This window comes from Cytophaga hutchinsonii ATCC 33406 (genome assembly GCF_000014145.1).
In the GTDB taxonomy this organism is placed as follows: domain Bacteria; phylum Bacteroidota; class Bacteroidia; order Cytophagales; family Cytophagaceae; genus Cytophaga; species Cytophaga hutchinsonii.
This window is the reverse complement of sequence record NC_008255.1, coordinates 3,614,802-3,845,487: the sequence shown is the minus strand read 5'-3', so window position 1 is coordinate 3,845,487 and position 230,686 is coordinate 3,614,802. Positions and strand designations below refer to the sequence as shown.

181 protein-coding genes and 4 tRNA genes (2 of these 185 only partly in view) are annotated in these 230,686 nt (G+C 38.5%); 121 read left to right on the top strand and 64 right to left on the bottom strand.

Features of this window, described 5'->3' with window-relative positions; all coding sequences use genetic code 11:
* Positions 1-1,193, bottom strand: partial view of a DUF1800 domain-containing protein gene (locus CHU_RS16355; RefSeq protein WP_011586707.1) — the 5' portion only. It extends 544 nt beyond the left edge of the window; 1,193 of the gene's 1,737 nt are visible here — the first part of the coding sequence; the start codon lies at positions 1,191-1,193; its stop codon lies beyond the left edge, outside the window.
* 259 nt (positions 1,194-1,452) lie between these two features.
* Between CHU_RS16355 and CHU_RS16350 the strand changes: the two genes are divergently transcribed.
* The 12 genes from CHU_RS16350 to CHU_RS19955 all read left to right on the top strand — a co-directional run bounded on the left by CHU_RS16350 (position 1,453) and on the right by CHU_RS19955 (position 14,257).
* The gene (locus CHU_RS16350; RefSeq protein WP_041932459.1) at positions 1,453-4,263 is read left to right on the top strand and encodes a 2-oxoglutarate dehydrogenase E1 component; all 2,811 of its coding nucleotides are present in this window, start codon (positions 1,453-1,455) and stop codon (positions 4,261-4,263) included.
* A 54-nt stretch (positions 4,264-4,317) separates the two neighbouring features.
* Complete coding sequence (gene odhB, locus CHU_RS16345) at positions 4,318-5,862, top strand: 2-oxoglutarate dehydrogenase complex dihydrolipoyllysine-residue succinyltransferase (protein WP_011586705.1); 1,545 nt, start codon at positions 4,318-4,320, stop codon at positions 5,860-5,862.
* A gap of 179 nt (positions 5,863-6,041) precedes the next feature.
* Positions 6,042-7,442, top strand: coding sequence for a dihydrolipoyl dehydrogenase (gene lpdA / locus CHU_RS16340; RefSeq protein WP_011586704.1), 1,401 nt, complete (start codon positions 6,042-6,044; stop codon positions 7,440-7,442).
* 88 nt (positions 7,443-7,530) lie between these two features.
* Entirely contained in the window at positions 7,531-7,992 is a 462-nt protein-coding gene (locus CHU_RS16335; RefSeq protein ID WP_011586703.1) for a hypothetical protein, read from the top strand.
* Between the two features lie 129 nt (positions 7,993-8,121).
* The gene (locus CHU_RS16330; RefSeq protein ID WP_011586702.1) at positions 8,122-8,658 is read left to right on the top strand and encodes an RDD family protein; all 537 of its coding nucleotides are present in this window, start codon (positions 8,122-8,124) and stop codon (positions 8,656-8,658) included.
* Position 8,659: 1 nt separating this feature from the next.
* Entirely contained in the window at positions 8,660-9,238 is a 579-nt protein-coding gene (locus tag CHU_RS19030; protein ID WP_049755589.1) for an RDD family protein, read from the top strand.
* 164 nt (positions 9,239-9,402) lie between these two features.
* Positions 9,403-9,478, top strand: a tRNA-Met gene (locus CHU_RS16320).
* A 230-nt stretch (positions 9,479-9,708) separates the two neighbouring features.
* Positions 9,709-10,041 carry a hypothetical protein gene (locus CHU_RS19685; RefSeq protein ID WP_011586700.1) on the top strand — a complete coding sequence of 111 codons (333 nt, stop codon included), beginning with the start codon at positions 9,709-9,711 and terminating at the stop codon, positions 10,039-10,041.
* A 419-nt stretch (positions 10,042-10,460) separates the two neighbouring features.
* Positions 10,461-12,047, top strand: coding sequence for a type I restriction-modification system subunit M (locus CHU_RS16310; protein WP_011586698.1), 1,587 nt, complete (start codon positions 10,461-10,463; stop codon positions 12,045-12,047).
* 17 nt (positions 12,048-12,064) lie between these two features.
* Positions 12,065-13,075 carry a virulence RhuM family protein gene (locus CHU_RS16305; protein WP_011586697.1) on the top strand — a complete coding sequence of 337 codons (1,011 nt, stop codon included), beginning with the start codon at positions 12,065-12,067 and terminating at the stop codon, positions 13,073-13,075.
* A 61-nt stretch (positions 13,076-13,136) separates the two neighbouring features.
* Positions 13,137-14,039, top strand: a complete 903-nt coding sequence (locus tag CHU_RS19025) for a restriction endonuclease subunit S (protein WP_177254180.1) — start codon at positions 13,137-13,139, stop codon at positions 14,037-14,039.
* A complete protein-coding gene (locus CHU_RS19955; RefSeq protein WP_081428669.1) occupies positions 13,964-14,257 on the top strand; it encodes a restriction endonuclease subunit S in 294 nt (97 codons plus the stop codon). The genes CHU_RS19025 and CHU_RS19955 overlap by 76 nt, the downstream gene beginning before the upstream one ends.
* Here the strand turns inward: CHU_RS19955 and CHU_RS19330 are convergent.
* Positions 14,250-15,314: a restriction endonuclease subunit S gene (locus CHU_RS19330; protein WP_011586695.1), complete on the bottom strand. Its 1,065-nt coding sequence runs from the start codon at positions 15,312-15,314 to the stop codon at positions 14,250-14,252. The two genes, CHU_RS19955 and CHU_RS19330, sit on opposite strands and share 8 nt — an antisense overlap.
* A gap of 78 nt (positions 15,315-15,392) precedes the next feature.
* Here CHU_RS19330 and CHU_RS16290 point away from each other — a divergent pair, with 78 nt between their 5' ends.
* The 9 genes from CHU_RS16290 to CHU_RS16250 all read left to right on the top strand — a co-directional run bounded on the left by CHU_RS16290 (position 15,393) and on the right by CHU_RS16250 (position 29,919).
* On the top strand, positions 15,393-16,319 hold the full coding sequence (locus tag CHU_RS16290; RefSeq protein ID WP_011586694.1) for a tyrosine-type recombinase/integrase: 927 nt from the start codon (positions 15,393-15,395) through the stop codon (positions 16,317-16,319).
* A 132-nt stretch (positions 16,320-16,451) separates the two neighbouring features.
* Entirely contained in the window at positions 16,452-19,319 is a 2,868-nt protein-coding gene (locus tag CHU_RS16285; RefSeq protein ID WP_041932458.1) for a type I restriction endonuclease subunit R, read from the top strand.
* Between the two features lie 51 nt (positions 19,320-19,370).
* Entirely contained in the window at positions 19,371-20,270 is a 900-nt protein-coding gene (locus CHU_RS16280) for an Mrr restriction system protein (protein WP_011586692.1), read from the top strand.
* Between the two features lie 157 nt (positions 20,271-20,427).
* Positions 20,428-23,490: a PAS domain S-box protein gene (locus CHU_RS16275; RefSeq protein ID WP_011586691.1), complete on the top strand. Its 3,063-nt coding sequence runs from the start codon at positions 20,428-20,430 to the stop codon at positions 23,488-23,490.
* A 614-nt stretch (positions 23,491-24,104) separates the two neighbouring features.
* Positions 24,105-24,968, top strand: a complete 864-nt coding sequence (locus CHU_RS16270) for a hypothetical protein (protein ID WP_011586690.1) — start codon at positions 24,105-24,107, stop codon at positions 24,966-24,968.
* A gap of 4 nt (positions 24,969-24,972) precedes the next feature.
* Positions 24,973-25,986, top strand: coding sequence for a S41 family peptidase (locus CHU_RS16265; protein ID WP_011586689.1), 1,014 nt, complete (start codon positions 24,973-24,975; stop codon positions 25,984-25,986).
* A 72-nt stretch (positions 25,987-26,058) separates the two neighbouring features.
* Positions 26,059-26,769, top strand: coding sequence for a TapB family protein (locus tag CHU_RS16260; RefSeq protein WP_143144180.1), 711 nt, complete (start codon positions 26,059-26,061; stop codon positions 26,767-26,769).
* A gap of 162 nt (positions 26,770-26,931) precedes the next feature.
* Positions 26,932-29,373: a mechanosensitive ion channel family protein gene (locus CHU_RS16255; RefSeq protein ID WP_011586687.1), complete on the top strand. Its 2,442-nt coding sequence runs from the start codon at positions 26,932-26,934 to the stop codon at positions 29,371-29,373.
* A gap of 189 nt (positions 29,374-29,562) precedes the next feature.
* Positions 29,563-29,919 (top strand): hypothetical protein, encoded by a 357-nt coding sequence (locus tag CHU_RS16250; protein WP_011586686.1) that lies wholly within the window; start codon positions 29,563-29,565, stop codon positions 29,917-29,919.
* Between the two features lie 8 nt (positions 29,920-29,927).
* Here the strand turns inward: CHU_RS16250 and CHU_RS16245 are convergent, their stop codons facing one another.
* Positions 29,928-33,746, bottom strand: a complete 3,819-nt coding sequence (locus tag CHU_RS16245) for a hypothetical protein (protein WP_011586685.1) — start codon at positions 33,744-33,746, stop codon at positions 29,928-29,930.
* A 247-nt stretch (positions 33,747-33,993) separates the two neighbouring features.
* Between CHU_RS16245 and CHU_RS16240 the strand changes: the two genes are divergently transcribed.
* On the top strand, positions 33,994-34,545 hold the full coding sequence (locus CHU_RS16240; protein WP_011586684.1) for a thioredoxin family protein: 552 nt from the start codon (positions 33,994-33,996) through the stop codon (positions 34,543-34,545).
* 95 nt (positions 34,546-34,640) lie between these two features.
* Here CHU_RS16240 and CHU_RS16235 read toward each other — a convergent pair whose 3' ends face one another.
* The 3 genes from CHU_RS16235 to CHU_RS16225 form a co-directional block, all read right to left on the bottom strand.
* Positions 34,641-35,945, bottom strand: a complete 1,305-nt coding sequence (locus CHU_RS16235) for a polysaccharide deacetylase family protein (protein ID WP_011586683.1) — start codon at positions 35,943-35,945, stop codon at positions 34,641-34,643.
* A 23-nt stretch (positions 35,946-35,968) separates the two neighbouring features.
* A complete protein-coding gene (locus CHU_RS16230; RefSeq protein WP_041932457.1) occupies positions 35,969-37,852 on the bottom strand; it encodes a 7TM diverse intracellular signaling domain-containing protein in 1,884 nt (627 codons plus the stop codon).
* Positions 37,853-37,914: 62 nt separating this feature from the next.
* The gene (locus CHU_RS16225; protein WP_049755588.1) at positions 37,915-39,126 is read right to left on the bottom strand and encodes an SGNH/GDSL hydrolase family protein; all 1,212 of its coding nucleotides are present in this window, start codon (positions 39,124-39,126) and stop codon (positions 37,915-37,917) included.
* A gap of 610 nt (positions 39,127-39,736) precedes the next feature.
* Between CHU_RS16225 and CHU_RS16220 the strand changes: the two genes are divergently transcribed.
* The 3 genes from CHU_RS16220 to CHU_RS16210 all read left to right on the top strand — a co-directional run bounded on the left by CHU_RS16220 (position 39,737) and on the right by CHU_RS16210 (position 42,019).
* On the top strand, positions 39,737-40,753 hold the full coding sequence (locus CHU_RS16220; protein WP_238379301.1) for a helix-turn-helix domain-containing protein: 1,017 nt from the start codon (positions 39,737-39,739) through the stop codon (positions 40,751-40,753).
* Between the two features lie 139 nt (positions 40,754-40,892).
* Positions 40,893-41,090, top strand: a complete 198-nt coding sequence (locus CHU_RS16215; protein ID WP_011586679.1) for a hypothetical protein — start codon at positions 40,893-40,895, stop codon at positions 41,088-41,090.
* 92 nt (positions 41,091-41,182) lie between these two features.
* Positions 41,183-42,019, top strand: coding sequence for an alpha/beta fold hydrolase (locus CHU_RS16210; RefSeq protein WP_011586678.1), 837 nt, complete (start codon positions 41,183-41,185; stop codon positions 42,017-42,019).
* An 83-nt stretch (positions 42,020-42,102) separates the two neighbouring features.
* Here the strand turns inward: CHU_RS16210 and CHU_RS16205 are convergent, their stop codons facing one another.
* From CHU_RS16205 to CHU_RS16165, 10 genes are all read right to left on the bottom strand, one after another.
* Entirely contained in the window at positions 42,103-42,939 is an 837-nt protein-coding gene (locus tag CHU_RS16205; protein WP_143144182.1) for an oxidoreductase, read from the bottom strand.
* A 24-nt stretch (positions 42,940-42,963) separates the two neighbouring features.
* Entirely contained in the window at positions 42,964-43,638 is a 675-nt protein-coding gene (locus CHU_RS16200; RefSeq protein ID WP_011586676.1) for an NAD-dependent epimerase/dehydratase family protein, read from the bottom strand.
* A 102-nt stretch (positions 43,639-43,740) separates the two neighbouring features.
* Positions 43,741-44,061 carry a YnfA family protein gene (locus CHU_RS16195; protein ID WP_011586675.1) on the bottom strand — a complete coding sequence of 107 codons (321 nt, stop codon included), beginning with the start codon at positions 44,059-44,061 and terminating at the stop codon, positions 43,741-43,743.
* A gap of 8 nt (positions 44,062-44,069) precedes the next feature.
* Positions 44,070-45,215, bottom strand: coding sequence for a putative sensor domain DACNV-containing protein (locus CHU_RS16190; protein ID WP_011586674.1), 1,146 nt, complete (start codon positions 45,213-45,215; stop codon positions 44,070-44,072).
* 169 nt (positions 45,216-45,384) lie between these two features.
* On the bottom strand, positions 45,385-46,086 hold the full coding sequence (locus CHU_RS19950) for an HAD-IC family P-type ATPase (RefSeq protein WP_394330729.1): 702 nt from the start codon (positions 46,084-46,086) through the stop codon (positions 45,385-45,387).
* A 12-nt stretch (positions 46,087-46,098) separates the two neighbouring features.
* Complete coding sequence (locus tag CHU_RS16185) at positions 46,099-47,883, bottom strand: heavy metal translocating P-type ATPase (RefSeq protein WP_369678454.1); 1,785 nt, start codon at positions 47,881-47,883, stop codon at positions 46,099-46,101.
* A gap of 157 nt (positions 47,884-48,040) precedes the next feature.
* A complete protein-coding gene (locus tag CHU_RS16180) occupies positions 48,041-48,253 on the bottom strand; it encodes a heavy-metal-associated domain-containing protein (RefSeq protein WP_011586673.1) in 213 nt (70 codons plus the stop codon).
* 82 nt (positions 48,254-48,335) lie between these two features.
* The gene (locus CHU_RS16175; protein ID WP_011586672.1) at positions 48,336-48,908 is read right to left on the bottom strand and encodes a helix-turn-helix domain-containing protein; all 573 of its coding nucleotides are present in this window, start codon (positions 48,906-48,908) and stop codon (positions 48,336-48,338) included.
* Between the two features lie 68 nt (positions 48,909-48,976).
* Positions 48,977-49,441, bottom strand: a complete 465-nt coding sequence (locus CHU_RS16170) for a heavy-metal-associated domain-containing protein (RefSeq protein ID WP_011586671.1) — start codon at positions 49,439-49,441, stop codon at positions 48,977-48,979.
* 246 nt (positions 49,442-49,687) lie between these two features.
* Entirely contained in the window at positions 49,688-50,083 is a 396-nt protein-coding gene (locus CHU_RS16165; protein ID WP_041932456.1) for an HYC_CC_PP family protein, read from the bottom strand.
* Positions 50,084-50,254: 171 nt separating this feature from the next.
* On the opposite strand from CHU_RS16165, the gene CHU_RS16160 reads away from it, so the two are divergent.
* From CHU_RS16160 to CHU_RS19475, 3 genes are all read left to right on the top strand, one after another.
* Complete coding sequence (locus CHU_RS16160) at positions 50,255-50,707, top strand: hypothetical protein (RefSeq protein WP_011586669.1); 453 nt, start codon at positions 50,255-50,257, stop codon at positions 50,705-50,707.
* Positions 50,701-51,546 (top strand): zinc-dependent peptidase, encoded by an 846-nt coding sequence (locus CHU_RS16155; protein WP_143144183.1) that lies wholly within the window; start codon positions 50,701-50,703, stop codon positions 51,544-51,546. Before CHU_RS16160 ends, CHU_RS16155 begins: the two co-directional genes overlap by 7 nt.
* Positions 51,547-51,651: 105 nt before the next feature.
* Complete coding sequence (locus CHU_RS19475) at positions 51,652-51,795, top strand: lmo0937 family membrane protein (protein WP_143144184.1); 144 nt, start codon at positions 51,652-51,654, stop codon at positions 51,793-51,795.
* Between the two features lie 61 nt (positions 51,796-51,856).
* Here the strand turns inward: CHU_RS19475 and metE are convergent, their stop codons facing one another.
* Complete coding sequence (metE, locus tag CHU_RS16150; protein ID WP_011586667.1) at positions 51,857-54,184, bottom strand: 5-methyltetrahydropteroyltriglutamate--homocysteine S-methyltransferase; 2,328 nt, start codon at positions 54,182-54,184, stop codon at positions 51,857-51,859.
* A 164-nt stretch (positions 54,185-54,348) separates the two neighbouring features.
* Between metE and CHU_RS16145 the strand changes: the two genes are divergently transcribed.
* From CHU_RS16145 to rodA, 15 genes are all read left to right on the top strand, one after another.
* A complete protein-coding gene (locus CHU_RS16145) occupies positions 54,349-54,810 on the top strand; it encodes an Lrp/AsnC family transcriptional regulator (RefSeq protein WP_011586666.1) in 462 nt (153 codons plus the stop codon).
* Between the two features lie 137 nt (positions 54,811-54,947).
* Positions 54,948-55,325 carry a VOC family protein gene (locus CHU_RS16140; protein WP_011586665.1) on the top strand — a complete coding sequence of 126 codons (378 nt, stop codon included), beginning with the start codon at positions 54,948-54,950 and terminating at the stop codon, positions 55,323-55,325.
* Positions 55,326-55,707: 382 nt separating this feature from the next.
* A complete protein-coding gene (xseA, locus tag CHU_RS16135; RefSeq protein WP_011586664.1) occupies positions 55,708-56,871 on the top strand; it encodes an exodeoxyribonuclease VII large subunit in 1,164 nt (387 codons plus the stop codon).
* Positions 56,861-57,046, top strand: a complete 186-nt coding sequence (xseB, locus tag CHU_RS16130; protein WP_011586663.1) for an exodeoxyribonuclease VII small subunit — start codon at positions 56,861-56,863, stop codon at positions 57,044-57,046. Before xseA ends, xseB begins: the two co-directional genes overlap by 11 nt.
* 453 nt (positions 57,047-57,499) lie before the next feature.
* Positions 57,500-58,828: an ammonium transporter gene (locus CHU_RS16125; protein WP_011586661.1), complete on the top strand. Its 1,329-nt coding sequence runs from the start codon at positions 57,500-57,502 to the stop codon at positions 58,826-58,828.
* A gap of 227 nt (positions 58,829-59,055) precedes the next feature.
* Entirely contained in the window at positions 59,056-59,835 is a 780-nt protein-coding gene (locus CHU_RS16120) for a Rossmann-like and DUF2520 domain-containing protein (protein ID WP_011586660.1), read from the top strand.
* Positions 59,836-59,843: 8 nt separating this feature from the next.
* Complete coding sequence (locus tag CHU_RS16115; protein WP_011586659.1) at positions 59,844-60,344, top strand: KdsC family phosphatase; 501 nt, start codon at positions 59,844-59,846, stop codon at positions 60,342-60,344.
* Between the two features lie 6 nt (positions 60,345-60,350).
* The gene (locus tag CHU_RS16110) at positions 60,351-61,226 is read left to right on the top strand and encodes a geranylgeranylglycerol-phosphate geranylgeranyltransferase (RefSeq protein ID WP_011586658.1); all 876 of its coding nucleotides are present in this window, start codon (positions 60,351-60,353) and stop codon (positions 61,224-61,226) included.
* Positions 61,227-61,334: 108 nt separating this feature from the next.
* Positions 61,335-61,922 carry a phosphoribosylglycinamide formyltransferase gene (gene purN, locus CHU_RS16105; protein WP_011586657.1) on the top strand — a complete coding sequence of 196 codons (588 nt, stop codon included), beginning with the start codon at positions 61,335-61,337 and terminating at the stop codon, positions 61,920-61,922.
* Positions 61,923-61,937: 15 nt separating this feature from the next.
* Positions 61,938-63,458 (top strand): bifunctional phosphoribosylaminoimidazolecarboxamide formyltransferase/IMP cyclohydrolase, encoded by a 1,521-nt coding sequence (gene purH / locus CHU_RS16100; protein ID WP_011586656.1) that lies wholly within the window; start codon positions 61,938-61,940, stop codon positions 63,456-63,458.
* Between the two features lie 109 nt (positions 63,459-63,567).
* Positions 63,568-64,596: a rod shape-determining protein gene (locus tag CHU_RS16095; protein WP_011586655.1), complete on the top strand. Its 1,029-nt coding sequence runs from the start codon at positions 63,568-63,570 to the stop codon at positions 64,594-64,596.
* A 15-nt stretch (positions 64,597-64,611) separates the two neighbouring features.
* The gene (mreC, locus tag CHU_RS16090) at positions 64,612-65,451 is read left to right on the top strand and encodes a rod shape-determining protein MreC (protein WP_011586654.1); all 840 of its coding nucleotides are present in this window, start codon (positions 64,612-64,614) and stop codon (positions 65,449-65,451) included.
* Positions 65,448-65,969, top strand: a complete 522-nt coding sequence (locus CHU_RS16085; RefSeq protein ID WP_011586653.1) for a hypothetical protein — start codon at positions 65,448-65,450, stop codon at positions 65,967-65,969. The genes mreC and CHU_RS16085 overlap by 4 nt, the downstream gene beginning before the upstream one ends.
* 5 nt (positions 65,970-65,974) lie before the next feature.
* Positions 65,975-67,813, top strand: coding sequence for a peptidoglycan D,D-transpeptidase FtsI family protein (locus CHU_RS16080; RefSeq protein WP_041932455.1), 1,839 nt, complete (start codon positions 65,975-65,977; stop codon positions 67,811-67,813).
* On the top strand, positions 67,813-69,117 hold the full coding sequence (gene rodA / locus CHU_RS16075) for a rod shape-determining protein RodA (protein WP_011586651.1): 1,305 nt from the start codon (positions 67,813-67,815) through the stop codon (positions 69,115-69,117). The genes CHU_RS16080 and rodA overlap by 1 nt, the downstream gene beginning before the upstream one ends.
* 77 nt (positions 69,118-69,194) lie before the next feature.
* Here rodA and CHU_RS16070 read toward each other — a convergent pair whose 3' ends face one another.
* A complete protein-coding gene (locus CHU_RS16070; RefSeq protein ID WP_041932454.1) occupies positions 69,195-70,271 on the bottom strand; it encodes a hypothetical protein in 1,077 nt (358 codons plus the stop codon).
* A 181-nt stretch (positions 70,272-70,452) separates the two neighbouring features.
* Between CHU_RS16070 and CHU_RS16065 the strand changes: the two genes are divergently transcribed.
* Together CHU_RS16065 and recO are read left to right on the top strand one after the other, a co-directional pair.
* Positions 70,453-72,723 carry a two-component regulator propeller domain-containing protein gene (locus CHU_RS16065; RefSeq protein ID WP_011586649.1) on the top strand — a complete coding sequence of 757 codons (2,271 nt, stop codon included), beginning with the start codon at positions 70,453-70,455 and terminating at the stop codon, positions 72,721-72,723.
* A complete protein-coding gene (gene recO, locus CHU_RS16060) occupies positions 72,723-73,397 on the top strand; it encodes a DNA repair protein RecO (protein ID WP_011586648.1) in 675 nt (224 codons plus the stop codon). The genes CHU_RS16065 and recO overlap by 1 nt, the downstream gene beginning before the upstream one ends.
* 10 nt (positions 73,398-73,407) lie before the next feature.
* Here the strand turns inward: recO and CHU_RS16055 are convergent, their stop codons facing one another.
* The 11 genes from CHU_RS16055 to CHU_RS16005 form a co-directional block, all read right to left on the bottom strand.
* A complete protein-coding gene (locus CHU_RS16055) occupies positions 73,408-74,226 on the bottom strand; it encodes a hypothetical protein (protein ID WP_011586647.1) in 819 nt (272 codons plus the stop codon).
* A gap of 24 nt (positions 74,227-74,250) precedes the next feature.
* Positions 74,251-74,760: a hypothetical protein gene (locus tag CHU_RS16050; RefSeq protein ID WP_011586646.1), complete on the bottom strand. Its 510-nt coding sequence runs from the start codon at positions 74,758-74,760 to the stop codon at positions 74,251-74,253.
* Between the two features lie 57 nt (positions 74,761-74,817).
* Positions 74,818-75,288 carry a hypothetical protein gene (locus tag CHU_RS16045; RefSeq protein ID WP_011586645.1) on the bottom strand — a complete coding sequence of 157 codons (471 nt, stop codon included), beginning with the start codon at positions 75,286-75,288 and terminating at the stop codon, positions 74,818-74,820.
* A 163-nt stretch (positions 75,289-75,451) separates the two neighbouring features.
* A complete protein-coding gene (gene trpA, locus CHU_RS16040) occupies positions 75,452-76,249 on the bottom strand; it encodes a tryptophan synthase subunit alpha (protein ID WP_011586644.1) in 798 nt (265 codons plus the stop codon).
* 1 nt (position 76,250) lies between these two features.
* Positions 76,251-77,447, bottom strand: a complete 1,197-nt coding sequence (gene trpB / locus CHU_RS16035) for a tryptophan synthase subunit beta (RefSeq protein ID WP_011586643.1) — start codon at positions 77,445-77,447, stop codon at positions 76,251-76,253.
* Between the two features lie 163 nt (positions 77,448-77,610).
* Complete coding sequence (locus CHU_RS16030) at positions 77,611-78,306, bottom strand: hypothetical protein (RefSeq protein WP_011586642.1); 696 nt, start codon at positions 78,304-78,306, stop codon at positions 77,611-77,613.
* Positions 78,290-78,934: a phosphoribosylanthranilate isomerase gene (locus tag CHU_RS16025; protein WP_011586641.1), complete on the bottom strand. Its 645-nt coding sequence runs from the start codon at positions 78,932-78,934 to the stop codon at positions 78,290-78,292. Before CHU_RS16025 ends, CHU_RS16030 begins: the two co-directional genes overlap by 17 nt.
* Before the next feature lie 34 nt (positions 78,935-78,968).
* Complete coding sequence (gene trpC / locus CHU_RS16020) at positions 78,969-79,754, bottom strand: indole-3-glycerol phosphate synthase TrpC (protein ID WP_011586640.1); 786 nt, start codon at positions 79,752-79,754, stop codon at positions 78,969-78,971.
* Between the two features lie 4 nt (positions 79,755-79,758).
* Complete coding sequence (gene trpD / locus CHU_RS16015; protein ID WP_011586639.1) at positions 79,759-80,745, bottom strand: anthranilate phosphoribosyltransferase; 987 nt, start codon at positions 80,743-80,745, stop codon at positions 79,759-79,761.
* 239 nt (positions 80,746-80,984) lie between these two features.
* The gene (locus CHU_RS16010; protein ID WP_011586638.1) at positions 80,985-81,563 is read right to left on the bottom strand and encodes an anthranilate synthase component II; all 579 of its coding nucleotides are present in this window, start codon (positions 81,561-81,563) and stop codon (positions 80,985-80,987) included.
* Between the two features lie 12 nt (positions 81,564-81,575).
* Complete coding sequence (locus CHU_RS16005) at positions 81,576-82,991, bottom strand: anthranilate synthase component I family protein (protein ID WP_011586637.1); 1,416 nt, start codon at positions 82,989-82,991, stop codon at positions 81,576-81,578.
* Positions 82,992-83,547: 556 nt separating this feature from the next.
* Here CHU_RS16005 and lysA point away from each other — a divergent pair.
* The 7 genes from lysA (at position 83,548) to CHU_RS15970 (ending at position 91,459) form a co-directional block, all read left to right on the top strand.
* On the top strand, positions 83,548-84,780 hold the full coding sequence (lysA, locus tag CHU_RS16000; RefSeq protein ID WP_011586636.1) for a diaminopimelate decarboxylase: 1,233 nt from the start codon (positions 83,548-83,550) through the stop codon (positions 84,778-84,780).
* Between the two features lie 359 nt (positions 84,781-85,139).
* Positions 85,140-85,406 (top strand): hypothetical protein, encoded by a 267-nt coding sequence (locus tag CHU_RS15995; RefSeq protein WP_011586634.1) that lies wholly within the window; start codon positions 85,140-85,142, stop codon positions 85,404-85,406.
* A gap of 160 nt (positions 85,407-85,566) precedes the next feature.
* Entirely contained in the window at positions 85,567-86,724 is a 1,158-nt protein-coding gene (locus CHU_RS15990; RefSeq protein WP_041932453.1) for a class I SAM-dependent methyltransferase, read from the top strand.
* Positions 86,725-86,824: 100 nt separating this feature from the next.
* Positions 86,825-88,429: a fumarate hydratase gene (locus CHU_RS15985; protein ID WP_011586632.1), complete on the top strand. Its 1,605-nt coding sequence runs from the start codon at positions 86,825-86,827 to the stop codon at positions 88,427-88,429.
* A gap of 112 nt (positions 88,430-88,541) precedes the next feature.
* On the top strand, positions 88,542-90,116 hold the full coding sequence (locus CHU_RS15980; RefSeq protein WP_011586631.1) for a T9SS type A sorting domain-containing protein: 1,575 nt from the start codon (positions 88,542-88,544) through the stop codon (positions 90,114-90,116).
* Between the two features lie 138 nt (positions 90,117-90,254).
* Positions 90,255-90,656: an IS3 family transposase gene (locus CHU_RS19900; protein ID WP_011585551.1), complete on the top strand. Its 402-nt coding sequence runs from the start codon at positions 90,255-90,257 to the stop codon at positions 90,654-90,656.
* On the top strand, positions 90,647-91,459 hold the full coding sequence (locus CHU_RS15970) for an IS3 family transposase (RefSeq protein ID WP_148206040.1): 813 nt from the start codon (positions 90,647-90,649) through the stop codon (positions 91,457-91,459). Before CHU_RS19900 ends, CHU_RS15970 begins: the two co-directional genes overlap by 10 nt.
* Positions 91,460-91,548: 89 nt before the next feature.
* Here the strand turns inward: CHU_RS15970 and accD are convergent, their stop codons facing one another.
* The 3 genes from accD to carB all read right to left on the bottom strand — a co-directional run bounded on the left by accD (position 91,549) and on the right by carB (position 95,802).
* Positions 91,549-92,397: an acetyl-CoA carboxylase, carboxyltransferase subunit beta gene (gene accD / locus CHU_RS15965; protein WP_011586630.1), complete on the bottom strand. Its 849-nt coding sequence runs from the start codon at positions 92,395-92,397 to the stop codon at positions 91,549-91,551.
* A gap of 174 nt (positions 92,398-92,571) precedes the next feature.
* Positions 92,572-92,823 (bottom strand): DUF4834 family protein, encoded by a 252-nt coding sequence (locus tag CHU_RS15960; RefSeq protein ID WP_011586629.1) that lies wholly within the window; start codon positions 92,821-92,823, stop codon positions 92,572-92,574.
* Positions 92,824-92,988: 165 nt separating this feature from the next.
* Positions 92,989-95,802 (bottom strand): carbamoyl-phosphate synthase large subunit, encoded by a 2,814-nt coding sequence (gene carB, locus CHU_RS15955; protein WP_011586628.1) that lies wholly within the window; start codon positions 95,800-95,802, stop codon positions 92,989-92,991.
* A gap of 346 nt (positions 95,803-96,148) precedes the next feature.
* On the opposite strand from carB, the gene tpiA reads away from it, so the two are divergent.
* The 4 genes from tpiA to plsY all read left to right on the top strand — a co-directional run bounded on the left by tpiA (position 96,149) and on the right by plsY (position 103,725).
* Entirely contained in the window at positions 96,149-96,904 is a 756-nt protein-coding gene (tpiA, locus tag CHU_RS15950) for a triose-phosphate isomerase (protein WP_011586626.1), read from the top strand.
* A 128-nt stretch (positions 96,905-97,032) separates the two neighbouring features.
* The gene (gene prmA, locus CHU_RS15945; protein WP_316910398.1) at positions 97,033-97,902 is read left to right on the top strand and encodes a 50S ribosomal protein L11 methyltransferase; all 870 of its coding nucleotides are present in this window, start codon (positions 97,033-97,035) and stop codon (positions 97,900-97,902) included.
* A 43-nt stretch (positions 97,903-97,945) separates the two neighbouring features.
* Positions 97,946-102,928 carry a hypothetical protein gene (locus CHU_RS15940; protein WP_041932451.1) on the top strand — a complete coding sequence of 1,661 codons (4,983 nt, stop codon included), beginning with the start codon at positions 97,946-97,948 and terminating at the stop codon, positions 102,926-102,928.
* 146 nt (positions 102,929-103,074) lie between these two features.
* Positions 103,075-103,725 (top strand): glycerol-3-phosphate 1-O-acyltransferase PlsY, encoded by a 651-nt coding sequence (plsY, locus tag CHU_RS15935; protein WP_011586623.1) that lies wholly within the window; start codon positions 103,075-103,077, stop codon positions 103,723-103,725.
* Here the strand turns inward: plsY and CHU_RS15930 are convergent.
* The gene (locus tag CHU_RS15930) at positions 103,706-104,809 is read right to left on the bottom strand and encodes an anhydro-N-acetylmuramic acid kinase (protein WP_011586622.1); all 1,104 of its coding nucleotides are present in this window, start codon (positions 104,807-104,809) and stop codon (positions 103,706-103,708) included. The two genes, plsY and CHU_RS15930, sit on opposite strands and share 20 nt — an antisense overlap.
* Positions 104,810-104,953: 144 nt before the next feature.
* On the opposite strand from CHU_RS15930, the gene CHU_RS15925 reads away from it, so the two are divergent.
* From CHU_RS15925 to CHU_RS15875, 11 genes are all read left to right on the top strand, one after another.
* Complete coding sequence (locus CHU_RS15925; RefSeq protein ID WP_011586621.1) at positions 104,954-105,661, top strand: type III pantothenate kinase; 708 nt, start codon at positions 104,954-104,956, stop codon at positions 105,659-105,661.
* A gap of 109 nt (positions 105,662-105,770) precedes the next feature.
* Positions 105,771-107,057: an outer membrane protein transport protein gene (locus CHU_RS15920; protein WP_238379300.1), complete on the top strand. Its 1,287-nt coding sequence runs from the start codon at positions 105,771-105,773 to the stop codon at positions 107,055-107,057.
* Positions 107,057-107,581: an LPS export ABC transporter periplasmic protein LptC gene (gene lptC, locus CHU_RS15915; protein WP_011586619.1), complete on the top strand. Its 525-nt coding sequence runs from the start codon at positions 107,057-107,059 to the stop codon at positions 107,579-107,581. Before CHU_RS15920 ends, lptC begins: the two co-directional genes overlap by 1 nt.
* Before the next feature lie 12 nt (positions 107,582-107,593).
* On the top strand, positions 107,594-107,833 hold the full coding sequence (locus tag CHU_RS15910) for a hypothetical protein (RefSeq protein WP_011586618.1): 240 nt from the start codon (positions 107,594-107,596) through the stop codon (positions 107,831-107,833).
* A gap of 79 nt (positions 107,834-107,912) precedes the next feature.
* Positions 107,913-110,006 carry a peptidylprolyl isomerase gene (locus CHU_RS15905; protein ID WP_011586617.1) on the top strand — a complete coding sequence of 698 codons (2,094 nt, stop codon included), beginning with the start codon at positions 107,913-107,915 and terminating at the stop codon, positions 110,004-110,006.
* Between the two features lie 99 nt (positions 110,007-110,105).
* Positions 110,106-111,443 (top strand): T9SS type A sorting domain-containing protein, encoded by a 1,338-nt coding sequence (locus tag CHU_RS15900; RefSeq protein WP_011586616.1) that lies wholly within the window; start codon positions 110,106-110,108, stop codon positions 111,441-111,443.
* A gap of 131 nt (positions 111,444-111,574) precedes the next feature.
* On the top strand, positions 111,575-114,700 hold the full coding sequence (locus CHU_RS15895) for an ATP-dependent helicase (protein ID WP_011586615.1): 3,126 nt from the start codon (positions 111,575-111,577) through the stop codon (positions 114,698-114,700).
* Positions 114,701-114,862: 162 nt separating this feature from the next.
* A complete protein-coding gene (locus tag CHU_RS15890; protein ID WP_011586614.1) occupies positions 114,863-116,965 on the top strand; it encodes a hypothetical protein in 2,103 nt (700 codons plus the stop codon).
* Positions 116,962-118,320, top strand: a complete 1,359-nt coding sequence (locus tag CHU_RS15885; RefSeq protein ID WP_011586613.1) for a hypothetical protein — start codon at positions 116,962-116,964, stop codon at positions 118,318-118,320. Before CHU_RS15890 ends, CHU_RS15885 begins: the two co-directional genes overlap by 4 nt.
* Positions 118,321-118,328: 8 nt before the next feature.
* Positions 118,329-119,348 (top strand): SPASM domain-containing protein, encoded by a 1,020-nt coding sequence (locus CHU_RS15880; RefSeq protein WP_011586611.1) that lies wholly within the window; start codon positions 118,329-118,331, stop codon positions 119,346-119,348.
* Complete coding sequence (locus CHU_RS15875) at positions 119,339-120,202, top strand: SAM-dependent methyltransferase (protein ID WP_011586610.1); 864 nt, start codon at positions 119,339-119,341, stop codon at positions 120,200-120,202. The genes CHU_RS15880 and CHU_RS15875 overlap by 10 nt, the downstream gene beginning before the upstream one ends.
* A 9-nt stretch (positions 120,203-120,211) precedes the next feature.
* On the opposite strand, the gene CHU_RS19625 is transcribed toward CHU_RS15875, so the two are convergent.
* Complete coding sequence (locus tag CHU_RS19625; protein WP_011586609.1) at positions 120,212-120,370, bottom strand: hypothetical protein; 159 nt, start codon at positions 120,368-120,370, stop codon at positions 120,212-120,214.
* 108 nt (positions 120,371-120,478) lie between these two features.
* Here CHU_RS19625 and CHU_RS19620 point away from each other — a divergent pair, with 108 nt between their 5' ends.
* Complete coding sequence (locus CHU_RS19620) at positions 120,479-127,075, top strand: autotransporter outer membrane beta-barrel domain-containing protein (RefSeq protein WP_177254179.1); 6,597 nt, start codon at positions 120,479-120,481, stop codon at positions 127,073-127,075.
* A gap of 50 nt (positions 127,076-127,125) precedes the next feature.
* On the opposite strand, the gene CHU_RS15865 is transcribed toward CHU_RS19620, so the two are convergent.
* Positions 127,126-127,944, bottom strand: a complete 819-nt coding sequence (locus CHU_RS15865) for an inositol monophosphatase family protein (protein WP_011586607.1) — start codon at positions 127,942-127,944, stop codon at positions 127,126-127,128.
* On the bottom strand, positions 127,919-129,520 hold the full coding sequence (lnt, locus tag CHU_RS15860) for an apolipoprotein N-acyltransferase (RefSeq protein WP_011586606.1): 1,602 nt from the start codon (positions 129,518-129,520) through the stop codon (positions 127,919-127,921). The genes CHU_RS15865 and lnt overlap by 26 nt, the downstream gene beginning before the upstream one ends.
* A 70-nt stretch (positions 129,521-129,590) precedes the next feature.
* Between lnt and CHU_RS15855 the strand changes: the two genes are divergently transcribed.
* A complete protein-coding gene (locus CHU_RS15855) occupies positions 129,591-130,070 on the top strand; it encodes an MEKHLA domain-containing protein (RefSeq protein WP_011586605.1) in 480 nt (159 codons plus the stop codon).
* A gap of 176 nt (positions 130,071-130,246) precedes the next feature.
* Here CHU_RS15855 and CHU_RS15850 read toward each other — a convergent pair whose 3' ends face one another.
* Positions 130,247-131,425: a THUMP domain-containing class I SAM-dependent RNA methyltransferase gene (locus CHU_RS15850; protein ID WP_011586604.1), complete on the bottom strand. Its 1,179-nt coding sequence runs from the start codon at positions 131,423-131,425 to the stop codon at positions 130,247-130,249.
* Between the two features lie 137 nt (positions 131,426-131,562).
* On the opposite strand from CHU_RS15850, the gene CHU_RS15845 reads away from it, so the two are divergent.
* From CHU_RS15845 to CHU_RS15835, 3 genes are all read left to right on the top strand, one after another.
* Positions 131,563-131,817: an acyl-CoA-binding protein gene (locus tag CHU_RS15845; RefSeq protein ID WP_011586603.1), complete on the top strand. Its 255-nt coding sequence runs from the start codon at positions 131,563-131,565 to the stop codon at positions 131,815-131,817.
* A gap of 332 nt (positions 131,818-132,149) precedes the next feature.
* Positions 132,150-133,019, top strand: a complete 870-nt coding sequence (locus tag CHU_RS15840; protein WP_011586602.1) for a helix-turn-helix domain-containing protein — start codon at positions 132,150-132,152, stop codon at positions 133,017-133,019.
* Positions 133,020-133,039: 20 nt separating this feature from the next.
* Entirely contained in the window at positions 133,040-133,426 is a 387-nt protein-coding gene (locus CHU_RS15835; protein ID WP_011586601.1) for a DUF983 domain-containing protein, read from the top strand.
* A 111-nt stretch (positions 133,427-133,537) separates the two neighbouring features.
* Here CHU_RS15835 and CHU_RS15830 read toward each other — a convergent pair whose 3' ends face one another.
* The 3 genes from CHU_RS15830 to pheS form a co-directional block, all read right to left on the bottom strand.
* Positions 133,538-136,468 (bottom strand): T9SS type A sorting domain-containing protein, encoded by a 2,931-nt coding sequence (locus CHU_RS15830; protein WP_011586600.1) that lies wholly within the window; start codon positions 136,466-136,468, stop codon positions 133,538-133,540.
* A 292-nt stretch (positions 136,469-136,760) separates the two neighbouring features.
* Positions 136,761-139,622, bottom strand: coding sequence for a T9SS type A sorting domain-containing protein (locus tag CHU_RS15825; RefSeq protein WP_011586598.1), 2,862 nt, complete (start codon positions 139,620-139,622; stop codon positions 136,761-136,763).
* 315 nt (positions 139,623-139,937) lie between these two features.
* A complete protein-coding gene (gene pheS, locus CHU_RS15820; protein ID WP_011586597.1) occupies positions 139,938-140,972 on the bottom strand; it encodes a phenylalanine--tRNA ligase subunit alpha in 1,035 nt (344 codons plus the stop codon).
* A gap of 291 nt (positions 140,973-141,263) precedes the next feature.
* Here pheS and CHU_RS15815 point away from each other — a divergent pair, with 291 nt between their 5' ends.
* From CHU_RS15815 to CHU_RS15785, 7 genes are all read left to right on the top strand, one after another.
* A complete protein-coding gene (locus CHU_RS15815) occupies positions 141,264-141,935 on the top strand; it encodes a heme exporter protein CcmB (RefSeq protein ID WP_011586596.1) in 672 nt (223 codons plus the stop codon).
* A gap of 66 nt (positions 141,936-142,001) precedes the next feature.
* Positions 142,002-142,724 carry a cytochrome c biogenesis protein CcsA gene (ccsA, locus tag CHU_RS15810; protein WP_011586595.1) on the top strand — a complete coding sequence of 241 codons (723 nt, stop codon included), beginning with the start codon at positions 142,002-142,004 and terminating at the stop codon, positions 142,722-142,724.
* Complete coding sequence (locus tag CHU_RS15805; RefSeq protein ID WP_041932449.1) at positions 142,696-142,923, top strand: CcmD family protein; 228 nt, start codon at positions 142,696-142,698, stop codon at positions 142,921-142,923. Before ccsA (CHU_RS15810) ends, CHU_RS15805 begins: the two co-directional genes overlap by 29 nt.
* Positions 142,924-142,937: 14 nt before the next feature.
* Positions 142,938-143,348, top strand: a complete 411-nt coding sequence (locus CHU_RS15800) for a cytochrome c maturation protein CcmE (protein ID WP_011586593.1) — start codon at positions 142,938-142,940, stop codon at positions 143,346-143,348.
* Between the two features lie 2 nt (positions 143,349-143,350).
* Positions 143,351-145,930 (top strand): cytochrome c biogenesis protein CcsA, encoded by a 2,580-nt coding sequence (gene ccsA, locus CHU_RS15795; protein WP_011586592.1) that lies wholly within the window; start codon positions 143,351-143,353, stop codon positions 145,928-145,930.
* Between the two features lie 196 nt (positions 145,931-146,126).
* Positions 146,127-146,315, top strand: coding sequence for a hypothetical protein (locus tag CHU_RS15790; RefSeq protein ID WP_011586591.1), 189 nt, complete (start codon positions 146,127-146,129; stop codon positions 146,313-146,315).
* A gap of 112 nt (positions 146,316-146,427) precedes the next feature.
* Positions 146,428-146,646 carry a hypothetical protein gene (locus CHU_RS15785; protein ID WP_011586590.1) on the top strand — a complete coding sequence of 73 codons (219 nt, stop codon included), beginning with the start codon at positions 146,428-146,430 and terminating at the stop codon, positions 146,644-146,646.
* A 98-nt stretch (positions 146,647-146,744) separates the two neighbouring features.
* Here the strand turns inward: CHU_RS15785 and CHU_RS15780 are convergent, their stop codons facing one another.
* The 5 genes from CHU_RS15780 to CHU_RS15760 all read right to left on the bottom strand — a co-directional run bounded on the left by CHU_RS15780 (position 146,745) and on the right by CHU_RS15760 (position 154,599).
* A complete protein-coding gene (locus tag CHU_RS15780; protein ID WP_011586589.1) occupies positions 146,745-148,028 on the bottom strand; it encodes a M16 family metallopeptidase in 1,284 nt (427 codons plus the stop codon).
* Positions 148,028-149,188 carry a type IX secretion system outer membrane channel protein PorV gene (porV, locus tag CHU_RS15775; protein ID WP_011586588.1) on the bottom strand — a complete coding sequence of 387 codons (1,161 nt, stop codon included), beginning with the start codon at positions 149,186-149,188 and terminating at the stop codon, positions 148,028-148,030. The genes CHU_RS15780 and porV overlap by 1 nt, the downstream gene beginning before the upstream one ends.
* Before the next feature lie 46 nt (positions 149,189-149,234).
* On the bottom strand, positions 149,235-153,125 hold the full coding sequence (porU, locus tag CHU_RS15770) for a type IX secretion system sortase PorU (protein WP_011586587.1): 3,891 nt from the start codon (positions 153,123-153,125) through the stop codon (positions 149,235-149,237).
* 77 nt (positions 153,126-153,202) lie between these two features.
* A complete protein-coding gene (locus CHU_RS15765) occupies positions 153,203-153,955 on the bottom strand; it encodes a CDP-alcohol phosphatidyltransferase family protein (RefSeq protein WP_011586586.1) in 753 nt (250 codons plus the stop codon).
* Between the two features lie 2 nt (positions 153,956-153,957).
* Positions 153,958-154,599 carry an MBL fold metallo-hydrolase gene (locus tag CHU_RS15760; RefSeq protein ID WP_011586585.1) on the bottom strand — a complete coding sequence of 214 codons (642 nt, stop codon included), beginning with the start codon at positions 154,597-154,599 and terminating at the stop codon, positions 153,958-153,960.
* Positions 154,600-154,670: 71 nt separating this feature from the next.
* Here CHU_RS15760 and CHU_RS15755 point away from each other — a divergent pair, with 71 nt between their 5' ends.
* Genes CHU_RS15755 through CHU_RS15745 form a run of 3 tightly spaced genes read left to right on the top strand, consistent with a single transcriptional unit; the run spans position 154,671 to position 160,052 of the window.
* Positions 154,671-155,744, top strand: a complete 1,074-nt coding sequence (locus tag CHU_RS15755) for an NAD(P)/FAD-dependent oxidoreductase (RefSeq protein ID WP_011586584.1) — start codon at positions 154,671-154,673, stop codon at positions 155,742-155,744.
* A 3-nt stretch (positions 155,745-155,747) separates the two neighbouring features.
* Positions 155,748-158,894, top strand: a complete 3,147-nt coding sequence (locus CHU_RS15750) for a PD40 domain-containing protein (RefSeq protein ID WP_011586583.1) — start codon at positions 155,748-155,750, stop codon at positions 158,892-158,894.
* A 9-nt stretch (positions 158,895-158,903) separates the two neighbouring features.
* Complete coding sequence (locus CHU_RS15745; protein ID WP_011586582.1) at positions 158,904-160,052, top strand: serine hydrolase domain-containing protein; 1,149 nt, start codon at positions 158,904-158,906, stop codon at positions 160,050-160,052.
* Positions 160,053-160,060: 8 nt separating this feature from the next.
* On the opposite strand, the gene CHU_RS15740 is transcribed toward CHU_RS15745, so the two are convergent.
* The 4 genes from CHU_RS15740 to proS are packed head-to-tail and all read right to left on the bottom strand — an operon-like array spanning position 160,061 to position 164,298.
* Positions 160,061-161,311, bottom strand: a complete 1,251-nt coding sequence (locus CHU_RS15740) for a TolC family protein (RefSeq protein WP_011586581.1) — start codon at positions 161,309-161,311, stop codon at positions 160,061-160,063.
* Between the two features lie 51 nt (positions 161,312-161,362).
* The gene (gene floA / locus CHU_RS15735; protein WP_011586580.1) at positions 161,363-162,322 is read right to left on the bottom strand and encodes a flotillin-like protein FloA; all 960 of its coding nucleotides are present in this window, start codon (positions 162,320-162,322) and stop codon (positions 161,363-161,365) included.
* A gap of 9 nt (positions 162,323-162,331) precedes the next feature.
* Complete coding sequence (locus tag CHU_RS15730; RefSeq protein ID WP_011586579.1) at positions 162,332-162,796, bottom strand: hypothetical protein; 465 nt, start codon at positions 162,794-162,796, stop codon at positions 162,332-162,334.
* A gap of 26 nt (positions 162,797-162,822) precedes the next feature.
* On the bottom strand, positions 162,823-164,298 hold the full coding sequence (proS, locus tag CHU_RS15725) for a proline--tRNA ligase (protein ID WP_011586578.1): 1,476 nt from the start codon (positions 164,296-164,298) through the stop codon (positions 162,823-162,825).
* A 273-nt stretch (positions 164,299-164,571) separates the two neighbouring features.
* On the opposite strand from proS, the gene CHU_RS15720 reads away from it, so the two are divergent.
* A complete protein-coding gene (locus CHU_RS15720) occupies positions 164,572-165,465 on the top strand; it encodes a redoxin domain-containing protein (RefSeq protein ID WP_011586577.1) in 894 nt (297 codons plus the stop codon).
* Here the strand turns inward: CHU_RS15720 and CHU_RS15715 are convergent.
* The 3 genes from CHU_RS15715 to CHU_RS15705 form a co-directional block, all read right to left on the bottom strand.
* On the bottom strand, positions 165,455-165,973 hold the full coding sequence (locus CHU_RS15715; protein WP_011586576.1) for a shikimate kinase: 519 nt from the start codon (positions 165,971-165,973) through the stop codon (positions 165,455-165,457). The genes CHU_RS15720 and CHU_RS15715 overlap by 11 nt on opposite strands.
* Before the next feature lie 9 nt (positions 165,974-165,982).
* On the bottom strand, positions 165,983-167,038 hold the full coding sequence (locus CHU_RS15710; RefSeq protein ID WP_011586575.1) for an ABC transporter permease: 1,056 nt from the start codon (positions 167,036-167,038) through the stop codon (positions 165,983-165,985).
* A 71-nt stretch (positions 167,039-167,109) separates the two neighbouring features.
* Entirely contained in the window at positions 167,110-167,664 is a 555-nt protein-coding gene (locus CHU_RS15705) for a DUF1599 domain-containing protein (protein WP_011586574.1), read from the bottom strand.
* 136 nt (positions 167,665-167,800) lie between these two features.
* Here CHU_RS15705 and folP point away from each other — a divergent pair, with 136 nt between their 5' ends.
* Together folP and cdaA are read left to right on the top strand one after the other, a co-directional pair.
* On the top strand, positions 167,801-168,574 hold the full coding sequence (gene folP, locus CHU_RS15700) for a dihydropteroate synthase (RefSeq protein WP_049755620.1): 774 nt from the start codon (positions 167,801-167,803) through the stop codon (positions 168,572-168,574).
* Between the two features lie 56 nt (positions 168,575-168,630).
* A complete protein-coding gene (gene cdaA, locus CHU_RS15695) occupies positions 168,631-169,479 on the top strand; it encodes a diadenylate cyclase CdaA (protein WP_011586572.1) in 849 nt (282 codons plus the stop codon).
* A 68-nt stretch (positions 169,480-169,547) separates the two neighbouring features.
* On the opposite strand, the gene CHU_RS19325 is transcribed toward cdaA, so the two are convergent.
* Positions 169,548-169,727 (bottom strand): hypothetical protein, encoded by a 180-nt coding sequence (locus CHU_RS19325; protein ID WP_011586571.1) that lies wholly within the window; start codon positions 169,725-169,727, stop codon positions 169,548-169,550.
* A 390-nt stretch (positions 169,728-170,117) separates the two neighbouring features.
* Between CHU_RS19325 and CHU_RS15690 the strand changes: the two genes are divergently transcribed.
* The gene (locus CHU_RS15690) at positions 170,118-176,240 is read left to right on the top strand and encodes a PKD-like domain-containing protein (protein ID WP_041932448.1); all 6,123 of its coding nucleotides are present in this window, start codon (positions 170,118-170,120) and stop codon (positions 176,238-176,240) included.
* 93 nt (positions 176,241-176,333) lie between these two features.
* On the opposite strand, the gene CHU_RS15685 is transcribed toward CHU_RS15690, so the two are convergent.
* Both CHU_RS15685 and panB read right to left on the bottom strand, forming a co-directional pair.
* Positions 176,334-177,062, bottom strand: coding sequence for an RluA family pseudouridine synthase (locus tag CHU_RS15685; protein ID WP_011586569.1), 729 nt, complete (start codon positions 177,060-177,062; stop codon positions 176,334-176,336).
* Positions 177,053-177,871 carry a 3-methyl-2-oxobutanoate hydroxymethyltransferase gene (gene panB / locus CHU_RS15680; RefSeq protein ID WP_011586568.1) on the bottom strand — a complete coding sequence of 273 codons (819 nt, stop codon included), beginning with the start codon at positions 177,869-177,871 and terminating at the stop codon, positions 177,053-177,055. The genes CHU_RS15685 and panB overlap by 10 nt, the downstream gene beginning before the upstream one ends.
* A 103-nt stretch (positions 177,872-177,974) precedes the next feature.
* Here panB and CHU_RS15675 point away from each other — a divergent pair, with 103 nt between their 5' ends.
* From CHU_RS15675 to CHU_RS15540, 26 genes are all read left to right on the top strand, one after another.
* A complete protein-coding gene (locus CHU_RS15675) occupies positions 177,975-180,152 on the top strand; it encodes a PAS domain-containing sensor histidine kinase (RefSeq protein ID WP_011586567.1) in 2,178 nt (725 codons plus the stop codon).
* A gap of 299 nt (positions 180,153-180,451) precedes the next feature.
* On the top strand, positions 180,452-180,853 hold the full coding sequence (locus tag CHU_RS15670) for a response regulator (RefSeq protein WP_011586566.1): 402 nt from the start codon (positions 180,452-180,454) through the stop codon (positions 180,851-180,853).
* A gap of 18 nt (positions 180,854-180,871) precedes the next feature.
* Positions 180,872-181,834 carry a class I SAM-dependent methyltransferase gene (locus tag CHU_RS15665; protein ID WP_011586565.1) on the top strand — a complete coding sequence of 321 codons (963 nt, stop codon included), beginning with the start codon at positions 180,872-180,874 and terminating at the stop codon, positions 181,832-181,834.
* Positions 181,835-182,178: 344 nt separating this feature from the next.
* Positions 182,179-183,633, top strand: a complete 1,455-nt coding sequence (locus CHU_RS19015; protein WP_011586564.1) for a hypothetical protein — start codon at positions 182,179-182,181, stop codon at positions 183,631-183,633.
* Positions 183,634-183,661: 28 nt separating this feature from the next.
* Entirely contained in the window at positions 183,662-184,750 is a 1,089-nt protein-coding gene (locus tag CHU_RS19010) for a hypothetical protein (protein WP_011586563.1), read from the top strand.
* A 4-nt stretch (positions 184,751-184,754) separates the two neighbouring features.
* Entirely contained in the window at positions 184,755-185,303 is a 549-nt protein-coding gene (locus tag CHU_RS15650) for a hypothetical protein (protein WP_011586562.1), read from the top strand.
* Positions 185,304-185,337: 34 nt separating this feature from the next.
* Positions 185,338-185,871 (top strand): OmpH family outer membrane protein, encoded by a 534-nt coding sequence (locus CHU_RS15645; RefSeq protein WP_011586561.1) that lies wholly within the window; start codon positions 185,338-185,340, stop codon positions 185,869-185,871.
* Positions 185,868-186,479: a hypothetical protein gene (locus CHU_RS15640; protein ID WP_011586560.1), complete on the top strand. Its 612-nt coding sequence runs from the start codon at positions 185,868-185,870 to the stop codon at positions 186,477-186,479. Before CHU_RS15645 ends, CHU_RS15640 begins: the two co-directional genes overlap by 4 nt.
* A gap of 38 nt (positions 186,480-186,517) precedes the next feature.
* Positions 186,518-193,705, top strand: a complete 7,188-nt coding sequence (locus CHU_RS15635; protein ID WP_011586559.1) for a hypothetical protein — start codon at positions 186,518-186,520, stop codon at positions 193,703-193,705.
* On the top strand, positions 193,702-194,382 hold the full coding sequence (locus tag CHU_RS15630; RefSeq protein ID WP_011586558.1) for a hypothetical protein: 681 nt from the start codon (positions 193,702-193,704) through the stop codon (positions 194,380-194,382). Before CHU_RS15635 ends, CHU_RS15630 begins: the two co-directional genes overlap by 4 nt.
* A complete protein-coding gene (locus CHU_RS15625; RefSeq protein WP_041932446.1) occupies positions 194,372-201,904 on the top strand; it encodes an RHS repeat domain-containing protein in 7,533 nt (2,510 codons plus the stop codon). Before CHU_RS15630 ends, CHU_RS15625 begins: the two co-directional genes overlap by 11 nt.
* A gap of 30 nt (positions 201,905-201,934) precedes the next feature.
* The gene (locus CHU_RS15620; RefSeq protein WP_011586556.1) at positions 201,935-202,399 is read left to right on the top strand and encodes a DUF3592 domain-containing protein; all 465 of its coding nucleotides are present in this window, start codon (positions 201,935-201,937) and stop codon (positions 202,397-202,399) included.
* Positions 202,400-203,897: 1,498 nt separating this feature from the next.
* On the top strand, positions 203,898-204,419 hold the full coding sequence (locus CHU_RS15605) for a transposase (RefSeq protein WP_011586553.1): 522 nt from the start codon (positions 203,898-203,900) through the stop codon (positions 204,417-204,419).
* 280 nt (positions 204,420-204,699) lie between these two features.
* Complete coding sequence (locus CHU_RS15600) at positions 204,700-205,977, top strand: hypothetical protein (RefSeq protein ID WP_041932444.1); 1,278 nt, start codon at positions 204,700-204,702, stop codon at positions 205,975-205,977.
* Complete coding sequence (locus CHU_RS15595) at positions 205,959-206,324, top strand: hypothetical protein (protein WP_143144173.1); 366 nt, start codon at positions 205,959-205,961, stop codon at positions 206,322-206,324. Before CHU_RS15600 ends, CHU_RS15595 begins: the two co-directional genes overlap by 19 nt.
* A complete protein-coding gene (locus CHU_RS15590) occupies positions 206,321-206,815 on the top strand; it encodes a PulJ/GspJ family protein (protein WP_011586550.1) in 495 nt (164 codons plus the stop codon). The genes CHU_RS15595 and CHU_RS15590 overlap by 4 nt, the downstream gene beginning before the upstream one ends.
* Complete coding sequence (locus tag CHU_RS15585; RefSeq protein WP_011586549.1) at positions 206,796-207,941, top strand: type II secretion system F family protein; 1,146 nt, start codon at positions 206,796-206,798, stop codon at positions 207,939-207,941. Before CHU_RS15590 ends, CHU_RS15585 begins: the two co-directional genes overlap by 20 nt.
* A 79-nt stretch (positions 207,942-208,020) precedes the next feature.
* Positions 208,021-208,437: a prepilin-type N-terminal cleavage/methylation domain-containing protein gene (locus CHU_RS15580; protein ID WP_011586548.1), complete on the top strand. Its 417-nt coding sequence runs from the start codon at positions 208,021-208,023 to the stop codon at positions 208,435-208,437.
* A gap of 3 nt (positions 208,438-208,440) precedes the next feature.
* On the top strand, positions 208,441-208,962 hold the full coding sequence (locus CHU_RS15575; RefSeq protein WP_011586547.1) for a prepilin peptidase: 522 nt from the start codon (positions 208,441-208,443) through the stop codon (positions 208,960-208,962).
* Positions 208,963-208,966: 4 nt separating this feature from the next.
* Positions 208,967-210,403, top strand: coding sequence for a GspE/PulE family protein (locus CHU_RS15570; RefSeq protein ID WP_011586546.1), 1,437 nt, complete (start codon positions 208,967-208,969; stop codon positions 210,401-210,403).
* An 8-nt stretch (positions 210,404-210,411) separates the two neighbouring features.
* Positions 210,412-212,382, top strand: coding sequence for a type II secretion system protein GspD (locus CHU_RS15565; protein WP_011586545.1), 1,971 nt, complete (start codon positions 210,412-210,414; stop codon positions 212,380-212,382).
* 1 nt (position 212,383) lies between these two features.
* Positions 212,384-213,613, top strand: coding sequence for a hypothetical protein (locus CHU_RS15560; RefSeq protein WP_011586544.1), 1,230 nt, complete (start codon positions 212,384-212,386; stop codon positions 213,611-213,613).
* A 2-nt stretch (positions 213,614-213,615) separates the two neighbouring features.
* Positions 213,616-214,137, top strand: coding sequence for a hypothetical protein (locus CHU_RS15555; protein WP_011586543.1), 522 nt, complete (start codon positions 213,616-213,618; stop codon positions 214,135-214,137).
* The gene (locus CHU_RS15550) at positions 214,134-215,090 is read left to right on the top strand and encodes a hypothetical protein (protein ID WP_011586542.1); all 957 of its coding nucleotides are present in this window, start codon (positions 214,134-214,136) and stop codon (positions 215,088-215,090) included. The genes CHU_RS15555 and CHU_RS15550 overlap by 4 nt, the downstream gene beginning before the upstream one ends.
* A 2-nt stretch (positions 215,091-215,092) precedes the next feature.
* On the top strand, positions 215,093-215,611 hold the full coding sequence (locus CHU_RS15545; protein ID WP_011586541.1) for a hypothetical protein: 519 nt from the start codon (positions 215,093-215,095) through the stop codon (positions 215,609-215,611).
* Positions 215,595-216,389 (top strand): toxin-antitoxin system YwqK family antitoxin, encoded by a 795-nt coding sequence (locus CHU_RS15540; protein WP_041932443.1) that lies wholly within the window; start codon positions 215,595-215,597, stop codon positions 216,387-216,389. Before CHU_RS15545 ends, CHU_RS15540 begins: the two co-directional genes overlap by 17 nt.
* A gap of 57 nt (positions 216,390-216,446) precedes the next feature.
* On the opposite strand, the gene lipA is transcribed toward CHU_RS15540, so the two are convergent.
* Complete coding sequence (gene lipA, locus CHU_RS15535; protein ID WP_011586539.1) at positions 216,447-217,319, bottom strand: lipoyl synthase; 873 nt, start codon at positions 217,317-217,319, stop codon at positions 216,447-216,449.
* 94 nt (positions 217,320-217,413) lie between these two features.
* Positions 217,414-218,172: a hypothetical protein gene (locus CHU_RS15530; protein WP_011586538.1), complete on the bottom strand. Its 759-nt coding sequence runs from the start codon at positions 218,170-218,172 to the stop codon at positions 217,414-217,416.
* 58 nt (positions 218,173-218,230) lie between these two features.
* Here CHU_RS15530 and CHU_RS15525 point away from each other — a divergent pair, with 58 nt between their 5' ends.
* Entirely contained in the window at positions 218,231-218,641 is a 411-nt protein-coding gene (locus CHU_RS15525; RefSeq protein ID WP_011586537.1) for an OsmC family protein, read from the top strand.
* 135 nt (positions 218,642-218,776) lie between these two features.
* Here CHU_RS15525 and ytxJ read toward each other — a convergent pair whose 3' ends face one another.
* The 4 genes from ytxJ to CHU_RS15505 all read right to left on the bottom strand — a co-directional run bounded on the left by ytxJ (position 218,777) and on the right by CHU_RS15505 (position 222,393).
* Positions 218,777-219,115, bottom strand: coding sequence for a bacillithiol system redox-active protein YtxJ (ytxJ, locus tag CHU_RS15520; RefSeq protein WP_011586536.1), 339 nt, complete (start codon positions 219,113-219,115; stop codon positions 218,777-218,779).
* Positions 219,116-220,066, bottom strand: a complete 951-nt coding sequence (locus CHU_RS15515) for a hypothetical protein (RefSeq protein ID WP_011586535.1) — start codon at positions 220,064-220,066, stop codon at positions 219,116-219,118.
* Between the two features lie 10 nt (positions 220,067-220,076).
* Positions 220,077-220,340 carry a hypothetical protein gene (locus CHU_RS15510; protein ID WP_011586534.1) on the bottom strand — a complete coding sequence of 88 codons (264 nt, stop codon included), beginning with the start codon at positions 220,338-220,340 and terminating at the stop codon, positions 220,077-220,079.
* 73 nt (positions 220,341-220,413) lie between these two features.
* Entirely contained in the window at positions 220,414-222,393 is a 1,980-nt protein-coding gene (locus CHU_RS15505) for an alpha-ketoacid dehydrogenase subunit alpha/beta (RefSeq protein WP_011586533.1), read from the bottom strand.
* A gap of 138 nt (positions 222,394-222,531) precedes the next feature.
* Between CHU_RS15505 and CHU_RS15500 the strand changes: the two genes are divergently transcribed.
* From CHU_RS15500 to ispF, 3 genes are all read left to right on the top strand, one after another.
* Positions 222,532-223,767 (top strand): M16 family metallopeptidase, encoded by a 1,236-nt coding sequence (locus tag CHU_RS15500; RefSeq protein ID WP_011586532.1) that lies wholly within the window; start codon positions 222,532-222,534, stop codon positions 223,765-223,767.
* A gap of 142 nt (positions 223,768-223,909) precedes the next feature.
* Positions 223,910-224,146 carry a hypothetical protein gene (locus tag CHU_RS15495; protein WP_011586531.1) on the top strand — a complete coding sequence of 79 codons (237 nt, stop codon included), beginning with the start codon at positions 223,910-223,912 and terminating at the stop codon, positions 224,144-224,146.
* On the top strand, positions 224,136-224,615 hold the full coding sequence (ispF, locus tag CHU_RS15490; RefSeq protein WP_011586530.1) for a 2-C-methyl-D-erythritol 2,4-cyclodiphosphate synthase: 480 nt from the start codon (positions 224,136-224,138) through the stop codon (positions 224,613-224,615). The genes CHU_RS15495 and ispF overlap by 11 nt, the downstream gene beginning before the upstream one ends.
* A gap of 455 nt (positions 224,616-225,070) precedes the next feature.
* On the opposite strand, the gene CHU_RS15485 is transcribed toward ispF, so the two are convergent.
* From CHU_RS15485 to rpoN, 3 genes are read right to left on the bottom strand one after another with little or no spacing between them, the layout of a single operon-like run.
* Positions 225,071-225,826 (bottom strand): enoyl-CoA hydratase/isomerase family protein, encoded by a 756-nt coding sequence (locus CHU_RS15485; protein WP_011586529.1) that lies wholly within the window; start codon positions 225,824-225,826, stop codon positions 225,071-225,073.
* A 5-nt stretch (positions 225,827-225,831) separates the two neighbouring features.
* Entirely contained in the window at positions 225,832-226,518 is a 687-nt protein-coding gene (locus tag CHU_RS15480) for a hypothetical protein (RefSeq protein ID WP_011586528.1), read from the bottom strand.
* Between the two features lie 5 nt (positions 226,519-226,523).
* Positions 226,524-227,975, bottom strand: a complete 1,452-nt coding sequence (gene rpoN / locus CHU_RS15475; protein WP_011586527.1) for an RNA polymerase factor sigma-54 — start codon at positions 227,973-227,975, stop codon at positions 226,524-226,526.
* Positions 227,976-228,101: 126 nt separating this feature from the next.
* Here rpoN and asnS point away from each other — a divergent pair, with 126 nt between their 5' ends.
* The 5 genes from asnS to tuf all read left to right on the top strand — a co-directional run.
* Positions 228,102-229,496, top strand: a complete 1,395-nt coding sequence (gene asnS, locus CHU_RS15470) for an asparagine--tRNA ligase (protein ID WP_011586526.1) — start codon at positions 228,102-228,104, stop codon at positions 229,494-229,496.
* Between the two features lie 171 nt (positions 229,497-229,667).
* Positions 229,668-229,753, top strand: a tRNA-Tyr gene (locus CHU_RS15465).
* Positions 229,754-229,832: 79 nt separating this feature from the next.
* Positions 229,833-229,905, top strand: a tRNA-Gly gene (locus CHU_RS15460).
* A gap of 16 nt (positions 229,906-229,921) precedes the next feature.
* A tRNA-Thr gene (locus CHU_RS15455) sits at positions 229,922-229,994 on the top strand.
* Positions 229,995-230,059: 65 nt separating this feature from the next.
* A protein-coding gene (gene tuf, locus CHU_RS15450; protein ID WP_011586525.1) for an elongation factor Tu crosses the window boundary here: on the top strand, positions 230,060-230,686 show its 5' portion. 561 nt of this gene lie beyond the right edge of the window; only the first 627 of its 1,188 coding nucleotides appear in the window; the start codon lies at positions 230,060-230,062; the stop codon falls past the right edge of the window.

The following is a 230,686-nucleotide window of genomic DNA, read 5'->3' as shown; positions in this document are numbered from 1 at the left end:
CTATATTCGAAGAAGCTGAGCGTTTCTGTAACAAGTTCCAGCGGTGATTTAATAATAGCACCGAACTTGTCGTTATCAACCGAAGCATCCATCAGATCATAAAAATACTGGCTACCCAGCAATTCTTTTATTACCGGTTCAATCTTGTATCCATTCGCTACAAACGTTGCTGCAAGCTCCGAAATGATGGTAGCGTCTATTGTTGCATCTATTTCGTGGTAAATAAAGAAGCGATAAATTTTGCGGCAGATATTTTTCGGACATTCCGCCTGAGAATAAATCAGATCCACCAGCTGGCTGATCTCATCGATCATACTTGCTTCCGTTGCCTGTCCGCTGCTTAGTAAAGCAGGGTTGGGCGTAATGGTAGCGTTGTTAAAACGTGCACTGAACTGTTTAACACTGTTGTCATGCTGCGTAGCAATTGTTGTGGCATTAGTTTTAGCCTTGCCTCTTGGAAGGCCCGTGTCTGCATCAAGTGTAGTGAAGGTTGTATTTGTGTCCCAGCCAGACATAACCAACGCCGCAGCTTTAACATCCTGTTCGGTATAATAAATATAATCGCCCTGAACGGTTGAGGGAGGAATATTTCCCTGTAAACCTTTTCCCAGCGTGTATAATTCAATCAGTTCCCTTCCGAAATTTTCATTCGGGTCACCTTTCACATTTAATTTGCCATCCAGTAAGATCAGCATGGCATTGTCAATACTTACCTTTTTTGTTAATTCCTTTAAATTAATCAAAGCCGGTTTACTGCCGTCCAGCGCATATTTCCGGAACAAAACATTCTGGAAATATAAAGCCCGGCTGTTACCCACTACTTCCTGTATGGTAGTTAAATGCGTGTGCAGAAAAAATACGATCTTTTCCCGTACCATTGCCGGAAGCCTGTTTGCTGAAGAAATATCCTGCGCCAGCATCTGTTTAAGCCACCAGCCTTTGAAGTATTCCTGCAGCACGGCATCTGTACTGTTCGCTGCGGTTGAAGGAGCAGTTACCCAGGTTGTGCCCGTTTTAAGATCAACCGGTGGTTGTGGTTCAGCTGTATCTGTAAATAACAGGGTTAAGGCAGCTGCCGGAGTGAGCGAAGAAAACGTATCTATTTCTCCTTTGTTTGGTCCAAAAGTGATGCGACGCAATAAATGCGCAGCACGTTTACGTTCAAGAATACCGGAAAATTGAACTAAGGCCATATTAAAAATTTATTCATTCAGTCAAACAATTTAACGATTAAGTTCAATAAATGGATGTCTTTTTATCCAATGTTTACATAAAAAGAGGTAAGTTTTTGAGATATAAGTTTAAAATTTAAGGTTTAAGGGACTTTTTTCATTTTATAAATAGTTAATTAACTTGTTGAAAATTAATATACATTTGAATATTCGAATATAAGGTTATGAACATTTTGCCATTTTATTACCTTTGTATCAACTTAATCGTAAAAAGTCAACCATGGATAATTATTCATACGTGTCAAATGCAGAAATCTCATACGTAGATGAGATGTATCAATCTTACCGCAAAGATCCTTCATCGGTAGATGAAACCTGGCAGAAATTTTTTGAAGGATACAATTTCTCTCTGCAGAAATACGGCGAAAAAGGTGCAACAAACGGCGGGAGCGCTGAAGCTCCTTCTGGCAATGGTGTAGCAGCGGTTGCATCAAGCCCGGCAACAACCGTTTCAGAAAAAGAAGTACGTGTACACTATTTGATACACGCCTATAGAAGCAGAGGTCACTTAAGATCTAAAACCAACCCGGTACGTGAGCGTAAGGACCGCAAGCCGTTGTTGGAGCTTACAGACTTTGGACTTACGGATGCAGATCTGGATGTGGTGTTTGAAGCAGGGAACGAAATCGGTATCGGTGCTGCCTCACTTCGTAAAATTGTAGAGACATTAAAATTCATCTACGAAGGTGCGATCGGTTTTGAATATATGTATATCCGTAAGCCGGAAAAACTGGCGTGGTTACGTAACAAGATCGAAAAAGAATCGCTTGCGCATAATTTAACATTAGACGAAAAGAAACGCATTCTTTCTAAACTGAATGAAGCGGTTGTTTTCGAAAACTTTCTTCATACAAAATATGTAGGTCAGAAACGTTTCTCTCTTGAAGGTGGTGAAACTACGATTCCTGCATTGGATAAAATGATTACTGCCAGTGCCGAACTTGGTGTTGAAGAAGTAGTGATCGGTATGGCTCACCGTGGCCGTTTGAACGTATTGGCAAACATCATGGGTAAAACCTACGAACAGATCTTTAACGAGTTCGAAGGAAATATCAAGCCGGATATGACCATGGGTGACGGCGACGTGAAATACCACATGGGGTATTCAAGCGAAGTGGTTACACCAAAAGGTCAGAAGATCAATTTGAAATTAATGCCGAACCCTTCTCACCTGGAAGCGGTAGATCCTGTGGTATTGGGATTTGTACGTGCTAAAGGAGATCGTTTGTATGGCTACGATTATAAAAAAGTATTGCCTGTATTGATACACGGTGATGCAGCGGTTGCGGCACAGGGTATTGTGTATGAAATTGTACAGATGAGTAAACTTGCCGGTTACCAGACTGGCGGTACCATTCACTTTGTAATTAACAACCAGGTTGGTTTTACAACGGATTTTGAAGACGCACGTTCTTCGATCTATTGTACGGATGTTGCTAAAATTGTTGATGCGCCTGTAATGCACGTAAATGGTGATGATCCGGAAGCGGTGACGTTCTGCATGCGTTTAGCGGCTGAATACAGACAAAAATTCAACGAAGATATTTTCATTGATATGGTGTGCTACCGTCGCCACGGTCACAACGAGAGTGATGAACCTAAGTTCACACAACCAAAATTATACAATGTAATTTCCCGCCACGCAAACCCACGTGAATTATACAATCAGAAATTGATTGAACGCGGTGATGTAGATGCTGAGATTGCTAAGAACATGGATCGCGAATTCAGAGACATGTTGCAGGATCGTCTGAACCAGGTGAAGCAAAAACCGCTTCCATATTCCTTACAGAAAATGGAAAAAGAGTGGACGGAACTTCGCAAGGCGACAAAAGAAGATTTTGATCAATCGCCCGATACATCAATTACACAAGAAGTAATTGATAAAGTAGGAAAGGCGATCACAGATATTCCGGCAGATTTCAAACCGTTGAAACAAATTGAAAAATTATTAAAAGACCGTAAAGAACAATTCCAGGATACAAAAATTGTGAACTGGGCAACGGCAGAATTACTTGCATACGGTTCATTATTATTAGAAAAGAAAATTGTTCGCTTCAGCGGCCAGGATGTTCAGCGCGGTACTTTCTCTCACCGTCATGCGGTATTGAAAGATGCTGAAACAAACGAACCATACTACAGCTTAAATCACATTTCAGATAACCAGAAACGTTTCCGTATCTATAACTCCTTATTATCTGAATATGGTGTGTTAGGTTTTGAATACGGTTATGCAATGGCAAACCCAAGTGCTCTTGTAATTTGGGAAGCACAGTTTGGGGACTTTGCAAACGGCACACAGGTTATGATTGATCAGTTTGTTACTTCAGGTGAAACGAAGTGGCAGCGTCAGAACGGCTTGGTAATGCAATTGCCGCACGGTTATGAAGGACAAGGTCCGGAGCACTCTTCAGCACGTTTAGAGCGTTTCTTAGGATTGTGTGCGAACAACAACATCATCGTTACAAACATCACAACGCCTGCAAACATGTTCCATGCACTACGCAGACAGCTGAAGTGGGAATTCCGTAAGCCGTTGATCAACATGGCACCGAAGTCTTTATTAAGACACCCGTTGGTTGTTTCTGACTTAAAAGAATTTACAAGCGGACGTTTCCAGGAAGTGATCGACGATGCAAACGTAGATGCTAAAAAAGTAAAACGTGTATTGTTCTGTACAGGTAAAGTGTATTACGATCTGTTTGAAGAACAAAAAAATGCGAAGCGTAATGATGTTGCGATTGTTCGTATCGAGCAATTATATCCATATCCTGAAAAACAAATGGCTGCTGTATTTGAGAAATACAAAGGTGCAGAATATGTTTGGGTACAGGAAGAACCATATAACATGGGCGCGTGGGGTTACATCTTACGTAGAATGTATTTGATGAACAATACAGGTATCGAAGTTATCGCCCGTGATGAAGCATCTTCTCCGGCAGTAGGTTATTTAAAAGCACACAACGAAAAGCAGGCAGAGCTTGTGAAACGTGCCTTTGCTGAGAAGATCGAAAAAATGAATATCCGATAAGCTTATACTTATCTAATTAAATAATTAAAAGAATTTTTATTGAAACATTGAATTATGGCATTTGAAGTAAAAGTACCTACAGTAGGTGAATCCATCACAGAAGTAACCATCGGAAGATGGAATAAAAAAGATGGAGAGTTTGTAGATGTAAACGAATTGATTTGCGAGATCGAATCAGACAAAGCAACGTTTGAATTAAATGCTGAGAAATCAGGTATCTTAAAATTAAACGCGAAGGAAGGCGATACAGTAGCAATTGGCACTGTTATCTGTTCCATCGAAGAAGGTGCAGGTTCTGCCGCTGCCAAACCGGCAGCAAATGCAGCTCCTGCAGCAGCGCCAGCGGCTACTCCGGCAGCACCAGCTCCGGCAGCATCTAATGCAGCACCGGTAGAAGTTAAAATACCAACCGTTGGCGAATCCATTACAGAAGTAACCTTAGGTGCATGGTCTGTTAAATCAGGCGATGCAGTAAAGGCTGGTGATCTGTTATTGGAAATAGAATCAGACAAAGCAACATTTGAATTGCATGCTGAAACAACAGGTACAATAGAAATATTATCTAAATCCGGCGATACAGTAGCGATCGGAACAGTCGTTTGCAAAATCGTTCCGGGTGCGGGCGGTGCTTCACAGGCAGCAGCTCCAGCTTCTGCGCCGGCAGCAACAGCAGCAGCTTCATCTGGCGGCGCAAACTATGCAGGAGGGCATGCTTCTCCGGCAGCTGGTAAAATATTAAATGAAAAAGGCGTTGATGCTTCTGCGGTTGCAGGTTCAGGTAAAGATGGCCGCATTACAAAAGAAGACGCACTGAAAGCATCTGCAGCTCCGGCAGCAGCAGCAAAACCAGCAGCAGCAGCTTCAACAGCGGCTCCGGCAGCTAAAGCATCAGCAGCGGGCCGTGCAGACGACCGCGTAAAAATGACAAGCCTTCGTAAAACCATTGCACGCCGTTTGGTTGCCGTGAAAAACGAAACAGCCATGCTTACTACGTTCAACGAAGTAGACATGAAGCCTGTTATGGACATGCGTTCTAAATACAAGGATACCTTCAAGGAAAAATACGGCATTGGCTTAGGCTTTATGTCATTCTTCACGAAAGCGGTATGTATGGCGCTTCAGGAATTCCCTGCCGTAAACGCATACATCGATGGAGATGAAATTGTATACCATAACTTCTGTGACGTATCGGTAGCGGTATCTACGCCGAAAGGTTTAGTAGTTCCTGTAATCCGTAATGCGGAAACAATGAGCTTCAATGAGATCGAAGCAGAGATCGTACGTTTGGCAACACGCGCACGTGACGGTAAATTAAGCATCGACGAAATGTCTGGCGGTACATTTACCATCACAAACGGTGGTATCTTCGGTTCTATGTTGTCTACACCGATCATCAACTCACCGCAATCTGCGATCTTAGGTATGCACAACATCGTTGAGCGTCCGGTAGCAGTAGGCGGACAGGTAGTGATCCGTCCGATCATGTACTTAGCACTTTCTTACGATCACCGTATCATTGACGGCCGTGAGTCTGTAGGTTTCCTGGTACGTGTGAAACAATTGCTGGAAGATCCGAGCAGATTGTTACTAGGAGTTTAATGAGTTACGAGTTGCTAGGTACTAGTTACTAGACTAGTAACTAAAATTCGTAATAACCTCTATTAATAAAGATATTATAAAATAGTATAAAAAATTAAACAGTACTTAACGTTATCAGCATCTAGTAACTAGCAACTAGAAACTCGTAACTAAAAAAGTACCTAGTAACTATAAAAGATATGTACGACGTAGTAGTTATCGGTTCTGGTCCTGGTGGGTATGTAGCAGCAATCCGTTGCGCACAGCTTGGTATGAAGACCGCATTGATTGAAAAATATAGCACGCTGGGTGGTACCTGCTTAAACGTAGGTTGTATTCCTTCAAAAGCTTTACTGGATTCATCTGAACATTATTACAATGCAACACACACGTTCAAAGAACATGGCATTGATGTAAAAGATGTAAAAGTGAATCTGAAACAAATGATTGACCGCAAGGCAGGTGTTGTAAAACAAACATGCGACGGCATCAACTATTTGATGAAGAAGAATAAAGTCGATGTGCATACAGGCATCGGTTCTTTCGTTGATAAAAACACGATTAAAGTAACCGCTGCTGACGGAAGCGTGAAAGAATTGAAAACAGCGAAAACAATTATCGCTACCGGTTCTAAGCCTACATCGTTACCAAATGTTGCAATCGATAAAAAACGAATCATAACTTCTACGGAAGCATTGGAACTGACAGAAGTACCAAAACACCTGATCGTTATTGGTGGCGGCGTTATTGGTATGGAACTTGGTTCGGTATATGCACGTTTGGGCGCGAAAGTTTCTGTCGTTGAATTCATGGATACCTTGATTCCTACGATGGATAAAGCGTTGGGTAAAGAATTGATCAAAGTTTCTAAAAACCATTTAGGTTTCGATTTTTACTTCAGTCATAAAGTAACAGGCGCAACGGCTAAAGGCAAGGAAGTAACGGTTACGGCAGAAGATAAAGACGGTAAAGTACTGGAATTGAAAGGTGATTATGTGTTGGTAGCAACAGGGCGCCGTCCGTACACAGAAGGTTTAGGCCTTGAAGCAGCAGGTGTAAAATTAGACGAACGCGGCAGAGTAGCTGTTGACGGCCACTTACAGACAAACGTTCCGGGCATTTATGCAATCGGTGACGTGGTTGTTGGCGCCATGCTTGCACACAAAGCAGAAGAAGAAGGCGTGTTTGTTGCAGAATCGATCGCCGGACAAAAACCACACATCAATTATAACTTAATACCGGGTGTTGTGTATACCTGGCCGGAAGTTGCAGCGGTTGGTTATACCGAAGAGCAATTGAAAAAGGACGGCAAAGCATACAAAGTAGGAAACTTCCCGTTCAAAGCATCCGGTAGAGCGAGAGCGAGCATGGATCTGGATGGTTTTGTAAAAGTACTTGCCGACAAAGAAACAGACGAAATTTTAGGTGTACATATGATCGGGCCACGTGTGGCAGATATGATCGCAGAAGCAGTGGTTGCAATGGAATTCAGAGCATCAGCTGAAGACATCAGCAGAATGTCTCATGCGCATCCAACGTTCACAGAATCATTTAAAGAAGCGTGTTTAGCTGCTACGGATAACAGAGCGCTTCACATTTAATTCAACGAATAGCAGGTAAAAGGTCAGTCAATTGTTGACTGACCTTTTTTTATATTGTTTTCTCTTATCAATTTTAATTTTATTTTAAATGGACATTTTAGACAGCTCAGAAATCGGATCAGAAAGTGTATTTGCCCTGACAAATTCAATGAAAAAACACTTAACACAAACGGCTAAATGGGGAAAGTTCCTGGCTATTGTGGGTTTCGTTGGAATCGGTTTTATTTTAATCGGTGCGTTCACTATAAGTATGGTATTTGAAAAGTTAGCACAGATGAGTATGGGACAGTTTGATTTTAATATCGTTGCGGCTCTTACGTTTTTCTATTTATTGATGGCAATATTATGGTTTGTGCCCGTACTGCACATGTTCAACTTTTCTACCCGGATGTTAAAGAGTATCCCAACAATGGACATTTACGGTATTGAAAAAGGATTGTCGAGTTTGAATTCGTTATTTAAATTTTATGGCATTTTCACCCTTATTATTTTAGGACTATATGCTCTTGCATTGGTTTTTGCTGTTGCAGGGAATGTCTTATTTTCATAAATACGGCATAAAAAAACAGATCGTTGATGTTAAACGTGAAATAGAGACATACTGTTTTATTTTTAAAACAGACACGTATCCTGCATACCTTCACAACTGTATTAAGAGACACACATAAACAATAAGCCATTGACAACAATCATTGATGAGGAAAACGATCCGGTAGAACAGGATTACGCGGCTCCTGGCAAGCGTATTTTTGTTGTGCTGATTGATGTAGTGAATTGCTGGATATTATCGTACCTGGCATCCTTTATATTTACCAATACCTATGAACGGCCGCTTTATATAAGCTGCATCAGCCTGCTGCTTTTGTATAAGGTTGTTGCAGAGAAAAAGGGCTGGCAATCGTTTGGTAAAATGATGTATAAGCTTGAGGTATTGGTTGCAGACGGCAGCAAACCCGGCTGGCAGCACGTAATCCGGAGGAACATTGTCTGGCTTTTGCTGATGACTGCGTACACGGTTTATTTTTATGTGCTTATTCCGCGCTTTGGTTCTGATTTTATCAGCATGCCTATTTTGTTTTCTCTGGTGAGTGTACACGACCTGTTTAAAGTAGGCTTATTGGTGATTGCACTGGATATGGCTTTTGTATTTTTCACGCCGCAGAAACAGGCCTTTCATGATATGATAGCGGATACGATTGTACTTGATAAAAATTAACATGCAACAGGAAATAATAGATGTGCTGAGTGAAGAAGCCGAAGCAGACAATGTTGTGTATGCGACATTCTGGAAACGTGTTGGCGCTACATTATTGGATGGATTGATTTTAAGCCCGGTGAATTATGGTCTCATATTTTTATCGATGGTTTATTATAAGATCTATGTGCTTGCTGTATTATCCGGAATGGTCCATTTGGTTTATAAACTTTATATGGAAAAAAAATATGGACAGACACTCGGAAAAATGGTGGTTAGAATTAAAGTGACCGGCGATGCATTCCAGCCGCTTGATTACGCTCAGACGTTAAAACGCAATTACTACTATGTCCTGTCAATGATCTTTTCTGCAATAATCTGTATGAATTTATTCAGCACAGAAGCTTTTCAGCACGCAGATACCTATATGGAACTAATGAAGGCACAGCAGATGCAGGCACCGGTCTATAAATATTTGCAGTATGCATTTTCAGGAGTATTTTTTATTGATATCCTGTTTATGTTAAATGATGACCGGAAAAAGACCGTACACGATAGATGGGGGAACACTGTTGTCATTAAAAAACCGGCTGATATGTAATAGTATCAGACTGATTACAAGCATAAAAATGAATATATCCAGCTTTACAGGCTTATTTAGCCAAATAATTTGGCGTTTTCAGTAAATTTTTATACATTTGCAAACCAAACAATCAGAAAGTTGTTCTGATTATCTGAAAAAGACGAAATATACCAAAAATATACCGCGGGATGGAGCAGTTGGTAGCTCGTCGGGCTCATAACCCGAAGGTCACAGGTTCGAGTCCTGTTCCCGCTACCATTGAAGAAAACCCTTAGTTTGAAAAAGCTAAGGGTTTTTGTTTTATTCTAATTATCGATACATATAAACGTATGTTAAAAGAACAAAATATAGGTCTTCATTAATATTACATTCTAGTTGATTTTATTGATTTAAAAAACATTTGTATCATTAACGCCCCCTTATGATGAGAAATTCATAAGACTAAGCCCTTGAAAGAGGGCTTTTATTTTTAATAACAAATACAACGTATGGAAAAGGTTATTTTTTATTTTGATGGGTTTAATTTTTATATTGGCCTCAAACAAGCAGGATGGAAAAAATACTATTGGCTCGACATGGTGAATTTTGTTCCAAATTTCTTAAACCAATCAGGAATTAGTGGAGGTGAATTATTTCTCTGCCAGGCCTATAAAAAAGGCAAGCAGGAAAGGCAGGATCTTTTCTTCTCGGCAAATAAATTGAATCCAAAGTTTAATTTATATCTGGGAAAATATCTTCCAAAGAAGATTACATGTTCATCCTGCTGGGCAATAAATAATACATTTGAAAGAAAAACAAACAGACGTCCACATTGCAGTTAAAACGGGATATTATTTTAGAAAAATGTGATGTAATAATTTTAATATCTGCTGATAGTGATATTGTGCCACCCATTGATTTGATAAGAGAAATAAAACCGGAACAGAAAATTGTCGTTGGTTTTCCATCACTCCGGTTTTCGTATGATTTGCAAAATAAAGCGAATTCAAGTATAATATTAAAAAATTTTGAATTACGTTTTAATCTTCATTGTTGCCAAGTTCTATAAGACTTCCTAACGTCACATAATTGATAAACCGATTAAATGGAGTTAGGATTTATATATTTTAAATTTTATTGCTCGCTAATATTTAAAAGAACCCTTAGTTTGAAAAAAGCTAAGGGTTTCTTGTTTTAAAATTTTACATTTGGGATTACAAATCCTTTAGGTATATTTTTGAACATGTAATAAACCATTGAAATGTCAGAAGATCAGAAACGAATATTAGAACAGCAGCTTTGGAATATTGCTAATACCCTTCGAGGTAAAATGAATGCAGATGAATTCCGTGATTATATTCTGGGATTTATTTTTTATAAATATCTGAGTGAAAAAATGGAGATTTTTGCCAATGATATTCTTAAGCAAGATAAAATAAGCTTTCGCGAAATAACTCCTAAACTAAAACAAGGCAAGGAATATTTAGAAGCAATCAGAGAAGAGGCTTTAGAAAAATTAGGTTATTTTTTAAAACCGGAAGAATTGTTTAGTGAGGTAGCGAAGAGGGGTAGAGGTTCCAATGACGAAGGAGAAAATTTTGATGAAGCTAAAACAAATTTCATTTTAGAAGATCTTCAAAAAATTTTAATCAATATTCAGCTAAGTACCATGGGTACGGATAGTGAAGAGGACTTCGATAATCTTTTCGAGGACATGGATTTGAACAGTACCAAACTGGGCAAAACGCCAGATGCACGAAATGCGATTATTGCAAAAGTCCTGACTCACCTCGATAAGATAGATTTTAAATTAGAAGATTTAGAGTCGGATGTATTGGGAGACTCGTATGAATATCTCATAGGACAATTTGCAAGTGGTGCAGGGAAAAAGGCAGGTGAATTTTATACTCCTCAGCAGGTTTCTAAAATCCTCGCAAAGATTGTTACTACAGAAAAACATAAACTAAAGTCTGTGTATGATCCTACATGTGGTTCGGGCTCTTTATTGCTTAGAGTAGCGAGAGAAGTAAAAGATGTTGCAAAGTTTTACGGACAGGAGATGAATCGTACTACGTATAACCTTGCACGAATGAATATGATCCTGCATGGTGTGCATTACAGAAAATTTGATATAAAGCAGGAAGACACGCTTGAGCATCCACAGCACATGGGGCAACAGTTTGAAGCTATCGTAGCCAATCCACCTTTTTCAGCGCAATGGAGCGCGAACCCATTGCATTTAAGTGATGATCGTTTCAGTCAATATGGTAAACTGGCTCCGGCAAGTAAAGCAGATTATGCGTTTGTACAGCACATGGTACATCATTTGGCGGAGAATGGGATCATGGCGCTTGTATTACCGCATGGCGTATTGTTTAGAGGTGGAGCAGAACAACATATCCGTAAATATTTGATCGAACAGAAAAATTATCTTGATGCAGTGATCGGCTTGCCGGGAAATATTTTTTATGGAACAAGTATTCCAACCTGTATTCTGGTGATTAAAAAATGTCGCGAAATGCCGGATAATATTTTATTCATTGATGCCAGCAAAGAATTTGAAAAAGTAAAAACGCAGAATATTTTAAGGGAAAAACATATTGATAAAATTGTTGATACATACCGTAGCAGAAAGGAAATAGAAAAGTACAGTCACTGTGCTTCGTTAAAGGAAATCGCTGAGAATGATTTCAACCTCAATATCCCACGATACGTAGACACGTTTGAAGAGGAAGAAGAAATAGATATACAGGCAGTGATGGCTGAAATAAAAAATCTTGAAGCCAAGCGTACGGATCTGGATAAACAGATTGATGTGTATATGAAAGAACTTGGATTGGTATTTTAATTTTTAGGAAAGCAGATATGCAGGAAAAGCAAAACATCATTATTTATAACACCCAAGATGGGAAAGCTGCTGTTTCCTTATATGCAAAAGATGGCTCTGTATGGATGAATCAGCAGCAACTGGCAGAGCTTTTTGACACAACCAAGCAAAATATAAGTCTGCACATTCTTAATATACTTGAAGAGAACGAGTTAAATGAAGCGGCAGTTGTCAAGGATTACTTGACAACTGCCGCGGATGGAAAAAACTATAATGTAACTTTTTACAGCCTGGATATGATCCTTGCAATCGGGTTCAGGGTTAGAAGTAAAAGAGGGACACAATTCAGGCAGTGGGCAAATCGTAACTTAAAAGAGTACATGGTAAAAGGATTTATCATGGACGATGAGCGATTGAAAAATCCGGATGGCAGACCTGATTATTTTGATGAATTGCTGGCTCGTATCAGAGATATACGTGCTTCTGAGAAAAGATTCTATCAAAAAGTACGTGACCTGTTTGCGCTTAGTAATGATTACGATAGCACCGACAAAACCACACAATTGTTTTTTGCCGAAACACAAAATAAGCTGTTGTTTGCAATTACAGGAAAAACAGCAGCGGAAATAATTGTAAGCAGAGCTAAAGCCGATGAACCCAATATGGCTTTGACCAGTTGGGAAGGAAGTATTGTACGAAAGCAAGACACCTTTATTGCTAAAAACTATTTAACAGATGATGAAGTTGATAGTCTTAATCGTTTTGTAGTTGTGTTTCTGGAAACCGCTGAATTGAGAGCGAAAAACAGACAGGATATCACAATGAATTTTTGGAGGGAAAACGTTGATAAAATTATAGCGCTTAACGATAAACCTATACTGAAAGGTAAGGGAAGTATTAGCCATACACAGATGGAAAAAATGATAGAGCACGTATATAAAACATTTGATGCGAAACGAAAACTTGAAGATGCTCTGAATGCGGATGCGGAAGATCTGAAAGAGATAAAATCATTAGAAGATAAAATTAAGAACAGAAAAAATAAATAGTCAGCATATTTTTTAAGGGTAAAATCCTTAATGTTTATAGCTAAGAAAATAAATGACCAATATGGCAAAAGCTGGTAAAAAAAATACTAACGTTCCTAATTTGAGATTTCCTGAGTTTGATGAGGAATGGGAAGAGAAAACGTTGGGGGAGATCTGTGAAATGCAAGCTGGAAAATTCGTTAGTGCTAGTGAAATAAAAGAGCAGCATTTTGACGGCTTATTTCCTTGTTATGGTGGAAATGGATTAAGAGGTTATACTAAATCATATAATTACGATGGTAAATATTCCTTAATTGGTCGACAGGGAGCATTATGTGGCAATGTAAATTTTGCTAATGGAAAATTTCATGCAACAGAGCATGCAGTGGTTGTCACCCCGTTAAATGGCATTAATACAGTTTGGATGTTTTACTTGTTAACAAATTTGAATTTAAATCAATTTGCTACAGGCATGGCCCAACCAGGACTATCTGTACAAAATTTAGAAAAGGTTGAGAGTACAATTCCTAAAGCTATAGATGAGCAAGAAAAAATTGCTTCTTTTCTAACGCTAATTGACGGACGTATCTCAACTCAAAACAAAATAATTGAGGAGTTAAAGTTGTTAAAGATTGTGGTCAGTCAGAAGATATTTTCTAGACAATTGCGACTTAAGGATGATAAAGGAAAAGAATTTTCAAACTGGGAAATAAAGAAATTAGAAGAAATTTGTGAAAAGAAATCTTCTAGTATTTCTGCAAATAAAATAGAAAATAATTTCGGGGAATATCTTATTTACGGAGCATCAGGGATTTTAAAGAAGGTTGATTTTTACGAAGAAGAAAATGATTATGTCAGTATTGTAAAAGATGGTGCTGGAGTCGGTAGGCTTTTTTATTGTAATGGTAGATCTTCTGTTTTAGGAACAATGGATATAGTAAAACCCAAAGACACAACAAGCGCTTATTTTTATTTTGTTTATTAAGCACTATTGATTTTACAAAATATGTAACTGGTAGTACAATTCCTCACATATACTACAAAGACTATGCAAATGAAACTATTGAACTACCATGTTTTGAAGAGCAATTGAAAATTTCAAATATTCTTTTCCTTATCAATAATAAAATAGAATTGGAAATAAAAGGACTCCATCAAATGGAAAAACAAAAAAAATACTTATTGGCTAATCTTTTTATATGAACATTTTTTTTAGTACATACTGCTTCTGCCTTATTAAGGAAGTTTTAAGAGATTTTTCAACTTGGATCTTTTCTGTTAAAAGATCCAAAAATTTAGAGATTTGATACTGTTGATTTATTTCAGGAAAGGCTACATTGAATTTTTCAAGATCTTTTTTCTGGATATTAGGTAATCCCGAGCCTACGCGAAGAGACATTATTAAATTCTCAGAGAATTTCATAAAGTAATATAGGTATTTATTAGAAATTTCTGCGTTGATTTCGGATAGTGTGTAACAATGTCCCCCGCTCCAAAATTTCTTATCATTGAATTGGACATAGCCGCATGAATTTCCTCCTTCGCTAATAGAGATAGTATTACCAACACAATTATATTGTGAGTAATATCCCGATGGAGTAATTCCTCCATTCATTACTGCGTAAAGTCCTGATTCACTTAACACCGAACTGTTAATTTGCTCGCCTTTTTTTATAGTGCAGATTGAACCTAAGCTTGCTTTTTTGAATTTATATCTGTGTCCATGAAATATAATTTGGCTAATTGATTTAATAAGTAATTCTAATTCCTTAATTATTTTGTTTTGAGTTGAGATACGTCCGTCAATTAGCGTTAGAAAAGAAGCAATTTTTTCTTGCTCATCTATAGCTTTAGGAATTGTACTCTCAACCTTTTCTAAATTTTGTACAGATAGTCCTGGTTGGGCCATGCCTGTAGCAAATTGATTTAAATTCAAATTTGTTAACAAGTAAAACATCCAAACTGTATTAATGCCATTTAACGGGGTGACAACCACTGCATGCTCTGTTGCATGAAATTTTCCATTAGCAAAATTTACATTGCCACATAATGCTCCCTGTCGACCAATTAAGGAATATTTACCATCGTAATTATATGATTTAGTATAACCTCTTAATCCATTTCCACCATAACAAGGAAATAAGCCGTCAAAATGCTGCTCTTTTATTTCACTAGCACTAACGAATTTTCCAGCTTGCATTTCACAGATCTCCCCCAACGTTTTCTCTTCCCATTCCTCATCAAACTCAGGAAATCTCAAATTAGGAACCTTGGCTACGTGAGTATCTCAAATCCTTTCTGCCTATATTTTAAGATTGATAATTAAAAAAATAGATTCATGAATGAGCAGAAGAGAATTGAAGAGATTATCCACTTGTGGAAAGCAGACAAAAAAATGTATGTTAAAAAATCAAGCTTTTCAGCATATATGCTGTTACTTGAAAATCATTTATTACCTGTGTTCGGGAATAAATATGTTGTTGAAGAGGTAGAAGTACAAACTTTTGTATTTCAGAAATTGCAACAGGGACTGAGCCAGAAAACAATCAAAGATATGTTGATTGTTTTAAAAATGGTGCTCAAATTCGGAGCTAAAAACAAATGGTTAACATATCATCCGTTCGATATTCAGTTTCCGACACAAAGAGAAAAGCAAACGATAGAAGTATTGAGCAGAGGCGATCAACGGAAAGTAATGCATTATGTTCAGGAGCATTTTACTTTTCGAAATTTGGGTATATACATTTGTCTGAGTGCAGGTATCCGGATAGGAGAGATATGTGCTTTAACTTGGGAAGATGTAGATACTGAAAGAGGAATTATCCATATCCGCAGAACAATACAGCGAATTTATAACATAGAAGATGGAATGCGTAAGACAGAACTTATGCTGGATACACCTAAAACTAAAAATTCAATCCGTGAAATTCCTATGAGCGGTGATCTGTTAAAAATGCTTAAACCCGTGAAGAAAATTATCAATAATTCTTTTTTTGTTCTAACCAATGATGTAAAACCAACAGAACCCAGAACGTATAGAAGTTATTATAAAAAATTGATGAAAGAACTGGCTTTGCCTGATCTTAAATTTCATGGCCTTCGGCATAGCTTTGCCACCCGATGTATTGAAAGCAAATGTGATTATAAAACGGTGAGTGTGCTGTTAGGTCATTCCAATATCAGCACTACATTGAACCTGTATGTGCATCCTAATCTGGAGCAGAAGAAAAAAGCCATTGATCAGATGTTTAAAGCATTGAAGTAATATTATGCATTGTATAATACCTGGATTGAACTAAATCCGGGTATTATATAAAAAATTTATAGCTGTTTCCAATTATTTTTTGAGTGAGTCAAATAGTTTGTTTATCTTTTGAGCATAATTTTTATACTAAAGATGTCTAAACAATCGGAACAAATATTAGAGGAACAATTACTTATTCAATTGCACAAACTGGGCTATGAAAAAGTAATTTTGCCAAATGAAGACGCATTGCTGCTTAATCTGAAAAAGCAGCTTGAAAAGCACAATAAAATTACTTTTTCAAAAGCCGAGTTTGATAAGGTCTTAAATATTGTAAATAAGGGCTCTGTTTTTGAAAAAGCTAAAATACTTCGACAAAGACAACATATTATAAGAGATAATGGCGATAATCTGTATTTTGAATTTCTTAATACAGACTATTGGTGTCAGAATGAATACCAAGTAACAAATCAATTATCGCAGGAAGGCAGATATCTGAACCGGTATGATGTTACCTTATTAATTAATGGCTTGCCGTTGGTTCAGATAGAACTTAAGAGAAGAGGCCTGGAATTAAAAGAAGCATTTAACCAGATAGATCGCTACAGAAAACATAGCTTTGGTTCAGGCCATGGTCTATATCATTTTGTACAGTTATTTGTGATCAGCAATGGTGTTAATACAAAATACTTCGGAAATTTTGGAATACACAAGCAGGAATATTTGCAGACGTTTCACTGGACAGACGAAAACAATAAACCGCTTAATAATATTCTAAATGGTTTTACAGATACATTTTTAGAACCCTGTCATATCAGTAAAATGATATGTAAGTACATCGTTCTTCATGAGACAGAGAAGAAGCTCATGGTTTTGCGTCCTTACCAATATTTCGCAGTAGAAAATATTATTAAAAAGGTAAAGGAAAATGAAGTACTCAATGGTTATGATATAAACAAAAACGGTTACATCTGGCATACTACAGGTAGCGGTAAAACCCTTACCAGTTTTAAAGCAAGTCAGATACTTTCAAATATTCCTGCCATCAAAAAAGTGGTGTTTGTGGTGGATAGGAAAGATCTGGATTATCAGACGAATCAGGAATATGAAAAGTTTAGTCAAGGGTGTGTAAGCAGTGTTGGTAATACAGATGATCTTATTAAAAAGTTTAATGATCCTGCGGAACGTATTATTGTTACTACGATTCAGAAATTAAATAACGCAATTTCGGGTAAAAATATTTATAAAATGAAAGCCATGCAAGATCAACGCATGGTTTTCATTTTTGATGAATGCCATAGAAGTCAGTTTGGAGATACTCATAAAAATATCGTAAGTTATTTTACCAATATTCAGTTATTTGGTTTTACTGGTACTCCAATATTGGTAGAGAATGCCAACGGTGAAAAAACTACAGCAAGCTTGTTTGGTAAATGTTTGCATAAATATGTGATTACGGATGCAATACGTGATGAAAATGTTTTGCGTTTTTCGGTAGAGTATATTCAAACCTTTAAACAAAAAGAGCACATCGTTGATTTAAAGATAGAACAGATCAATGAAACAGAAGTATTTGAAGCTCCTGAACGCAAAGAAGCAATTGTAAATTACATTTTGCAACATCATAAACAAAAAACGCAGCAGGGCAAATATTGTGCAATGATGTGTGTACAGGATATTGATTCAGTGATCCAGTACTATGAAATACTAAAAGCAATGAAAAAGGCAGGAGAACATCAACTGAAGATTATAACCATTTTTAGCTTTGCTCAAAACGAAGATCCATTGGATTATGAAATTAAAACGGAATTAAGTGTGGTTGAAGAGCCAAAAGCATTATATGGCCTTCCACCACACAGACGGGAATTATTAGATGCTTATATAGGAGATTTTAATCAGCTATATGATACGGCTCATAGTACAAAAGACTCTCAAAGTTTTTACACGTATTATAACGACGTAGCTAAGAAGGCAAAAAATAATGAGATGGATATTTTATTAGTGGCCAATATGTTTCTTACCGGTTTTGATAGCAAATATCTCAATACACTTTATGTTGACAAAAATCTTCAATATCATGGATTGATACAAGCATTTAGCCGAACAAACCGAACGCATGATAAAAATAAGACCCAGGGAAATATTGTTTGCTTTCGGAATCTGAAAGATAAAACAGACGAAGCGATAACGTTGTTCAGCAATCGGGAAGCAATTGATGAAGTAATCGTAGCGCCTTATGAAACCTATGTGGAAGAGTTTAATAAAGCCGTAAATCAATTAAAAGCAATAGTTCCCAATGTAGATTCAGTCGATGATTTATATACAGAAGAAGACCAGCTGAAGTTTATTCTGGCTTTCAGAAATATGATTCGGCTACATAAGAAAATGAGTCATTATACAGAATTTACCTGGGATGATCTTGAAATTGAGGAGCAGAGTTTTTTAGATTACAGTAGCAAATATCAGGATTTAAAGGACAGTATTGTTCATAAATCTGATAAAGAAAAAACATCTATTCTGGATGATATTGATTTTGAATTAGAGCTGATCAAAAAAGACACGATCAATGTTTCTTACATCGTACAACTCTTATTTAAACTTAAAGTGAAGAAAGGTAAAAAAGATAAAGAAGAAGTTGAAAAAGAAATTTTCAATCTGCTTAATACTGAAGTTTCACTTCGCAGTAAGAGAGAATTAATTGAAAAATTCATCAAAGAAAATATGTCCAAGATTGTTGAAGCCGAAGATATCGTGGATGAGTTTACGAGGTTCTGGAACGAAGAGCAGCAAAAAGCGTTTGATGAGTTAGTGCAGGATGAGAATCTTTCTGCTGAACGTACACAGCACCTTATCGAAGGTTACTTATTTTCTGAACAGGAACCTTTGAGGGATGAAATCTTAAAATTGCGAAATGAAGGAAGGCCTAGTGCTTTGCAGGCAAAAGACATTAGCAATAGAATTTTACAACGGATTAAAGATTTCGTAAATACATTTATAAATGGAATGAATATAGCAGCGTAAAATGTTAATCTAATTTATTAATAATAATGGATGCTATGATTAAAATCAGTTATGAGCAAGAAAAAAAGTAGTCAGGCTGAATTTATAAAATGGTTTGGTCCTGTATTAGAGGCATTGAAAGCTTTAGGAGGTTCTGCTAAACCTAGGGAAATAGCCTCATGGATAGGAGAAACATATAAAATTTCGGAAAATATTTTAAATGCACGATATGAAAAGTCCGGCCAGTTAAAATTCCCGAATCAAATTGCCTGGGCAAGACAATATTTGGTATGGGATGGTTTATTAGATTCTTCAAAGCATGGCGTCTGGACATTAACATCAAAAGGCTGGACTACAAAATTAAACGATGCTCAGGCGCATGATATTTTTCTTAAATGGGTTAAGATATTTCAGGATCTAAGAGAAAATAAGGACCCAATTGAAAAAGCAACACAAGAAGTTGTGCAAGCACAGGAAACAAATGAACTGGAAGAAGGGCAGGCTGTTATAAAACCATCACTTATTGAAGTATTGCAAAGCATATCTGCAGTTGGGTTTGAACATTTATGTGGACGGTTATTAAAAGAATATAATTTTGAAAATGTAGAAATTACTCAGCGTTCTAACGATGGAGGTATTGATGGATATGCGACCTTAAAAATAAATCCGTTTGTTAGCTTAAGTGTATTTTTTCAATGCAAGCGTTATCAGGGTACAGTTCCTACAGAAAAGGTTCAGGCGTTTATTGGAGTGATGGAAACAAATAAACGCAGTGTTGAAAAAGGATTAATAATTACTACTGGTTCTTTTTCAAAAAATGCCATTGAAATTGAAAAATCCAATATCAAACTGGAATTAATTGATGGAGACAAATTAGTTGAAATGTTTGAAAACGTTGAGTTGGGTGTTACACCTAAAACGATTTTTGAGCCTGATATGAAATTTTTCGAACAGTATAGAGATATGAACTAACATTTATTTTTTCAGTCATGCCGTTTAAATATTGTTATGATTGATCATAAATTTGTATCTTCTGATTAATTTTAAAGGAGCTGCGTTTATATCCGTATTCAACTTCGCCGGCAAATACCGGCAGTTTTATTTTGGCTATAAAGCATAAAACGAACAAATGGATTTAACAGAAAATAAAGATCTTTTTCAGTTGGTATTTGACTCTGCTGCAAATGGTATTGCAGTAATGCAATCCGTCTGCAACGATAAAGGTAAAATAGATGATTTTTCAATTCTGCTGTTCAACAAGTACATTCTTAATTGGGTTGGTGATGTAGATTACAAAGGAAAACTGTATACGAATGTTTTTCCTATGGCAAAGGAAAATGATATTCTGGGGAAATTTATTCAAGTTGCCGAAACAGGTATCACGGCGAACTTTGAATGGGCCTATGTTGTCAGCGGGGGGGACTATTGGTTTCGGTTTACCGCTGTGAAGCAAGGTGATCTGCTGGTGGTAACACTTGAAAATATAACGGAGGCAAAACAGGGAGAGATCTCTTTGAATGCAGCGCTGCATGCAGCAGAGAAGCAGGAGCGTCTCTATAATTCCATTACCAACAATACACCTGATCTGGTGTATGTGTTCGGGCTCGATTATAGTTTTACGTATGCCAATAAAGCCTTGCTCACTATGTGGGGTAAAACCGCGGAAGAAGCTATCGGAAAAGGCTTGCGGGAGAATGGGTATGAAGAGTGGCATGCACAGATGCATGAACGTGAAATAGATGAAATAAAAGCTACGAAAAAATCCATACGCGGAACAGTTTCTTTTCCGCATGCGGAATTAGGCAGCCGCATGTACGATTATATCCTTGTACCGGTTTTAAATGAAAGCGGAGAAGTAGAAGCAATCGCAGGAACAACCCGTGACATTACAGATATAAAACGTATAGAAGAAAATCTCAAGCAAAGTGAAGCACGTTTCCGTAACCTGCTTCAGGAAGCACCAGTAGCTGCAACGTTGTTCCGGGGGAACGATCTGGTCATTGAAATTGCAAATGAACTTACCCAGCAATACTGGAACAAGGGTAACGATATTATTGGCAAACCCATTGCTGAAGCCGCGCCGGAACTGGAAGCACAGGGAATGATCACGCTGGTAAAAGATATTTACGAACACGGGGGTATTGCTAATTATTCAGAAATACCTATCACCTTTAAAAAAGAGGGTGTTGTAAAAGATGGTTATTATTCCTTTTCACTGAAAGCACTGTATGACAATACCGGTAAGATTGATGGTATCCTCAGCATAGGTGTTGATGTTACAGAACGGGTGAAATGGCGTAAGCAGATTGAAGCGAGCGGAGCCCGCCTGAAATCTATGATTGACCAGACCCCGGCTCCTACACTGGTACTGATGGGCGATAATCTGGTGATTGAACAGGTGAACACGTCTATGCTTAAATTATTAGGGCACGAAGAAAACATTGTGGGTATACCGCTGCTTACTCTGATGCCGGAGCTGAAAGGGCAATACATCTGGGAGCAGGTTGAAAAGGTATATAGAGAAGGTATCCCGTTTGACCAGTCAGAAGTACGTGTGTCGCATAAACGTACGGGCATGATGGAGGATTATTATTATAACATCGCTTATCGTCCGTTAAAGGAAGACGGACGCATAACAGGCATGATTCAGGTAGCCATCGATGTTACAGAGCAGGTTGTTGCCCGTAAAAAGCTTGAAGAAAGCGAGAGCCGTTTCCGGGCACTGGTGAATGCTTCATCAGACGTTGTATACCGCATGAATGCAGACTGGACGGTTATGCGTGAACTTGAAGGACGCGATTTTCTTACCCCTGCCGGCACAGCCATGGCCGATTGGGTCGAAACGTATACATATCGTGAAGACCGCGCGCTTGTCAAGGCCACCGCGGCTGCCGCTATTGAAGGCAAGCGGATATTTGAACTGGAACACCGGGTATTAAAGGCAGACGGAACTATAGGCTGGACCTTCTCAAGAGCTATCCCTATACTCGACGAGCAAGGCAATATTATTGAATGGTTTGGATCTGCCGCTGATATTACTGCGGAAAAAGAGATGCAGGCAATTATAAAAGAGAGTGAAGAAAAGTTCAGCCAGCTGGCTGATCTTGTGCCACAGATTATCTGGACAGGAAGTTCGGATGGTTTTATTGATTATTACAATAAGCGCTGGTATGAATATACCGGTTTTGATGGAAAAGCATTTGGCGATAAGAGCTGGGTGCCTGTCATGCATCCGGATGATGTGCAGGAAGTGCTGGATTGTTGGTATGGAAGTGTAAAGAAAGGTACACCATATCAAATTGAGCTACGGATGAAGAGCGCAGAAACAGGAGAATACCGCTGGTTTTTGAGTAAAGCATTGCCGATAAAAGATAAAACGGGTGTCATTACAAAATGGTTTGGCACATGTACCGATATTCACGAACAAAAAACAATAACCACAAAACTTGAGCGCCTTGTTGCAGAACGTACCAAAGAACTGCAACGCTCTAATGAGGACCTGCAGCAGTTTGCACACGTTGCTTCACATGATTTAAAAGAGCCGGTTCGAAAAATAAAAACGTTTGCCGGACGGCTGGAAGATCAGCTTAAAGATAAGCTGGATGAATCTGCAATACGGTTCATTGAAAAAATAAATGTGGCTACAAACCGCATGTCAAATATGATTGATGGGGTACTGGCTTACTCAACAATCAATGCATCTAAACAGAAACCTGAACCTGTTGATCTCAACAATGTGCTTAAAAATATTGAAACTGACCTGGAAATTCCTTTGCAAAAAACACAAGGCGTCATTCAATATAAAAATCTTCCGGTACTGGAAGGTGCGCCTGTATTACTTTATCAGCTCTTCTACAACCTCATTAATAACTCCATTAAATTTGCCAGAGCTGGTGTGTCGCCCCAGATAACGATTGTATCAGAAAACATGACGGAACAGAGCATGAACGTTGTTCGTATTTCAGTACAGGATAATGGAATTGGTTTTGAACCGGATCAGGCCGGACAGATATTTGAAACGTTCACCCGCCTGAATTCTAAAGATAAATACGAAGGCACGGGTTTGGGATTATCGCTTTGTAAAAAAATAGTAGAACGGCATGGGGGAACGATTTTGGCAGACAGCAGCAAAGGTAACGGCGCCACATTCATTATCACACTTCCGTTCCTTCAAAAGGAAACCGGGATCTAGGCAAAAAGAAACGCGTTGTTATGATTCATCGTTGAAAGTTACGTGCATTTTCACCACAATTTTTTCAGTCTGTAATTCTATAAACAATAGCCCGGGTATACCGTAACATTTATTATTGCATGTTTACATTACTCCGAGATTAATGTATACACTAATAATCTCACCACTTATAAATGATGCATCACCTTCGCGCACTTTTTATTCTTGTCTCCGGAATATAGTGGACAACACGTTATGCCCTGTAAACACAGACCTTTGGTGAGTTCCATTCCGCAGGCGTATCGTTTTGTATTTTGTAAATGAATGCTGCGTTTCTTCCACCAATGTGTATTGGTTAAGCAAGTAAAAAAATAAGTATTAAATGAATTATGCTGTACTTGTGGGATGATTTTATAGCAAAAAAATATAATATAACATTAAAAGAATACTACAATATTTTTCGTTAAAAATATATGTTGCAGATATACAATAAATATTTTTAATCTATATATTTGTTTAGATAGGAATACTTTTACAATCTCTTTCTATTCGTTTTGTAATGTGATTTGTGTATGCAATCATGTACTATTTTAATGCCTGATACAAACTAAAATTTTAACTTTTAATTCGCGCTAATGAAAAAACAAATCGCATTATTCATGTTCCTGAGTGCTGGAATGTTGAATACATCGTTTGCCGAATCCATTTCTGTTGAAAAAGATTCAGCAAATGTTAAACCTAAAAGGCCTTTGTATGCTGGCCTGGGACTTGGTAATAATATCAGCAGTTTCAGAGATTTTGCAACTTCGCCTTTATTTTATAAAGGTACAGCTAAAACAATCTCTGTTTTTGTAGATCGGCCATCTGATAAAAAGGATATGTTCATCCAGGCAAGATACAGTGCAGGAACATACCGATATGACCGTTCAGATCAGTTAATAGTAAGCAAGCTCAAATCAGCGTCTGTCCGTTATAGCATGCTTTGGAAAATCAACCCGCTCTCAAGTGATAAATTAAATATTAAAGTGGGTGGTACCTTCGATGCCTGGGGCGATCTGAGAATTAATCAAAAACTGCAGAACAATACCTTAGGTGCGGAAATATTTACTACATTATTTTTAAGCATAAAAGCATCACACCAGATAGTGCTTACCGAACAAAAAAAGATCTGGTTTTTAAAGTTTAATCCGCGATACAGAAATACCTTCTTTCAATTGAATTTACCGGTTATGAATAATACGTTCAGAAACGGTTATATCTATACAAGTACTGCAGGTTTAGATGGCAATCCTAAGCCATCACTATTTAAAGGATATGAATTCCAGGCGTTCAGCGGACTGCGCCTTTCAACGAACCTGATGTATGAGCAGGCAATTTTTAATAACAACATTCTGCGGTTTACATACGATTGGGACCTGTTATTATCCGGAAAAAAATACGACCAGTTCCAGATGGCCAATCACATTTTTTTAGTTTCATTAGTGCTTAAACTGAAATAATATCATGAAAAAAATTATATACATACTCGCTTTATTATCAAGTACGATATTCTTTTCATGCGAAAAGATATTTATTGAAAAAGATCTGAAAACAGATGACCCGGTAGAAAATTTTGAATATCTGTGGAAACAGTGTGACGAAAAATATTCATTTTTTGAAATCAACAATATTGACTGGAACGCTATACACGATACGTATCGCGCACAGATAACCGATGGCATGAGTAAGGAAGATCAGTTTATTGTAATGGGCAATATGCTGAATGAATTAAAAGACGGACACGTAAACCTTCTTTCTGATTTCAATATCTCTGATTATCATTTTGACTGGAAAGGCCCGCAGAATATAACACCACGGGTGGTATATGAGCATTATATCGGCCAGGATGGCTATCTGAACTCACCTTTTCAGCATAATTTCGTTGGCGGCGGTACAGATGTAGGTTATATTATTTTCTCGACTTTCCCGGGCACGATGACAGACGATCAGATTGATTTCATATTAAACCGGTATAAAGATACGAAGGGCCTTATTATTGATGTCCGTCAGAATGGCGGCGGTGCAGCAACAGACATGACCAGACTTGTGTCGCACTTCATGGGCAGCGAATCTACCGTATACAGAACGCGTATCAAAGAAGGTAAAGGCCACAACGATTTTACGGCATTAGAAGATATTAAGATCAAACCTTCTGACGGTACGAAATATACCAAGCCTGTATATCTGCTAACGGATAGAGGAACATTCAGCTCCGGCTCATTCTTTACCACCGCGATGCGTAGCTTGCCGCATGTTACAGTAATGGGCGATACAACAGGTGGTGGTATGGGACTTCCGAATGGCGGGCAACTGCCAAACGGCTGGACATACAGATTCTCTGTTACACAAACATGGGATATGGATGGAAACCTCTATGAAAATGGTATTCCGCCGGATGTACTTAAGTTCATTAATCCTGCAGATACAGACAAAGATGATGTGATCGAAGCGGCTATTGCTGCCATCAAAGCACTATAATTTTATACTATGAGGGCCGGTATATTACCGGCCCTTTTTTTATTCATCTATTCATCATTCCACCCTTCACCTATGAAAAAAATATTGTCAGTATGTATATGCATTTGCAGCATATGTTACCTGGTAAAAGCGCAGCAGCAATGCGAAAACGTGCTTTATACGTTTAAAGAAGGTGCAACCCATGAATTTTCTGATTACAATAAAAAAGGCAAACAGGCCGGGCATACTACTTTTATACTCTCTGATATTTCTGCCGGAGATTCAGTACTTACAGGCCAATTGAAGAAGACAAGCTATGATGAAAAAGATAAGCAGCTTGCTTCAGCAGATTTAACACTGAAGTGCAGAAACGGTGAAGCCTTGATTGATATGGAGTCTGTGGTTTCCGAAAAGCAATTGGAATCATACAGGAACGGAGAATTCAGGATTATAAATCAGGATCTGTTATTATTTCCTAACGTACTGGAAGTAGGGGCTAAGCTTAATAATGGTAAATTAAGTGCCGAGCTTGACAGTGATGGAACAAAAGTGGGAAAATTATTATACGAAATAACAGAACGTCTGGTGCAGGCTAAAGAATCTGTTACAGTTCCCGCGGGAACATTTGACTGTTACAAAATTTCAACAAAGGTTCATTCAATAACAACGATAGCAGGAGTAAATCTCAATTACGATTATGTTTTGATTGAATGGTATGCATATGGAATAGGCCTTGTTCGTTCTGAAACATATAAAAAAGGAACGCTTGAAACGTATAGTACACTTACTAAATTAAGCAAATAGAAATACGCTGTAAGAATTAAACGTAGGCATGTACCTGCTAATAATCCATCTGATAAAAAGACCGGTCGTTAAAATCGGTCTTTTTTATTGGATATGTTACCAGCGAAGATTAATTTAAATGTAAAGAGTATACGAATAAAAAGATCATATAAAGAATAACGTATGAATAGGTTTCTTCTCATTGTTGCTGTACAATTTTTAATGATAGCCGCATCTGGCCAAACGCTTTCAGCTAAACCGGATACGGCTCTACAAGAGGAACTCTTATACCAAAAATCATTGATAAAGGACGAAGCAGGCAAGCGTGCAGAACAATTTAACGAAGACAAGCTCGTACTGAATCAGGAGCTTGCATTAGAAAAAGTTTTACAGGCTGCACGTATCGCAAAACAATATCTGAAAAGTGATATGGATACAGCAGCATGGCAGATCCAGATTGATGATATACAAAAAAAATATATAATCGCCGGTGATGGTGTATTTTCAAATAAAGGTACAATACAGACGCATCGAAATCTTACAGTAACTTCAAAAATATTGTGGGAATTATTAAATGAACTCAATGCCCGGAAAGTTAAAATCAATATATACAAACATAAACTGGTTGATTGCAGGAATGACATAGACTCTTTGAGCAGTGCCCCAGCCCTGTTCATCGTTTCAGAAGACTCCGTACGATTGAGAGGCCACCTGCAAAGACTGTCTGTTATAAGCAGAGAAGTACGTCCGGTGAATAATGCGTTGGAGCAATCCATTAACAGGTTGCAAAAACTAAAGGAGCAGATCGATTATACGGTATTTGAAATAATGGCTGCCCTGGATCATATTGAACAAAGTGAAATAGAACTTTCCAGCAGATCGTTTGAGAAGGAAATGAATTACTTATGGGAGCCGTCAATACCTGAGCGGCCCTTTCATGAAATTATATACCAGTCTTTAGAGAAAGATTCACTAACGCTTAAATACTACGCTGCTAATAATAGTGGCCGTGTGATCTTGCTGTTGATATTTATTAGTATGTCGGTTTATTTTATTTCTTCACTCAAAAGGAAAGCACAGAATGAACACTTGATCCGGTCAGATTTTTCCGATCAGTTGGTGATAAAATATCCGTTACTTTCCGCTCTGATGATTGTAATAAATATTTTTCAGTTTATTTTTCCTAATCCGCCTTTTATATTCAACTGCTTGTTGTGGGTAGTATCTACTTTCTGTCTCACAATTATATATATGAATTATATCACGAAGTATTGGATGTGTTTCTGGTTATTAATGTGGATGCTGTTTTTACTTGCATGCGGCAATAATTTGATTTTGCAGGCTTCAATGACTGAAAGATGGATCATGTTGGCGATTGCCTCGGCAGGTTTGTCGTTAGCAGCATTCATAGCATCAAAAAAGAGAAGGGAAGAGTTGCGGGAAAAATCGACCGTATACTTTATTATATTTATTATCATCATAGAAACGGCGTCTATTGCTGCTAACATGTACGGCAGATTTAATATATCAAAGTCATTATTGACAAGCGGTTTTATTAATTTGATTATAGCCATTTCATTTCTGTGGACAGTCAGGCTCATCAATGAAGGGTTATCATTAGCATCCCGAATGTTTCGTACGCCCGAGAGACGCTTATTTTATATAAACTTTAGTGTTATTGGTCACAAAGCACCCTTTTTTTTATACGCGTTGCTTGTGATCGGATGGTTCATTGTTTTTGCCCGGAATTTTTATGAATTTAATTTTGTCACACAGCCTGTAACCGATTTTATACATTCAGAAATTCATATCGGTAATTATAGCTTTTCTATTTACAGCGTTGCTTTATTCATCGTAATTCTGCTTGTTGCTGCAATTGTATCAAAGATTATATCTTTCTTTGGAGCAGACATATCTGCATCTGCTGCAGATAACAGAAGGCCGACCCTGGGAAGCTGGATATTGCTGATACGTATCACCATTATTGTTACGGGCTTATTAGTAGCCTTTGCTGCTGCTGGCATACCTTTAGATAAGGCTACGTTTGTACTGGGTGCATTAGGCGTCGGAATTGGTTTCGGGCTTCAGTCACTGGTGCAGAATCTGGTCAGTGGTATTATACTTACATTCGAAAAACCAGTTAACGTTGGGGATTTTGTTGAAATAAAAGGTCAGAAAGGTACTATTAAATCAATAGGTTTTCGCAGCAGTACACTATTAACGATTGAAGGATCAAAGGTGATCATACCCAATGGTGAAATATTAAATGATAATGTAACTAACTGGACACACGAAAGGGGTATGAACCGCCGCACACAAATAGTTATAGGGGTGGCTTATGGTACAGACCTCGAATCAGCAAGAAAAATACTTTTAGATCTGGTCGCTGATCAGGATAGTATTTTAAAGAATCCAACACCTTTTGTACTGATATCAGATTTTGATTCAAGCTCTATCAGGCTGCAGCTTTTCTTTTGGACATCCACACCTTTTGCAGGTAATTTTGTAAAAAGCGAATTAATCATTGCTATTCAAAACGCATTTAAAACGAACAGCATTCAGTTTCCACATCAAGATATATTTATTAAACCTTTTCCTTCCAATGAAAAATCATCTGATAGCTAGAGGCAAGCAGTAGGTGCATGCAAGGTGGGCTTTTATCTTTATACGACATGCTTAATGCAGAGGTGGCATGTCAATTAAAATAGTACTCAGTTAAAGCGATTGAATGTATATAGATACAAGCATCATTTTTCAATTTCGTTATAAGCATATTAGTAGTAATATAACCCAGGTAATTTAACAGCATTTAACATGAAAAATACCATTGTACTTTCCATCAATCATCCCAATGCAAAACGCATGGAATATTTTTTGAACCGGATAGATGAAGTGCTTGTTGCTGCTCCTTTTGAATGGCGCAGCTGGAAGAAATCAGATTGTATCCATGATGGCTGCAGGTTTGTTTCTGTAAAAGAAAAAGATCCGGTTAAAATCACGATCTTATTTTGCGATTCCTATCATGAGGCCAATACGATCGGTAAGGAAAACAAACTGCCTTACCTGCCAACGGCAAAATGGAGTATAAATGGAGATGTACTGTATCTGGTGGAGTCTGCGGACGCTGATAAAGTAAGCGATATACTGGGTTTATTTGCCGGGGAAGAATAGATCTTCTTCTACTTGTTAATTGCAGGATCAGCCGGCAAGTGATATTTATCTTTTACTTTGGAATAATGCTTCAGATATTTATCATTTCTTTTTAATCCGACGGAACTATATACCCCCTGCAGCGTGGCTTTCAGCCAGTAGTTGAAAATCTGTTTTTCTGTATTGCGTTCAAAGAATATAACAGAAGGTTTTTTATTGTTTTTATTAATGATCTCTTTTGCCACTTTATTCTCAATCAATAAAGCAAGGTTTGTATGCGATGTATCATTTTTACTTAAGACATGCACCGCAAGATCTTTATATATAAAATCCATTTGGCCGATTGTTGCATATTTATTGCCCGACCATTCCGCATGCAGTTTATTAGAGTAACCATTATCGATAGACACTGCGGCAAGCGGTATCGTGATCGGATTCAGACTGGTAAATTTACCGGGCACGATGTGGCTGGATGCATGAAAATAAGAAAGCGAATCAGCGTATGATTCTGTATAAGCAAAAGAACGGATTGCAACACCCAGAATGTCTGCATGGGCGGTTAAATAAAGGCTGTCTTTTACACCCGCTCTATTTGTAATGTTTGTAATGGTTGCATTGATATTGTCTATCGGGATCATGGCTTTTGCATACGTATTCGCTTCAATCTGATGTACCACTACTTTACTGTTCCGTATGTTTACAGAATCGATAGCAAGTGGGATGGGGATGGCCTGAATAATTCGTGTTGGCATTTCTTTGAGCTTAACAATTTTCCTCGGAACATTTTTATCACGTGTTGAAGATAATTCCAGGTGATCCAGCAGAATATTCTGAATATGAATAATGGAATCGTTGGTAGTACCGCCAATGTTCATATTTTTTATGCGGATTGATTTACCAGTTAAGGTTAAGTAATCAAATTGTGTAGACGCGTATTTAATGGCATCTTCCAGCTCAAGCTTCGGGTGGTAGCTGATGTTATTAAAGGATAATAGATTCAATTTGTTCTGCCAGGTGATTTCATTTATTTTGAAAACAGCATGGTCACTTAAAAAGCTGCCCGTCCCTTTGTCAATGCTAAGACTAGTTAATAGTGATTGCCATGGTATAGCCGTATGCGTTGTATAAGAAAATTGATTTTTTATAAAGCTGCCTGATACATTTTTTAATTGAAGTACACCGTTATTTTTAATTCCGGCTTTACTGAAATGCATGTCTTCCCAACGGATAGCTATGTTCGATTCAAACGCGACGGAATGATTTGCTGCCGGATTTAAAGAACCATTTGTTACGTTTATTGAAGCAACAGGGATATCCAGATCAATTGCATTTTTAGCAAAGTGCAGTTGATGGAGATTTACCTGACACGCATCAAACTGAATGATTCTGTTACCGGTTTTTGAAGCAGCAATGTTTTCTATTTTAACCGTAAAATTTCCGGTGCATGAAATGGTATCGTTTACATGTATCTCCTTATAATGAACCGATGCATTAGAAACAATCAGCTCTTTCGTTTTAAGGTTTATTGGAATGCTGAATTCTTTTTTTGCAGCAGGCTTTTTCGGTGCATCCGAAATACTGGAATAGTTTATAACAGGATCCTGAATGTTCAGTTTCTGAATAGAAACAGATGAAAAATCGGTGGAATAGAAATTGCCTAAAACAATAACGGAAGGGATTTTTACATGAATATTTGTGCCAGTGTCTTTTTTATCCAGCGATATATTTTGAAGAATAACTTGAGTCAAGGCATCAAATTTCAATAATTGTATATGTGCCGTTACATGATCTTTTTTCATGTGAATATTTTCATAGATTCCGTCAACCTTTTTCCAGGCAAAAAAACGTTTTTGAGTACGCAGCGAATCTACGGTTACATTATGTGCAGTAAATGAAAATGTATCATCTGCAATGGCAGAGTGCACTAATAACTGGCCGATGTTTAATTTGCCAACACGTATATCCGGCAGATTTTTGCGAGGTACATCGGATGATTTTTTTTCTTCTTCTGCACCAGCTTTGACAGATAATTTTTGCGCTGAAAATTCTTTGATATCGATACGCTTATATTTCTGGAAAAGATCCCAGTCAAAAATTTCCCAATAAATAGTATTTCCTTCAATATCTAATTCATCCCGCATTTTTAAATGAACATGATCAGCATAATTTTTTCTTTGCACACCATTAAAAGCAAAGCGGTTAATAGTAATGTGAGCATGATCAGATTCGATCGAAATTTTTGCAATCTTAATGTCAGGAAGCGCATGTTTTATGTCTAATAACGCTGAACTGTTTACAACGTTTATAGGTAGTATTAACGCATCAATGCCTTCCATATGCAGGCTGGTATGCTGTTTGCCGGAATTCCTGATGTGTATGTTGCCATCTATAATGTTTAAGCGTTCAACGCCTACAAGTTCTCTGAAGCCATGTAACGAAGAATAAAAATGTTCAATGTTTGTAACAGCTGTATCGGCTCCGGATGCATTGTCCTTCACCGACTTTATAATAATATTGGGCCGGTAAAGTTCGGCTTGTTTTGCATTTAACTTCCGTTGAATGAGGTCAACAAAATTAATGTCATTCAATCGGAATTCCGGTGCAGAAAAGGAAATACTTTTTCCGGTTGTGCTTGTATGGGCTGGCCCAAAAAATGAATTCCGTAATACAAGATCATTATTAATAATCAGCAGTTCGCTTGCAACAATTTCGAATGTGCTGTCAGGCGTTATAAACTTTATGTCTTTTAAGCCAAATAATATACTATCTGTTTTTAGAAACGGAACTCTGTTTTCATTCAATGACAGGTTATAAATTTTCAGATTGCTTTTTTGTACCAGTGCATCTGTACTGTCCATTTTTTTATTTTTTAATAAAATCTGTCCATCTTCTATATTGATATAATTGATATGCGATGCTTTAAATAAACCCGGTAAAAATTTTGCTATGGATTTAGATGTATCCGCAGGCGTTGCTTTATTTTTTGCAAGGCTTAATGTTAAAACAGGACGGATACAAAGCAGCGTATCAATTGCTAATGTATTGTTCTGGTACATGGATTCAAGTTCAACAGAATTAAAAAAGAATTTTTCCGTATAAAGATTTATCTCTTCCTTATCCGCATTAGCAGCACTGTTAATAGTAAAGGAGTCCAGTTCAAAAAATTGGTTCTTGCCTGAAAAAGATAAGCGTTTAAAACTTACAGTATGTATGCCATCAGGTAAGTGCCATTCCTGATTCTTCATGTCGAGTGTTATATCCTCTGAATAAAGGAGATGGCCTTTTTTATTTTTTTCAGATAAATTCCGGATAGAAAAATTTATACCCTGGCCGGATAATGTTTTAGGTGAATGAATTGTTTTATAAGAAAAGCTTCCATTCTGAATGGAAAAGGATTTTACTTCTAGAAAAACAAGTATTTTTTCGAAGGTTTTAAATACTTCCTGTATATCAACATTTCCTTTTGGTTTTATTTTATGAAGTGTTTTTTCATAGACACCTATTTTTGAATCAATGAAACTTAAACTGTCAATGGATATTTTACGCTTGAAAATAATATCACTCCACGATTGAATCTGCATATACATCTGTGGAATTTCAACGGTGTAATGCATTTTTGATTTACTGGTATCAAGACTTATAAACTGAGCCTTTTCAATAACAAAACTTTTATTCCAAAATGAAACTTCAATTTTTGATGCATGGAAAGCATAGGTGCTATCCGATTCCTTTTCAATAAGAAGCTGTAAAACGTTTTTTATTTTATAGGAAATCGTATAATGAAGCATTCCTCCCAATAATATGGGAATAGATAAAAAAAGAAGAATCCGTTTGAAACGATGTTTCATTTAAAAATTCAATATGTTAAAAAACCTATAAAGTTCATTATGAAGATACAAAGTAATTTGATTGCTTTGGCTGGCGTCAACATATTAATTCATAAAAATGACACAATTTAGTGTCTTTAAAGCTGTTTTTAAATCAACGGTATGCAGTGCTGAATTTTGAGGTATACTGGCAGCGTGTTGCGTGAGTGGATTGGAACTAGCTTTGAATTGTTTTGGTTTGAACATATAGAATTTACTACATACCCCCATGAACGTTGAGTCTTATTTAACTTATTTCGAATCCCTGGTTAAAAACCCGGAGCCACCGGCACCATACAACAATCCCGATTATTTTAATTATGCAAAATTAAACTGGTCTAGAACAAGCCGTTGGCTAAAACATGGTACATTATCTCACCAGATAAAAGAGACTGTTGTAAGTATAAAGGAACCTCAACACTGGATCATTATTACCGAGCCCTGGTGCGGCGATGCTGCTCATGTAGTACCGTTTCTTCATTTAATCGCTCAGCAAAATCCGCTTATCACGGTCGACTATGAGCTTCGTGATGCAGAACCGTTTCGGATAAACCAATACCTTACAAAAGGCGGCAAATCAATTCCTAAATTAATTGTCCGTAACGCCGCCGGAGAAGATCTTTTTACCTGGGGGCCAAGACCGCTGGGCTGTCAGGTAATATACGATAAATTAAAAACCGAAAATGCCGACTTTGAAACCATCAAGCTGGAATTACAAAAATGGTACAATCAGGATGAAGGTAAAGAAATTATGCAGGAGTTAAATGAGCTGCTGAAGTAGTTTTTGGGCAATAAACATAAATCCTGCATGCATACAATTAGGTATACGTGCAGGATTTTTGCATCCATTTTGAAAACAGAGGGTAGAAATGTTGATTAGTTTACGCGTATTGCTTTTTTTGTGATCAGCTGTTCTCCTTCGTAAATATGAATTAAATAGGCTCCTTCTTTGAATCCGCTCAGATCAATCTGTACATCATCAGCAAAGGATACATGTGGTTGATGAAATAATATATTGCCGGCTAAATCAGAAACTATAACTGAAGAAGGATTGATTGTTTTAGCGGCATGAATGGTGATCAGCCCATTGCTTGGTACCGGTGAAACCGTAATGTTATCGCTTGCTGCCTGCATATTTTTGGTTGATGTAATGAGTTGTGTTGTCAATACGATTTCACCTTTATCCGGAACAGCATGAAACAAAATACTATCGTTGCGAATGCGGTCGATTGGGAGAGCTACACCGTTTTGTAATACAGACATATAGTTTACGCCATGCATCTTCAGTTTAATACTTAAAGGCTGATTGTATATGGTGTTGTTTGAAAGCGTATCTGTAAGTGTAAATTTCCAGGTGGTACCATCAGGTACCTGTGTCTGGGTCAATGTGGCACAGGCTTTTTCTTTGTGGTATTTTATAGCCTGTGAAAATGTGGTGATCCATACAACATCTTTAACAGAAACTAATTTGTCCAGCTGTGCCTGCAGATCAGCCTGCTTTACCTGCGAATACCAGTTGTCGCCATGGCTAGTGGTTGCATCATCAATGCTATGGTATAAGAAAGTCAGCAAACCGCCGCCTGTGGTTACATTTTGTACCAGTCCGTTAAAGGTTGCTATCGTAACTGTTGGTCCCATGGCATACGTGGCTATGTTGTAATACGCATTTTCCGTTGCTGCAAAATTGTACGGGTAGCTGGATGCGGGCTGTACACCACGTGCAGCAATGTGTCCGCTTTTTTTTACGGAATCTAAAACAGCAGCATTGTATTCACCGAACGGATAGGCAAAGGTTGTAACTTTTTGTGTAGTGATATTTTGGTCAATACTAATTTTCATGGCCCGTATTTCATCATTCAGCTGTGCAGGCGTTAATGTTGTCAGGTGCGGATGGGTTTTTGTATGGTTCCCGATTTCATTGCCATCAGCGGCAGCAATTCTTATTTGCGGCCAGGAATATGATCCGGTTGAGTTGGTTGCAAAGAAGGTACCGACAAGATTCCGGCTTTTCAATTCCGGCACAGCAATGGGATAATGCCCCGGAGACCAGTCATCAAAGGTCAATACAATGGCAGCTTTTTTATCGTTGTCCCAATTGCAGATGCCGCCTGGTATCTGCGCCTGCAATGTATGCATTGTCAGTATAAGACAGGCAGAAAGAGATAGAAGTACTTTTTTCATATGTTTGGTTTAGTTGTTTGCAATCAGTTTAGTATTATTTCTTCCCAGGTAACAATTTTCTGTTTCTTTTCCAGCAGCAGCGTTTTTTCCATAACCTTTGCCCGGAATTTAGAAGCGGAAACAATACTGATACCGGCTATTTCAGAAATGTGTTCAAGTTTAACATCGCCTTTTCTTGTATGAATGAGATAGATGAGGTATAAGGCATGCGTGATGGAAAATTTTATTCCATGAAGAAAGGTATTTGCTGTAACAGACTCCGGATGGCTGCAACGGCTGCACTTGCGCACATAGGTATGCTCTACTTCTTTGTATTTTGTGTATTGGCATTTAGTACAAACAAAACCATTACTCCATTTCAATTCATCTAAAAAACGCAGGCAGGTTATATCATCTTTAAAAACAGTTTTGAATATATCGATGCTTACTTCCTGTCCGGTGATACGTTGTACCAGTTCATGACGCACATTTTTTTTCAGCTCCCAATTGTCGAGATCTAATTTTATGTTCATCCTGTTGGTTTGTTCGATCAGTGATTGCAGCTTAACGTTTGCAATCTCTAACTCTTCAGAGCGGCTGCTTAATTCTCTGGTCCGTTCGGTTACTTTTATTTCAAGCTCCTGATTTATGCGTTGCTGCATTTCCTGTTTTTCCTTCAGCTGTTTGTTCACCTCAATCTGCAGTTGTTCTTTTTCTTTTAGTTCCTTAAGCACACTGGCCTGTGCCGCTTCTTTTTCTTTTCGTATGATGCTGATCCTGTCTGATAAGGCGATAGATAAAATAATGGACTCAATAATTAAGCTGTAGTTGAAAATGTAAACGGTGAAAATTGAACCCATGATAATAGCCAGAGCACGCAGCTGAATTAAAATGATACTTGTTAAAATTAGTCCGGCACCAAGAATAAAAAATCGCGCAGATTTATATCCCTTACTATAAATAATGATTGTTGAGATGAAGACCATCAGGAAAGGCAATGGGGTCAGTATCCGTATTGCAAGTAATAACGGAAAATAGAAATTCAGTATGAACACCGCGATGTAAAAAGCAAACGAAGCCCATACTAAAAAAAATAAAGATTTGATTCTTTTATACAGCTCCAGAAAATTTGATGCATACACAATGAAGCAGAACACCAGCAATACAGGTGCAACATGAAACGAAAGCAACGGATTCAACTCTGGCTGTTCAGGCCATAAATACTGATAACCCAGCTTATCTTCATTAATAGAAATAAGCATACCTGAAAGAAGATAAAAAATATACAGGATATAAAGCCTTGCACGGATGGTAAAAAACAAAATGATGTTGTACAAAATCAACAGTAAAATGATACCGTAATAAATTCCTAAAAAGAAATATTCGGTTGTACTGTAATGGGTAAAGGAATGCTGGTTGTTTATAACAAAATTAAAATTGACATATAGTCCGGAATAAACCTTGAGGTAAAACGTCCGCTCATTTCCTGCCTGCGGTGCAGGAAGATCAAGTACTAAATTTTTATGGGAAAAGTTTCTGTTTTTATAGGTTACATATTCACCGGTTTTTTGCTGAAAGAGTTTTCCATGTTCCTGATAAAAAACAGAAAACTCTTTTGCATGCGCATAGTAGTTTTCTATTACATATTGGGTAAATACATCTCCTTCATTTTTTACTGTGAACTTTATCCAATAAACAGAAGCCGGATGTATGTTGAAATTATACGATGCCTGTTTAAACTGTTGAGCAGAATCAGCGGCAATAACTTCAGTAATGGAAAAGGCTGCTGTTGTATCTTCCAGTATGGTTATGTAATTATCGGATAACGATATGCCATTTACCTGCGCGTTGGATAGTATAAGTACATCCGATGCATGTGCATGGACTGTACATAGCAGCCAGATAAACATAACAGGAAATCGGTTCATCAGATAAGCAGTTAAAAGGTTAAACAGACTCTGTGCAATCAACAGAGTCTGTGAATAAGATATTACCAGCCTGCACGTGTTTTAATAAATGTTTTTATCTGTGCAGCCATGGATTGATGCGTTGCAGCAGAAGGATGCCAGTCTTCACCATATGGCGCATTCTGTGGTGCAAGAGCGAAATAAAATACATTGGCATCTGTTGGGACGAAATGGTCTGTTACCGCTTTTGTATAACGCGTCATACGGGTTAATGCTTTCAGGCCAACCGGGTAATAATCTGTTAATGAATTCGGACGTACACAAATAATTTTTGCTGCCGGATAATAGCTTCTCAGTGTTGTAATAAAATTAATGTACCCGCTTACAAAGGCTGCCGAATCTACCATGTCTGGTGTTGACAGCTGTTCAGGCGCAAAATCGTTTGTGCCAAGATGAATGACGATAACATCCGGAATGTACGTTGCGGTGTTCCATTGAGAGGATGCATCATCCGGATTAATTCTGTTATAAATAGAAGGTAATACGCCTGTAGCAGCGCCGTTGTTGTTACGGTATATACCTCTGCCAGAATAAGCCGTACAATGATATTCGGCATCCAGCTCACGTGCAACTATCGCTCCCCAGGCCGTGTAATTGTTTTCATTTACAGAATGAAAGCCTGTGTCGGGATTACCGTTGGGCGGTGCAGGTATACTTAATTCATTTCCGTAGCCACAGGTATAAGAATCACCAATGAATTCAATTTTGTGCGCGGGCTTTGCTGAAGCTGTCAGGTTTTTATTGGCCTGCAGACAAAATCCCTTAAAGCTGGAAGATCCAACCTGCGCCTCTGTGCGTTTGAAAACTTCTATCGTATGGTTTGCATCTGTAAGGTTACGGGCAATTTTATACAACGTATCTTCTGCGTTTACTTTCAAAACGGTGTGAAGCTGCTGATCAATAAAGATGTTGTAATAATTTGTACCCTGATCTGTACCTGAAGCATCATCTTTAATAACCACATCAATAGAAGGTCCCTGAAAAGATGCCTTTATTGAAATGCCGGGAAACCAGAAAGCAGGTGCTTTAGGGTTGCTGAAATCAATTCTCCCTGAATAGTGAATGTTTGTATTTGAAGCATCAATAAACACCATATTGGTATCTACTGCTGGAATGGGTACAGACGGGCTTACCGTATCCTTTTTGCAGGACAGGAAAATAAGTCCCGATAATAATAACGCAATCGCCATTTGCAGCTGAAACTGTGGAATCCGTACATTTCTTGTATACATCATATTATTATTCCTTTTTTTTCTAATACTATTCGAATATACGGGGCAATTGATTTTTTGAATAAAAATGGATCGGGATTATGCTCCCAAACAGCTTTTTGGAAGAAGAAAAAAAGGGTAAAATTTAAAGCAGATATACAGGTAAAAATAATCCCTGAGTCAAATTAGAGGCATTATTTTTTATTGCTTAAATAAAAAATACAGGCATTAAAATGTTGGTGTTACATAAGACCCAAAAGCTGCCGGAAATTGACCCGGAGGGTAATTTTCATTCTTCTTTTAAGATTCGGCCAAATTGCTCCTAAAAACTGATTTTCAATACAAGCAGCGTTTTGACGTGGTGCATCAGGAAATAAGGATTGCGTTTTTTTAATGCAGCTGCTTTATACTGTGTTATTTACACAAATAGTATGTTAGAGAAACAAAGCATAATGTATAAAAACACCTGCAATTCAAAAATGTTTTACAATTATGATTAAATTAGCATTCCCTATAGAGTGGACTAATCTACATAATACATATTCAGTTGAAGGAATATTTTTATAAGAAGCGATTTCGCATTCAGTTTATTGCGGTTATCACATTTTTGCTGATAAGTTGTTTCGCTGCATTTTTGGTTGAAAGAAAGGAAACCATAAACCTGCTGGATTCAAAAGAATATATCATTGAACCTTTTTCAGATGTTTGGGACGGAGGATATTCAGAAACGAAAATAATATCCAGGACAAACAATGCACTAACATTCAGCTGCTGCCTGAAAAAAGGCCTGATGTATCCATATGCAGGCATTCATATCCGCAAAACGGACAGCACATTTTTTAGTTTGAAAAACTATACATTAAAAATGCACCTCTATAGTCAGGAAAAACAACGTCTGGCAATACGCATTTATAATTTTAACAAAGGAATCCATGATTCGACCGTTAGAAATTCATTCCCGCTTTATCATAATATTTACATTGTTGAGAAAGCCGAAAATAAGCTGAAAATAGCATTTGACAGTTTTACAACCATTCCGGAATGGTGGTACGCAAATAATCATATTGCCGAATCGGACATTAAATCCTGGGATAAAGATTCTGTTGGGTATATATCTGTTTTTAGTGATCCCGGGTTTATTATTAATAAAGAACGGGTCTTTAAAATTACACAGCTTGAATTGGCAGGTGATTATAGCAGCTTATATCGGGTACTCGCTCTTTTTGTAAGCACTGTTTTAATTGTATTTATTGGTATACATAGTATACTATATCAAAAACAGAAAAGAATACAGTTAACCGTAAAATATTCAGAGGATTTCGATTTTGAAACAAAAGATGAGGATTTGAAAAGCCAGATTCATGCATTTATATCCGAGAATTACGCAAACAGTGAATTGAAAGCTTCAGATCTGGCCAACCAGTTACATGTTCCCGAATATAAAATAGGGGAGATATTAAAAGAGAATGTGGGAATGACTTTTAAATCATTTTTAAATCATACAAGAGTTGAAGCCGCAAAATTATATCTAAAAAATTCTTCGTATTCGATTTCTGAAATAGCATACAAAACAGGTTTCAATTCACCTTCCAGCTTTAACCGGGTTTTTAAAGAAATTGTTAAGCAAGCGCCCGGAGAATTTAAAAATTAGGCGATTTTTTACGAATTGAGAAGTTTTTTTGGAATGTTATCAATCGGTTTAGGCAAACTGTAAAGTCAAATTTTAAAACTGAAAACTCTTTGAGATACGGTTTGGATAGCTTGCATGAGCAATCTAAACCGTATTCAATATGAAAACATGTGTCAAAATCAGCTTACTAATCCGGAGTCCGGCAACAGGTATATCTGCGTATACACAAACCACACGTATCAGGAATAAGTTAAAACACCACAATCAAGGCAGCGTATATTTTTCTGATCCGGAAGTGCCACTCTTTTTCCTGCCTGGTAAATTCCATCAAATAACACGTGCAGGGTATCACGGTTAATGTGTAAAATAATTTTCATAAAGAGCGTTTAGGCTAAAAAATTCTTAATAGCATCATGAAAATCTGATTGATTAATCTTACTTCTTTAAAAAATGAAAAACCGATATATAATACTAAGTATACTTTTGTTTTCCGTTGCGTGTAGAAAATTTGAGCCGTATCCTGTTTTTTCAAAGCTTGCGTTAAAAAAAGCATTTGTTGATTTAGGCACCCATAAACTGGCAACATTCTCTGTTATTAGAAATTCAAACTATTTAGTTGTTTTTGAATCAGGTTTAGGTGATGACCATACTATCTGGAACAGCAGCAATATTGCACTAAAAGCAGCAGATACGATAGATGTTGTTACCTATGACAGAGCAAACCGCGGGCAATCAGGAAACGGCCCTGTACCAAGAGATGTAGCTCGCTTACAAAGTGAATTAGGGAGTGTTATTGATTCATTTGCGAACGGGCGGAAAGTGGTGCTCATTGGCCACTCGTTAGGCGGATTTATGATAAGAGCCTGGGCTGTTAACAATCCAACCAAGGTTGCGGGCATGCTATTTATTGATCCTTCACATGAAAAAGCTGGCTTAGATTCTGCTCAAAATCAACAGGCGGAAGATTATATGTATGGGAAATGGTCTTCTTATGGAACAAACTTTGGTGCGGCATTGGAATCCAGAGAATGGGTAGAAGACAATATGTATATGGCAACATTAGGCAATTTACCCGATGTGCCGGTAATTGTATTAACGGCTATGAAAGTAGACCCGCCAAACAAGGTAGAAATTTTAAAGCCATGGTATGATGCACATGAATCATTAGGAACTGGTGTAACTGATTTTACTCATGTCAGTATTCCCAATAGCGGACATATGGTGATGATAGACCAGCCACAGATATTACTTAACTATATACATGTGTTACTTGCTAAGCTGCATTGATAAAAAACGCATAAAAATTTAACTGGCTGCCTATAACAAAGAATAGCTATCATCATAGATAGCTATTCTTTGTTATACTATACTTATTCTTTTGGATGATCTGCCCATACAGTTGTATCAGCCCAGGCATCATAATCTTTTTTCAATACATCCAGTTTTGCTGTTGCACCTTTAAGCGCCGCTGCACCAAGTAATAAACGTAGTGGCGGTTCTTTTGATTCCACTGCTTTTACAATAGCCTGTGCCGCACGTTTCGGGTCGCCTGGTTGATTGCCGCTGTATCCGCGTATAAAAGATTTGTTTGCACCCGCACTTTCAGCATAATCATCAATAACAATTTTACTATTCTCTGCAGAACGACCCGCCCAATCTGTACGGAAGCCGCTTGGCGCAACAATGGTTACATGAATACCCAGGTGCGCAACTTCCTTGGCTAACGATTCAGACAAACCATCTACGGCAAACTTACTTGCATTGTAATAACCTAAAGCCGGAAATGCCACCAGGCCGCCGACAGAAGAAATATTGATCACATGTCCGCTGCGCTGTTTGCGCATGACCGGTAAAACGGCTTTGGTCATGTTGGCTAAACCAAAGAAATTTATTTCAAACATTTTTCTTACGGCTTCATCTTCACTTTCTTCCACAGCACCAAAATAACCGATACCTGCGTTGTTTACCAATACATCAATCCGTCCGAAACGGTCAATTGCTTTATGAACCGCATTCTTAATTTCATCCGGCTTTGTTACATCCAGCGAAAGCGCCAATACATCGGATTCATGTCCAATAATAAGATCGCTGATATCAGAAATCTTACGTGCGGTAACAACAACTTGCTGGCCGATACTTAATACATGGCTGGCAAGCGCACGGCCAAAGCCAGTGGAGCAACCTGTGATGAACCAAACTTTTTTCATATCCATGCGTGCTATGAATTACGATTAAACAAATTGTGTTTTTTTAGCCAATGCTTTTATATCCGGCACTTCCAGCACCTGCTTGTTATGTCCGAAGAGGGTAACACGGATCATTGCCAATCCGACATCTTTCAAGGTAGAAACATAATTTTTAAAAACCAGCTTTAAAAACGGATACATCCAGCTCATGTATGTATAGTATTTCTGCGTATTCTTTAGCCCTGGTGTTGGCTGCATATAGCCCGGCCTGAAATTATATACATCTTTAAATGGAAGTCTGGTGAGGTCATTTTCTGTTTTCCCTTTTACGCGTGCCCACATAGACTTTCCTTTTTCTGTGCTGTCTGTAGAAGCACCCGATACATAACAGAAGGTCATATCTTTGTTTAAGCGGCTAAGTGTTTCGGCAACATGCATGGTTAATGTATATGTCATTTTTGTATAGTCAGCCTCATTCATTCCGATAGAAGAAACGCCTAAGCAAAAATAACAGGCATTATAGCCTGCGAGTTGTTGTTCGACTGGAGCTAGGTTAAAGAAATCGGTGTGAATGATTTCTTTTAATTTAGCATGTGTAAAGCCGGAAGGTTTGCGGTTGATGATAAGTACTTCTTCCACATCCGGATTCAGCAGGCATTCGTGCATAACGCCTTCACCTACCATACCCGTAGCGCCGGTGATTATAGCTTTTATTTTCATAAGAAAAGATTAAAGTTAAGAGATAAGAAAAAACAACAACGTCTGTTTATTACAGACGTTTATAAAAGATAAATATTTTATTGAAAAGACACAAAAGGTATATTATCTGGGTGCAAATAAAATAACCGATGCACCGATCAGGCAAATGCCTACGCCAATGTAATCCCAGATGTCGGGTGAAAACTTTTCGATACCATACATCCACGCTAAGGAACAGACAATATAAATACCGCCGTATACTGCATACGCTCTTCCGGCTGTTGCGGTGTCTATTTTAGTGAGCAGATACGCAAAGACCAATAAGCATGCTGCAGCTGGCAGTAAGAGTAACGCAGGTTTGTCCGATCTGAAATGGAGCCAGAATAAATAGCAGCCCGAAATTTCACAGAAAGCAGCAAGAATAAAATAGAACAGGTTTCCCATATAACGGATTATAATAATAACGAATCAATACGATGCGCCTGTACCATTTGATCTTTAGGTGACCAGGCAAAAACGGTAAAACGTCCGTCCTGAGAAGCCACCAGTGCAATGGCATTGTTTTGGTCCTGCACAAACTGAGCTGCGGATAAATGCCGTGTACCGCCAGTTTTAGAAGGGAACACTACATTTGCAGTGTTTTCTTTTATGGGTTCTGTTTCAATAACTTTCTCTATAATTGGCTGACCGACACGCTGAACAATTTTTTCACCAAAGGCCAATAATTTATATTCATCATTAATGATCGTTGCACCATCAATCGCAGTTAGTCCGCCGATAATATCAACTTCTTTAGCAAGTAACGCCTGCCAGTTGGGAATTGAATTATCTATTTCATTTTTCTTAATTAAATCGGCCAGACCTGAGAAGGCTGGCTTGATCGCATAATGCAACGGATGACTGATTGATTCGCGCCACTCTTTGGTTTGCGAAGGTACAATCAATAATGTACCGCCGCGTTTGTGTGCCCGCATGGACACAGCAAGCTGAAGCGTAACATTTACCGTATCGTTACGTGATGTTACGGATGCAAAATCAAGCAGCGAACTGATGATTTTCGGACAGGAACCATTTGTAGAATTCTGTTCGTCTACAATTTTAATTTCGTCGCCAGCTAAAACAGCTATGTTTGAAAATTTACCAAAGCCATCTATACGTCTGTGTTTAATTACAACCTGGCCTGCTTCAGAAATGTCCAGTACAAAACAACAGTTGGGTAAGGTAAGCGTAGCACCCCAAACGTAGAGTGCATTATCCGCATCGTGCCACAAACCAAGATGAATACCTGCGCGCTCGTAGCCGGGAGAAAGTTTGGTTAATGTTTTTGGGGTAAACGGAATGGGCTGTGCAAATATGATCGGAGTGCCTGCCTGTTCGGGTTTAAGATATGCTAACGATATTCGAGGTGAACGGCCTTCTTCATGACGCAGGCTCGTCCAGAAACCGACATCGATAAATGATTCTATGGTAGAAGCAGTCGGTACAGAGGCTAAATTCTTTTCGCCTAGCTGTATTGCTTTCTCCAGGTGGTTTGAAAAAATTGTTTCTACAGATTCCGCTACAATACGGGCTGCTTTATACGTTGATTCACTTTTCATTAAACTGTACTAAATAATCGGATTGATTGTAACTAAGATAAGAAATATATAGGATTAAATGTTTGCTAAAAGTCAGAATAGGACTTCCGGTTTAAAAACAAACACAAAAAAAGCCCAACAAGTTTGCGTAAGCGTGCTTGTCGGGCAAAGATATTGATACAGAGGATAATTAATTTAAGGAAACGCGTTTTAATCTAAGTGCATTTACAATTACCGAAACCGAACTTAGACTCATAGCAGTAGCTGCAAGCATCGGCGATAACAGCATGCCGAAAGCAGGAAATAATATCCCGGCAGCAACCGGAATACCAAGGGTATTGTATATAAATGCAAAGAATAAATTCTGTTTAATATTTTTCATAACAGCATGACTTAATTTTTTTGCTTTTAAAATTCCGTGCAGATCACCTTTTACCAATGTGATCGCAGCACTTTCGATTGCAACATCTGTACCTGTGCCCATTGCAATACCAACGTTTGCCTGAGCCAGCGCAGGCGAATCATTAATGCCATCTCCGGCCATAGCAACAATTTTCCCTTTGGCCTGTAATTCTTTTATCCGGTTCAATTTATCTTCCGGTAAACATTCTGCTTTAAAATCCGTCAGCTGTAATTCGCCGGCAACTGCTTGGGCTGTATTTTTATTGTCTCCCGTAAGCATGATTACCTCAATACCATTGGCACGTAAATCGGCAATGGCCTGTTTGCTGGTTGCTTTTATTGCATCTGAAATGACTACGCACCCCAATACCTGTGCATCAACAGCTATGTACGAAACAGTCTTGCCGGATTTCTGTTCTTCGACAGCTTGCACAGATAATGCGTCGGGAACAACTGCCTGTACCTGCTCCAGCAAGGTTGTATTTCCCAGTATAATTTTTTTTCAGTCAACCGTTCCTGCAACACCTTTTCCTGTGAGTGATTCAAAATCATGTACATCATACAGAGAAATATTTTTTGCCTTCGCATACTCCATTATTGCGGCTGCCAACGGGTGTTCGCTGTATTGATTTAAAGAAGCAATTTTTTGGAGCAGTTCATGCTCTTCATTTCCAGGCGTAACAATGAGTTTATAAACAGAAGGTTTTCCTTCGGTGATCGTTCCTGTTTTATCGGTAATAAGAACATTCACTTTGTTCATCAATTCCAAAGCTTCTGCATTTTTAATTAATATACCTGCCTGTGCACCTTTGCCTATGCCCACCATAACAGACATGGGCGTTGCTAAACCCAACGCACAGGGGCACGCAATGATGAGTACTGCAACAGCATTTAAAAATCCATATACATAAGCAGGCTCAGGCCCCCATATGGCCCAGAGTACAAAGGTACTTACGGCAATCAGAATAACTGTTGGTACAAAATACGTTGCAATTACATCGGCTAGTTTCTGAATAGGTGCACGTGAACGGCTTGCTGTCTGAACCATTTGAATGATTTGGGAGAGCAACGTATCAGCGCCGACTTTCTGTGCTTCCATCACAAAAGATTTTTTTCCATTGATGGTACCGGCACGTACGGCATCCCCTTGCTGCTTATCAACCGGAATAGGCTCGCCGGTAATCATGGATTCATCAATGGTACTGTTGCCTTCTTTGATTATGCCGTCAACCGGAATTTTATCGCCAGGCTTAACACGCAATAAATTACCAACAGCAATGTTGTTGATAGAAACAACTTTGTCTGTGCCATTCTGAATCAGGATCGCTTCTGATGGAGTCATCTTCAGCAGCTGTTTGATAGCACCGCTTGTCTGGCTGTGGGCACGGGCTTCGAGGAGCTGACCCAGTAATACCAGTGTTAAAATAACTGCAACGGATTCAAAATATAAATGTACCGTTCCATGGGCTGTTTTAAATGCATCCGGAAAAGTATCCGGTAAGAGCAATCCCGTAATGCTGAATAAAAACGCAACACCTGTGCCAATGCCAATCAGGCTGAACATATTTAAATTCCATGTAATAAAAGATTTCCAGGCACGTACAAAAAATACCCAGCCGGTATAAAAAACCACGGGCAGTGTTAAAATAAATTGTATCCAGTTGCATTGCTGTGAACTTAACACGTTTGACAATGGGTTGTTATGAAACATATCACTCATAGAGATAATAAAAACCGGCACTGTAAACACAAGCGCTATTTTCATTTTCTGAGCAAGATCCTTATATGCTTTATCTTCTGTGCTTTCATCTGGTGCCAGCGGAATCAGATCCATGCCGCAGACAGGGCAAGAACCAGGGGCATCTTTTATTACGCCGGGATGCATAGAACAGGTGTACTGCTGCTGCGAAACCAAGCGCGGCTGTTCAACCAGATCCATACCGCATACCGGACAATCCCCGGGTTTGTCGTATGTTTTATCGCCTTCACAATGCATCGGGCAATAGTAAATTCCATTGCCAGGTTTTACAGGAATTTTTGGTACATGTGTATGCGCATGATTGTTGCTGACTGACTCACGTACTGCTAGTGTATAATGAAGGCCGGCGCTGTTTAATGTTTCCTGTAATTTTTCCAGTGGAATGTGCGCAGACATTTCTATTACTGCTTCTGCTTTTTGAACATCAGCTATTACGGCAGTTACTTCAGGTAAGCTGCTCAATGCCTTTTCTACCCTGGCTTTACAACCAGAACAAGACATGCCTGTTACACTGTATGTATGTGTCATGTATTAGTAATATAATAGAGTAATAGGGGTTAGAAGGGATTATGAATTGAATACACAATATTTCTTCCTTTCGAAAACATATTGTGGTCGGTTCATAAGAATAAAATCTATTTGTTTAAAAGGAAATGGACAAATAGTGTATGTTTTAAACAAGAATTTATGCAGGCACAGGTTCGGCTTTGTGACCTACTTTTTCCAGGATTTCTTTAACTTCAGCTTCAGTGTAATCAGTCGTAATGGTTAAAATATTATCCGGGTTTGTGATATCAATACTCCAATCCTGAATTTTATCTTTAAACTCCAGCTCCGGACTTACAGTTGCAATGCAACTTGAACAGTTAACATCTGTTTTGAAATGTAATGTTTTCATAGTGCTTGTTGTTTGATTGAGGGATAAATATATGGATGAATGATAAAAATGTGTTACAAAAATTCAGAAAAGCTTTATATAATCATGGAATTAAATTATCCAGTGATTTTCTTGCCTGATCACTTGATTTAAATTTAGAAGGTGTAATTCCGGTAATACTTTTAAACTGGGCAGAAAGTGCTGCAACACTGCTGTAATTTAATGTATCGGAAATTTCTGAAACAGTTAACTCATTGTAAGAAAGTAATTCTTTTACGTATTCTATTTTCTGAAGAATCACATATTTTTCAATCGTGATGTGCTGACTGGCTGTAAAAAGTGAACTGATGTGAGAATAATCATAGCCAAGTTCTTTAGATAAATAGGTAGATAATTTTGTGGAAGAATGCTTGTCCGGATTTTTTACCAGCTGAATGACGTGCGTTTTAACTGCTTCAACTATTTTGTCTTTTTTATCTTCAAGTAATTCAAATCCCTGCTTTAATAATTTGTCTTTTAATACAGCAAGCTGATTGACCGATAAGGTTTCATTTAATACAGCTTCGCCCAGTAGAACCTGCTCAACAGAATAATTTAATTCATGCAGAATATCTTCTACCGATGCAATACATCGCGGGCAGACCATATTTTTAATGTGCAGAATTTCTTTATTCATGATTGTTCAATTTAGTTAAATAATATTCGTCAGGCCAGTATACAGGCCCGACGAATAAGAATTAATGCTTACTTGCAGCATGCAGCCTGGCAGCAATCTTTTGTGCAGGCTTTATCTGTAGTACATTCAGCTGTGCAGCAATCTTTTACACATGCTTTCTTTTTACAGCATTTTTTCGCGCAGCAATTTTTATCAGCATTGTTAAACTGGCAGCATTTTGGCAATGCTTTATAAGCAGCGTCTGTCGCTTTTATTTTTTCTGTATCATGCCCTGCATCTGCAACAAGCTGTTGCAATTGGTCAACCGTAGCAGCATGCGGATTATATACTACTGTTACTACTTTTGTGTCTGCATCCCAGGTGGCGCTTTGCACGGCTGTGTTTGCTTTAAGAGCAGTTTCAATTCTGTTCTTGCACATTTCACACATACCGCTTACTTTAAAAGTAGCCGTTTCATAGTGATTTTTTGTTGCAAATGCAGTCTGTATAAAGCCTGCACATACAAATACTATTGAGAAAATAATCGTTTTCATGATTTATAGATGTTTAGTAATTGATAATTTTTTTAAGAGAGATGTATATTTATTCTGTTGCTGTTTTATTCGATTAATATCGTTACAATACATTAAAATCTTCACGAAGACTCTAGTGTACAGTAATAGATTGTTACAATGCTCATACAGATCAATAATAATTGATCGGCGCATTATCGTTTAACAGTGTGTCAGAATAGGAATTTGAGTGCAGCCGGGAATGGTTTGCACAAGTAAAAATAACAATCAAATGATCAGGCTTCTGTACAATATATAATAAGGCTGTGCAGAAAGGTGAGGAGGTGCATTACAGGTAACAGATCCTGTTAAAATTTCAGAAGCATAAGAGATCTGAGATGTATAGGTAAATGTAACCGGGAGTGCAATAGCAGATTGCTGTGCTGTCTGAAAAGAAAAACCAGAAGTTGTAGTGTCGTCTGTATGAATGATTGCTGCTATATTTTTACAGCAGGATTCAGCATTAATCGAAGAACCTTTTGTTTCGCAAGATCCGCAACCAGTACTTTTTCCAAAAAAATCAATAGAAGAAACGGCACCTCCGCAAAAATGTATATTTACCGCCAGGTTGCTTGTAGCAATCAGCAGCAATAGAATACATAGTATGGAAATGAATTTTTTCATATTCAAAGTAACAAATTTTTAACCGGTTAATTGTTATAAAATTTAAGTTAAAAAGTATAATTAAATAGAATTTCTTAATCAGAAGCTATTTATGCTATTTTTACGTATAAATAACCACATTGGTTTACAAAACGTTCCTGTGATGCTTTTGTTCATAGATTTTAAATATAAATGATTACTCTTAAAAACGATTTATATACCTACTGCAACGATTATGTATTAGAGCGTATTACACGCCTTAAAACAGAAATAAAAAAAACGCAATCGTCTGCAAACGAAGAAACAAAAAGCAGTGCCGGTGATAAATACGAAACAGGCAGGGCCATGGCGCAGCTTGAAATAGAAAAAAATACCAAACAACTTTCAGAAGCAGAAAAACTAGAGGGTATGATGCAGGCAATTGTTACGGACCGGATCTCTGAAATAATTATTCCAGGTTCTCTGGTAACAACATCTAAAGGAATTTTTTATATCTCGATCAGTATCGGTTTAATTACGTTCCAGGATAAGCAGTATTTTATCATTGCACCGGATTCGCCGATAGGTAAATTATTTATGGGGAAAAAAACCGGCGATACGGTAAGCTGGAATAATACTGTTTATGCAATCCAATCCATATGTTAATACTCTTACAAATTCTTTTACAACAGCAGCAATATCCGGGTGTGGCGCCGGATCAGAAAACAAGCCCGTGGTGGTTTATCGGAACGGTTATCGTAATTGTTTCAGCCATCATAATCAATCAGTGTATTATTTACGAAATTCATTTATCGAAAATATTCCGGTATTTATTGCCCTTAAGCAGTTCCAGATGCGCCATTCTTGAAGAACGGTTTTATTATTATAACCGCTTATCAAAGGATGATCAAAGAGCATTCAGAAAACGTGTGCATCATTTTTTAGTGAATAAAAAATTCACTTCAGAAGATTCCATTGAAATAACAGAAGAAATGAAAGTAATGATTGCAGCTGCTGCAACATTGATCATGTTCCACCTGGAAGCATATTACTTGTCACATTTTGATGCCATACATATTTCAAACAACGAGCTGGAATCGCTTCAGCATATGCATAAGGCAAAAGAAGTTGAAATTCCCTGGGATGATTTTCGTGCTGGTTTTGATTCTTTTCACGATGGGTATAATCCGGGTTTGAAAATTTTAGCTATGGCTTTTACACTGGAACATCAGTTAAATAACCTTTCATCTAAAATGTTTCGATTCAACCGGTATTATGATTTGATGCAGTTATATAAAAACGAAGCTGAAAAATATATAGCAAGCGGCAAATCAAAATACAAGGAATATAGTGAAGTAGATCGGAATGAATATTTTGCAGTTGCTGTAGAATATTTTTTCGAACGGCCGGGACATTTTTATGCAAACCAGCCTGCCATGTATATTGCATTGACAAAGGTATTGCGGCAGGATCCATTAGGTATGTATACGTATAAAAGAAAGTAAGCTGTAAATCTGTTGGAAACTTAAACTGTGCCAATCAACAATTGCCACAGACATGTTTTATATCAAATAGTTTTTAAATTCTATTAATTTTAAACAAACGTATATATGGGAAACTTGCTTTATTTAATTGCTGTGATCTTGGTTATTGCCTGGCTGATCGGATTGTTCGGTTACAATCAGGGCGGTATCATTCATATTTTATTGGTGATTGCAATCATTGCCGTTTTATTACGCGTAATCCGCGGATGAAAACATTGTTGATAGTAAAATAAAAATACCGTTCCGGTGACTGTCGGAACGGTATTTTATTTTAAACTACCGTCGTGATCTCTTTACGGATCTTTTGAGCGGCAGCTACCATGTTAATCAATGCTGCTTCTGTTTCAGGCCATCTGCGTGTTTTTAATCCGCAATCAGGATTTACCCAGATGTTGCGTACCGGAAGCACATGCATGGCTTTGTTTAACAGGTCTGCCATTTCATCGGTTGTTGGTATCCGCGGGCTGTGGATGTCGTATACACCGGGCCCGATCTCATTCGGATAATTGAAGTCCACAAAGGCGTCGAGTAATTCCATTTGTGAACGGGATGTTTCAATCGTAATCACATCCGCATCCATGGCAGCAATATTTTTTATGATATCATTGAATTCTGAATAACACATATGTGTATGAATCTGTGTTTCATCTTTCACACCCGATGCGGAAATACGGAAACATTCTACCGCCCAGTTTAAATATGTTTCCCAATTCTCTCTCCGCAACGGCAACCCTTCACGGATCGCAGGTTCATCGATCTGTATAATCTTAATGCCGGCGGCTTCCAGATCTACAACTTCATCGCGGATAGCAAAAGCAATCTGCATACAGGTATCTCTGCGTGGCTGGTCATCGCGTACAAACGACCATTGTAAAATTGTTACCGGACCGGTAAGCATGCCTTTCATGTATTTTTTTGTAAGCGATTGGGCAAGTGTTGTCCAGGCAACGGTCATTGGTTCTGTACGTTCAATGTCGCCATAAATAATAGGCGGTTTTACACAACGCGAACCATAGCTTTGTACCCAGCCGTTTTCAGAGAATACATATCCTTTTAATTGTTCACCAAAATATTCAACCATGTCGTTGCGCTCAAACTCACCATGCACCAATACATCAATGCCAATTTTTTCCTGCCACTCAATTGCCTTTGTCATTTCGGTTTTTACAAAGTCTTCGTATTGAGCTAATGTGATATCGCCTTTTTTATATTTAGCGCGGTTTGCACGTACTTCATCTGTCTGCGGAAAAGAACCGATTGTTGTTGTCGGCATTAAGGGTAGCTGCAAGGCTTTTTCCTGAATCTGCTGACGGGATTTAAATAAACTCTTACGTTGTGAGTCTGACGGCTGTACTGCTTTCACTCGTGCCTTTACATGTTGTTTATGAATGAGTTTAGATTTGGCTCTATTTTCAATCGATTCTGTATTTGCTTTCAGTAACCGTAACTCTTCCGATTGCATCGGCGCACGATTCAGTTTTTTCAGTGCAGCAACTTCATGCAGTTTCTGTTTGGCAAATGCCATCCAGTTTTTAATTTCCGGCGTTAATACATTTCCATTTTTTTCATTGTCCAGGTCGCACGGTACGTGCAGCAGTGAGCAGGAAGGGGCAATCATTACGCGCTCTTTACCCAATGCAGCAATAGCTTTGGTAATGAATGTACTTGATGTTGAGAAATCATTTTTCCATACATTGCGGCCATCAACAACACCAAGTGAAAGCATGGTGTTTGATGAAATGAAAGCCGGTGTAAGAATATCGCTTAACTGAGACGGACAACGAACCAGATCCAGGTGTAAGGCATCTACCGGAAGTTTGGCAGCTATATCAATATTGGTTCCTGTGCATTCAAAATACGTAGCAACAATAAATTTTAAAGACGGGAATAAATTGCGTAACGCGGTATAGGTTGTTTCGTATGTTTTGCGTTCCTGCACAGTAAGATCCATCACTAAGAAGGGTTCATCCAGCTGAATCCATTCTGCACCGTTCTGCTGCAGCGTAGCAAGAAGCTTTGTATACACAGGTAATAAATTTTCAATTAATTCAATGCGGTTGAAGCCGGCTTCTTTTTCTTTTCCGGCAAGCAGATAACTTACAGGGCCTAATAATACCGGCTTTGCAGCTTTTCCTATAACAACTTTTGCTTCGGTGTATTCACGGATCGCTTTTTCAGAAATGGGTGAAAATTTCTGATCCTTTCGAAACTCGGGTACGATGTAATGGTAATTGGTATCAAACCACTTTGTCATTTCCATAGCAGTGATATCATAGCCGTCTTTCTGGTATCCGCGTGCCATAGCAAAATAAATATCCAGCTCGGTAAGATCTTTTTTTTGTAATAACGAAGAAAAACGTTCCGGTATCAGGCCAAGCATAAAAGACATATCCAGTACCTGATCGTAGAAAGAAAAATCGTTGCAGGGAATCAGATCAAGGCCGGCATCTTTTTGTGTAAGCCAGTTGTTGGTACGGATTGCTTTCGCAACGTCCTGCAGCTTCTGCTGTGTAATGGCACCCGACCAGTATTGTTCGCATGCTTTTTTAAGTTCGCGGTTATCACCGATACGCGGGTAACCTAAATTGTGTGCTATCATAAAATTATCTATATTTAGAATATAATTCTATGCAAAAGTATATATGTGGATTTATAAACCACAATATTTCAAAAAAGTAAGTAAAAGTTACTGATTTGATTATTTATTAAGAAAAATACTCTAAAATACATACATTAAAGTACAGTATTCAGAAAAAACATCTTATGCAGCACTTAGACGAAATTGATTTAGACATACTGCGTGCCCTTCAGGAAAACGCGCACATTACAACAAAAGAACTGGCGCATCAGCTGCATTTAACCACAACACCTATTTACGAGCGTGTAAAACGGTTAGAGCGCGAAGGCTATATTAAAAAGTATATTGCCATACTCGACAATCAGAAATTGAAACGCGGCTTAACGGTATTCTGTAACGTATCGCTGAAGCAGCATACCAAAGATATCGGTAAAAAATTTGTGGAAGAAATTATTGCCTTACCGGAAATTGTAGAGTGCTATAATATCTCCGGCGAATACGATTTTATGTTAAAGATTCTGGTAGAAGACATGCCGCACTATCAGAATTTTGTCATGAATGGGTTGGGTTCCATAAAAAATATTGGAAGCGCGCATAGTATTTTTGTGATTGGCGAGATTAAGCATTCAACAGCAATACCGATATAGTAACAACCAAAAGTAACCTGAAGAATAGTAACAACTCAATCAGTCTTGCACGTGAGAAGTGTTGCGTTTTACTTTGTCGTTTGTTACGTTTAAAATTAGGGAATACGTATATTTATGTAAACCTAAAAATCTAAGCTATGAAAATACCATCCGAATATCTGCCCGTCATGCCGTATCTTATTTTAAAAGATTCGAAAGGATTTTTAACATTTGCGAAAGAAGTTTTTGGTGCAACGGAACAGATGATTGTTCCCGCAGAAGACGGCAGCATCATGCACGGCGAAATAAAAATTTTTGATGCCGTGATTATGTTTGCACAGGCGGGAGACAGCTGGAAAGAAAAACCTGCCGGCATGTATATTTATTTGCTGGAAGTAAATGCGGTGTATGAAAAAGCACTTGCAAAAGGTTCAATAAATTTAATGCCTCCGGATAAAAAAGAATACGGCTACACAGCAGGTTTTGAAGATCCGTTCGGTAACCAATGGTGGATCGTAGAAGGAGAGAAAGATTAATCGCGCTTTTCTGGCATCAGTCTTCAGTCCGCGGCGGCCGAGGTATCTGTCATTCCGTAGTTTTTGATTACATTGTTAATTGAATGAAATGCAGTCAAAGACTACCGAATAGGAAACAGTAGTTCCACTGCGGTATACTAGAGCCAGTAGGCCAATAAATCTGATAGTGTTTCTTGCGGTAAATATTTCTGCATAGTGGTTGGTAGTTTAAGTGAAACGATTAGTTGTGATCTTACAAAAAGTGCTACCACTTAAACGTACCGACCCATGGCATGTTTTGGGTCGAATGTAAGTAAGCCATGGTCATGCACGGTTACACAAATTAATTTAAAATAGATCTGTAGTTTATTCGCGTAAGCTGCCAACCAGTCAGGTGTTACAAATGAAACTTATAAACAAATCCATACCCAGCATTCGGCTCTCCGAATTTATTTCAGAGATAGAAGATTGCCTTGCTGCTACCTTTTATGGCGACACGTTTTGGATTACAACTGAAATAAGCGACGTAAATAAAAAGCCCGACAAACGCTGGTGTTATTTAAAGCTCATCGAAAAAGAAGGCAAGAATGTTACGGCAGAAATCGGTGCGGTATTCTGGACACCCGGTTATGCCTACATTGAAAAATTTGAAAAAGAAACCAAACAGCTTTTTAAAGACGGGTTAGAAATTACCTGCAGAGTGAAAGTAACCTTTCACAAACGCTGGGGGCTAAAACTTGAAATCGTTGAAATTGATTATGCCTATACATTAGGTAAGTTAGAGGCAGAACGGCAGGAAACACTGGACCGATTGGTAAAAGAAAATCCGGATTACGTAAGGCTGGTTGGTGAACAGTATTATACATTTAATAAATCACTTCCGCTGCCGGCAGTAGTGCAGCGCATTGCATTGATCACCGCGCCGGAGTCTGACGGGCAGCGCGACTTCAGGCAGGAATTGGGAAATAACCCATATGGCTATGCGTTTCATGTGGATGAATTTGTAACGCAGATTCAGGGAGATAAGGCACATGAATTCATTATCGGCAAACTGTTGCTGATTGAAGCGCAAAAGGAAAAATACGATGTTGTTGCGATTGTTCGCGGCGGCGGCTCTCAGCTCGACCTTAAAGCATTTGATGCATACGATCTTGCACAACGGATCGCTTCCTTTCCCGTCCCTATCTTAACCGGTATCGGGCATGACCGGAATACAAGCATTGCAGATTTAATGGCGCGGCAGGAAAAGACACCAACTAAAGTTGCCAATGTTATTATTCAGCGGAATTTTCAGTTTGAACAAACCGTGCTGATATTGAAGGAACGCATGGTACATACCGTTGATGGATTATTTACAAACGCGAAAAATAATCTCAAGGAAATAAAACGATTTGTAAAAGCATCGAACCCGCTTACAATATTAAAAAAAGGTTTTGCCATTGTAAAACAGGATAATGTCATCATAACAGATCCGTCTGCTATTGACGTGGGCACAGAGATCCAGATTCAATTTGATAAGGAGACCGTTCAATCAACGGTTACAAAAAAGAAAAAAAATGGAAAGTAATTTAACGTATACCGAAGCACTTTTAAAGCTGGAAGAAATTGTTGAGCAGATAGAAGATGATTCGATCATGCTGGATACACTTACTGAAAAAGTAATGCAGGCGAATGAACTGATCAAATATTGCGAAACAAAACTGCGCACGATAGAAGGCGATGTGCGGGATGTGCTGCAGTAATTTTATTTCAATGCAAAATCCATGTTAATTAAGCCTCTAGGTTAATCCTTGCAGGCTTAATTATATATCTTTTATCATACATAACGTCCGATTTTTTTCTTACGGCTCACTTCAAAAGCACTAAAATCTTAAAAAGCTTCATTTTTTGTATAAGTCTGTTTTACAGATATATAATTATACATTTCTTCCATTAGTTGGTCCGGCACTTTTTCACAACGCATACCGCCTTAATAAAGCAGGATACAGGCAATTCATTTCAAATTGTATTTTATTAAGTTTTAATTTAACCCCCGATAAAGCATTTTTTTATATATTTTTAATAAATAGCTTACATTTTGAACTCATTTTTTTAAAAATGTATTGTTTTTAAATAAAATGGGGTTAGTTTTGAGGTATAATTAACGAACAAGTCGATTATACAGTAAAATATTCTAAAACTAACCCTTTTGAATTATGTTAAAAAAATTCGCCCCACTTATTGTACTTCTAGTAGTTTGCGTACTAGCATTATTAAATCCAGGACTGCCTAAAGAAACCATAACCGAAGGGTTAGATTCAGGTGATATTGCCTGGCTACTCACATCAGCAGCCTTTGTATTGCTTATGACTCCGGGTCTGGCATTCTTCTACGGCGGTATGGTGAACCCTAAAAACGTAATCTCAACCATGCTTCAGAGTTTTGTTGCCATGGGGATTATCAGTATCCTTTGGGTTGTAATTGGTTTCAGTATGGCATTCGGAGACAGTTTCGGTGGTTTTGTAGGTGATCCAAGAACATACTTCATGTTTAACGGCGTATTAGAACATGCTCCATTCGGAACAATTCCTTTCGTATTGTTTGCATTCTTTCAATTGAAATTTGCGGTAATCACGCCAGCACTTTTCACAGGTTCATTCTCTGAAAGAATCCGCTTTACTTCATACATCATTTTCATGATCTTATTCTGCTTATTCATCTACACACCAATTGCTCACTGGACTTGGCATGCGGATGGATTCTTATATAAAATGGGAGTTCTTGACTTTGCAGGTGGTACCGTAGTGCACATGTCTGCTGGTTGTGCTGCATTAGCAGGTGCGATCTACTTAGGTAAAAGAAAAGATAAAAATCACCCGACTGCAATCAACGTTCCTTATATCTTATTAGGTACTGGTTTACTTTGGTTCGGTTGGTTCGGTTTCAACGCAGGTTCTGCTGCTGCTGCTAATCCATTGGCTGCTTCTGCTTTTGCTGCTACAAACGTTGCTGCAGGTGCTGCAGGTATTGCCTGGTTATTTGTTGAAGCTGCTCGTGGTAAAAAACCATCTGCAATGGGCTTCTCCATCGGTGCCGTAGTTGGTTTGGTTGCTATTACACCTGCTGCTGGTTTCGTAACTGTTTCTCAGGCGTTATTCATCGGTTCTGTTGCCAGTATGATCTCTGCTGCAGCAATCGTATTGCTTGCTAAAACATCAATTGCTGATGATACACTGGATGTATTCCCTTGCCATGGTGTAGGTGGTATGACTGGTATGATCATGACAGGTTTATTCGCGAGTACTGCTGTAAATGCTGCAGTTGCTGAGCAAGGTTTATTTATCGACGGTTCAACTACATTGATCTTAAAACACTTATTAGCGTTAGTGATTGTAGTTGCATATTCTCTAATTGGTTCTTACATCTTATTATTCATAACAGATAAAATCTCTCCGTTACGAGTAACTGCTGAAGAAGAAGAATTAGGTTTAGATACAACGCAGCACGATGAAAAATTCGTAATTGCTGATTTAGTTAAAAAATAAAAATCATCTTATTCTGATAAAACGAACAGAAAGAGAGGCGCTAACCCGTGCCTCTCTTTTTTATTTTAATCTGTAACGATCGGAAATCAACTGCAATCTTTGGGTAGTTACGAAAATACATTATGTGTCTTGCGGTTAACATGACCAGCCGTATGTTAACTGCTGCGTTAAGCGACTTAAGCTAAAAATTCTCTTTGCCTTTACATTGATTTGAGTATTTTTACACCATGAGAATTGTTGTTATTGGCTCAGGAAATGTTGCATACCATTTAATACAGGCTTTTTACACGGCAGCAGATGTAACGCTGTTTGTACACGCACGCAATAAGGCAGCGTTAGATGTACTTAAACGTGAATTTCCTGCACTTACGATTCTCTCCACCCACGATTTAACTTCCATCAACGCAGACCTTATACTCATCAGCGTTAAAGATGATGTATTGAATGCTGTGTTTGAGCAGTATTCCTATGCACGTGAAACACTTGTGGCACATACATCAGGTACGCAAATCCTGCAAAACACAGGCTTTCATCAGAATGTAGGGGTATTTTATCCCCTGCAAACATTCAGCCGGACTAGTAATGTCCGCTGGAACAATACACCAATACTGATTGAAGCCGGTTCAGAAGCAGCCATTCAAGTACTGGAGCAGGCCGCAGCATTATTGCATGCACCATATTTTGAAACGGATACCGAACAGCGAAAATACATCCATCTGGCGGCAGTACTTACAAGTAACTTCGCAAACCACCTGCTGGGTAAGGCAGCAACAATTTTGCAGCAAAAATCAATTGACTATCACATTCTTCAGCCATTGGTTGAAGCCACGATACAGAAAGCATTTACAAAACATCCGGTTGAGGTTCAGACTGGACCGGCGGTCAGAAAGGATGTATTAACAATGGAGAAACATCTTTCTTTATTAAAGGAAGATGCATTGCTTCAAAATATTTATCGCAACATAAGCGAAAGCATAGATAAAACAGGTAATTTAGAATCGGAATAATAGTTCTTATGGCAGAGTTTTCAGATATAACAACATTCATTTTCGATGTGGATGGTGTATTAACAGATGGTTGTGTAATTGCATATGAATCTGGTGAGCAGGTTCGCCGATTTTTTGTAAAAGATGGTTATGCCATTGAAAAAGCACTGGCTGCCGGTTATCACATCGTGATCATTAGTGGCGGTGAACAGGAAAGTGTCCGTAAACGTCTTAAATTTCTGGGTATTACAGATGTATTCCTTGGAGTGAAAGATAAGCTCACATTGTTTAATGAATATACACAAACAAAACATGTTGACCCGTCAACCATTTTATATATGGGCGATGATATTCCGGATTACAAAATGCTGAAACTGGTAGGTTTTCCAACCTGCCCGGCAGATGCATCCATCGACATCAAACCCATCTGCAAATATGTTTCTCCGAACAATGGAGGCCAGGGTGCAGTACGCGACGTGATCGAAAAAGTAATGCGCGCGCAGGGTAAATGGCATCCTCAAAATTGGTAAGCACATATGCCGGTTAATAAAATACATATTAAGAAATCCCTGTTTGCTTTTTTAAAGCTTACACGAAGCCTTAATCTTATTATCCTGGCATTTACACAATACATGTGCCGGTATTTTATTATTGGTAACGGCACCCCGTCTTTTTATGAAATATCAACCGACTGGAAGTTTTTTCTGCTCGTGGTATGTACTGTATTTGTTGCCGCGGCAGGGTATATCATCAATGATTATTACGACGTAAAAATTGATCTCATAAACAAGCCCAAGCGTGTGGTTATCGGCAAAGTACTGCACAGAAGAGTTGCTCTCGTTTCTCATTTTATACTGAATACGCTTGCCTGTTTTCTGGCAATTTTTTTAGGCTGGAAAATCTTTGCCATAATCGTTGCTACAACAATACTCATGTGGCTTTATGCAAATGAACTCAAACGAACCGCACTCATCGGCAATCTGCTGATCTCCGTATTAACGGGGCTTTCGGTATATATGCCTGTATTTTTATATGGAACAGCAAAACAAACGCTGTTACTCTATGCGCTGTTCGCTTTCTTTATTTCTCTTGTACGGGAAATAATCAAAGACATGGAAGATATAAAAGGGGATGAAGAATTCGGCTGTAAAACACTGCCGATTATATGGGGCATCCGCAAAACAAAAAATGTTATTTATCTGATCAGCCTCTTATTTATCGGTATCATCAGCATCATTTTAATTCAGGCACAACTAAATACGCAACTGTATTTTTTGATTTTTCCGGCACCCTTATTTATCTGGCTGCTTATAAAGCTTTCAAAAGCCGATACGAGCGCACAATTTTTACAGCTCAGTTTTTTATGCAAATGGATCATGGTGGCAGGCGTTATCAGCATGGTTTTGCTCTGAAAACACGTTTTCGGTACTTTTTTCCAAACCAAACAGGCATTTTATCATTTTCAACATGTAACGTCTAACATGGTAAAATTCACTATATTTGCGACTTAATTACGTTTCATGCAGGTTTCCAAACCCATTAAAGTAGCAATATTCGCATCTGGTTCAGGCACAAATGCGCAGCGGATCTTTGATTATTTCAAAGAAAAGGAAGGCGTTGAAGTTGCCCTGCTTTTATCCAACAACCCTGATGCTTACGCGCTTACACGAGCAAAAGCAGCGTCTATACCTACCCGTGTATTTACAAAAGCAGAGTTTAAAGATTCAACCATCATTGTGGATGAACTTAAAGCAGCAGGTATTTCCTGGGTAATACTGGCCGGTTTTTTATGGCTGGTTCCAAAAAGCCTTATCCAGGCATTTCCAAATAGTATTTTAAATATACACCCTGCCTTATTACCTGCTTTTGGTGGCAAAGGTATGTACGGTATGCATGTACATAAGGCGGTTATTGAAACGAAAGCCAAACAGACCGGAATCACCATTCATAAAGTAAACGAGGAATACGATAAAGGTGAAGTTGTATTTCAGGCAGCCTTTGATGTATTATCGCACGATACACCGGAGTCCGTAGCAGAAAAAATACACGAACTGGAGCACAAACATTTCCCTTTGGTAATTGAAGAACAAATAAATAAGTCCCTATAAATTTCATATTCGATCATGGCAAGCAAGAAGATCAAATCTGCATTAATATCTGTTTTCTATAAAGACAATCTTGATTCATTAGTGAAAAAACTTCATGCAAATGGAGTGACTATATATTCTACAGGCGGTACGCAAAGCTTTATTGAAGGGTTGAATGTTCCTGTTGTTCCTGTTGAAGACCTTACCGGCTACCCATCTATCTTAGGCGGAAGAGTAAAAACACTTCACCCGAATGTCTTCGGCGGCATCTTAAACCGTCGTGAAAACACAAGCGATCAATCTGAAATTGCTCAATACAACATACCTGAAATTGATCTGGTAATTGTTGACCTGTACCCGTTTGAAGAAACGGTTGCATCGGGAGCCGAAAAACAGGCCATCATTGAAAAAATTGATATTGGCGGGGTTTCATTGATCCGTGCAGCTGCTAAAAATCATAAAGATGTTGTGATCCTTGCTTCCAAAGAACAGTATCGTGTATTGGAATCTATCCTGGATGCAAAAGGCGGCGCTACAGATATCGAAGACCGTTTCAGATTTGCAGGTGAAGCATTCGACATTACGTCTCATTACGATACCGCAATCTACCGTTGGTTTGCCGGTGATGATATTACAGGTTTCAAACACAGCATCCGCTCTTCTCAAACATTACGTTATGGCGAAAATCCGCATCAGGCAGGTACGTTCCACGGCGATCTGAATGCCATGTTTAATAAATTGAACGGTAAGGAATTATCGTACAACAATTTATTGGACGTAGATGCTGCGGTAGGCTTGATCGATGAATTTACAGATACAACATACGCGATACTTAAGCACAACAATGCCTGTGGTATTGCAACGGCTAAAACCGGTAAAGACGCATACCTAAAGGCATTGGCGTCTGATCCGATCTCTGCATTTGGCGGAGTGATCATTACAAATACAAAGGTTGATAAAGCTACCGCGGAAGAATTACACAAGCTGTTTTTTGAAGTGTTGATTGCTACCGAATACGATCAGGACGCATTGGATCTTTTGAAAGAAAAGAAAAACAGAATTCTGTTGCTGCGCAAACCGGTTACATTTGCCAAAAAACAATTTAAAACATTGCTGAATGGGGTAATCGAACAGGATGCAGATTCGAAAACAGAAACCCTGGAAGATTTCAAAACGGTTACAAACCGCCAGCCGACAGATGCTGAAAAGAGAGCGATGCTGTTTGCAAACAAACTGGTAAAACATACTAAATCAAACGCCATTATTTTCGCTACGGAAGATCATATGATCTCAAGCGGTGTCGGTCAGACGTCCCGTGTTGATGCGCTTAACCAGGCGGTTGAAAAGGCTAAGGCTTTCGGGTTTAGTCTGAAAGGTGCCGTGATGGCATCGGATGCTTTCTTCCCGTTTCCCGACTGTGTGGAACTGGCAAACCTTGCCGGCATAACTGCCGTAATACAACCTGGCGGTTCAATCAAAGACCAGGAGTCAATTGATTATTGCAATAAAAATAATATGGCTATGGTTTGTACCGGCTTCCGTCATTTCAAACATTAAAAAAATATTGAAATTGAGGTTTTCGAATAAATCATTGATTTATATCGGAGATATAAATAAAATTTGTAATTTAAAGAATTAAAGTTCAAGAAATTTAGGAGATACAGATATGGGAATGTTTGATTTTTTCACGAGTGATATTGCAATTGACTTAGGTACAGCCAATACATTAATCATTTACAAAGATAAAATTGTTGTTGATGAGCCTTCAATCATTGCATTGGATAAAGTTACCGGTAAAGTAAAAGCCATCGGTCGTGAAGCCATGCAGATGCATGAAAAAACGCATGAGAATATAAAAACCATCCGTCCGCTTAAAGATGGGGTAATTGCCGATTTCCACGCAGCAGAAGAAATGATCCGTGGACTGATCAAATTGATTGATAAAGGTAAAAGCTTTTTAGCACCAACATCATACCGCATGGCAATCTGTATTCCTTCCGGTATTACGGAAGTTGAAAAAAGAGCTGTACGTGACTCCGCTGAACACGCCGGAGCAAAAGAAGTATACATGATTTACGAGCCAATCGCAGCAGCTATTGGTTTAGGTATTGATATTGAACAACCGATCGGTTCTATGATCGTTGATATCGGTGGTGGTACAACTGAGATCGCCGTTATCGCATTATCGGGTATCGTTTGCGAGCAGTCGATCCGTGTAGCGGGTGACGTGTTCAGCAAAGATATTCTTGATTACATGCGCCGTCAGCACAACTTATTGATCGGTGAACGTTCAGCAGAACGTTTGAAAATCGAAGTTGGATCCGCATTAACTGAATTGGATAATCCCCCGGAAGATTTTGAAATCCGCGGTCGTGATTTGATGACAGGTATTCCGAAAGTTATTAAAGTATCGTATTCTGAAATCGCATTCGCATTAGATAAATCGGTTTCTAAAATTGAAGAAGCAGTTCTTAAAGCACTTGAAATTGCGCCGCCGGAATTGTCTGCAGATATTTATGATAATGGTATCCACTTAACGGGTGGTGGTGCATTATTGAGAGGCCTTGATAAACGTTTGGCAATGAAAACAAAACTACCGATCCACGTTGCAGAAGATCCGTTGCGTGCAGTAGTTAAAGGTACAGGCATTGCTGTAAAAGACGTGAAGAGATACCGTGCCGTATTGATGATTTGATCTTAGTAATCTCAGATGTATCGCTTACTCCAATTTATTATTAACTTAAGAGTGTTCCTGGTATTTGTATGCCTGGAACTCTTTTGTTTAGGATGTATTGTACGTTATAATCCATATCAGGGCGCCGCTTATTTCAGCACATCTAAAAATGTAGTTGGTAAAACACTTGAAATGGATAAAGCGGTTACAGGATATTTTAATCTGACGCAGATCAATGAAGATTTAGCAAAGCAGAATGCCGAGCTGAAAAACCAATTATTTATTGAACTGCAGAAAAATAAAATAAACGCTGACACATCCGTTCCGATCTTAAAAGTGAAACAGTTTAACGTATCTGTAGCACGCGTTATTAATAATAATACCATCTACGCAAATAATTTCTTCACACTGGATAAAGGTACACACGATGGAGTCGCTATCGGTATGGGTGTCATCTCGCCAAATGGCATAGCGGGACAAATAAAAGCCTGTTCAGAAAATTTCTCTACAGCAATTTCTATCCTCAATACCAAGTGGTCTGTTTCTGCCCGGATTAAAAATACAAAGGCTGACGGGATCATTGAATGGGGCGGTAAAAATCCCAACAATGTACGCTTCACCAATGTTGGCCGCCACCATAAAATTAAAATAGGAGACACCGTAGTGACCTCCGGATATAAAGAAAGCTTGTTCCCGGAAGGTTTGTTGGTAGGTGTTATACAAAATGTTGTTGAAGAAGGCGGGGCTTACTGGACAATCGATGTGAAGCTCGCAACAGATTTCACCGCAATGGATTATGTTTTCATTATAAACAATTCATTGAAACAGGAAAAGGATAGCCTGGAAGCTCCATTCGTAAAAGATATGAAACAATGAATGTAACGGATATAATAAAGCAATTCGTTCAGGCACTTTTAATATACTTGCTGCAGGTATTGGTATTCAGAACAACGGCCCTATGGGATGTTGCAGCCTGTTTTATTTATATAGGTTTCATCATTCAATTGCCTTTTTATCTGCCCAGACTGGCATTGCTGTTTATTACATTTGCCTATACCTTTGCAATAGATATTTTCTTTAACACGCCAGGTGTACATACGTCAGCCGCATTGCTGATCATGTATGTGCGTCCGTCTGTTGTAAGGCTATTGAGCCCGCAAGGCGGCTATGATTCGTTTGAATCGGTTAATATTTTCAACATGGGTATTCAGTGGCATGCCATCTATGCATTTATATTAATACTCATTCACACAACGGTTGTTTTTTTAATTGAATCATTAGGCTCAACACATTTTGGTGTTACCTTTTTGAAAATTATCTCTACCACCATGCTTACGCTTATTGCGGTGATATTGTATCAGTTTTTATTTTTGTATAGACACAACTCCCGGTAACGTTTATGCTGCAGGAAAGAAAATTGGTTGTTCAGGCAATCATGGTTGCAATCGGATTGATTTATGTAATCCGTCTGTTTTTCCTTCAGGTATTAGATTCGTCTTATAAAATCGAGGCTGAAATAAATGCAATCGAAAAGGTAGTGGATTATCCCTACCGTGGTTTGATATATGACCGCAATGGAGATTTGCTGGTATTCAATACACCAGTATTTGATATTACCGTTGTTACAAAAGAGTTTAAATTAACTGATACTGTTTTATTCTGCAACCGTTTTGGTATAACTCCTGAGGAGTTTAAAAAGCTGATGGTTGATATTAAAAATCCGAAAAAAAATATCGGGTACAGCAGAAACAAACCGCAAACACTTTTTAAACAATTATCCTTAGAAGATTTCGCACACATTCAGGATTACATGAATGATTATCCGGGCCTGTATACACAGGCACGTACCGTACGTTCGTATTCGTATGCTTCGGCAGCAAACGCCTTGGGCTATATAGGTGAAATTGGTCCGAAAGCATTGGAAAAGCAAAGCGATGGATATTACAAGCAAGGAGATTACATCGGGCAAAGCGGTTTAGAATTGTATTACGAAAAAGAACTGCGAGGTAAACGAGGCGTAAAATATATCATGAAAGATGTACATGGTGTATTGAAAGGAAAATACAGAGGCGGCGTATTCGATACGATTTCAGCACCCGGGGAAAATTTAATTTCTACGTTTGATATTGATCTGCAGCAGTACGGCGAAAAATTACTGCAAAATAAAATTGGCTGTGTAGTGGCTATTGAACCGCAGACAGGGGAAATATTAGCGTTTATTTCTTCGCCTACCTATGATCCTAATTTATTAACGGGAAGAAAATATTCCGCGAATTATAAAGAATTAGAAAAAGATCCCTATAAGCCATTATTCAACAGGCCGCTTATGGCCATGTATCCGCCGGGTTCAATCTTTAAACTGGCGCAGGCTGCAGTAGCTTTGCAGGAAGGTGTGATCACAGACAAGAGTCGTTTCCCGTGTGATAAAACATTGGTGAATTGCCACAACCACCCGTCTCCGCAGGACTTGAGAGGGGCTATACAATGGTCGTGTAACCCATATTTTTATATGGTCTACAAAAAAATGATCAGCCAGGATAAAAATCCGAATAAGTTTAAAGACACCGAAATCAATTTTGATGAGTGGCGCCACAATATGCTGACCTTAGGTTTCGGACAAAAAATGCTGGTGGATCTTCCAAGTTCAAAAAGCGGAAACATTCCGAGTAATGCATACTACGATAAAATCTATGGTGATCTGCACTGGAAATTTTCAACCATTTATTCATTAAGTATCGGTCAGGGAGAAATAAATGTTGTGCCGATTCAGATGGCCAACCTTGCTGCATTGATTGCTAATAAAGGCTGGTACATAACTCCGCACTTTATCAAATCCATAGGTAAGGATGGTCACATATTAGAAGAATATAAAAACAAACATGTAACGTCTGTTGAACCGAAATATTTTGAACCCATTATTGATGGTATGGAGCAGGTAGTTTTGGGCGGTACGGCGTATTGGCTAAAAATAAAGGATATTGATATTTGCGGAAAAACCGGTACGGCTGAAAACCCGCATGGTGATGACCACTCTGTATACATTGCATTTGCTCCTAAAAAGGAACCTAAAATTGCCATTGCTGTCTATGTTGAAAATGCCGGCTTTGGTGCCATGACAGCAGCACCGATCGCTCATTTAATGATTGAAAAATACTTAAAGGATACAATCACCAGAAAACCTCTGGAAGATATGATTCTGAATAAAAATTTATTGCATAAAGTTAAAGTAAAACCTTAATGCGCTCCGACGATAAAATAAATATCACCAATAACCTCGACTGGATAGCCGTTGGGTTCTACATCCTGTTTGTATTCTTAGGATGGCTGAATATTTATGCCGTTGTATACGACCCGGAAGCGGTAAGCAATATCTTTGATTTTTCGATCAACTCCGGCAAGCAGCTTATGTGGATCGGCGGGGCATTCCTGCTGATTGTAGCTATATTGGTTATTGATTATAAATTCTATTCTACCTTCTCGTATATTTTTTATGTATTGTCCATGCTTATTCTTCTTGCAACCATTTTCATCGGTACAGAAGTGAACGGATCGCGCTCCTGGCTTGATTTGGGAATTGTACGGGTACAGCCCGCAGAATTTGCAAAATTCACAACGGCATTAGCGTTGGCCCGTTTTCTGGGAAATATAAATACAAACATTCAACGCCTGGATACCATGCTGAAAGCAGCTATACTATTAGGTATTCCATGTGCATTAATTCTATTACAAAATGAAACCGGAGGTATGTTGGTATTCTCCGCATTTATTTTGGTTATGTACCGGGAAGGGTTGCCGGGTACGCTTTTATTGATCGGCGTTTTTGTTACATTGTTGTTTGTGCTGACACTGGCTGTAGGCGTTAAACCAATTTTAATCGGTCTGGGAATTTTATTCGGATTGATCATTGCGTATTTCCTGATCAACCGGTTAAGAATGACCCGCAAACAATTGCTGAACCGGTTAAGCATAATCTTACTGATATTTGCTATGAGTGTGGGCTTTGTTTTTGGCGTACATAAAATCTTTTTTGAAATACTTCAGGAACACCAGCGAAACCGGATCATGGTATTGTTTGATACCGAACTTGACATTCGTGATGTGGGTTACCACGTACACCAATCAAAGATAGCCATCGGCTCAGGTGATTTTTTTGGAAAAGGCTTCCTGGAAGGAACACAAACCAAATTTGACTTCGTGCCGGAACAAAGCACAGATTTTATTTTCTGTACAATAGGTGAAGAGCACGGCTGGTTTGGCAGTACCATTCTGATTATACTGTATGTGCTCTTTATGATGCGGCTTGTCTTTTTAGCGGAACGCCAAAAGGATAGTTTTTCCAGAATATATGGGTACAGCGTAGCAAGTATTATCCTGTTCCACTTTATGGTGAATATTGGTATGACCATCGGTTTATTCCCTGTTATCGGGATACCGCTTCCTTTCTTTAGTTACGGGGGCTCTTCACTTTGGTCGTTTACAATATTACTGTTTGTTTTTCTGAAGCTTGATTCACATAGAGGTCAGGTATTGGCGGGCCATTAAAAAATAATCAGCACACACATAAAAACAAAACCCGGATCAATTGGTCCGGGTTTTGTTTTTTTTAGAAGCGTTCAGGATTAATAGAACTTCCGTTCTATGATCTGGAAGAATTCATTTTTTTCTTCCGTATGCATATCCCATTTATTTTTCTTGCTGTATTTTTCGATTAATACCTGCTGAGCCGTTTCAAAATCAGAGCATTCTTCAATATGCGCCAATGCTTCATTGTACTCAATAACCTTACCGTCAAATAAAACATTAATAAATAAAAATTTCAGGTTTAATGGAATCGACGATTTAATGTCTTCAATTTTACTTTTACTTAATCGCTCGGCAATAGAAGTACCTACAGTAGATCCTTGTCTTAATTCTTCGTTAAGCGTTAAGGCGGGCTTAGAAAACTGCTGACTGATCCTGTTTTCCGGAATTTTAGTTACTGGCTGTTCAGAGCCAGCAGGAAGCGGCGTTTCGTTGACGGAAGCAGTTTCTGCAGGCGTTATTTTATATAACCGGTCAACATTCGCTTGTTGCGAAGCTGCAACAGCAATGTTCAATTTTAATAACTGATTGAATTTGTCTACAACCGGATCTGAATATTGAACGGTATGCTGACGCGGTGCTGAAGCTTTGTATAAGTCAATAATTTCTTTGGCAGAAAAAAATTCTTTGGAAGACTGTTCTATCTTTTCAAACCAAAGCGTAATGGTATCTTTATATAATTTAAAGAACTTTTGTTTATCTGCCAGATCCGATTTTGAAAGCTGATCGATTTTGCCAAATTCCTGTTCAATGAATTCTACAGGGCTGATTAAATAGGTAAGTGTATCAACAATTGCTTTTTGTACAAGCGGTTTGAAAAACTCTTTGCGTACAGCAATATGTCTGGAAACTTTATTGACAAATGATTTTAATGCAAGGGAAACTTCTTCTTCTTCGTAATTAAAATAAGGGCTTTTAAGTCTGTTTATCTCCTCTTTCCAGCGGTCAAACAAATTCATTAAAATGAAAAAATTCAACTGTTCGATATCTGTAAACCGAACAATTTCTTCCCCTTTAATAACGTCTTTTGATGAAAAAAAATCAGTTGTTAGTTTCTCAGAAAGGGCAACTCCGTAAGATTGTATCGTAGGTTTATCTAATTGAAGTTGGCTCATATCGGTATATTCGGTTAAGTTTATCAAAGTTACATTAGAAGATTCAATTTTGAAAAAAAGTCACTTAAATAAGTTAACGAAATTATTTAAGTATAATTTACTCTAACAGAAATAATTTTGATTCAAATACCATAAAGTAATTGTAAATTCGTTTTAAATAAAGGTCTAAAATTAACTTCGTATGCGCCTTTTCGCTACATTATCACTTTTTATAATCGTATTGGGTAGTATTGCTCAGACAAATTCAAATATCCCAATTGGTGTATGGCGAACGCATTTGCCTTCAAAATCTGCTTCAACCATCGCATACGCAAATAATAAGCTGTATGTCTCTTCAGCAAAAAGCAGTTTTACATTTGATCTTTCCGAAAATTCCATGGAACCACTGTCAAAAATTGACGGGCTTTCGGAACATGAGATTTCGGTTATCCGGTTTAATGAAGAAACGAATACAGGACTCATTGGTTATACCAGCGGAAATATAGATATCATTAAAAACGGACGGCTTGAAAATTTTGATGTAATCTACCGGTCAAGTATTGTTGGCTCTAAAAAAATAAACAACATTACCATATATAAAACAAGAGCGTTTGTTTGCTGCGACTACGGCGTTACAGTGATTGACCTGGTTAGGAATGAAGTTGTAGAATCGTGGATGAATTTAAGAATAAATGCATTGCCGAATATCGTATATGCCTGTGTGCTCAATGCAACTCAGGACTCGGTGTTCCTGGCTACACAATACGGTATCATGAGTGCCTCTTACAATAAGCCGGGAATTAATTTAATGGATTTTGTTAACTGGAAAGTATACACGAATATTTCTACCAGTCTGTCACGTTCCGTAGGTGAACTAAATGGAAGGATTTATGCAGGCGTTTCTACTATTGGTGTTTTTGTGTTGAACGGAAGTTCCTGGCAAAATATCGGATTGACACTGGATGCAACATCCACTTGCTGGAACCTGATTAAATCAAACAACCAGCTTTTGGTCTGTGCCAACAACAATCTGTATACCATTGATAATCCTACAACCTACACAAAAGTCTTTACTACAAACTCATTTAAAAATTTACGCGAAGCTATATATGATCGTAAAGGAAATTTGTGGCTGGCAGATGTAAACGAAGGATTAGTCGGTAAAAATGGAGGTGATACCTATTCGTATTTTCAATTAAACGGCCCTTCCAGTACTACAACGTTCAATTTATATTATTATAAAAATACCATCATCGCAAATAGCGGAGGGTACAATAGTGTATACTTTCCTCAATACAGACCGGATGGATTTTATGAGTTTCAGGCGCAGGATAAATGGAGAAGTTACGATCAGTACAACAGTAATTATCCGCCAGGCATTGGAGATAACCTTACTTCCAGTTACAATTCCTTTGATGATACCTTGTATGTAGGCACCTTTGGATATGGTTATGTCAGTTTTCAGCAACCTAATACCTTTGTCAGACACGATACAACAGACACCCCAATGAAAACAATGAATGTAACGGGAATTGATGTAGATTCTAAAGGCACGGTATGGTTTGCAACCTATGGCACGCCGGTTTTTCAGCCTAGTTTGTACGCACGGACTAAAAAAGGTGTATGGTCCAGTTACACATTAAATACGTCTAAAAATGAAAGCAGGTATTTACTTCAAGTAAAAATTGATTCGGTTGGCAATAAATGGATGCGCTATGGAACCAATGGAATGGATAAAGGCGTGATTGTCTTTAATGAAAAAAATAATCAGGTGCGCTATTTTACAACCTCTTCCACACAAGGCAACTTACCAAGTAATCGGATTAACTGTATAGATATTGACCAGAAAGGTGTAGTGTGGGTTGGAAGTGAGCAGGGACTTTCCGCATTTTATGATCCGTCAAGAGCCTTTTCCGGATCTTTTTCTGCGCCTATTTATAATGGGTTTGGGGTATTGTTTGATAAAAATGTTACGTGCATTAAATCAGATGGCGGTAACCGTAAATGGGTTGGTACAACGGAAGGCTTGTGGTTATTCAATGATAATTTTACAGAAGCACTTGCCTTTTATACAATTAATAACAGCCCGTTGTATTCGAACAATATTGTTTCTATTGATATTCATGCGATCACAGGTGAGGTATTTATTGCTACAGATAAAGGAATTATTTCATACAGATCAGATGCTACGGAAAGCAACAAAGATTTCAGTGAAGCTAAAATCTTCCCTAATCCGGTGCGCCCCGGGTATAGCGGTGTAATAACCATTGAAGGGCTAAAGGATAATGTGATGGTTAAAATTACAGATATGCAGGGAAAACTATTTTACGAAGCAAAATCGAATGGCGGTACTGCAACCTGGAACATGATTAATTATGCCGGCATTAAAGCAGAGACAGGAATGTATTTAGTGTTTGCCACAACCGATAAAGGGGAAGAAAAATTTGTTGGTAAAATAGCAATTGTTCAATAATGCTTCATAAAACAAAAGGTATTGTTTTAAATTATATTAAATACAGTGATACGTCTATTATCGCTAAAGTATATACAGAAGCATTCGGGCTGCAATCCTATATCATAAATAGCGTGCGGAGTGCAAAAGCAAAAAATAAAATTGCGCTTTTTCAGCCTTTAACATTATTAGACATGGTTGTATATCATAAGAACAATCATGGCTTACAGCGTATCTCAGAAATGCGTTGTGCTGAGCCCTATTTTTCAATTCCATTTGACATACATAAAACGAGCATCTCCATTTTTTTATCTGAACTGCTGTTAAAAACATTAAAAGAAGAATCCGATAATCAGGAATTGTTTGATTTTTTATTTCATTCCCTTCATGCATTAGATAAGATTGAAAAAAACGTATTGAATTTTCACGTTTCGTTTATGCTGCGCTACTCTTTTTATCTGGGATTTTTCCCGCAGGAAACAAAAAGTGTTTGGGAAAACAGTTTGTATAAACCGTCTGCTGAAATTATTACGTACCTGGAAAATTGTATGAAGTATACCTATTTCGAAAGCTTCTCTTCAACAAATGTTCATCGAAGAGAGGCTTTGGATATAGTGATTGCTTTTTATAAAAATCAAATAGAATCTTTTGGTGATATGCACTCCATCGGTGTGTTGCGTGAAGTGCTCGAATAAGACACCTGAATTATTTAGTAAGCGTAATGGTACGCTCAACAACATTGTATTTACCCGGGATCGGATTTTCTGAGGCATCAAGCAATTCTAACTTGATTGTTGACTCACCCATTGGTAACCCTTTAAGAATATAACCTCTCCAGTCTGTAATAAGGAATGTTTTACCATTGATGGTAGCACGTACTTTATTACCTTTTTCAGATAAAACGGTATTTGTAAGGAAGAAATCCAATAATACATTTTCAGTATCTTTTCCTTTGTACTCTCCTTTAGGTCTGCTGTAAAAAAGCATCGGCTTTGAAAGGTCAATTTTTTCTTTTGCTACTTTACCAACCGTAAACTGTCTTACATCAGAAGCGCCAAAATGCTTTAAGCTTTCGTGGTATGAACGGGAAAGAAAAGATAACGCAATGTAATTCCCATCCGGTAAGCTATCCGTGAATGATGGTTCGTATTTAGCTAAATAAGGTGCATTGTTTAATATTAAGTGAATATGCTGTCCTTTATCTGAGTTCGCACAGCTGATCGCGCAAGAGCCTTCAACCGTAGGTTTAGCTAATTGATAATTTTTTATTTCATAGTTGAATGTTACTTTGTTCGACTTTTGAACAGAGCCATCTTCAGGTGCATTTAATTCTAAAATAGCATCTGAAAATTCAGGAGAATCCTTTAGCGGAACAAGTTCAATTTCTTTAACCTCCCCTAAAGATGTGGAATCGTTAAGGATCACATCAGATGAATCGGCACCTTTTTCTGTAGGGCTTTCTTTCGGATTTTCGCAGGCAAATAAAGCTGCAATAAGAGCAAGGCTTATAAAACTTTTTTTCATGGTTGTATGGTTTAAGAATGAAATTTATGAAATGATTGAAATCGGTAGTGTTAACATTTTGTCATACGATTTAAGTTTGCGGTTGAGTGGCCAGCGATCGTATAGCAATAATTCAATGGGTTTCCACATGCTTACCCAGCCGAATATGTATAAGGATTCTTTCAGAATGAATTCGAAATAATTATGATCTTTTTCGATCACAAAGTTGAGGCTCAGTGCAGCAATCATAATAGGCACACCTTTGCTTAGGGCGTCCAGGGATTGCGTTTTCATTACCATAAGCTCACTTTTCAGTTCAATCGTATGAATGTGGTGAAATTCACGAAGTTTAGCGGAGATGCTTGCTACATCAAGTTCAGTAAGCGATTTTGGAACGTGGATAAGGATAGAAAAATCTTTTTTACTGCCATAGGCACCAATCGTTGAAGTAATGGTAAAAATCCAGTCTTCTACTTTGGCATCATCCAGGTCATAATTAGGGCCATCAGAATCACGAATACATTTTTCCGTTATAAATAAATCGATAACGATCATAGCTGAAACTTTAATGATTATAAATCACCTCTCATTAAAGTTATAAAAAAAATGCTACTACTCAATCTTTCTTACCAAATATGCATCAATTACTAAACGATGTTTACGCGGGCCATTATAATACTCTGTGCGCAGAATCATAGTACCTTTATTGAGCGCCTTTACATATACACCATGGCGTGACATAATATCAGGGCATTGTCCGTCGCAGATAAGCTGCCTGTCTGCGTAGGTGAGCTTTAGTACATTTTTGCTTGTAAAGTCCCAATCACCCTGTGTATTCGGCGGACAATAAAAATTATTTCCTTCCATAAAACACATTTGCAGATGATTGGTTGAATAGGTGTGATTGGAATTAAAATCGATATGGCCGGTGGTAAAGTACGTCGTATCCATCCCTTTGCTGTTGGTGTAGATGTGGTAGGACTGTAATTTCCAGGAACCATAGATGGATGTTGAATCAGTTGCGAAGGTAAGTGTAGTTAATGAAACTACTAAAAAAAGTGTTAGTATACATTTAGTTTTCATAGATATAAAAAGGGTTGTCTAACGTTACCAGGACAAAGGTACGAGGTTATTTCTATTGAGTTAACAAATGTTAAAAAAATATATCAAAAATTATTATTCAACAATTTGTATCTCTGTGAGTTATAACAAAAAAGAAGCCCTAACACATCGTTAGGGCTTCTTTTTATTTTCGAATTTCTGATACAAAAGTTAGAATATCTCGTTCAAGATGTTTGCTTTGAGCAAGCAGGCGTACAAAGGCCGATCCGATAATTGCGCCATTTGCATACGTGCAGGCATCGGTGAATGTTTTATGGTCTTTGATATTGAAGCCAATCATACGCGGGCTTTTTAACCCCATGTTTTTAATTCGGCTGAAATAAGCGTCGTGATTATCTTCTGTTTTTTTAGCATCGTTTCCGGTAGTGCTGTTTGTAGAAACCATGTAAATGAAACCTTGTGTGATGTTATCAATTACAAGCAGCCGTTCGTCAGAAGTATTCGGTGTGATCAATGAAACGTTTGAAATGTTATTCGACTCACAAATGGATTGATAGTGCTCAATGTATTCATCCAATGGTAAGTCAGGAAGAATAACACCATCTATGCCAATTTCGCTGATCTCTTTCATGAATTTCTCGACGCCGTACTGCATAACCGTATTGAAATAACCCATTAATAAAATCGGAATGGTAACTTCTTTACGAATATCTTTTAATTGCTGCAGCAAGGTTTTAATGGTCATTCCATTATTAATTGCGTCCAGGCTGCTTTGTTGAATTACCGGTCCGTCGGCAACCGGATCGGAATAAGGCATACCTATTTCAACCATGTCAACGCCCGCTTTCTCCAAGGCTTTCAAAACAGTTACCGTATCGTGTAACGTTGGGTAACCCGCTGTAAAATATATGTTCAGTAAGTTGTTGCTTTTATTTTGAAACAACGCTGTTAATCTGTTTGAAACCTTTGTTGTTGTCTCCATATTAGTTGTTTGTTAAGAATTCTTCTTTTCTTGTAATGTATGTCATCATATCTTTATCGCCGCGGCCGGATAAATTGACAACTACCACATCAGATTTTTTCAATGCAATATTTTCAAGGGCGGCCACTGCATGCGCTGATTCCAAAGCAGGAATGATGCCTTCTGTACGAGCCAGCATGAATGCGGCCTGGAACGCTTCTTTATCTGTTATGCTAAAGAATTTTGCACGGCCGGTTTCAAATAAGTTGGCATGCATGGGCCCGATGCCCGGATAATCCAGGCCTGCAGAAATAGAATGTGGTTCTACAACCTGACCATCTTCTGTCTGCATCAGCAAGGTTTTGCTGCCGTGCAACACACCTGGTTTACCTAAGAACGTAGTTGCGGCAGAATAACCGGAATATACACCTTCACCTGCAGCTTCAACAGCAATCAATTCTACATTCGGGCGATCAAGGAAATGATAAAACGAACCGGCTGCATTACTGCCGCCGCCAACGCATGCAATCACATGTGTAGGATCAGGATTACCGGTTGTTTCCTGCAGCTGATCAATAATCTCTTCGCTGATTACTGCCTGTAAGCGGGCAACCATATCCGGATATGGGTGCGGCCCCACAACAGAACCAATGATATAGAATGTATCAACCGGGTTATTGATCCAATCGCGTAACGCTTCGTTTGTCGCATCTTTCAGCGTGCGGCTACCGGTCATAGCAGGTATAACTTCAGCACCTAACATGCGCATGCGCTCAACATTTGGTTTTTGTCTGTCCATGTCAACAGCGCCCATATGCACCACACACGGCATGCCCATTAATGCACAGGCTGTAGCCGTTGCAACACCGTGCTGGCCGGCACCTGTTTCAGCAATAATACGGGTTTTACCCATACGCTTTGCGATCAGGATCTGGCCGATCGTATTGTTGATCTTGTGTGCACCTGTGTGACACAGATCTTCACGCTTTAAATAAATGGTAGCGTTATATTTTTCAGATAAGCGTTTTGCCAAATACAAAGGAGTAGGTCTGCCTACATAATTTTTAAGGAGGTCTTGATATTCCTTTTGAAAAGATTCATCGTTGATAATCTTTAAATAATTTTCACGAAGTTCTTCAACATTGGGATACAGCATTTCGGGAATAAACGCTCCACCGAAATTTCCATAGTATCCTTTTTTATCTACGTTATAGTTCATTTTGTGTATGCTTAAAGCTTAAGGCTTTCCGCCGCGGCGGAGCCTAAAGCATGTGGTTATATTATTATGATAATTAAGATTGCTATTATATGCTGCGCCATCGTTCATGTACGAATTCTGAGCGGGTTGTTATACGATGAAATAAAAAGCAATCCATAATATATTATTTTTTAATTGAAAGCAATTGATTTCCGTTTTTCTGAAACTCGTAAGCTACTTCCTTAATTTCTACAGTGTAGTCTTTGCTGAAGTGTTCAACAATTTCGTCCAAAACGTCTGATTTTTCAGCATTCAGATTTAACAGCGGAAATATCCGTACTTCTTTGCAAAGTCTGAGCATTTCAGTTATTGATTGAATATGAAAGTCCAAACCTAATGTTGAATACAGAATCAGAAAATGTGAACTTAATCCAAGATCAAAGCTATTATCTGGGCAATCAATGGCCGTAGGCATTTCATGCGCTACATATCTATTCTCAGCGTTACCGGCTGCAAAGTCTTTAATAAATGCAGACATAGCCTGTAACCGGATTCGTTCTAACTCATCCGGATTTTTTATTGTTGTCCAGACAAATTTTTCTGCATTGTTTCTTACCTGCATCATTACTTCTGTGCGGGTTTCCTGGATACGATCCAGAAGCTGTTCAGTAGAAAAGGCATAAATTGGATCCAATGAAAGCACACGGTTTCCTTTTTGATGCATTTCACTATTAAAACTTGCCGGACCGTCACCTATACTTAGAATATTTTTATGTAAATCTTCTTCTGTTAACTGAAAAAATGTTTGATATTCTTCCAGTGTCCTGCCCCAGGGAACAACACTTTTTAATTCGAATGAAGATTTAAGAATGGTATCCATCGGAAGCAGAAATTAATGCTGACTTAAATTTTTTAATCCGGGCTACATCTTTCAAGCCCGGCTCTGACTCAAAGCGGCTGTTAATATCCAGCGCATAGATGTTAACGTTCTTAAGTATATCCAATTCTTCTAAAATCGTTTCATCCACACCGCCGCTTAAAAACAGCGGAATTTCATTGTCATATTGTTTCAGCAATTCCCAGTTGAAGCGGTTACCGCTACCACCATATTCAGGTGTTTTAGTATCGAACAGGAAATAGTCTGTGGCCTTTTTATACGGTTCTAAGATTGACCAATCCATTTCTTCGCCAACATGAAAAACTTTAATGACTTCCAGACCAGCTTCTTTACAGCTTAAACAGAAATCCGGTGTTTCGTGGCCATGTAGCTGAACAGCTTTGAATCCGTACGATGCACAAATGCGGAGAACTTTTTCCAACGATTCATTTACAAAAACACCTGTTGTTATAATAGAAGCAGGTAATCCTTTTACAAATGCTGGTGTAAGTGTTTCGCCACAATATCTTTTGGATGGTTTGTAGAAAATAAAACCCATGTAATCCGGCGCCAGTGCTGTCGCTGCGCTTACATTATCGGGATACTTCATACCACAAACTTTCAGTTTCATCGTTACTTTATTTAGAAAAACCTCATAGGTTTTTTTACTTGGACTCCGCTACTAATTTTTTCAGCGCCGCTCCGGGATCATTGGTTTTCATAAATGATTCACCAATCAGAAAGCCCGTGTAGCCGTGTTTTTTCAATTCAATAATTGTTTTCGGATCGTCGATACCGCTTTCGGAAACTTTGATGTAACGCTCCGGAATGTGTTTGGCCACATCAATGGATGTCTGAATGCTTACGTCAAATGTCTTTAAGTTCCGGTTATTTACACCAATAACATCAACCGTGTCAATTAAATTTCCTTCAAGCTCTTCCGCATTGTGTACTTCAAGCAACACTTCTAAGTCAAGTTTGTGTGCATATTCCGACAATTCTTTAATCCGCTGCGGTGTTAAGCAGGCAGAGATTAATAGAATAACATCCGCTCCCATGGCACGCGCTTCTTCAATCTGGTATTCATCTACCATGAAGTCTTTGCGTAAAATAGGAATCTGTATCAGTGCACGTGCCTGTAATAAATCTTCGGTTGTTCCGCCAAAGAATTTTGTATCTGTTAAAACCGAACAAGCGCTTGCACCTGCAGCCTGATAACCTGTAACAACTTGTTTCAGATCAACGTTCGCATTGATTACGCCTTTTGAAGGTGATTGCCGTTTATGTTCAGCAATAACACCGCTCAATGCCGGATTACTTAAATATTTTTTGAACGAAAGGGTAGGTCGGTTATATAAAGAAGACCTGCGAAGTTCTTCAACGGGAACCGCTGCTTTTCTGTCAGCTATTTCTGTCCACTTATGTTCAATTATTTTATCCAGGATATTCATGATCTTACTTAACTGCTTTTTTAAAACATTCGTATGCCTGTCCGCTCTCTAACGATTCGCGGGCTGTTGCGATGGCGTCGAATAAGGAAATATCGGGTTTGGCGATGGAAATGGCTAAGCCGGCATTTGCCAGTACCACTTCTTTCTGTGCACGTGTTGATTTATTTTCCAATACTTCAATGAATATTTTTGCTGCATCTTCAACCGTTTTACCACCCGATAACTCTGCTGCTTTATACGTATGCAGTCCCATATCATCCGGCTCAAGTACGCGGTCAAGCTGATTGGAAATAACTTTGAAACCTCCCGTTAATGAAATTTCATCGTAACCGTCCAGCGCATGTACAATAGCAAATTTACTGTTTAAGCTTTGGTGAATGTATCCGTACAAACGTGCCAGATCCATATTAAATGTACCTAATAAATGATATGTCGGTAGAGCAGGATTCACCAGTGGCCCGAGCATATTATAAATGGTACGCATACCCAGTTCTTTCCGTACCGGAGCAACATTTTTCAACGCAGGGTGGAACAGCGGTGCATGCAGCATGCAGAAGTTTGCTTCTTCAATCTGTTTACGCAATACATCTTTGCTGTTCGAAAATTTGTATCCTAAGTATTCCACTACATTGGAAGAGCCGCAGCTAGAAGATACGGCGTAGTTCCCGTGTTTGGCTACTTTAATACCTGCACCGGCTACTACAAAACAAGACAACGTAGAGATATTAAAGGTATCTTTTCCATCTCCTCCGGTACCAACAATATCAATCGGATCGTATTCAGAAAGATCAGCATCCAGACACATTTCCAGCAACGCTTCGCGGAAGCCCTGTAATTCAGCAACCGTGATACTGCGCATCATATATACAGAAATAAAAGCTGCAACCTGAGCGGCATTTATTTTTCCGTTTCCAATAGCCAACATAGCCTCTTTCGCTTCTTCTTTCGTTAAGCGGTAGTGACTGGTCAGTTGTTGTAATAAATCTTTCATATTTGTATCAATAAATTGATCTCGTATTTATTCTTTTGCTCCGTGGTCTGTGGCACACAGAACGGAAGTGAGAAGTGGTCTGTGTGTCACAGACCACGGTGATGGGGCTTTCAGCCTTTTAGTCCTCGTTCCCCGGTCTGTGGCACACAGAACGAAATTTGATTTTTTGAAATGGTCTGTGTGTCACAGACCATGGTAAAGCTGTTTGTTATTTGTCTTTTGGAATTTGTTATTTGGCCCTAGGCTTCCAGCCAGTTCTGTACCATCTTCTTCCCGAACTCTGTTAAGATAGATTCCGGATGAAACTGCACGCCAACCAGATCAAGCGTTTTGTGTTTTAATGCCATGATTTTTCCCTGTTCATCGGTTGCCGTGATTTCAAGCACGTCCGGGAAATTTTTTGTATCCACTACCCAGGAATGATATCTGCCTGTTGTAATTTCTTCCGGCAATCCTTCAAATAAAACACCTTTATTCAGAATCTGTGTTTTGGAAGCAATACCGTGATATACTTTTTCAAGATTGGTTAATGTACCACCAAATACCTCACCAATAGCCTGGTGACCGAGGCATACACCGAAAATACTTTTTTTGCCGGCATACGTACGGATCACATCCTGCAGAATACCTGCTTCTGACGGAATACCCGGTCCGGGAGATAACAGGATTTTATCAAAGCGCTGAATTTCGTCCAGTGTTATCTTATCGTTTCTGTGTACTTCAAGATTGGTATACCCCAATGCTTTTATAATATGTACCAGGTTATAGGTAAACGAATCGTAGTTGTCTAAAACCAGTATCGATATATTTTTATTCATAATACTTCCTGTTTAAATTTTTTCAGCCATTTCAATGGCTTTTTTAAGAGCGGCCAGCTTGTTGTTTACTTCCTGCAGTTCACTGTTAATGTCTGATAAGTCTACAACACCGGCACCCGCCTGGTAGAATAAAATATTGTCTTTACTCATAATGGTCCGGATCATAATGGCGTGATTGAATTCACCATTGAAACCGATGAAACCGATTGCACCGCCATAGAAACCACGGTTGCCGTGTTCATTGCGGTCAATGATCTGCATGGCATTATGTTTTGGGGCGCCTGATAAGGTACCTGCCGGGAAGGTATCACCAACAATATTCATGAATGCATCTTTATTATCCATCTTGCCTGTTACTTTTGAAACCAGGTGAATAACGTGCGAATAGTATTGAACTTCTTTTAATGTTTCAACTTCCACATCGTGGCAATGTCTGCTCAGGTCATTCCGTGCCAGATCTACCAGCATGATGTGTTCCGAATTTTCTTTCGGATCGTTTAACAACTGCATGGCAAGATCATAATCTTTTATGTCGTCTCCTGTGCGTCTGAATGTACCGGCGATCGGGTAGATGCTTGCTTTATCTTCTTTTACCACAATCTGCGCCTCAGGAGAAGACCCGAATAAACGGAAACTGCCGTAATCGAAATAAAATAAATACGGGGAAGGATTTATTGAACGCAAACTTCTGTACACGTTAAAATCATCGCCGATATATTGTCTGGAGAATCTGCGCGAAAGTACGATCTGGAACACATCGCCTCTTCTGCAATGATCTTTACCTTTTTGTAATACTTTTAAAAATTCTTCATCCGTAAAATTCGACTCTTCCCGATCTGCCAGACGGAATTCGTATGAAGCGAAATTACGGCTGTTTAAATAAGATTCAATCTGTTCGATGGAGCTGTTGTCCGTGTATTCAACGCCTTCCGGGTAATTTTCAACAATGGTTAATTCATTGTTAAAATGGTTGAATACTAATATAAAGCGGTAGATGTGGTATTGCAGATCGGGTATTTTGCGGTAATCGGTTTCAAACGTTTTGATTTTAATATCCTCGAAATAACGAACGGCGTCGTATGCCGTGTAACCGAAAATTCCGCTGCTGGTAAATGGAAACTTCTTTTCATCTACCTTAAATCGTTTTACAAATTTGGTAATCTGTTCAGGAACGTTTGTTTCTTCAATATCCAGATTATTCAATGTGCCATCCGGATAATATTCTGTAAAATATCCTTTGTCAATTTTTATCCCTGCAATGGGATTGCAGCAGATATAGGAATAAATATCCTGGTTGCCATGGTAATCGGAACTTTCCAGCAGCATGGTTTGCGGAAACTTGTCGCGCAATTTTAAATACATGCTTACCGGTGTAGTAGTATCGGCAAGTATTTTTTTATAGGTAAGCTTTAATGTATATGTTTTCATAATTGAAATTTCCTAAATCCTAATAAAATAAAAGAGGCTTGCCGTGAACAGCAAGCCTCTTTTTTGATATATTTTCAAACAGGACACAGCAGCATGTTCACGAACTGATTAGTTCACGCACCACCACAATTGTTTAGTTCCTGTAATTGTTTTCATGGTTACAAAGATATGGGGGAATTTTCAATTTCCAAATGGCACCACCAAAAAATTAGCTTATACATAGATACGCTTCTGTATTTCTTTTAAAGATCTGCATGTATACGTTCATTCCCGGCTTTTATAACCAATAATGCATCTGACTTTAATAAACACTCGCAATCTTTACTATCTGATACCAATCAAGTGCCATTTTTACTTAAAAACAGCAGGATCACCGAAGTACCCCAGGGAGAGACCAGAAAGAGACCACAAGGAGACCTTCCTTCACGTTAGCAAAATAAGCACATCGAACGCATGGCAGGCCAAGGCTTCAAAAAAACTATCAAAAAAGAAACAAGGGTGAACAATACGATTTACACTTAGTATATTTGTATTTCATAAGTAATTATTACCCTGTATGCAAGTAACAAACCGCACGTACGAATTTCAAGGAGTTTCCCTGACTGAATTAGCAACCGAATATGGCACGCCATTGTATGTTTATAACAGTGAAAAAATACTTTCTCAATATAAACGGTTACACGATGCTTTTTCAGGCGTGAATGTGCGCATTAAATATGCAGCGAAAGCATTAACCAATCAGGCCATTTTAAAATTATTAAAAGGTGCCGGTGCAGGAGTAGATGTTGTTTCCATTCAGGAGCTGCAACTGGCGCTAAAGGCTGGTTTTGATAAAAAGGACATTATGTTCACGCCAAACTGTGTTGATTTTTCAGAAATTGAAGAAGCAGTAGGGTATGGTGTTCAGATAAACATTGACAACATTCCGTTCTTGAAACAATTCGGCCAAGTTTATGGGAGCAGCGTTCCATGCTGTGTACGCATCAATCCGCATATTGATGCCGGAGGAAATGTTAAAATCATGACCGGTCACAAAGGTTCTAAATTTGGAATCTCCATTGAACAGGTGAATGAGATCTATGAAGTAGTAGACGAATATGAAATCCTTGTAAACGGGGTACACGTACACAGCGGATCGGATTTCAAAAGTGCCGATGCATTTGTCCGCGCAGCTGAAGTTGTTTATTCCGTAGCCATGCAGTTTGATAAACTTACGTTTCTGGATTTCGGAAGCGGCTTTAAAGTTTCATACAAAGAAGGTGATTACGTAACCGACATTGAAGAGCTTGGTAAAAAAATGACAGACTCGTTTAATGCATTCTGTTTAAACTATGGTAAAAAATTAGACATCTGGTTTGAACCGGGAAAGTTTTTAGTAAGTGAATCGGGCATGCTGCTGGTTACGTGTACGGTGATTAAGGAAACGCCTGCCTGTAATTTCATTGGTGTTAACTCCGGACTGAATCACCTGATCAGACCAATGATGTATGGCTCTCACCATGACATTGTGAATGTGAGCAACCCGGATGGCGATAAAAAAATGTATACCGTGGTAGGATACATTTGCGAGACGGATACATTCGGTTCGGATTTATTTATTGAAGAAACAAAAGCCGGTGATATCATTGGTTTAAAAAATGCAGGTGCATATGGATTCAGCATGAGTTCAAATTACAACTCACGTTTCAGACCTGCCGAAGTTCTTGTTCATAAAGGCAAACATCAGTTGATTCGTAAACGCGAAACGATGGAAGATTTGTTAAAAAATCAGATCGATGTAGAATTGTAGAAAATTTTTTCGAAAAAAATAAAATTTTTTTTCGGGTACGTTTTCCCTGGAAAAAATAAAAAAAAGGATTGGGTCATACAGGATATTTTTCTGTGTGACCTTTTTTGTTATCTCTGAAAATGGCATGAATAAAGGGATACAGGCGTTTGATACTATTTCTATAAAAAAATATTATCAATAAAAAAATCTTCGGGCAGATATAACCTTTTGAATTATCCACCGTTAAAGCAATTGAAAACGTAGTTGGTTGGTTGTTTGGTATTTGGAAGTTTAAAATAATTTATATAGTATTGAATTAACTTTTAGTCGAGTATTTTTTATATAGGATTTATTTAATTACAAAAAAGGAGGATTACATCATGGCAAAAGCAAAAGCTTCCGCTAAGAAACCAGTTGCGAAAAAAGTAGCAGCTAAGAAACCAGCTGTGAAAAAAGCAGCAGTTAAAAAAGTAGCTAAAAAAGCAGCAGTTAAAAAACCAGCAGCTAAAAAAGTAGCTAAGAAAGCAGCAGTTAAAAAACCTGCAGCTAAGAAAGTAGCTAAAAAAGCAGCGGCTAAAAAACCAGCAGCTAAAAAAGTAGCTAAAAAAGCTGTTAAGAAAGCAGTAGCTAAAAAAGCTGCTAAGTAATTCGTTTCTTACAAGAATTGAAAGCCCGGAGCTGATGCTTCGGGCTTTTTTATTGCCCTTTCATTTAGTCTGTACTATTTTTTAACTAATAACAGGGCGCTAATATGTTAAGCCCCTGAACACGCTTTACCGTCCGGATACTAATGCGTATCTTTGTACTATGAACGAGGTACAGGAATTGATGCATGAACTAGCCCGTAGTTTGTCTGATCATACGTTTGTAAAAATGACAGTGAGTAACCCTGTCAGCAAACAGGAAAGTCTGCAGACACTTTATGTGCGGTATATTGAAATCAAACAGGTGGGTAATTTATCCATCACCTATCGGTATAAAACAAACGATCAGGTAAAAAACCATACAATCGAAGCAGGAATCCGCGAAATTGAAAAATGCTTAACCCATACATTTCGGAATGCAGTATTATTTACGACCGAAAAGGATTTTTCATTCTTACGCTCTAAAAAGGGAAAGATAACGGTGCAAAAAAGCAAGCCCACTTTTTCCGCGTCACAGCATGTTTCGCACGACCGCCAGAAAGTCAAACGTGCATCCGGAGATCAGGCATATTTAATGCATTTGGGTATTACAGATGCCAACGGCATATTGATTCCGAAGATGGCCGATAAATACCGCCAGATAAATAAATATTTAGAGATTATAGAAGACCTGATTGAATCGGTAAAGTTGCCTGAAGAGGTGCACATCGTAGATATGGGTTCCGGTAAAGGATACTTAACCTTTGCGCTTTATGATTACCTCGTTCATGATAAAGGATTGAACGTACGGGTAACAGGTATTGAGCTGCGCGAAGAGTTGGTTACGTATTGTAATGACATTGCTTCAACATGTGGTTTCAGCAAACTCTCATTTATCTGCAAGCCTATTCAAAAATATACAGAGAAGCAGATCGACATATTAATTGCTTTGCATGCCTGCGATACGGCTACCGATGATGCTATTTACAAAGGCATTGTGTCGGATGCAAAACTGATTGTGTGTGCTCCCTGCTGCCATAAGCAGATTCGCCAGCAGGTAAAAGGAATTGAACAGGAAAGCCCTTTGCTGAAGTTTGGAATATTTAAAGAACGTCAGTTTGAAATGGTAACGGACACCATCCGTGCGTTGATCCTGGAGCAGCACAGCTATCATACAAAGGTGTTTGAATTTATTTCAAACGAACATACCCGCAAGAATGTAATGCTTGTAGGAGCCAAAGCGGAAAATATAATTGAAGACCGGACCCTGCAATCCAAAATTGAAGGTATCAAAAAAGAATTTCATATTGATTTCCATTATCTGGAAAAGCTGGTCAAATAAAATATAAAAATTAAACATACCAATCGCGTATTCACACGTATAAAAAAATGCCAGACGGCACAAATAGAAATCCCCATTCAACATTAGATTAAATACTACCATGCCTGAATTTAATTATCAAAAAGCGTTTCCTCTAAAGAAAGACCCTACGCCGTATAAATTGATCAGTACGGATTATGTTTCAACCATTGAAGTTGATGGCCGTAAAATTCTTAAAATTGATCCCAAAGCACTGGAATTAGTGGCGGAGAAAGCATTGGCTGATGTATCATTTTATCTGCGCTCCTCGCATTTAGAAAAACTTGCAAAAATTATTAAAGATCCGGAAGCAACGGATAACGATCGTTTCGTAGCATATACCTTATTGCAGAATGCATCTACTGCCGGTGAAGGTAAGCTCCCTTCCTGCCAGGATACAGGTACTGCCATTGTAATGGGGAAAAAAGGTGAAAACGTTTGGACAGGTGCTAATGATGAAGAAGCTTTGTCAAAAGGAATTTACAATACATATCAGGAAAAAAATCTGCGTTACTCTCAGGTAGTGCCGATCACGATGTTCGAAGAAAAAAATTCCGGCACAAACCTGCCTGCTCAGATTGACATTTATGCCGAACAGGGAAACGAATATAAGTTTTTGTTTATGGCAAAGGGCGGAGGCTCTGCAAACAAAACATATTTGTATCAGCAAACGAAAGCGTTACTGAATGAAAACAGTTTAGCCGAGTTTGTTAAAAATAAAATCAAAGACCTGGGTACGTCTGCCTGCCCTCCATATCACCTGGCATTAGTGATTGGCGGTACATCGGCCGAAGCGAACCTGAAAGCTGTTAAATTGGCATCAGCAGGTTATTACGATGAACTTCCAACAGAAGGTAACATGGGCGGACAGGCATTCCGTGATCTTGAATGGGAAGAGAAAGTACAATTGATCTGCCAGGAGAGTTTGATCGGTGCGCAGTTTGGCGGTAAATATTTTACACACGATGTAAAAGTGATCCGTTTACCACGTCACGCGGCGTCTTGTCCGGTTGGTATTGGTGTAAGCTGTTCTGCTGATCGAAACATCAAAGCAAAAATTACGGAAGAAGGTATTTTCATCGAAGCATTGGAGACCAATCCGGAGAAATTTTTACCGGCACAGGCGCCACATCTGGAAAAGGCTGTAGAAGTTGATCTGAATCAGCCGATGGCAGATGTATTGAAACTGCTTTCTCAGTATCCGATTAAAACCCGTTTGAAATTAAAAGGCACATTAATCGTTGCGCGTGATATTGCACACGCGAAGATCAAAGAATTGCTTGATGCAGGAAAACCAATGCCGGAGTATTTCAAAAATCATCCGGTATATTATGCCGGCCCGGCGAAAACACCGGAAGGTATGCCATCCGGAAGCTTTGGTCCGACAACAGCCGGCCGTATGGATTCCTATGTGAATTTATTCCAGAGCCAGGGCGGCTCCATGATCATGCTTGCAAAAGGAAACCGTTCTAAAGCAGTAACAGATGCATGCAAAGAATTCGGTGGGTTCTATCTGGGCTCTATCGGCGGACCAGCAGCGATATTAGCAAAAGAAAATATTAAATCGGTTGAAGTAGTTGACTTCGAAGAGTTGGGTATGGAAGCCGTACGTAAGATTGAAGTCGTTGATTTTCCGGCTTTCATTATTTGCGATGATAAGGGAAATGACTTCTTCGCGAATCTGTAAATTATATAAATTTATCAGACCTGTGAGATTTTGAACTCACAGGTCTTTTTATGATTGCGATTTTTATTGATTTATATTTGGCCTATTAATACAATTAGCAGCAATTAAGATTATGAAAAAATTATTATGGTTACTATTTTGTTCATTCGGTGTAATGATTAGTTCAACAGCACAGCAACAGGTATGGAAACATTCAGGATATAATAGCAACGGATATCAGATTCGAAACATTGCTTCAATTAATAATAAAATTATTTATTTAGCATCTTCTATAGAAATGCAAAATGTGTATGCTGTTACAGGCAATGAAAATAGAGCTCTGTTATTAGATGAATTTAGTGAGGTAAGTAATTTTACTGTTTTTGGTGATAAAGTAGTTTTTTGTGGTAGAAAAGATTACATATCCACTCTTTGGATTACAGATGGAACGCTGCAAGGTACTGTATCGCTTACAGGTATACAAAACCTGTACGCTACTAATATTGCAATATTTAATAACAAAATATATTTTACAAATGGGAATTCAATTTATTACACAGATGGAACATTGAATAGTGTACAACTGCTTTTAACTGTTCCTGCAGATGAAAATGAAACACCTTCTGTACGTCCAATCATATTTCTGAAAGCCCTGCAGGATAAATTAATTTATTATTATTACGGTCAATTAGGAGTAACAGATGGCACTTCGTCTACAATAAAATTTTTATCTGACAATGCAACTTCAACTTTAATAATAGGTGCATATGTAACAGCAGATGTAGTAAACAACAAACTTATTTTTATAAATGCGTCTGCTGATATCGGGTTTGAGCTTTGGTCAACAGATGGTACTGATGCGAATACAGCTTTATTAAAAGATATCAATCCCGGAACCTTAAGTTCATTTGAAGAAGAGAACCATAATTTAAGACCTTGGTTTACTTCTTCAAATGGCAAACTTTATTTTGTAGCTAATAAAGGTACTGGTAAATCTGTTTGGGTTACGGACGGTACTTTAAATGGAACAAGTGAATTAAATATGGGAGCAAGGTATTATAACCCTGAGAATTTAAAATCAATTGATGGGAACGTATACTTTACGGGGAGCGGCTTATGTTTTTCAGACGGGCTAAATAATACCGTACAAAATATAGCAGGCGTTCAAAATCCTAATTATGCATATGGTTTTATAAAATTTGATGGCAGTGTTTATTTTGTTGCCAGTGATGCAGATCATGGTTATGAACTATGGAAGACTGAGAATACAGCAAGCTCAACTACCCGGGTAACGGACATTTGTGCCGGGACTTGCGGTTCATTTAACAGTAATACAGGTCTTGCTGTCTGTTGGAATATTTTATTTTTCTCTGCGAGTGATATTGCTCCCGGATATAATGAAGTTGATCATTCATATGGTCCGGAATATCAGCTCTGGAAATTGGAAGGTAGTTCTGTTGCTGCATCCACACGCGATGTGACTGTTCCGAGAGTAAATGCTTATCCGAATCCGTGCAAGGAATATGTTTCTATAGAGTTTCAACAACCTGTATCAAATGTAAAAATAATTTCTGCAGTTGGCAGTGAAGTAGATGCAAACTGGCAACAGGATTCAAATACATTACGTGTACAAGCACACGCTTTAAATCCTGGTATGTATATGCTTTTAATTAACGGAAAAGAATCCGTACGTATCATCAAAGAGTAATTGATGATACGTACGGCATTCGTACACCAGTACACTACATGAATAAAATTAAATAGAAAAGCCCCTGCATCAGCGGGGGCTTTTCTATTTAAGAACATGTATCGTCCTGAAATAAGTTGACACAAAATAGTCAAACTTATGGAAAAGACAGGAAAAAGAGTTTATGTAAAGCGGACTCAAAAAGATTACAGTTTAGCCTTTAAACTACAATTAGTAGATGAAGTAGAAAAAGGGGACTTAACCTACAAGCAGGCACAATTGAAATATGGTATCCAGGGAAGAAGTACCGTATTGACTTGGTTACGAAAACATGGTAGATTGGATTGGAAAGAATCTGACCAGATGAAAAAGAAGGCCCCCAATAAGCAAATCAAAGAACTGGAGCGTAAACTAAAACGCCTGGAAGCCGAGAAAGAAATTCTCAATGCCGCTATTGACATAGCAGATGAGCTGTTTGATACAGAAATCAGAAAAAAGTATTTGCCCCTCTCAGAAGCCGCTTTCAAAGAGAAGGGGAACAAAGAAGATTTATCACAGTAAAAGGTATAGCTTCAACGTTAGGTTATAGTCGTCAGTATTTATACAAAATGCTCAAGCAGGAGTTGATACTCATTGACAGAAGAAAGGCTATCAAACAACTGGTAGATACACAAAGAAAGCAGCTTCCTAGATTAGGAGGAAAAAAGACTTACCATATTATAAAGCCGTTTATTGATCAGGCAGAACTCAAAGTTGGCCGGGATAAACTCTTCTCAATATTAAGGTTTTATGATATGCTTATTAAGCCCAGGCGCAGATATATTCAAACAACGATGTCTAAGCATTGGCTCAGGAAATATCCCAATATAGTGAAAGGGCTCATCATACATAGACCTGAGCAGGTATGGGTTAGTGACATCACATACATAAAAACAGATGAAGGAAACTGCTATTTAAATATGGTCACTGATGCCTACAGCAGAAAAATAATGGGCTACTCTATAGCAGACTCTATGGATACAGAATCCATGATAAAAGCGTTTGAAATGGGATTGAAAAATAGAAAGTATCCTGATTCAAAATTGATTCATCATTCTGACAGAGGGCTTCAGTATTGCAGTAAAGAATATGTAGCATTGTCAAATAGCAATGGAGTAAGCATAAGTATGACCGAACAATCTGACCCTTATGAAAATGCGTTAGCTGAAAGGATGAATAGAACGCTCAAAGAAGAATTTGGATTAGGTCAAAAAATAATAACCAGACAAGTAGCAAAAGAGCTTACTGAGCAAGCAATACAATTATATAATAACGTAAGACCTCATTTATCATTAAAAATGAAAACGCCAGAAATGGTGCATTAAACAAAAATCCCAGTTACTTTTGATAACTGGGATTAGTATTAAAATCTGTCAACCTATTTCAGGACGATTCAACATTAATTAAAGAAGTATTACTTTTTCTCAACCATTCGTAAGAAATCAGAAACCTGTTTCTTCATTTCTTTTCTGTCAACGATGAAATCAAGGAAACCATGTTCCAGTAAAAATTCAGATGTCTGGAAACCTGCCGGCAAATCTTTACCGATCGTTTCCCTAACAACCCTTGGTCCGGCAAAACCAATCAAGGCTCCCGGCTCAGCAATATTGATGTCCCCTAACATTGCATACGATGCAGTAACACCGCCTGTTGTTGGATCTGTTAAAATAGAAATGTACGGAAGACCTTCTTCGGCAAGTAATGCAAGTTTGGCAGATGTTTTAGCCATTTGCATCAAGGAGAAACCAGCTTCCATCATACGTGCGCCACCTGATTTACAGATCATGATAAAGGGCACTTTTTTAGCCCGGGCTGCATCAATACCTCTGGAGATTTTTTCACCCACTACAGAACCCATAGAACCGCCAATGAAGGTAAAGTCCATACAGCTGATTACAACTTCTTTACCGCTTACTTTACCGTGCGCTGTACGCACTGCATCTGTTAAGCCGGTTTTAGCCTGAGCAGCTTTGATACGTTTTGGGTACGGTTGACTATCGATGAATTTTAACGGATCAGAAGAACTCAAACCAGCATCTAATTCTGTAAATTCATTGTTATCAAAAAACAATTCGAAATATTCTTTTGAGCCTACTCTTGCGTGGTAATTACACTCAATACATGTCCAGGCATGTTCTTCGTGCTCTCTTGTATGTACTACTTTTTTACATTCAGGACACTGATACCATAAACCATCCGGTACTTCTCTTTTCTCTTCAGTAGGGGTAGTGATACCTTTTTCAGTTCTTTTAAACCAAGACATCTATGTTCTTTATTTAAGTTCAATTTAAACACCCCTATTCTCTATATTTCTGCTAGAGTTTAAGGATAACAAAGATAACAAAAAAATAAATTCAGGATGCCAAATGTGTAAGTTTTTTACAGATTCAGTAAATGTAATATGTTGTAAATCAGCTAAAAATAAAATATTTTTTGATTATTTAACCTCTTCAAAATCAATATAATCGTCTTTAGGGCTGTTGTTGATTTTTTTTGAAGTTTTCTGATCTGGAATATGGTCTACATGAATAGAACCTTCCGGATATCTTGGCTGCTGTTGCTGACTGTATTGCTGCTGCATATTTTCAGCCATTTTCTGCGCACTTTTAATTACCATAACCTTTAGAAAAGGCTTTAGTAACCAACGTAATACGAAAAATATAACAATCGTCCAGAATAAGAATTTCATAATGATGTTCTAAGTAATAAGTTCTATGTTTTAAGACGTTGGAATAAAAAAAATATTGTAATCGACATCCCTCTTAAAACTGGATTCTTATTATAATTTAACGTTTTAAGCAATAAGTTCAAAGTGCTAATCCTAAAACTTATTACTTAAAACGTATTACTATACCTATCGGCTCAAATAAAGATTTCTTTCAGAATATAATTTCACGAATGCATCGTCGTGCAGATCGTCGATGAATAAGATGGCTTCTCCCGTTGATTTCATTTCAGGTCCAAGTTCCTTGTTTACATTCGGGAATTTATTGAAAGAGAATACAGGAATTTTGATCGCATAACCGTTTTTCTTCGGGTTGAAGGTAAAGTCGGTTACTTTGTTTTCACCCAGCATCACCTTGGTAGCATAATTTACATAAGGCTCATCGTATGCCTTACAGATGAACGGCACCGTACGGGAAGCTCTTGGGTTGGCTTCAATGATGTAAACGATTTCGTTTTTGATCGCAAACTGAATGTTGATCAGGCCCACTGTTTTTAGTGCTATAGCAATTTTCTTCGTATGCTCTTCAATCTGTCTGATCACGTCATCACTTAAATCAAACGGAGGCAATACAGAGTGCGAATCACCGGAGTGAATACCTGCCGGCTCTATGTGTTCCATGATACCGATGATGTGTACATTCTCGCCGTCGCAGATGGCATCTGCTTCCGCTTCAATTGCATTTTCAAGGAAATGATCCACAAGAACCTGATTACCCGGATGATCTTTCAATAAGTTCACCACGTGTTGTTCCAGCTCCTGTTCGTTGATCACAATCTTCATGCTCTGTCCGCCCAATACATACGAAGGACGAACCAATAACGGGAAGTTTAATTTTTTACTGATCGCAACAGCTTCGTCTGCGTTCTCAATGACACCAAATTCCGGATAAGGGATGTTGATCTCTTTTAATAAAGAAGAGAAACGGCCGCGATCTTCAGCTAAATCCAGTGACTGGAAATCAGTACCGATAATTTTGATGCCATATCGTTCTAATTTCTCGGCAAGTTTAAGCGCTGTTTGTCCGCCAAGCTGAACAATAACGCCAACCGGTTTTTCAAGAAGAATGATTTCGTAGATATGTTCCCAGAATACAGGTTCGAAATATAACTTGTCAGCAATATCAAAATCTGTAGAAACCGTTTCAGGGTTGCAGTTGATCATGATCGTTTCATAACCGCATTCTTTCGCTGCCAATACACCGTGTACACACGAGTAGTCAAACTCGATCCCTTGTCCGATACGGTTCGGGCCTGAACCTAATACAATAATTTTCTTTTTATCTGAAGGAATGGATTCGTTCTCACCTTCAAACGTAGAATAGTAATAAGGCGTTTTTGCTTCAAATTCAGCAGAACAGGTATCAACGATTTTGTAAATACGCTTGATTCCGAATTCATGACGTTTTGAAAATACTTCACTTTCCATACAACGGAGCAGGTGCGCGATCTGGCGGTCAGCGTATCCTTTTTGCTTAGCTGTTTTCAGCATTTCTCTGCTGATGTTCTGGATCGTTGTTTTCTGAATTTCTTTCTCAAGAAGCACAAGCTCTTCAATCTGTGTTAAGAACCACGGATCAATTTTTGTCAGCTTCTGAATGGTCTTGAACTGAACCCCTAATTTGAAAGCATCATAAATATGGAACAAACGGTTCCAGCTTGGGTTCGCCAGACTGTCCAGGATCTGATCCTGGTTTGTTAATTCTTTACCGTCAGCACCTAAACCGTTACGTTTAATTTCTAATGACTGACATGCTTTCTGTAATGCTTCCTGGAAGTTACGGCCGATACCCATTGTTTCACCAACAGATTTCATTTGTAAACCAAGGGTACGGTCAGCACCTTTAAATTTATCGAAGTTCCAGCGCGGAACTTTTACGATCACATAATCCAATGCCGGTTCGAAGAAGGCACTTGTTGTTTTAGTGATCTGGTTTTTTAATTCATCTAAGTTATAACCAATCGCAAGTTTCGCAGAGATCTTTGCAATCGGGTAACCCGTAGCTTTTGAAGCAAGTGCAGAAGAACGTGATACACGCGGGTTAATCTCAATACCAATGATATGATCTGTATCCGGGCAAACGGAGAACTGTACGTTACAGCCACCCGCGAAATTACCGATCGCTTTCATCATTTTGATGGATTGATCACGCATTTCCTGATAGATGGTATCCGGCAGCGTCATAGCAGGCGCTACAGTAATAGAGTCACCGGTATGAATACCCATCGGGTCAAAGTTCTCGATCGAACAGATGATGATCATGTTACCGATACTATCACGTAAGATCTCCAATTCGTATTCTTTCCAGCCTAAGATACTTTGCTCAACCAATACCTCATGCGTTGGCGAAGCGTGAAGACCTTTTGTTAACGCTTCATCAAATTTATCTGCCGTGTGCACGAAACCGCCGCCTGTACCGCCAAGGGTGAAGGAAGGACGGATTACCAGTGGAAAACCGATTTCCTGAGCGATTTCTTTTCCCTGTAAGAAAGATGTTGCTGTTGCGCCTTTACAAACTCCAACACCAATCTCAATCATTTTCAAACGGAATTTCTCACGGTCTTCTGTAGTCTCAATCGCGTTAATATCAACACCGATCATACGGACACCAAATTTTTTCCAGACACCGGCTTTATCACATTCCATCGCAAGGTTCAAGGCAGTCTGGCCCCCCATCGTTGGCAATACCGCATCGATTTTGTGATTTTCAAGGATCTTAATGATTGATTTTTTCTCTAATGGCAATAAATACACATTGTCCGCTACAACTTTATCAGTCATAATTGTAGCCGGATTCGAGTTGATCAGGGTAACTTCAATTCCTTCTTCACGAAGAGAACGTGCAGCTTGTGAGCCAGCATAATCAAATTCGCAAGCTTGTCCGATTACAATTGGACCGCTACCGATAATCAAAATGTGTTTGATACTTGTATCCTTAGGCATGGGATTATTTATTATTTTTCAATGGTTCGATGAATCAGAATTTGAAGCCAAAAGAGGAAAGTACACCTTCTTTTACACAGTCAAATTGAGCAAATTTAAAGGAAAAAGATGGTATATGAAAGATTAAATTAGTGTTGTTTATAATAAGTTTGTCTACAAGCCTGTTATTGAACTAATTCAAGAAAAAATGATAACCGTTGATTGTTTCATCGCATTGGTTGAGACGCAATTTATTGCGTCGTGAATGGTAACACGTTTTGCTTTCACCAATTCTTATTATATTTGGCTGATAGTTGGAAACGAGACCCCGATTCAAAACACATAAAATAAGTATAAAACATCGATTATGAGAAAGAAAGTAATTGCAGGAAATTGGAAAATGAACAAAACACTTGAAGAAGGCTTGTCATTAGCTTCTGAAGTGGCAAATATGGCAAAGGATGAAGTTCCTGCAGATGTAAATCTTGTAATGTGTATTCCTTATATCTCATTGGCTGCTGTTTCAAAAGTAATCAACGATAAAGTAGCTATCGGCGCGCAAAACGTATATCAAAAAGAATCCGGTGCATTTACAGGTGAGATTTCAGCTCCGATGTTGAAGTCTGTAGGTGTAAAGTATGTAATCATCGGACACAGCGAAAGAAGAGAATATTTTGGTGAAACAAATCAGCAATTGGCTGATAAAGTAACTATTTCCCTGGCAAATGGTTTAACGCCATTATTCTGCTGCGGAGAAACACTTGCACAAAGAGAAGCAGGTATCCACATCAATTTTGTAAATGCTCAGTTAACAGAAAGCTTATTCCATTTATCACCGGAAGATTTCAAAAAAGTAGTTATTGCATACGAACCAATCTGGGCAATCGGAACAGGCGTTACAGCTTCTGACGAGCAGGCACAGGAAATGCACGCGAAGATCCGTGAGCACCTGGCATCTAAATATGGTGCTGCAGTAGCAGATGAGATCAGCATTTTATATGGTGGCAGCATGAAACCGGACAATGCAAAAGGCCTGTTGGCTTGCAAAGATATTGACGGGGGGTTGATCGGCGGTGCATCGTTAAAGTCACGTGACTTTATTGATATCGCTAAGTCATACTAATCACTTGCTTGGTAGTGCGGATCCCCGGTCTGTGGCACACAGAACGGAATGATGATCTGTGTGCCACAGACCATGGTGAAGAAGGCTGGTGCCAGATTAGCTTGCGTACATTAAATTATTAATAAAATATAATATACAACCCCGATTCTATCGGGGTTTTGTTTCTTATGGACCAATACATTAAAGTTGATATTACCGTTGAGGAAAACGAGCAGGAACGCATAATGGCTGAGTTATTAGCCATTGGGTTTGATTCTTTTGCGGAACATGCAAACATGCTGGAAGCATATGTTGAAAAAAGTGCTTTTTCAGAAGCTGACCTGAAAGAAGTACTGCATGAAGTAAACCCTGCGTATACATATACGTTTGCTGAAATGCCAAACATCAACTGGAATGAAGAATGGGAAAAGAACTTTGATCCGTTGGTTATTGCTAATCAGTGTTATGTACGTGCGTCGTTTCATGCTGAAAGACCTGAATTTCAGTATGAAGTTGTGATAAACCCGAAGATGTCTTTCGGAACGGGCCACCATGCAACAACTTCTTTAATGCTTGAATATGAATTGGAAACCGACCTTCAGGATAAAATAATGATCGATGCAGGCTGTGGAACAGGTATTTTAAGCATTCTGGCTCAAAAGAAAGGAGCTAAGAAAATATATGCGTTCGATATTGAAGACTGGGCTTTTGAAAATTTGATTGAAAATTGTAATTTGAACGGATGTGATAGGATTCAAACAGGACAAGGAACAATTACAGAAATCATTTCCGCAGCTATTCAGGTAGATATTTTGCTTGCAAATATTAATAAAAATGTATTGTTAGCTGAAATGGATGAATATAATAAGCGTCTTCTTCCCAATGGATTGCTTTTTCTGAGTGGGTTTTATGAAGAAGATATTACAGACATTTTAACACGAGCAGAAGATGCAGGTTTTAAAAAAGAAAGCTTCAAAGTGAAAGATCGCTGGGTATCCATGAAATTAATAAAAAAATAAAACGGCTCAAAAACAGTTAACCGTATTTACTTAGATTTTGAACATGCAGAAAATCCAAAAATATACCATTCTTTTTTTTATTGGTGTGCTTACAAACATTTCCGTGTTTGCGCAACAGAAATTTTCAGGTGATCCTGCAGCTTACCCCGCAGAGGTAACTGCCATGATGGATGTGACTAAAAATCAGGAATGTATTGAAGCGGGTGCTGCTTTAGGTGGTGCATGGGGGCAATTTAGTGCTGCACAACAAAAGGCAGTTGTAGAACTTTCTCAGAAATTGGTAAAAAGTAAAAAGCTCCGTGCCAATCCGCATTTCAGAGACTTTTATCTTACCATGGCAGCCATGAAATCTAAGGGTATGGGCGGCGCACAGCTGGATACCTTTTTACTCATTACCAGTAAATTTATTGAGACGTTACTGAGCCCTCAAATGGAATCGTTTTTTAGAACAACACGTCTGATTACAAATGAGGGATTACTGTATCAATCTTCTTATAATACCTTAGCCATGCAGGGCGGGTCGTTTGCCTTTCATATGATCGCAGCGGCTCCCGAACCAATGATGCCGGATGAAATTCCTGCCGATACAGCTACAGAAGACCATTTCGAAGATTGGGACAATTTTGATCAGAATGAAGATACCTGGAGTACACTGGAGGAAGAGCCTGCCGCAAATGAATCGCAATTACTGGATGCAGGCTATACACCGCCTGAGCAGCCCGCCATTGTTGGATCTGTACTAACTATTACAGGAGCAACACTTATTTTAACAACACCGGTAGATACCGTACAGATAAAAAATACTTCCGGGTCAATATTATTACAAAACAACTTGTTTGTTGGTGAAGGCGGTACCTTTGATTGGTCAAGCGTGGGCTTGCCGGAAGTGTATTGCGAACTTGGCGGGTATAATTTTCCTATAAAAACATATAAAATCACCTCTGAAGGTGCGCGTTTACATTACCCATCTCAAACAGATTCAATTCCGATCGGGGTGTTTGAATACAACAGCGTAAAAGCAAAAAGCTACGCCGATAAAAACTATCCGCGGTTCAAATCTTTCTACAGCAATATTCCTGTAAAAGGCCTGGATGCGAACATTCAATACCACGGCGGATTTTCAATGTCTGGTAAAAAGATTTATAGTTCATCATTAGACGAAGGGTTTGCAGAAGTGAAAATCTTGAAAGATAATGAAGTAAAAATCAAAGCAATTTCAAATCGCTTTCAATTAGGTGATTCATTGATTTCCGCGGATTATACCAAACTGGTCATTTATCAGGGCAAAGATTCTATTTTCCACCCGGGCACTGTTTTTAAATACAATAAAAACAAAAGCTTTTTGCGGTTAACAAAAACAAATGGATACAGAATGGCTCCCTTCCTGGATTCGTATCATAAAATTGAAATTACAGCGGATGCCTTAACCTGGGATTTGAATACAGATAAAATTGATTTTAATATCGTGAACGGACGTACAGAAGTTCCTGCCTTGTTTGAATCGCAGGAGTTCTATGAGCTGGCTAAATATGCGCGTTTGAAAGGCTTGTATCAATTCCATCCGTTACAGCTGATCATGGGCTATACAGAAAAAATCCAAAGCAGCCAGTTTACTGTGCTGGATCTGGCAGAATCATCAAAAATTTCTGAAACAACATTACGTGGTGCCATGGTGCAATTGATGAAACTCGGATTTATTGATTACAACACCAAAAGCGGGATGATTGTTGTTAAAGACAAAGCACGTCACTATGTGCTTTCCAGAAGAGATAAAAAAGATTATGACAACATAAACTTTGTATCGATCAATCCTTCCGGTGCAAATGCTGAATTGGATCTGACAACAAAAACATTGACGGTACATGGTGTTAAGCGTGTATACATCAGTGATTCACTTTCTGTAAATTTTGAACCGGATAGCAATACAATTGAAATTTTAGCCAACCGGGATTTTAAATTCAACGGAAAGATCAACACGTCAAACTTCCAGTTCATCGGTACCGATTTTGCATTCAATTATGACAGCTTCTATGTGGTGCTTACAAATATTGATGCGATTAAATTAGCCGTATCTGAAATAGATACTGTTGATTCAAAGAAATCAGGTAAAGCAAAAGTATTGGGTAACGAATTGCGATATTCTTCCGGGATCTTATACATCAATAAGCCGCATAACAAATCTGCCCGCAAGCGCCATCCGGAGTATCCAATATTCCACGCATCAACGGGGGCATCTGTATTTTTTGATAAAAAAGATATTGCCGGCGGAGCATATGATACAACCTTTCAATTTAAAATACCTCCGTTTACGGTTGACAGTTTAAGTAATGATGACCCAAGTGTGATCGGGTTTGATGGTTCTTTCGAATCCGGTGGTGTATTCCCCACGTTTGAAGAACGATTGGTTGTAATGCCGGATTACTCTCTGGGCTTTACACACCCTACACCCGTTGAAGGGTATAAAATGTACGGCGGTGATGCCACGTATAACAACATGCTTAAACTGGATAACCAGGGCTTGAGAGGTAATGGTGAAATAAAATATTTAAATACAACACTTACATCGCCGGACTTTGTATTCTTTAAAGATTCTACGTTAACAGTTGGTACAAAAATGATCACAACGCCCGGTACCAATCCATTGCTTGCGTCGTCGGTTACTATGCCGGATGTAGAAATTGAAGCCTATCGTTTACTCTGGAAACCAAAGGTTGATACAATGTATATGTCATCAATCGACAAACCATTCCGGATTTATGACACTACTGCAACGCATGTAGGTACACTTGCCTTAACCCATAACGGTATGTTCGGCAGAGGGGTATTATCTACAGATGATGCTGAAATTGAATCTGAAAAATTCCATTTCGAGGATAAAAATTTACAGGCTAACGATGCTATTTTCAGAATCAAGTCAGATAACCCGGAAAAACCGGCATTAAAATCTACACAGGCAAAAGTTGAATACAATATTGCAAAAGGTATGGCAACATTTGGTCCGGAGAAAGAAGGTTTTGCCAGTACAGAATTCCCCTATGCACAATATAAAACCAGTATCGGTAAAGGTACCTGGGATGTAGACAAAAAGAGAATATACCTGGCAGCAACCGATTCGTCTAATATTGCCCAGTCTTATTTTTATTCAACAAGAAAGGATCAGGATTCACTTGTATTTAATGCTTCAAGAGCAGAGTATATTATTGATTCATTAACATTAAGCATATACGGCGTTCCATATATCGTTGTAAATGATGGTAAGATTACGCCTGATAAAAAACATGTAGTAATCCACGAGAATGCTGTAATGGAAACATTAAACAATGCCATATTGGATTTTGATACACTGACCAATTACCACCATTTGTATGATGGAAATATTGACATTCTTGGAAGAAAGAACTTTAACGGAGAAGCATTGTACCGGTATGTAAACCTTGGTGCGGATACGTTACAGATTCTGTTCAGTAATTTCCAGTATACACTTGCCGATAAAAAGAAAGCAGGTGGCTTTACTACCGGTATTGCACAGGTACAGGAGTCAGATTCTCTTTTTGTGGGAGATAAGATTTTATATAAAGGAAATATTACCATGAAATCACCGGAGAAATTCTTGGCGTTTGAAGGATACATTAAACTTGCACTAAAAGGCCAGCTGAGTTATTCTTCGTGGCTGAAATATGTAAATGCCGGTACATCCAATACCGTATCTCTCGATTTGAATAATGCGGTATCAGAAAGAGGCAAAGCGTTGGTAACATCACTTTCTTTTGATAACAAATCAAATCAATTATACCCGAACTTTATATCTGAAAAAATTCACGAAGAAGATCTCGATTTCCTTCCTGTTACAGGTATCTTAAAGTACAATCCCGATTCGCTTGAATTCAATGTAGGTACTGCCGATAAGCTGAATGGTAAGTCGTATAAAGGCAATTATTTATCATATAATGACAATACATCGAATATTAAGTTCGGCGGTAAATTTAATATGCTGCGCCCGGACCCAAGTGTTAAAGCATTTGTAAGCGGTAATGGTAAAGCTTCACTGATAGAAGACTTCTATACATTTGATTACCTCTTAGGTTTTGCATTTAAAGGAAACATTACGCCATTGGTTGTAATGGGATCAAACTTGTCAACGCTTTCGATTCCGACGACTCAGGATACAGATGGATTCTCTTTTGACGCCATGACGAAAGAAAATAAAAATGATGATATTCTGTTTCAAAAACTCGCTGAATTCATTGACAACAGTGGTGTTGAAGCATACAAATCAAAACGTGCTGCCGGACAAAAATCCATTTCTGCATTAAGTTCTGATTTTCAAAAAGCAATTATTTTTTCTAATGTTAAAATGAACTGGTCTCCGGAATACAAAACATTTTATAGTGTAGGACCGGTTGAACTTTCAAACATTTTGAAATCAGACATTAATAAATCTGTAAAAGGATACATTGAAGTGAAGAAGGCTATTGCAGGGGATATTATAACCATCTATCTGGAACCTTCTTATGGAAACTGGTATTTTATTAAATACGATCAAAACCGTTTGGCGCTTGCTTCATCAAGCTCGGATGTAACAGCTGAGATCGTTAAAAAATCGAAAGGTGAAATGGCAGACCGTTCCAAGTTCTTTATGGTACAAGCCGAAGCAATGGAAGTGAACCAGTTTAAAAATAATTTCCAAGAGCACTACGGTGTAATGGAAGATGACTATCAGGAACCGGCTTCAGAAGATTTATTTGATACCTCAGATACACTCGCTACAGACTCAGTTTCCGTAGAACAGCGTAAAAAACAACTGGAATTAAACGATACCAATAATACAAATGAACGTATTCAGAATACCAATCCGGAGCAATATCAGGACGATCCAAGCAATCCGGATAAGTACAAACTAAAGGAACAGGATACGAATTACGAACAGCAACAGGAAGAAAAAAATAAAGCAAACAATAAATCAACGATTGAAGAGCAGCAGCAAAAACAACGCGATCAGGAACAGCTCAAAAATCTGTTTAAATAGATTTATCCCTTGTTAAATTCGAGGTAAAATTCGAATTTGGTTATTCATTGAATGAATTTAAGCGTATCTTTGCGCATAAAATGCACGTTAATTCGATAGTTAGAATTAATGAAACGATACACAAATTCATTTCGTACAATTAAAATATGGCAGACATTTTATATATCATTTTAGGTGCCTTAGTAGCTTATTTAATGGGCTCCTTTATTACCGCAATATGGTATGGCCGGCATTATCATAATGTTGATATAAGAACGTGCGGAAGTGGAAATGCAGGTGCAACAAATACATTCCGTGTTCTGGGAAAAAAGGCCGGAACAATTGTAATGCTGATCGATATTTTCAAAGGCTGGCTGGCAACAAGCTTAGCTGTTTTTTTAGTTTACTTTGATATTATAGACAAATCTCAGCTTGATGTTTATAAACTGATCTATGGTCTTTCTGCAGTAGCGGGCCACATCTTCCCGGTATTTGAACGCTTTAAAGGCGGTAAGGGCATTGCTACGCTGCTTGGGATGGTATGCAGCATACAATTTGAAGCAGCACTTGTTTGTCTGGGTGTGTTTTTAATTGTTCTGATCACCTCAAAATATGTATCACTCGGCTCCATGATCTCTACACTGGCGTTCCCGCTGATGATTATCTTTATACCAAGATTTCATACAGAAACCCCAATCATCATCGTTTTTGGATTTGCTATTTTCTTAATGGTTGTATTGACACATAAAAAAAATATCAAGCGATTGTTTTTGGGAGAAGAAAACAAAACGTATTTGATTAAGAAAAGAAGTCATTAAGGCTTCCATAAACTGCACCGCCAATCGTATTTACAGAAGCACCGGTAACGGTGCTTTTTGCATTTGGTATGTCATACATACGTAATAACCCCAGGAATGCAAAAATGATCGCTTCTTTATACTGAATGGTAGTTGTGTCAGGCACTACAATTTCTATCTGACTGCCTGCATGTAAACGGATCTGTTCCACCAGAAACGTATTGAACGCACCTCCTCCCGTTATCAGCAGATTCCGGGTATTATTTTTAACAGGCAAGCCCTGAAGTGCCTTAGCAATCTGTTGCCCGCAATGCACAACAAACGTATGCATCATGTCTTTGTTTGAATGGGACGAATAGTTTTCTAACAGAGGAAAAATAACGGCATCTACCCATTCGCGGCCCAGAGATTTTGGGCCGGTTTCAGAATAAAAAGGAAGGGCTTCAAGTTTTTCAAGCAGTGCCGGTATTAAAGATCCGCTCTCTGCGATTCTGCCGCCGTCATCATATACTTTGCCTTCTTTTAGTGACAGTGCATTAAGCACAATATTCACCGCACAAATGTCAAAGGCTACATTCATGCCCGAATGCATATAACCAATATTAGCAATCCCCCCTAAATTGAGACAGCCGCTGTATGCGGAAAATAACAGTTCATCCCCTAACGGTACCAGGGGAGCACCTTGTCCGCCGTATGCCACGTCAACCGATCTGAAATCACACACAACCGGAATTCCGCATGCAGCATATAAGCTGGCACCGCTGCCGATCTGCAGCGTATACCCTTTCGCAGGATTATGAAAAATGGTGTGCCCATGTGCTGCAACCAAATCAACCTGCAGCCCTTGGGCATGCAAAAAAGCTTTTACTTCTTCTCCCTGAAAAGCACCGAAAGAACGGTCTAGTAAAATCAGTTCCTCTCCCGGTAAACGCATAGCCTGATTAAGCTCCTGTTTAAAACCGGCACTGTAATCAATCGTGGTGGACGCTACAGTCGTATATACCCATCTGTCATTTTTATATTCAAACGTGCATACAGCTATGTCTAAACCATCCAGAGAGGTGCCCGACATTAAACCTGCAACGGTATGTTTTTTATGTATCATATTTGAAGTCATTTGTAAGCCATACGTGGATTTATTGCTCCAAGATACGAGGAAAGCAGAATAACCGGTAACAGAATAGCCTTGGAAAATTTTTAATAAACAAGACTGGAACTGGTTATATTTGGCAAAGTAAAATCAGACAACATGAATATTGTAATAGATGTTGGGAACAATTATATCAAGATAGGTGCATTTTCGGGCGGGAAATTGCAATGGACAAAGACTTACAGCCGGTTACACGATGTACTGCAGGCGGTACAAGCCGAAAAACCGGTTCATGTATTCATTTCAAGTGTACGCAATCAAACAGATTTTTCTGCTCTTGAGACAGTTACGCAGGTTCATTTTTTAAATAAACACACACGCTTGCCGATTGATATTGATTATGAAACGCCGCACACCTTAGGAACAGACCGGATCGCCGCCGCTGTTGGTGCTGCAACATTATTCCCGGGCTGCAACAATCTGTTTTTTGATCTGGGAACGTGCCTCACGCATGGGTTTATAAACACAAAGGCTGTTTTTGAAGGCGGAAGCATAAGTCCGGGTGTAGAAATGCGTTTTAAAGCACTGGCACACTTTACAGAAAAATTGCCGTTGGTAAAAGCTGAAAAAGAGCCTCCATTGACCGGAAAATCAACTTCAGGTTCAATCATGAGCGGCGTTTTGAATGGAATTCAATTTGAAATAGAAGGTTTTATTGAAGCCTATCAAAATAAATATACGCCTATTAACGTATTATTAACCGGCGGCAATGCTTCTCTTTTTGAAAAGAGGCTAAAAGAACCCATCTTTGTAATAGCGGAGTTGAATTTAATTGGTTTAAATCGAATACTGAATTATAATGTTTAATGTCTATAAAAGGCTAGCCCTTCTTGCAATATCTTTTTTTATTTCAATTTTATCATTCGCTCAAGGGCTGGGAAATTCTCCTTATTCAAGAGTCGGGCTTGGGGATATAATGAACCAGAGAGGAACCATCCGGAATATGGGAATGGGATATGCCGGTTCTTCCCTGACAAGTAAGGAATACATCAATTTCCTTAACCCTGCGGGTTTGGCTAATTTTAAAGGCAAGTATTCCGATTCCCTGGTAAAATTTGATGTAGGTTTTACCATACAATACAAAACGGTTACAGGCGGAGGTATTTCATCCAATTCAAACGGTGCAAACATCAACCACCTGGCTTTTACATTTCCCGTTTCAAAAGTATATACCATGGGTTTGATGCTGGCTCCCATGACAACCGTACAGAATAAATACAGTTATACAAGTTCGGTACCTAATGATCCCAATAACTATTCCGCCATTTATAAATACGTTGGCGATGGTGGTATTTATCAGTTTCAGTGGATGAACGGGATCGGTATTACAAAAGACCTGTCATTGGGCGTTACAGCAAGTTATAATTTTGGAAACATTACACAGGAAGCTTCTTCACAACTGATAACAGATGCGTCAAATCCCGATAAAGAAAATGAGATCGGTACAAAGAGAAAAACAAATTACAGCGGACTTTCTTTCAAACCAGGTTTTATTTATAACAGGCAATTAACCATCGGTGATACTGTTTTTTACAGAGATTCTACAGGCCGCAGATTAAGCATTAAAAAAATACCTGAACCAATCAGTTTTAAGTTTAGCGGGGCACTTGAAGTGTTCCCGGATATTAAAGGAACAGAATCCCGCGCGTTAATTATCCGTAATCCAAAAAACCAGCTGACACTTGATTCTACGTTGTCGAAGTCTACCAGCCATGCGTACATACCAACAACCTACCGTATCGGAACAAGTTTTGAAAAAGCCGGAAACTGGACACTTGCCGGAGATATAGCTTATACAAACTGGTCAAATTTTGATAAGAACAAATTCAAAAACGATTCGTTGAGCAGCGCTTCTTACAGCATTTCAATAGGCGGAGAATGGACACCGCAAAGTGTATATAAAGATAAATCAAAAGGATACCGCATGCACAGATTAAAAACGTATCGTGCAGGTTTTTGCTATTCACAAACACCTATCGTTGTTGCCGGAAGCAGATTGTATGACTATTCCGCTTCAATCGGAGCTTCCATACCGGTTGGTTTCCGTACAAAAGACAAACCGCTTTTGCCTAAATTAAATGTAGCTTTCGTTGTCGGACAGCGTTCTACATTTTCTTCTGACCAGGTTTCAGAAATGTATTACAGATTGCATTTAAGTATGACAATTTACGATAAATGGTTTCATAAAAGACGTATTCAATAATGTTGAGACTGGTACTATTTTCAGCATGCATCTTTTTGCTATACAGTTGCCAGGCAGATGTTGAACAGGCAAAATATGTAGAGCCCTACACTGGCCCTATGATGATTTCCGACAACATTCAAACCATATACAGTGATTCGGGAAAGATGAAGATGAAGCTGGAAGCACCTGTTCAGTTGCTGCTGCAGTCAAACGACAGAGAATTTCCGGAAGGTATTTATGTGGAATTTTTTGAAAATAAAGAAACACCCAAAGCAATACTCACTTCTAATTATGCGATTTTTTATAAAGAACAGAACCTGTATAAAATCTCCGGGAAAGTAGTGGTTGACAATAAGGAAGAAGGCAAAAAACTTACTACAGAAGAACTCTTCTGGTCGCCTGTAACCAAAAAAATATATACCGAAAAGCAATTATTTATAAAAACAGCAACCGAAACAATTGAAGGAGTGGGGATGGATGCGAACCAGGATTTTTCCTCCTATACCATCCGCAAACCAGTCGGTATTGTTTCAGTTAAATAACACACAAACCTGATGAAAAGTAAAAGTACCTTTACCGTAGTTCTTTTTTATTCCATGGTAGGTTTGCTGATGATTTCCATTCATCAGAATATGACCAATGGATTTGCCGCCAGTTATGTCTTTTATATGTTAACATTCATGTTTTTTTTAGGTTTTACATACCGCAAAATGAATGAATCCAAAGAAGATAATAACTTGAAAGACAAAGGGGATTCTAAGCCTGAAAAGCATTTTAAACAAAAACACAAATAATTAATTTTCAAAACGGTACAAGACTTTTGTTTTTACGGAGGTTTGTCGTTATTTTGCAATTCTTTAGAAACGTATAAAAATGGGTATTTTCAATAAAATCAATCAAAGATCCGGCCTGGTAGTAGGTACTATTGTAGCAGGTTTATTATTATTCCTTTTAGGGGATGCTTTTACATCAAAAAATTCTTTTTTCTCTAGTTTTAATAACAAAGTAGGTGAAATCGATGGCAGTAACATTACTGTTGAAGAATTCCAGAAAGAAATAACAAAAGCAGAAGCATTATATGGCGGCAACGGAAACAATGCCAATATGGATGATCTTGCGTGGACACAATTAGTGTTTGAACGGGTTAATAAAGTTGTTTACGAAAAAGCAGGAATCGAAATTTCTGAAGGTGAAAAAGTTGATTTGTTAGAAGGTGAACACATGTCTGATGTTGTAAAACAACAGTTCGGTTCAGCAGAACAATTGAAACAATTTTTAAAATATTTAGATTCTGACCAAATCCAGTCAGAAGAAGAGCGTGCAAGCATTAAAGGCCGCTGGAGAGCATTAAAAGAATACGTATATAACGAGAGAATGCGCAGCAAATACGAAACGATCATTAAAAAATCGGAGTATGTTACAAAAGCAGAAGCAAAACGTTATTACCATGCGTTAAATGATAAAGCAGAAGCTGAATATGTATATGTGCCTTATTTTTCAATCAATGACACAACGATTACGGTTACAGATGCAATGCTTGAAGATTATTTAAAAGCACATAAAAATGAATTTGAAGTTGAAGCAGGCAGATCGATTGAATTTGCAGTATTCAACAACGTGCCTACAGGCGTTGACAGTTCTTATGTTAAAAAAGATTTAGCGGAATTAAAAGATGAGTTTGTGTTAGCTAAAAACGATTCTGCGTTTATCCGTTCAAATTCAGATGCACCGGCTGATCCTAGCTATGTTCAGTTAAATCAACTGCCTCCAGCACTTGCAGCACGTGTAAATTCATTACAGATTGATAGCGTTTACGGACCGTTCTCCTATGGTACAGGATATTCACTAACTAAAATATTGAAAATTGAAAGTGATACAAATGTAATGGCTAAAGCCAGTCACATTTTATTCCGTACAAACGAAACAGACCCTGCAGAGAAAAAAGCGGAAGCCAAAAAACAGGCACAGCAGATCTTAGCAGAAATTCAAAACGGCGCAAGCTTTGAAAAAATGGCCGCTCAGTACGGCGGTGATGGTACGGCTGCAAATGGCGGTGATCTTGGATGGTTCGGCAAAGGCCAGATGGTTAAACCGTTCGAAAATGCAATCTTTGGCGCTTCTAAGCCAGGTTTGTTACCAAATATTGTTGAGACACAATTCGGATACCATATTATCCGTGTAGATGTTGCAAAAACAGGCCGTAAGTTTTTGATTGCATCGGTTCAGAAAAATGTTGAAGCGTTTGACAATACCGTTGACTCTATTTACAGAAACGCTGACGCATTTGCTGCTTCAGTAAAAGATACGGGTACATTCAGAACAGAAATTAAAAAATACACAGCAGGTGTTGCTAAATATGAGCAGGCAAATGTTGATGGCGCTGCAAAAGGAATTACCAGCATAAACGAAGCAAGAGAAATTGTTAAGTGGTTATACAGCGACGACAGATCAGTAAATGATGTTTCTTCGGTATTTACTGTAGAGAATAAAAACGTTGTTGTATTACTTACAAGAATACGTGAAAAAGGAACCGCTTCTGTTGAAGATGTAAAAGATCAGATCAAACCAAGAGTGATCATCGAAGCAAAAGCAAAACTTATTAAAGAGAAATTAAAAGTTGAAGGCAATGATTTTGCTGCAGCTGCTAAAGCATACGGTAAAGATGCTGTTACAGGTACTGCTTCAGATATTTCACTTTCTTCAGGTATGATTACAAACGTTGGCTACGAACCGGAAGCAGTAGGTGCTTTATTTGGTTTAGCTAAAGAAAAAAAGACAGAAGCATTTACCGGTGAAAACGGTGTATTGGTATTAAAAAACAAAAACATTACCGTTTCTGAAGTTGCAGATTACAATCAATTTGTGACGCAATTACAGCAGCAGCGCAATAACAGATTGGCATATGGTACAGTTGAAGCGGCAGTTAAAAAGACCGTTGAAATTGAAGATATGCGTTACAGATACTAATTTTTTTACAATTACAAAAAGAAAGTCACGCCGAAAGCGTGACTTTCTTTTTGTAATTGATTTTATTTATATAATATATTTTCACTCTAATAACATCTTATGAAAACTATATCACTAACCATTTATATTATCCTTAGCGCGTTCCTATCGTTTGGACAAATTCCTTATGCATATAATGATGAAATTATTACAGATGGTAAGCCAGTAAAGGTTAAAGAATATAACTACGATTACGATAGCCAGGAAGAGCAGTATATAAAAAATCATACGTTTACATATAATTCAGACGGAAAACTTACAGAACATATTGAAACGGGGAAAGATATTACGGAGATGTATCAGACATTTCGGTACAGATTCCAATATGATACAGAAGGAAGATTGTCATACTACTGGAATGAACAGGAAACATTGTCAGGTTATAAAAGCCAGTATGAGCAGCAGTGGTTGTACGATAGCCATGGTATGATAACGGATGTAAATATCTGGAGTGTTGTGAACGACACAAAATATCTGATACCTAATTCTTACAAGAGATTAATCAGCCGCGATGGAGAAGATAAGGTCCTTAAAATAGAAAAATACATCTATGGTGTTGTTATTAAAGACGGAGAGTATGAAGAGAAATATATCTTAGAAACTATTTCTACATTCAAATATACAGATATTAATACTCTGGACAGTATTATTGTATATCGCAGTACTGATCTGACAAACGGCGGCACTATGGCATTGGATTCAAAACGTTACAATTTTGATTTTAGAAATTACAACGTTTTGAATACAGACCTGATAACATACGATTCATACGAAACATCAAATTACAACGACGAAAAAACGAAGTTACTGAACACCTATGATTTAGAGGGAAGATTAACTTCACAAAAAATAACAAATCTGAATGACATTATTATTAGTAAAACTGCGTGGATATATGAGTTAGATAAAGTGACTGCTACAGGAATGTATGAAAAGAAAATTGATTATATAGATGCGTCTGGCAGAAACCGGAAAACAGAAACATATTCATTTAATGGCACTGATTGGGAACTTCTATATCCAGCGAATATGCAGAACATAAGAATGTTTCAGGACGGTAAAATTGTTTCTGACTTACTTGAAAATTATTATGATAGTGAAACGGGAATGTATAAAAACGACACCAGATTTGATTATGAATATTCTCTGACAGCAGGTATTTTAAATCAAAAGGCTTCGGATGTTATATTGTTATATCCGAATCCTAGTACTGGAATTGTTTATTTAAAAGACTATCAGAAGATACAAAAACTATCTGTTTCATCTATAAGCGGAACACCAGTTATAGTACCTGTGCAGGAACAGGTTGACCTTTCAGGGTTTTCGGCTGGAATTTACATTGTAACTGCTGAGTATGCAGATAAACGCTTAAGCATACAACGCCTGATATTGAAATAGTTCTTAGCGTTAATTACATTGAAAATCCCTCATGTAGCGTACCGTCTATATGAGGGATTTTCAATGTATGTCATTTTTGTTATTTACTTACTTCAAATACGTATATTGAAATACGGAACTCCATTTCTATTATGTCTTCAAAAGCATCAAAATACGATCTACTTTTTCAGGAACAGCTGGCCAGGCTCAACACTGCACAACGTGAAGCAGTTGAAACCATTGAAGGTCCTGTGCTTGTAATTGCCGGCCCTGGCACCGGTAAAACACAGATCCTTTCCGCACGTATCGGTAAAATTCTGGCCTCACCTGATTTACAGGTGCAGCCGCATAATATTCTCTGCCTTACCTTTACCGAAGCCGGTACAGTTGCCATGCGCAAGCGCTTACTTGATTTTATTGGTCCGGAAGCATATCGCGTGCATGTATACACGTTTCATGGTTTCTGTAATCAGGTCATTCAGGAAAATCTGGACTACTTTGGCGTACGGAATTTACAGCCAATCTCTGAATTGGAAACGATTGAGTTATATCAAAAACTCATCGATAACTTTGATGCAACAAGTAAGCTGAAGCGCTTTAAAGGAGACATATATTATGACCAGATTGGCCTGAAAGAACTTTTCAAAAATATGAAAAGTGAAGGCTGGTCGGAAGAGTCCATGTATATCCTGATTGATCGTTATGTAGACGAATTGAAAGATGATCCCGAACATCAATATAAACGCAAGTCAGGAAACAACAACAAAGGGGATTTAAAGGCTAGCTATTATACAGAGATTGAAAAGATGGCCAAACTTAAAGCGGCCATTGCAGAGTTTGCAAACTTCAATGCTGCTATGGGTGCCATACGTCGTTACGATTACAACGATATGATTCTTTGGGTGCTGAAAGCGTTTAAAGAAAATGAATTGCTGCTGCGCAACTATCAGGAACGGTATCAATACATCTTAGTTGATGAGTACCAGGATACAAGCGGCTCGCAGAACGAAGTAGTAGATCTGCTTGCTTCGTACTGGGAACGCCCGAACTTATTTGTTGTTGGCGATGACGATCAATCCATTTACCGTTTTCAGGGAGCAAATATTAAAAACATCATTGATTTTAATAGTAAATATAACCCTGCACTTATTGTGCTTAAAGAGAATTACCGTTCTACACAAGCCGTGCTGGATGCTTCCATGGCTGTTATAAAAAATAACAACGAACGGTTGGTAAACAGTGTACAAGGACTCGATAAACAACTTACGGCTAAAGGCATAATTGCAGCGTCGCATGTTGAACCGAAAATTATTGAATATTATAATGAACTGCATGAAGAAGCGTCTGTTGTTGAACAGCTGGAAAAACTTCATCACGAAGGCGTTGACTTATCTGAGGTTGCAGTGATCTACCGCAAACACTCAAAAGTAGCCGATATTATAAAGGTGCTGGAGAAACGCAAAATTCCGTTAAACATTAAACAAAGTATTAATGTACTGCACTTGCCATTCGTTCAGAATCTGATTGATATTTTAGCTTACATTCAAAAAGAAAATGAATACCCGGATTCAGGAGAAGAACAGTTGTTCCGGTTAATGCATTTTGAATATTTTAATATTGACCCGACAGATATTGCAAACATTTCCAGAAAAACACGACGTACGTCTGAAAGTTCCGCTATCCGCTGGCGCGAACTGATGTCTAAAAAAGAAGAGCTGGCAAAACTGAATCTGCATTCGTTGCCATCCATTCTTTCACTGGAAGCAAACTTAACCTATTGGCAAAAAGAATTTCATAACATTACCTTACAGGTGTTGTTTGAAAAAATTACAACACGCGGCGGCATACTTTCCTGGATCATGAATTCGTCTGAAAAGACCTGGTACATGCAGGTATTAACAACGTTCTTTGATTTCTTAAAAGAAGAAACCGCACGCAATCCATTGCTGTCGCTGAAAGAATTTTTGTCAACCATACAGAAGATGCTTGATAATGATGTGCGGCTTAATCTTCAAAAAATTATTCATGCAGAAAAAGGTGTAAATTTTGTTACCGCGCACTCTTCAAAAGGATTGGAATACCGGTATGTGTTTCTGATCGGCTGTAACTCCAGGCAATGGGAGGGACAGGCCGAGCGGAGTTTTGGATTTAAAATTCCAAGTACTATAACAGAAAACGTTGAACACGATAAAGAAGAAGATGAACGCCGGTTGTTTTATGTTGCATTAACACGTGCGAAAGAATATTTATACATATCCTATCCGGCAAAAGATGTTAATGAAAAGGAATTGGTCTGCAGCCGTTTTCTGGTAGAACTTACCGAACAGGAAACAACAAAAACAACTTTTGTAAGCCTTTCAGATGATGCTATTGTTCAGTATAAACTAGACATTCTGCAGTTTACCGAACCTCCGGTAATTCCATTGATAGATGCCGTTTATTTAACAGAATTATTAGAGAGCTATCAGTTGAGTGTAACACATCTGAACAAATATCTTTCATGCCCGATTGCTTTTTATTTTGAAAACATGTTGATGGTGCCAAGTGCACGTACAGCTTCATCGGGCTTTGGTACTGCGATACACGAGGCACTAAAAGATTTCTTTGCAGCTATGCTGGCAGATGAAGAGAAGCGTTTTCCTACGGTACAGTATTTGTCTGAGGTATTTAAATTGAAATTGAAAAACGTGCATTCGCACTTTACATTGATTGAATATAAAAATTATGAAACATATGGCTCTACAGTAGTTTTGCCTGAACTGTATGAAACATATATTGGGGAGTGGGAAAAAAATGTGTTGCTCGAACACCGCATCGATAATGTTGAATACAAAGGCGTTCCTATAAAAGGGAACGTAGATAAAATTGAAATTCATGGTTCTGATGTAAATGTGATTGATTATAAAACCGGTAAATATGCAAGCAGTAAATCCAAGCTGCTGCCGCCGACAGAGAAAGAGCCGAATGGCGGTGATTACTGGCGCCAGATTATTTTCTATAAACTTCTTATAGAAAATGACCGGAAAACAAACTACAAAGTTGTAACCGGCGAACTTGATTTTGTTGAGCCGGATGCTGCAACAAAAAAGCCAACCAAACATAAGATTTTCATTTCGCCGGAAGACGAACAGATTGTTGCCAATCAAGTGATTACTGCGTATGCAAAAATAAAGAACCATGAGTTTTCACAAGGCTGCGGCGAAGAGGATTGTACCTGGTGCACGTTTGTGCGCTACAATTACAAGCCAATGGAACTCACACACAGTGAGCAGGAGTAACAACAAAAGGCACACCAATTTAATATATTGTAGGCATAATTCATTTTGATGAATTATGCCTTATTTTCTTACAATAGTATAACTTAATATTGGATTGATTAAATTATTTACATAGATTTAAGTTAATCTGTTTCTTCACTACAGTATCATCCGCGCGCATTCATGTCGAAATCACTTCTAAAAATACTTCCTGTATTAATACTCTTTTCACTGCTTTATTTTTCATGTAAAAGAGAATTTGATAAACCGCGTTGGGATACCAAGGTATTGGCTCCTTTGGTAAAAAGTAAATTGTCTATCAATAATATTATTACCGATACTTCGCGGCTTCAAACAGAATCAGATAATTCAATCTCGCTGGTAAATCGCCAGCAGATTTTTGGATACACCATTGATTCGTTGGTTTCGCTGGAAGCACCTCAATTTAAAAGAACCGTTAAGTTAAGCAGTCTTGTTTTATCGGATGAAAGTATTACCAGAAGAATTTCATTAGGTGAAATGGCATTGCAATTAAAGGCACAGGGTAATCCGCTCGGTGATCAGATCATTGCAGCAGGTAGCTTAGGTTTTCCTGTTCCTTTTCCGGGAGTAAATGATATTACTGCAGGACCGATTACAATTGATGTTGACCAGTTTTTTAAAACAGCCGATTTATTAAGCGGAGAAATGATTGTTTCGGTTACAAACGGGCTTCCGTTAACCATCACAAATCTTCAGTTCTCATTAAGTAATAATGATCCGGCATCTGTTATTACAACGCAGACATTTACAAATATTCTTAAAAATACTACCCAGACAAAAACACAGGATCTGTCCGGTAAAACCATCGGTTCGGTAATTGATGCATCGATCGACGACATGGATATCGGATCGGGCTTTGTTGTTATCGACACTTCCAATGCGCTGGTTGTAACACTTTCTATAAAAAACATTAAAGTGTTTTCAGCTACAGCTATTTTCCCGGAACAGGATGTTGTAAATGAAACATCAAACGTAGAATTGCTGGGATTGAATAATGTTGAGCTTACAGAAACAATTATCCGCCAGGGTACCGTGCGTGCTGACGTATACAGTACAGCCGAAGACACTGTGCGCTTTACCTATGAAATTCCGGCAGCAACGAAAGATGGCCATACATTCATATTCGAAGCGGTGGTACCGCCTGCACCCCCAAATGGAAATTCGTATGCGCAATTCAATTCTGATTTTTCAGGTTACCTGCTTGATCTCACAGGGATAGGCGGAACAGAGTACAACACCTTTGTGAACGTATTAAAAGGAAAAATAAATTATACGGGAAGATTGGTGAGTCTTTCGCTGGAAGACAGCCTGGATATTACCCTTACGCTGGTTGACCCCAAGCCAAGTTATATTAAAGGATACCTTGGTGAAGATGCGATGGCTGTTGGTCCGGGAGAAATTAACATTGATGTGTTTGACAATATTTCTGCGAGTGTGCTGGATTTTGCATCAACGGATGTTTCCATTGTATTTGAAAATGCGTTGGGTATTCCTGCAGAAGGTGTCTTACAATCATTAACTGCTTACAATACAAAAACAGGAGCAAGCCAGAGTTTAACCGGCAGCCCTGTAAACCAGGCTTTCCCTATCGGGCCTGCACTTGAAGGGGGCGGATTTCCGATTAGTACTACTTCCTCCATTGATGTATCTACCGGGTCTAATGCTGCTGCACTATTAAATATCCTGCCGGATAAAATTGCATACGAAGGAGCGTTTCAGTTTAATCCGAATGGGAACAGCACGATTAACCCGCATACGGATTTTGCTTATTCGGGTGTTGATCTGAAAGCGTTTCTGGATATTAAAATTCCATTGCGCTTAATCGCATCAAATCTGGTTCTATCGGATACAGCCGATTTTGATATCCCGGCATTAAACTCCGGTGGGTTTCAAAGCGGGAAATTTAATTTGCTTGTCTGGAACGGATTTCCATTAGATGTAAAAATTGATATGATATTTTTAGGTAAAAATGGTTTGCCGATAAAAAGCATTGAAACAGATAACATTATTCAGGCAGCTGCTATAGACGGCAGCGGCAGAGTAACGGTAAGCAAATACAGCGTTGTACCTTTTGAGCTGAGTGGTGCTGATGTCGCTACACTCATCAGTCAGGGAGCAAGCATTATATTTAAAGCACGTTTCGATACGCAGCCTGCAAATACACATGTGAGCATATACAATGATTATGCAATTGAATTTAAGTTAGTAGGGGATATGGATTTCCAGGTTAATAGCGGAAAATGAAAAAGATCAGTAGCATAATAGTATTTATTTGTAGTGCAGGGACCTTGTTTGGCCAGGTAGATTTTGACCGGCCTGAAGCCTTTTTATTTGAACGTAAAAACAGACTTTCATATGTAAGTCCTGAAGTATATGTATTTCATGCTGATAGCGAAAAAGTTCAAATGAAATCAAAAAAAATTCGATTTGTTGTTTTAAGTCAAGAATTGAATTATGCCGGATATTTCTCTGCGTATGGTGCTGGCTATGTGAATTCCAATTCACTTACAAATGCTTTTTTTAAATCGTATTCGTATACGAAATCATATATAGATGATGATATGAAACAACAGCAGGTTGATCGTTTTAAAAAATCAAATACGGTTGGTTCAGATATCAAAGTTGGTGTATACGGGCAATATAAGTTCAATACAATCCGTGTTGAAGCAGGGCTTATGTATCGCGATTTTAATTCTGCTCAATTTTCTTCGGATGCATTTAAGCTTCTTTTTTACGGAAACTCCATGTATGCAGGCCAAACGGCAAGCTTAGATCCGATGAACATGCATAATGTAAATTATCAAACGGTATACATGGGTATTAAAAAGACCGTTGGTAAAAAACAAAACATACAGCTTGGCGCACGCCTGGGAGTTGTCCGGGGCGGCAGGTTACAAAAAATACGCTCAAAGAACGCATCACTGTATACAGATAGTGCCGGCGGTTATTTAACGCTGAACGGCAAATTTGATGTTGCCTATACAGACGATACGGTATATGCGCGTGTGCCGCAAATGCACGGCGGCGGATTAACTTCAGATTACTTTTTTTCCATTAAAGGAAAGCGGAGTGAATTTGCTGTTGAATTATTAGACGTTGGTTTTATCCGCTGGAATGATATTACCACATTCAGCGGCGACGGTTCATACACGTATGATGGCGTTCAGATCGATAATCTCATTGGAGGAGGAAATGGCATTCAACTCGATCCGGTAAGTTTTACAACAGTACTGGAGAATATGGGCGTAAAGAAAAATGTAAAGGATGTAAGCTACATGCTTCCTTCAACGTTACATCTTTCTTATTACCGCCATCTGTCGCCTAACGTAACTGTTACAGGCGGCGTGCGCCAGCAATTTGTGCGCGGGTATATGCCTAGAATATACGGTAAGCTTGCGTATTATCTGACAAAAGATTTTGTACTTATTCCCACGTTATCGTATGGCGGTTTTGGCAGAGCCGATGTTGAATTTGGCATTGCAAAAACGTTTTCAGATCATGTTGTTGTTTCAACCAATTTAATGTGGTTTGAATACCTGGTTGCACCTTCTAAAACTTCCGGCCACGGAATGAGTGTGGCATTCAGTTATTATTTTTAACTTGTAGCATGATTGCTACCGGTGATGCACTGAATTTACTTTCTAAAATGACCTTCAAAAGGCTTATAACGCTTTTGAAGGTATTTGTCAGTTATCAGTATTCGAAGATCACCGGCAATGTAGTACATCCTTCTGTGCCGTACTCCATTGCAATAGAGCCAACAACATCCTGTAATCTGCGCTGCCCCGAATGCCCGAGCGGGTTGCGCTCTTTTACACGGCCAACAGGCATGCTGAACATTGCCATGTTCTCTAAAATTATTGATGAATTATATCAGCAGATCAGTTACCTGATTTTTTATTTTCAGGGAGAACCTTATTTGAATACCTCTTTTTTAGAAATGGTTAAATATGCGTCTTCCAAAGGAATTTATACGGCTACTTCTACAAACGCCCATTATCTCACAGACGAAAATGCACGCAAGACCGTAGAATCAGGACTTGACCGGTTGATCATTTCGATTGATGGCACTACACAGGAAGTCTACGAACAATACCGCATCGGGGGAAGCTTAGAAAAAGTTCTGGAAGGAACTAAAAATATTCTTGCCTGGAAGAAAAAACTACACGCTTCTACACCGCATGTAATTTTTCAATTTTTAGTGGTGAAACCCAATCAACATCAATTGAAGGAAGTGAAAAAAATGGCAAAGGAATTGGGTGTTGGTGAAGTGCGTTTTAAAACAGCGCAGATCCATGATTATGAAAACGGTTCGCCATTGATTCCCGATATTGATAAATACGCCCGCTACAGAAAAAATGCAGATAATACTTATTCCATAAAAAACAGTTTGTTAAATCATTGCTGGAAGATGTGGCACTCCTGTGTGATTACCTGGGATGGTAAAATTGTACCGTGCTGTTTTGATAAGGATGCGCACCTTGTAATGGGTGAGCTGAAAACAAATACGTTTAAGGAAATCTGGAACAGCGCACCGTATATTCAATTCAGGAAATCACTTTTGAAATCGAGAAGTGAAATTGATATGTGTAAGAATTGTACCGAAGGAACTACAGTATGGGCATAAGGAATTCCAAAACGTTTACTTCAACCGATATTGCAACCTATTACGATGTAAGCGAAGATCATTACATGTACTTTTGGGATCTGAATCAAAGCCATTCTCTGCACTATGGTTATTGGGATGCGTCAACAAAAACATTCCGCGAAGCACTCGCAAACATCAATAGGGTTCTGGCAGAAAAAGCTTCAATCACTGCCGGTACCAGGGTGCTCGATGCTGGCTGTGGTGTAGGTGGTTCTTCCATCTGGCTGGCAAAAAATAAACAAGCAAACGTTACAGGCATTACCGTAAGTAAGAAGCAGGCTGCCCGTGCCAATACATCTGCAGCAGCTGTAAACCCCGGCGGCACTGCAGTATTTGACGTGCAGGATTACACAAACACGCCCTATCATTCAGAATCGTTTGATGTTGTCTGGGCGATTGAAAGTGTGTGCCATGCTGCCAACAAAGAAGATTTTATTAAAGAAGCATACCGTTTACTTAAGCCAGGCGGACAATTAATTATGGCTGATTTTTTTATTGTAAAAGACGGTAATGCTGACGATCAGCGGAGCATAGATGCATGGGGCCATGGCTGGGCAGTACCTTTTTTTGAAAAGAAAGACGCCTTTCAGCATATGTTACTGAAGGCTGGTTTTAACACCGCTGATATGATAGACAGTACAGAACATATCCGCAGGTCGGCAAAAAGATTGTATTATGCTTTTTTCCCTGGCTGGATCATTTCAAAGCTATATAATTTAGTGAACAGAAGGACAACAGAGTTCTCAAAAAACAATGTTTACACAGCTTATTACCAATACAAAACTTTGAAAAAGGAATTGTGGAAGTATTATATTGTGCATGCAAAAAAATAGCTGAGAAACTTATTTTTTCTCTTTTTTAAGTTCTGCAGAAGCGCAGCCACAACCACCACCACAGCCATCTTTTGGTACGTTAAACAGGCCATAAATCTTTCTGAACAGATAGACACCTGCCCAGCCAACAATGGCCCCTATAATAATATATTGAATCCCTGTACTCATATTTCCTGCGTAAAATACAACTATAAAATTGATTTAGTTCCTCAACCAATGATATAATGGCATGATTTTTATATTTTAGCAACGATAATGCTTTTTGAATCCGAATCTATGAAAAGATTGCTACGAATTACAGTACTGTTCTTTATAACAGTAAGCACATTCCTGTCGAATGCACAAACAACTCCTTATAATAAAAAATGGCTATTTGGAATGAACTGGGGGGGAGCGTGGGAAAATGCAGACGTGCATTCAAGAATGGGAACAGGTTGGGGCTTGACACTGGAGCGGGAAATTATCGCGAATAATACAAGTGTATTTGGATTCTCGCTTCGGGGAAGGTATTTGCATACGTGGATGTGGGGCAGGGATTCCCGTCCGTTTTATGGAATTGCAAACGATGAAAATCTAAACGGAACGGCAAATCCTGCGATCGATTATACCGCAGCTGGTTATGCCTATAGAAATTTTTATACAAAGACAGATGAATTTTCATTAGAAGGTTTGTTAATACTCAACAAACTGCGGGCACATAGTGGTTTTAAGATATATGGTTTCGGAGGAATTGGTGCAACGGGGTTTAACTCAAAGATCAATCAGCTTGATGGAACCAATACACAGTATGATTATTCTAACGTGTCTACGTTCAGCAAAGCAATTGCAAAAAATGATCTGAATTTACTGTGGGATAAAACATACGAAACAAATGGCATTGCCGGTCAATCAAGAAATTCGTATGTATTATCAGGTGCCATTGGTGTTGGTGTTGGTATCAAACTTTCTTCCAATGTATATTTAGGCTGGGAGCATAAATATACATATACATCTACCGATATGTTAGATGCAAGCAAATGGAATAACGATGCATCGCCAAGTTTAAAAAACGACAGGTACCATTACAGCAGTTTATTTTTAACGGTTGCGATCGGTGCAGGCAAAGCAACTGCACAACCTACACGTGATCAGACAACCTATTATCCACCGCCTGTAGTGCCGGTTACAAATCCCAGACCGGAAATAACAGTATTGTACCCGCGTGAAAATCCGGTTTATCTGAATGATTGTAATGCTCAAATAAAAGTCAGCATCACAAATCTTGAATCCATAAATCAGATTACCGTATTGCGTGATGGGAATGTATTGGGTTCTGCGTATTATACATTTGACCGGACAACAGAAGTTTTAACAATCAATACACCGATTGCAGGCAATACTGTTTTTTCAATCATTGCTCAAAATGCCGGCGGGAAGGATACCAAATATGTATATACCAATTGCGGACCGGTGTTAACTACTCCGGCTCCCATTACACCTACAGTTGCCTTTGTCAGTACAAGTTCCAACGACTGTATCGCACATGTTGTAGCTTCTGTAAAAAATGTAACCGATGAAAAATCCATTGAGGTTATTATGGACGGAATTGTTTTATCACCCCGCCAATATAATTTCAATCCATATAATGGTTCGGTTATTATTCAGATGCCATTCAATCAATTCACTTCTATATCTGTGCGTGCAACCAATGGCACAAGCTCTGTAGTTGAATCCATTAATTTATCCTGTACGCCAAAAAATGTGCTTATAAAAGAACCGCCGGTAATTTCAATATCAAATTCTCAGGTGGATAAAAATACAGCAGGAGATTGTGTTGCAAAAATTACAGCTACAGTAATTGGCATTGAAGGTATCAGCAATATCGAAGTTACACGCAACGGAACAATTCTGCGTGCGCCGTCTTACACGTACAATGCATCAACAAAAGTATTAACTATATCGAATCAGATAATAGGATCAAACACATTTATCATACGCGCGCAAAATGCTGTAAGCTCAACTACTGCAACAGTCAGTTTAAATTGCGTACCGCAAACAGTTTTAGTAACACCTTCAATTGTTTTGATTCAGCCAAATTCAAATACATACGAATCGCAGGACTGCAAAGAGCAGATTTCTGCAAAAATGGTACATGTTACTTCCGTACAAAATATTGATGTGCAGATAAACGGCTCAACGATAAATAAAAATTTACTGCACTTTAATCCCACAACAGCTATTTTAACATTTGATGCTGTTATAACAAAACAAGCAACCATTATTATCAGCGCTTCAAACGATGCAGGCAATACATCACAAACGATCAATATTAACTGCGCACCGGTCATTACACCAACGATAGACGTTTCTTATCCATCAACAGAACCATATGTTTCTGCTACATGTAAAGAAAATGTTACCGCAGTTGTTACAGGTGTTTCAGATCTTTCCGCAATTCATATTACGCTGAATGGAATTGCTGTTAATACAGGACTTGTATTTGATGCCGCAACAGGTAAATTATCTATACCGGTTAATTTCAGCGGGCGCTCCGAACTATTGATTAATGCTGTAGGTAAGGGTGCTGCAACATCTAAAAAAATTACACTGATCTGCCAGACACTTGCCAAACCAGTGATTACAGTTGTATCACCAAATGCAAATCCATACATTTCAACAGGATGTCAGGAACAGGTAACGGCACAGGTAGAGAATGTTGAATCCGTTAAGGATATAACTGTAACACTGAATGGTGTCGCACTTGCTAAAGGTGTTATGCAGTATGATACTGTTACCGATATACTTTCATTTCCTGTAAGTATTAAAGGTACTGCAACGATTGTTATTTCAGCGGTTAATGCAAGCGGTTCTGAAATGAAATCAATCAGTATACAATGTAAGCCGACTATTTTACCTGCCCCTACCGTAAAATTAATTACGCCGCAAACAACCAATACCATTTCGAACACCTGTATTGAAGCGGTTAAAATTCAACTGACAAATTGTGCATCGTTAGAAAATATTACGGTTACTGAAAATGGCAACACCATTGCTTCTGAAAATTTAGCTTACTCAGCAATAACCGGTATATTATCATTTCAGGTGAACGTTGCAACAACATCAACACTTGTTGTAACGGCAAAAAATAATGGGGGGTCAGCATCTACTACGTTTGTCATTCAATGTAAACCAACGGAATTGCCATCGGTAAGTATTTTAAGACCTGTAGGTACTCCATTTATTTCAACCACGTGTTCAGAAAACATTGAAGCCATTGTAAAAAATATTTCAGGTGTTAATCAGGTTGATGTGTTGTACAACAACGTTGCTCTTGATAAATCGCTTTTGACATATGATACAACATCTAACACATTATCTTTTGTTCATACTTTCACCGCAAATGGAAGTTTGATTATTAAAGCGCAGAATGAAGCCGGACAGGCTTCTAAAACAGTGGCGTTTGAATGCAAGCCGGTACTGCCGCCGGTTCTTGTTATTAACAGCCCAGCAGCAGACCCGTTTATTTCTGAATCCTGTTCAGATACAATCATTGCTACGGTTCAGAATATTGAAAGTATAGATGCCATCACGGCATATGCGAATAATGTTTTAATTCCGAAAGATAAGATTGTGTTCACCAAAGCAAACGGACGTATCCGTTTAATCTATTCTTATAACACTGATACAGAAATTAAATTAATGGCCGTGAATGCAGCCGGCACAGCAACTAAACTGGTGCACCTTACATGCGCTCCTGTTTTACAGCCAACAATTAAACTGGTGAATCCGGTAGCAGAAACGGTCGTTTCTACTTCATGTGTAGACAATGTATTGATGACATTAACAAATGTTTCAGAGATGAATCAGATTCAGGTTAAAATCAATTCCGTTTTACTGAACAATACACTTTATACATATAATGCTGCAACAGGCTTGCTGACAATACCCGTAACAACCACGACTGTTTCTACGGTTGAAGTTGTTGCAACAAACAAAACAAAAAGAGCTTCTAAGACAGTACAGATAACGTGTAAGAAACTGCCATTGCCGGCAGTACAAATAACGAGTCCTTCAACTACGGTACTTACAAACTGCAGTACTTCAGTGAAGGCAACCGTAACGAATGTAACGTCCAAAGAACAGTTAGTAATTACAGTTGATGGCAGATTGCTGAATGCTGCCAGCTATACATTAACAGCAAATATTGTTTCTATACCGGTTACTGTTTCCGGACAATCTTTGGTCTCTATCACAGCTACAAATGAAACCGGTGCAGTAACAGAAAAAATAGCGTTAACCTGTAATGTTTCTCAGGTTATTACCGGACCTTCAACGAACTCATGCAGTACAATTTCTAAAACTCCGTTTACAACCTGTGCAACCTGTAATGATACGGTGAAAGTTTCTTCCGGAAACATATCGGTGGATGCAAACAGGAAAGTGTGTATTACAAATACATTTTCCGGAAATGTAAATATGAATGGTGGCCAGCTGGTGATCTGCGGAACAGCAACAATACAGAATATTAATTTCAACAGCGGAGATATTGTGGTGACAGGAACGGCATCATTTGACAATGTTAATATGAATAGTCAGACTTCTGCTATCCGTAATTATGGAACGATTAGATTTTCGAACTTTACGTACAATGGCAGATTTGAAAACCACGGACAGGCAACCATACAGGCAGACTTCAATATAAATTCAACTGCTGTATTTATAAATACCGGTACATTAAATGCAAATACAAGCTTTAATAATAACAACGTGGCCTGCAACTCCGGAACGATTACCATTAACGGAAATCTGAAAGATAATGGGTCCGCTGATTTTATAAATTCATGTAAACTTATTGTTAACGGACAGTTTCATGTAAATAATACCTTTGAAAACTCAGGTTCTATTCAGGTGGCATCTACTACATTTATTAATGGCGCAGGTACATTCAAAATGAATGCAGGTTCAAAACTGATTACAGACGCATTAATTATAAATGGAACAATTAATGGTCCCGCACAAAGTTGTACGTCAATAAATGTAGCATCGCAGACACAGATCAATAGCAGTGCAAGAGTATCGGGTAAGATTGATATTTGTGATGTAAATGGCATTGAATTAAAGTCGGGCATACTTGCCGCAACGGTTACTACAGATTGCAGCTGTATGATTAATATGTCTGGTGGATGTGGTTCAAATGGTGATATGAATGATCAGATAACGGTTTGCCATAAATCCGGAGATAACATACAAACGCTTACGATTTCAAAGTCGTTATTGGCAAGCCACCTGGCACATGGTGACCATATCGGTACGTGTACAGAAGCGGATAAGACGGTTATAAAACAAGAGCCCGCAGTAACAGAACCTGTTGTAACGCCGCCTGTTATTGTTGCGCCTGTGGTAGTACCTCCGGTAGAAGACAAACCTGTTGAAGAAGAAAAAGTGACCATCTGTCACAAGCCGCCGGGTAATCCGGAAAATGTGCAGACATTAACAATATCAAAAAATGATTTGAAGGCTCACCTGGCACACGGAGATAACATTGGTGCATGCGTGAAAGGAAGTAAAACGGTTGAAGATGATCCTGCAGTTCCGCCGGTTAAAGAAGAAAAAATAATCATCTGTCATACATCCGGCGGCGGTGTACAAACATTAACCGTTTCAAAAAGTGATTTGTCTGCACACTTAGCACATGGAGACCATATCGGTGCCTGTGCAGAAGAACAATCGCCAGTTAAGGAAGAGACAATACCAACCGTTCAGGAAGAAGAAAAAGTAATCATTTGTCACAAACCCCCGGGCAACCCAACAAATGTACAAACCCTGACGGTTAAGAAGAGTGATCTTAAAGCACACCTTGCGCATGGAGATTATATTGGTGCATGTACGGTTGTAAAAGAACAGCCTGTTGTCGTGCCTCCGGTTAATGAACCAAAAGATGAAAAAGTAATTATCTGTCATAAGCCTAAAGGCAGTACAAGTATTGAAACACTTACTATTTCTTCCAGAGATTTGGCTGCACACCTGGCACATGGTGATCATGTTGGTTCATGTACTGATGCGGACAAGCCGGTAATCCAGAGAGAACCTGAAACTCCTGATGTAATTGTTCCGCCAAAAGCAGAAGAGAACAAAGTAATTATCTGTCATAAATCTAAAGGCGGTACGAGTATTGAAACGCTTACCATTCCGGAGAGTGCTTTGTCTTCTCACCTGGCACACGGCGATCACGTTGGTTCGTGTACGGATGCGGACAGGCCAAAACCGGTTGAAGAGAAAAGAGTGACCATCTGTCACAAACCGCAGGGAAGCTCTACCATTGAAACAATTACCATTCCGGAGAGTGCGCTGTCTTCACACCTTGCGCACGGAGACCATGTGGGTTCATGTACCGATGCAGACAAGCCCAAGCCGGCTGAAGAAGAAAGAGTAACCATCTGTCACAAGCCGCAGGGAAGTTCAATTGTTCAAACGATTACCATTCCGAAGAGTGCCTTGTCGCAACACCTGGCGCATGGTGATCATGTGGGTTCATGTACCGATGAAGATAAACCGAAGCCGGTTGAAGAAAAGAAAGTAGTAATCTGCCACAAACCTAAAGGCAGTTCAATTGTTCAAACAATTACCATTTCCGAAAGTGCGTTGTCGCAGCATTTAGCACATGGTGATCATGTTGGTACGTGTACAGATGCCGACCAGCCGGTCATTCAAAAGGAACCGGAAGTTGTTTCGCCGCAAACTGTTCCGTCAACGGAAGAAGCGAAGGTTACCATTTGTCATAAGAAGACAGACGGTACAATGGAGACACTAACAATTCCTAAGAGTCAATTGTCCTTCCATTTGCAGCATGGCGATCATGTAGGCGTATGTACACCGCAGGAAATGGTGAAATAAACTGATTCAGATAGAATAAAAAAGGGACATTAATACGTCCCTTTTTTTTATTACCATATTTTTTTAAATGTATCAATCATCAGCGGATGAATGTGTCTGCCTGCCGCACAGACTTCTTCAGCAGTCTGGCAATGGTCATCGCCGCCGCTATAGTTGCTTACGATACCACCTGCTTCACGCACAATTAAAATACCTGCTGCAACATCCCATGGTTTAAGGTTGAATTCAAAGTATGCTTCAAATCTTCCGCAGGCAACATAACATAAATCTATTGCTGCACTGCCCAAGCGACGCACCCCATGGGTCGTTTCAACAAAATGACGTATTAATGTAAAATACTGATCTGATTTTCCGCGTAACGAATATGGGAAGCCGGTTGCAATTAAAGCATCTGATATTTCGGTGATGGAAGAAGTTTCAATACGTTCGCCATTCATGTAAGCGCCCCCATTTTTCCATGCATAAAAACATTCATTCCGGGAAGGTTCATGTACAACTCCGATTAGTAACGTTTCATCCTGAACCAGCGCAATGCTGATAGAAAATAAAGGCAGCTTATGCAAAAAATTGGTTGTGCCATCTAATGGGTCAATGATCCAGCGTAAGCCTGATTGTGTCTGTTCTACCGTTCCTTCTTCTGTTTCAAAACCAGCTTCAGGTACAAGTTTTGTTAAACTTTCTATAAGTAGTTTTTCTGTTTCTTTATCAACATACGAAACAAGATCATTGCTTCGACCTTTATGTTCAATGTTGCTTCGCTCAAAATTTTTGAGTTCGTTTATTTGAAAATCACCGGCAACACGGGCAAGTTTCGTAATTTGTAACGTAAGCTGTTTTAATTTATCAGCGCTGAATGTCGCGTTTGCCATAGAATGAATAAAGAAATAATAAAGGAGAAAGCAACAATGCAAAGAAACCGATAAAGTCGCCGTGCTTTGTATAAAAAGTGATGAATGAATTTAATGTAATTTTTTGAACCAAGGCATCCTGTACCCAGTATTTATTTTCCTGCAGAACATTTCCCCGCTGATCAATAAACCCGGATACGCCGGTATTGGCAGATCTGGCAACCGATCTGCGCTGTTCAATAGCGCGTAAGCGGGCGTATGCAAAATGTTGTTTGTGTCCGGCAGTGTTTCCCCACCAGCCGTCGTTTGTAATGATACCAATGAAGTTCGCATTGTTTTTTGTATAGCCGCTTACATATTCTCCAAAAACAGATTCATAACAGATTACCGGTGCTACGGCGATACCCGATTGGTTATACAAGGCACGTGCTATACTGTCTCTGGCAATAGGCTGAACAATGCCGCCAAGACTGGAGGTAACAAAGCCAAATACCTTCGGATAGGGAAGGCTTTCTACTCCCGGAACCATACGCGATTTATGATATATCTGATAACTTTCATCCGGGTTTATAAGTAGTGCTGTATTATACGAATCGTAATAGTAGGATGCATTCGGTGGTTTTCTTGCGGTAGCCGTTTTTGTATGTTCATCCATAAAACGATGAGAATCAATGCCCGTTAAAATGCTTACATTATTTTTATTGCAATAATAAAGCAGCTGCTGAATAAACGGGTGCTGCAAAACTTTATCTTCATTAATATCCGCAGGGATAGCTGTTTCAGGCCAGAGTATAAAACGGGTTTCAGGCGTACGTACTTGTTCGCTTAAGCGAAGCATGCGCTCAAATTGCAGATCATACGGAATGGCATTGCGTGAGCCTCTGAATTTTTCAGTATACGGATCAATGTTTGGCTGTACAACAGCTACTTCAATTTCTGATCCTGTTTCGGTATAACTGAAATAAATAATAGCAGAAATAATTACCGGCAGCAGAACAACAGCAGCAGTAATGCCTCGGAAGATCCTATGGGCAGCGTATTTAATCGTAATATAAATAAAAACATTGCAGAGTAAAATCCAGAGTGAACCTCCCATCACACCTGTGTATTCGTACCATTGTATGATAAACGTATTGTTTGCAAATACATTTCCAAGTGTGAGCCATGGCCAGGACAATTCCCAGTTTAGATGCCAGTATTCAAAGGTCAGGAACAAGCTTACAAAAGCAATCAGGCCATACACTTCTTTTGTTTTTTTTCGGATGGTATAGAAAAAGGCAAAAGGAACAGTCATGAGCAAGGCGTTTACAACCATAGCAAATATGCCGCCTGCAGCAGTTGAGTTATAAACCCACCACGTTGTTCCAACATTCCAGATTAACAGACTAAGATAGGTGTAAAATAAATAACGCAGCCCTTTGCGTTTTTGTGCGTCTGCCCGGATCGCATCAAATAACAGCAGATTGGGTACAAATGCGAAGAAGGCAAGCGGCCCGAAACAAGTCGTAGGCCATGCCAGTATTAATAGAATACCGCTTACAAGTACATATGCCATGTAAGGTAAATTCAGTAATTGTTGATATGAAATTTTAGGCATAACTTGGGGTAAAGATAGGGACGGTATGTATATAATCCCTTTCGTTACTGAAAGGTAATAAAAGATTAATATGCAAAAAAATATAATACAACATTGGCCAGGTGAAAATATAATCCGGCATTCCCGGATGCTTATTGAGAGCTATCGGGAAATAACAGGCATACAACTTTTTGATACGAACTATTCGGATGAATACCTTTCCTGTTTGCTGTATCATGCACCGTTTGTTGTTGTATCGCATGGAATAGAAGCAGATCCGGTTTTCAATTACGGTAATTTAACAGCACAGCAACTTTGGCATATTGACTGGGAACAGTTTACAACCATGCCGTCAAGATTATCTGCAGAGCCCGAACGGGCAGAAGACAGGCAGCGCTTATTAGACGAAGCGGCAACACACGGCTTTATAAGTAACTATACCGGAATCCGGATCTCTTCAAAAGGACAGCGTTTTAAAATTGAGCAGGTATTATTGTGGAACTTAAAAAACAACAGCGGAGAAAAAATCGGACAGGCGGCTCTATTCAGAAACTGGACAAACGTAAAGTAATAGGTATTAAGTAATACGTATTAAGAAAAAGTCTATCGCTTTTTGTGATATGACGCGTTATGCGTAAATATAATATGTGAGTTGGCACGAACAACAGAAACATACGAGAGGCTAAGTAATATGTTTTCAAGAAGTAATTTTAACATCTTAAAAACATATTACTTAACACGTATTACTTACTCTGTTTTAAAAACCACCCGTTTGGTTCCTGAATAAAGCTCATACTGCATGAGCCTGCATTCAATTTTCGCACTGAAAAATTTTATTTTTCTTTTAGGTTTTAATCCGATGCGTTTTGCTAATTCAAGGTTGCCGGTAAATACAAATCCTTTGTAACCGCCGCATTTCTGCTTAAAGAAATCACCGATCTCTTTATATGTTAATACTAAAGATTCTTCATCGCCCAGCCGTTCTCCGTATTCAGGGTTCAGAATAACCACACCAGCCTGGTTTTCTTCTACAGGCGTATCCTGAAAATCGCTTAATACAAAATCAATCAAATGATCTACACCCGCTTTTTCTGCATTAACTTTTGCTGCGTCAAGCGCACGCTGATCGTGGTCGGATGCGATAATTTTAAATGGTAACGCAGGCAACACTTTTTGCTGCGCCATTTCTCTCATTGTTTTCCAGGTTTCAGCAACATAGCCGTGAATGTGCTGAAAGGCGTAATCTTCCCGTACCAGTCCTGGAATTTTATGTGTGCCAATCAGCGCAGCTTCAATAGCTAAGGTACCGCTGCCGCACATAGGGTTTATAAAAGGAGTAGTTGGGTTCCATTCAGATGTTATAATTACACCAGCCGCTAACGTCTCTGCCATTGGCGCTTTCCAGGGGTTTAACCTGTAACCGTGTCTTGAAATCGGTTCACCGGATAAATCTAAATAGATCGATAAATCATTTTCTCTCCAGTAAATAAAAATCACAACTTTATCGCGCAGCGGCCCTGAATCCGGACGCTTAGTTGTTTTCTCAACAAAATAATCTGCAATAGCATCTTTGCATTTAACATTTGCAAAACGTGTATCACGGATGGTGCTGTTTTGAACGAAAGAATCAATGCTGAAATAAGAAGTGTTATCAAAAAAATTGTCCCAGGGAATATTTTTCGCCACCCGGTACAAATCATCCGGTGTAGCCGCTTTTGCTTCTTTCAGTAAAAACAATACTTTATTAGCAGTTCTCAGGTGCATGCAAAGATACATAGCCGTTTGGGCCGTGCCTTCTACAACAATACCATGAGGAAGAATTTGTTTAATGGGGATTGCAAGATTATTAATTTCCCGCCCGGTCAGTTCACTTAAATCCGGTGCACAGGTAATTAAAATATCGCTTGATTGCTCAAATATGGACATTTTTAAAATTAATTCAAATTATTTCATAAAGATACCCATTTAATTGAAACTATTGAATTTGATTCTACGTTAAGTATTATATGAAGAAAAAATAGGATATTAATCATACAATTAATATCTTTGAATTAATTACTACAATGGATATAAAAACAACGTTTGAGGAATCAGTTGCAGCGTCAAAATCACTGCCAAATCAATCAAACGAAAATTTATTAAAGTTGTATAGCCTTTATAAGCAGGCTTCCGAGGGAGATGTAAACGTAGAAAAGCCTACTAATTTTTTTGATTTTGCTGCAATCGCAAAATTTAATGCATGGGAATCCTTGAAAGGAGTATCAAAGGAAAATGCCATGCAACAATACATTGATTTAGTTAAAAGCTTGGGTAATTGACCCAACTTAAAAAATAGTTAAGATTCTGTTGGCTGTAGACACCGTATATTTCAGGATTTAGTCCATCGAAAATGCATGTTACAGCCAACTTTTCACATTATTAAAATACATTTCTGGTTCAATAACCAGAAATAAAAGGCTGTTAAGATTTTGTTGGCTGTAGACACCGTATATTTCAGGATTTAGTCCGTCGAAAATACATGTTACAGCCAACTTTTATTTTATACGGATTTTTAGCCCTTCCTTTTCAAAAATCAGATAAGTAAAAAGTGCCATTGAAAGGGTATAAATTACCATAAAAAGCCTGTTCTATATTGTATCTTTGTACTGTTATGGAAAAACACATACCTGTATTTGATATCTGTACCCTTTCAGAAAATAAAGAAGATGATATTTTAATAAGCAGGCTTTCAGAATATTTTTTGAAATATTCCAATCTGCATTTTCCGCATCGGCACAGTTTTTATCACCTGATCTTTTTTACAAAAGGAAGTGGTTCACATTCAATCGATTTTGATCGTTTTGATGTGCAGCAATATCAGATCTATTTTATGATTCCCGGTCAGGTGCACACCTGGGAGTTTGAAGGAGAAGTGGAGGGCTATGTGGTAAATTTTTCTACCGCGTTTTTTCAATCCTTTTTGTTGCGGCCTGAATACATAGAAACATTTTCTTTTTTTGCTGGAAACACAAAAGATGGGGTAATCAATCTGCCGAAAGAAAAGGCTGGTATCGTACAGACAATATTTGAAGAATTGGTTGAACAATCGAATGCTCGTAAAGACCACCGCTGGGACATGATACGGGTACTGCTGCTCAAAATATTTATTACGATTGAACAAAAAAATGTTGAAGAAAATAAGCAGGATACAACCAGTTACAATTATGCATTGCTTAAAAATTTTCAAAAACTCATTGAAAAAAATTATAAAAAATTAAAATTACCGATGGAATATGCAGAGCTCCTGTATATCACACCAAATCACCTGAACGGTCTCTGTAAAGATTACACAGGAATTGCAGCCGGTGAATTGATTCGTAACCGGATCATACTGGAAGCAAAACGTATGTTGATCAATCAGCATTTGAGTATTGCTGAAATTGCGTATGAATTAAATTTCAAAGACAATTCATACTTTACAAAATTTTTCAAAAAGCAGGTAGGTGTTACGCCGGAAGAATTCAGAAAAAAATCACATTGATCAATTAATACAAAATAACTATGAAAGCGTTCAATAATACTTTATTCGCCTTACTAACATTAAAATGTCCGAGATGTCATAAAGGTAAAATGTTTACGCATTCAAACATGTATGTCTGGAAAACATCACACCTGATGCCTGAGAAATGCAGCTGCTGTGAGCAGCCAATGGAGCCGGAAACAGGCTTCTATTACGGTGCCATGTATTTAAGTTATGCATTATATGTAATGTTGTTTGTACCTATGTTTATGATTACGGTTTTTTTCGATCTGCCGTATTTTGAATTTTTTATATCCTTTGTAGTGCTTACTGTTCTTATATCGCCTTATTTCTTCAGGCTTTCCAGAGCGTGTTATTTATATCTGTTTGTACGGTATGACAAAGAAAAATCAAACTGTGTACACTGATCCTTACTTGCGGTAGATCATTTTAAAGCATAAAAAGTATTCATGTAAAAATAAAAGCGGACATGTTAAAGACATGTCCGCTTTTTTTGTGTACTCGCATACGGTATATCGTTACTGTACCTTACTCAAACGCGCAGTTGTAACTGTATCGTTATATGTTAACACAACCTGGTACATGCCTGCACCAAAATCAGCAGCAATTTTTTGATCACTGCCAGTAGACGTGAATGAGCCGCTTGCTACCAAAACACCTGTCAGATCCAGGATTTCATAACTTACCTCCACATTGCTTTCCGGCATTTCAATACTGAACCATGCTGCAGTTGGGTTTGGAAATAATTTTATGCCGGATTGTGCAAGTGATTGAACAATGGATGTTGCAACGGTGTTGATCGTTGCTGTAGTAGTTTTTTTCTGACCGTCCGGATTTGTTTCAGTTACAGAAATAGCATACGAAGGAATAGTGGTACGTGCCAGTGTATTGCCTGTAGCCGCATCCCAGTCTACGGTTACGGTGTTAGTATTTTGCCCGCTAATAATGGTACCGCCAGTGATTGACCATTCATACCTAAAGCCTGTCTGGTTTGGCACACGATATACGGCGTTTTGCTGTCCGGGTATGATTGGGTTTGGGCCGGAAATGGCTGTGCTGAATGAGTTACATGAAATAACTGTTTTAGCTACAATGTTGCTGTATGGATTTGTATAGCTGCAATTGTTGTAACTTTCTCTTTTGTAATAAGTAGTTTGTGTAATTTTCCAGGGGAGATATTGTGCATTGGTTGCACCGGCTATGGCCGTCCAGTTTGAAATACCATCAGGAGAAACCCACCATAAATAGCCTGTACCTGTTAAAGATCCACCGCTTGCGGCTGTTACATTTTCTATTATTGCTGCATCTGCACCTTCGCAAAGTGTTTCATCGCCCGTAATTGCTCCGGGATCATACAGAGGTGCTACGGTTATTTTGATTGTATTGCTCGTTGATACATTGCATGGTGCCGATGTGCGTGGATCAGTTGCAACCCGGCGTATGTAAGTGTCAGTAGTAAAGGGAAGAGTTGAATTGTAGGCAGCAGTGGTTGCTCCTGGTATTTCATAAAAAGACCCGGTGATACCTGATGCGGATGTTTCCCAGGTATATGTTGGTGTGCTGTAAGAGTCCGTTTGAGCGGGTGTCTGAGTAATTTGATTTGGGGAAGTATTGTAGCAAATGGTTTGATCGGAGCTGATTGTGCCTGGAGTAATTCCAGAACTTACATGTATATAGCTCCATGCTGAAGCTGAACAGCCAGTCGTATTGCTTGTTAATATAACCTGTATTTTATCTGTACTTGATAGTATATTTGTTGTTGAGAATTCAGGAGAAGAACTTGGAGTACCTTGGCTTATATCATTGATGAACCACTCAAACATAGGGTCAGGATCTCCATTACGTACTGTAGCAGTAAATGTTACCCGGCCATTTTTACAAATAACTGTTTTATCAGAAGAAATATCTACGGGTGTAGGAACGGTAATTTTTACGATGTTTGATGTAGCAGGTTTACAAACGCCTTTTGTGTCTATTCTTCTGTAATACATATCGGCTATGAGAATACCCGGATGATAATCTTTTGACGTTGCTCCCTGAATTACGACCCAGCCTGAACCGCCGATCCGGGATGCCTCCCATATATACATGGGTGTTGCTACAGAACCGCCTGATACCGGAGGTCCGCCAATTGGATTTGGTGCTGTACCTGCACAGATGGTTTGATCGCCGGTGATTACTGGAGTTACTATTTCTGGGTCAACGGTAATTTTTATAATATTGGATGTAACGCTTGGACAAATTCCTTTGGTATCCTTTCTTCTAAAATATGTATCTGCTGTTAATGCTTGCGGAGAATAATCTTTAGTATTTTCTCCTGTTACATCAGTCCAGGCAAATCCAGCTGTAGATGATTCCCACATGTAAGTAGCTGCGGAATTTTCTGATCCACCTGTTATTGCAGTACCCATGAGCGGTGAAGGCACCGTTGAGATACAAATGGTTTGATCCGCTGAAATTATTCCTGGTAATACAGCCGGCTGAACGGTTACTGTTATCAAATTTGTATGCGCTGTGGCGCATGTGCCCGAGGCATCGGCTCTTCTGTAATAGGTAGTTCCTGTAATTCCGGATGGAGCATCATACGTTGCAGCAGTAGCGGCTGCAATATTTGTGTACGGACCAGATCCTGCAGTAGCTATCTCCCACTGGTATGTATACACGCCTGTGCCACCTGCAGGCGCTGTTGTTACTGTAAATGCTGCGGGGTCACCTTCTGAACAAATTGTCTGGTCTGCTGAAACTACTCCCGCTATAACTGCCGGATTTACAGTGATGCGTACCGGTGCCGTTACTACCTGAGGACAAATACCGGAAGTAGCCTTACGGCGGTAGTCAATAGTCATCGGCTTTGTTCCGTTGTTGTTCACTACACCTTCATCAAAGGTTTCTGCTGCAACCGCCGGGCTGATATCTGCATAGGCTGCCCCATTCATTGACTTTTCCCATACATATGAATATATTCCTGTACCACCTGTAGCTGCTGCTATGCTTGTAAAGGCTGCCGGATTTTCACCACTACAGATTGTTTGCGCTGAAACAATGGAACCTGCTGTTACTGTCTCATGAACAGTTAAAATAAAATTTGCTTCTGTATAACAGGAAGCATTGCCTGCATTGCCATCTTCAACGCGTAGTGTGTAGGTACCAGCATCGGTAAAAGCTCCCGTGATGCCGGTATACATTGGAACAGCTGTAACCGTATTTGCAGGAATAGTAATGGGTGCTGATGCAGTTACTGCAACTGAATTTTTTATCCATGAAAACGTAAAAGCTCCATTTTGAGAAGTACCTGATACAAGTACAGTAGCAGATAAAGACAGAGGAGTGCCCAGGCAAATAGGAGTTTCTGGTGTTGTAATCGTTACGGAAACAGGCTTTGTGCATTGGGCATAAACCATTGTAAGACTAAAAACAAAAATGATAACAGCCAGTAAAATTTTTTTCATAACGAAAATTAAAATAAGTGAAACTTAAACGTTAATGAATTTTAATTTGAAAAGGTAACCACATTGATTAAAAAATAATTTATTTGATTAATTATTTTTTAATCAATGTGGTATTCTGTATTTATAACCTATTGAGGTTTGACAACAAGTGCTGCGTTTTTATTTTTCAGTTGCTTTATTAAATAAGAAATGGATACGTATATTTTAAAGCATAAAAAGTATTCATGAAAAATAAAAGCGGACATGTTAAAGACATGTCCGCTTTTTTTGTGTACTCGCATACGGTATATTGTTACTGTACCTTACTCAAACGCGCAGTTGTAACTGTATCGTTATATGTTAACACAACCTGGTACATGCCTACAGCAAAATCAGCAGCAATTTTTTGATCACTGCCAGTAGACGTGAATGAGCCGCTTGCTACCAAAACACCTGTCAGATCCAGGATTTCATAACTTACCTCCACATTGCTTTCCGGCATTTCAATACTGAACCATGCTGCAGTTGGGTTTGGAAATAATTTTATGCCGGATTGTGCAAGTGATTGAACAATGGATGTTGCAACGGTGTTGATCGTTGCTGTAGTAGTTTTTTTCTGACCGTCCGGATTTGTTTCAGTTACAGAAAGAGCATACGAAGGAATAGTGGTACGTGCCAGTGTATTGCCTGTAGACGCATCCCAGTCTACGGTTACGGTGTTAGTATTTTGCCCGCTAATAATGGTACCGCCAGTGATTGACCATTCATACGTAAAGCCTGTCTGGTTTGGTACACTATACACAGCATTTTGCTGTCCGTTTGTTATAGGATTTGGTCCGGAGATGGAAGAACTGAATGCACCGCAAGGGTCAACGGTAAGCGGAGAAACTGCTGAATGTACGCTGCATATACTATTGTCTTCTTGAATAGAATACATGCCGGATTGTGTAGCAGCAAATGTACTATTTGTAGCTCCGGTTATAGCAGTACCATCTTTATACCATTGCACTGTTGTTCCTGTACCAATGGTTGCTGTATAGATAACAGATTCATTAACACAGATTGTTTGATCACCCGGGTTAATTACCGGAGAAGGAACAGGTAAGACTTTCACGTTGATTTTATTTGAAGTATGTGGGTTCTCGCCAACTCCGCAAGGCAGATTTGAAGTCATTTCTACATATACTTCGTCTCCATCTTTTAGCGTGCTGCTTGAATAGCTTAAGCTTCCTGTTCCAACGGGTATAGATACACCCGAAAAACTTTTCACATACCATTGGTATGTGGGTGCATTACCAGTGCCTGTTGTCTGTGATACTGAAAAGCTGATAGGTAAGCCTGTACACTCAGAAGTAGCGGAAGAAGTAATACTTACTGCTGGTATGGTAGCAGCTACAATATCCAGCGTTATTTCATTTGAGATAGCAGGGCCAGTATTGCAGTCGGCAGATGTGATTACTTTTACATGTAATTTTTTTCCTGTATCATTTATAGAGTTTGAAGTATAAGAATAGTAAGGGCTGTTTGTTCCTACAGTTAATCCGTCTAAACTCCATATATAGTCAAGTGTACCGGCTCCTGAGTTGGTTGTTGCTGCTGTAAACAAAACCGGGGCTGAAATGCATATTTGGCCGGGGTTATTGATACTTGCTGTTACAACATCAGGAGGTACAATAGTTTTAGTTACAACATTACTGGTAACATAACCGCAGCTACCTGATGTTTCAACACGTCTGAATAAGGTTGTGATTGTTAATGCAGGCGGACTATAGCTTTGGTTTGTTGCTCCTGGTATATTAACAAAAGTACCCGAAACAGATTGTTGCCATTGGTAAGTATATGTTCCTGTACCGCCTGTTGGCAAAACCGTTGAAGTAATTGCTTCGGGCGCAGCACCCGAACAAATTATTTCATCTTGTGAAATAACACCTGCCATCAATCCAGGTCTCACGGTAATGTGAATGGCGTTGCTTGTTGCTATATTGCAGGGTGCGGGCATTGACGGGTCCATAATAATTCTGCGTAGATACACATCCTGTGTTAAAGGAACAGGAGGCGTATATGTAGCATTAGTGGCTCCGGGTAATGTAACATATGCACCTGGAGTGGCTATTGCAGATACTTCCCATTGATATACGGGTGTACCTATGTTATTGGTAGGTGCTGTTAATTGTGTAATTGAAACGGGTAGACTATTGTAACAGATGGTTTGGTCAGATCCGATTGTGCCCGGTGTTAATGCATCCAAGGCAGAGAGTGTAAGTTCATTCGAATTAACTGTTGATGTACTTGCACAGGATGCATTGCTTTTGACAGATACATATACTTTATCAGCTGTAGCTGAAAACGCTGAAGTTGTAAATGTATTAGCTGAAGTAGAAGCTGCACCTTGGGATATGCCCACGGTGCCTGTGGCAGATTTTATAATAAACCATTCATAACTTGGTGCAGGTGTTGCGCCAGATCCCGTAACTGTGGCAGTAAATGTTACCGGCGTGTTTGGACACATTGCTGTTTTGTCTGCTGTTATAGTTACAGCCATCACTGGAATGGGTGTAACAGTTATGGCTACTGAATTTGATGTAACGGATGGGCTTGTAACACAAGATAAACCTGAAGTCATGACAACATCATATGTATCCTGGTGTGCTGTAACAGTCGCATACGTTGAAGTTGTTGCTCCTGGTATCACTGCTTGATTTTTTCTCCATTGATACGTTGGCCCGTTGGGTGCCGAACCTCCGTTTACACTCGTGGTAACGGTAAAATGCACTACCTCACCCGGACAGATTGTTGCTTTATCAGAAGTAATATTGATTGCCGGCGTAACAAGTTCTTTTAAACTTACAGTAGCAGTTGCCAAGGCCAGAGCAGGCTGTGCACAAGCAAGACTGCTTGTCATTTTTACCGTGATTACTTCACCGTCGATTAACGTAGCACTTGAATAAGTAGCTGTTGTTGCGGATAATATACCATGAATAGACGATGTCCACTCATAAACAGGTGTTCCGCCATTTACGGAATTTGCTGTAAATGTAACATTGGTGCCTAAGCAAATAGCGCCTGATGATGATTGTGTTAGTGAGACACCTGGTGTGACTGGTGAGGGGCATTGCGCAGAGAGTTGCAAAAACGTATACATAAAAAGTATACAAGCCAGTAAAATTTTTTTCATAGGTAAATACGTATCAAACGGTATGTTTTAAGGGTTAATGCAAAGAATGATGTAAAAGTAACCTTAAATAAAATAATAATTATTTATACTTAAAATTATTATTGATATGTAAATGTATACTAGTTATGGAAGAAGAATATTATTGCCTGAAATAAAATTGGATATCAGTTGGGAACAAATGTTTGACCTAGATCTTTTTCAAAAACATATTTGAAAAAATAAAAAGAACAATAATATACTTGAAAATAAAAAGATCAGTCACTGTACAAATAACTGATCTTTTAAATAAAATATAATAAACGCAGCTTCTATAAATTACTCTGCGTGCTTAAATTGTCTCAAGAAACGTACATCATTTTCTGTAAACAAACGCAGGTCCTTGATCTGATATTTCAGCATCGTGATACGTTCGATACCCATACCAAACGCAAAGCCGCTGTATACTTTCGGATCTATCTTCGCATTGATCAGTACATTCGGGTCCAGCATACCGGCACCGCCGATCTCTACCCATCCGCTTTGTTTACAGATGTTGCAGCCCTTACCGTTGCAGATGAAACACGAAATATCCATCTCTGCGCTTGGTTCTGTAAAAGGGAAAAACGACGGACGGAAACGGATCTGTGTATCCTTACCAAACATCTCTTTAGAGAAATGATACAGCGTATTTTTCAGATCGGCAAAACTTACATTTTTATCTACATACAATCCTTCGATCTGGTGGAACATGCAGTGCGCACGTGCAGAGATCGCTTCGTTGCGGTATACACGTCCGGGTGAAATCGTACGGATCGGAGGTTTCTGATTTTCCATGACACGTACCTGAACACTTGATGTATGCGTACGTAACACGATATCGGGATTACGTTCAATAAAAAACGTATCCTGCATTTCACGCGCCGGGTGGTTCTCCGGAAAGTTTAATGCAGTGAAATTATGAAAGTCATCTTCAATTTCAGGCCCGTCAGACAAATTGAAACCCATGCGTTCAAACACGGTGTAAATTTGTTCACGTACAATATTGATCGGATGGCGGCCACCCAATTCATTTGGTATAACGGGTAGCGACGTATCAATTTTTTGATACACGCTGTTATCGTTAGAACCTGTATTAAGTTTATCCTGTAATTCTTCGAACTTTGTTTGAGCCAGAACTTTTAATTTGTTCATCTCTTGCCCCATCGATTTTTTAATCTCAGGTGCAACAGTTTTAAAATCAAAGCCATCAAACATGCTCGTGATTTTACCTTTTTTACTTAAATATTCAAGGCGGAACTGCTCAAGCTGTTCTTTGGATTCGATTGAAAAATCTTCAATCGTTTGTGTTAATTCTTTAATCTTATCTAACATAGAGATTACAAAAATAATAAAAGTTTAATCTAGTTACTAGTTTCAAGGTGCTAGTTACTGGATTAAACTTTTGGCTTTACTGGGGGCCTTGCCCCAGTTATAGTATTTCAGCCTTACAGCCTGAGTATCCAATGTGAAAGGATAAGCCTGAAGGGCTTAAATAAAATAGCTTGGGGCAAGGCCCCAGGAAACAGGGCAACACAGTCGGATACGACAGATCATTTTATCATTTAAATCACAAAAATCAGTGTTTGCCGCTGCGAACAGACAAAAAAAGCCTAATTTTACGCCATGTCCTTAATAAGCGAAACTACAGCCTTAGTCAAAAAAGAATTTCTTCTCGAATTCAGGCTGCGTTATATGTTTAATGCTGTTCTGGTGTACCTGGCGGGAGCTATTTTTATCTGCTATTTTGCTTTTTTCGGCAGAGGCGGGGATCTATCACCTATGACCTGGAATGCCTTATTCTGGATTATCGTGTTACTTGCTTCTGTAAATGCAGCATCCAGAAGCTTTTTATTAGAGCGCCCAAGCCGGCAGTATTACTACTACTTTATGGCATCACCGGGAGCCATTATTTTATCAAAACTCATTTATAATATTGTATTACTGTCACTTATGGCATTGCTGGGTTTACTGCTGTTTGCGTTTGTAATGGGTAATGTGGTACAGGATATGGGCATGTTTGTAGCAATTGCCTTGATCGGTGCCAGCTGCCTGGCAGCAACCTTAACATTTATTGCCGCAATAGCGGCTCAGACTCAGCATAGTATGACCCTTATGGCGGTATTGAGTTTTCCCGTTGTAATTCCTGTTCTGCTTATTCTGATAAAAGTTTCAAAAAGTGCCATAGATGGATTGGAACGAAGCTTATCGTACCAGGATTTACTGGTTTTAATAGCAGTTAAAGTGATTACAATAACGGTTTCCTATCTATTATTTCCGTACCTTTGGAAGAACTAATGAACCGGATAAATCTGTTATTGGTTTAGCTCAAACGCACCAGTAATTTCAATATAAAATAAGTATATGCGTTCTAATGCTTCCCCCTTCGCCTGGTGGAAATTACTTGCCTTTGTACTGCTCATGTATGCAGCAACAATGGGCCTCCTGGGTAATGTTCCGCACATCGCAATCCTGAATGAAACCATTCGTAATTTATACTTTCACGTACCCATGTGGTTTGCCATGACCTTATTTTTATTGGTGGCATCCATTTACTCTATTGTGTATTTGAACAAAGGAAATTTAAAACACGACCGCATTATTGTTGAGTTTACACGAACCGGAATGTTCTTTGGCGTGCTGGGCTTATTAACCGGTATGATGTGGGCAAAATTCACATGGGGTACTTTCTGGACAAAAGATCCAAAGCTGAATGCGGCAGCAATTGCAATGCTGATCTATACGGCGTATATGATTTTACGCGATGCAATTGCCGATGAAGATAAAAAAGCGCGGATCACAGCTGTATACAACATCTTCGCGTTCCCGGCGTTTATGGCATTGATCTACATCATGCCGCGTCTTACAGATTCGCTGCATCCGGGTAATGGGGGTAATCCGGGCTTCAATGCCTATGACCGTGATCGCGAAATGAATATGATTTTCTATTCAGCAATTATCGGGTTTATGTTATTGGGTACGTGGATCACAACATTGCGTATCCGCCTGCGACTGCTGGCAGATAAAAAAGATGGTTTAATCGTTGACTCTAAAAAATATGCTTCAGAAGATTTATTGGATGCTTAGTTTGCTTGTCTTTACAAGCATCTCTGCAGTAGCACAGCAAACAGCAGACTCCGTTGAAATGGCGGACAAATTTCGTGCAGACGGAAAAATTTATGTTGTAGTAACCGTTGTTGCTATTATTCTTGCCGGGTTATTTGTGTACATGATTATGCTGGATAAAAAAATCGGCAAACTGGAAAAAGAACACAACGAACAATAAATAAGCAAGAACACATGAAACTGAGTTATATACTTCTGTTGGTTGTGATAGCTGTTGCTGTTGGTGTTATTATCTCTACAACAGGCAGCGCTAGTCAATATGTAGATTTCGAACAGGCAGCTAAAATGGCTGAGGAAGGCGATGATGAAATGGTCCACGTGGTTGGTAAGCTGCTGAAAAACGAGCAGGGGGAATTTGTTGGCATGAACTACAATCCCGGCATTGACCCCAATCATTTCGAATTTCTTTTAACGGACACAAAAAATAAAATACAAAAGGTTTTATTTTTTCAGCCCAAACCACAGGATTTTGAAAAAGCGGAACAGATTGTAATCATCGGACATATAAAGAAAGATGTATTTGTTGCGGATAAAATATTAATGAAATGTCCTTCAAAGTATGAGGACAAGGAAGTAAAAATTTAATTATGGATTTGCTTATCGGCGATTACGGCCATCTATTTGTAATCACTTCGTTCTTTGCTGCTATTCTTGCTTCTTATGGTTATTATGAAGCATCTAAAGAAAATCAATCAGGTAAGCAGTCGTGGCTTATGTTCTCACGCATAGCCTTTGGTGTGCACGCGTTGTCAGTAGTTGGTGTGGTTGCAACACTGTTTGCCATCATCTATAATCACCGCTATGAGTACCACTACGCGTGGAGTCACTCATCCAATCACCTGCCGGTTTATTACATGATCTCCTGTTTCTGGGAAGGGCAGGAAGGAAGTTTTTTATTGTGGATTTTCTGGCATGCCGTATTAGGTACGATTCTTATTAAAGTAAACAATAAATGGGAGGCACCTGTAATGTCTGTGTTCATGCTGGTACAGGCATTTCTGGCATCCATGATTATTGGTATTGTACTTCCGTATCTGAATACAAAAATCGGTTCTTCGCCATTTATTCTGATGAAAGACGCGATGCCTGATCTGCCGGTGTATAACGTACGGCCGGACTTTATCGCAGAAGATGGAAATGGCCTGAACCCATTGTTACAGAATTACTGGATGGTTATTCACCCGCCTACCTTGTTCTTAGGTTTTGCTGCAACGATTGTTCCGTTTGCTTACTGTATGGCAGGCCTGTGGAAAGGCTGGACAAAAGAATGGATCCGCCCGGCATTGCCGTGGGCATTATTTGCCGCTGTAATTTTAGGTACCGGTATTATGATGGGCGCGTATTGGGCGTACGAAACCTTAAACTTCGGCGGATACTGGAACTGGGATCCGGTTGAGAATGCCGTGTACGTTCCATGGTTGATTTTAATCGCGTCGCTGCACCTGATGATCTCATACAAAAACAGCGGAACAGCATTGCGTATGGCCGTGATCATGGTGACGCTTTCGTTCCTGTTAATTTTATATGCAACATTTTTAACCCGAAGCGGTATTTTGGGAAATTCATCTGTGCACTCATTCACAGATCTGGGTTTGTCAGGTCAGCTGTTAATTTATCTGTTAACCTTTACGTTTTTAGCCGGCGGGTTAATTATAAAATCCTGGAAAAAAATTCCGTTTGATCAGGAAGAGCCTTCAGCCTATTCACGTGAATTCTGGATCTTCATAGGCGTTGCAGTATTAAGCCTAGCGGCTTTCCAGGTATTGGCCATGACATCTATGCCGGTATATAACACCATTGCAAAATCCTTTGGTATTGAATTAGATGCAGCTCCGCCTTCAAGCCCGGAAACATTTTACAGCTACTGGCAAATGGGTTTCGCAATTTTCATCGCAATACTGTCTGGTATGGGACAGTTTTTCTGGTGGAAGAAAATGGATAAAAAACAATTGTGGGATGCCTTGTACTTACCCATTATTGTAGCATTAGGCTGTACATGTGTAATCATTTTAACAGGTCTTCTGGATGCTTATACAGGTGAGGAAATTCACTATCTGGTAAAGACGGCGTATATCTTACTGGTCGCTGCCAGTTTATTCTCAATCTTCAGTAATATCATGATCTTTGTAAAAGTAGTACGCAATAACTATCGTATTACTGGCGGAGCATTGGCGCACATTGGTGTAGCTATGATGTTGATCGGCATTCTGTTTTCTTCGGGTTATTCCAGAATTGTTTCATTGAATAACACAGGCCTTCTGTATTCAAAAGAATTTACAGATGATGTAAACAGAGACAATCTGCTGCTTTTCCGCAACGCACCGGAAAAGATGAAAGACATGCAGCTGATCTATAAAGGCCAGCGGATCGAAGTGAATGGATACGGAGGTTATGTAAACAAAGACTGGACATTCCCTACACAGGACCCATACAAAGTTATTATCCGTAAAGACCTGAAAGATAAAGACGTGCTGGTGTTTAAAAAAGGAGACACCTTAACAACCAATCCGGAAAACACATTTTATGAAGTTGCATATGTAAAAGCAGCAGGAGATACATTCACACTATATCCGCGTATTCAGCAGAACCCGCGTATGGGCAATGTTGTTTCCCCGGATATCAAACATTTCCTGAGCAGAGATTTATACTCACATCTTTCAGCTATACCGCTTGAAGCTGATGAACGTGATTGGTCGGAAGTGGAAACACATACCATCAAACAAGGAGATACCATTTACATCAATGATTATGTATGCATCTTCAAACATGTAGATGTAATCAAAAATGTGCCGGGAGTTGCTTTGGGTGAAGATGATTTCTCTGTTGTTGCTCATATGTTGCTGCTTGGTCCGGATGGAGCTGCGTACCCGATGCATCCGAATCTTGTTATCTTAGCTCAGGAAAGTGCTTCAGGCGCTATCCCTGAATTGAACGAAGAATTAGGTGTAAAAATCAGTCTTGAAAAAATCAAACCTGAATCGCATGAATTCGTATTCAATGTACAAACCTGTCAGAAAGATTACATCATTATTAAAGCGATTGAAAAACCCGGCATCAACCTTTTATGGATCGGTACGCTGCTGGTAATCCTTGGTTTGGGAATGGCTATGTTCCGCCGCTACAAAGAGTTTGTTGCCATGCGTAATAAGGGACAGGAAGTAATATAACGACACATAATACAAAGAATAAAAATGCGCAGGTGTCTGTAATAAACAGACACCTGCGCATTTTTATTTAGAGAGTTCTTAAATATAATGTAAATGGGAATGATATAAGATTAACTCATAATCATGTAAGTTCATTTCCTTGTATTGTCAATACCTTTATGGCATAAAAATGATTTATAAAAAGAGGTTTTGAAATATGAAAAAGCTTATTCAGGCAAAATATGTTGTGATCTTTGCTATTACATTATTAATTATGATGTTCGTTTTGTTCAGCATGATAAGCATTTTTTACATGGATAGAGGATACACCATTCCGGTATTGTTTTTAATAGTAATCGCTGTGGTGCTTATTCAAAAGTCTGAAAAAGAGGATCATTTATTTTAATAAAAAAATTTAACAGAAGCATATCTATATGCGGTAATGCGGGGGCCTAAATCCATATAATAGATATGCTCATCAAATTAATACATGCTATTCAACCAAAACAAATTGTGTTATGGATAAAGTAAATGGAAAAGAGCTGATTATTATTTTTTTCGTTATGGTACTTGCCTGTATGTTGAATTCATGTAACATTACAGGTATAATTATGCATAAGAGCATGAATGCAGTAATAGTGCTGACAGCAGTAACCATTACTGCCGTTATTTTTCTGATGCTGCGCATCAGTATCCATATCAGAAAAATAAAAAGACAATCACAATTCAATCGCTAGTTGATAGAAAATACTGTTGAGATATATTTAAAAAAGCAAAAGGTTTTGTGTCAACACAAAACCTTTTGCTTTTTAATTGTTTGAATAAATTCGGAGTATTAAAAACCACCTGAAATTACGTAAGACATTTCTGCCGGCGTGAAGTACTTTTTTGCTACCGCCTGAATATCGGCTGCTGTTATAGATTGTATCCGTGCAAAGAAGCGGTCATAATAATCATCACCCAATCCGTTAAAATAAATCGTTTTGTATTTATCCGCGATAGAAAACGGTGTTTGAATATCACCTACAAAACTACCAAGCATATAATTTTTCACTGTTTCCAATTCATTATCAGAAACAGGTACATCGATTAACAGCTGAAGTTCTTTTTCAATTTCTTCAATTGTATTCTTGGTAAATTCTCTTTTGACATCTGTGCCAATTACAAAGTATCCGTCTTCCTGCATAGGTACTATGCTTGAATGAATGCCATAGGTGTAACCTTTCTCTTCGCGGATATTCTGCATCAGACGTGAACCGAAATAACCGCCTAATATTTCATTTAAAATATAGGCATCAAAGTAATCTGCATGAGAATGATTGAATAACATGCGTCCGTAGCGTACAGAAGACTGTACGCTTCCTTCTTTCTCCAAAACAATTTCTCTTGTTGGTTTTAACAGGCTCGGTAACGGTTTTTTTGTATTACAGCCAACTACGCTATCCTTACCGAATTGCTGCTCAAGTAGAGATATGCTTTCTGCGCTGAAACCACCTGTTATAATAATGTCACATGTTTTATTTAAAAGCTCTTCCTTAAAAAAGCGGATCAGATCTTCTTTTTTAATGGCATCAATAACTTCTAAATTTAAATGTTTGCCATACGGGTGATTGTTGTTGAACAATAATTCTCTGAAAGCAACACCCGCCACATACGCTGTCTTTTCAAGGTTTACCTGTATGCCTTGAGATTGTATCTGTTTCATTTTTGTTAACTGCTCTTCGGGGAAGATACTATCGGTTAACAGATTTTTAATGAACGGAATTAATACAGCTAAATGTTTTTCTAAGCTGAATAACGTAATGTTGATGCGTTCGTTTCCGGGATTAACTTCAAGAAAAGCACCAAACTGAGCCAGAAATTCCTGTATTTGAGGAGATGTTAGCGCGCTTGTGCCTTCTGCTAACATTTTTGATGTGAAAAAAGAAGTACCTGTTTTTTCTTCCACACGGCTGCCCGTATTAAATATCCATTCAACACGCACAACAGGTTGTGTACCTAAGGCAAATGTATGCAGCTTGTTTCCGTTAGAAAACGAAACCGTTTCCACTTTTGGTAAGTGGAAACGGTCAATTGGGTTTATTGCAGGAGCAACCGTCCTGTCTAGTATGTGTGTCATTAATTATCTATAACAGAATCATCAATTTGTTTTTTCGATTCAAAGTTGAAATGTAACGTAAATCGAAGTGTTTCAGCCAATGGATTGGATTGTTGAATCGGTATCAGATAAGCCATATCCAAACCAAATACTTTGTAACGGATCCCGATACCAACGTTTGCATAACGACGGTTTCCGTTTTGCGGATTTTCATAGTGATAACCTCCTCGGATAGCAAACAGGTTATCATACCAATATTCAGCACCCATACATAAGATGATTTCTCTCATTTCTCCTTTAAAGCCATATTGAGAATCTGTGAATGAACTGAACATACCTTGAAGCATGCCCATATCTTTTGGATTTGTACCTACACTATCCCACTTGCTTGGTACCATCAATTTATTGGCATCAAGAGAGAATGAAAATTTATTGTAGGCATCAGCCTCAATGGTGTATGTACCGCCAAGACGGAAGTTTGTAGGAATAAAGTTTTTGTTGTCAATATCCGTATAAGTAACCTTTGGTCCGATGTCATTAATAACCGCACCGAAAGCAATGTTTGAATTTTTTCCGCCTACCAGCAGATCTTTTGTGTAATACGCGCCAATATCTGCAGATACACTATTGATTGCTTTAGCAACCGTTCCTGTACCTGACGTGTAACTGCCCACTAAATCTGAACGGAAATATTTAACACCTAATCCAAGCGAAAAGTTTTTAGATAACATTCTTGAATAGGTTAACCCAAACGACAATTCATTCGGTTGAAAATCGCGGATAATGTTACCGCTGTTATCTGTAAATGTTACCTGACCTAAGTTGAAGTATTTAAAACTTACGCCAACGGCATCTTCTTTACGTAATTTTTTATAAGCGGATAAATAAGACAGAGACATATCGTTTACCAATTTGCGCAACCAGGGGTTGTACGAAATTGCGGCACTCATGTCATATTTGGCAAAGGCCAGTTTTCCGGGATTCCAGTATGTTGCATTTGCATCCGGTGAAGTGGCAGCACCTGCATCGCCCATCCCCCCGGCACGTGCATCCGGAGTGATACTTAAAAATGGAACCGCAGTGGTAATGGTTTGTGAATATTGGTTTTGTGCAGATTGACCAAACGTGTGGAAAATACCAACCGTTGTTAAAAACAATACTGAAACGAGTAATTTTTGCATATTTTAATAATTATCAACAACAAATATAAGTTTTTATTCAATTAAATTAATTCAAGAGCACCAGTTTCTCAAAAACATGTGTTGTTGAACCGTCCTGTAGTGAACGAATTTTTAGTTTATAAACGTATACACCACGGCCAATTTTATCTCCATAATCATCTAAACCGTCCCAGGTGAGGTTGGCAACATGCGATGGACTGTTAAAAATGGTTTCATCCAGTGTTTTAACCAATTTACCGGATACCGTATAAATTTGTACCTGAACCATTAAATTGTCGCCAAAACGGTTGTGGTCAAAGTGAAAAGTGGTATTGGTGGTAAATGGATTCGGATAATTAAGCACATGGCTCAATTGTATTTTTGAAGTTGCTTCAATGGTAAATTCCAATGTTTCTTCCGTAGAATTATTATAGGTATCCCAAACTTTAAAGCGCAGGGAATAGGTGCCGGGGCTTAAGTCTTTAAGTGGAAATTCTACTTTCCCTTTTGAATAATCATCTTTTGAAGCCGTGTAATACTTGTTCAGAATAATTACCTCCGAATTATTGCTCAATACCAGGGTTATTTCATGGCCAATACCGGCGGCAGAAACATTTATACCATTTTCGTCTGCAACATCGGCATAAAACACCGGATTTTCACGCGATACACCACCCGATACAAAAGAAGGATCATTTAAATACAGTTTTACTGTCGGTGGAATTTTGTCTTCCGGAGCATTGGCATTTGAACCGCCCACAACAATATTACTTAAATATCCGCCGGCATCGGTGGTGCCGTTTGTAAGCTCAGAGTATAGGCTGATTTTTCCGTAATCAAAATTATACGAAATGTCTTTTGGTACAATAAAACTTACTTTGTATGCTCCATTGGTAACCGTTACCAAACCATCAAAGATGATATTGTTTTGAAGTTTGAATGTTGTTTTAGATGATCCGGTTGAACCAAGAGTCGGAACGGTTGTAGGTTTATCAAAAATGGTAATCCGTGATACTCCGCTGTAAGAGGTTAATGTTGTTCCGGTATAATCCTGCACCAGGCCGTCTAAGGTAACTTTGCTTAAGGCTTTTAATGTATCGGGTACACTGTTAACCGGCGTGCCGTTTACAGCTATAATAATCATCTTCTTCTGCGGGTAGCTTATTTTCATACTTGGATCTCCCAGCAGCGTATAATTTCTGTTGTAAACACCTTGCAGGGCGGCTGCATTGTTTTTAGTGTTTTTCATAATATCGCCAAGTGTGTAATAACTGCCGTCAGCATTTGTTAAAAAAGCATAGCTATAAAAGGCATTATTAATGGCAAGGTTACTGAATGAATAAACGGTCCGCGTTGAAGTTAAATTACCAAAACTACCGCCATTGCTGCTCATCAGTACGTTCTCTGCACCGGAAACGAGTCCTGGTTTGTCAAAGCGGCCGAAACTGCAGGTAGCAGTTATAAAGAAAGGCAGCTTGTTGATGTTGTTCCAGGAATTGATGGTTGTTGTAGTAACAATAGCTTCCTGTGCTAAAACATTATTTCCGCCATGGCCAACATAGTTCCAGATTAATGTACCGTCTTCAATGTCGCGGTAGATGGCTTCATTTACCAGGCTTGCGGTTTCTCCTCCTGGTGTAGCTTCCTGCTGGTAGGCATCTACATATATTTTATTAATGTTAATCTGTTTGTTTCTTGCATTTACAGTAGCAGATAAAACTTCTGCTGCCTGCAAGTGCGTTATGCCATCACCGTCATCGGCAAGTAAGGTCATTTTATTTTTCCAGTTGCCGTTTGTATTGGTAGATGGTTTAGATGCATTGATCAGTTTGCTTACAATCATATCTCCCTGTGCAGCACTGCCGATCGGAAGACGCCCTACACCAATATTAAGCGTGTTGTCATCTAACGGAGTTTCATCCCAGTAGCCTTCTGTATTATCCATAAAACCAAAGTAATCGTCGGAGTTATAGGATTGAAGTTCTTTCAGACTTTCTCTTGATTCGTATGTAGGTACAAAATTGCCGCCAATGCCGGTGTGGTTTTTATAATCGTATGTAGGTTTTCCAAACAGCAACAGATATTTCAATTGCGAACCAGCGGAACCACGGTCATACACCATTTTTACAAAATCCCGAATGGCTGTAAGGTCTTTTTTACCGCTCCCGAATTCATTGTAGATCTGTTCGGTCGTGCATACATATACACGAAGACCGTCATTAGTTGTTCTGAAGTTTGCCAGCCGTTGTGCCTGTGATTGAAAATCCGGGTGGGTTACAATGATCATATCCGGTATATTGCCTGAAGTTATGTCGTGTAAATTCTGGTTTGAAACCCGTTCGATAAAAGTTGGCGCAGAGAAATTATTTCCGGAGAAAATAATAAATTCTTTTAAGGACGTACTCGATGATCCGAATTCAATAGCTGAACCCGTAAAATCATATGCCTGATTGACTACATTTAATGGATTACTCACATCCCAGACATTTTCCGTTCCGGAAGCATTGCTGATTGAATATTGTGTGGTTGGTTGAAGTAAACTTTTAGAAGATCTGAATGAAGTATAGTTGCCGTATAAACGCAGCGACTTTTCAAATACCACTTCCAGATAATTTAAGTGAGCCATGGAAGTAGCAATACCTCCTGTAAGTGTCATGCCAATAGACAGCGATGTATTGCTGCCAAGCGAAGCTGCATTGAGCGTGTCTATTATAAATGAATCTCTTCCAAGATCTGCATGTTCTTCAGTTGTTAGTATCGGCAGATACTGATCCGGAATAAGGTTTGCAATGTTGTTGACTTTATATACAAACCTGGTTGAAACATACGAGCGGCTCAATACAGCAGATTTCAGTTTTAAATCAGCGTTAGGTAAAATTCCTGTTATGTTAAAAGAAAAATTCTGGCTTGGCACATATTGTGTAAACTGTATGCCGTACCATTCTCTTCCTGAATCCATAATGTTGTACTGATCGGTTTCAGTAAAAAAATGTTCATCAAAGGAAGAAACTGTTTGAGCGGCACCGCCTAATGAACCCTGGCTTGAAATCCGTTTGCCGGGCTGCTGATTAACCGTTAAAAAATAAAAATTCTGATCGGAATATAAATTTAGCGTATGTGTAAATGTAGTGCCGCCAGCCGGATTATAGTTCCAGGTATGCGGAGATTCTGCATAAAATAAAATATAATCATCGTTGTCAAAAACACCATTGCCATCTTCGCTTATAAAAACCGCATTCTCAACCAGATCATCCGCTCTTGCATCGCTGTTTGCCTGCGGCAACATGCCGCCGCCATTGCCATACAGCTGAATCATGGATGGATCCAGTGAACTTGTATTGATACCAATGCTGGATAAATACGAGGGTGTTATTTTATAAATACCGGATTCGGAAACGGCTACTTTATACCAATCACCGCTTGCAAGCACTGATCCTGTTGTATTCGTTGTACGTGCATTGGCATTGGCTCTTGAATAAACATCTGTCCGGACAGGGGTTTCGTCATAATTAGAAGTAAGGCTGTATTGAACGCTTACGGAAGAAAGTTGCGCCCAATTGCCGGCCCCGTCTTTTTGTAAGATTGGAATATACAGGCGGGTTGTAACGCCATCGTTGTGGCGCACCGCATATGTTACCGTGCGGTTTTCGGGTACATTTAATGCAGGCAACACACTTTTTGAACTCGAATCACCGGCAAAAAAAGTAACATTCTCAATCACTACCGTTCCTGAAACTTTACCAACCACATCTTTTTGAAGAACCAATACCCCATCCAGATTTACAAAAGCATCTTTTGCTACCGGGTAAGTGATAGTTGTTCCGTTTAATAATGTAATAGTATGATTTACTCCCAGCCATTCAATGTCGAAGGTGGCAGAAGATTGTTGTGCATGTACCAGTACAGGAACGCAAAAAATACCTAATAGGAAGATGCCGATGGATTTTAAAAAGCTCATTGTTGAATTATTTCACAAAAACGTGTAGACGGTTTATTGGTAAACGTTTCCAGATGTAATTTAGTGTATATATTCTATTAATTAGCAACCTGGTTTTTCTCGGTCTGGTTTTGCAGCAGGGAGAAAATAATATACGCAACCATAATCAATAAAATGGATTCTTTTCCAAAGAGAATGACCAGCAAAACAGCACTTCCTGCCAATAGAAAACGGAATTTATTTGTACCCCAATCAAATGTTTTGAATTTTAACGCCATCAGCGGAATTTCTGCAATCAGTAAATATGACATTACAACACAGTACGCCAATACAAATATCAGGTTTGTAACCAACGGAAACAGAAACGAATCTGCATCAATAGCAACTAAGCTGAAAGAAGCCACAATCATGGCGTTGCTTGGCGTTGGTACACCAAAAAAGCGATCACTCTGTCTGGTGTCCAGATTGAATTTCGCTAAGCGTACAGCGGAAAACATAGCCGGCAGCGTTCCGGCCAGGATCAGCGGATTAAAGGAACCTTCAACTAATTTTACAGTAGATGCTTCTGCGTATGGTATTCCCGTTGTAATAGAGATGATCATGTAGGTTAACATGATGCCTGGCAGTACGCCAAAACTTACAACATCTGCCAATGAATCCAGCTCTTTACCGATGGGTGAAGAAACACCCAGCAGACGTGCAACAAAGCCATCCAGAAAGTCTACAATTAATGCTGCGCCAATGCATAAAGAGGCTTCCGTAACTTTTCCATTAACAAGCAGCAAAATTCCCCAAAAACCAAATCCCAGGTTCAAACAGGTAAGTGCATTGGGAATATTCTTTTTTATCATAATTATAACGCGCAATAAGGGTTGTGTTTCTTTTCAAACTGAATGGTTGTCGTTGGTCCGTGGCCCGGGTAAACGATGGTATCATCCGGCAATAAAAATAATTTTGTTTTAATGCTGTGAATGAGCGTATCGTAATTTCCGCCCGGCAAATCTGCTCTGCCAATGCTGCTTCTGAATAATACATCACCGGATAAACAGATTTTTTCAGCAGTATTGACGAACGCAATATGCCCCGGTGCATGGCCGGGAACAAAAAGAATGTCAAATTTCATGCTTCCCACTATAACCGCATCACCTTCTTTCAGCAAGCGATCCGGTGTTGCCGGCGTATATTGAAAAAAGCCATAATTAGGTGCATAAGCACCAACAGCCTGTAGTGTTGCTGCATCTAAATGAAAGATTTCAAAAGGCACTTTATACGTTTCTTTTACAAAGTAATTACCCAGTACATGGTCAATGTGCCCGTGGGTATTTACAAGCAGGCGTACCGTTAATTTCTTTTTAGCAATAAAATCGGTTAATTCTTTCTGCTCATACGCTTCATAACATCCCGGATCAACAATCATACAATCACCAGCCTCATCGTAAACGATGTATGTATTTTCCTGAAGGGGATTGAAGGTTAGTGTTTCAATGTGTATCATAAATTTGAAAGAATTAACAAAAATGGCTTAAAAGGAATGAATTATCAAAAGAAGGAGGTTAATTTAGCATAATGAAGCAGGTAGATTACATAATTGTTGGGCAGGGGCTGGCTGGGTCGTGTTTGGTACAATCGTTATGGCATGAAAAACAATCGGTTGTAGTAATTGCCAGCAGTGAACGGAAGGCATCCTCAACTGTAGCAGCAGGCTTATATAATCCCATTACAGGTAAAAAAATGCTGCTTACCTGGAATGCGGCCGTTTTGTTTCCATATTTAGATTTATTTTACCGCAGTGCAGAGCGCGAATTAGATACAACGATTTTATATCCAAAAGCCATTGTACGGCCATTTACAGATATTCAGGCACAAAATGATTTCTGGGCTAAATCAACCCCTGAAATTGCAGCATTTGCAGAACCCGAGCAGAATATTGAAAAATACGATCCGTATATCTGGTTTCCGTATGGCGGTTTGATAACAAAACATTCCGGTTATGTAGATGTACAGGCATTTTTAGGCGCGATCAAGCAAAAGCTTGTAGAAAAAGATCAGTATATAGAAGAAACGTTTGATCATGCTGCGTTGCAGTTTTCTACGAACAGCGTTGCCTATAAAGGCATACAGGCAAAAAAAATAATTTTTGCAGAAGGTTTTCACAACACACGCAATCCGATTTTTAATTGGGTGCCGGTTAAGGGAATGAAAGGTGATGTATTAACCTTAGATATTGAAGCATATGCCTTGAAAGAGGTGGTCAATAAACATTTCTTTATTATTCCATTGCCGAACGGGAAATTCCGGATGGGCTCATCGTACATAAGAGAATTTGAAGATGATGCGCCTACAGAAGGGGGGTTAAAAGAAATCACAGAAGGTGCACATACGATTCTTAAGAAGCCGTTCGTTGTTATTGAACAAAAAGCCGGAATCAGGCCGGTTGTGCCGGACCATCGCCCCATCATCGGCGAACACCCTGAACAGCCCTTAGCGTTAATCTTTAATGGTTTAGGAACGAAAGGAGTATCAATCGCTCCTTATGCTTCAAAAACATTAACAAACTTCTTACTTTTGAACCAAGAAATCGATCAATCTATGTCTGTGAACCGATTTAATTATTTATATTTCAAACAAAAAAATAATTAATAAATGCAGCCTAGCTATAGAGGTATACAAATCGTTACCCTTTTATTTTTTCTTCTATCAACATTTACTTCTGTTGCTCAGACGTCGCAGGATCAGTTTGGGAAAAATAGAATTCAATACAAAAAATTTGATTGGAAACTTATTTCCACAGAAAATTTTGACATCTATTATTATTACGAAGGTGAATCCTTTGCGGGCATAGCTGCAACACACGCGGAATCTGTATTTAAAAAACTTGAAAATTCATTAGGCTATTCAAATTACAATAAAACTAAAATACTCCTGTATAATTCGGTTGCTGATCTGCAGCAAAGCAATATAGGCTTGCAGCAGGGTACACAGGTAGGTGGATCCACAAATCTTGTGAAAGCAACTGTGGAAGTTGCTTTTGAAGGCGATTTAATGACATTCAGAAACGACATTACACAAGGGATTGCACGCACATGGATAAATATTTTACTATATGGCGGTAGTTTCAAGGAAGTAGTTCAAAGCTCGTATTTCTTATCCCTGCCAGATTGGTATGTAAAAGGGGCATCGGCATACATCGCACGAGGATGGGATAGAGAGATGGATAATTATATCCGCGATCTGGTAATAAACAATAAATTAAGAAACCCCTCTTCGTATTCCGGGGAAGAAGCAGAATGGATCGGACAGTCAATCTGGCATTTTATATCCGATCGATATGGCCCGGATATGTTTGCAAATATTTTACAGATCACCCGCATATACAGAAGTGATAAGGCTTCCATAGAGGCAGCTACGGGGTCATACTTTCAGACATTCATTGATAACTGGAAAGCGTATTATAAAGAAAATGCCGTTGCTCTGGATGGAGCTATCCTATTTGATACAACGTATAAATCGTTAAACGGAAAAAATTTTAAAGGACGCGATATTACTACACCAGTGTTAAGTACAGATGGTAAATACCTGGCTTACTCTGTTAACAACAAAGGGAGATACAGCGTTTTACTAAGGGAAGTTGAAAAAAGAAAAAAGAAAAAAATTGCAGGCGGTGGTTTTAAATTAAACGACCAGCAGCCGATTACCCGTAATCCATTACTGGCGTGGCAAACAGAATCCATCTTAGCAAGCATTACCTACAAAAAGGGTAAGATAATTTACGAAGTGGTTGATGTAACAAAAAAGAAGCGCATTGAAAAACGTGAAATAGAAGTGTTTCATCAGATCAACAGTTATGCCTTTAGTACAGATGGAAAATATGTGGTGTATAGTGCCGATGAAAAAGGGCAATCAGATATATGGCTGTACGATCTTGACCGGTCTAAGTATTTAAAAGTTACCAACGATGAATACGATGATCATTCGCCGCGGTTTGGGCCGGGCAATGCGGTGATCTTTTCATCCAACAGAAACGACGATACACTGTTTACATTAACACGTTATCAGTCGGCACCTAATTATTCGCTTTACATATATAAGCCCGGCGATAAAGTTTTAAAACGTATTCCGGCACAAGCATCTAATTTTACAAAACCTGCATTTATCAATGCCACAACCATCCTTTATTTAAATGATGAAAATGGCGTGCAGAATTTGTATACACAGGATCTGAAGACAGGCGTATCAAAGCCCTTAACAAATAATACAACAGATATTTTAGAATACGATTTTAATGCAGCAAACAATTATCTTGCTTTCATTGCACGATCAAGAGGCAAAGAAAAGATTTTTATTGATACAGCCTTTTCGTTTACCAATGCGGTTACCATAACCGGCAAAACAGATCAGTCAGCGGTGATGCGTAAAAAAATACTGCCTCCTGAAAAACCAAAACAAACAAACAACCTGATTGTTGTATCACCTAAGAAAAATGACGATGATATTGATCTGGATAAAGTATATTTTGAATCCGACACGACACTGAAACTGCCTAAAAAAGTTACACCGGCAGAGGCAAGTAATACACCGCCTAAGCGTACTATTATTCCTTTTTATGGCCCGTACCCGTATAAGAATTTATTCGGAACGGATATGGTTGCTACTACCTTACAGGTTGATCCGTTAAGAGGATTTGGTTTGCTGCTGGAATCGCAGATGTCTGATCTGATGTCTAATCACAGAGTTAATATGGGTTTCTTTGGTGTGGCTGATTTTAAAAGCAGCAGTTTATACGGCGAATATGCGTATTTGAAAAACCGTGTTGATCTAAGCACACGTTTCGACCGCATCACATATTTTCCTTCAAACGGAAGTGTAAGTCACCGCTATGTGGTAAACAAAGTAGAAATTAAAGCATCCTATCCGTTATCTGTTTACAGCAGAGTAAGTGTTTCGCCGTTTGCTCAACAAGTACGGTTTTCAGATGTAACTGATTTTAATACGGCCGTTACATATCAGGATGAAAAGAAAGCCTATGTTGGTGCAAAATTCGAATTCGTGTACGACAATACAATCAGTTCAGGTATGAATATGATTGAAGGAACACGAGCAAAAATTTTATTTGAAACAAATAAGAATACCGTTTCAAAAGCAGAAAACTTCAACCGTTTTAATATTGATTTACGCCACTATCAAAAAATTCACAGAAGTTCTGTGCTTGCATTGAGAGCATCGTACGGAAGATTTTTCGGAGCAGCACCAAAAACATTTATCTTCGGTGGTATGGATAACTGGTTTTTTAATTCTGTCGGAACGGGTGGGGTAACAAACCCGTTATCGTATGAAACAGGTGTAAACAATTCAGACATTATGTTTGATAAATATGTTACTAATGTGCGCGGATTTAAATACAACGATCAATCCGGACAAAGTTATTTCCTGTTAAATGCAGAATTCAGACTGCCGATTATTAAATATTTATATAGCGGATCGGTATCATCTGCATTCTTACGCAATTTCCAATTGGTCGCATTTACAGATGTAGGTGCCGCATGGGATGGGGCAAATCCTTTTTCAACAAACAATTCGTTGAACAGAAAAATTATTGCAGCCGGTGCCAACAATTCATCTCCATTTGAGATAGAAGTAAATAATTACAGAAATCCATTTTTATATGGTTACGGTTTGGGAGCCCGTACATTTTTGTTTGGCTATTATATGAAGGGCGATTTAGCCTGGGGTATAAAAGATGGCGAACAACTTGCGCCAAGATTTTACTTTACATTCGGATACGATTTTTAGTGTAAGGTCATGAAAAAAAAACTATTTATCGGATGTATTGGTTTCATTCTGCTTATAGTTTTGACATTGAATCTTACACACAAAAATTATTACTATAAAACCATCTGGTATAATTTACCGGGAATTTTTGATCAGGATATTTTTTATTCAAGAGGTATAGCAAAATCAGTGATACCGCTTGAATGGGAGAAACATAGATTATACAATGAGCATGCAATATCACAACCGCTTCGTGATACGCTGGAAAAATATGAAACCATTTCTCTTTTGTTTATTCAACACGATTCAATCCTGATTGAAAAATACGGGAGCGGAATTGCAGATACTTCACGAAGTAATTCTTTTTCAGTGGCCAAAAGTTATATCAGTGCGCTTATTGGCAGAGCTATTAAACTCGGCTATATCAAATCCATTGATCAACCTGTCGGAGATTTTATTCCGGAATTTAAAGAAGGTGAAAAAAAACACATTACCATACGCCATTTACTGATGATGAGCTCTGGCCTCAATTGGGATGAAGCCTATAACAGCTTAACCAGCCAGACAACAGAAGCATATTATGGTCCGGATTTAAAAACGCAAATGCTCGCACTTCCCGTTAAGAAAAAACCCGGTGAATATTTTGAATACAAAAGCTGCGACACAGAAATTCTTGCAATGGTTTTAACACAAGCTACACACATGCCGGTTGCAACCTTTTTAGAAAAAGAATTATGGCAAAAACTTGGAGCCGCATCAGATGGCTTCTGGAGCCTTGATCATAAAGATGGTTTGGAAAAAGCATATTGCTGCATGTATTCAAACCCTAAAGATTTTGCCCGTTTAGCTGCATTATATTTACATCAGGGGAACCATCGGGGAGAGCAACTTATTGATTCTGCATACATCAAACAATCTGTAACACCAACAAGGTTGATGGATATGAATTTGAAACAAACAGACTATTATGGGTTTCAATGGTGGCTGATCCCGGAATACAACGGCATTTCAGCATATTACATGCGAGGCATTTTAGGACAATATATCATTGCAATCCCAGCCCTGGATATGATTATCGTAAGGCTCGGACATAAAAGGGGAGATAAGATTGATAATCACTACAGAGAAACATATATGCTCATTGATGAGGCAATCGCTCTGCAACGTGCTGTAAAGTAACAGAATTTTTATAGCTGTTCTAACAAGCCCGTTGCATGAAGCAGTTCAATGATGCTTTTTCTGTATTCGTAATTGGTTGTATAAAATAATTTTTTTGTTTCCAGCCAGGTGCGTTCTGCTTCCCATAAATCTACATAGCCATTTTTATTGTAAATGTAATTGTGTCTGACATCTGCAACAAGTACGCCTGCTAACGCTAATGCATCTTCTACTTTGATCAGTTTCATTTTTTGAATGGTATATGCATCGTATGCTTTTTGCACTTCATTCATGACTTGCGTACGTATGCCTAATTCTTCAACGCGCGCTTTCTGTAACATGATCGCAGCTTTTTGTTTCTCTCCTTGGTTGTGATCAAGAAAAGGCAGCGGCTGTGTAATAAATATACCCGCGTAAGGAATGGTGTTTTGCGGGTTAACAATGAAACCAACTTCAGGAGAGGGAACCGAGTTAGATTTTTGCAATGTTTGGTTTACTTCTGAAATAAGAACCTGCTGTTTATAAACAGCAATGTCTGAACGCATGCGCAACGCAATAGATATAAGGCTATCCAGGTTTGAGGGAATATCAACAAGGTCTATTTTGTCATTTATATCAACAGATTTAATGTACGATGAATTAATTAAAAACTGCAGATCATTCAGTTCATTGCGCAGATCAAGTTGTGCATCTATACTGATAATATCATACTGATCATCCAGAATTAATAACCGCAGATATTCATTTTTATTTTTGGTTTCAATACCGTCGGTTTTTTTATGCTGAATCAAACTGTCTAATGAAGCAACAGACTCAGCAGCCATATTTTTATTTACCTGTGCAAACCAGGCATCAATCCATTTTATAGATACATTATACAATACATCGCGCAGGTTTGAATTGTGCAAGGCTATGGTTTGTCCGAGCTGTTGTTTTTCGAGTTCAATTTTTTCCTGACGAACGCCATAAAGCTGCATTTTTTTTGTAAGCTGAAACCAGTCCTGTCTGTTTTTACCTGTAGTAAATAATGCATCATTCGGATAATACGAATGGTCTAACAGAGCAATGGATTGAATATTAAAAATAGGATTTGGTCTGATGCCTGCTTTTACGATTTCTTTATGCTGAATAGCAATATCGAGTTCGCTGCTTTGCAACGAAAAATTCTGCAGCTTGGCGATGCTCAGTGCATCCGATAATTCAAGTGACTTAATTGTATCTTGCCCGTAGCCTGCAAAAGATACGTTTAAACAGAATACTAAAAAGATGCTGTACTTCATAGTTCTAAAAGAATAAAAAACCCTTTCAACATAGAAAGGGTTTTTGTTATGTTATTCTTTGCCTCCACCGGCAATTGAATCACGCATGCCCGTGTCTGCCTGAATGTTTTTCATTTTATAATAATCCATAATGCCCAGGTTGCCGCTTCTGAATGCTTCAGCAATAGACTTAGGAATTTCAGCTTCCGCTTCGATTACTTTTGCACGTGCTTCCTGAGCTTTTGATTTCATTTCCTGTTCACTTGCTACGGCCATTGCTCTGCGTTCTTCCGCTTTTGCTTCTGCAACTTTTAAATCCGCATTCGCCTGGTCAATCTGAAGTTTGGCACCGATGTTTGCACCTACATCAATGTCTGCAATATCAATGGAAAGAATTTCAAAAGCGGTGCCGGCATCCAGTCCTTTTTGTAAAACAAGTTTAGAAATCTTATCCGGATTTTCTAATACTTCTTTGTGCGACTTAGAAGAACCGATAGAAGTTACAATACCTTCACCCACACGGGCAAGAATCGTTTCTTCCCCTGCACCACCTACCAACTGGGCAATGTTTGCACGAAGTGTAACACGTGCCTTTGCAATAAGCTGAATGCCGTCCTGTGCAACGGCAGCAACGTTTGGGGTATTAATTACCTGCGGGTTTACAGAGATCTGCACCGCTTCAAATACATCTCTGCCTGCAAGGTCAATAGCGGTAGCTTGTTTAAACGTTAAGGCAATGTTTGCTTTATCAGCAGAGATCAGTGCTTTAATAACATTCGGTACATTGCCGCCAGCCATAAAGTGCGTTTCCAATTCATTTGCAGTAAGCTGAATGCCTGCTTTCGTAGCGGTTATCAATGATTCTACAATGATTCTTGGCGGTACACTACGGATACGCATAAGTACCAGCTGTAATAAACCGATACGCACACCGGAGAAGATGGCACCGATCCATAAATTAAAGGGCACAAAATACAGGAAGAAGAAAAAGCCGATAACGACTAATGCCATAATAATCAATAATTGTTGCATATGTATAAATTAAGATTCAATTGTTTCAACTATAACTTTAAGCCGTGCAATAGAACGTATCCGGATCGGTATACCGGCGTCTACATAATGTCCGAGTGTCTGTACTTCATATTCAGCATCATTAAAAACTGCTTTGCCCACAGGCTTTAAAACAGATTTAGTAATCCCAATGTCTCCGACAGTTAATCCATCCAGGCTGTTTTCGTTCACCTTATTTGTTAAGGTATCTGTTAATGACATGCCGGCCCACACATTGTATTTCAAAATAACAAAGAAGAGTATACCAAAAGCAAGTAAGCTTGCGCCCAATGCAATATGGCCGGCGGTACTGCCAACTTCCATATAAATTTTAACAATACCTAATATGCAAAACGCTGCACCGGCAAAACCTGCAAACGTAGTTCCCGGAATGAATATTACCTCTGCAATAATTAATACTAATCCGATCAATATAAGAGCAACGGCAATCGTCATAAGTACATATTACTATTCAGTATAAATTAATAAGCGCGCGCAAATAACACACGTTGAGCAGAAGGCTTGCCTGTAACCATACATATCCCTGGTTCAGAAGTCACATCAAGAGGGATACAGCGGATGGTTGCTTTTGTTTCTTCTTTAATTTTCTCTTCCGTTTCAGGTGTACCATCCCAGTGTGCTAAAATAAAGCCAGGTGTTTCATCCAGCATTGTTTTGAAGGTGGTATAATCGTCTGCTACAAATGTGTTCGCTTCTCTGTATGCGAATGCTTTTTTATAAATATTTTCCTGAATTTCCTGCAGCAGCTTTTCAATGGTGTCTGCTAATCCTTCCTGAGGCACAGTTGTTTTTTCTTTCGTATCACGTCGGGCAAGTTCTACTGTTCCGTTTTCAATATCTCTTGCACCAATAGCAACGCGCAGCGGCACACCTTTTAATTCGTATTCTGCAAATTTAAAACCTGGAGAATATTTATCGCTATGGTCAAACTTAACGCTGATATCTTTTGCCTTAAGTGCCGCAAGGATTGGTTTAAGTGTAGCCTCGATCAGATCTAATTGTTCTGCTGTTTTAAATATAGGAACAATAACAACCTGTATAGGTGCCAGCAATGGCGGTAGAACCAAGCCTTCATCATCCGAGTGTGCCATGATCAATGCGCCCATTAAACGCGTACTTACGCCCCACGATGTACCCCATACATATTCAAGGCTGCCTTCTTTTGATGCAAATTTTACATCAAACGCTTTGGCAAAATTTTGTCCTAAGAAATGTGAGGTGCCCGCCTGCAAGGCTTTACCATCCTGCATTAAAGCTTCTATGCAATACGTTTCTTCCGCCCCGGCAAAACGTTCGTTGGCCGATTTAATTCCGCGGTGTACCGGTAATGCCATGAAATTCTGCGCAAACGTTGCATATACATTCATCATTTGTTCTGTTTCAACAATGGCTTCCTGCTTTGTTGCATGTGCGGTGTGCCCTTCCTGCCACAGAAATTCTGTTGTACGTAAAAACAACCGGGTACGCATTTCCCAGCGCACAACGTTTGCCCATTGATTGATCAATAGAGGCAAATCGCGGTGAGACTGAATCCAGGTTTTATAGGTGTTCCAGATTACCGTTTCACTTGTTGGGCGAACAATTAACTCTTCATCTAATTTTGCTTCCGGATCAACAATAATGCCTTTTCCGTTTTCGTCATTTTTCAGACGGTAGTGTGTAACAACCGCGCACTCTTTCGCAAAGCCGTCTATGTGAGAGGCTTCTTTACTTAAATAGGATTTGGGAATAAACAACGGAAAATATGCATTGCTATGTCCTGTTTCTTTAAACATTTTGTCCAGCACAGCCTGCATTTTTTCCCATATGGAATAGCCGTAAGGCTTTATGATCATACAACCCCGTACAGGTGCGTTCTCCGCTAAATCGGCTCTTTTTACCAACTCATTATACCATAACGAATAATCGTCGCTGCGTTTTGGTAATACTTTACTCATTTTATTTCTATGCTCTTGTTAATTCCCACAAAGATAGTTTTTTGTATGGTATTTACAGCTATCTCAGCAATATTCGCATCAATAAGCGAATGGAATTGTATTGTCTATTCAGTTAATTATTAGGAAATAAGAGTTGGATGAATTTTTATCGGATTTCTCCTCAAAGCACCCAGGCGAATCGTTTTTACAGGACAATATTTTTAATCGGTTAGGTGTTGTATTAGTTGATTCCTTCATATAAAAAAGCTAGATTTACAGGTATTCAGTATATATATGAAGCACCTTATTGCTATTTGGTTATTGTTATTCTGTTTCTTTTTTTCCAGTGCAGAGAACACGCAAACACAACTTGCGATAGGAGATAAGGCACCGGATTTTACGGTACAGGATCAGTCTGGGAAACCACTTTCACTTTCATCGTTAAGAGGCAAGATTGTATTGATTAATTTCTGGACGGCCAGCTGCGAACCTTGCCGTCTGAATCATCCTGACTTATATAGAATTTACAACACCTACAAAAGTTATGGCTTTGAAGTTCTGAGTGTATCTCTTGATACAAAAAAGGAAACGTGGGTTAATGCACTTAAAATGGATCGCATCAACTGGCCCAATAATGGAATTGATCTGCAAGGCTGGAACAGTAAAGTTGTTAGCCTGTATGGATTGAAAAGTACACCCGGCAGTTTTTTGATCAGTGAAGAGGGTAATATATTACAAATCAATCAGGATAAAATTGCACTGGAACAAACATTACATTATTTAATTTTCGATCAGCCGCGTTTCTATCCGGTAGTAGCCAATACAACCATTTACTTCAATGTTATTTCGAAATATAATATTGTTGACAGTAAAGGATACAGTGTACTTAAAGGTCGTGCAAAGGAAGTATCGGTTGCAGCACTTCCCCCGGGAGAATATACGCTGACGTATGAAAATAAAACAGAAAAATTTCTTAAGGTACAACCGGAGCAGACTCCAATCACGTTCTACCCGACACGCGTGGAAGATGAAATAACGTTATCAAGAGAGGCAGATTATTATATTTATAACCAACGGGGAAAGCTTGAATTTAAAGGCAACGGCACAACCATTGATGTTAAAAAATTGCCGCTTGGCGTATATTACTTATGTGTAGAAGGTACCATTCATTCCTTTTTCAAGAAATAAGTTTTTCCTTTTTTAAGTGTTTCAGCAGTTCTTCTGCATTCAATTTATTTGTACTGAAAATCAGTTTTGCCTGTTCGTAATAAGGTGCACGTTCCCTGTATTTCGTTTCAATAAAATCCAATACCTGTTTGTGTGTTTTACCTTTCAACATGGGGCGGTTCTGTCCACCCTGGCCCACAAGTCTATTGGCTAATTCATCCGCAGAAGGATTAATAAAAATAGTTAACCCATGCTTTTTCATTTCTGTGATATTGTCAAAGTAACACGGCACACCACCTCCTGTTGAAATAATTGCATTCTTTAATTCAAACGTATCGTGCAGGATACTATGTTCTAACTCTCTGAAATAATTTTCTCCTTTATCTGCAAAAATTTCTTCTATGGTTTTTTTCTCCTGCGCGCAGATAGCATCATCCATATCAAAGAATGTATACTTGAGCTTTTGCGCCAATGTTTTTCCGATGGTTGACTTACCTGAACCAGGAAGGCCAATAAGATAAATAAGCATAACAGAGAATTATTTGAGTCGTACTCTTGGGTCTATGAGTGCGTAGAAGATATCTACAAAGATATTCGTGATGATAAATACCAAAGCTACAAATATTGTAGCTCCCATTACTACGGGAAAATCTAAATTCAGTACCGCATTAATTGTTACAGATCCTAAACCTTTCCAGCCAAAGATACTTTCAACAAAAAATGCACCTGCCATTAACGAAGCCAGCCAGCCCGAAACAGCTGTGATTACAGGGTTAAGCGCATTTTTCAGCGCGTGTTTAAATATGATGGTATAATAACCCAATCCTTTTGCACGCGCCGTACGGATATAATCCTGAGAGAGCACTTCCAGCATTGAACTTCTGGTTAACTGAATGATAATGGTCATCGGGCTTAAGCCTAATGTAATCGTCGGAAGAATAAGATTTTTCAATTTTAATTCTCGATCTCCGAAAATATTGTTCTCCCACAAACTTCCCGAAGCATTCAGTCCGGTGTAGTCAGATAACAGGTCCCCAAAGATCATTGCCATTAACGCGCCAAACACAAAAGAAGGCATGGAAATACCAATGACGGAAAATGTAATAATACTATGGTCAAGCAGGGAGTTCTGGCGCATCGAAGCGAAGATGCCTAAACAGATTCCTATAATAGTAGCAAAGCTCATGGCAGACAATGCAAGCCAAAACGTACCGGCAACATTTTCTACAATAATTTCGCTTACCAGTTTATTGCTTTGAAAAGATCTGCGCAGGTAAGGTATCTTCCAGACAACAACCTGTTTGCCTGCATGCAGTAGTGGAGTATAGTCGTACTTATTTTGATTTTTAGGCGTGTCTTCATGAATGGAAACAAGAGACAGGTCATTGATGTAATGAAAAAGCTGTTTATGTATGGGCAGGTCTAAACCAAGTTCTTTGGCAATGGCCTCTCGTGTGGCAACATCTGTTCGCTGGCCAGCCATCATATTTACCGGATCACCGGGAAGCACGTTGAATATGAAAAAAACAACGACCACCGCTCCTAGTAAAACCAGAAATCCGTATAAAATTCTTTTTATAAGGAAGTGAATCATGAAAAAGAAATGAAAACTATATAATGGAAATAATAATTACTTGGTTTTTGTAGCTATGCTACAATACTCATTTATGCCACCAAAGGTTTTGAATTTTTCAATTTTATTAAACAAAAAACAGAATAATTTATCATATCCTGATAATTTGCATCAATTCCCTCTGATATTAAGGTCTTTCCAAAATTATCTTCAATTTGTTTTACGCGTAACAGCTTCATTAAAATAATATCTGTTATGGAGCTTACACGCATCTCTCTCCAGGCCTCACCGTAATCGTGATTTTTTTTCATCAGCAGGTCAAGCGTTTGGGTAGCATGTTTATCGTACAGTTCAGCAACACGTTCCGGAGATAATTCCAGGGCATCAGCAGCCGTCATTTCCATCTGGATCAATGCAATGATAGAATAGTTGATAATTCCCTTAAATTCAGAAGTGATATCCTCATCAACCAGCATCGTACCTTTTTCCTGTATCGAACGGATGCGCTGTGCTTTAATAAAGATCTGATCGGTTATAGAAGGAAGTCTAAGTATACGCCAGGCAGTTCCGTAATCAGTAGTTTTATCAATAAACACTTTTTTACAGGTTGCGATTATCTCTTTGTATTCCTGTGCAGTTTGTTGCATCTGTTTGAATTCGTAAATTAGAACTAATATTCAGTAACCGATCGATAGCTTGAAAGATTTTAAAGATACATTTTTTTATACGAAAAAAACATGTTCTGCAAGGGGAAAACTTATAGACGTAAGTACGCCCAGGGTTATGGGAATATTGAATATTACGCCCGATTCCTTTTACGATGGCGGTACTAATAATACGCAAGAGACTGCTTTACAAAAAGTTCGGGAAATGCTGCAGGCGGGTGCAGACATGATAGATATAGGTGGTTATTCGTCGCGCCCGAATGCAGAAGATATAAGCATTACAGAAGAAATTATGCGGGTTGAACCGGTAATAAAAGCCATCCGTAACGAGTTTCCCCTGGTGTGGCTGTCTATTGATACCTTCCGGTCTGAAGTTGCCCGCAAAGCCATAGAAGCAGGCGTGGATATCATCAACGATATTTCAGGAGGAAAAGCGGATCCGGAAATATTTCAGGTAGCCGCACAGGCACAGGTACCTTATTGTATGATGCACATGAAAGGGACACCGCAAACCATGCTGCGCGAAACTGCTTATGAAGACATAACGCTCGACATCATCGGGTTTTTTGAAAAACAAATTCAACTGGCCAGAGAAAAAGGGGTTAAAGATATCATACTGGATCCGGGTTTTGGTTTTGCAAAAACAGCTGTACAAAACTTTGAATTGCTACGCCGGATGGATGCCTTAAAGGTATTTAATTTACCGATACTTGCCGGCGTTTCCCGTAAATCAATGATCTATAAAACATTGGGTGTGAAACCGCAGGAAGCACTTAATGGTACTACGGCCTTGCATGTACTGGCCTTGCAAAAGGGAGCCGGTATCCTGCGGGTGCATGATGTAACCGAAGCAAGGGAAGTAATTACGTTATTGAAAAATTATTCCCGATAGTATTTCTATCCGCGTTTTAAAGGGAATATGCGTACTTTTTATCTATATTTACAGAGATGATTTTACTGTTTCAGATCTCCTTTATTACAATTTCTTGGATTGATATATTAGATATCCTTCTGGTATCCATAATAATTTATAAGCTCTATAAATTGTTACGGGGAAGTGTTGCAGTTAAGGTTTTTATCGGAATTCTGTTCATATACGCCTTTTATCTGATAGTAAAAGCTTCCGGTATGGAACTGCTGCGTTCTATTTTAGGGCAGTTTATGGGCGTAGGTGTATTGGCTGCCTTTATTCTGTTTCAGCAGGAAATCCGTAAATTTTTACAAATGATCGGAAAAAGTACTTCACAGAATAACAGCCTGATCAAAGATTGGTTTTCGAAGGGAAAACCTGGCGGGAAAGCAGAATTGAATCTGGCACCCATTATAGATAGTGTCAAAATCTTCTCTCAAACCAATACCGGAGCACTGATTGTTTTCAGTAAAACATCCGAATTACGTTTTTATGCAGAATCAGGAGATATTCTGGATGCTGAACTGAGTAAACGCCTGCTGATCGCTATATTTCAGAAAAACAGTCCGCTGCATGATGGTGCGGTTATCGTTTCTGCCGGCAGAATTAAAGCTGCCCGTTGTATCATACCCGTATCCGAAAACGATAAAATTCCCGCGCATATGGGGTTACGGCACCGGGCAGCCATCGGCTTAACGGAAGTAACAGATGCGGTTGTGTTGATTGTATCAGAAGAAACAGGAGGCGTTTCGATCGCTTATAACGGAGAAATCTATTATAACCTGAATAAAAGCGATATCAGAAGTAAATTACGTTCCTTTATATACGATGACGATGAGCAGATCGCTCATGAAGTAAAAAATATCCGTTACGAAAGTTTGCATTAAACAATTCTATAAAAGGATTAACTTCGGAATCCAGTTATATTCCAATTCCCGACTCCTTTACAGGATGATTAATGCAGAAGATATTTTCTTCTTGTTTCGTTAATTAAAAACTTTTTTTGTTCGGTAAATGAATTCGGGTGCATCTGCTCAAATTCTTCCTTCCATTGTTTCCAGCGAACAGGTTCTTGTGCCAGAAATGCGGCCGAATCAATTTTCTTTTTAATGCAATATTCCTCAAAAGACATCATACTGCAAGATTACAAAAAAAGTTGAAGACAATAACAGGCTATTTTAGCATGTGAGAATAAATAACTGCAGAACTGTTTTTTTGAATAAAAAATATAGGCTTTCCTGGAAATTTATACTTAAACAATTGTTAAAAAACGGTTACTTTTTTAAAATGAATTAGTATTAACCATACAAATCAATGTTTTAGCAAAAGAAGTGTGATTTAATTCCTCAAAGATTACCTTTAAATAATACAAGAACATACAATAAATTGAATATAAAATTGGACAATATCAATAAAAAATGGTGTAAGGTTTAAGGTTATTACATATTTATTATGTAATTTGACCACTGAATACCAATATACTAATACCTAAAACATAAAAGATTCACCTTTTATTAGATAACATATGAAAAGGCTTATACTAAGTTTAATTTCAATTTTTGCTATCGTGTTTGCTTCACAGGCAGTCACATATACTGTAACAAGTAATGCGGATAATGGAACAGGATCACTGCGTCAGGCATTACAGGATGCAAGTAATAACGTAGGAGGAGCAGGTCCGCACACAATCATTTTCAACGCGGGTATGACAATTACATTAAATAGCAGTTTGTCATTAAGCAATGCGAATCTTAATGGCTTAACCATTAATGGTTTTGTAGACGGAACAGCTGGTCCTGATGTAGTTATCAGAGGATCTTCTGCATGTGGCCAAAGAGGTTTGGACATAAATGGTTCACTTACCAATATGAAGTTGTATGGGTTGGTATTTCAAAGTTTAGAATATGGTATTTATTTTTCTGCAAACGCCAGTGCAACAGTAAATGGAACAGTTATTAAAGGATGCTATTTCGGAACAGATATAACAGGCACATCTATACAAAACGGAATTTGTAGATCAGGTATTACATTGATAGGTGCTTCTTCAGTAACAATTGGTGGTCCGAATACAAATTTGGCAAATGGAGCCGCAAATGCTGCAAACAACTCTGAAAGATGTTTGTTCGGGGGAACATGTAATATAGGTGATAATGGCCGTTATGGCGCAATTCAACTTCAAAAGGGTTCAAACAACGTTTCTATTTTAAATAATTATATCGGTGTAAACCTGGCAGGTACTACTGTATTACCAATCGGAAATCCAACAAATAAAAAAGCGGTTACACAAAATGGTATTTCAATAGATGATGAACCATCTTTCAATACTATTATTTCAAATAACGTTATATCCGGAGCGATTGGATCAGGTATAAATATATTTACCCGTGAAGATAGACCTGCCTCAAACGGGCATGTAATCACAGGTAATATCATTGGTCTTAACCCTGATGGTACGTTAGGATATAATGTTACTGCACCGGCAAGTTCTTTTGGAAATCAGGCTTCAGGTATTTATATCAGAAACGCATCAAATGTTACAATAGGCGGTAGCACTGCAGCAACACGTAACGTAATTTCAGCTAATGGTGGCGCAACGCATACCTGGCCGGATGCAACCTGTTTTGCCTCATGGAATGATTATAACCAGATCGCTGTGTATCTTGAATGGTGTACCAACAGTAAAGTTTCCGGTAATTACATCGGTACAAATGCTGCAGGTACAAGCAGCGGTATTGGTACCAATAATATATTCGGAAACAGATCAGGCGGTATTAAAATTGTAGGTGGTAGCACGGGCGCTAATAACAATATTATCGGAGGTACAAATCCAGGTGAAGGAAATGTTATCAGTGGTAATGGTTATTTATGGGGAACATTTACAACAGGTTCCTGCGGTTCATTATCAGGAATCTCTACCGGCCACGGTATTGTATTACAATATGCTGATTGCAGAAATACAAGCATTTTAGGTAATTATATTGGTTTAACAGCGGATGGTGTTACAGGATTAGGAAACAATACGTCAGGGATAGATGTACAAGGGGCTTCAAACACTACTATTGGTGGTGGGGCTGCAGGTGCAAGAAATTATATTTGTAATAACCAGTTTGGTATAACGTTACAGGAAGATTTTGATGTACATAATGCGGCAACAAATACAATTGTGGCAGGTAATTACATCGGTTTAAATGTAAACGCTGCTGCAGTAGGAAATGGGGTGTCGGCTTCGTTTACTGAAGGTGCAGGTATTGTAATACAGAAAGGTGCAAATACAAACACAATCGGGGTATCTGTTGCAAATGGCGGAAACGTTATTTCAGGAAACCGTACAGGCATTATTATAAGAAACGCAGAAGGTGCCGGTTCTAATACGGGGCCCGCAAGAACAAATACAATACAAAATAATATCATTGGCTTAGATCCTACAGGTACAACTGCTATTCCGAATACATCGGCTACGGCTGGTTATGGCTATGGTATTGTTCTGGAAGTAGGTACAGGTTCTGCAACAACAACAATGCCTTATGGTAATATTATTGGCGGAACAGGAACAAATGAACCCAATACGATTTCCGGCAATCAAAAAAGCGGAATATATATAGGAAACGGTACTGCTGTAACTGCAGGTACTGCAAACAGCATTATAGGTAATAATATAGGTACAAATAAAGCTGGTACAGCAGCTGTTGCAAATGCGCTTCAGGGTATTGAAATCCTGAATGTAAGCAGAACAACAATTACATCGAACCTGATTTCAGGTAATACGCAAAACGGTATTTCATTAACGGGATCTTCAACGAATACAATTCAGAACAATACCATCGGAACAGCAGCTGATAAAACTGCACCGATACCAAACGGAGCAAATGGTATTTTCCTGTCGGCTTCATCCGCCAATACCATTCAGGGTAATACCATTGCAAGAAATACATCTAATGGTATTTCACTTGCCGCAGGTTCTGCTAATAACATTATTGGAGGAATTACAGCATCCTTATCGAATACTATTAATAACAATGGCGGCAATGGTGTTATTGTAGATGGAATAGGTTCAATTAAAAACTCCATTCATCAAAACTCCTTCAGCTGTAACACAGCCAGAGGTATTGTGCTTTCCAATGGTGGTAACGGAGGCTACGCTGCCCCTTCAATTACAGGTACTCCAACACAAATTACCTGGACGGGCGGAACATTCATTGAAGTTTATGAAACGGACGGGTGTGCAACATGTCCGGCAGGCGCAGCACGTTTACAGGGTAAAAAATTAGTAGGTTCCGGGCCTTCTCCTTATGTATTTAATGCTGCTGAAGGGTTTGACAAAACTAAAACCTACACGGCAATTGCTCATGAAGCGAACGCGACAACGGCACACAACTCGTCTGAATTTTCTCAGTGTTACACGCTTTGTCAGGATGCAGCCACAGTAACCGTTACAGGTGCTCCGTTAACCTTCTGTGAAGGAGGATCCGTAACATTAACAGCTACTGTTACAGGCGGTACAGGAACTCCGTCATATGTATGGAACAGAGGCGGCGTAGCTATCAGCGGTGCTACTGCAAGTACCTATACGGCATCGGTTTCCGGTTTATATACAGTAACCTATTCTTCAACTACAACCTGTGGGCCAACAACTTCAACAGGAGTTACGGTTACGGTTAACAACAACCCGGTTGTTTCAAACCAGGCAGCAGTAACTATTTGCAGCAATTCAGCATTTACTGTAACACCAACAGGTGCCGGCACCGGAACAACCTATACATGGACTGCACCTTCAATCACGGGAGGAATAACAGGCGGCTCTGCGCAAAATACGGATCAGACTTCTATCAGTCAGACATTGGTAAACCCTGGTACGTCGGCCGGAACAGCGGTTTATACCGTAACACCTAAATCCAGCGCTGGTTGTTCGGGTGCAACATTTACAGTAACAGTTACTGTTCAACCGGTTGCAGCTGTAACAACAGCAAACCCTGCGGCTATCTGTTCTGGTCAGACAACAGCCATTAGCTTAACCTCTTCTACTGCATCGGCAACATTTGCATGGACATTAGGCACCGTTACAGGAACGGTTTCCGGTCAGGCGGCAGGCAGCGGAGCAAGCATCGCTCAAACATTGATAAACAGCGGAACAGGCATTGCTACTGTTCAATATAATGTTGTTCCATCAGCAGGTACATGTCCGGGTACACCTAAAACAATTACAGTTACGATTAATCCGGTAGCTGCACTAACAACAGCCAATCCTTCTGCGATCTGTTCTGGTCAGACGACAGCTATAAGCTTAACATCTGCTACACCATCTGCAACATATGCATGGACACTAGGTACTGTAACAGGTAGCGTAAGCGGACAGGCAGCTGGAAGCGGAACAAGTATCGCACAAACACTAACAAACAGCGGAACAGGTATTGCTACCGTTGAATATGTTGTTGTTCCATCAGCAGGTACATGTCCGGGTACACCGAAGACAATTACTGCAACCATTCATCCGGTTACAGTTATTAATACAACAGACCCTGCGGCAATTTGTTCAGGTGGTACAACAGCGATCAGCTTAACATCTACTACACCATCTGTAACATTTACATGGACACTAGGAACTGTAACAGGTAGTGTAAGCGGCCAGGCAGCCGGAAGCGGAGCAAATATTGCACAAACATTAGTAAACAGCGGAACGGGTGTAGCAACGGTTCAATATATCGTTGTTCCTTCATCCGGTGTATGTCCGGGCACAGCAAAAACAATTACAGCTACCATTAATCCGGTTACTAAACTTACAACTGCAGATCCTGCAGCAATTTGTTCCGGAGAGACAACAGCTATCAGCTTAACATCTTCTACGGCTTCTGCTACTTTCACATGGACACTTGGAGCGGTAACAAATGTTCAGGGACAAGTTGCGGGAAGTGGCTCAAGCATTTCTCAGCAATTAACAAACAATACACTTAATGCTGGTTCTGTTGAATATATTGTTGTTCCGTCATTTGATGGTTGTGCAGGTACTGCAAAAACCATAACGGTTACTGTTAATCCAAACCCAACGTTAACAACGGGTGATCCTGCAGCTATATGCTCCGGCGAAACAACTGCAATAAGCTTAACATCAGCTCCGGCTTCAGCTACATTTGTATGGGTACTTGGTACGGTAACAAATGTAACAGGTGCAGCTGGCGGTTCCGGATCTTCTATTAACCAGACACTGGCAAATGCTACATTGACTGTAGGAACAGTTGAATACATTGTAAAACCAACATTAGGTACCTGCGCAGGATCTGATAAGAAAATTACGGTTACGGTGAATCCAAAACCAGTAGTTTCTAACACGAATCCAGCAGATATCTGCTCAGGAGAAACAACAGCTATCACCTTAGCTTCTACGCCTTCTTCTGCAACATTTACATGGACAATCGGAAATGTAACAAATGTTTCAGGACAGTCAAATGGCAGCGGCTCTTCAATTAATCAAACATTGGAAAATTCAACTGCTTCAGCAGGATCTGTTGAATATATTATCGTTCCTTCCTTAACAGGATGCCTGGGTGATGCTAAAACAATTATTCTAACAGTAAATCCTAAGCCGGTAGTTACAATTACTCCTTCGGTCCCAACTGCAATTTGTTCTACAGACTCGGTTGATTTAGCAGCGAATGCTACAGGTTTCACAGGCGGTACATATACCTGGTATAAAGAAACTGTAAATTATGGCATTGAAAATCCGCTTAGAGTAAAAGAAGAGGGTACATTCCATGTTATCTATACAGCCGCAACTTCCTGTTCAAGTTTACCTTCAGCAAGCATCACGGTTACGTTCAACCCGGATAACAGCGAAGCTTTTGCGTATGATACTTCTCTTACTACGTGTCTGGATCAGTTAGTATTGGCGGGAAGCAAACCTGAGTATGGTACTCCTCAATGGACCATTTACTCACCTAACCCGACAAATGCATCTCTTGTAGCAGGAACTTCATTGGATTCCGTTACAGTAATTGATCTGGAAGATGGCGTAGATTATAAATTCCTCTATAAAGTGTCAGGTGCGTGCGGTATTGATAAAACAGACACGGTGTTTGTTTCCGTAGGTATAGATGACTTTGACCTGACGGCATCAGGCCCTACAGATACACTTTGTGTAAAAACAAACAGAGTATTAACGGCAACAGTTATTGGTTCCGGCGGTTCAGGCAACTATAACTATGTATGGGCAGGAAGTGATGGATCATATATAACGACAAAATCTCCAACAATAACAATCAACCCGACACAGGCAACAACAACATATGTTGTATATGTAGAGGATATCAATAAGCTTGGGTGTAAAGCGCAAGCTATAACACCGGTAGTTGTTCATTCAGTAGAAAGTCAGAACTTATACATTCCGAATTTAATTACACCAAACGGCGACAATAAAAATGATGTATTCTACCTTGCTGACAGATCATTCTATCCTCCGATGCCAATGATTTCAGAAGGTTCTCACCTGGAAGTTGTGAACCGTTGGGGATCTAAAGTATTCGAAGCTGACAATTACAAAAATGATTGGGATGCCAAAGAGTTAACAGATGGTATTTATTATTACCACATTACTTCTTCATGCGGCAACAAAGAATATAAGAGCTGGATACAAATCTTAGGAAATACGAACAACTAAGACATGTGCAACGATTAATAAAAAGCCTTCCCGTAATTTACGGGAAGGCTTTTTTATGTGATGTCGAATAATGTATAAAACGGGAAACTATACTTATTTCTTTAGCAATGCATTCCAGGGTTCCCCTTTAGGCGGATCAGCTTTCAGCTGCATATTATCGCCTGTTACAGGATGCTGAAAGCTTAGTTTGTGCGAATGTAAGCAAATACCTCCATCGGGGTTGCTGCGCGGCGCTCCGTACTTTAAATCGCCCTTTATGACACAGCCGATACTTGCCATCTGACAACGTATCTGGTGCGACCTGCCGGTAACGGGTTTTACTTCAATTAAAAAATACCGGTCACTCGATGTTAACAAGGAATAGGAGAGTTCACAATATTTACTTTCTTTCACTTCAGACGTATGCGCTTTTGCAATATTGCGTTTGGCATCTTTTGTTAACCAGTGCACAAGTTTGGCGGAAGCGGGATTGGGTTTACTTCCGCTAACCATCAGATATGCTTTCTGGATTTTTTTGTCCGCAAACTGTTTGTTCATCCGTTCCAGTGCTTTAGACGTTTTCGCCAGCAGCACCAACCCGCTTACCGGCCGGTCTATACGGTGAATGACACCCGCAAAAACATTTCCGGGTTTGTTGTATTTCTTTTTTAAATATTCTTTTACCAGTTCTGACAAGGGCTTATCACCTGTATCATCACCTTGTACAAGCACTCCGTTTTTTTTATTTACAGCAATGAGATGATTGTCTTCAAATACAACTGTAAAAAAATGTTCGAATTCCTGAATCGGATCGTGCGGCTGTTCGGTAGAATCTAGTAACATTCGTTTTCGTTCGGAAAGTTCTTAGACTTTACATCATCAATATACGATGTAACAGCCGTGCTGATTGTGGCCTGCAGGTTCGCATAGGTACGCAGGAATCTCGGGTGGAATTCATTATTAATTCCCAACAGATCATGTGTGACCAATACCTGTCCATCTACGTCAGGGCCGGCACCAATGCCTATGGTAGGAATCTGTAATTGATGTGTAACAGTTTTTGAAAGAGAGGCAGGTATTTTTTCAAGTACTAAACCGAAGCAGCCGCTTTCTTCTAAAATTTTTGCATCAGCAATAAGTTTGTTTGCTTCTTCTTCTTCACGTGCACGTACCACATAGGTGCCAAACTTATAAATAGATTGAGGCATTAAGCCTAAGTGCCCCATCACAGGTATACCAGCACTAATGATACACAGTACAGATTCTTTAATTTCAATTCCGCCTTCCATTTTCACAGCATGCGCACCAGACTCCTTCATAATGCGTATGGCACTGCGTAAGGCTTCTGATGAATTTCCCTGATAGGAACCAAAAGGAAGATCAACAACAACTAACGCCCTGTTAATAGCACGAATCACAGAAGATGCGTGATAGATCATTTGATCAAGCGTTATCGGCAATGTTGTTTCATGGCCTGCCATTACATTTGAAGCAGAGTCACCAACTAAAATAACATCAACTCCGGCAGCATCTAAAATTTTTGCCATCGAATAATCATAGGCTGTGAGCATGGATATTTTTTCACCACGGTTCTTCATTTCCTGAAGCTGGTGTGTTGTTACTTTTTTAATATCACTTTTTGCAGTTGACATAACGGGATAAATCTTTTTCTTAAAATTACTATTATTTTTTCAATCGATAGGTTATTATTGAAAAACATGCTTAATTAGTTTGTAAATACCCAGCTGGATTTTTATGCAGAAAAGCAATAGTGAATATATTACCTTATATATTAATAAATCAGGTATTTGTAAACGCTTTGATTCAAACGTAAGCACGTTTAATTCAATACAAAATTTTGAAAAAATTGTTGGCGCAAACCTGAAAGAGATCTTTTATAAAGAAATTTTCAGCGCGCCGATTTTAGATTGGTTTACAAAGGTTAATGCAGATTTTTCAGAACTGCTGATTGAAGATACATTCATTCATTACATCGTTACTTTACAGCCCTTAAAAGAAGCAGACACTGCTGCGATCATTACACTGCATACTTCTGAGATTTCTAAACAAATCGACATATTAAAATACAAATATGAAGGCACGTTAGAAAATTCAAATGTTGGGTTGTGGTTATGGTTTAATCTGGAAGAAGATCAGGCATGGTGGTCTCCTTCTTTTTTAAAATTACTGGGATATGAAAATGACAACGTAAAAACAAGCATGCAGCTTTTCATGCAACTGATTCATCCGGAGCAATTGGAAGATTTTAAAAATCGCATGAAGAATTTTTATCGTTCAACAGATGTTTCAGCACAGCCGTATAACAGCGTTGAATTTAAAATGCGGAAAAAGAATGGTGAATATTTAGATTTATTATTCTCTTCCCGGCAGATCAAAAATGCCGCAGGTAAAATCATAAAATTCTCCGGTACTGTAATTGATATTAATAAATTAAAATCAGTAGAGAAAAAATTAAGTGAAAGTGAATCCAGATTGGAGCTGGCGTTAGAAGCGGCAAACATGGGTACATGGTCGTGGAATATAAAGCGAAATGAAATTTTCTGGTCTGAGCAGGTACTCTATATATTTGGTATTAAGCCGGAAGAATTTAAAGGGGATTTTGAAAGTTATCTGAATTTAATTCCTTCAAACGAACGGGTACAGGTAGAAGAGTACATTACAAATGTGCTGGCGAAACTGCAGAAAGAATTCTTTTTCGACCACTCTATTCAAACGCCATCCGGCGTGAAGAAACGCGTGTATTGCAAAGGCAAGCTTTATGCAGACCATGCCGGTATGCCCGATAGCATGACAGGCGTTGTGCTGGATGTAACACAGGAAAATGAATTAAAATATTTATTAGGCCAGACAACAGAACGGTATAAGTCTGTGATCGAATCCATGATTGAAGGTATCATCATTATTGATCTGGAAGGAAAAATTATTGATCACAATAAAGCCGCTACTCAGATTATTGGTTATGAAGATCTGGTGTTAATTGGAAATGATTTTTCATTAGGCCCCGGTGAAGCTATCCGGGAAGATGAAACAAAGTTTCCATTCGAAGAATTTCCCGGAATCAAAACATTGCGTACCGGAATGCCCTACAAAAATGTTATACTTGGGTGGATCATTCCCGGTAAGGATACAATTTGGCTGAGCATTAATTCAGAGCCTGTGAAAAATGAAAACGGTGAACAGGTTGCTGTTGTCTGCTCGTATTCAGATGTAACAGAAAGGCAGGTTTATCTGCATACATTAAAAGTAAAAAACAGGCAGCTCGAAGATTTCGCGCACATTACATCTCATAATTTACGTTCACCAATCAGCAATCTCAGTGTTTTATTAGACTATTATGAAACATCAAAAATTGACGCAGAAAAAGAAGATTATTTTTCAAAGCTAAAACATGTTTCAGCAAACTTATTGAGTACCATTCAGGTATTGGCAGACTCGCTTAAAATACAAAAAGATTTTATTGATGATGAAGATGATGTTTCCTTTCAGGAAATTTTTGATACCGTTTCAAACTTATTGTATGGAAATATTCAGGAGTCGGCAGTAATGTTCAGAATTGATTTTTCTAAATGCAACCAGGTATATTATTCCCCAACGTATTTGCAGAGTATTTTTATAAATCTGATTTCTAATGCCATTAAATATCGGGCAACTGACCGCAAACTAATCGTTCACATCGAAACAGAAATTTCTGAAAAAGGTAACGTGCTGCTTAAATTTTCGGACAATGGTATTGGAATTGATCTTGAAAAACATCAGCATAAAATATTTGGTTTATATAAAACCTTTCATGCGAATAAAGATTCAAGAGGAGTAGGTTTGTATATGACCAAACGCCAGATTGAGACGATGGGCGGTTCTATTGAGGTTACAAGTAAAGTGAATGTTGGAACAACATTCACCATTAAATTTTAATTTTCTATAATACCGGAACATTTACATACAAATGTCGTTTAGTACTTAAGGCATTTTAGATAGTTACTAGTAAACGCTATACCATAATTTAATATGAAATTGCCGGCTTTTTGCGTGATTGCCTGTATATTGGTTGTGTCTGTAGCGATTGAAGTTGTTTATGTAAATGAAAATCCTTTTTAATATATATTTAACATTCATTTTTATTGAATTTTTGCAATATAAATTGAAGTACTTTACACCGGGAATAAATAATCCATTAAAAAAATTATTATATTCACAAGATTTGTTTAATACGTATGGCAGATAAAGCGACTATTTACATCATCGATGATGATGAAATTTTTCAGTTCATTACCCGGAAATCCTTTGAACGTCTTGAAAGAAATGATAATCTATTCTTTTTTTTGAATGGGGAAGATGCATTAAGTTCAATTAAAGAGGCAATTTCAGGTAATAAGCCTTCTCCTGATTTAATATTTTTAGACATCAATATGCCTATAATGGATGGCTGGGATTTTTTGGCCGAATTAATTAAGCTGGAAGGAGAAATGAAAAAAACACCGCAGATTTATATGGTGAGCTCTTCAATCGATGATAAAGATTTAATTAAGTCGAAAACCTATAACATGATAAAAGACTATATTGTGAAGCCTATTAAAGACACACACATTAAAGAATTGTTGAATAATTTAAATTGAAGCGGAGATACCCGATAAATGATTGAATTAATTGATCCCATTTCAAAACAGCGTCTGGAAGAATCACCTGAGGGGTTAAGAAATGAAAATGGAATAGTTGTATATCCTTTAATAAACGGAGCATATAGAGTAGCGGCAAGCGATAATTACACATCCAATTTTGGCCTCGAATGGAATACCTTTCAAAAAACACAAATAGATAAATTTTCAGGGAACACCGTTTCAGAAGAACGATTATTTGCACAAACAAACTGGCAAAAGAATGGTTTGGAAGGAGAAACAATTTTAGAAGTGGGAAGCGGAGCCGGCAGGTTCAGTCAGATTATGCTGGATCATACAAAAGCAACGCTTTATTCGGTTGATTATTCGGAAGCCGTTGAAGCAAACTATAGAAATAACGGACCGCATGAACGCTTTAAATTATTTCAGGCAAGCATTTACGAATTGCCATTCAAACAGGCATCTTTTGATCGTGTTATATGTTTGGGAGTATTACAGCATACCCCCGATTTTAAAGCATCGGTAAAAGCGCTGGTGGAGATGGTGAAACCAGGCGGAGAATTAGTCATTGATTTTTATCCGATCCGGAATGTATTTACCAAAGTACACGGGAAATACCTGCTTCGCCCGATCTTAAAAAGAGTTAATCACCACAGATTAATGTCGCTCATCCGTAACAACATTGATTTTTTAATTTCCATTTACACATTCAACAGGCGCATTGGCTTGGGCGTATTTAACCGCTTTGTACCGATCTGTGAGATTGAACGTACCTTGCCTAAAGGTATGACGCCTGAGCAGTTAAAAGAGTGGATCATACTGGATACGTTTGATATGTTCAGTCCGGAATACGATCAGCCGCAGCGCCTTTCAACAGTGGCTAAGTGGGTGAAAGAATTCGGGATGGCTGATGTGGATGCCTCGTGGGTAACGTATCATGGAAAGCTGGAAGCGCCGACGGTTAGGGGTAGGAAGGTGTAACTTGAATAAGTCATAATATTGAATTAATGAATATAATTATTTTTTGATTTTCAAGTCTGGAGATAATATGCTTTTTTGTATATTATTATTTTTAGAAACTATATAAAAAATTAAATTTATTTAAATTCCAATCACTTAAAGCATAAAAATAAATATTTTTTTAATAAATGTAATGTGCTATATGTTAATTGCTTATTAAAATAAACCAGATCTTTTTTAAAATTATATTTTAAAATTATAATCCTGTAATTGAAAGAAAGTTTTTTTTTATCTAGTTTGTGTGTTCAAAAGATTGAAATTCCTTTTATCCTAAGTTCGAATATTCAGTTTTAGTCACTCATTCTATGAAAAAAAGCCTGTTATATTTTGATTGTTTTCTTAAAAGTGCATTCAATACAAAATTGATAATTAAAAACATTGATAAGATAAGCTATGTATTATTTATAGGATTGATGCTAGCTTATACACAAGATGCTGCTTCTCAAACTTGGTCTATAGCGGCGGGAACAGGTCCAAATGTTTTTACATGGCGTGCTGGCAAAACAGCAATTGGTGCGAATGCTAGTACAAGTGCATCTGCATTGTATTTATATAACGGTTTAAATTCAAATTCTCATTTAACGTTAGCAGGCATGGGCCCTGGTATAAAATTTAATTTATATCCAGAAACTTACCCCAATGTAGACAATGCAAGTATTGGATTAAATAGTGCTGCAAATCAATACATAACACCTTCTAATGAAGGTGACTTTGTTATGAGAAATCTTTTTATAAATGCTGATATTTTGTTTGCAACTACTTATGGAGCTAATGCGACAGAAAAAATGAGAATTACAGCTTTGGGTCGCGTAGGGATTGGTATTAATCCCACGGCTTATTTGCATGTAAAATCAAACGATGCAGGTGCAATTGCATCATTTGAATCTTCAACAACTTCAAATTTTGTGTCAAAATTAAATGTTGTTGGTTCTGCAACATCAGCTACAGATGCTAGAACAAATATCGATAGCTGGGGCTGGAACTATGGAAATTCTACAGCAACAAGTGGAGTACTGTATCTACAGTCATCAAGTGCAGGAAATGTTGGTATTGGTAATTTTTTCCCTTCTGGTAATTACCTAACGGCAAATTCTAAACTACACGTGCAAGGAGGTAATATTCAAATTAATAATTCTGGAGCCCCGGCTTTGTTAACGGACGTTACTAAATATGGCTTAACAATGGGCTTTAATGGGAATACTACTAAAGCTGCAACAGATTATTCCTGGATCCAATCTTCTAATGGTCCGATTATATTAAATCCATTATCAGGAAATACATTATCAGGTACACAAACAAATAATTATGTAGCTATAGGCTTACCTAAAAGTGCAATTGTTGGCACAGTAGGAAATGGATATAACCTATTGGTTGGAGGTAAAATATTATGCGAAGAATTAAAAATTAAACTGAACTCCGGTTCTACTTGGTATGACCATGTTTTAAAACCGGAATATAAATTAATGACACTTGATTCGCTGGAATCATTTATCACTGAGAATAGCCATTTGCCGGATATTCCGAGTGAGGCAGAAGTAAGGGAAAACGGCATCATGGCCGGAGAAATGAATGGGCTGTTACTGAAAAAAGTAGAAGAGTTAACGCTGTATATGATTGAACAAAATAAAAATATATCAACTCAAAATATTCAAAACCAAATGCAGGCAAAAGCTATCGCTGATCAGGCAGAGCAGATAAAATTTTTGAAAGAACAAAATGAATTACTGATACAGCAGATGAAATTACTGATGCAGAAATAAGTTTCATTATTTTATAAAGTAAGTTTAGATGAAAAAGTGTGTTAAAGCAATTATAATAGTACTGGCATTTTTGCAGGTATCTAATGTGTTTTCTCAAATTTGGTTAGGAGGCCCCGGAGCTAGTGATGTTACATGGCGTACTGGCTCTACTAATATGCAGGGAAATACCACAATTGGTATGTCAACAACCAGTGCTTCTAAATTACATATCTATAATTCAACAGCTAATTCACAATTGGCAATTTCAGGGCCAAGTCCAGGAATTAAATTTAATTTTGGTACAGATCCCTCTGAGTTAGCAGCAGATAGAGCAACCATTGGTTTAGTAAGTACTGCTGCTAATTATTTTTCTACTTCTAGTGTAAATGATTTTATTATCAGAAATGGTGCAAGTGGTTCTATTTTATTTGGAGGTTCTTCTGAAAAGATGCGAATTTCGAATAATGGATTCATTGGCATGGGAATTACAGCTCCATCATCATTATTGCATATTCAAGGAGGAAATTTTCAAATAACAAATTCCAATGTTGCACCTGATATGAGCAAAAGCGGCCTTACTATGGGTGTAATTGGAACGACAACAGCAAATACTTCAACAGATTATTCCTGGATTCAGGCGTCTTCTGGACCGTTGCTCTTAAATCCTAAAAGTCTTAATGATCTTACAGGAACAACGAATACAAATAATTTTGTCGGTATTGGTTTTGAAAAATCAAGCATAACATCTTTGGGTACAATTCCCGCAGGTTACAATTTGTTGGTACGCGGAAAAATTTTGTGTGAAGAACTAAAAATTAAATTGAAAACAGGATCAACCTGGTATGATCATGTTTTAAAGCCTGATTATAAATTAATGTCATTGGATTCTCTGGAATTGTTTATCAATGAAAATAATCATTTACCTGATATTCCAAGCGAAGCAGAAGTTAAAGAGAATGGTATCATGGCAGGAGAAATGAATGGCTTATTGCTAAAGAAAGTAGAAGAGTTAACACTTTACGTGATTGAGCAGAATAAAGCCACAGTAATTCAGGCAGAGCAGATTGAATTGTTAAAAAAACAAAATGAATTACTTATACAGCAGATGCAATTGCTAACGGGTAATAAAATAAAATGATTGTATGCTAAAAAATATATTGATTGTTCTATTTATAACATTGCGAGTTGATTTGTTTGCTCAGCCAAATATTGTTCAACAAAGCGGTACGCTTAATGCGCCGCTAGTGCTTATGAATTTAAATACACCCAATCAAACAGTGGTTTATAGATCTGATCTTGAAATAATTTTTAAACCAGGCTTTGAAGTTACTCAAACCGGCAATACAACAGGGAAATTTTTTTTAGGATATATAAATGTTCCCCGCCCGGTTTATTATGCTGAACTGAAAGAAGAATTAGATGATAGTTATGCATACACGTTCAACTCTAAATTGGCATTTAAATATGAAGAAAAAAATGCTGTTGCAGTAAATACGTTAGTTTCATTTGTTATTTATAATGCCTCATACCAGCAGATGGCGACTCCAGGTGGTTTAACTAAGAATTATGGGAACAATTATTTGGTTTTAGATTTAGTCGGATATGACTTTTCTCAAAATCAATATTACATTATGGAAATTACGAATGAAAAAGGTGAAAAAAGATTTTTGCGTTTTAAATTCCAAGTATAATTTATTTACACTCTAAATTATCAATTACTGAATAATGAAAAAAAATGTTTTGTTTTTTACCGGGCTCTTAGTTGCTATTTTAATTTCTATAATTATTTATTTGATTGTTAGAAAACCTGTACACGATAAAGATATTTATTTTGTTGAAACAGATAAAGTTTTTAACGAATACAATGGCACAAAGCTTATTAAAAATAACTTAATAAAAAGACAAGAGATCCAGAAACGAGTTATGGATTCTATGTTGGCGGAAATTCAGGTAAGAGAGTCCGGAATAAATATTTCTAGCTTGAATGAAGAACAAAAAGTTGCTTTTTTAGCAAAACGGAATGCTTACACTCGGTTGATGAAAGAATACCAGGAAAAAAATGAAGACGAATTTCAACAATCACAACAGGCATTGTGGATTCAGATTAATCAATACATTAAAGATTACGGGACTGAAAATAAGATTGTATATATATTAGGTGCAAATGGCACTGGTAATTTAATGTTTGCAGACACAAGTTATAATATAACAAAACCTGTTGTCGAGTACATCAATACTAGATTCGAAGGCAAACATTGAAAACACTCTTACAGGTAATAATAATCTATGTTCTTTTGACCGCCTGCTCAGTCAAAGAATTAAGTCCGTCAGACTATATTTATTGGGTAGAGGATCCCGATAATGGCTTGCATAAAATAGAACAAATTGGTGAACTTGTATATGAAGTGCAATACAAACCAGCTGATTATATTCTATGTAAAACAGGTGAACTAGATGAAGTTGTTAGTGATAAACTATTAGATAGTCTGAGAACCCAATATGACTCACTAATTTATTTTACAATTGTTTTGAAAACTACCAGCGGAAAAGATCCTGTTTCACAACATACTAATTCTAAAGATATTGAAGAGGCTGCATTATATTATTTTCAATATAATTTCCAACAGGATATACATTTGAAAATTGCTGATAAAGATGACAAGCAATATTCTCCCGTATTGTTTCACTTTGAAAGAATGTATACAATTAATAATGCGAAAGTTTTTTTAATGGCATTTGATAAGACAAGTGAAATGAAAGACAACGATTTACAATTGATCATACATTCTAAATATTTAACCTCTGGATTAGTTAAATTTTATTTTGACAAAGACATATTTGTTCAACAGACTAAAATGAAATTATAATCTGTTAGAAAAAAAATACGCATTAATAAATATATTTTATGAAAGTACTGAGAAATAGTTTTGTAGTGAGAGTTTTAGCATTGTTTATGCTGATAAACATCATTTCTCAAGTTTGTTTTCCAACGCTGTCTATGGCTTTAACAAGCGGACCCTCACAACCTGAAGTGCAATCGTTTCAACCTGCCAGCACAACAGACATGGTAAACATGTTTACAGGTGATTTTACTTATAATATTCCATTGTTTGAGTTACCTGGACCTGATGGGGGCTATCCATTTAACTTAGCATATAATTCGGGCATCAGCATGGATCAGGAAGCTTCATGGGTAGGCTTAGGCTGGAATTTGAATCCTGGTGCCTTAAATAGAGAAATGCGTGGGTTGCCGGATGATTTTAACGGAGATAAAATTACGCGGGAGATGTACATGCGACCTAATTGGACAATCGGAGTTGGAGGTAATTCTCACGCTGCAACAGGATTAGAAATATGGGGTTTTGACTTGAAAGTAGGTGTTGGGATGTCTGTTTTTTATAATAGCTATAATGGAATTGGTTATTCGCTTGACCCTACGTTTTCATTTGCTAAAACAAAAAATAACGAAAAAGAAACATCTTTAAATCTTGGTCTTACATTAAATAGTCAGGAAGGCGTGGGTTTTAATCCAAGCTTATCTATTTCAACAAAATCTGATCTGACAGATAGAAAGATGAGTATCGGTGTCGGATACAATTCAAACGCAGGTTTCTCTGCTTTAAATCTGCAGTATGAAGTTTCTAAAAGGCACAGAGAAAAAGGTGAATTAGATATATATGCTCAAGTTTTAAAAGATGCAAACGGACTTCCGGCGTACCTTGGAACACTTAGTTGGGACCAGGCTAGTAACTGGTCTGCAACTAAAACTAAACTGGGAGCTTCCTATGGGTTTGAATCTCCGTCCTATGTGCCGCGCATTAATATGCCTATGCAAACGCGCAATGTGAGCTTGAGTTTTTTATTTGGTCCGGATATCGTTGGCTTTGATGGATATTTTGGTGCAACAGGTTATTTCAGTACAGAATATGTTGCGGAAAGGTCTGTATCAAAAGCAGCTTTTGGTTATTTATATATGCAAAATGATCCGTACCAATCCTCTCTGGTTGATTTTAACCGTAGCCAGGATGGGCAAATTTTAAAAAACACACCTTATTTACCATCTCCATATTTAACACAGGATATATACTCAGCTAATGCGCAAGGAATATCAGCAATGTATCGTCCAAGCCGATCAGATCTGGGAGTTGTTTATGATGATGTAAATTTATCACAAAGCTTTGGCGGAAGTACTGGTGCAGAATTAGGTTTTGGAACTGCTGGGCTTGTTACTTCTGTTCATCTTGGATTTGATTTAAGTGTAAACTATTCGGGAACGGTAAGCGGTTTATGGAGAAATAACAATGATTGGAAATTAAAGACAGGATTTAGAGAAACAAATCCGTTTAATGTAAATGATAAGTTATATGAAACAGCTTATTTTAAAGTTTTTGGAGAACCTACATCCACCTCTATAAGTCAATTAGATGCTATTGGTGGATTTGAGCCATATAGAGTTTCGTTGGATGATCACGCAGCGTTGGCTGGGTTGGAAAATGACAAAGGAAATCAACTTGGAAATACTAATCTTGCTAATTATTTCTTGACTAATACTCAGCGTAAAATAAGACAGGCATCCATTGTTCCATTTAAAAATCAGGATATATCTTTAGTTCCAGGGGGATTAACTGAATTCACGATTGATTATTATACAAGCATTGCAGATGAATACTATAAATCAGCACCAACGTCATTTGCTTCTACAAGAAGTTCTTTAAATAAAGATCATATTGGAGGATTTGTTTCTACTAATCCAAATGGAATGAAATATGTATATGCTTTACCTGCATATAATTCCAAACAAGTTGAACATCAATTCAGCTTAGTAAAAACTGATTCAGAAGATAAGCCAGTCATAGCCATGAATAAAAATGGCGATGGTACAATAAATCATAAGGCAGACAGAACTAATTTTTATAAGAATAGAATTGTTACACCCCCTTATGCGCATAGCTATTTACTAACAGCAGTTTTAGGTGCTGATTATATAGATGCTGATGCCATTAAAGGGCCATCTGAAGGTGATTTGGGGTATTGGGTGAAATTCACTTATGTAAAGGCACACGCGCAATTTAAGTGGCGTACACCATTTTCAGGTGCTAATAATATGCCTAATTCAAATACAACAATCGTAGATGATATGGGCAGCTATGTATATGGAGAAAAAGAAATATGGCATTTAGCTAAAGCTGAAACAAAATCTCACGTAGCTGTTTTTAAAATTTTACCAAGAAATGATGCTAAGGGAGCAAACGATGAAGCCCAAAACCCTACAGACGCAACTATAGCAAGTGGTAATACAAGTTTTAAATTAGATAAAATTACACTGTATACACGCGATGAATACAACGTTGCTGGAAACACAGGAAAGCCTATTGTAAAAGTACGATTTGAATATAATTACGACTTATGCGGTTTTGTATCCAATAACCAGATTGGAAGTGATGTTAGTGGCCTGATACCGAATAGCAGTCTTGCTACAGTTAATAAAGGTAAGCTGACGCTAAAAAAAGTTTGGTTTGAATATGGAAATAATACCCGCGGAGCATTATCTCCCTATTTATTTGATTATCATGAACGCCTGATTACTCCTCCAAATAATATTAATCTGGATGAGAATCCCAATTATCTGGTTCAGGGAATGGATCGTTGGGGAACATATAAACCATATGATACAAATAATAAAACTGAAGCGATTAACTTTTTAAATAAACCCTATACAAAACAGTTTAATGAAAACGATCCAACGCGTAATGTAAATAATTTTAGAAGCGTTATGGATAAGCAGGCTGCTGTATGGTCTTTAAAATCAATCAAGCTGCCTTCTGGAGGAAAGATTGATGTTACGTATGAGGCTGATGATTACGGGTACGTACAGAATAAAGTTGCAACGCAGATGTTTACAATTGCGGGGACGAATTCTAAAGGAAATAATGGGTTTGATCATTCAAATTTAAAAGTGTTTTTCCCTCTGGAGAAAAGTATGCCGGCAGGTGCTACAACTGCACAGATTCAAGCAGAGATTAAAAAATACATTCCGGATAATAATCAGGTATATTTTAAAGTGTATTCAAATTTTGCTAAAACTGGTAATAGCAATGAAGATTTAGCGGATTACGTTTCAGGATACGCAGAAGTAGATTTAACGGATATTGGTATAAGTGATAATAATACAGGATACATCAAACTAAAAAAATCTTCTTTTGGAGGATCAAATCAATATCATCCGTTTGCATTGGCTGCATGGTTACATATAAGAACCAATGCACCGTATTTGCTTAATATTGCTGGTATGCGTGCAGATCCGGCTTCAGAAGTAGGTGATAAGCAACAAAAGCTTGCATCATTATTATCCAGTTTAACAAGCATCAAAAAAATATTCTCTGGTTTTTATGGCGTTTGTAACAGCAGAGGTTTAGGCATGAAAATAGATTTGAGCCGATCTATGATACGGTTAAATACACCGGATAAAATTAAAATTGGCGGCGGTCATAGAGTGAAGCAAATTGTATTAAGTGATAGCTGGTCTGAAATGACTACAAATGCTGAAAAAACTAACTATTACGGTCAGGTATATGATTATACGATGGAAGAAAATGGCCAGATAATCAGTAGCGGTGTAGCAAGTAATGAACCCCAGGTTGGAGGGGAAGAATCGGTTTTAAGAAGAACTGAATTGGTAAAACAAAAAGTTCCCGGTTTAACGCCAAATAGATTGCTGGTAGAATTTCCAATTAATGATGCATACTATCCAGGTGCGGCTGTTGGCTATCGTAAAGTAACTGTTAAAAGCATTGCATCAAATTATACAGGCCAGGAGGGCAACGTATATGAAATACCGGGAGGTATATTAAGATCAGGTGCTGTAAGTTATGACTTTTATACAGCAAAAGAATTTCCTGTTATAGAGAAGTATACCAATACAAAATCTCACGAATTTAATTTGCCATTACCAATACCTTTTATAGGAAGAACAGATATCAATAAACTAACAATATCACAAGGCTTTTATATTGAGTTAAATGATATGCATGGTAAAGTTAAAATGGTGTCAAATTATTCTATTGATAGAAAGGGTATAATAAATCCTATTCCTGAAAGTTATACGAAATATAATTATCAAGCTACGGCATACAACGGTAAGACTGGAGATCCTGTAACGCCTAAGTCCACCGATAATGAAAATACAAGTGTTGATTATTATAAGTTAGACAACAAAGTTAAAGTACTATTAAGCGATAATGGAGTTACTGAAACAGATGATCGCTATTTAGGACAAGATGTAGAATGTTTTTCAGATATGAGAGAATCTGAAACAACTGCTATGGATGCGGGATTCAATTTAAATCTGGAGTGGGTAATTGTACCCATTGCTGGTGTGGTGACTCCGACGTCAATGCCAAGAGCAAGTCTCTCTTATTCCAGATGCAGGACTACAGTTACCAATAAAATCGTAAATAAATTTGGAATAATAACTTCAATAGAAAATTACAACAACGGATCTAAAATGACAGTGTCGCACAAATGGTTTGATGCATATACCGGACAGCCATTATTAACAACAATCAACAATCATTTTGATGATCCTGTTTACAGTTATACATTACCTGCTCACTTAGTAAATGAATACAAACGCATTGGCGGTAAATACAATTCCCAACAGTTCGCTGCAAAAGTTTCCATTACAGGCAGCGGCACAAATTTGGATTATACACTTAATGCATTAACTTCATTACCAGCAGGGAGTAATGTGTTACAAAAAGGCGATAAAGTTTTCATAACCGAATATGATTCTGAAACAAATGATCCTTATTTTTCAAGACAACTTAGTAAAGTAGTTGCAGTCATTACTTCTACAACAACAAATCTGACAGGGAAATTAACAGCCCAATCAAACTTTAATGCTGTTGGTGGTCATGTATACCGTTTAGAAATGTACGACCCGGTATATGATAATAATTATGATCAAACTGTATTCTCAGTGTCCTCTCTACAGGATCCTACAATAAATAGAATAGATAAAAATTGTACAGTTAATTATATATATCCTTACAATGACCCAATTTGTGAGTATAAAAACATGCCCGAACAATGTTTTGTCAATGTGATGGAAAATATAAATAGTTATTTGCAAACCACGGCATATACAAACAGGTCTGCTTTTGCTATGAATGATCCTAATAAATTAATATGTAATAACACATATAGCGGAAGTACTGCAACAATGACGTATTTGCCTTCAGGAGGATTTAAAATACTTAACACCAGAACTCAAGTAGGAGAAGGTCAGTATCAAAATGTACCCATAGATGCATATTTTTATAATGCTAATGGCACTGCGGTCGATTTTGATCAAGTCGCTTCTATTACGGAATTTTTTATTGATTTAAATTTCAACGGTTTCCCCCCTACTTTTCCGCAACTGCCAGGAGTACCAATTAACGAAACACAAACAGGTTCTCAAGAACCATTAGCAGATTTAAATAAATTTTATTATTCAGCTTATAAAGCTAAAATTCTGCTGAAGAATGGGAGTACAATTTATGCTTATATACTTTTCCACAGGTTCGCAGTATATGTTAATGGCGTTAGGTCAAATGATGCTTATCTAAAAGTATATACCAAGACTGTTCCTGTATGTAGAGATTCTATTAAGCTAGCGACAGGTACACTAAACCTAAACTATAAAAGTTTAAATAAAGTATTAAATGTATCGGCAAGTACATTAACAGAATTTAAACCAATCGATAACAATTCTCTTGTCAATAAAAATCTTTCGTTAACAGCTATATCTTCGTTTGATTTATTGGTTGCTTATCTGAATGGTTCTGCCGGTACATTTCAGACAAAAGAATCGTGGGCTTATTTAGATGATCGCTCACAAACAACAACAGTAGCAACACGTACAGATGGGACATTTGATGATGTACCATTCTTTAAATTTAACAGCCCCTTATCAAAGGGTTGTCCTGCACGCTGGAAACGGGTAGTTACCTTCACAGATTACATCGCAACGGGTATGCCTGTTGAAGAAGAAGATGCATTGGCAAATAAATCTGCAGTATTGTTTGGGTACAGCAACTCGCTTGTAACTGCTATGGCATCCAATGCTTCTGTTTATGAAATTGGTTTTGAAAGCTTTGAAGATTATCCGGGTACAACAGCAATACTCATGGATAATTATATCGGGAAAAACAACCTGAATTTTTATACCGCTGTAACAAACAGAACTATGGACGCTTTTGCTAATTATACAGTTTTATCTGCAAATAAAAACATGTTGATTTTGAATAAACGGTATAATACAGATCTGGAAATTATCTCAGCTGATATTGACGGGCAGGAAATAACAACAGGTGCAACATTGTCGGGTAGGTATGCGGTGTCTGGTATTCAAGCATACCCGGGAGATGCTTCTAAAACTATTATTATATTAAATACTACGATATTGGACAATGTGGGTCCATGGATGGGAAATGGTAAATTTAAATTGAAACAATCTTCCAGAGGATTAAAAACGGCAGATATACTGTCAAATCTTCCACCTTATATTAATAGCACAGTTTCGCATACAGGAAAATCATCTCTAGCTGTCACTGTCGGTGCCGTTTTTGAACAGCGTAGACTCCTAGTTACGCCAGGTAAAAAAATGGTATTTGAAGCTTGGGTAAAAGCACTTAGTTTTCCACCAAATGCAGGCGTTCGTTTTTATGATAAAACGGGCACATTGGTTACAGCTAATAACATTAATTTTGGATTGTCAACGATTACAGTAGAAGGATGGACAAAAATTTACGGAGAGTTTGTAGTTCCTGTAGGTACAGAAAGTTTAGGAATCTATTTATTTGGCGGTGCCGGACAATCTGGTCCGGGTACTTCCTATTTTGATGATATCCGTATATATCCCGCAGAATCAAACATGGTTTCATATGTGTATGACCGTTCTAATTATAAATTACGTGCAACGTTGGATAACAATAATTTTGCCACCTTGTATTACTACGATCCTTCAGGCAATCTATATCTAACAAAAAAAGAAACGGAAAGAGGCATTGTAACGATGCAGGAATCACAAAGCCAGATTAAATCAAAATGAAAGTAATAACCTGCTGTATGTTGTATGTATTATCAACGTTTGTAGTTGTTTCACAGACGTTGAATAACATACAAATTAAAGATTCAATTACTGCTGCATACAGTAAGATGAATGAATTTCATCTTACTGTATATTCTAAAACAGATATGAAAGGTAAAGAACAATTTAATTTTACCTATCAGTTATATAAAAAGTATAATGAATTTTATGTTAAGTATACAAACATGGAAGTTATTTTTAATACGGATATGGTATTGATGGTTGTGCCTGACCAAAAAAACTTTGTAATAAGACCTGTCACAGAAAAGGAATCAAAAAAAATGCAGGAAATAGTTATCCCTAAACTAAGTGATAAATTAGATACTATCCGATATGATTTTTATGAAACAGCAAAACAGTATACAACATCCATTTTAAATCCTTCTAACGATATTGCTGAAATGAAATTTTATTATAATAAAACAACCTTTTTATTAGATAAAGTTGAATATGCCTACACAAATACCCAAGAACGGGAAAATCAGAAAACACTGATTACATACACATACGAAAAGCTTCCTGTTGGAATTAATTATTTCAATACAGATAAATACATTATTAAAACAGCAAAAGGGTATGTACCTGCTGCTGCTTATTCTTCTTATTCAATCAGCCTGAATGATCCTTATGAGAACTAATTTCTTTATTTCCTATCTATTCTTTTTTCTGCTAAGTATTTCATCAAATGCATTTGAAACGAAATATATGGTTGCTATGGATAAAGCGGCATTTGGAGCAGTGGATAATGCAATACCTAAATTAAAAATAACGGATCAATTTGCAGGCATCACACCTGTAACATATACATATAAAGTAAATCTTAAATATACGCGTTCACAATTAACAGATCGTATCAATGCTACGGCCTGGAATTATGGATTGACGATGGTTGTTAAAATTAAAGATGGATCAGGAAATGTGGTAGGTACTTCTTCTGCATTTACCCTGAATCTTAATTTTAAAGATGCCTCAGATGCAGCAGGAAGTATATACGAAGATGTTTTTTGGATAAGCAATGATTTTTCATATGTAAGTAATCCAACAGCTGAATTATATATCACCGCTTTCCCTTCAGGCAATACAGCAACGGTACCATCGGATATTGCTCTTGAACTGACACAAATTCAAACAGTGACAGATATTTTCAATCCGGCTGCAGTGGTTGCTTTTAATAAAACATCGGACAACAAAACTATTTATTGGGAGTACAGCACAGGTGCTCAGTTCTATGATCTGGAATGGGTATATATAGATGACTATGATGCTGTGACCACTTTTGCACAAGATGCAGATGCGTTTATAGCAAAAGAACCTGTACGGATTTCAACAGCATTGCAAACCTTTAATTTTCACAATACCTATTCTAAAGGAAAAATTTATTTTAGAGTAAGGGGTGTTAAAATTGATGCAGTCACCAATCTTGTAACTAATGGTGTCTGGAATTATAATGCTGCTACAAAAATCATAAATACAGATGATTTTGAAGGATATAAAAACTGGCAGGCAACAACAACATTTATTGAAAACGGAAGATACAAAAAAAGTATTGTGTATGCAGATGGTTCAACACGTACAAGACAATCCCAGACTTCTATGAATTCAGATAAAACGGTAGTTATATCTGAAACAAAGTATGATTTTGAAGGAAGGCCCGTTGTAAATATTATGCCATTTCCATATGCAGCGTCTACGTCAATGAACTACGTGGCTAATACCAATGTGTTTAATGTAGCGCTGCCAACGGATCATCAGAAAAAAGCTTACGACAATCCTAACAAATCGCTTGCACTTTCAACCGCAAGTGGTGCATCACAATATTATTCAGCATTGAATCCTTTTCCGGCAGGCGCAACAAGAACGTATACACCGGATGCGCAAGGATATCCGTATTCTCAAATAATATATACACCGGATAATACCGGCCGTGTTTCCAGACAAAACACAGTTGGTTCAGCATTTAAAATGGAACTGCAAGCAAATGCAAATATTAAAGACCAGCATTTTGTTCAGAATTACTATGGTACACCATCATCTACCGAATTGTACCGGATGTTTGGCAGTAATGTCGGGAATGCACATCATTACACTAAAAATTATACGATAGATGAAAATGGTGTTATCTCGATTCAATATCAAAATGGCGAAGGTAAAGTAATTGCAAGTGCGCTGAACGAAAAACCAACAACCAATTTATCACCTGTTTCAGATCAATACAACCAGACAGCCTTGTTTGATGGCGGAGTATCGATTCACAGGCTATCTGATCAGAATGATGTTAATACGCAGGGACGTTTTAGTATCAGTACAGACAAAATAATAAATCTTGTAAGCGGTCAGCAATATACTTTCAAATATGATTTAACGAGCGTATTGAATTCCCAGAACGGTGCCTGTTTAACATGCGGCTATACCGTTGAAATAAGTGTTATAGGGCCTGATGGCAGATCTATCCTTACAGATGACACCCCACAGCATGATACCATACCCTATTATTCTAAAGAGCTGTTACCCACAGCAACGGGATGTTCTGCAGTTACATATCCAACAGTTCAATTGGCATGTACATTTAATTTGCTGGGTGAATATATTGTGAGTAAAAAATTATATTATAATTCGGCAGCTGTACAGACATTGAATGCAATCAGTGCAGCTTCTATACCAGTTCAGATGGTATTAGATAACGTATTATATACAGATAAAAATGCATTTGTAAGTGCCTATACAGACAAAAAACTGATTGCTGCAAACTGCGGTTTTACCTGCAACGATAACTGCGAAAATTATAAAAAATCCTTTGCCGGTAAAATTAATCCGGCTACGGGGGCTATGTATACAGCAGCAGAATTGGCAACGATCAAAGCAAACTGTATGACAGATTGCGGAAATGAAGTTACAAATCTGCAAGGGTCTACAGCAGATATGCGCTGTAAATCATATAAGCAGCAAATGCTCGATCAGTTAAGTCCGGAAGGTTATTATTATACAAAACTCAATTGGATAAGTGGAATTTATGCTTCGGTAACATATACACCAGTAAACGGGGTTTCACCGTCACTTGCCGTTGTAACTAATCCGGATTCGTTTAACAATGTTTGGGCTTCAGATATGTTATCAAAACATCCCGAATATTGTGTATATAAAAACTTATGTGAAAATACAAATTCAACTTACACAACAGCTTTAAATAATAGAGACCAATATGATATTTATAAATTTGGCAGTTTTGATCCGGTTAATGGAGTAACCGGCTGGTCTGATGCAGCTGCAAAAGGATTTTTGAGGCCAATAAATATAAGCGCTCCAAGTTTTACCGTGCCAGGGCTTCCGGCATTCAATTTAGGAAGTATACCTACTGCTCAATTGGATCCTTTTTTCACAACAGGCATTTCAGTAACGAATCCACTATACAATCTGCGGGATACCTTATTATTATTTTTTAAGGAAGGTGGCATAATAGATTATAATGGAAATGGCAGTAAAGCAGATGTATTATCCGCATGGGAATTTGCATCCTTTTATTATCTGCAGGGTAATATAGATGGTATAACAGGCGCAATGAATTTGCCATTGCCTGCATTGCCTTCTGATTATGATGTTAATCGCTGGAATATTTTTAAAGGTATTTACCTGACTAAAAAAGATGCATTTATTAAAAAGACAATCCTGCAATCAGGGTGTAGCGCGCCAAATGGTTTTAAAGACCCAACGTTGGAGTCTACAGTTATACGTAGCCAGCCTGAAGTAATTAACCGGCAGAATTTAACTGATTGGGCAGCTTTACAGACCATAGGTACTAGGGGATGCAGTGAGGAAGTAAATCAAAAAAGAGCTTTAAACTATCTGAGTTTGTTAGAAACAACTTACCTCACGATCTACCCGACCATTAGCATGCCCGATATTAATTTGCTTTATTATCTGTTTTATAAATATTTGGGCAGAGGTTGTGCAACCGATAACCCATCTGGTTATATTCGTTGTGATCAGATTGCTACCGACTCATATTTAATCCGTGCACAGCAAATTCTTACCGGCTATGGTATGAGTCTTAATACAATCTGTACAAGCAATGCATACGTAACCTGTACATCCACAACTACAGGAGGAACAACACATTTTTACGGGCCGGATCCGTTATACGGAGCACTTGTGGATCTCATCAATGAATATATTCAAAGACACAGAAATGAAATTGAAATCGTAACAGGTGATCCGGATTGTGACGAACCTACCGCATCGGTATTTGATGACATAAATTCATATACCTCAGGTGTCTATAACAGCAGTATTTGGAATGTAAAACAATTCACTAAAATAGCAATCGTTCAGCATCCGGCAGGTTATCCGTATATAGGTAAAGTATTTGTGCTTTTAAAAGATGTAAATGGTGTAGAATATATCTCATTTGATAAAACGTTAACGCTTGTCCGGAATGCTGGTGTTGAACTTAATAATTTAAAAGCGTTGTCCAATCTCCAAACAATTCCTTTTACAATAGCGCCTTACAGTACCAGCCTTAGTATGGATGTTGTTAAAATGGACAATTCAAAAGTTAAAATTGAATTGGGCTATGGATATCCACAAACCGTTATAAGTTGTAATAATTATTATATATATAATAAATTTTTTATAGTAAATAAATCGACAAATGTATCATTAACTAATTATTATTCTGATTTAACATCTGTACCTACAACCACAACAGTTTGTCAGATTGATTATACCGTAACACCGGATCCGGACCCGTGTGATCCGTTGGCCACAAGCAAAGATCCGCTGTGGTTTCCATTTTGCATGCAAAAAGAAAAAGACAAATGTGAAACCGAGCAAAGAGCAATTGCCAGTATAGAAGCAAATGAATTATGGGAAGACCAGTTAAATACACAGCTTCAGGGTCTTTTGACTGTGCATTATAATAAATGTTTTTCTACGCCGTTTAAAGAAAATTTCTATTACGAAACCATTGAACTGAAACAGCTTTATTACACATTATATTATTATGACCAGGCAGGAAATCTTATACAGACAGTGCCGCCAGAAGGCGTACGCTTACTTAAGAAAGAAGCTTTTAATACAAAAGGAGAATATTTAGGTGTACTGCAGCCTACGCACGGGTTATTAACCAAATACAAATACAATAGCCAGAACCAGATTACCTATAAAATAACACCGGATGAAAGCGGAGCCAATCATGATATCCCGTCTTACACCTTTTATAACGATAAAGGCCAGCCGGTACTTTCACAGAACGCTAAACAAAAAGTTACCAATACGTTTTCGTGTGTAAGTTATGATAAGCTTGGCCGAGTAACCAAAGTAGGAGATATTGTTAATACTACCTTATTAGCGAATTTGCTGGACCGTACCAAATACGATCAGAATGTGATCAATTACTGGAATGCAGATTTATTTACAGCAGGTAATGCGCCGACCGATATTGTTGCTACTACCTACGATACGCCCGCAGGTTCTGATCCGGCTTACACCAACAGAGGGCGGGTTACGAAAATAAGCCGGGCACTGGATCTGGCCAAGCTGAACGCTTCCAATATGGATTCTTATATTACCTATCAATACGATGTACATGGTAATGTGAAAACATTGGTAAATGCTTTACCCATGTCAAGCACTGCACCAGGCGCGATACTTTCCTTTACGATGGATTATACGTATGATCTGTTAAGCGGAAGTGTGAAGCAGGTGATACTGGATAAAGGCTTGCCCTCACAGTTTATACACAAGTATACCTATGATGCAGACAACCGCTTAAAAACGGTTAAGACATCCCGTAACGGTCTTATATGGGAAGAAGACGCCCGCTACCAATATTATTTACATGGACCCATTGCCCGTACAGAATTGGGAGAAGACCGGGTACAGGGGATAGATTATTATTCAACCTTGCAAGGCTGGATCAAGGGTATAAACACCACTACTCAGCAGTCTACTTATTTTAATGGTGGAAATACCTATAATAATACCGGTGCAAGAGACGTAGGCGGCGATGGTGCCGAAGGTAAAAACAAATATGTGGCACAGGATGAATACATGATGAACCTGGGGTTTTATAAAGGGGATTATGTACCTGTATCAACAGTTCTGGCACAGCTGGGAAATGGTTCCGGAGTTCATGCAGACAATCTCTGGAAAATGTTCAATGCTTCTGCAACAAGTCTGCAGGGGCTTTACAATGGAAATATTGCTTTTTGGATCAATGACCGCTCAATGCCTAACTGGTCTCCACTAAGAGATAATGCCTATGTATTTAAATACGATCAGCTGAACAGGCTTACCAATGCCTATTATACCGAACAGTACGATTACAATTATACCACGAATGAGCTCGTATGGAAAAATCGTGAACTGACTAATAAGTATTATGATTTCAGGGCAAAATACGATCTGAACGGCAATATAAAATCCATGCTGCGTATGTCTTTTACCGTAATGGATACGCTTGCGTACAACTATTCATATGCGACTGTAGGAGGAACAAACATGCTGGAGGATAACAGGCTGCGGTATATTACGGACTTAGTTGCACCAGGTACTGAAACATATGATATAGATGATCAGACAGCAGGAAATTATACGTATGATAACATCGGAAACCTGATTGGGGATGTTTCTGAACAGATCGCTTCGATTACCTGGAACCGGGAAGGAAAAGTGACTGCACTTACCCGCAGCACCGGATCAACCAAGCCGGATTTTATTTTCAAATACGACGTAAACGGCAGAAGAATCTATAAAGAAGTTAAAGGTAAAACACCTGCCGGTGCATTAGATAATACCAAGATAACGCGTGTATATTATGCGTATGACGGTACAGGCAATATGCTTGCAACTTATGAAGGTATCACAACAACGTACCCGATCGAATTCAGGCAGGTGGATGTAAGTATTTATGGTAGTAAACGTTTAGGTGTCTATGCACACGCTACACCTGTAACGCGTACTGCGCTTGTAGGTGGTTTAATGAGGAATGCAAACTTCGATAAGTCAACCTCTCAGCGGAGACCTGCTTATACACAGTATCAGTTAGAAGATCATCTGGGCAATGTACGTACAGTTATTGCAGGCCTTAAGTTTGCCTTGGATCAGAATAACGATGGCACTCCGGATGTTTATAGTGCTTATGTATTGACGGAGAATGATTATTATCCGTTCGGCATGCAGATAGCCGGGGGGTACCGCAGATATTCAACGAATAACTATAAGTTTGGCTACAACGGCAAACCAATGGACAACGAATGGAACGGTGATGGTGCCATGTACGATTATGGTTTCCGTATCTACGATCCGCGCATCTGTAAGTTCTTAAGTGTGGATCCGTTGAGCCCGAGTTATCCGGAGTTGACGCCGTATCAGTTTGCGAGTAATACGCCTATAAATAGTATTGATTTGGATGGGTTAGAACGCCTATTGTCAATAATAGATGAAAAATCAGGTGTGACCTTAATTGCTAAAGTTGATATTAATAATCCAGATTATGTAAATGGATCAGGAGATCAATTTATTGGTTCAATGAAATTGGGTTATTCATATTCTCAAATAGTTAAAAATACATATGGGAGCAATATTAGCTTTTTAAATAAAAGTGAATTGTATATAAAAATAAAGGCAGATGGAAGTTATAAAGCATATGCTAATTATGAAAATTCAGCTGCAGAAAGAACTTTTGTTAGAGCCGAACAATTTTTTTACCACAATATGAAAGGTGCAGAAGTTGGGGGCATAGGTATTAGTGGGAAGGCATCGTGGCAAGTTAATAGTCTTGGAGTAAGAGGAGAATGGTATCAAAATAAATTAGGCGAACAAGGATTGAATTTTGAATTAGATTATTCAAGAGCGGGTACTATTAGTTATGGCGCTAAATTAGGTGATATTGCTAAACTTAGGTATAGTTGGACATCATATGTTCCTAGTTTAGAGGCAAATGCATATCTTTTTATTAAAAAAACACCATACACTGCAGGAAAATCAATAGCTAACTATTGGGAAGGAAGCGGTACTATTCCTATTGCTGGTGGAACTAATCTTAAATTTGAAGGTAATTCAACTGGAACATATAGATTTGGGTTGAATTGGAGTACTGGTGAACAGAGAGCAAATCTAAAAGCAGGTTATACCACAAAAACAACATATAGATGGACATGGTAATAACAAGAAACGGAAATAAAATTTAATAAAATGTGTCATGGAAGTATTGAACAAGCAAAAATTATAGCTAAAGCTATAATAATAATAATTGCAATAATAGGTTTGGGCTTGGGAATAGTTTCTATTTCCGAAACTATTATGTTTAAAAAGTATCAAAAAAATGGTATCATAACAAACGGAGAAATAATTCATATTTCAATTAATTCAAATGAGTCAAGTGATCTTGTTTTGAGTGAAATAAAATATATTTCTAATGCAGGAGAGGAGTTTTTTATAAAAGATAATACAAATGGTAATTATCGTATTGGAGATAGCATAAAAATAATTTATTTAGATGATACCCCTGAAAAAGCAAAAGTATACTCTAATTCAATTTTAAATATTGCTTACCTCTATTTGTTTATGATTGCTTGCCTAAGCATAGCAACACTACTGGTTTTCAATTTTAAAAAAACTGTTATTATACTGCATAAGTATTTTGGCGCACCAGTTTAAATAAGCACAGCCTTCTCACTGTGATCTGTGGCGCACAGATCATGATCTCCGAAATGGATGCTAAGACTATATTAGATAGTCGGTCGGGCTTTTCTTCAGGCAAATTAAATCCCAATTCTCTAAAGTTTTTTTCAAAGGTAGAAGCTTTAGGTGTGAAGAACTTTGCTAGGAATTTGGGTTGTGGATTTGCTGTTTGGGGTTATTATAGTACTGAACAGCAGTTTGAAGAAGGCTTAATTCAATCTAATTAGGAGAAATTATAATCACATGAACAACGCCTTAAGTGTTTATTTTCCTATAACAGGGATTCCAATTGCAGTTGGAGATTACTCTCACCGTGGTCTGTGGCACACAGACCACAATCTTCTGTATCTATTAAGCACCTTTCTCATTAACTATTGTTACAAAACTCATAAAGTATTTTTGTAATAATCTTTTTCAATATAATTTTGTACTCAGCCCGTTTCTTCAGTCTTTGTATAAAGAACAAGATGAAGTAAAGGTGTTCTGTGTGCCACAGACCACGGTGTGGGAGAACAAGAAATAAAAAAGCTTTTAAAAGATAAAGAGGAAGAACTAGAGCAAATTAAAAAAGATTGTCTGGCTTATTAGTTCGGGAAATATTCCAGATTGTCAGTTTTCCGTTATAACTCATTTGAGTGGGAAGATGTTTACATGAAGTCTGTATGGGGCTTTCCTAATAATACATATAATAGATCTGGAGAAGAGGCAGCTAGCTTTCATGGAAATGCTTCTATAGAAAATGGAGATATTGTAAATGGTTCGAAATAATATTATTAATATGCTATACATAAAATTGAAAATGTTAGAAATGATAAAAATTTTAATAATATTTATTAAAATTTTTATCATTTCTAACTCTCTTTTCTGCTCAATATCGTTTTTGTCTTTTGTTTATCAAACTATTCCTATGACATATAAATATAGAAATAGTGATAATGAACTCCATATTGGTTTTCCTTATGAAATTTTCGAACAATTCTATTGTTGTGAAAATGTTTTTCCACAGAGAAAGTGGTTTTTTGAAAATATAATATTGAATCAGATAGTTTATTTTTTTATAGCAGCCTTACTATATGTATTTTTTAAAAAAGTAAATCAAAAGTCATAAAAATCATTATTAGTGTTCTGGGCGCCACAATAGCACACAGAACGGTAATTATATCCTAACACAGAAATTTATCAATGCTAATACTCTCACCGTGGTCTGTGGCACACAGAACACCATCTGCTCTGTCTATTAAGCACATTTCTTATTTACTATTGTTACAAAATTAGCACCTATTATTGTAACAATATTTTTTAGTATAATTTCGCACTCTGCACGTTTCCTCATTCTGTGGCACGCACAAGTACATGAATAAAAAGTGTCCTGTGGCACACAGGACACGGTGTAGGACACCACGGTGTAAGTTTAAAACATTTTTTAAATTATGAATACAATCCATCCATTTCTTAAAGGCATACGCAACTCCGAATGCAAATCGGAGAAGTTTATTTTTGGACAAGCACCATAAAAGACTGGAAGAATCTACTCCATCAAGATAAATACAAATTACTCATCATACATTGTCTTAAAGAGTTAGTAGATAGAAAAATGATAAAGGTCTACGCATTTGTTATCATGCCCAATCATATACACATTGTTTGGGAAATGCTTGATCAAAATGGAAAAGAAATGCCACACGCATCTTTCAATAAAAAAACAGCACATGAAATTGTTAAAGACTTAAAATTTAATCATCCTCTTGTATTACCTTTTTTCAAAGTCAATGAAAAAGAGCGCGAATACAGAATCTGGCAACGTGATCCGCTTGCTATTGAAATGGATAGCAAAAAGAAAGCGGAGCAAAAAATAGACTATATCCATAAAAATCCTTTGCACGAACGTTGGAATTTAGCTGCTTCACCGGAGGAGTATTATTGGTCGTCGGCAATGTATTATCAAACGGGGGAAGATAAGTTTGGATTTTTGACACATTATATGGAGCGGTTCTGATGAATGGTGGTCTGTGTGCCACAGACCATAGTAACGGAAATGATGGAATTATTGCGTCCTCTGTGTCACAGGCCGCGGGCAAAAGACCACGTTGACGATGAACAACATGAAAGAAAAATGTTCTGTGTGCCACAGACCATGGGGTGGATGTTCTGTGTGCCACAGACCATGGTGTTGCTCCCTCGGTCTGTGGCACACAGACCGAAATGACAGAGTGGCCTGTGGCACACAGGCCACGGCGACCCCTTGCTATTTCTCACAATCATCTTTACCTTTAAGCATGTTTGCACGCCGATTAGCCAGTCATGCTTTATTATCCGTAGTGGTACTTTCCTTTGTGGTAAGCCTCATGCTTTCGGCGGCGATTGCGCTGGCGTATACACGCAGCACCGAAATTCTGCTGTATAAAAATTACATCAAAGGTTACCGCAACATACAATCCGCGCAGGAATATTTTTTTTCATTGCAGTTGCAAACACCCGTGAACCTCACACTCGATCTCTATCAAACCGGCGACGACAGTGTGCAGATCCGTTCGTGCCATTGGGGGTTGTGGGAAGCAGCCGGTTTTAAGTCGGCCGTATTTGGTACACGCAGTATTGAAAAAAGTATGATCTATGGTTGCCTGCCGGCAGATAAATTTAAATCAGCCTTGTGGATGTCTCAGGTTAGTTATGGTGTAGGCTTAACAGGCAGCGCACATATAAAAGGAGATTGTTATATTTCTGAAGGAGGCGTACGGACAGACATTAATGTTGGCGGGTATGCTTCCACCATTAGCAAACATCTCGAAGGCAATTCCTACAAATGTGATCCGCTTACCATTGTATCAACAGAGCAGCAGCAACAATACCTGAACAACCTGCAGCAGGGAAATTTCAATGCTGTATTTACACAACCGGAAATGTATGCCGATAAAATTTCGGATACCATGTACAGAAGCTTTTCTCAACCAACCTTGTGCATCATGCTGGATGCTGTTAAGGTTAACTTAGCCTCAGCGCACATCAAAGGAAATTGCATCCTCTATTCAAAGCAGCCGCTTTCCATACCGGCTTCGGCGAAGTTGGAACAGGTGCAGATCATCGCGCCGACGGTTTTTATTGAACCAGGCTTTACCGGCAGCATCCATGTGCTGGCAAGCGATTCCATTTATGTAGCAGAAAATGTCGTGCTGCAATACCCGTCGTCACTGGTTTTAAATATCCAGACCTTCAAAGTAAACGGCACGAATATTACGATTAAAAATACGGCTATCGTAAACGGACTGATTTATTCGTACCAGGCAGTGCCGGACATGCAGCGCAGCCTCATCCGCATTGCAGAACGCGCGGGTACTACCGGCATCATTTATTCAAACGGTCTGGTAGAATTAAAAGGCAGGCACACCGGTAATATTACAACGGCCGGTTTTCAGTATAAAAATCACGAGCAGACACTCACGAATGTATTGCCCATGGGTACCATGGATTTTACTGCCTTAAGCAAACATTTTGTAGTACCCGATCTGCTGCATAAAAAAAGTATGTATCAAACCGCATGCTGGATAGAAGAATGATCGTTTCCCTTCGGCTCAAAGCTGCCGGTATCATTGAGATCGTGATTGCGATGCTGATCATCTGTGTAGTCATGATCGGCTCTTCGGTATTATATGCGCGCCTGCTGGATGGTTCCAAAGGAATGCTGCGCATGAAGGCGGAATGCGCCGCAACGGAAATCTACGCAAAGACCTTACGCGAAAAATCGTTTGTGGCAGAAGAAGGCATCATCCACGAAATGCAGTTCATCAAAGAGATCTCTACCGAACCGGCAACAGAAGGTTTGTGTAAAGTAAGCATCAAACTGCTGAATGAAAAAGGCGCACTGATCTATCACTTCAACGCACTAACCCGCATACAGAAATGAAGAAACGCCTGGCCGCTTTTACAATTCCGGAATTGATGGTGGTAATGCTGTTAAGCACAGTGGTAATAAGTGCCATGTATGTGCTGCTGCAGTTTTCATTCGCTAATTATTTCAGGTATTATACCGCTACTGAAAAACTGAACCGCATTGCACGCATGAATTATCTGCTTACAAAAGATATTAATACTTCTGCGGTGCTCCAAAAGACAGCAATGGGTTTTACATTTACAGCGCTTAATAAAGTTGTTACATATACAGTCGTTGACAGCACACTTGTACGTGCCGACGGTATTACAGATACGCTCTATGCTTCTTCCATCCAGTATGAAGTACTGATGGATGAGATACCGGTCATGCAGGCAGAACTGGCAGACCGGATTCAATTGAAACTGCTCTACAACGGCGAAGAACTGTTTATGCAGTACGACAAAAATATGGATGCGAAAAGCTTTTTATTTATAGAAGAACGTTATGGCAATAGAAATAAATAAAATTGCATCTTCAAAAAAGAAGGATGTAAAAAAAGCTGCGCTGCAGGGAGAAACAGAATCAGTCAATTGGCTGAATAAAGACATTTCGTTTGGTCCTGCTTTTTCAAATACAAAGAAGCATTTGTTCTACGAAGAGCTGAGCGTGCTGCTGGGCGCCGGTATGGACATACAATCGTCCTTTGAACTCATCGAAGAGGAACAGCTGAATGAAAAGGACCGGAAAATTATTCATTCGATTAAAACAGCCATCATTACAGGTAAAAGTTTATCGGAAGGATTAAAAGCTGCCGGGCATTTCAGCCCATATGAATACTACAGTGTGCAGATCGGTGAAGAAACAGGCAAGACCGTACAGGTACTGGCCGATTTGTCCGTTTATTTTCAACGCCTGCTGAAACAGCGCAGGCAATTGGTCTCTGCATTAACATACCCGTCTATTGTAATGTGTACGGCGGGCGGTTCCATATTTTTTATGCTGAATTATATGGTGCCGATGTTCTCTGAAATCTTCCTGCGTTTCAAAGGCGACTTGCCGGCGATCACCAAAGCCATCATTTATTTATCGGACCTGATGAAATCCTATTTTCTGGTTTCACTGCTTGGCATGATCGCTATAGGTATTTTCTTTTACATGAATAAAAATACAGACTGGTACCGGAAATACTATTCCATCATATTGTTAAAAATTCCCATCATAGGTCCCATCTTTCATAAAATTTATCTCGCACGTTTTTGCAATTCGCTGTACTTATTAATGGCATCAAAAGTAAGTATGGTACGCGCCATTTCGCTGGTAAAGCAGATGATCGATTTTTATCCGATTGAAAAAGCCATGGAAGAAATCGAAAGCAAACTGATCAACGGGGCCACGCTGCATTCCTGCCTGGCCGCGTATCCGGTGTTTGATAAAAAAATGGTTTACCTCATAAAAGTAGGAGAGGAAGTAAATAAAGTAGATCGTTTTTTAGATCAGCTGAATAAACAGTATTCTGACGAGGTTGAATATAAATCTGCCATGATCGGTTCCCTGATTGAGCCTGTTATGATTGTATTTCTGGGTCTGGTGGTAGGAGTTGTATTGATTGCCATGTACCTGCCTTTATTCCAGCTAGGCAATTCATTTTAATGAATGTACAAATACTTTGTCTTTTGTATTGGCTTCACACCTAGTTTCAGTAATTTTATAACATTATAGTTTATTAATTATGAAAAATATTTTATCCGCGAGATTAAAAGCCTTTACGTTAACAGAGGTATTGGTTGTATTGGTAATTGTCGGCATCCTTGTTTTATTGGCGCTGCCCAATTTAATGCCCTTGATTTCAAAAGCGAAAAGCACAGAAGCTAAAATTCAGCTTGAACACGTATACACGCTTCAGAAATCAAACTTCTTCGAAAAGTCAAAATATTCAAGTGATTTAGAAGCCATCGGATTTATTCAGGAAAAACTGGTAACCGATGGTGAAAACGGAAATGCCAATTACAGAATTGAAATTGTTGCAGCCGGTCCTACTACATTCCGCGCGCGTGCAACAGCGGTAGCCGATTTTGATGGCGATGGTGTTTTTAATATCTGGGAAATTGATCAGGATAAAAATTTACAGGAAACAGTAAAAGATTAATACATGACAATTCATGTACTGCTGTTGCCGGCATTTCTGCTGATCCTGGCTGTGATTACGTATCAGGATATCAAATACAGATCTGTACCGATTTACGTATTTCTGCTTGCACTGGTACTATCCATTGCCATACAATACCAGCAATGCGGGATTGACGAAAGTTTCTTCATTCAGCTTCTTTTCAATAGCGGATTTATTGCATTCAATCTGCTGATTGTTTTGCTCTATGTTAAAAAAATAAAAAAGATTCCGCTGAGCAGTGCCATTGGGTTGGGCGATCTGGCCTTCTATATTGTATTGATTCCGGTATTGAGTACACCGGTGTATATGTATTTTCATCTGATAAGTTTAGTGTTCATTTTAATCAGTTATCCTGTTTTGAAACATTCGTTATCCTTGCAGACAAAAGCTATACCGCTTGCCGGCTTACAGGCACTGTGTCTGAGCTGTTTTATTATAGTGTTTGAATATGTTACCCCGGGCAGACCGATCATCGGCAGCTGTTCAATTATTTACTGGATCTGATTTCATGGATATATTTGAAAGCATACAATTATCTGCTAAAGAAATTCAACGCCTCACACCCGATCAGGCCTGGCATTACCATATCCTTCCGGTTCCATCCGGATATACCGATCAAGGAGATTTTTTTATTTCGGATCAGAAAAACGGCTTGCAGGCACAGGAAGATTTAGAAATTATATTCGGTTCAACGCAGCAATTGCTGGAGCTTGAGCACGAAGCGATCCTGAAACTGCTTTCTAAATATTACCGTAAAGAACATCAGACAGGTTCAACGAATACCTTAAGTTATGATTCTTCTTCAGATGATTTTTTGAAGAAGCTGATCGTAGAAGCCAAACAAATTCAAAGCAGTGATATTCATTTAGAAATCTACGAAGCGAAATGCCGCGTACGATTACGGATTGATGGGCAGATGGTAGAACGCTTTATCATTGAGCAGACGCATTACCCGTCTTTGGTGAACCGTATTAAGATTATGTCGCATCTAGACATTTCTGAAAAAAGATTGCCGCAGGATGGACGGATTTTTTTTCAGTTTGGGGAAGGCAAATTTGATATCCGTGTTTCTGTATTGCCTACCTTGCATGGAGAAAAAATTGTGATGCGTTTATTAAATCAGGACGCAACCAACATCAATATTGAAACGTTAGGATTTGCACAAACAGATTTAGAAAATTACTTAGACAGTACAAAACGCAAGCAGGGCCTGATTTTAATAAGCGGCCCCACAGGTTCGGGTAAAACAACTACCTTATACGCCACATTAAAATTGCTGAATAAAACAACGCGGAATATTTTAACGATTGAAGATCCCGTTGAATATACACTCGAAGGCGTGAATCAGGCACAATTAAAAGAAAACATTGGATTTAACTTTGGCAGTGCATTAAAAACATTCTTACGGCAGGATCCGGATATTATTATGGTGGGCGAGATCCGCGATCAGGATACCGCTAACATGGCTATACGTCTGTCCTTAACCGGTCACCTCGTACTTTCAACCATACACACCAACTCTGCCTGGGGCACGGTAGCCCGATTGATAGATATGGGTGTGCCGCCTTTTTTATTAGCAGGTACACTAAGTGTTTCTGTTGCGCAGCGTTTAGTGCGGTTATTATGTCCACATTGCAAACAGCAAACGCCATTTAGTGCAACAGATTATCCTAAAGGATTTAAAGCCCCGATGCATGTAGATGTGCACTATATATCCACAGGTTGTGAACAGTGTTTCTACACAGGGTATAAAGGCAGAAAGGCTGTATACGAGGTTATTCCTATTGATCAGGAGATGGCAGAGTGTATAAAAAATACTATCTTTGAAGTGTCGGATAAATTGAAGGAAAGGAACATCAAAACATTATCCGATAATGCTTTTCAATTGTTTGCAGAAGGCAACACATCGTTAGATGAAATATATTCATTATTAGTTAATTTTTAACAGCCCCTATGGTTAAAAAAATTTCCTGTTTTATTATCGGGTTTTTATTGCTTCCCCTTTTGATAAATGCTCAAACTAAAACAGATCGGTTCACTGAAATCGAAAACACATTAAATCAACTTGCAGCAGGCAATTCACCTGGGTTAAAAGATCCTATTGATTTTTCTGTATCGGGTGTAAGCATTCAGGAATTTCTACGGGGAATTGCAGAAGCACATGAACTGAACATTAATGTAGACCCGCAGCTTTCGTTTAAGGTCTATAATAATTTTTCAAAAGAATCGGTGCTAAATGTACTTCTGTTTTTAGTTCGGGAGTACGATCTGGACATACGGTTTTCCGGATCAATTATGTCTTTTTACAAATATATCCCTCCTGTAGAAGGCAAACCGGTATATGTTCAAAAAGATTTGCAGGTTAGGTATTCTTCTTATTCAAATCTGCTGAGCCTTGATCTGCAGGATGACAGTTTGTATTTAGTAGCCCGTAAGATCACACAGGTGACAAAGAAAAATGTGATCCTTTCTTCCGGTATCTCAAACAAACTTATTTCCATATACATTGAAGATATGCCGTTCGATGCAGCATTGAATAAAATGGCATTTGCAAACGAATTAAAAGTAGTAAAGACCGATGATAATTTTTATGTGTTAAAAGGAATCAAAGAAGGGGATAATATTTTAGCAGAAGAAAATCCGAATGCAGGCACGTTCAGGCCCACATATAATACAGGCACAAACACTACAGCTGCTGCAATGCCGTCTCAATCCGCAGCCGGCTCAATGATCCGCTGTCATGTGGATTCTTCTGCTGCCGGTAAAAAAATTCACCTGGAAGCAATTAATGCTCCGATTGCAGAAGTAATTAAAGTAGTGGCAACAAAAGCAAACATCAATTACTTTATGTATTCGGAGATTAAAGGAAATTGTACCTCATACGTTTCCGGTGTTACGTTTCAGGAACTGCTGACATTTCTGTTGCAAGGAACGGAATATACATTTAAAGTAGAAGCTGATTTGTACTTAATGGGGGAACGTAAGCTTGAAGGCTTGAGAGCGTATAAAGTAGCACAGTTAAAATACAGATCTATTGATAACATTCAGGAAGTTATTCCAGCGGAATTAAAAAAAGGAGTTGAGATAAAAGAATTTAAAGAACTGAATAGTTTATTATTATCCGGCTCGCTTCCGCAGATTTATGAGATTGAAGCATTCATAAAAGAAATTGATAAAGTAGTGCCGATGGTAATGATTGAAGTAATCATTATGGAAGTACTTAAAAACAGAATGGTTAAAACCGGAATAAAAGCGGGCTTGAATGATTCTCTTGCAACCACACAAACGAGCGGTACCTTTTTACCAGGCCTGGATGTAAAATTAAGCACCAGCACCATCAATGATTTTATTAATGGTTTAGGCATCGGCAGCATTACCAATTTAGGTTCAGTTACGCCGAGTTTTTATATGACCTTAAGTGCACTTGAAACCAATAATAATGTTGAAATCAAATCGATGCCAAAACTATCAACGTTGAATGGCCACGATGCAAACATGAGTATTGGACAAACTGTGTACTACGAAGTTCAGACACAGAATACGCTGGGTTCTTTAACAACAAATACGATAACAACTGTTCAATATCAGTCCGTGCAGGCAAACCAGACGTTATCCATCAAACCGCTCGTGTCAGGTGATGATCAGGTTACGCTAACGATTGAAGTAAATCAGACTTCATTTGCTAAAAGCAATGCAGCCGGTCCGCCCAACACAACTACAAGTCAATTTAAGTCGATCATTCGCGTAAGAAATGAAGAGATGATTGTACTTGGTGGTCTGGAAAAAATATCGAAATCAATAGATACCGAAGGAACTCCGATATTATCACGTATTCCGGTTATCAAATTATTATTCAGCTCAAAAACTAAAAGTAAAAGCAAATCCATTTTAGTGTTATTTATCAAACCTATAATAATTTATTAAGGTGAAGCTGACTGATATTACATCCTGGCTCTCTGGTACCGATGCTGTTTTCGGACTGGAAGTGCATGTAAATAAAGAACTGCATAAACAATACAGGCTTGTACACATCAGTAAAAAAAATGGAAGCTTAGTTTCAGATTCATTTATTACGTATAGCTCAATTGAAGAGCTATTGTCTGCATTGCCGGACAATAGTGCTGTATCACTGGTATGGAACGGAAAAGGAATCATACATCGTGCATTTACTTCAAAAGAAGAATCAGTCATTGAGATTGCGAAAACGGTATTCCCGGATATAAAATACGATGATTTTTTATGTCAAAAAACACAAACAGCTTCTGGTGGAATATTGTCTTTAATCCGTAAAGAACCTGTCAATGAGTTATTGGAAGTGCTGGAAAAAAAGAAGATACACGTTGTTGCTGTATCTGTCGGACCATTTGTAGTACCTGCTTTTTTTCAATTATTAAATCAGTTTTCTAAAGACATACAGTATGATTATTACCGCATCGAAACGAATAGCGATGGTGATATAATTCAATATGAAATTCTTCCGGATCAAAATTTGAATGCAATAACTATTGCTGATGAAACGGTAGCCGCAAATTATATGAATACGTTCTCTGCAGCGTGTTTGTTTTTATTAACATCTGCCAGCCACATCCCTTACCCGAAAGTTGAAGATACACTGGTTGATGTACAAATCAAGAAATATAAAGACGGCATTTTAAAAAGACGTGGAGGACTGGTTTTTTTAATAAGTATTTTACTATTGCTGCTGATTAATTTTTTTATTTTTTCTACGCTCAGAAAAGAACATAATATCTATCAGGAACAATTAGAAGTTTCTCAATCTCAGCTAAAGCAGCTGGATTCTCTTGAAAATTTCATTAAAACCAAAAAAGATTTTTTGGGCAAAGCCGGATGGATTGAAAAGGTTATTGTATCTAAAGAATGCGATGAAATTGCACAGACTGTGCCTGCTGAAATAAAATTAACAGAGTTAACCATACATCCTGTAAACGTTACTGAAAGCAGGAATGCAAAGGAAACCATATTCTCTAATAAAAGAATAATTATCAGAGGTGTAACAAAAAAGGTTACTGCATTAAATGATTGGCTGAAAATCGTTAGCCAGCGTGCTTCAATTAAGGGGCTGCACATGGAAGAATATCATTTTGATACACAGACGCAGGAAGGTCAGTTTAAACTTGAAGGAGCAATTGATTAAAAATGAAAAATATTTTTGAAAAATATCTTCCGCATTTAATTGTTGTAGTTACACTTATTGCTGTATATCAATTTGGCATTTCAAAAACCATTAATCTGTATAATGAAAATCAGGAACTGGAACAACGATTGAACAAAGCATTAACAGCAGACGAAGAAATTCTAAAGCTGAATAGCGAAGTTCGCTATTTAAAAAAACAGCTTTCAGAATATACCATCGACTCGGTAAAAAACAAAGAGTTCATTTTCCATGCATTGGCAGAATTTTGTAAAAGCACACATGTACAATTAAGAGAATTTCCTGTTGAAAGCGTTGCCAATAAAGAGAATTATATTATTGAAACAAATAAAATTGTTGCAGAAGGACAATACGGCGATTTGTTAAAACTCCTGCATTTCATTGAATTTAAAGGCAAGATCGGTCGTGTAAGTTCAGTAAGCTTTTACACATTACGTGATCATAAAAAACAAAAGGATATTTTGTTAATGAATATCTACATACAAACATTGGGGGAAGTTTTATGAAAAATATATTTGCATGTGTGTGTACAATCGTATTATTATCCGGCTGTTCAGATATATTCGAAAAACCTATAAGTAACAGTTCTGTAGAAATATATACGCCTGCTGATTCTGCCGTAAGTAAAAAAAATGTGCAGCAGTTTTATTGGGAAAAGGTTGAAAACGCATCAAATTACCGCTTGCAGATTGCATCGCCAGGTTTTGCGTCGGCGCAGCTTCAAAGCTTTGTGCTGGATACAATTGTTACAACAAACAAAGTAGACATATCATTGGATGCAGGTGAATATGAATGGCGTTTGCGTGCTCAGAATGGCGGCAGTCAGACGGCTTATTTCACACGAAAACTTTTCATCACGCAGGCAGCATTTAATGAACGGCAACTGCTTGTTACGTCGCCGTCAAATACTGTTGTTACGTATTCTAATTCTGTTTATTTTTCATGGAGACCGATTTCCGGATCCATGAAATATTATATTGAAATTGATACACTTTCCGGAAGTTTTACAAGTCCTGAAATGAAAGAAGAAATAAATGCATTTGAAACCCAAAAATATGTGGAATTAAAGAAAAGAGGATCTTATAGATGGAGAATGTATGCAGATTCTGCCGGAATAAAATCTATGTACAGTTCTACCGGAAGGATAGATTTTAAATTGGATACCGTGTCATTAGGTGTTCCGATAAGCAATAAAACAGATGTGCCCACTTCTCAGGTGTTTTCATGGGGTGTACCTGCAAACGCAATGTCCACGGATCAGTTAACGTATAAGTTTTATATACTGAACTCTACAGATCCGGCAGACGTTTTTATTCAGGATGAACTGACAACCACAAAAACCGCTGAAATAAAAAATATGGAAAAAGGTAAGGTCTATTACTGGGCGGTTGAAGTATATGATCAGTTTGGAATTAAAAGCGGTCGTACAGCATTAAGAAAATTCACGGTCGTTAGATAAGAATGAAAAACAGACCTCTCACTATTTCATTACTCATTGCTGTGGTCGCAATCTGGGCCTGGATTATGTATTCTGTTTTTGATTACATGGAAAGCCCTGATGTTGTTGCAACAAAGAAAAAATCTTTTGTAAGCAGCATTAAAGAAGATACCAGTACTACAGATTATATGTTGGCATTGAATTATAAAGATCCGTTTTTGAAAAAAGAATATGAGACATATAAAGACGTGGCTAAAACATATACCAATGACAATGCCACAGCAATACAGGTTCATGCTGTACCGAAGCAAAAGGTAAACGAAAAACCGGTTAAAGAAGAAATACCATTACCTGCTATAAATTATGTCGGAAGAATTCAGAATGCAAAAATGAATAAGCCGGTTGCAATTCTGTTGATTGATGATAAGGAGTACATGATGCAGGAAGGTGAAATAAAGGATGGCGTGTTATTGAAAGGCATTGCAAACGATAGTGTGAAAGTTGTTTTCTCAAAAAAGATATTCTATGTTAAAAAACAATAAATATATATTCATACTCTATAGTACTTTAGTTGCATTGATCTGTTCGGTCAATGTGCATGGGCAAACGGTTAAAGATTTTTCGGTCGCTAATACCAACAGAGTATATGTACAATATACGGATAGCACCGTAGAAGCTTTCTGCTACAGAGGAGACAAAAATATAAAGACACAGGATAACCTGTTCTATTATTGGTATGCTGCACAGCAAATAAAACATACACGCGGCGGATATGAAGGAAAGATTCTGCATGGCACATACACAATGTTTTACTACAATAAAGATTTACTCGCAAAAGGTAATTTTAAATATGGGCTGAAACATGGAGAATGGAAAAGCTGGCATCAGGGCGGAGAGATTAAAAGCAAAGAAAAATGGAGAAAAGGTGTGCTCGTTGGAAAAGCATATTATTATTCAAACAAAGGACGCATCCAAAGAGAACGAAATATAAAACCCACGTCTGGCAATGGTTATATAGTATATTACGGCGAAGACGGGATTCTTACATCTAAAAGCATTTATAAGAATAATACGGTAAGTAAAGAAATCAATTATCAAAAAAATGACAAGGGTAAGTTGGTTGAAGTAAAACCAGAAAAAGTAAAATCAGAAAAGGAGAAAACCCAAAAAGGGAAATCTAAAAAAGAGAAATCCAAAAACGGAAGCAAAGAAGAGAATAAACAAAAGACAGAAAAGCCTGTCAGGGAAAAGAAACAAAAAGTACCCAAAATAAAAATTCAGAAATACAGGCAGATTTCTCCCGGAGGAATCGGAGCCTGACAACAAAAAAGACCCGCTTAATTTAAGCGGGTCTTTTTTGTTGTCAGTATGAAGGATTTAAATATGCTTCTCTGCATGATAGGAGGAACGCACCAACGGGCCGGACTCTACATAATTCAAACCTTTAGATAATCCGATTTCTTTATATTCGGCAAATTGATCCGGATGAATAAATTCAGCAACTTCCAGGTGCATTTTTGTAGGCTGTAAATATTGCCCCAGCGTAAGTACATCCAGACCATGCGCAACCAGATCATCCATTGCTTTCAATACTTCGTCTTTTGTTTCACCAAGGCCCAGCATAATACCGGATTTTGTGCGTTTGCCAAATGCCTTGATACGTTGGATTTCTTCCAGGCTTCTGCTGTATTTCGCTTGCGGACGTACACGTCTGTACAGGCGTTCCACTGTTTCCATGTTGTGAGATACCACTTCCTGTCCGCCGCTGATCATGCGCTCTAACGAAGCCCAGTCAGATTTCACATCCGGTATCAATGTTTCGATCGTAGTCTGCGGGCTTTCTTCCTTCACACGCACTACGGTCTGATACCAGACTTCTGCCCCTTTATCTTTCAGTTCATCTCTGTTTACAGAGGTGATCACACAATGTTTTACATTCATCAACCGAACGGCTTCTGCAACACGTTTCGGTTCGTCAATATCATATTCCGTAGGTCTGCCTGTTGCAACTGCGCAGAAGGAACAGCTGCGCGTACATACATTTCCAAGGATCATAAACGTAGCCGTACCTGCGCCCCAGCATTCGCCCATATTGGGGCAATTGCCGCTCTGGCAGATGGTGTGAAGCTTATGCTCGTCAACTAACGCACGTAATTTTGTATATTCTTTTCCGATCGGCAATTTTACGCGTAACCAGTCGGGCTTGGATTTGCGATCAGATGCGGAGGGTACTACTGGTAATTCAATCATGACTTAGCAATCTTATGAATGGTACAAAGGTAATAAAACTAACCCTCGTTTCCCTTATATGAACACAAAATCACGCAATTTGGTTTAAACAGCATTACTTTCTGCCGCCATAAAAAATATTAATGTAAACAGACGTAAATACCTGATTGTTTTTAAAATACCCCGGGTCATTTGCAGGTGCTTCCATCATAACCATCTTCTGCGTAAAGGCTTCCAGTAAAAAGCCTGCCTCTATGCCGGTTACTTTATTTGAGAAATGTCCGTATTCAAAACTAAAGCCTGTTTTTAAATGAAGTCCGGGTACAATTTTAGATTCTCCAAAACCCGTTAAATAGCCGGAAGAAGAAATAATACTCGTTATTGCAAAATTTGGAATATCAGGACTGTATGGGATACTTTCGGATACGGTACTGTTGGGTTGCTGGTATTGAATATAATAAGGAGTTAAAATACCAAACGAAAGACCGCCGTTTATAATCAGATCAAGCTGAACCCCATCTTCATTGCCTTTATGGAACAACACAAATTCCCGCCCGTATGTTGGCCTGAGTACCACCAAGTGGTGTGACTTATAAGCGATAAATGAACCGGCCCCTGATTGATTTGCATAACGCAGTTCTTTAGGGTGTTTTACAATACCAAGATCAAGCCCGAAATTGTGAAACTGTGTTTTAGATTCAAACAGTAATTTAGTATAGCGCAACGTAATGCCTCCGATTAATCCAGCATTCGTATTAAAATTGATCCCGGCAATAAATTCCTGTTCATACTCAATAGCTCCTTCGCGCTGAGCAAAAACCGGAACTTGAAAAAGAAATAATAATACGATTAAATAAGTATTTTGTACTTTCATAAATAAAGGCTTCCGCTAAATTTACTAATTTTCCTAACAACGCTAAAATATTTCTTTTATGTATCAAATGACCGCAGAATATCTCGGAGGACTTCGTACAACAGGCACACATCTGAAATCAGGCAATACTGTTATTACAGATGCGCCAACAGACAACAACGGCAGAGGAGAGGCGTATTCGCCAACAGATTTGGTAAGCGCTGCTTTGTGCAGCTGTATGATGACAATCATGGGTATAGTGGCTGCCCGTGAGAATATTGTATTTGAAGGAATTACAGCAACTATTGAAAAGATAATGACTAAAGAGCCGCCAAGAAAAATTGCCGGAATACATATTGCTTTTACCTTGCCTGATCCGCAGCAGCTAACTCCCAAACAGGCTGAAATCCTTAAACGTGCAGCTCATACCTGTCCGGTTGCCTTAAGCCTGCATCCGGATATTGTGCAGGAAGTGTCGTTTAACTTTTAGAAGTATAAAGTACTAAGTACAGAGTACCAAGTAAAAAAGGTAAAACCAGAGATTATTTAATCTCCGGCTTTACCTTTTTTACTAATATAATTCGTATGATTTATGATTGAATTACTCTGTACTCAGTACTTTATACTATTTTCCCAGGGCTTTTTTAATTGCATCATACTGAATATCGTAATGCGAACCATCCCAGATCGATTTGCCATTTTTAATAAGTATTGCCTGCGGCGATTGGTGTTCAACATGGAGCAGGTTTTCAATTTGTGCAGATACCGGACGGTATGCCAGCAAATCTAAATAAACGGTTTTAATGGCCATTTCACTTTCGTTCCAGTTACGCTCTAAACGGCTTAGAGCCGTAGAACTGATGGAACAGCGTGTGCTGTGCTTGAAAATCATAACAGGAGCCTCTGCAGACCCCGTTATGATTTCCTGTAATTGATTTTCGGATGTTAATGGAATCCAGTTCATTTATTTTGTTTGTAAATTCCAGATCTCGGCTTCTCGCTTGTCGTATCTTGGAGTACTGTTTTTCTGTTTTTCTTTTTGCCAGTTTGCATCTTCAAGGCCTTCTGTTTTACCGTATTTCTTAAGCATTTTCTTACGGTATTTCTCTTTCTGAGCATAAGAATTCTTGACTTTTCCACCCTGGTAAACAGCACTTGGGTGCATGCCTTTCTTAACATTTTTAACAACAATGTCTCCTCTGTAGTTCGCAATATCTTTTGCTTTCTTACGCGTACGTTTTGCGCGTGCATTAAGTGTGCTAACCAGAATATCTCCTTTGTATGAGGAAACCTGTCTGTTTTTGTCTTCACGCATTTTAGAGCGCTTAGCCAGGAAATTGTTCGCAATATCGCCTGAATATTTTGCACGCTGCTTTTCCTGCTTTCTGTCCATCTCACGCGCAAGTACCATAGAACCTGAGTTTAACGGCCCATGTGAATTTGATTCCGAAGGAACAATATCACCCTGGTATTTACTCATTTGTTTGGATTGCTTGCGTTGTGCGGAATTATCAACGATTACCGTATTATCATGCAGCGGCGGTTTAACACCAGTTTTATTCGAAACAACAACATCACCGGTACTGGTACCCATCTGACGTTGCTTTTTCTGCACATTTGTACCTTTATTTGCTTCCGCTAATGCCTGATTATTTTTTGGTCCGCTGGTATGAGAGGCCGTAGCCTGCTTTGCGTTCATGGTACCCTGAGACTGGCCCATGTTTTTCTGATTCTTTGATATATTGGCGCTCTTGCTCTTCTTTACTTTAATGTTTCCCTCCGAAGAAGTCATGTCTTTCTGCTTCTTCTGAATATTTACATTTTTTTCGTGATAGCCCGTCTGACTAAAGCCGGTAAACGACAAAAGCATCAGAAAGATGCAGGAATAAATAAATACAACGTGTTGTTTTCTCATGTAAGATGCATTAAACGCGTTTGCGGCCTTTTGATTTAAGCTGCTTCGGATTCTTTTTATTGATCAATCCATTGTCAACATTAAATCGGCCGTTTACATTACTTTTCTTTTTCTTCTTGGAATCTGTTTTCAGCGCACCATTCTCATCAAACTGACTGATATCAGCCTCATTTGCCTGGCCCAGACCCGGACAAGGATAGGAAGAATGCTTGTTGCATGACGTAACACTTACAAGAATAAACAGCGCAATAAAGGGGATGAATAAATATTTCATAGAAAGATGAGTATGAGGTAAATCTACCTATTTTACAAAGTATTTACAATTAAATGCTATGCTTATAACGGGATTAGTAGTATTGAAGTTCCTTCAATTTATCCTGAATACGCTTAACCGGAAGAAAATTATCTTCCAGGGATTTAGAAAAGGGGACAGCGGTATCCAGACTTCCTACACGCATTACCGGAGCATCCAGGCTTTCAAAGGCATTTTCACTGATCCAGGCAGCAATTTCAGCTGAAATGGACCCTGTTAAGGTATCTTCATTTATAACGAGCACCCTGCCTGTTTTAAGTACACTTTTAAGAACCAGTTCTTTATCCCACGGCAGCAAACTTCTCAAGTCAATGATATCCGCAGAGGCAGCTTCTTTTTTGACCGCTTCTTTAGCCCACCAGACAGCATTTCCATAAGCTACAATGGTGAGGTCGTCACCTTCTTCAGCCAAAATCGCCTCGCCGATCGGAACGGTATAATAATCATCCGGAATTTCTTCCGTGATGGAACGGTACAAGGCTTTATGTTCAAAATACAAAACCGGGTTCGGATCTTCAATCGCTGCCAGTAAAAGTCCTTTGGCATCATACGGATTTGAAGGGTAAACGATTTTTAAACCCGGTGTATGGAAAAACCACGCTTCATTGGATTGAGAATGGAACGGGCCTCCGCTGGTACCTGCACCGGTAGGCATGCGGATAACTACATCTGCCGCCTGCTCCCAGCGGTAATGCGATTTTGCCAGATTATTAACAACCTGATTAAAACCGCTGGTGATGAAATCGGCAAACTGCATTTCGATCACCGATTTATAATCTTTTATCGCAAGACCATAACCTGCACCGATAACAGCCGATTCACACAACGGTGTATTGCGCACACGCTCTTTGCTGTAACGCTCAACCAGACCTTCCGTAACTTTAAACACACCACCGTATTCCGCAATATCCTGGCCCATTTGAATCAGTCGCGGGTACTTATCCATCGCAAGCCGTAAGCCATCGCTTATAGCATCAATAAAACGTTTCGGGCTTTTCAATGTAGTACGCGGACGGGTTCTGATATGTACATAAGGTGCATACATATCTTCTTCTTCGATCGAAGCATCCGCTACCGGTTCTTTTTCATTTTCCGTATACTGCCACGCTTCATCGATCCCGTCCTTTATTTTTTGTTTAATGGATTCAATCTCCTGTATGGTGAGAATCGCTTCATTCAGAAGATACCGTTCATAATTTTCAACCGGATCTTTTTTTGCCCAGGCTTCAAATAATTGTTCGGGAATGTATTTGGTACCGGATGCTTCTTCGTGCCCGCGCATGCGGAAAGTAATGGCTTCTACCAGTACCGGACGTGATTCTCTGCGCACATAGTCTGCAAGCACACGGATTTTAGAATATACTTCTAAAATATTGTTCCCATCAATGGTATGTGTTTCAATTGCGTATGCCGGTCCTTTTTCTTTAAAACTCTTTATTTTGAATTGCTCTTCCAGCGGCGTAGATAAGCCATAGCCATTGTTCTCTACCAAAAAGATCAAGGGTAAATTCCATACGGAAGCAAGATTCAATGCTTCGTGAAAATCGCCTTCACTGGTACCGCCATCACCGGTGAATACCAATGTGGCACGGTTGCTTCGGGATAATTTCTCTGCTAAGGCAATGCCGTCTGCTACCGCCATCTGCGGGCCAAGGTGTGAGATCATGCCCACAATGTGATGTTCTTTGCTGCCGAAATGAAACGAACGGTCTCGGCCTTTTGTAAAGCCGGAAGGTTTTCCCTGGAACTGGCAGAACAACCGGTGCAAAGGAACCCCGCGGCTGGTAAAAATTCCTAAGTTCCGGTGTAACGGTAAAATATATTCTTCTTTCTCCAGCGCACACGCAACACCTACCGAAACGGCTTCCTGACCAATCCCCGAAAACCACTTGGAGATCTTACCCTGGCGCAGAAGAAACAACATTTTCTCCTCTATCATTCTGGGCTTTACAAGCTCTTTGTACAAGCGTATAAGCGTTTCCTGATCTATATTATTCCGTTCAAATGCTATCATACCACGTATTTTTGCCTCATTCCTCAGCTATATTCCAGTACAAAGTAAAAGAATAATTTGTGTTTGGTGTAAAGCTTTTAGTCAATAAGGTATAAAAATACGGCTTCTGTTTCTATTTTTGTTGAAAATGAATTTGAAATGATTGAATATTCTTCTTTTGTATTAGATAACGGGTTGAAAGTTTTTGTACACGAAGACCGTACAACCTCCATGGCAGCGTTAAATATTTTATATGATGTAGGTTCAAAAGACGAAGTAGTTACTAAAACGGGTTTTGCACACCTCTTTGAACACTTAATGTTTGGCGGTTCTAAACACATTCCATCTTACGATGAAGCGCTTCAGAAAGCGGGTGGAGAAAACAATGCATTCACGTCTCCGGATATAACCAACTATTATATTACCATTCCGGCTAATAATATTGAAACCGCTTTCTGGCTGGAAAGCGATCGTATGATGGCGCTGTCGTTTGACCCGAAAGTACTGGAAGTGCAGCGAAGCGTAGTGATTGAAGAATTTAAACAGCGTTACCTGAACCAGCCCTATGGCGATGTGTGGCTGAAGCTGCGCCCGCTTGCATATAAAGAACATTCGTACAAATGGGCAACCATCGGTAAAGAAATTTCACATATTGAAGAAGCAACCATGGATGATGTGCGCGACTTCTTTTATTCGTACTATCTGCCGAATAATGCGTACATGGTTGTTGCCGGAAATGTAACGCTGGAACAGGTAAAAAAACTTTCTGAAAAATGGTTTGCCCCGATTCCTTCCGGTACAAGAAGAAAACGAAACATTCCGGCAGAACCGAAACAAACGGCAGCACGCTTCGAACAGACAGAAGCAAAAGTACCGTTAGACGCGCTGTATAAGACGTACCACATGGGCGGAAAATTATCGGCCGATTTTTATTCAACCGATCTGGTAAGCGATATATTAGGCAGAGGAAAATCATCCCGTCTGTATGATAAGCTGGTTCAGGAAAAAAAGATGTTCTCATCATTGAATGCATATATTATGAGTTCCGTGGATCCCGGCTTGCTGGTGATCGATGGAAAACTTTCCAAAGGTGTTCAATTGAAAGACGCGGACGATGCAATCTCAGAATTGATAGAGAAATTTACACAGGAACAGTTTTCTGAAAAGGAATTAAACAAAGTAAAAAACCAGGCAGAGTCAACGTTATTGTTTGGTGAAGTAGAAGTGCTGAATAGAGCCATGAACCTGGCATATGCAGCGATGTTAGGCGATCCGGAAATCGTAAACAGAGAAGCTGCGAACATACAAAAAGTAACCACAGCAGATATTTCACGCGTTGCGAAAACAGTTCTGCAACCTGAAAATTGTTCTACGCTGTATTATAAATCGATATAGTAAAAGATTCTTTAAATTTAATCGGCCTTATTTCAAATGGCGTTAAGAAATCAGAATTCGTGGAGCTTTTTAAACGCTGCAACTAGTCCTTTTTCAGGACGATTTCGCAGCGTTAGCGGAACGAATTCTGATTTTAGCCTTTTTGAAACACAGCCTTGATTTTTTGGTTCTTTTGCTCCGCCGCGGCGGAAAGGTAAAAGAACGGAAGATAAAAAAAGAAAGACTATACAAGACTACGATAGGAAAACTTTGTAATGCTAATATTCAAAGTAATGCTCCTGGCGCCAGTCTTAGCGAAGCGGTGACTGGTGCCTTTTATTTGGCAGTCCGCCGCGGCGGATTGACTGCATTATTAAATAATAAACAACATGAAAATTAAAGTAGGTTTCGGATACGACGTTCACCAATTAAAAGAAGGCAGACCCATGTGGCTTGGTGGTATTCAGCTTGAATATACAAAAGGCCCGGACGGCCACTCCGATGCCGATGTATTGATCCATGCTATCTGTGATGCAATTTTAGGTGCAGCAAACATGCGCGACATCGGTTTCCATTTTGCAAATACCGACGATCGTTGGAAAGGTGTGGATTCTAAAGTCCTGCTGAAAGAAGTATGCCGCATGATCCGCGAAAAAGGCTGGGAGATCAGCAACGTAGATGCTTCCCTTGCATTAGAAATGCCAAAGATCAATCCGCATATCGAACGCATGCAAACGGCCTTGTCAGAAGCCATGAGCATTCCCGTAGAAGATATTTCAATCAAGGCAACGACAAATGAAAAGCTTGGCTATGTGGGCCGGGAAGAAGGCGTGAATGCGTACGCGGTAGCATTGTTGATTAAACCGTAGAGGCAACCCTTGCGGTTGCCCCTACGCATATTACCCTGCAGGTTGCATAGCAGATCAAAAAACACATAAGTTTTATTTTATTTACTGGAATTTATGCCGGTTTTTATGGAACTTTTTCTGCTGTAAACTACTTGCACATCGTATTTTTTTAGCGGCTGGTAGCTGTATTTTTCTATATATGATCGATCGAACGGTAGTCTGATTTAATGGTTTCAGGTAGGCTTCTTAGGGTCTCCCTGTGGTCTCCTCCTGGTCTCCCTGTGGGGTACTTCGGTGATCCTGCTTTTTTTAGCAAAAAAAGCACGTAACTCTGGTATCAGATGAATCCCAGTCTTAGCGTAGCGTGGACTGTGTCTATTATTTGTAGTCTCTGACTACATTTTTAGTCAAAATGTACTCCGTACTCAATACTTAGTACTTCCCTCCTTAAGCAACTAGTACCTAGTACCTCGCAACTATTTCTTCTTACTAAAAAATTCTTCAATCTTCACTTTCAGCATCCCGCCTTTAACGGCCAGTGCCTGCTGTTCTGCCTCTTTAGCTAATGTCTGTTCAAACGAAGCCTGTCCGATTAAAAGCGACTTCAAAGATTTGCTGGCACCCGGCTGTAGCTGATATAACGATTTCAGATAAAAGCCCAGATAATCGGTCATGGTTGTTTCATCCGTAAACCGTTTCTGGATCAGCTTGTGTGCTAATGCCTCCTCAACGGATAATTTTTTCCCTTCCAACAGCCATTCAAATGCCTGATGATAACCTACCCGTTGTTTTAAATAATAGCTCATGCCCGTGTCCGGTTGTAAACCCAAACCTAAAAATGGAAACGCGAGAGAGCCTTCTTCGCAGGCAAATACAAGATCGCATGCCAATACCAACGATGCACCCGCACCGCTGGCCGGGCCGTGTAAGAGACAGATCACAGGTTTGCTGCACAGGTGTATAGCGGATGTTAATTTATTGAAGTAATTTTCAACCAGCTCAACTACCTGATCGCCCTGTATAGTTAATGCCCATTGCAGATCAAGCCCCGCACAAAAGCCTTTCCCTTCTCCTTTCAGTATAACATATTCAACCGAAGCATCTTTTTCAGCTGCTTCAAACGCTTTAATTAAAGCTTCAATCAGCTCAACCGTTAAGGCGTTGTATACCTCCGGACGGTTCATTGAAATGAATGCTGCTTTATTGATTATTTCTGAACGTACAAGTGACATAGCTATTACAGGTTAAATGAAAAACTAAAAAGATTTGGCAGTAAAAAATAAAGACCAAGCGCGCTGATAAGTATTCCCAGTAAATAGCCTGCATAGGTTTGTTCCTGTGTATGGGCGTTTAACCGTAAGCGGCTTGAAAGCGTAATGCCGCTTAATAATAATGTTGCCATGATCACATATAAAAAATGATCGCTTGGCATGATGGTATGAATCAGTATAAAGATCATTAAGCTTGCTCCGAGCGATAGTGCATGCGCACTTATTTTCCAGAATAAACTTATAAAGGCCGTTACCAGTACCGCAGCACTTATGATAAGCATTAAGCAGGTTAATAATAACGGAAAATTTAAATGCGTATAAAACATATACGACAGACTGCAATAATAAATACCTACATAAAAAAAAGGTACCACTCTGTCGCGTTTGGAATTCATTAACAATTCATCGTTTGTTATTTTTCTGCGCAGGATCAATAAATTCAAACTCAGCATGATCAAAGGGATCAATGCGGTAGTAATAAATATCAGGCCAACAACATACACCTGCTGATGTTCCGAATACGGATCAAATACATAATTACCAAAGAATAAAAACGTGGTAAAAATATATGTCGGGATAAATACCGGATGCAGAAGATACGATACAACCAACGAAAGATAATACCAACTGTTTTTTTGTGTTGTATACGTCATAACTATTATAATTCCTTTCTTAAACGTGCTACCGGAATGTTCAATTGTTCGCGGTATTTTGCAACCGTTCTTCGTGCAATGTTATACCCTCTTTTATTCAATTCTTTCTCTAACTTCTCATCCGACAACGGCTTCTTCTTTTGCTCTCCGTCGATGATTTCTTTCAGAATATGTTTTACTTCCCGGCTGCTGGCATCTTCGCCGGAGTCGGTCGCGATACCTTCAGAAAAGAAATATTTCAGCGGATAGATTCCAAATTCCGTCTGTACAGCTTTACTATTTGCAACGCGTGAAATGGTTGAAATATCCATGTTCACCATATCCGCAATATCTTTCAGGATCATCGGTTTTAAATAACTTTCATCCCCTTCAAAAAAGAATTCTTTCTGGAATTCTAAAATAGCATGCATGGTTTTCAGTAACGTTTGCTGGCGCTGTTTGATCGCTTCAATAAACCATTTCGCAGCATCCAGTTTTTGTTTTACAAACGTGACAGCTTCCTTCAGTTTTTTATCATTCTTAGCGCTCTTGTCGTACGTCTCAAACATTTCAGAATAATTTCTGCTTACGCGTAAGTCCGGTGCGTTTTTAGAATTTAAAAACAATTCCAGTTCGCCGTTATTTGTTTGCAGAATAAAATCAGGCATTAAATATTGTGTTTTGATATCATCTCCGGAAGTGCCGCCTGGCTTAGGGTTCAGCTTGGTGATGATATTAACCGCAGCTTTTATAGATTCATCATCTACGTCAAATTTCTTTTGAATTTTGTCGTAATGTTTTTTTGTAAACTCATCAAAGCAATCTTTCAAGATGTTGTGTGCAAGCATAACCTCAGGCTCATCCATATGTCTGCGTTCGATCTGTAACAGCAAACATTCCTGTAAGTCGCGTGCACCAATGCCTGCAGGGTCAAAGTCCTGTATGCGGAATAAGACCTCTTCAATCTCTTCTACATTGGTTTCAATGTTTTGAGAGAAGGCCAGGTCATCAACAATCAGATCTAAATTCCGGCGGATATATCCATCTTCATCAATGCTGCCAATCAACTGTTCGGCAATCTTTGTCTGCCGTTCATCCAGGCGTAAAAAACCCAGTTGATTTAAAAGCATTTCGGTTAAAGAAGTTGTTCCTGCTAATGGAGATTCACGCTCTTCATCGTCCTGCGATGGCCCGTCGCCCTGCATTTTATAGCCGGCTACATCTTCATCGCGGATATATTCCTGAACATCCAGTTCATCATCTGAATAATCATCATCTGAATCTGAAAATTCTTCTTCATTGGAATCTTTTTCCTCTGCCTGCTCTTCTTTTCCTTCTTCTAATGCAGGGTTTATCTCCAGTTCTTCTTCAATACGGGATTCTAATTCTGCTGCCGGTATCTGCAATAGTTTTATAAACTGAATCTGCTGGGGAGATAGTTTCTGAGATAACTGCTGCTGAATACTTAATTTTTGCATAAAATCTTAAAATAGACACAATGTAAACGTGCTTTCAAACAAAAATAGAGCATTTTTGAAATTCTTTTTGATTAAAAAGATAAAATATCCTTTTTTTGCGCTTTACTTACTGTAAACGCATACAACGTGAAAAGGATAAAAATTAAAGAATTACTAAGTAATTCAAGCCAGTACATAGATCAGCAAGTGGTGCTAAAAGGCTGGGTTAGAACGAAACGCGGGAATAAACACGTTGCTTTTGTTGCTTTAAATGATGGGTCAACCATCCATACCATACAAATCGTTCTTGATGTTGCTAAATTTAACGAAGAGCAATTAAAAGATGTAACAACGGGAGCATGCATCAGCATATCCGGGAAAGTGGTAACTTCTCAGGGTGCCGGGCAATCCATCGAAGTGCAGGGGGATACACTGGAAGTAATTGGTGTTGCCGATCCGGAAACATATCCGTTGCAGAAAAAAGGACACTCCTTAGAGTTTTTAAGAGAGATCGCACATTTAAGACCCCGTACGAACACATTCAGCTGCGTATTACGCCTGCGTCATGCCATGGCTTTTGCCGTGCACAGCTTCTTCAATGAAAAAGGATTTGTGTATGTACACACGCCAATCATTACCGGATCAGATGCAGAAGGTGCCGGAGCTATGTTCCAGGTAACAACCCTTGATTTAAAGAATCCGTCTAAAACAAAAGAAGGAGAAGTGGATTTCACAAAAGATTTCTTTGGCAAGGCTACCAACCTTACCGTTTCAGGTCAGCTGGAGGGTGAATTAGCTGCTATGGCGCTAGGGGAGGTATATACCTTTGGTCCGACCTTCCGGGCAGAGAATTCGAACACCACGCGCCATCTGGCGGAGTTCTGGATGATTGAACCGGAAATGGCGTTCTATGAAATTCAGGACAACATGGATCTTGCAGAAGAGTTTTTGAAATATCTGGTAAAATATGCCCTTGATAACTGCATAGATGACCTGAATTTCCTGAATGAAATGTATGACAAGGAATTGATCGAACGCTTGAAAAGCGTGGTTGAAACACCCTTCGTACGCTTAAATTATACGGAAGCTGTTGATATTCTGATTGCTACAAAACAAAAATTTGAATATAAGGTTGAGTGGGGTATTGATCTTCAATCCGAGCACGAACGGTATCTGGTTGAAAAACACTTCAAAAAGCCGGTTATTTTAACAAACTATCCAAAAGCGATCAAAGCTTTCTACATGAAAGCGAACGAAGACGGTAAAACAGTGCGTGCCATGGATGTTTTGTTCCCGGGCATTGGCGAAATTATCGGCGGTTCTCAGCGGGAAGACAATTTAGAAAAATTACAGGAGCGTTGCAAAGAAGTCGGAATTCATGAAAATGACATCTGGTGGTACCTTGAAACGAGGAAGTTTGGATCTGCTCCGCATAGTGGTTTTGGACTAGGTTTTGAGCGTTTGATGCTTTTTGTTACCGGAATGGGAAATATCCGCGATGTAATTCCATTTCCTCGTACTCCACAAAGTGCTGAATTTTAAACCCTTTCATTTAATTGTGCAAAATTATAGATTATTTATTCCAAAAAGTTTGAATTAAATAAAAAACCCTATAATTTTGCACTCTCTTAAAAATGGCTGAAGCACCAAAAAGTGTTTTTGAGGTTCTTAAGATTGTTCTCTGAATTCTTGAAAAGAATTTAAATTCTAAATGGGGGAGTACCAAAGCGGCCAACTGGGGCAGACTGTAAATCTGCTGACTTATGTCTTCCAAGGTTCGAATCCTTGTTCCCCCACCAGAGACTATACTTCAAATCCAAAATAATGTTCGGAAGCCGTTTGAATATTAGGATTTGTTTTTTGAAGTCTGGTCAAATTGCGAAAGTAGCTCAGCTGGTAGAGCGATAGCCTTCCAAGCTATAGGTCGCGGGTTCGAACCTCGTCTTTCGCTCTAGTGTTTCTTAACAGCCGATGTAGCTCAGCTGGTAGAGTACTTCCATGGTAAGGAAGGGGTCACGGGTTCGAGTCCCGTCATTGGCTCTATATGAAATGATTGAATAACATCTTTACGTATACTATAACATCTAAATTGAGGATTTTCAAATATGGCAAAAGAAAATTTTGACCGTTCAAAACCACACGTTAACGTTGGTACTATTGGCCACGTCGATCACGGTAAAACTACTTTAACAGCAGCAATCACAAAAGTATTGGCTGATAAAGGTTTGGCTGAGAAAAGAGATTTCTCTCAGATCGATAACGCTCCAGAAGAAAAAGAAAGAGGTATTACGATCAATACTTCTCACGTTGAGTACGCTACTGCAACGCGTCACTATGCACACGTTGACTGTCCAGGTCACGCGGATTACGTGAAGAACATGGTTACAGGTGCTGCGCAGATGGATGGTGCTATCCTTGTAGTTGCTGCTACAGATGGTCCTATGCCACAAACACGTGAGCACATCCTTCTTGCTCGTCAGGTAGGTGTTCCTGCAATGGTTGTGTTCATGAACAAAGTAGATTTGGTTGATGATCCTGAATTGTTGGAATTAGTTGAAATGGAAATCCGTGAGTTGTTATCATTCTACAACTTCCCTGGAGATACAATGAGCATCATCAAAGGTTCTGCTTTAGGTGGTCTTAACGCTGATCCAAAATGGGTTGCTACGATCGAAGAATTAATGAACGCGGTAGATAACGATATTCCGATTCCTCCACGTTTGACTGATCAG

What these genes read in the sequence shown, in the direction of transcription:
- CHU_RS16350 (WP_041932459.1), top strand. Translation starts at nt 1,453, where the DNA reads ATGGATAATTATTCATACGTGTCAAATGCAGAAATCTCATACGTAGAT.
- odhB (WP_011586705.1), top strand. Translation starts at nt 4,318, where the DNA reads ATGGCATTTGAAGTAAAAGTACCTACAGTAGGTGAATCCATCACAGAA.
- lpdA (WP_011586704.1), top strand. Translation starts at nt 6,042, where the DNA reads ATGTACGACGTAGTAGTTATCGGTTCTGGTCCTGGTGGGTATGTAGCA.
- CHU_RS16335 (WP_011586703.1), top strand. Translation starts at nt 7,531, where the DNA reads ATGGACATTTTAGACAGCTCAGAAATCGGATCAGAAAGTGTATTTGCC.
- CHU_RS19030 (WP_049755589.1), top strand. Translation starts at nt 8,660, where the DNA reads ATGCAACAGGAAATAATAGATGTGCTGAGTGAAGAAGCCGAAGCAGAC.
- CHU_RS19685 (WP_011586700.1), top strand. Translation starts at nt 9,709, where the DNA reads ATGGAAAAGGTTATTTTTTATTTTGATGGGTTTAATTTTTATATTGGC.
- CHU_RS16310 (WP_011586698.1), top strand. Translation starts at nt 10,461, where the DNA reads ATGTCAGAAGATCAGAAACGAATATTAGAACAGCAGCTTTGGAATATT.
- CHU_RS16305 (WP_011586697.1), top strand. Translation starts at nt 12,065, where the DNA reads ATGCAGGAAAAGCAAAACATCATTATTTATAACACCCAAGATGGGAAA.
- CHU_RS19025 (WP_177254180.1), top strand. Translation starts at nt 13,137, where the DNA reads ATGGCAAAAGCTGGTAAAAAAAATACTAACGTTCCTAATTTGAGATTT.
- CHU_RS16290 (WP_011586694.1), top strand. Translation starts at nt 15,393, where the DNA reads ATGAATGAGCAGAAGAGAATTGAAGAGATTATCCACTTGTGGAAAGCA.
- CHU_RS16285 (WP_041932458.1), top strand. Translation starts at nt 16,452, where the DNA reads ATGTCTAAACAATCGGAACAAATATTAGAGGAACAATTACTTATTCAA.
- CHU_RS16280 (WP_011586692.1), top strand. Translation starts at nt 19,371, where the DNA reads ATGAGCAAGAAAAAAAGTAGTCAGGCTGAATTTATAAAATGGTTTGGT.
- CHU_RS16275 (WP_011586691.1), top strand. Translation starts at nt 20,428, where the DNA reads ATGGATTTAACAGAAAATAAAGATCTTTTTCAGTTGGTATTTGACTCT.
- CHU_RS16270 (WP_011586690.1), top strand. Translation starts at nt 24,105, where the DNA reads ATGAAAAAACAAATCGCATTATTCATGTTCCTGAGTGCTGGAATGTTG.
- CHU_RS16265 (WP_011586689.1), top strand. Translation starts at nt 24,973, where the DNA reads ATGAAAAAAATTATATACATACTCGCTTTATTATCAAGTACGATATTC.
- CHU_RS16260 (WP_143144180.1), top strand. Translation starts at nt 26,059, where the DNA reads ATGAAAAAAATATTGTCAGTATGTATATGCATTTGCAGCATATGTTAC.
- CHU_RS16255 (WP_011586687.1), top strand. Translation starts at nt 26,932, where the DNA reads ATGAATAGGTTTCTTCTCATTGTTGCTGTACAATTTTTAATGATAGCC.
- CHU_RS16250 (WP_011586686.1), top strand. Translation starts at nt 29,563, where the DNA reads ATGAAAAATACCATTGTACTTTCCATCAATCATCCCAATGCAAAACGC.
- CHU_RS16245 (WP_011586685.1), bottom strand. Translation starts at nt 33,746, where the DNA reads ATGAAACATCGTTTCAAACGGATTCTTCTTTTTTTATCTATTCCCATA.
- CHU_RS16240 (WP_011586684.1), top strand. Translation starts at nt 33,994, where the DNA reads ATGAACGTTGAGTCTTATTTAACTTATTTCGAATCCCTGGTTAAAAAC.
- CHU_RS16235 (WP_011586683.1), bottom strand. Translation starts at nt 35,945, where the DNA reads ATGAAAAAAGTACTTCTATCTCTTTCTGCCTGTCTTATACTGACAATG.
- CHU_RS16230 (WP_041932457.1), bottom strand. Translation starts at nt 37,852, where the DNA reads ATGAACCGATTTCCTGTTATGTTTATCTGGCTGCTATGTACAGTCCAT.
- CHU_RS16225 (WP_049755588.1), bottom strand. Translation starts at nt 39,126, where the DNA reads ATGATGTATACAAGAAATGTACGGATTCCACAGTTTCAGCTGCAAATG.
- CHU_RS16215 (WP_011586679.1), top strand. Translation starts at nt 40,893, where the DNA reads ATGAAAACATGTGTCAAAATCAGCTTACTAATCCGGAGTCCGGCAACA.
- CHU_RS16210 (WP_011586678.1), top strand. Translation starts at nt 41,183, where the DNA reads ATGAAAAACCGATATATAATACTAAGTATACTTTTGTTTTCCGTTGCG.
- CHU_RS16205 (WP_143144182.1), bottom strand. Translation starts at nt 42,939, where the DNA reads ATGAAAAAAGTTTGGTTCATCACAGGTTGCTCCACTGGCTTTGGCCGT.
- CHU_RS16200 (WP_011586676.1), bottom strand. Translation starts at nt 43,638, where the DNA reads ATGAAAATAAAAGCTATAATCACCGGCGCTACGGGTATGGTAGGTGAA.
- CHU_RS16195 (WP_011586675.1), bottom strand. Translation starts at nt 44,061, where the DNA reads ATGGGAAACCTGTTCTATTTTATTCTTGCTGCTTTCTGTGAAATTTCG.
- CHU_RS16190 (WP_011586674.1), bottom strand. Translation starts at nt 45,215, where the DNA reads ATGAAAAGTGAATCAACGTATAAAGCAGCCCGTATTGTAGCGGAATCT.
- CHU_RS16185 (WP_369678454.1), bottom strand. Translation starts at nt 47,883, where the DNA reads ATGACACATACATACAGTGTAACAGGCATGTCTTGTTCTGGTTGTAAA.
- CHU_RS16180 (WP_011586673.1), bottom strand. Translation starts at nt 48,253, where the DNA reads ATGAAAACATTACATTTCAAAACAGATGTTAACTGTTCAAGTTGCATT.
- CHU_RS16175 (WP_011586672.1), bottom strand. Translation starts at nt 48,908, where the DNA reads ATGAATAAAGAAATTCTGCACATTAAAAATATGGTCTGCCCGCGATGT.
- CHU_RS16170 (WP_011586671.1), bottom strand. Translation starts at nt 49,441, where the DNA reads ATGAAAACGATTATTTTCTCAATAGTATTTGTATGTGCAGGCTTTATA.
- CHU_RS16165 (WP_041932456.1), bottom strand. Translation starts at nt 50,083, where the DNA reads ATGAAAAAATTCATTTCCATACTATGTATTCTATTGCTGCTGATTGCT.
- CHU_RS16160 (WP_011586669.1), top strand. Translation starts at nt 50,255, where the DNA reads ATGATTACTCTTAAAAACGATTTATATACCTACTGCAACGATTATGTA.
- CHU_RS16155 (WP_143144183.1), top strand. Translation starts at nt 50,701, where the DNA reads ATGTTAATACTCTTACAAATTCTTTTACAACAGCAGCAATATCCGGGT.
- CHU_RS19475 (WP_143144184.1), top strand. Translation starts at nt 51,652, where the DNA reads ATGGGAAACTTGCTTTATTTAATTGCTGTGATCTTGGTTATTGCCTGG.
- metE (WP_011586667.1), bottom strand. Translation starts at nt 54,184, where the DNA reads ATGATAGCACACAATTTAGGTTACCCGCGTATCGGTGATAACCGCGAA.
- CHU_RS16145 (WP_011586666.1), top strand. Translation starts at nt 54,349, where the DNA reads ATGCAGCACTTAGACGAAATTGATTTAGACATACTGCGTGCCCTTCAG.
- CHU_RS16140 (WP_011586665.1), top strand. Translation starts at nt 54,948, where the DNA reads ATGAAAATACCATCCGAATATCTGCCCGTCATGCCGTATCTTATTTTA.
- xseA (WP_011586664.1), top strand. Translation starts at nt 55,708, where the DNA reads ATGAAACTTATAAACAAATCCATACCCAGCATTCGGCTCTCCGAATTT.
- xseB (WP_011586663.1), top strand. Translation starts at nt 56,861, where the DNA reads ATGGAAAGTAATTTAACGTATACCGAAGCACTTTTAAAGCTGGAAGAA.
- CHU_RS16125 (WP_011586661.1), top strand. Translation starts at nt 57,500, where the DNA reads ATGTTAAAAAAATTCGCCCCACTTATTGTACTTCTAGTAGTTTGCGTA.
- CHU_RS16120 (WP_011586660.1), top strand. Translation starts at nt 59,056, where the DNA reads ATGAGAATTGTTGTTATTGGCTCAGGAAATGTTGCATACCATTTAATA.
- CHU_RS16115 (WP_011586659.1), top strand. Translation starts at nt 59,844, where the DNA reads ATGGCAGAGTTTTCAGATATAACAACATTCATTTTCGATGTGGATGGT.
- CHU_RS16110 (WP_011586658.1), top strand. Translation starts at nt 60,351, where the DNA reads ATGCCGGTTAATAAAATACATATTAAGAAATCCCTGTTTGCTTTTTTA.
- purN (WP_011586657.1), top strand. Translation starts at nt 61,335, where the DNA reads ATGCAGGTTTCCAAACCCATTAAAGTAGCAATATTCGCATCTGGTTCA.
- purH (WP_011586656.1), top strand. Translation starts at nt 61,938, where the DNA reads ATGGCAAGCAAGAAGATCAAATCTGCATTAATATCTGTTTTCTATAAA.
- CHU_RS16095 (WP_011586655.1), top strand. Translation starts at nt 63,568, where the DNA reads ATGGGAATGTTTGATTTTTTCACGAGTGATATTGCAATTGACTTAGGT.
- mreC (WP_011586654.1), top strand. Translation starts at nt 64,612, where the DNA reads ATGTATCGCTTACTCCAATTTATTATTAACTTAAGAGTGTTCCTGGTA.
- CHU_RS16085 (WP_011586653.1), top strand. Translation starts at nt 65,448, where the DNA reads ATGAATGTAACGGATATAATAAAGCAATTCGTTCAGGCACTTTTAATA.
- CHU_RS16080 (WP_041932455.1), top strand. Translation starts at nt 65,975, where the DNA reads ATGCTGCAGGAAAGAAAATTGGTTGTTCAGGCAATCATGGTTGCAATC.
- rodA (WP_011586651.1), top strand. Translation starts at nt 67,813, where the DNA reads ATGCGCTCCGACGATAAAATAAATATCACCAATAACCTCGACTGGATA.
- CHU_RS16070 (WP_041932454.1), bottom strand. Translation starts at nt 70,271, where the DNA reads ATGAGCCAACTTCAATTAGATAAACCTACGATACAATCTTACGGAGTT.
- CHU_RS16065 (WP_011586649.1), top strand. Translation starts at nt 70,453, where the DNA reads ATGCGCCTTTTCGCTACATTATCACTTTTTATAATCGTATTGGGTAGT.
- recO (WP_011586648.1), top strand. Translation starts at nt 72,723, where the DNA reads ATGCTTCATAAAACAAAAGGTATTGTTTTAAATTATATTAAATACAGT.
- CHU_RS16055 (WP_011586647.1), bottom strand. Translation starts at nt 74,226, where the DNA reads ATGAAAAAAAGTTTTATAAGCCTTGCTCTTATTGCAGCTTTATTTGCC.
- CHU_RS16050 (WP_011586646.1), bottom strand. Translation starts at nt 74,760, where the DNA reads ATGATCGTTATCGATTTATTTATAACGGAAAAATGTATTCGTGATTCT.
- CHU_RS16045 (WP_011586645.1), bottom strand. Translation starts at nt 75,288, where the DNA reads ATGAAAACTAAATGTATACTAACACTTTTTTTAGTAGTTTCATTAACT.
- trpA (WP_011586644.1), bottom strand. Translation starts at nt 76,249, where the DNA reads ATGGAGACAACAACAAAGGTTTCAAACAGATTAACAGCGTTGTTTCAA.
- trpB (WP_011586643.1), bottom strand. Translation starts at nt 77,447, where the DNA reads ATGAACTATAACGTAGATAAAAAAGGATACTATGGAAATTTCGGTGGA.
- CHU_RS16030 (WP_011586642.1), bottom strand. Translation starts at nt 78,306, where the DNA reads ATGGATACCATTCTTAAATCTTCATTCGAATTAAAAAGTGTTGTTCCC.
- CHU_RS16025 (WP_011586641.1), bottom strand. Translation starts at nt 78,934, where the DNA reads ATGAAACTGAAAGTTTGTGGTATGAAGTATCCCGATAATGTAAGCGCA.
- trpC (WP_011586640.1), bottom strand. Translation starts at nt 79,754, where the DNA reads ATGAATATCCTGGATAAAATAATTGAACATAAGTGGACAGAAATAGCT.
- trpD (WP_011586639.1), bottom strand. Translation starts at nt 80,745, where the DNA reads ATGAAAGATTTATTACAACAACTGACCAGTCACTACCGCTTAACGAAA.
- CHU_RS16010 (WP_011586638.1), bottom strand. Translation starts at nt 81,563, where the DNA reads ATGAATAAAAATATATCGATACTGGTTTTAGACAACTACGATTCGTTT.
- CHU_RS16005 (WP_011586637.1), bottom strand. Translation starts at nt 82,991, where the DNA reads ATGAAAACATATACATTAAAGCTTACCTATAAAAAAATACTTGCCGAT.
- lysA (WP_011586636.1), top strand. Translation starts at nt 83,548, where the DNA reads ATGCAAGTAACAAACCGCACGTACGAATTTCAAGGAGTTTCCCTGACT.
- CHU_RS15995 (WP_011586634.1), top strand. Translation starts at nt 85,140, where the DNA reads ATGGCAAAAGCAAAAGCTTCCGCTAAGAAACCAGTTGCGAAAAAAGTA.
- CHU_RS15990 (WP_041932453.1), top strand. Translation starts at nt 85,567, where the DNA reads ATGAACGAGGTACAGGAATTGATGCATGAACTAGCCCGTAGTTTGTCT.
- CHU_RS15985 (WP_011586632.1), top strand. Translation starts at nt 86,825, where the DNA reads ATGCCTGAATTTAATTATCAAAAAGCGTTTCCTCTAAAGAAAGACCCT.
- CHU_RS15980 (WP_011586631.1), top strand. Translation starts at nt 88,542, where the DNA reads ATGAAAAAATTATTATGGTTACTATTTTGTTCATTCGGTGTAATGATT.
- CHU_RS19900 (WP_011585551.1), top strand. Translation starts at nt 90,255, where the DNA reads ATGGAAAAGACAGGAAAAAGAGTTTATGTAAAGCGGACTCAAAAAGAT.
- accD (WP_011586630.1), bottom strand. Translation starts at nt 92,397, where the DNA reads ATGTCTTGGTTTAAAAGAACTGAAAAAGGTATCACTACCCCTACTGAA.
- CHU_RS15960 (WP_011586629.1), bottom strand. Translation starts at nt 92,823, where the DNA reads ATGAAATTCTTATTCTGGACGATTGTTATATTTTTCGTATTACGTTGG.
- carB (WP_011586628.1), bottom strand. Translation starts at nt 95,802, where the DNA reads ATGCCTAAGGATACAAGTATCAAACACATTTTGATTATCGGTAGCGGT.
- tpiA (WP_011586626.1), top strand. Translation starts at nt 96,149, where the DNA reads ATGAGAAAGAAAGTAATTGCAGGAAATTGGAAAATGAACAAAACACTT.
- CHU_RS15940 (WP_041932451.1), top strand. Translation starts at nt 97,946, where the DNA reads ATGCAGAAAATCCAAAAATATACCATTCTTTTTTTTATTGGTGTGCTT.
- plsY (WP_011586623.1), top strand. Translation starts at nt 103,075, where the DNA reads ATGGCAGACATTTTATATATCATTTTAGGTGCCTTAGTAGCTTATTTA.
- CHU_RS15930 (WP_011586622.1), bottom strand. Translation starts at nt 104,809, where the DNA reads ATGATACATAAAAAACATACCGTTGCAGGTTTAATGTCGGGCACCTCT.
- CHU_RS15925 (WP_011586621.1), top strand. Translation starts at nt 104,954, where the DNA reads ATGAATATTGTAATAGATGTTGGGAACAATTATATCAAGATAGGTGCA.
- CHU_RS15920 (WP_238379300.1), top strand. Translation starts at nt 105,771, where the DNA reads ATGAACCAGAGAGGAACCATCCGGAATATGGGAATGGGATATGCCGGT.
- lptC (WP_011586619.1), top strand. Translation starts at nt 107,057, where the DNA reads ATGTTGAGACTGGTACTATTTTCAGCATGCATCTTTTTGCTATACAGT.
- CHU_RS15910 (WP_011586618.1), top strand. Translation starts at nt 107,594, where the DNA reads ATGAAAAGTAAAAGTACCTTTACCGTAGTTCTTTTTTATTCCATGGTA.
- CHU_RS15905 (WP_011586617.1), top strand. Translation starts at nt 107,913, where the DNA reads ATGGGTATTTTCAATAAAATCAATCAAAGATCCGGCCTGGTAGTAGGT.
- CHU_RS15900 (WP_011586616.1), top strand. Translation starts at nt 110,106, where the DNA reads ATGAAAACTATATCACTAACCATTTATATTATCCTTAGCGCGTTCCTA.
- CHU_RS15895 (WP_011586615.1), top strand. Translation starts at nt 111,575, where the DNA reads ATGTCTTCAAAAGCATCAAAATACGATCTACTTTTTCAGGAACAGCTG.
- CHU_RS15890 (WP_011586614.1), top strand. Translation starts at nt 114,863, where the DNA reads ATGTCGAAATCACTTCTAAAAATACTTCCTGTATTAATACTCTTTTCA.
- CHU_RS15885 (WP_011586613.1), top strand. Translation starts at nt 116,962, where the DNA reads ATGAAAAAGATCAGTAGCATAATAGTATTTATTTGTAGTGCAGGGACC.
- CHU_RS15880 (WP_011586611.1), top strand. Translation starts at nt 118,329, where the DNA reads ATGATTGCTACCGGTGATGCACTGAATTTACTTTCTAAAATGACCTTC.
- CHU_RS15875 (WP_011586610.1), top strand. Translation starts at nt 119,339, where the DNA reads ATGGGCATAAGGAATTCCAAAACGTTTACTTCAACCGATATTGCAACC.
- CHU_RS19625 (WP_011586609.1), bottom strand. Translation starts at nt 120,370, where the DNA reads ATGAGTACAGGGATTCAATATATTATTATAGGGGCCATTGTTGGCTGG.
- CHU_RS19620 (WP_177254179.1), top strand. Translation starts at nt 120,479, where the DNA reads ATGAAAAGATTGCTACGAATTACAGTACTGTTCTTTATAACAGTAAGC.
- CHU_RS15865 (WP_011586607.1), bottom strand. Translation starts at nt 127,944, where the DNA reads ATGGCAAACGCGACATTCAGCGCTGATAAATTAAAACAGCTTACGTTA.
- lnt (WP_011586606.1), bottom strand. Translation starts at nt 129,520, where the DNA reads ATGCCTAAAATTTCATATCAACAATTACTGAATTTACCTTACATGGCA.
- CHU_RS15855 (WP_011586605.1), top strand. Translation starts at nt 129,591, where the DNA reads ATGCAAAAAAATATAATACAACATTGGCCAGGTGAAAATATAATCCGG.
- CHU_RS15850 (WP_011586604.1), bottom strand. Translation starts at nt 131,425, where the DNA reads ATGTCCATATTTGAGCAATCAAGCGATATTTTAATTACCTGTGCACCG.
- CHU_RS15845 (WP_011586603.1), top strand. Translation starts at nt 131,563, where the DNA reads ATGGATATAAAAACAACGTTTGAGGAATCAGTTGCAGCGTCAAAATCA.
- CHU_RS15840 (WP_011586602.1), top strand. Translation starts at nt 132,150, where the DNA reads ATGGAAAAACACATACCTGTATTTGATATCTGTACCCTTTCAGAAAAT.
- CHU_RS15835 (WP_011586601.1), top strand. Translation starts at nt 133,040, where the DNA reads ATGAAAGCGTTCAATAATACTTTATTCGCCTTACTAACATTAAAATGT.
- CHU_RS15830 (WP_011586600.1), bottom strand. Translation starts at nt 136,468, where the DNA reads ATGAAAAAAATTTTACTGGCTGTTATCATTTTTGTTTTTAGTCTTACA.
- CHU_RS15825 (WP_011586598.1), bottom strand. Translation starts at nt 139,622, where the DNA reads ATGAAAAAAATTTTACTGGCTTGTATACTTTTTATGTATACGTTTTTG.
- pheS (WP_011586597.1), bottom strand. Translation starts at nt 140,972, where the DNA reads ATGTTAGATAAGATTAAAGAATTAACACAAACGATTGAAGATTTTTCA.
- CHU_RS15815 (WP_011586596.1), top strand. Translation starts at nt 141,264, where the DNA reads ATGTCCTTAATAAGCGAAACTACAGCCTTAGTCAAAAAAGAATTTCTT.
- ccsA (WP_011586595.1), top strand. Translation starts at nt 142,002, where the DNA reads ATGCGTTCTAATGCTTCCCCCTTCGCCTGGTGGAAATTACTTGCCTTT.
- CHU_RS15805 (WP_041932449.1), top strand. Translation starts at nt 142,696, where the DNA reads ATGCTTCAGAAGATTTATTGGATGCTTAGTTTGCTTGTCTTTACAAGC.
- CHU_RS15800 (WP_011586593.1), top strand. Translation starts at nt 142,938, where the DNA reads ATGAAACTGAGTTATATACTTCTGTTGGTTGTGATAGCTGTTGCTGTT.
- ccsA (WP_011586592.1), top strand. Translation starts at nt 143,351, where the DNA reads ATGGATTTGCTTATCGGCGATTACGGCCATCTATTTGTAATCACTTCG.
- CHU_RS15790 (WP_011586591.1), top strand. Translation starts at nt 146,127, where the DNA reads ATGAAAAAGCTTATTCAGGCAAAATATGTTGTGATCTTTGCTATTACA.
- CHU_RS15785 (WP_011586590.1), top strand. Translation starts at nt 146,428, where the DNA reads ATGGATAAAGTAAATGGAAAAGAGCTGATTATTATTTTTTTCGTTATG.
- CHU_RS15780 (WP_011586589.1), bottom strand. Translation starts at nt 148,028, where the DNA reads ATGACACACATACTAGACAGGACGGTTGCTCCTGCAATAAACCCAATT.
- porV (WP_011586588.1), bottom strand. Translation starts at nt 149,188, where the DNA reads ATGCAAAAATTACTCGTTTCAGTATTGTTTTTAACAACGGTTGGTATT.
- porU (WP_011586587.1), bottom strand. Translation starts at nt 153,125, where the DNA reads ATGAGCTTTTTAAAATCCATCGGCATCTTCCTATTAGGTATTTTTTGC.
- CHU_RS15765 (WP_011586586.1), bottom strand. Translation starts at nt 153,955, where the DNA reads ATGATAAAAAAGAATATTCCCAATGCACTTACCTGTTTGAACCTGGGA.
- CHU_RS15760 (WP_011586585.1), bottom strand. Translation starts at nt 154,599, where the DNA reads ATGATACACATTGAAACACTAACCTTCAATCCCCTTCAGGAAAATACA.
- CHU_RS15755 (WP_011586584.1), top strand. Translation starts at nt 154,671, where the DNA reads ATGAAGCAGGTAGATTACATAATTGTTGGGCAGGGGCTGGCTGGGTCG.
- CHU_RS15750 (WP_011586583.1), top strand. Translation starts at nt 155,748, where the DNA reads ATGCAGCCTAGCTATAGAGGTATACAAATCGTTACCCTTTTATTTTTT.
- CHU_RS15745 (WP_011586582.1), top strand. Translation starts at nt 158,904, where the DNA reads ATGAAAAAAAAACTATTTATCGGATGTATTGGTTTCATTCTGCTTATA.
- CHU_RS15740 (WP_011586581.1), bottom strand. Translation starts at nt 161,311, where the DNA reads ATGAAGTACAGCATCTTTTTAGTATTCTGTTTAAACGTATCTTTTGCA.
- floA (WP_011586580.1), bottom strand. Translation starts at nt 162,322, where the DNA reads ATGCAACAATTATTGATTATTATGGCATTAGTCGTTATCGGCTTTTTC.
- CHU_RS15730 (WP_011586579.1), bottom strand. Translation starts at nt 162,796, where the DNA reads ATGACGATTGCCGTTGCTCTTATATTGATCGGATTAGTATTAATTATT.
- proS (WP_011586578.1), bottom strand. Translation starts at nt 164,298, where the DNA reads ATGAGTAAAGTATTACCAAAACGCAGCGACGATTATTCGTTATGGTAT.
- CHU_RS15720 (WP_011586577.1), top strand. Translation starts at nt 164,572, where the DNA reads ATGAAGCACCTTATTGCTATTTGGTTATTGTTATTCTGTTTCTTTTTT.
- CHU_RS15715 (WP_011586576.1), bottom strand. Translation starts at nt 165,973, where the DNA reads ATGCTTATTTATCTTATTGGCCTTCCTGGTTCAGGTAAGTCAACCATC.
- CHU_RS15710 (WP_011586575.1), bottom strand. Translation starts at nt 167,038, where the DNA reads ATGATTCACTTCCTTATAAAAAGAATTTTATACGGATTTCTGGTTTTA.
- CHU_RS15705 (WP_011586574.1), bottom strand. Translation starts at nt 167,664, where the DNA reads ATGCAACAAACTGCACAGGAATACAAAGAGATAATCGCAACCTGTAAA.
- folP (WP_049755620.1), top strand. Translation starts at nt 167,801, where the DNA reads ATGGGAATATTGAATATTACGCCCGATTCCTTTTACGATGGCGGTACT.
- cdaA (WP_011586572.1), top strand. Translation starts at nt 168,631, where the DNA reads ATGATTTTACTGTTTCAGATCTCCTTTATTACAATTTCTTGGATTGAT.
- CHU_RS19325 (WP_011586571.1), bottom strand. Translation starts at nt 169,727, where the DNA reads ATGATGTCTTTTGAGGAATATTGCATTAAAAAGAAAATTGATTCGGCC.
- CHU_RS15690 (WP_041932448.1), top strand. Translation starts at nt 170,118, where the DNA reads ATGAAAAGGCTTATACTAAGTTTAATTTCAATTTTTGCTATCGTGTTT.
- CHU_RS15685 (WP_011586569.1), bottom strand. Translation starts at nt 177,062, where the DNA reads ATGTTACTAGATTCTACCGAACAGCCGCACGATCCGATTCAGGAATTC.
- panB (WP_011586568.1), bottom strand. Translation starts at nt 177,871, where the DNA reads ATGTCAACTGCAAAAAGTGATATTAAAAAAGTAACAACACACCAGCTT.
- CHU_RS15675 (WP_011586567.1), top strand. Translation starts at nt 177,975, where the DNA reads ATGCAGAAAAGCAATAGTGAATATATTACCTTATATATTAATAAATCA.
- CHU_RS15670 (WP_011586566.1), top strand. Translation starts at nt 180,452, where the DNA reads ATGGCAGATAAAGCGACTATTTACATCATCGATGATGATGAAATTTTT.
- CHU_RS15665 (WP_011586565.1), top strand. Translation starts at nt 180,872, where the DNA reads ATGATTGAATTAATTGATCCCATTTCAAAACAGCGTCTGGAAGAATCA.
- CHU_RS19015 (WP_011586564.1), top strand. Translation starts at nt 182,179, where the DNA reads ATGAAAAAAAGCCTGTTATATTTTGATTGTTTTCTTAAAAGTGCATTC.
- CHU_RS19010 (WP_011586563.1), top strand. Translation starts at nt 183,662, where the DNA reads ATGAAAAAGTGTGTTAAAGCAATTATAATAGTACTGGCATTTTTGCAG.
- CHU_RS15650 (WP_011586562.1), top strand. Translation starts at nt 184,755, where the DNA reads ATGCTAAAAAATATATTGATTGTTCTATTTATAACATTGCGAGTTGAT.
- CHU_RS15645 (WP_011586561.1), top strand. Translation starts at nt 185,338, where the DNA reads ATGAAAAAAAATGTTTTGTTTTTTACCGGGCTCTTAGTTGCTATTTTA.
- CHU_RS15635 (WP_011586559.1), top strand. Translation starts at nt 186,518, where the DNA reads ATGAAAGTACTGAGAAATAGTTTTGTAGTGAGAGTTTTAGCATTGTTT.
- CHU_RS15630 (WP_011586558.1), top strand. Translation starts at nt 193,702, where the DNA reads ATGAAAGTAATAACCTGCTGTATGTTGTATGTATTATCAACGTTTGTA.
- CHU_RS15625 (WP_041932446.1), top strand. Translation starts at nt 194,372, where the DNA reads ATGAGAACTAATTTCTTTATTTCCTATCTATTCTTTTTTCTGCTAAGT.
- CHU_RS15620 (WP_011586556.1), top strand. Translation starts at nt 201,935, where the DNA reads ATGTGTCATGGAAGTATTGAACAAGCAAAAATTATAGCTAAAGCTATA.
- CHU_RS15605 (WP_011586553.1), top strand. Translation starts at nt 203,898, where the DNA reads ATGCAAATCGGAGAAGTTTATTTTTGGACAAGCACCATAAAAGACTGG.
- CHU_RS15600 (WP_041932444.1), top strand. Translation starts at nt 204,700, where the DNA reads ATGTTTGCACGCCGATTAGCCAGTCATGCTTTATTATCCGTAGTGGTA.
- CHU_RS15595 (WP_143144173.1), top strand. Translation starts at nt 205,959, where the DNA reads ATGCTGGATAGAAGAATGATCGTTTCCCTTCGGCTCAAAGCTGCCGGT.
- CHU_RS15590 (WP_011586550.1), top strand. Translation starts at nt 206,321, where the DNA reads ATGAAGAAACGCCTGGCCGCTTTTACAATTCCGGAATTGATGGTGGTA.
- CHU_RS15585 (WP_011586549.1), top strand. Translation starts at nt 206,796, where the DNA reads ATGGCAATAGAAATAAATAAAATTGCATCTTCAAAAAAGAAGGATGTA.
- CHU_RS15580 (WP_011586548.1), top strand. Translation starts at nt 208,021, where the DNA reads ATGAAAAATATTTTATCCGCGAGATTAAAAGCCTTTACGTTAACAGAG.
- CHU_RS15575 (WP_011586547.1), top strand. Translation starts at nt 208,441, where the DNA reads ATGACAATTCATGTACTGCTGTTGCCGGCATTTCTGCTGATCCTGGCT.
- CHU_RS15570 (WP_011586546.1), top strand. Translation starts at nt 208,967, where the DNA reads ATGGATATATTTGAAAGCATACAATTATCTGCTAAAGAAATTCAACGC.
- CHU_RS15565 (WP_011586545.1), top strand. Translation starts at nt 210,412, where the DNA reads ATGGTTAAAAAAATTTCCTGTTTTATTATCGGGTTTTTATTGCTTCCC.
- CHU_RS15555 (WP_011586543.1), top strand. Translation starts at nt 213,616, where the DNA reads ATGAAAAATATTTTTGAAAAATATCTTCCGCATTTAATTGTTGTAGTT.
- CHU_RS15550 (WP_011586542.1), top strand. Translation starts at nt 214,134, where the DNA reads ATGAAAAATATATTTGCATGTGTGTGTACAATCGTATTATTATCCGGC.
- CHU_RS15545 (WP_011586541.1), top strand. Translation starts at nt 215,093, where the DNA reads ATGAAAAACAGACCTCTCACTATTTCATTACTCATTGCTGTGGTCGCA.
- CHU_RS15540 (WP_041932443.1), top strand. Translation starts at nt 215,595, where the DNA reads ATGTTAAAAAACAATAAATATATATTCATACTCTATAGTACTTTAGTT.
- lipA (WP_011586539.1), bottom strand. Translation starts at nt 217,319, where the DNA reads ATGATTGAATTACCAGTAGTACCCTCCGCATCTGATCGCAAATCCAAG.
- CHU_RS15530 (WP_011586538.1), bottom strand. Translation starts at nt 218,172, where the DNA reads ATGAAAGTACAAAATACTTATTTAATCGTATTATTATTTCTTTTTCAA.
- CHU_RS15525 (WP_011586537.1), top strand. Translation starts at nt 218,231, where the DNA reads ATGTATCAAATGACCGCAGAATATCTCGGAGGACTTCGTACAACAGGC.
- ytxJ (WP_011586536.1), bottom strand. Translation starts at nt 219,115, where the DNA reads ATGAACTGGATTCCATTAACATCCGAAAATCAATTACAGGAAATCATA.
- CHU_RS15515 (WP_011586535.1), bottom strand. Translation starts at nt 220,066, where the DNA reads ATGAGAAAACAACACGTTGTATTTATTTATTCCTGCATCTTTCTGATG.
- CHU_RS15510 (WP_011586534.1), bottom strand. Translation starts at nt 220,340, where the DNA reads ATGAAATATTTATTCATCCCCTTTATTGCGCTGTTTATTCTTGTAAGT.
- CHU_RS15505 (WP_011586533.1), bottom strand. Translation starts at nt 222,393, where the DNA reads ATGATAGCATTTGAACGGAATAATATAGATCAGGAAACGCTTATACGC.
- CHU_RS15500 (WP_011586532.1), top strand. Translation starts at nt 222,532, where the DNA reads ATGATTGAATATTCTTCTTTTGTATTAGATAACGGGTTGAAAGTTTTT.
- ispF (WP_011586530.1), top strand. Translation starts at nt 224,136, where the DNA reads ATGAAAATTAAAGTAGGTTTCGGATACGACGTTCACCAATTAAAAGAA.
- CHU_RS15485 (WP_011586529.1), bottom strand. Translation starts at nt 225,826, where the DNA reads ATGTCACTTGTACGTTCAGAAATAATCAATAAAGCAGCATTCATTTCA.
- CHU_RS15480 (WP_011586528.1), bottom strand. Translation starts at nt 226,518, where the DNA reads ATGACGTATACAACACAAAAAAACAGTTGGTATTATCTTTCGTTGGTT.
- rpoN (WP_011586527.1), bottom strand. Translation starts at nt 227,975, where the DNA reads ATGCAAAAATTAAGTATTCAGCAGCAGTTATCTCAGAAACTATCTCCC.